Here is a 229,680-nt window from a genome sequence, read left to right on the forward strand (position 1 = left end):
TCTACGAAGCGATCGTCAAGGGCGAGAACATCCCGGAGCCGGGCATCCCGGAATCGTTCAAAGTCCTGCTCAAAGAACTCCAATCGCTGTGCCTCAACGTCGAAGTGCTGTCGTCCGACGGCGCCGCCATCGAATTGCACCAGAGCGATGACGATCTCGATCGCACCGCGGCCAACCTGGGCATCACGTTGTCCCGCAACGAATCCGCGGTGGTGGACGACCTGCCGGGCTGATCGGGCTGCCGCGCACCGATCAGCGCGCCGCGCACGGAACCGTGACGATGGTCCGTGCGTGGCGCGCTCCGGCGGTTTCACAGACCGAACACCTTCGTCCCGCAGACCCGGTGTGCGGGGTTCAGCGCGCGGACGCATCGACGTTTGGCGTGCTCCGCCGCGGGTAGCCGCTTCGAGACCGCAGAGGAATGCGCGGCGGAAACGGCATCGCTTCCACCTGCGACCAACAGCTCGTGCCCTCGGACGGCAGGGAACGGCACTTCTCATGCGCGTCCGGGTGCGGACCAGGGAGAGCGAGAGGAGGCCACGTGCACTACATCGATGAGACCAAACACCTACTGAGCGATCTCGTAGGGCGCGTACTCGAGTCGGCGAGCAGCTACTCGAGCAGTCAAACCGTGACCATCGCACGCCCGCGCGCCGAGGTCGAGCGATTCTGGCGCGATCCGGCGAATCTGTCCGAGGTCCTCGGCGATGTCGCCGAGGTCCGTTCGAGTGGACCGTCGAGCTACGAGTGGACGTTCCCTTCGGGCACCGACGGACGCACGACCTGGCAGACCACGCTGCGTGAGGAGGACGGGCACTTCCGTTTCGTCGGCACGACGGACGACGACACCGCTTCCGTGCCGGGCTTGGAGCTCGAACTCGGCTTCCGGGACGCGCCCCGCGACCTCGGTACCGAAGTGACGATGCGGGCGCGGACTCCGCTACCGGACCTGCTGACCGGCGCGGCGACCTTCACCGCCCTCTACCGAGCCCGCGCGCGGCTGCAGACCGGCGAGATACCCACCCTGGCCCATAACCCGAGCGTCCGTTCTTCTGCTCGGTGAACAGGAGGAGACATGCATGCGCTCTGCTGGAACGGCGTCGACGACCTCGCCGTGGAAACCGTCCCCGACCCGATCCTGGTCAATCCGCACGATGTCATCGTGCAGGTCCGCCTGACCACTACCTGCGGGTCCGACCTGCATTTCATCGATGGGTATCTGCCGGGAATGCGGGAAGGCGACGTCTTCGGACACGAGTTCATGGGTGAGGTGGTCGAAATCGGAGCCGAGATCACCTCGACAAAGGTGGGCGACCGCGTCGTCGTCCCGTCTTTCATCGGGTGCGCATCGTGCTGGTACTGCGACCGCGAACTGCATTCGCTCTGCGACACCACCAATCCGAACAGCGCGCTGCAACAACCTCTTTTCGGCTACCCGACCGGTGGCATCTACGGCTACACCCACCCCTTCGGCGGCTATCAGGGCTCGCACGCGCAATATATTCGCGTCCCCTTCGGCGATGTCAACTGTTTTCGGATACCGGAAGGCATCACCGACGAGCAGGCCCTGTTCGTCTCCGATGCCGTGCCGACCGGGTTGATGGGCGCCGAATTCTGCGATATCCACCCCGGTGACACCGTCGCGGTGTGGGGCAGCGGCGGCGTCGGATTGATGGCGGGGCATTCCGCCCGACTTCTCGGTGCCGACCGGATCATCGTCATCGACCGCTACCCCGAGCGATTGGCCATGGCAAGCGAGCAGTTCGGCGCCGAGACGATCGACTACACCGCCGTCGACAGCGTCCAGGAGGCCCTGCGTGAGAGCACCGGCGGCCGCGGCCCGGACGCCTGCATCGACGCGGTCGGAATGGAAGGGCATGGCACCGGACTGCAGCAACTCTACGACCGCGCCAAACAGCTGCTCCGGCTCGAATCCGACCGCGCGACACCGCTGCGGGAAGCGATTCTCGCCTGCCGGAAAGGCGGCGTCGTGGCAGTGCTCGGCATCTACGGGTTGACCGACAAGTTCCCCATGGGCGTCGTGACCAACAAAGGCCTCACTATTCGCACCGCACAGCAATATGGTCAGCGGTACGTGCCCCGGATGTTCGATTACATCCAGCAAGGCGACCTCGACCCCTCGTACCTGCTCACCCACGACATGCCGCTCGAGGACGCGGTGTACGGCTACGACATCTTCAAGAACAAAGAAGAAGGCTGCATCCGCTCGGTCTTCCGGCCCTGACGGGGGGTTCGGCGCTTCACCCGGTCGCCGACCGGTAGCGCGGCGTGGCGGATGCGCTGCTCGGCCCCGGTCCGCTGGACGCCGGTGAATAGATCGAATGCGCTCGCGCGATGACCTTGCGCATCCCGTAGCCGTTGATGATGGATATCCCATAGCGGTGTTCGAACTCGGTTCGCAGTTCGGTTCCGGCCGGCGCCGCGCAGCAGATCGCGAAGCGCACCGACGAAGTGTCCGTCCGTATCTGGCGAGGCAGCTCGGACAGCGCCGCGTACAGGCTCGGTACCGCCGAGTAGTAGGTGGGCCGGATTCGCTCGATCCGGTCCAAGAACGACTGCGCGCTGACCGGGCCCGCCATGGTGGCGCAACCCCCGGCTGCCAACGGTGACAAGGCGCCCACCAAAATGCTGCACAACTGCCGCATCGGCAGGGTGGACAAGCTGTGATCGGCATCGGTGAGCGCGAATACTTTGATCGCCAGCCCGCACATGGCCTCGAGGTTCCGGTGGTCGAGCATCGCTGGATCGCCGCCGCCGTAGCTGATCAGCGCAGGCGCTTCCCCGCTGGGCCGCACCGCTTCGATAATGTCCTGTTCCGCCGCGCTGAGCGCCGCGGTGGGCGTGATCACCCGGACCGTCGCGGCGATCGCCGCCGGGCCCGCGGCGGCGATGAGGACCTTGGAATCAGAATCGGCTATCTGATGGCTCGCTTCCGTGGGGGTCGCCATCGGATCGATCAGTGCGGGTGTGGCGCCCAGACGCCAGGTCGCGAACAGCGAGACCACCAGGTCGACGGAGCCGGGCAGCCTGATCGCGACGACGTCGCCGGTGGCGACACCCACGCCGTTCAGGGACGCCGCGACGCGCCGCACAGCGGCCAGAAACCCACTGTTGTCCAGTTCGATGCTGTCGTCGGCAAGGGCGGGTGCGTTCGGGGCCGCTACGGCGCGACAGTCCGGGAGAATCGAAAGCGTCATGCGGTCTCCTCGGCAAGAGCTTAGGGAGCAACGGCTGCAACGGCGTAGGGCTTGACGACCACGGTAGGAATCGCGGCGCGCCTCGGCACCGTCGTGCGGCGCTCAAATTCGTCGCGCGGTTTGTCGCCGGAAGACAATATCGTTCTCGCGGTCACGGCGATGTCACTACGATCAAGTGGTGACGAGTACTCGTCGCAACGGTGATATCGAGGTCGACCGTTGTGTCGCGACGATCGCCGCCCGCATGAACGAGCGGGTGACGGATATCAGCGCGACTGTGCGCCGCGGGCTCGAGGACGAAGTGCCGGAGCTGCCCACGGACGTCCACACCGTCGAACTGCTCGGCGCCAGCGTGCAGGGCAATATCGACACCTTGCTGCACGCGCTGCGCCACGATTTCCCGGCGACGCGCATCTACCTGCCTTCGGCGGCCATCGAGTACGCGAGGCGCTTGGCGCAGCGCGGCGTCCCGCTCAATGCCCTGGTTCGCGCTTATCACCTCGGCCAGCGGCGAGTAACCGAACTGGCTTTCGCCGAACTACAGGCGACAGAGATGATGCCGGTGGACCGCTCCCTCGTCGGTCAGGTGATCACCACCAGGCTGTTCCATTATCTCGATCGAATCGTCCAGCAGATCGTCGCCGTCTACGAAGGCGAGCGCGAGCGATGGCTGGAAACTCGCAACAGTGTCCGCGCGCTGCGTGTGCGCGAATTACTGGCGGGCAAGACCGTCGATATCGATGCCAGCACCGAGCTGATCCGCTATCCACTGCGTTGGCACCACCTGGCGCTCATCGTCTGGTACCCCGACGCCGGTGCCGACGATGACGAACTGGCCCAGCTGCAACAGTTCGTCCGTGCGGCGGCCGAGACGGGCGGAGCTGCCGCGAGCCCGCTGTTCGTCGCCGACGATCAGCTGAGCGGCTGGGCTTGGCTGCCGTACCGATCGGCGCAACCCGCCGCCGTCGGCCACGTCCGTGTTTTCGCTGCCGCGCAACGCGACGCCCCACGGGTCGCGATCGGCACGATGGCTCCCGGAGTAGCCGGGTTCCGCCGGTCGCACCGCTCGGCTCAGGACGCACGCTCGGTCGCACTGGCGCGGGGAGACGCCGAACGGCGCGTCATCGCGGCCGAAGATCCCGGATTGTCGGTGGCAGCCCTGCTCGGCAGGAGCATCGCGGAAGTCCGGGAATGGGTGGGTGAGGTGCTCGGCGCCCTGGCCTGCGACAACGACAACGACGCGCGGCTCCGCGAGACGCTTCAGGTATTCCTGCGGACCGGATCGAGCTACAAAGCGGCCGCCGCGGAGCTCGATCTCCACTCCAACTCCGTCAAGTACCGCGTCGGACGAGCGATCTCACGACGCGGCAGGCCCATCGCCGAAGACCGGCTCGACATCGAACTGGCCCTGCTCGTCTGTCATTGGTACGGAGCGCCGGTACTGCGCCCGGAAACGGCGTGATCAGCCGTTGGCACAACGCGGCTCGGCGACAGCGTCCAGGGCAGCGGGTCTTGACGCGCTGGTGGAGGATGGGAAGATGCGGACTCGCTTCCACGAGAACCTCGATCAACTCGCTGATCGGTTACAAGCGATGTGCCTGCGTGACCGCGATGCCATCGCCACCGCCACGAGCGCCCTGCTCGGCGCCGATCTGGAGTTGTCCGAACGGGCGATCGATACCTGCCACGAGATCGATGCCATGCGTGAGGACTGTGAGCACACGGCGGTGAGCCTGCTGGCCTTGGAGGCGCCGGTCGCCGGTGAGCTACGGCGGGTGGTCACCGCCATCCAGCTCGTCGGCGATCTGGTCCGTATGGCCGCGCTGGCAGAGCACATCGCCCACGTCGCGCGCCGCCGCCATCCGGAGCACGCGGTGCCCGAAGCGGTGCGCCCGATCGTGGCAGGCATGGGTGCGGCCGCCACCGACATGGCCACCAGCGCCGCCGAGGTGCTGGTCTCGGGCGACCCGCACGACGCCGCCCAGCTCGACGGCCAAGACGACACCATGGACCACCTGCATGAACAACTCCTTGCGGCGATACTTTCCGACGAATGGACCGGCGGAACCGCCGCCGCGGTCGATCTCACCCTGCTCGGTCGCTACTACGAGCGATTCGCCGACCACGCCGTCGAAGTCGGCCGACGCACCATCTTCATGGCCACCGGCCACTCCCCCGACCACTGGCCCTCGGTCGACCCGGCCATGAATGAGGGTGGACTGCCGGGGGCCTCTCGGCAGTAGCCCGAGCGGCGTCCTGGGGCCTGACGCGACGAGGTCGAACACCGTGTCAGTGGTCGTGACAGGGGCGTGACAGGTGGATGTCAGGGCGGGTGCCGATGGTGGTCGCATGAGAAATTCAGCGATCGCGGTTTCCGGACTGCGGAAGGCATACGGGGACAAGGTCGTGCTCGACGGCATCGATCTGGAAGTTCGTGCGGGCACGGTCTTTTCCCTCCTCGGCCCGAATGGGGCGGGTAAGACGACGACGGTCAACGTGCTGACCACGTTGGCGAAGGCAGACGGCGGGTCGGTACACGTCGCAGGCCATGACGTCGCAACCGAGGCCAAGGCGGTGCGTGCGGCGATCGGGGTCACCGGTCAGTTCGCGGCGGTGGACGAGCTGCTGACCGGGCAGGAGAACCTGCAGCTGATGGTGGACCTGAACGGGGTACCGTCCAGTGACGGCAAGCGGACCGTCACAGAGCTGCTGGAACGCTTCGATCTGCTCGAGGCGGCGCAGAAGCCCGCGTCGACCTATTCCGGCGGTATGCGCCGCAAGCTCGACCTGGCGATGACGCTCGTCGGCAACCCGCGGATCATCTTCCTGGACGAGCCGACGACCGGACTGGACCCGCGCAGCCGGCGCACGATGTGGACGATCATCCGCGATCTGGTGGCCGACGGCGTGACCATCTTCCTCACCACCCAGTACCTCGAGGAAGCCGATCAGCTCGCCGACCGCGTCGCGGTACTCCACCAGGGCCGCCTGGTCGCCCAGGGCACCCCCGACGACCTCAAACGCCAGATCCCCGGGACGCACGTGCGGCTGCGCTTCACCACCGTCACCCAACTCGGCGCGGCTGCGCGGCTCTTCACCGACTCCACGCAGGACCAGGAGGCGCTGACCCTGCGGGTCCCCAGCGACGGCGGGACGAAATCGCTTCGCGCTCTGCTGGACCGGCTCGACGAGTACTCACTCGGCGCCGAGGAGTTCTCCGTGCACACACCCGACCTCGACGACGTTTTCCTCGCCCTGACGGGCCACACCACGGAGGCTGCGAAATGAGCACCGAATCCCATTCGATGGTGATGTTGCGCCGCAACTTCAAGCACATCGCCCGGAACCCGACCTCGGTGTTCAACGCGGTGCTGATGCCGATCATCATCATGTTGATGTTCGTGTACATGTTCGGCGACGCTTTCGACGTCGGTGTCGACTACATCGACTACGCGACACCGGGACTGATCCTGCTGGCCGTCTGTTACGGGCTGGGCGCCACCGCGACGTCGGTGAACTCCGACATGACGACGGGCATCATCAACCGGTTCAAGGTCATGGACGTCTCCCGTGGTGCGGTGTTGACCGGTCATGTCATCGCTACTGTGCTGACCAATCTGGTCGCCATCGCGGCCCTCGTCGGGGTGGCCTTCCTGCTGGGATTCAGCCCGGCGGCGAGCTTCCTCGATTGGCTCGGCGTGGCAGGCGTCGTCGTGCTGCTCGGTTTCGCGGCCGCCTGGCTCACGGTCGCCTTGGGATTGGCGGCGAAGTCTCCGGAAACGGCGGGTCTGGCGTCGGTGCCGCTGGTCATGCTGCCGTTCTTCAGCAGCGCGATCGTGCCCGCGGAGAAGATGGGGCCGGGCCTGCGGCAGTTCGCGGAGTACCAGCCCTTCACTCCGATCATCGAAACCATGCGAGGATTGCTCAACGGCGCACCGTCCTCCGGCGACGCGATCGCCGCCGTCGCCTGGTGCGCAGGGATCGCTCTCCTCGGCTACCTGTGGGCGCGTTCCACGTTCACGAAGCGAGCGTGACCGAGACCAGCCGACTCCAGCTCGTCTGCGCCCCTTCCCGAACCGCCTCGGTGAACCCCGCGTCGCCGAGGCGGTTTCGCGTTGCCTGCTCGATCCGGCCCACATCCGGCTGGGAAAGATCCGGCAGACCGCGCAGGCCCGCACTCGCCGCGAGCAGCCGTGCGGCCTGCTCGTACTGCCGGTCACGCAGCGCCAGGTCCGCGATCCCGACGAGCACTTGGGCGATCAGCGGTGCATGCCCCGCCACGGATGCCGCGCGGAACGCCTCGGCGCGGTGTGCGCGGGCCTCGTCGAGATCCTCGGCGAGGTAGCCGAGCAGGTCTTCGATCGCCGCGCGGACGTTCGCCCGCTCGGCGTCGTCGCCCAGGATGGTCTTCGCGACGCCGAGTTGCCGGTGTGCCTGCTCGGTGTCGCCGCGCCAGCGCGCGAGCTCCGCCTTCGTCAGCGCCAGCTCGGCCAGCGCGTTCGGCCAGGCGACTCGCCGCGCCCACCGCTGCGCCTCGGCCATGGCGGCCGCGCTCGACTCCGCATCGCCCGACAGCCAATACAACTGGGCCTGCCGCGACCGCATCGGCACGACGTCCTCGATGGCGCCGACCTCGGTGACGATCGCGATCGCCTGTTCGTAATGCTCGCAGGCACCGGCGAACTCGCCGCGCATGGCGATTCGATTCGCCAACTCGATCTGGGCGAACGAGATTCCCCACCGTTCGCCGAGCGCGCGAAACTCGGTGAGCGCCGTCTCGAGGTCTGTGTCCGCATCCCGGCCGTCGTGCCCGAGCTGGATCCGCGTCTTGCCGAGATGCAGCCGGGCCAGTGCGCGTACCCAAAGGTCCTCGTCGTCCAGCAGTGATTCCCACGCGGGCAACAACGCGTCCGGGCCATGCAGCAGACGTTCCAGTGGGGCGATGAACCTCAGCACCGGATGACGCTTCGGAACATGCCTGCTGATTTCGTAAGCCTTGCGGATCCACTCCTGCGCCTGATACTGGTCACCCTGCCGTCCGGAGGCCACGAACTGTACGACGAACGCGTACACCATGGCCCGGATATCGTCGGCCACCTCGCCGGGCAGGGCAGCGGCCGCCATGATCAGCTCGTTGCCCTCGGCTTTGTGACCACCGAGCCACCAGTACCAGCCTGCGGCCGCGGCCAGTCGCATCGCCGGGTCTGCCGCGCGGGCCGCGAGCGCACCACGCATCGCGGCAGCGATGTTGTCGTGCTCGACCTCGAGCGCGGCCAGCCATTCCAGTTGCTCGGCACGGCGAAGATGCGGGTCCGCGGTTTCGGCGAGTTCGGTGAAATACGCGAGATGCGCACGACGCGCCAGATCCGATTCACCCGCCTCCGCGAGACGCTGCTCGGCGTACTCCTTGATCGTGCCGAGCATCCGGTAGCGCGGCGCCCGATCGCCCTCGGTGACCACCAGCGATTTCTCACTGAGCGCGATCAGCAACTCGAGCACCTGATCCGTTTCGACCGCGTCGCCGGCGCAGACCCGCTCGGCGGCTTCCAAGCTCGCTCCACCCGAGAACACCGAGAGCCTGCGCAGGACGGTCCGTTCGGCGTCGGTCAGCAACTCCCAGCTCCAGTCGACCACCGCGCGCAGGGTCCGGTGCCGCGGCAGCGCGGTACGGCTGCCGCCGGTCAGTAGGCGAAACCGGTCGTCGAGACGGTGGGCGAGCTGATCGAGGGACATGGTGCGCAACCTGGCCGCGGCCAGTTCGATCGCCAGGGGCATCCCGTCCAGCGCCCGGCAGACGCGCACCATCGTCGCCAACGTGTGGGCGTCGCTCACGAGATCCTTGCGCACCGCGCCGGCCCGGTCCCGCAGCAGCTGGACAGCCGGCGAGGACTCGATCTCGCCGGGGGCGGCGTCCGCCTTCGGCAACGCCAGCGGCACAACCGGCCACAGTGCCTCGCCGGTGATGCCCAGGGGTTCCCGGCTCGTCGCGAGGATCCGCAGCCGCCGGCATTCGCCGAGCACTCGATGGGCGAATGTGGCCGCGGACTCGATCACGTGCTCGCAGTTGTCCAGAATCAGCAGCATGGATCGCTCGCGGATCGCGGCGACGACCCGATCCGTCGGCTCCGCGTCCAGCGCCTCGCCGAGCAGCGCATCGCGCAGTTTGAGCGCGGCGAGCGTCGCTTGCGCGACGTCACCGTCGGCGCCGATGGCCGCGAGTTCCACCATCCAGACTCCGTCCGGCAGGTCGCCGAGCAACGTGCGCGCGGTTTCCGTGGCCAGTCTGGTCTTTCCCGAGCCGCCCGGGCCGATCAGGGTGGTGAGCCGATGTTCGGCGTTGAGTTCGCCGACCGCGGCGATATCGGCGTCCTTGCCGACGAAGCTGGTCAGCTCGGCACGCAGGTTGGTCTTGCGGTTCTCCTCCCGCCGTCCCAACTCGCCGCGCAGCAGTGCGATGTGCAACGCGGACAGCTCTGGTGATGGGTCGACGCCCAGTTCGTCGGCCAGGGTTTCTCTCGTGCGCTCGTACACGAGCATCGCCTCGGTGTCGCGACCGGTCGCGACGAGGGCACGCATCAGCGCGGCGACAAGCCGTTCCCGCACCGGATGCGCGGCCACCAGGTCGGTCAGTTCCGTCACCAGCTCCGGGCCGTGGCCGAGGCTGATCTCGGCGTCGAACCGGTCCTCCATGGCGGTCAGGCGTAGCCCCTCGAGCCGGGTGACCGCCGCATCGAACGCCGCACTCTCCTGTAGACCGATGTCCTGCATGGCCGCGCCGCGCCACAATCCGAGGGCCTCGCGCAGCAGCCGTACCCCCCGTGGATCCTCGTCAGTGCGAGCCCGGGCGACGAGGCGTTCGAACCGAACGGCGTCGACAGCGTCGGGCTCCACCTTCAACCGGTAGCCGTCCGCCTGACCCTCGACCACCCCGTCCGGCAGGACCTTCCGCAGCCGGGAAACCAAGCGTTGCAAGGCATTCGCCGCATCGGAGGGAGGTTGTTCACCCCAGATCCAATCGATGAGAGTCGCCTTCGGGACCGCGTGACCCGGTTCGAGCGCGAGAGCGGCCAGCAGCCCGCGCAGCCGCGCGCCCGGCACGTCGGCGAACACTCCGTCGTCCACGCGAAGCTCGAATGGTCCAAGAATCCCGATCTGCACCCGGCTGATCTTGCCATGGGCCATGAGCGGGTTTTCCGCTGCTGACGAGGCGCGGAAGGTCACCGAGGCGCCGGCCTGTGAGCTGGTACGAGCAGACCGTCGTCCCGCAGTGTCGGCCATGGCTGCGCCGTGGTCGGTGTCAGAGCCGTGTCAGTCGTGTGTCAGGTCTGTCGGCGACTGTGGTCGAAACAACCGCCACGAAAGGCAATCCGATGACTCGAACGGTTCCCGTCCCCCACGGCCTCCCCATGCAGCGCGATGCGGGCCCCTTCGACCCGCCCCGCGAAATCACCCGGCTGCGCGAGGCTCGCCCGGTCAGTCCGATGATCTTCCCCGACGGTCACGAGGGCTGGCTCGTCACCGGCTACGACGCGGTCCGCCGGCTCATGGCCGACACGCGGTTCAGCTCCCGCCAGGACATCGGCATCCTCCACGTGCCGTACGAGACCCCTGGCATACCCGCCGCCACCGAACCGTCGCCGCAGATCCCGGGCTTGTTCATCGCCATGGACCCGCCGGACCACACCCGGCTGCGGCGCAAGCTCACCGGCGCGTTCACCGTCAGGCGCATGAAAATGCTCGAAGAGCACATCATCGAGATCACCGAGCGGCAACTGGACGAGATGGCGCGGCTCGCCCCGCCGGTCGACCTGGTCAAGGAGTTCGCGCTGGCGGTGCCCTCGCTGGTGATCTGCGAACTGCTCGGTGTCCCCTACGCGGACCGGGAGACCTTCCAGATCAACTCCGCCAAGTTCTTGGTCAAGGACCAGCAGCTCGACGAGAAGATGGCCGCGTACGGCGCGATGACCACGTACCTGGCCGGACTGGTCACGCGCAAGCGCGCCGAACCCGGCGACGACATACTGTCCGACCTGGCCCGTCATGACGACCTCACCATCGAGGAGCTGACCGGTGTGGCCTTCCTGCTGCTGCTCGCGGGCCACGAGACCACCGCCAACATGCTGGCGCTGGGCACCTTCGCGCTCCTGGAGCACCCCGAGCAGCTGGCCGAACTGCGCGCCGACCCGGATCTGCTGCCCGATGCGGTCGAGGAACTCATGCGCTACCTCTCCGTCGCCGATATCTTCTATCGCTACGCCACGGAGGACATCGAACTCGGCGGCGAAACGATCGGCAAGGGATCGACCGTCGTCGTCTCACTGCTGGCCGCCAACCACGACCCGCAGCGCTTCGACAACCCCGACACCCTGGACATCCACCGCAAGGCCCGCGGCCACCTGTCCTTCGGACACGGCGTCCACCAATGCCTCGGCCAGCAACTGGCCCGCATCGAGATGCGCGCCGGTTTCGCCGGACTGCTGCGTCGCTTCCCCAACCTCGAACTGGCCATACCCGCCGGTGAGGTGAAACTCAGGACCGACATGAATATCTACGGCGTCCACGAATTGCCGGTCACCTGGACGGAAACGGCCCGGTAGAACCGTCGGCCGAGCGTGTCACCCGCGGGGAACGCGCTTGCAGGGCCTGTCTTGTGGATCGCTCCGGGGGGCGGCGAAGCCCCGAGATACCTCCACGGGACATGCCCTATCCGTCGATCATGAAGGGAGATAACGAAGTGCGAATCTCAGTGGATCGGGAGCGCTGTATCGGCGCGGGCATGTGCGCCCTTCTCGCGCCGGAGGTCTTCGATCAGGACGAGGACGACGGCAGGGTGCGGTTGGTCGACCCGAGACCGCGGCGCGGTCACTCGGCAGTGCGGGAGGCCTTGGACGCGTGCCCGTCCGGGGCACTCGAGATCTCCGAGTCGCGGGACTAGAGGCCGATGGACTCGGGCCGTGCACCGCCCCACAAAACAGCTGTCGCTGGTCATGACGTGGTCGTAATTGTGTTGGCGCGGTGTGCGTGAGTTGTTACGGTGTCGGCGTGAGTTCTCCGGAGGCGTCCAGACGGTAGCCACCTGGCCTGTGCGCTGGGTGGCGTTGTGAGCGTGGTTCCCGCTGCTCCCCGAGCGGCTGGTGATGCTCGATATCTCGCAACGCCGGACGATGTCGATTCTTTGCTGTCGGGTGATGGTTCGCCCGATTCCGCAACCATCTCGGGTGCCGTGATGTGATCGTGGCGCCCTGTCTCCGGGAAGTTGTCTTCTTATGCCCGTTGTGGTGTTCGTGCTGGCCGTTGCTGTCTTCGCACAGGGCACGTCCGAATTCATGGTGTCGGGATTGCTGGAGCAGATCGCGGCCGATTTGGGACTCTCACTCGGTACTGCTGGTTTGCTGACCTCGTTGTACGCGGTCGGCATGGTGTTCGGTGCGCCGGCGCTGGCGGTGGCGGCGGGCCGGATGCCGGTCAGGTATTCGGTCGCGGCGTTCTTGGCGTTGTTCTGTGCCGCTCATGTCATCGGTGCTGTCGCCACCGGATTCGCGGTCTTGCTGGTGACTCGGGTCGCCGCGGCGGTGGCCAACGCCGGGTTCCTGGCGATCGCGCTGGCCGCGCTGCCGCGGTTGGTCAGCACGGCCGCGATCGGCCGCGCGACCTCCGTGGTGGTGTCCGGGGTCACGGCGGCCTGCATCGCCGGTGTTCCGGCTGGCACACTGCTGGGGCAACTCTGGGGATGGCGTTCCGCGTTCTGGGCTGTGGCCGTCATCAGCGGTGCAGCGCTCGTACCGGTGTGGGTGATGGTCGGTCGTGACATGCGCGAGGATGTTCGGCCCGGTGCGCGGCATCTGCCGATGCGAAGCGAATGGGCAGTGCTGGGACGGCGACCCGTCCTGGTCGCTGTCGTGGCCGGGATCTTCGTCAATGCCGCGACGTTCGCCGGGTTCACCTACCTCGGCACGAACACGGCCGACGTCCCGGGCGGGGGCATCCGGTGGGTTCCGGTGGCGCTGGCCCTGTTCGGCGTCGGCTCGTTCGCCGGGTCGGCGCTCACCGGCCGTTACAGCGACCGTCACCGACGGCGGATCATCACCGCCGGAACGACGGTACTTGTCGGAGTATGGGTGCTGGCCGCTCTGACCACGCACACACTGATCGGGGTGCTGGGCATGGCGGCGGTGACGGGTGCGGTCGCATTCGGTGTCGGGTCGACGCTGATCGCGACGGTCGTGCAGACCGCCGCGTCGACGGCACCGCGTCTGGCCGGCGCTGTGGCGACTACCGCCTTCAATATCGGCGCCGTTCTGGGTCCCCCAGTCGCCGGTCTCGTCGTGGACCGCACCGGTCACCCCGCCACGGCGCTGTGGTGCAGCTCCGCCTTCGCGACCGCTGCGGTGGGTGTCGTTCTGGTAGGCCGCCGTCAGCGCAGCACGAGCCCGGTCGAGCAGGTGCGCGCCGGCGCACGGTGATACCGCGCTGTCCGCGGAAGGTGGGGCGGCGACCGGCCGAGCGGTGTCGCACCCGCCCGATCGCTCGAGTCGCCGCCCTGAGTCCGTCACTCGGACGTCATCGGTATCGCGGCCACGTGCCATTGGCGGTAACTGGGCGTAGAACGACAAGTGGTGCGGCACAACCAGTTTCGCCAGCAGCGGAGAGTACGCCAGGCGCGGAGGTCGCGGCCGCGTCAGGCCCAGCCGTCCGGGTTCGTGGCTGTCTCACGGGAAATGCCGGAGCCGGTGTCCGGGAAGATCCCGAACCGTTCCTGGTGCCGGTGCGCGAAGAAGTAGCACATGGCCTCGCAATCGGCGTCGAGCACGGCCACCTCGGGGTCGGCGGCCACGGCATCGAAGAAGTCTCGGCCCATGGCGACGATGAAGCCGCGACAGTACAAGAACCCGTCGTCCGAGCCGTCCGTGACTTCCTGGATGTCGGAACGATCGATGTCGAACAGCTTTCGCTCCAGCACCCGGTCCAGCGCGGTCAGCTCCTCGCTCGACAGGGGTTCGCTCAGGGCACGCAGATGGCCGAGAAACGTGTCCAGGTGCTTGTCGATAGCGTAGGCCTCGTCGTCACCGCGCCGGTCGGCCAACGCTTTTCGCAGCGCGTTCGGCTCCGCGCCGACCCGTTCCCACGCCGACTCGATCAGGCCCCAGAAGCGCGACTCGTCCGCCGCTGTCGGGATCTTGCTCACGCCGCAAGCTACCAGAGATCCGGGTTGCTTCGAGTCGGTGCCGACCTGGCGCGGCAGAGCAGGTCGGCACCACCCGAATCACACTGGGACGCCTCCGTAGGTCCGCCGGTATTTCGCTTGGAGGAACGACAGGACGCCGAAGGCCATCAGGCCGAGCGAAACCACGATGAGCAGCCAAGGCCCCAAGGCGCTGTCGGCGAAATCGTGCAGTACGGCGTCGACCCCCTTGGCATTCGCAGGCTCGTAGTTCGCGGCCGCCACCACCGTGGCGAGTCCGATGCCAACGACGATCACGCCCCGCGCCAGGTAACCGAACCGGCCCAACCAGATCACGCTCTCGCGCGACGCCTGGGTCATCCAGCCCATTCGCAGGTCATCGACGAAAGCGAGACGAAGCCCGCGCAGAGTTATCAGCACGCCCAGGGCAAGAATGGCCAGGCCGATCAGGAGCACCACCACCTGTCCCCCGTCCCAGCCGAGGATACGGGCGGTCACGTCGCGTGCGACGGCGTCGCTGGGCTGCGGCGACCGTCCGTCGACAACGAACCGAAGGACGACGAAGAACGCTACGGCGTAGAAGAGCCCGAGAGCCAAGGCGCGCAGCCGAAGTCCGTTCGGACCCCCCGCTGGCACGGTAGCGGCCTGCGCCAGCCGCCAAGCCGCCAGGGCGGCGAATCCGAGGGCCAGGATCCACAGCAGTAGATAACCCAGCGGTTTATCGGCAAGCGCGGCGAGCGCCCCGCCCGCGTTCGGCTCGTGCTGCGCGGTGCCGACAGCCAGCATGAACGCGAGAATGCCGATCACGATGTAGGCGATCCCGCGTGCGATGAAGCCGAATCGCGCTGCGCCGGCCAGTCCTCCGGATCCCGCAGACCTGCGCGGCCCCCGGCTGTCACGCCGACGCCACCGGCCGCCATACCGGCTCCGCCACCGACTGCCGTAACCGCCGCGCCACCGGCTGCGCCCCACTCCGCCGGTACGGCGCCATCGATTCCTAGGAGCACTTCGAAACAAGCTCATGATTCTCACCTCTCATGAACCCGTATTGCCCACTTCGGCCGGAATAACCGCGCCGAGGTCGTCAATGGGCCTGCTCCGACTCGACCGGACCGGCACCGCGACCGCGCGAATCCGGTTGCCGCGTCCACGGATCCGTGCCGCCGCCGGCGTTCCCGAAGTCTCGTGAGCGGTGATCGTGGCCCGACCTCGATGTTTGCGCCGGCGGATGACGTGCGGTCGGTAAGATGAGCGTCGCTCATTTTGAATGATCAGCAGGAGGGCGTGATGCCGCCGAAGGCTGTCGGTCAGCGCCGTCGTCCGACGCAGGAGCGTGCGAAGGCGACCAGGGAACACATTCTGGATACGGCCGCGCGGTTGTTCGGGGAGCGCGGTATCGCCGATACCTCGACCAATCGGATCGCGATGGAGGCCGGGGTCAGCATCGGCACGGTCTACCGGTACTTCGCTGATCGCGCGGTCCTGGTCGAGGAGTTGCTCGAGCGGTTGCTCGAGACCATCGAGCGGCGCTTCACGCAGCAGGTGTTCAATCTGTCGGAGAAATCCATCCAGCAGACTGTCATCGACATCCTGCAGGTGATCACCGCGGAACTGGTCGCGAACGCGCAATTGGTCCGTGCGCTCGTCGGCGGGGTGCAGTTCTACAGCAGTGGCATCCCGGAGTTCGAGCCGCGGCTGCGGCTGCTGGTCAAGGTGATGCTGATCCAGGTCCTCGGCCCGGGCGATGATCACGAGTACGACGTGATGACGTTCGTCATCATCAACACCGGCTTCGCGGCGGTCCTGCGCGCGTCCGCTCTGGATGTGGACAGCCGTGCCCGCGCGGAGGCGATCGATATGACCGGACGGATGATCGGCGCGTGGATCGAGGCCGAAGCCAAGGCCACCGCCGTCTGAGAGACGCGCGCTCGAAAAAGTGAGCACCTCCCTAGGTTTCGGCGGTGAATCACTCCCCGAGCCCGACTGTCCGTGTCTCGTTTCGCCTGGCCAGAAGCCGATTTCGGGGTCATCCGCCCCTCGTCGAAAGCGGAGTAGTAGTTGATCGACGGCTCGGATTACCGTTGATGACGGAGTGAACAACCGGTAACACCGAGGCGCCGCGCAGGTGCTCCACCCCGGGTGGGTCGAGCTTGGACGTGGCCGCGGCTGTGCGGTGGCGAGGAGGTCGAAGGTGATGATCGAAGGCATCGCTCATCCTGCTGTCGAGCCGAAAGGGCAGCCGACCATCCGGCCTGTGCCCGATGTGCACCGGCTGGCACGCGAGGTGGTCGCGCACATCGTCGATTCGGCGGCGCCCTGCCGGACGCTGCCAGGTGGCGCGGCCGGCGCCGACGTCGCCGAGGTGGTCCGAGCGTGCATGCAGTGGGCGATTCAGCGATTGGACGGGCAGGCCGTGCCGGACCGCATCGACTGTCTGCAGGCCGCGGCAGCGGGGTGGGCGCGCGAGGGGATCCCGATCGACACCGTCCTGCACGCAGTGCACGCCGGGTTCAAATTCGGGCTGGATCTGCTGTTCGGCGACCGAGGATCCCGGCACGTCGACATAGCCACCGGCGCCGCCACGGTACTGGAGCTGTTGAATCTGCTGACAGCGACCGTCGGCAAAGCCTACGTCCGCGAATACAAGGCCGTCGCCGCCGAGCACCACACCGCAGTGCACACCCTGACCTCGGCACTGCTGGGCGGGCACGCGACATCCGCGATGGCCCGCGAATGCGGAATACCCCTCGCCGACGAATATTTCGTGCTCGCTCTCGCCGTGCCCGCGCATCCCGACGAAGGCCGTCCCGGGCTCGACAGCCAAGTCGTCGCGCGACGCAAACTCCGCCGCCTCCAGGCCGCCCTCGCGGTCCAGTTCGGTGACCGAGCACTGTCGCTGCTGTCGATCGACGGGGGAACCATCCTCATTCCCCGCACACGTCCCGCTGCCCCCGACCTCGACGAGGTCGTCGAGACGCTATCCGCCGCCGCGCGAGTGCCGGTGACCGCCACTGTCGTGTCGGCAGGTCCCGATGAGGTCTCCACCGCAGCGGTTCAAGCCCACGAATTGTTGGACACCGTGCAACAGCTGGGGCGCGGGCCGGGGCTGTACCGATTCGCCGAGCTGGCGCTGCACTATCAACTGACCCGCCCGGGCGCCGGACGAGACCGGCTCCGCACACACCTGGCCCCGCTGATGAACCATCCGGAGTTGTTGGAAACACTGCGAACCCATCTCGACACGGGCATGCACCGCCTGCGCACGGCTCGGCAACTGCATGTCCATCCGAACACCGTCGATTACCGGCTGCGGCGAATCGCGCAGCTCACCAGCCTCGACCCCGCCGACGGCAGAGGAGTCTGGTACCTGCGCTCCGCGCTCATCGCCTCATCCGCTCACGGCGACCCGAGTGAGATACCGGCCGGCACCCGCCGCCCGGCCTGAGCAGCGGTGGCCGATGACCCGACAGCGGCTCGACGATCGTGCGTCGGCTACGAGTTCGCGATAGTGGTCGACAAGCGGCGGTCGGGACACGAAGAATACCGGGACGTGCGGCAGCAGCGGCACGGACGCTCATGGAGGTGCATGCGGTGGCCGGACGGGTACCCGTAGGTCGTCTGGCGAGAAGTGGCCGCCTCGGCAGCCTGGCCGCTGGGCAGGCCGTCCGCGGTGTCGGGACCCGGTTGTCGATGTTCGGCAGAACCGAAGAGGCCCGGCGGGTTCTCGCCGAGCGCTCGACGCTGCAGACGGCGCAACAGCTCGTCACGGTGCTCGGCGGTATGAAGGGCGCCGCGATGAAGCTGGGGCAGATGTTGTCGGTGCTCGAGATCGACCTCGTGCCGGAATCGCACCGTGAGCTGTTCCGAACCAAGCTCGCCGAACTGCGGGATCGCGCCCCGGCCGTGCCGTTCACCGCGATGAAGAAGGCCATCGAGGACGACCTCGGGCCGTTGGCGCGGGTGTTCGCCGACTTCGACGAGACACCGATCGCGGCGGCGTCGATCGGGCAGGTGTACCGGGCACGGTTACACGACGGACGCACCGTCGCGGTGAAGGTGCAGTACCCGGGGGTGGACGCGGCGATCCACGCGGACATGCGCAACCTGGAAATGCTCAGCAAGCTGTGGAAATCCGTCCTGCCGAGCGCGGCCGACACCGCCGTGCTGGACGAGATCGCCCGCAACATCGGCAACGAACTCGACTACCCACGGGAAGCTCGCACCCAGCACCGGGTGGCGATGCGCTACCGCGACCATCCCTTCATCACCGTCCCCGACAGCATCGAAGAGCACTGCACGCGCAGCGTTCTCGTCACCGAGTACGTCGAAGGCGGTGACTTCCGGCAGATTCGGGCGCTGCCCGCCGCCGAACGTGATCGCCTCGGTGAGCTGATCTACCGCTTCTACATCAGCGCACTGTTCCGCGACAACGAATTCTGCGGTGACCCGCATCCGGGCAACATCCTGCTCGCGGCCGACGGCCGACTGGCGTTCGTCGATTTCGGGCTCTACGACCGCATGGACCCCGTGCATGTCGACTTCGAGCGCGCGTGCCTGCGAGCCGCAGGTGAACTCCGCGCTCGAGACCTGTACGACGCCTGGGTCGGGCGCGGCATCATCGACCCGGGCGCGGGAGTCACCACACAGGAATGCCTGCAGTACGTGTGGGCCGCGGCGGGATGGCACCTGCACGACGAGCCGATCACCGTCACCCCCGAGATCGCCACCGGAGCGGTCATCCTCGCCATCGACCCGCGAGCCGCCGAGTTCAAAGGTATGCGCCGCCAACTACTCCCGGCCGAGCACGTCTTCTCCCGCCGCGCGGACCTGTTCACCTTCGCCGCGCTCGGCCAGCTCCACGTCACCAACAATTGGCATCGCCTCGCACGAGAGTGGCTCTACGACGAGCCGCCCACAACCGATATGGGGCGTGCGATCGAGCAGTGGCGACGCACTCGGCGACAGAGCGGTGACGCGGGCGGCTGACCGGCAGGATCGTGCCGCACCATCCGCACGGAATCGTCAGAGCCGACGGCCGTGACGCGGCGGGGCGCACGCCGCCCGCGTCGACTGCGGCTGCCTCGCCGAGGCCACCCCGCCGTGTGCACCGAGCGAGCACGCGCCGAACTCGCCGCCACCGAGCCCGGCGCAAATAACGGGCGAATCTCCTTGCGGCAAAGGAGAATTCGTCACAGCAACGCCATTAGTTAACTCCGATATTACTCAGGATTCATGGCGTCGATACGGATTTCTCGCTACTGTTGACGGAGCCTACAAAGCGGTGGGAATCGAGAATCTCACGTCGGCCGGGGGAATAGTCGCCCGTAGGAGAGTTCCCAGTGAAGTATCCAGTTTGCGCTCGCGTGCTAGGTCCATTGACACTTGCTATCAATAATCACAACGCAACACCGACTGCACAGAAGCAGCGGCAGTTGCTGGCATTACTCTTGGTCCGGCACGACACCGTTGTTCCGGTGACGACCTTGATCGAAGAATTGTGGAACGACGATCCGCCGCGCAGCGCGGTGACCGTCGTGCAGACCTATGTGCTCGGAATTCGCAAGAAGATGGCGGCGCAGCTCGGGGTGGGGCAGGCAGAGGTGGCCGAACGTTTTCTCCGCACGCGCAGCAAGGGCTATTCCTTCGACGTCAGGGACTGCGTGTTCGATCTGCGCGACTACCAGTCCATGTCCGAAGCCGCCCGATGCGCCGTCAAGACCGGCGACGACCAGCGGGCGGTGGATCTGTTCAGCGCGGCGGAGGCGCTGTGGAGCGGTCCGGCGCTGGTGGATGTGGAGGCCGGTATCCCACTCGCCGCCGAGATATCGCATCTGGACCATCTGCGGCTGACCAACATCGAGCTGCGGGTCGAGGCGGAGTTGCGGCTGGGCAGGCATCGCGAGGTGTGTCCCGATCTGGCGCGGCTGGCCATGCAGCACCCGCTACACGAGCGACTCCAGGCGTACTACATGTTCGCCCTGTGCCGCTCGGGGCAGCGCGCCCGCGCCCTGGCCGCCTATCAGGAGTTCAGCAGGTCCATGCAGGGTGAGCTGGGGTTGGATCCGTGCCAGAAGCTGCAGAAGCTGCACCAGGACATCCTGGCCGCCTCCGACGTCTCGGTGAGCGCGATGCTCAACAGCCGTCACGCCGGTTATCTGATCGGGTGGCACTCCACCGAGTACCGCACCGCCGCCGAGACGGCCTGACGCCGCTCGCCGTGCGCGAAGCCCGGCCCTGAGCCGCGCCGGGCCGGCCCGGGCGAACGTCCGGCGCGCTCATCCCCGACCGAGGAGCTCGTCCACCAACCCGGTGGTATGCGTCGCGGCGCGCATCGCCGGGTGGTCGAGCACCTCGCGCAGGAAGTCCCGGGTGGTCGCGACGCGGGTGCCGGAGATCCGGAATTCCTCCAGCGCCCGCCGCATCCGGGCCAGCGCCCGGTCACGGTCCGGTGCCCACACCACCAGCTTGGCCAGCAGCGAATCGTAGTGCGGGGGTATCGAATAACCGGCGTGCGCATGGGTGTCCACGCGGACGAAGGGACCTCCGGGCGGCGTGAATTCCGCCAGCACTCCCGGGGCGGGCGCGAATTCGGCGGCAGGGTCTTCGGCGTTGATCCGGCATTCGATCGCCGCGCCGCGCAGGACGATATCTTCCTGCACGATGCCGAGGGGTTGCCCTGCCGCGACACGAATCTGTTCGGCGATCAAATCGATGCCTGTCACCATTTCGGTGACCGGATGTTCGACCTGAATACGGCAGTTCACCTCCATGAAATAGTGATTACCCTCCTGATCGACCAGGAATTCCACTGTTCCGGCACCGGTATAACCGGCCTCCAACACACCGTTGACGGCGGATCGGCCCATTCGATCGGCAAGACCTTCCGGCAGCAGCGCAGCCGGCGATTCCTCGATCAATTTCTGATGCCTGCGCTGCACCGAGCAGTCGCGTTCCCCCAGGTGCACGCCGTTGCCGTGGCCGTCACACAGCACCTGGATCTCGACGTGCCTCGCCGCGGCGAGATACTTCTCCAGATATACCCGGCTGTCGCCGAACAACATTCGCGCCGTCGCCCTGGTCTCCTGATAGGCGCGAGGAAACGCCGCGCTCTCGTGCACCACCTGCATGCCGCGCCCACCCCCGCCCGCCGCCGCCTTGATGATCACCGGGAAGCCGATCGAATCCGCGAGTGCGTGCGCCTCGTCGAGTTCGAGCGGATCGAGGCTGCCCGGCAGTAGCGGCAGACCCGCCTTCGCCATCAGCGTGCGCGCCGACTGCTTGTCGCCGAGCTGGGCCATCACGTCGGCCGGCGGCCCGATCAGTGTGACGCCTGCCGCGCGGCAAGCGTCGGCGAAATCCGGTGACTCCGAGAGGAATCCGTACCCGGGATGGATCGCGTCGGCGCCGGTGAGCTCGGCGGCGGCGAGGATCGCCGCGGCGTTCAGATAGCTGCGCTTGGCCGCGGACGGGCCGATCTGCACCGCCTCCTCGGCGAAACGCACCACCGCCGATTCGGCATCGGCGACCGAGTGCACTGCCACCGTGCGCACGCCGAGCTCACGGCAGGTACGCGCGACGCGCAGCGCGATCTCGCCGCGGTTGGCGATCAGGATCTTCTCGAACATGGCGCCACTCCTACGCGACCGAACGGACCAGGACCTGCTGCCGCGCACCGAACCGCCGGAAGCGCGCGCGGCGCTCGTCGGCCAGCTCCGCACCGCTGCGGCCGACCAGCTCGCCGAGGGTCGCGGCCAAGGCGCGGTGCAACTGCTCGGCCGCGGCCACGGGAGCCGCACCCACGTCGTCACCCGGTTCGGGCAGGACCGCGTCGACCACCCCGAGACGCAGGAGGTCACGGGCGGTGAGCGCCAGCGCCGCCGCGGCCCGGGGCGCGGCGGCGGGGTCGTTCCACACGATCGCCGCGCAACCCTCCGGGCTGATCACCGAGTAGGTCCCGTTCGCGAAGATGAGCACCCGGTTGGCCACGCCGAGCGCCAAAGCCCCGCCGCTGCCGCCCTCGCCGATCACCACACTGATCACCGGCACCCGCAGTGCGGACATCAAACGGATGTTCTCCGCGATGACGATCGCCTGCCCCTGCTCCTCGGCGGTCGCGCCCGGGTACGCGCCGGGCGTGTCGATCAAGGTGATGACGGGCAGCCCGAGCTTCTCGGCCAGCCGCATGAGCCGTGCCGCCTTGCGATAGCCGGCCGGGGTCGGCATGCCGAAATTGCGTTCCATCAGCTCCTTCGGATCGTGTCCCTTCTGGTGGCCGATCACCATCACCGGTCGCCCGGCCAGCCATGCCGTTCCGCCCACCACCGCGGCGCAGTCGCCCGAGATCCGGTCACCGCGCAACTCGCGGAAGTCGTCGAACGCGAGTGCGAAGTAGTCGAGCGCGGTCGGGCGCTGTGTTGACCGTGCGCGGCGTACCTGCGTCCAGGGATCGGTCGCGGGGACGCGAGCCGGATCGGTGATCGCTCCCGCGTCCGCGGGGAAACGGGTCTCGGCCGGATCGACCGGACTCGCGGCCCGCAGCAGCGCGCCGAGCGCCTGGCGCAGGCCTGCGCGCGGCACGATCATGTCGATCAACCCGCGTTCCAGCAGGAATTCGGCGGTCTGGAACCTCGGCGGCAATTCCTGCCGGATGGTCTGCTCGATCACCCGGCGCCCGGCGAACCCGAGACGCGCGCCCGGCTCGGCGATCAGCACGTCGGAGAGGGTGGCGAAGGAGGCGGCTACGCCGCCGTAGGTAGGGTCGGTGATCACGCTGACGGTGAGGATGCCCGCTCGGTCCAGCTGCTCCAGCGCCGCGCTGGTCTTGGCCATCTGCATCAGCGCCAGCGGCCCCTCCTGCATCCGGGCGCCGCCCGACGCGGTGACGATGATCAGCGGGATACGCCGAGCCAGCGCCGTTTCGGCGGCAGCGGTGATCATCTCGCCCACCGCGATGCCGAGACTGCCGCCCAGGAAGCGGAAGTCCATGGCGGCGATCACCACCGGCCTGCCCTCGATCGCGGCCAGCGCGCACAGCACCGCGTCGGGCATGCCCGTGCGGGCACGAGCGGCGGCCAGCCGGTCCGGGTAGGACTTGGTGTCGGTGAAGGTCAGCGGGTCGTCGTCGGTGGCGGCGACCGGCAGCGGCTCGAAGCGTCCCTCGTCGGCGAGCTGTCCGACGCGCTGTTCGGCGGTGATCGGCGTGTGCCTGCCGCATTCGCCGCAGACACCCAGGTCGCGGGCGAACCGTTTGCCGTACAGCGGGATCAGGCATGCCGGGCAGAGCACCCAGTCCGCGGCGGCGTCCTGCCTGCCGTGTGCTGACTTCATCACGCGTGTCTCCTTGCTCGGGGAACGGGTGATCGATCCGGGCAGCGCCGGCCGGGCGATCACAACGACAGCGTGCACCCCTCCGCTCGAGAACAACTCGATTCGTTCGCTCGAGCGATGTTCGAGGGCCGTCCTCGATGCTCGGTCACACCATCGAAGGGAGAATCGCCATGAACACCAATGCATCCGGTGGTGCGCGATGAGCCGCCGCGTTGTCGTCACCGGGCTCGGGGTCCGTGCGCCCGGCGGGTCTGGCAAGGACGAGTTCTGGAAGCTGCTGTCGGAGGGCCGTACCGCGACGCGCCGGATCTCGTTCTTCGACGCCTCACCGTACCGGTCCCAGGTGGCCGGCGAAGCGGACTTCGACCCGGAGCGGGAAGGTTTGTCGCCCAGGGAGATTCGGCGCATGGACCGTGCGGTGCAGTTCGCCGTGGTCTGCGCGCGGGAGGCGGTGGCCGACAGCGGGCTCGACTTCGCTGCGGTCGATCCGCACCGGCTCGGCGTGAGCCTCGGCAGTGCGGTCGCCGCGGCAACCAGCCTGGAGCGGGAATACCTGGTGCTGTCGGACTCCGGCAAGAACTGGCTGGTCGACGAGACGTATCTGTCCCCGCACATGTTCGACTACATGATTCCGAGCGTGATGCCCGCGGAGGTGGCCTGGAGCGTGGGGGCGGAGGGGCCCGTGGCGATGGTCTCCAACGGGTGCACCTCGGGACTGGACTCGGTCGGGCACGCGGTGCAGCTGATCCGTGAGGGGTCGGCCGACGTCATGGTGGCGGGCGCGTCGGACACCCCCATCACACCGATCGTGGTGGCCTGCTTCGACGCGATCAAGGCGACCACACCGCGCAACGACGCGGCGGAAGTGGCCTCGCGGCCGTTCGACAATTCGCGCAACGGGTTCGTCCTCGCCGAGGGCGCCGCGATGTTCGTGCTGGAGGAATACGAGAGCGCCCGCAAGCGCGGCGCGCACATCTACGCCGAGATCTCCGGGTACGCGACGCGCTGCAACGCCTATCACATGACGGGTCTCAAGGCGGACGGTCGCGAGATGGCCGAGGCGATCCGGGTCGCGCTCGACGAATCCAGGATCGACCCGACCAGCGTGGACTACATCAACGCGCACGGTTCGGGCACCAGGCAGAACGACCGGCACGAGACCGCGGCGGTGAAGCGCAGTCTCGGCGCGCACGCCTACGCCACGCCGATGAGCTCGATCAAGTCCATGGTCGGGCACTCGCTCGGCGCGATCGGATCGGTCGAGATCGCCGCCTCGCTGCTGGCGCTGGAATACCAGGTGGTGCCGCCGACGGCGAACCTGCACGAGCCCGACCCGGAGTGCGATCTGGACTACGTTCCCCTGGTCGCCCGGGACCACCGGATGGACACGGTGCTCACCGTGGGCAGCGGGTTCGGCGGATTCCAGAGCGCGATGGTGCTGCGCAAGCCGGAGGCGGTGGCGGCATGATACTGGTGACCGGAATGGGCGTGCTCGCGCCGAACGGACTCGGCGTGGAGCGTTTCTGGGATGCCGTGCTGGCCGGACGCGGGGGCATCGCACCGCTCGCCCGGTTCGACACCAGCCGCTCGGCGGCGCGGCTGGCCGGCCAGGTGACCGATTTCGACGCGGGTGAACACCTGCCGAGCCGATTGCTGCCGCAAACCGACATCTCGACCCGGATGGCGCTGGTCGCCGCGCAGTGGGCACTGGACGACGCGAAGGTCGACACCGCGACCATGACCGACTACGACATGGGCGTGGTGACCGGGAACGCCTCCGGCGGCTTCGAATTCACGCACCGGGAGTTCAACAAGCTGTGGTCGCTCGGCTCCGAGCACGTCAGCGTGTACGAGTCCTTCGCGTGGTTCTACGCGGTGAACACCGGCCAGATCTCCATCCGGCACGGCATGCGCGGGCCGAGCAGCGCCCTGGTCGCCGAGCAGGCCGGCGGACTGGACGCGATCGGGCACGCGCGCCGCACCGTGCGACGCGGGACGCCGCTGGTGGTCACCGGTGGCGTCGATTCGGCGCTGGACCCGTGGGGCTGGGCCTCGCACGTGTCCAGCGGCGCGGTGAGCACCGCGACCGACCCCGAACGCGCCTATCTGCCGTTCGACGCCGCCGCCGCCGGATACGTGCCCGGTGAGGGCGGCGCGATGCTGATCGTCGAGGACGCCGCCGCGGCGCGGTCCCGTGGCGTGCCGAAGGTGCACGGCGAAATCGCCGGATACGCTTCCACTTTCGACCCGCCACCCGGCTCGGGGCGCCCGTCGGGTCTGCGCCGCGCCGCCGAGCTCGCGCTGGCCGACGCCGGGATGACGCCCGGTGACATCGATGTGGTGTTCGCAGACGCCTCCGGCATACCCGAGCGCGACCGCGACGAGGCCGCCGCCATCGAGGCCCTGTTCGGGCCCGGCGGCGTTCCGGTCACCGCGTCGAAACCACTGACCGGACGCCTGTTCTCCGGCGCGGGCCCGCTCGACATCGTGACCGCGCTGCTGGCGATGCGCGACTCGGTCATTCCGCCGACCGCTCACACCACCACGCTCGCCGAGAACTGCCGGATCGATCTGGTCCTCGGCGCCCCGCGCACCGCCACCGTCGGCGGTGCGCTCGTCCTGGCCCGCGGGCGCTGGGGTTTCAACTCCGCGGTCGTCGTGCGCGCCGTATCCGACTGAGTACTGCCATCCGAGGAGCCGATCATGACCATGACCATCACCGAACTACGCCGGATTCTCGTGGACTGCGCGGGCGGCGAGGACCTCGCCGAACTCGACGGCGACATCGCCGCCGCGGAGTTCGAGGAACTGGGCTACGACTCGCTCGCGCTCATCGAGACCGCGGCGCGGATTCAGCGCGACTTCGGGGTAACGATCCCGGAGGAGCAGCTCATCGAGGTCAAGACGCCGCAAGAGCTGGTCGACATCGTGAACGCCCAGCTGCGGGGCGCGGCGTGAGCGTCAGGCCCGAGGGCGGCAGCGCGTGTGACCACGCGAGGCCCGCACCCGCCGAGGAGGACAGAGCATGAACACCAGCGTGATGAGCCACACCAAGGTGGTGCACGCCGCGCCCGAGGTCGTCTACGACCTGGTCGCCGACGTGACCAGGTGGCCGGTGATCTTCGAGCCGAGTGTGCTGGTGCGCCACCTGCACCGCGGGCCGGACGAGGAGCGCTTCCGGCTGTGGGCGACCGTGGGTGGCGCGGTGAAGAACTGGACGTCGCGGCGGGTACTGGACGCCGGGCAGCGCCGCATCGCCTTCGAGCAGGAACGCAGCCAGGCGCCGATCGCCTCGATGGGCGGCGGCTGGTCGTTCCGCGAGATCGGTCCTGGCACGACGAAAGTGACGCTGGATCACCACTTCACGGTGGTGGACGGGGTCGAACCCGAGCAGGTCGCCGCGTCGGTGGACCGCAACAGCGAGACCGAGCTCGCGGCGCTGGCCCGCATCGCCGAACTCGGCCACCCGGTACAAGAGGTGATCCACACCTTCGAGGACACGGTGCCGCTGGAGTGCTCGGCCGCCGAGGCGTACGACTTCGTCTACCACAGCGAACGCTGGCCCGAGCAGGTGCCGCACGTCGGCCGCATCGATCTCACCGAGGACTCCGAGGGCGTGCAGCTGATGGAGATGGACACGGTGACCGCGGGCGGGATCGCGCACACCACCAAGTCGATCCGGGTGTGCTTCCCCGGCGAGCGGATCGATTACAAGCAACTGGTGCCGCCCGCGATACTGTTCGGCCACAGCGGCGCCTGGGAATTCGCCGACGGGCCGGACGGTGCCATGGTGACCGCACGGCACACGGTGGCGATCAATCCGGCGGCCGCGCGCGAGATACTCGGCGCGACCACCGATCTCGCCGACGCCCGCGCGTATCTCACCGAGGCGTTGTCGAGTAACAGCCGCAACACGCTGCGGTGCGCGGAGCGCTACGCCGCGACGACGAAGTCGCCGACATGACAGCCACCGAGACGGCGGCCGTACCGCGCGTGCACGAGGTCGCCGACGGCGTATACGCCTACACGCACAGCCGGGGCGGCTGGTGTGTCAGCAACGCCGGGGTGCTGACCGGGCCGGACGGCGCGGTGGTGATCGACACGCTGGCGACGGAGGGGCGCACCCGGGCCCTCGTCGAGTTCGTCGACGGGCTGGACACCGGCCCGGCGCGCACCGTCGTGAACACCCATCACCACGGCGACCACAACTTCGGCAACCACCTGTTCGGGCCGACCGCCGTCGTCATCGGCCACGACCGGATCCGGCCCGAGATGATCGAGACCGGGCTGGCGCTGACGAAGCTGTGGCCGGACGTCGAGTGGGGCGATGTGCGGGTCACGTTGCCGAGCATCACGTTCAGCTATCACCTGACCCTGCACCAGGGCGAGCGCCGGGTGGAACTCATCCACTTCGGGGCCGCCGCGCACACCACCAACGACGTGGTGGCGTGGCTGCCCGAGGAGCGCGTGCTGTTCGCCGGGGACCTGGTGATGGCGGGCGCGGCGCCGTTCTGCCTGATGGGGTCGGTCAGCGGTTCGATCACGGCGGTCCGGCGGCTGGCCGCGCTCGGCGCGGAGACGGTCGTCGCCGGGCACGGCCCGGTCACCGGGCCGGAGATCTTCGACCAGACGCTGCGGTACCTGCACTGGGTACAGGACCTGGCGGCGGAGGGACGCGCGCTCGGTCTGACGCCGCTGGCGATCGCGCTGGAGGCCGACCACGGCGAGTTCGCCGAACTGGTCGATCAGGAGCGGTTGGTCGGCAACCTGTATCGCGCGGACGCGGAACTGAGCGGCGGCCGGCTCGGCGAGCCATTGGACGTGCTGGCGATCTTCGACGAGATGGTGCTCTACAACGGCGGGCAGGTGCCGGCATGCCTGGCCTGAGCACCGAATCGGTGCGGGTCTGCGTGATCGGCGGCGGCCCCGCCGGACTGATGACGGGACTGTTGCTGGCGCGTTCCGGCGTGGACGTGCTCGTGCTGGAGAAGCATCCGGATTTCCTGCGGGATTTCCGCGGCGACACGGTGCACACTTCGACGCTGCTGGCGATGAACGAACTCGGCTTGGCCGAGGAGTTCCTGGCGCTGCCGCACGTCGAGCTGCCCCAGCTGCCGATGGCGACCGCCACCGGTCCGGTGGTGTTCGCGGACTTCAGCGCTCTGCCCGGGCCTTTTCCGTTCGTGGCGTTCATGCCGCAGTGGGACGTGCTGAATTTCCTCGCCGAGGCCGCCAGCCGCTACCCCGGCTTCCGCCTCGTCCAGGAGGCGGAGGTCACCGAGCTCATCCAGCGCGACGGCACGGTGATCGGCGCACGCGCCAGGACGCCGGACGGACCCCTGCGGATCACCGCCGACCTGGTGATCGCCGCTGACGGACGGCACTCGATCGTGCGCAGGTCGGGCCTGCTCGAGGTCGCCGCCAGCGCCGCGCCGATGGACGTCCTGTGGTTCCGGGTGAGCAAACCCGATGGCGATCGCCTGCCCACCGTGCGCAGCGGGAAAGGGTTCTTCATCGTCTGTATCGATCGCGGCGATTATCTTCAGGTCGCGTACATGATCCCGAAGGGCGGCTTCGCGACGATCCGGACCGCGGGGTTGGCGCGGTTCCGCGCGGATCTGGCCGCCATCTATCCTGCGCTCGCGCCGCATCTGGAGGCGGAGATCTCGGATTGGGGCGACGTGAAGCCGCTCGACGTCCGGGTGGACCGGCTGCGCCGCTGGTACCGGCCGGGGCTGGTGGCGATCGGGGACGCGGCGCACGCGATGTCCCCGGCAGGCGGCGTCGGGATCAATCTGGCGGTGCAGGACGCCATCGCGGCCGCCCGGCTGCTGGCGCCGATCCTCGCCACGGGCGCGACTCCGACCACGGCCCAGCTGCGCGCCATCCAGCGCCGTCGCGAATTCCCCATGCGCGTGGTGCAATTCGCGCAATTGCGCCTACTGGCCGACCTGTACCCCAGCGCGGGACGGGCGGGAACCGACAAACCGCTGCTGGTCCGGCTGCTCCGCCGTTTCCCGCGCCTGCCCCGGCTGGTGGCCCGGGTGATCGGCCTCGGTGTCCGCCCCGAGCCGGTGCCGCCCGCCACCACTTCGACCGAAACCACCTCGGCCCTTACGAAACCCAGGGAGAACTGATCGTGTCGACCTACTTGCTCATCCATGGCGCCTTCCACGGCGGATGGGTCTGGCAGCGGGTGACCCCCCTGCTCGAAGGCGCGGGCCACCGCGTCCTGGCCCCTTCGCTGGTCGGTCTCGGCGACCGCGCGGACCTGCTCACCGCGGACGTCGGCCTCGACACCCACGTGCGGGACCTGATCGATCTGGTCACCTCCGAGGACCTGACCGAGGTAGTCCTGGTCGGGCACAGCTACGGCGCCATCGTCGTCACCGCCCTGGCCGACGCGGTGCCGGACCGCATCGCCGAACTCGTCTACATCGATACCTTCGTGCCCCGCGACGGCGAAGCGGTGGCCGACATCATGCCCGGCATGGTCGAGGCCTTCGCCGCCGCGGCGGCCGCCACCGGCGACGGCTGGCGGGTGCCGCCGCAAACCGAACCGGCCGGCGACGGCGGGCTGTACGGGGTCACGGAGGAACCCGACCTCAGCTGGCTGGCGTCCATGCAGACACCGCAATCGCTGAAGTCCTTCCAGCAGCCGATGACCTTGACGGATCCGGAGGCGCTGGCGGCGATTCCGGTGACGCACGTCCACTGCGGCGAAGGCGGCGAGGACTTCAAGGCGATGCGCGCGGCCATGCCCCGCACCTTGCCGCCCGCCGACCTGCCCCCCGACCGGCTCCACGTGCTCCCCACCGGGCACGACTGCATGATCACGATGCCGCGCGAATTGGCCGGGTGCCTGCTCGAGCTCTCCGCTCGCCCAGCGCCGGCGCCGTGAATGTCCTGCGGTGAGCGGAACGGCCGCGGCGCCGATCCCGATCGGATGGTGACGCCGTAGCGCAGCCGCGCTCGGCGTCCCTCCGGGACGGCCGGAAGCCGAGGGATCAGCCCGGAGTCCCGGCGGCGTCATAGGCGGCGCGCGCCGCGAGAACCTCGCCGAGGTGTTCGCCGGACCAGGCCACGATGGTGCCGAACACCGGAGTCAGCGTCCCGGCGAGCGGGGTCGCCTCGTACTCGACGCGCGGCGGGACCTCGGGGTGAAAGGTGCGCGCGATCAGGCCGTCACGTTCGAGCTGGCGCAGGCGCTGGGTGAGGACCTTGGGGGTCAGGCCGGGAATCCGCTGTTGCAGTTCGGTGAAGCGCAATCTGCCGTCGTGGATGAGGACCCAGAGGACCTGGGTGGACCAGCGGCCGAACACCAGGTCGATGACCGGCGTGATCGGGCAGGGGTCGACGGGCGTTTCAGGCGCGGTGGTCATACGTCCTCCCGGTAAGTCACTTTCCCCTTGGTTACTACTATACTTTGGAAAGTAACGTGGTCCCAGGTTCGCGCATACGCGAAATCCGAAGGGAGCACAGTCATGACGACGACAACGGTGGCCGGACGCCTGGACCTGCCGCGCCGCTGCGGCGACCGGCCCAGCACCCGCGAGCACAATCCGCACCAGCAGCTCAGCCAGATCGCGCCCGTCGAGTTGCAAGAGGAACTGTGGTCGCGGATGAGCGCGCTCGACGACGTACTGCTCGGCCGCAGCGGAGTATCCCTGCCCGACACCCGGGCCGTGCACCTGCGGCCGACGATGGCCCAGGGGCCCGACGAGGCGTACCTCGCGGGCACCGAATTCGCCCACCTGCACGGGCACAGCGACGGCAGCCTGCACATGTGCCTGCCGAAAGACGTCGTGGCGCAGGCGGTCCGGCAGGGCTGGGCCGAACCACATCCGATGGCCCGGCAGGGCTACCTGCCCGGGACACTGGTGATGGTCTACGGGCCGCGCGACCGGGCGGAGCTGGACGTCGTCTGGCAGCTGGTGCGGATCAGTCACGGCTTCGCCCGCCACGCGGCTACAGCGTGATTAGAGCGACTGCCGCCATCGTCGGTGCCATGAACGCGACCGACCTTGTGGGTACCTGGGAACTGGTGTCCTACTACGACATCGACGAGCAAGACACGACCAGCCGAGGGCCACTCGGCGATTCGCCGCGCGGACTGTTGATCTACGGCGCGCACGGTTACATGTCGGTGAGCATGATGCGCACCGACGGAGCCCCCGGCGCGAACCCGTTCATGGGCTACGCGGGCACGTGGCGGCGGTCCGGCACCGAGGTGGTGCACGCGATCAGCGTCTGCTCCAACCCCGCGTGGGCGCAGACCGAGCAGGTGCGGCAGATGTCGCTGGACGGCGACGTGCTCACGCTGATCGGCTCCGCACAGGTCGGCGGGCGGACGCAGCGGCGGGTGCTCACCTGGCGCCGCAGCGGTCCGCCCGCCTGAACCACGTTGTCATTCCGGAGAATACGAGAACAAGGGCTCGTCGAATTGAACCGGTTCGTTGTCTTCCTTGAGTATCCCGGTGATCACACCGCCCGCCTGGGCGGTCACCGGGATCATCAACTTCATCGCCTCGACGATGGCGATCTGCTGCCCGGCGCTCACCCGGTCGCCGACCTCGACGAACGGATCCGCCCCCGGCTCGGGGCACCGATAGAACACGCCGACACTGGGCGCGCGCACGACCGCGCCGAGCGCCGGAACATCAGGAGCGGCAACGGCTTCCACCGAAGCCGCCGCGATCGCCGCGGGGACGACCGGGACGGCGGCCTGCCATTCGGCCTCCACGGTCACCTCCCCCACCTGGAATCGCAGCGCGCTCGGCTGCTGCGGGAAACCCGCGAGCAATTGCAACGCGCCGGTCTGGATCGCCTCCAGCACCCGGAGATAGTCCTCGTGCCCCGTGGCCGGGGCGTCGGCGGTATTTTCGTCCACTGCGGTCATTGCCGTCGCTCCTTGTCAGTAATTACCGAGACCGCCACAGACGTTCAGCGCCTGTGCGGTGACCGCGCCGGCGCCCGGACCGATCAGGTAGTCGACCATCGCCGCGACCTCGAACGGTTGCACGTAGCGACCGATCGGCACCCGCGCGCTGACCCGGGCGTGCACCTCGTCGGTGTCGACACCCCACAGCCCGGAGTAGACCTCGCGCACACGCTCGGCCATCGGCGTCTCCACGAAACCCGGGCATACGGCGTTGACCGTGATGCCGGTCTTGGCCAGTTCCAGCCCGAGCGCCTTGGTGAAGCCGACCACCCCATGCTTGGACGCGGAGTACGGGGCGCCGTGCACGACGCCCTGTTTGCCGCCCGTGGAAGCGATGTTGACGATCCGCCCGCTACCGCGTTCGAGCATGCCGCCCGCGTTCAGCACCGCCTTGGTCATCAGGAACACGCTGTTGAGATTGGTGTTGATCACGTCGAACCACAGTTCGTCGGTCACCTGGGCGGTGACGCCGCCGCCGCTGCGGCCCGCGTTGTTGATCAGGATGTCGATCGGGCCGTAGCGCCGCACGCCCGCGTCGACGTACTCGCGAACCTGCGCGGCGTCGGCGACATCGCAGCTGGTGCCGTCCACCTCGTGCCCCTCGTCCTGCAGGCTTTTCACCGTGTCGGTCACCCGCTGCTGATCGCGAGCGCAGAGGAACACCGCGATGCCCTGGGCCGCCAGGCTTTTGGTGATCTCCAGGCCCATTCCGCTGGTCGCTCCGGTGACCAGCGCGACGCGCCGATTTTCCGCCATGACTCCTCCATCGGTAGATCTTCCGAACTCGCCGGGCTTTTCGCTCACCAGGGTCGACCGGCGTCCTATAGATCCGGTCAACCGCCGGTGGCGAATCGCGGCTCAACCGAGGCTCTAGCGGCGTCGGCCACTGTGGCGTGCAGCCGAGCCCCGCCGCACCCACAGGAGCAACCATGACCACCGTCGCAAGCCGCACCGAGTTGTACGCCGAGGTCCAGCAGTTCTACGCCGAGCAGATGCAGCGGCTGGACAGCCGCGATATCCCCGGCTACGCCGCGACCTTCACCGAGGACGCGGAATTCGAGCACACGCCGGGCATCCCGCCCGCCCGGACCAGGGCGGGCATCATCGCCGACCTGGTCGAGTTCCACAAGCGCTTCGAGACCGACCCGATGCAGCGCAGGCATTGGTTCAACATGATCAACCTGCAACCGCAGGAGGACGGCACCATCGTGTCCACCGCCTACTGCCTGGTGGTCAAGATCCGTCCGAACAGCAAGCCGGAGATCGCGCCGAGCTGCGTCGTGCACGACGTGCTGGTCCACGTCGACGGCGCGTTGCTGACCCGGTCGCGGCGTGTCGCCCACGACTGATTTTGATTGTCCCCGACCACTATTCGAGGAGAACCCACGTGAATTCCGTTCAGCCAGCCCTGCTCACGCTCGCCGCCGACGCCCAGGACCTGTTGTTCCGGGAAGCCCGCACGGCGAACACCTTCACCGATGAGCCGGTCACCGACGAACAGATCCGCGAGATCTACGAACTGGTCAAATACGGCCCCACATCGATGAACCAGCAACCGCTGCGGATCGTTCTGGTGCGCGGCGCCGAGGCTCGCGCCAGGCTGGTCACCCACATGATCGACAACAACAAGCCGAAGACCGCCGCCGCCCCGCTGTCGGCGATCCTTGCGGCCGACCTGAACTTCCACGAGAACCTGCCCAAGGTGTTCCCGCACGCCCCCGAGGCCAAGGAGTACTTCGCCGATCCGGATCAACGCGCCGAGTCCGCGCGCGCCAACACCTTGATCCAGATCGGCTACTTCATCCTCGGCATCCGAGCCGCAGGCTTGGCGGCGGGCCCGATGAACGGTTTCGACGGCCCCGGCTTGGACAAAGACTTCTTCCCGGACGGAGACCACACCGGCCTCGTCGTGGTCAATATCGGCAAGCCGGGCCCGGACGCGTGGTTCCCGCGTTCACCGCGACTGGACTACGACGAGGTGGTCAGCACGGTCTAGGGCGTCGGTGCGGGCGACCTGGCGTGTCACTCGCGGCCCCGCACGCCGGAGCGCCGTTTGTAGATCATGTGCGTGCCCCAGCCGCTCAGTGCGGCGGCGAGCGCCATGTAGCCCGTGTAGACGGCGATCAGGAGCAGGCCGTATTCGCGAACCCAGCCGCTCAACGAACCCGATGCGACAAGCCCGAGGAGCAGCAGCACGGCACCCACCACGACAGCGGGCACGCCCAGCGGCGCGAGGTCGTCGTCGACACCCGCCTGCTGCCGCGTCGAGGCGCGGTGACCGGGGCTCCAGCCGACGCCGCGCGCTGACCTGTCGTTGTGCGATGCATGGGCGTGCGATGGATGGGCGGAAACTCTGGTGACCATGGTGTCCTCCAGGCGGCCGTTGGTGTCGACCGGGTTTGCGATCCGGCGGCGAGAGCGTCGGTCGACGATCGCCTTCTCGGGGTATTCGGGTCGCCATGCCGCGGATGGAATCCATGGAATCCTCCGCCCGGCATCGCGATCGGTATCGAATCGGAGTCGGCTGGCGACCAACTGCCGATCAGTCTGCTTCGTACGCTACGGCTGGAATACGTTGCCCGCATCACACCCGGATCGGGCCCGTCTCCGATACCGGACCGTGACCTTTCGCGGCGATGCGGCCGCTGAGCGGGAGCGGTGGCCATCCTCGGGAGGACACAGCCGAACCCACGACGCAGCAAATTCATAGCCGCCGTTTATCGAATCGTTAGCAACGAGACTTCGCCAGAGGCAATCGAACGGATCGCGTTTCCGGCACGCGATCGGCTTCGAAGCTGCGGGCGCGTCGCCCGCCGGGACGCATAATCGGCTCACCGACGCGAGAAGGACCGCAACGATGCATGTGAAGAACATGAGCCTCGGGAGCCTATTGATCTTGGCCTGGTTGATCATCGGCCTGATCGCGGCAGGTCAACGCGATTATTTCGACAGCGGTCCGATCAACTGCGCCGGCTTCGGGTCGATCGCTCTGACGGTACTCGCCGGTCCACTCAATTACCTGGGCCTCAATCCCAAGGTCACCGATTGCAACGTGCCCCAGCCGAGCCCGTGACCTTCGAGTTCGACCGGGACCCGCGAGACGCCGCGACGGAGTCGCGGAACGATGGAGCCGGCCCGGGGCGGTGAGCGCGCCGCATTCGTTCGCGCGTGAGCATCGTCATCGGCCCGCGCCACACCCTCCCCGACCTCCGCCTGCTCGGCGCCCTCGATGTGCCGTTCGGGGCCTGCGAACACTCCGAGGTTGCGGATTCGCTGCTATTTGTGTGTTGTGGTGAGGTGACCAACACTTCCGGAGACGCGTATCCCCTCGCGGACACGATGACCACCACGGTCGCGGCGCACGACGGCGCGACAGTGCTGACGGTGGCCGGCGAGGTCGATCTGGCGACAGCCCCCGCGCTGGAGAACGCGATCGATGCCATTCTCAGCGGCAAACCCGCGGCCTTGATCATCGACCTCACCGCGGTCAGCTTCCTCGCCTCGGCGGGCATGGCGACGCTCGTGGCAGCCCACCAGCGCGCGGGCGCGACGACCGCGATCGCGGTCGTCGCCGAGGGACCGGCGACCAGCCGACAGCTCAAGATGACCAGCCTGGACCAGGTGTTCGCGCTGCATTCGACGCTGGACGCCGCGTTGGCGGCGCTCCGGCAGAGATGACCCCAGCCGCTGCCGCCGTCGCATCGATCGACGGCGGCAGCGGCATGTCTCACACCAGTTCGCGCAACTGCTCGATCAGCTTGACGCGCTCGGCCGCGGTCGCCGCCATCGGGACCACGTTCAACACCGTGACGCCCGCCTCTTTGAAAGCCGCGACCCGCTCCTTGACGTAGCCGGCCGGGCCGACCAGCGAGACGTCCCGGACCAGCTGGTCCGGGACCGCCTTGGTCGCGGCCTCCTTCTCCCCCGCCAGGTACAGCTCCTGGATGCGGTCCGCCTCGGCGCCGTAGCCGTACTTCGTCGCCAAGGCGTGGTAGAAGTTCTTGCCCTTGGCGCCCATGCCGCCGATGTAGAGCGCCAGATGCGGCTTCACGAACTCCAGCAGCGGCTCGACGTTGTCCCCGATGGCCAGCGCGGGCCCCGCGTACACGTCCAGCTCACCCAGGACGGGGTCACGCTTGGCCAGACCCGCGGCCAACGAGTCGCCCCACACCTGCTGCGCCTTCTCCGGCAGGAAGAAGATCGGCTGCCAGCCTTCGGCGATCTCGGCGGCCAACTCCACGTTCTTCGGGCCCAGCGCGGCCAGCAGCACCGGGACGCGCTCGCGCACCGGGTGGTTGATCAGCTTGAGCGGCTTGCCGAGGCCGGTGCCCTGCCCGGTGGGCAGCGGGATCTGGTAGTGCTTGCCCTGGTATTCCAGGCGCTCGCGCCGCCAGACCTTCCGGCAGATCTCCACCAGTTCCCTGGTGCGCCCGATCGGCGCGTCGTAGGGCACACCGTGGAAGCCCTCGATCACCTGCGGGCCCGAGGCGCCCAGCCCGAGCACGAAGCGCCCGTCGGAGACGAAGTCCAGACCCGCCGCGGTCATCGCGGTCAGGCTGGGGGTGCGGGTGTAGATCTGCAGGATGCCCGACGCCAGCTGCAAGCGGGTGGTCTTCGCGGCCAGGTAGCCGAGCGCGCTCACGGCGTCGAACGAGTACGCCTCGGGCACGAACACGACATCCAGGCCCGCCCGCTCGAGGTCGGCGACTTCGGCGGCCGCCTCTTTGAAGCCCCCCGAGTAGTTGATGCTCAATCCGATCCGCATGGCACTCAACATAACGGCGAGTAGGGTTCGGGCGCGCACCGGCCACGTGCGAACGCCGCGCAACGCGTGGTCGCGACCGAACGATCGGCGCCACGGGGTAGCGTTCTTCTGGTAGTCCGGTCCTCGCCGTAGAACGAAAGGCAATATCCCCGTGTCGCAGACCAGCACGTCGTCCACGGAAACTGCGCCGTCCTTCGGCGAGGTCACCCTCGCGCAGTATCTGAGCGATCTGGCCGCCAAGCTTCCCGCACCGGGCGGCGGCGCGGTGGCCGCATTACACGCCGCGCAGGCCGCCGCGCTGGTGGCGATGGTCGCGCGCTACACCACGCGCGCCAAGGATGCCGAGAACCGCCCCGTGGTCGACCGGATCATCGAGGCCGCCGACGAGGCCCGCGGCCGTGCTCTCGCGCTGGCCGACGCCGACGCCGCCGCGTTCACGGCCGTCGGCGCGGCCTACAAGCTGCCGAAGGAAACACCGGAGGACATCGCCGCCCGCACCGCCGCGATCAACGCGGCGCTGATCGAGGCCGCCCGCGTGCCCGCCGCGGTCATCGACGAGGCCGACGAGGTGTTGTCGCTGGCCGCGGAGCTGTTCCCGATCGGGAACCCGAACGTCGTCACCGACATCGGCGCGGCCGCCGCCGCGTGCCGCGCCGCCGCCACCACCTCACAGCTCAACATCGAGATCAACGTGGCGTCGCTGCCCGCCGCCGAGGGCGACCGGTTCGCCCCGGTCCTGATGCGGGTCGACGAACTCACCGCGCGGGCGGACGCCCTGCACGCCGACGTCGTACACGCCGTTCGTAAATAGCTCCGCGAGCGCCGCACCGGCAGTCGACTCGGGCGCTCAGGGCGGATTCCACGCGACCAGCACGATCTTGCCGCGCACTCGCCCGGCTTCGATGAGCCGGTGCGCCTGCGCCGCTTCGGAGAGCGGGAACACCCGGTCGATCGTCGCCTGTAGGTAACCGCGCTCGACCATCGTGGTGATCTCGCGCAGTGACATCCCGGAGGGCTCGACGTAGAAACGCTCGTAACGGGGGTCGGCTTCCGCGTCCGAGCCCTGGGTGTCGATCAGCCTGCCGTGCGGACGGAGCACCGGGAGCGAGCGAGATCCGTACTCGCCGCCCACCAAGTCCACCACGATGTCGACGTCGCGCGTCACGGACCCGAAATCGACCGCGGTGTAATCGATCACCTCGTCGGCGCCGAGCCCGCGCAGGTATCCGTGGTTGACCGCGCGCGCGGTGCCGATCACGAACGCCCCGCGATGCTTCGCGATCTGCACCGCCAGGTGCCCGACGCCTCCCGCCGCCGCGTGCACCAGCACGCGCTGCCCCGCGCCGAGCGCGGCCAGGGCCTGCCATGCGGTCAGCGCCGCCGTCGGCAGTGCGGCGGCCTGGACGAGGTCGATGTTGCTCGGCTTCGGCGCCAGCGTGTGCGCCTGCGCCACTACGTACTCCGCGTTGGCTCCGCCGAACACCATGCCGTACACCGGATCTCCGACCGCGAACCGGTCCACGCCGGGGCCGAGTTCGTCGACGACACCCGACACGTCGAGTCCCAGCGTCAGCGGTGGGTCGCCGAGTTCTCCGATCAGTCCGGCACGCACTTTCCAGTCGGCCGCGTTGACGCTGGTCGCGGCGACCCGCACCAGCACCTCTCCTGGGCCGGGCCGCGGCCGATCGACTTCGGCCACTTCGAGCACTTCCGGGCCGCCGAACGCGTACTGCCTGATTGCGAGCATGCACCGATTCTGCGGGCACCTGGTACCTTTTCGATAGAAGGCACCTTTCTGATATCGAGGTACCCGATGGATACTACCTACCCGATGGATACTGCCGGTGACCGGTCCAAGGCGGCCGGCCTGGTCGAGAGCTACTTGCACCACTGCCCCGCGCGGGAGGTACTGGCCGTCCTCGCCGACAAGTGGGTGATGCTGGTCCTGAGCGTCCTGCGTGACCACGAGGGGCCGATCCGCTTCAACGAGTTGCGCCGCCGCCTGGACGGCATCACCCAGAAGATGCTCACCCGAACGCTGCGCAACCTGGAGCGCGAAGGTTTGGCGCGCCGCGCGGTCTATCCCACGGTGCCGCCGCGAGTGGAGTACTCACTCACCGAACTCGGCAGGAGCATCGGCGCGATCAGTCATGCGATGGGCGTGTGGGCTGTCGAGCATCAGGACCAAATCCTCGCCGCGCGAGCGGAGTTCGACGCGCGAGCGGCGACCGAGCCGGAACCGCTGCCCGTCGGCACCTCCCGCTGACGGATCAGCGCACTCCGCGGCGCAGCCCCGTTTCGACCGCTCTCGAGCGGGTAAGCGGTCTGTGGTGGGCGTGCCCGATCACAACCGGACCGCGGGCCAGTTCTATCCGTGGCCGAGTTGATCATGTGGGCCTAGAATGTTCCTTGCCTACCACACCATCTCGAAGGGGTGGACGCCATGAGGAGCGCCATTCGGTACCTGTTCCTCGCGACCGTGATCGTGGCACTGGCCGCGTTCTGGTCGGGCGCGGCGGCAGCGACGATGATCGGAAAGCCATCTACATCTCCGGTGGCGGCGATCGGACCCGCGAAGGGCCAGGTGGTGGGCGTGGCTCATCCCGTGACCGTTCGTTTTGCCGCGCCTGTCACGGATCGCGCACAGACGGAACAATCCATCGATATCAGAACTACCCGGCCGCTGCCGGGCACTTTCGCGTGGACCGACGATCGCGAAGTGGTATGGACGCCGACCGGGTTCCTGCCCGCCGACGCAACCATCCTCGTCTCGGTCGGCGGAACGCGTACGGAATTCCGAACCAACGCAGGCGTTTTCGGTGACGCTGACATGTCGGCGCATACGTTCACGGTCACCGTCGGCGGCACGGTCGTGCGGACCATGCCCGCCTCCATGGGCAAGCCGGGGTACGAAACGCCGACCGGCACCTGGCCGGTTCTGGAGAAGTTCCGTTCGATCGTGTTCGACTCCCGCACCATCGGCATTCCGCTGAGCTCGCCGGAGGGCTACATCATCAACGGTGAGTTCGCCGAACGCCTCACCTGGGGCGGCGTTTTCATCCACTCGGCCCCATGGTCGGTGGATCAGCAAGGTTACGCGAACGTCAGTCACGGCTGCATCAACCTCGCCCGCGACGACGCCGAATGGGTCTATCACACGATCGGCATCGGCGACCCGGTCGTCACGCACTGGTGAGTGCCGCCCTCCACCCGGTAGCGTCGGACGACATATCCGATGGGAGGGCCACTGCGTGCGCGAGTTTCCGATCCCCCCGCCGCGTGACGCGGCAGAGGCGGAGTTCCAAAACCTCTGGGGAGCGTGGGCATTGGTCACGCCGACCGATGTCGGCGAGATCCTCGGCGACATCGCCGCCCCATGGTGGGTCGCCGGGGGCTGGGCGATCGACGCCTTCACCGGAACCCGGCGGGAACACAGCGATATCGACGTCGCGATGTTCCGCGCCGATCTGCCCGCTCTGCGCACCGCGGCACGAGACCGCCTGCACATCTGGTCGGCGGGACCGGACGGCATTCGTCCCGTCGACGACCGCTTCCCCGACGTGGCCGACAGCGCCGACCAGGTCTGGTTGCGGGCCGACGCACGGTCACCGTGGCTGATCGACCTCTTGCTCAATCCCGGCCAGGACGGGGCATGGGTCAACCGGCGCGATCGGTCCATGATCGCACCGCTCGACGAAGTGACCTGGATCGCCGACGACGGCGTCCGGTACCTTCACCCCGAGTTCGTTCTGATCTTCAAGGCCAAGCAGGCCAGACCGAAGGACCGCGCTGATCTCGAGCGGACCTGGCCGAAGCTGAACGCCGCCCAGCGCGCCACGATCCGGACGTACGTGTCCGACAACTATCCGCAACACGAATGGCTGACTCTGTTGCGGTAGCGCCGACTTCGAAACTCCCCTACGACCAAGGGAAGCCACTCACGCGCGCTGCGGCGCTGCTCGCTGCCGCCACGGCAACAGCAGCGAGGTAGTCAGCAGTCCGACAGCGGCGAGCGCGATGGCGACGCGAACACTGGTCATGGCGGCGATGACTCCGCCGAGGGCGATGAAGGCGGGCTGGAAGCATTTGGCGCTGACCGACCATGCGGTACCGACGCGAGCCATGTGGGTGTCGACGGTGTGACTCATGCGGTAGGTGGCGAAGACCGGGTTGAACACTCCGGCGCACAGCAGCAGAAGAGTCTCCGCGGCGATGATCATGAGCAATCCGAGGACGCCGGGACCCGCGAGCAGCAGCAGCCCGAGCCAACAGGTGCGCAAGGTGCCGGAGCCGAGCAGGACCGCTCGGGGACCGAGCCGGCTCACCAGTCCCGGTGCGCAGAGAGATCCCAGCAAGCCGCCGACCGTGGGGATACCGAGCGCCAGCCCGTACTGCCAGGGCGAGAAGCCGAGATCGCGCAGCATGAGTAGCGCGACCAGCGGGCTGGTGAGCATGAGGGCACCACCGAAGAACATGCCGTTCCAGAACAGCCGGTTGAGCATCGGTTCGCCGAAGATGTAGGACCACCCGACGCGGAGTTCGTCGAACCACCGCCTGCGCGCGCGAGCGAATTCCGCGGGAATGGTGGCTTCCTCGGTTCGTAGGCCACGCAATCCCAGCGCGGCGAGCACATAGCTGGCGGCGTCGAGCGCGATCGTGATCGTGGCGCCGAACATCGAGATCAACGCGCCGCCGACCGGCACCCCGATCATGGAAGTCGTCCAGAACGTCGTCTCGACGCGCGCGTTGGCGCGGACCAGGAGAGACGCGGGCACAATCGATTTCAGGTAAGCGCCGTTGGCGGCGTTGAACACTATCCCGCACGCTGTCTGAACCATGACCACCACACACAACTGGATGTAGGTCAGCACATCCAACCAGGTCGCGAGGGGAACACTCGCCAACACGGTGCACGAGGCCAGGCACGTGGCGATCATCACCGGGCGCTTGCGACGGAATTCGATGAACGATCCCAAGGGCAGCGCGATCGCCGCCGCGGCGATACCCGAGAGGGCAGCCATCGACGCCACTTGCAGATCCGACGCCTGCACGACAAGTATCGCCACCAACGGCATCGCGCCCATGCCGAGTGCGCTACCGAACTGATCGACCGTCAGCGAACCCCATAAACGACGGAAATCCGTGGACAACGGCGCCGAAGTGGTTTTGAATCGGCGTGCTGCGGCAAGAGGCACCGGGTCACCCTAGAACGGCGGCATGCCTTTCGGGCACGACCAGGCACTCATAGCGTCCACGCGGCAGACCGGCGCGGGTCGCTCGCGAGGGGGCGGGCACGTGGTGCGGCGTCCGGGGGTGTGCCCGATCGACCTACCGCGCAGTATCCTCCGGGGAGCGTGACGGCTCAATTGTGAAGGTGGCAGGGCGTTCCCGCATCGTGGCGATGCGGATAACCTGACGGGGACCTGATGAAGGGCGGGGCAATGGATCGACCGGAGATGAGCGCGCGACCCGGCTATGACCGCGGAAATCCGTACGGCGCCGGGGGGCCGGGACAAGCGCCCGCGGCAGGCGAGGAGTATCGCGGCGAGTGGTCCACGTGGATGGATCAAGCGCCCGCCGGTGCTCCGCTGCCCGATCCCGCCCCGACACCGGAGCCCGATCCGGACCGGTACGAGGATGAATTCGCGGGCCTGATCGACCGCTCCCCCGCGCCTCGTCCGACCCGGCGGTGGGCGGTACCCGCGCTCGGCACGCTCGGTGTCGCCGCGCTGGGCTTCGCGGCCTATATGCAGTTCGGGACCGGCGGCTCCGACCCGCAGGCCGCCGCACCGGCGCCGTCCGTTCAGGTCACCGCCCCTGCGACACCGGGCGCTCAGTGCCCCGCCGAGCGGGTCGGCAACCGGATCCAGGGCAGCGGCGTAGGCGGTTTCGATTCCGGGCCCGCGGTGATCTTCGCCTTCCAGCACGCCTATTACGTGAACCGGTCCGGCGAGCAGGTGCGCTCCACCACCACCACCGATGCCGCCGTCCAGACGGCCGACGCCATCCAGCGCGGCATCGACACCATCCCGGCGGGAACCACCCACTGCGTGGCGATCACGCCGGGGGCGTTCGCCGGTCAATACATCGTGGTCGTGACCGAACATCGCCCCGGGCAGCAACCGATCATCTACAACCCACAGCTCGTCACCACCACCAAAGACGGCGACCGCACCCTGATCAGCGCCATCACGCGCGCGTGAGAATACCCATCACGCGCGCGTGAGGAAGTGCTCTGCGCGCGCGGAGCGCTCGCTCAGCGCGATTCGGCCGCGATGACCACGTGGCGCATGAGCAGCGATGTGGTGACCGGGCCGACGCCGCCGGGGACGGGGCTGAGCGCGGCGGCCTTGCCGCGCACCGAGTCCGCGTCCACATCGCCGACGATCTTGCCGTCGGGGGCCTCGTTGGTGCCGACGTCGATGACCACCGCGCCCTCGCGGACGTGCTTGCCGGAGATCAGGCCGATGCGGCCCGCCGCGGCGACGACCACGTCGGCGGCGGCGGTGACGGCAGCCAGGTCGGCGGTGCGGGAATGGCACACCGTGACGGTCGCGTCCTTCGCCAGCAGTAGCTGAGCCAGCGGCTTCCCGACGACGTTCGAGCGGCCGACGACCGCCACGTGGCGGCCCGCGAGCGGGATCTCGTGGTGTTCGAGCAGTTCGACCACGGCCTCGGAGGTGGCGGGAACGAAACCGTCCAGCCCGGCCGCGAGCAGGCCGAGCGACAGCGGACTCACGCCGTCGACGTCCTTGGACGCGACGATCGCCGAACTCACGTCGTCCAGTGTGACGCCCGCAGGAAGGGGGGTCTGCAGCATGATCGCGTCGGCGGCGGCGTCCGCACCGCGCGCGGTCAGTTCGGCGCGAATCTCCGCCACACCGGCTTCCGGGCCGAGATCGACCGTGTCGCAAGCGATTCCGAGCCGTTCGGCGGCCTTGCGGAGCGAGTTGACATACCAGGCGCTCGCCGGGTCGTCGTTCGCCACGATCAGGGCGAGGCGCGGGGTGGTGCCGCCGTCGGTGAGCGCGGCGGCGCGGGCCTTGGTATCGGCGTTGACGGCGGCGGCGAGTTCCTTGCCGGACAGCGAAACGGTATCCACGTTGACACAGCCTAACGGGCGCGGCCGGACGAATTCCTCCGCCGCCCGCATCGAGTCGTGCAAATAAATAGCAACCACACGGCGGTCCGACAGGATGGGGCCGTCGCATGACCGAGTGAAGGCCGGGCAGCCTTCTGCGACGACATTTGACGACCCCTTCGCAAATTGCCGGATAACGGGCGAATTCGCCCGTATCGTAATCCGTGCTTGCCCCAGCTAACTGCTAGCACGTGCCAACCCGTTCTTCGGCGGAAAGGTGACGACTGTAGTGATGATCTCGAGGCATTGGAAACTTCTCGTCGCGGCGTCGTTCGCCGCGTTCTCGCTCACCGGCCTGGCGGGTGTCCCCGCGCACGCCGTACCGGACACGAACGCCCTGTACAACTCCGCCCAGCACCACTTCGCCAACGGCGACGACGCCGCGGGCCGCGCCGACTTGCGCAACCTGATCGGCGCCGATCCCGGGGACGCCGAAGCGCTCGCCCTGCAGGCGATCTGGTCCGACTACGCCGGTGACCTGCCCGCGCTCCTGGACGCCATGGCACGGCTGCACGCGGTGGACCCGGAGCTCGCGCAGGGCACCGACAACGTGCTCGGCGCCGTCCGCGCCGCGGTGGGCACCCTGCCGAATCCCTTGCCCGCGCTGGCGGGACCGCAGACCGGCATCGTCGTGCTCGGCTACGGCCTGCTGCCGGACGGGGCCCTGCGCCCGGAACTGGTGAACCGGCTCACCGCGGCGTGGTTGCAGTCCATCGTCGCGCCGCTCTCGCCGATCGTGGTCACCGGAGGGAATCCGCAGAACGGCATCACCGAGGCCGAGGCGATGCGTCACTGGCTGGTCGCCCACGGCGTGCCGCCGACGCGCATCCACGTGGAGAGCCGCGCGGGCTCGACCGTGCAGAACGCCCTGTTCAGCACCAGGCTGCTGCGCGATGTCGGTGCGACGAGCGCGATCGTGGTCACCTCGCCCAATCACATCCGCCGTGCCGTGGCGGATTTCATCGTGGCGGGCACCAGGGTCGTCGGCGCGACGACCTCGCTCGAACAACTGGTCTCGCAGCTACCGCCGCCCGGCAGGCCTGCGCAGCGCGGCATCTATCTCGACGCCACCCGCACATTCCAGCTCAGCACGGCACGCTGACCTGCCGAGCGATCGGGATGCGCGGCCACGGCCACCGGTCCCGATCGCCCTGGGAAAACCGTTGGCGGGATCGGTTGGGCGCGCGGCAGGATGGCCGGGTGAGGTCAGCCGGCAATAACGACGTGGTGGCCCGGCTCCGTGCGGCGGGCTGCGTGTTCGCCGAGGATGAGGCCCGGCTGCTCACCGAGGCTGCCGCGGAGACCGGTGTGGCACTCGAATCGCTCGTCGCCCAGCGCGTCACCGGCAGCCCGCTGGAGCACCTGCTGGGCTGGGCGGAGTTCCGCGGGGTGCGGGTCGCGGTATCTCCCGGAGTTTTCGTGCCGAGGCAGCGCACCGCGTTCCTCGTCGACCGAGCGGTCGAGCTGATCCACGCCAGGGCCGGGCACACGGTGGTAGTCGATCTGTGCTGCGGCTCCGGAGCGCTCGGGCTCGCGGCGGCGACGAGCGCGGCCGCCGAGAGCCGTCCGGTCACGCTGGCGGCCTCCGACATCGATCCGATCGCGGTCGAGTGCGCCCGCACGAATCTCACGCCGCTCGGCGCACCGGTCTACGAAGGGGATCTCTTCGAGCCTCTGCCGGAGGAGTTGCGCGGTTGCATCGACATCCTGCTGTGCAACACCCCGTACGTCCCGTCGGAGATGATCGCGCGGATGCCGCCGGAGGCCCGCGACCACGAACCCCGCACGGCCCTCGACGGCGGCCCGGACGGGCTCGACGTCTTCCGCCGGGTCGCGGCCGAGGCCGCCGACTGGCTGTCGCCCGGCGGGCACCTGCTCGTCGAGTCCAGCGAAAATCAGGCGCCGATCGCCCTCGCCGTTCTGGCCGAGCACGGTCTAGACGGACTGGTCGCGGAGTCGGAAGAGCACTACGCCACGGTGGTCATCGGCAGCCGCCCCCGTTGACGACGGCGCCGCCCTGCTCGGCCTCGATCCTGCGGCGGCCGCGACCCCGCCGGATCGAACCCTGCTACTTCTTGCGGCCGGTGAACTGGTCCATCGAGTGGTAGACGCCGACCGTGTCGAGGAACAGGTCGCGCAGCTTGATCGGCAGCAGTCCGGAGAGCGCTTTGTTCAGTCGCGAGGTCCACGGCAGCACGACCAGCGGCGTGCCGTTCTTCATCTCGCGCCACGAGGTGTCGACCACCTTGTGCTGTTCCAGGATCGGGGTGAAGAGAAATCCCTTGGCGCCCTCGAACATTCCGGTGTTGATGTAGGTCGGGCAGACCGTGGTGACCTTGACGTGTTCGTGGCCTGCTTGTTCCAGTTCGATGCGTACCGAGTCCGACCAGCCCAGCGCCGCCCACTTGGAGGCGGCGTACACGCTCATGCGCGGGTTGGACACCAGACCCGCCGAGGACGCGATGGTCAGCACCCGCGCCTCGGTGGCGCCTGCGACCATGGCGGGCAGGAACTCCAGCGTGACGTACATCGGGGCGAGCGAGTTGATCGCCATCGTCTTGTCGATGTCGGCGCGGTCGCCGGTCTCCCAGAAGTAGCTGTTACCGCGCACGATGCCCGCGTTGTTGACCAGGACGTCGATGCCGCCGACCTGCTCACGAACGGATGCCGCCGCCTCCGTGATCGCCTCGGGCGATGCCACGTCGACCACGTGGTGATGCACGGCGCTGCCGCGGCCGGTCAGCTCGGCGGCGGTGTCCTTCAGGGCGGCCTCGTTGATGTCCCACAGCACCACCGCGGCGGCGCCTTCGCGCACCGCGCGCTCGGCGAACAGCTTGCCCAGGCCCATCGCGGCTCCCGTGACCAGAACCCTCTTGCCCGCAACCGTGTCCAGTTTCATCCGTACTGCTTCCTGATCCGTGAGTCGTGGGAGTTACTTCTGCCGAAGCGTTTTCATGACGCCGAAGTACAGCGTCATCGTCTTGGCCCATACCGCTTCGGACATGCCGGGCAGCGGTGCGATCGGCAGCATCCGCTGCACCGCGATGGTCTGGGTGTCGATGTACTTGAGCAGGCCCTCGGGACCGTGCCTGCGTCCGGTGCCGGAGATGCCGAGCCCGCCCGACGGCGCGTCCGCGCTGCCCCACGCGGCGATGAAGCCCTCGTTGACGTTCACCGAGCCCGCGTCGATCCGCGCCGCCACCGCGCGCCCGCGGCTGGTGTCCTTGGTCCAGACGCTGGCGTTGAGGCCGTAGGCGGTGTCGTTGGCCTGGTCGACGGCTTCGTCGTCGCTGCTCACGCGGTAGATGGAGACGACGGGGCCGAAGGTTTCCTCCCGGTGGACCGTCATGCCCGGCCGCACTCCGGCCAGCACGGTCGGCTCGTAGAAGTACGGCCCGAGGTCCGGGCGCGCGCGGCCGCCGGCCAGTACCGTGGCGCCCTTGGCCACCGCGTCGTTCACATGCGCGATCACCGTGTCGAGCTGGCGCTGGAAGGTCAGCGATCCCATGTCGCTGCCGTAGTCCAGACCGCCGCCGAGCCGGATGGCGTCGACGTGCCCGACGAACTCGGCGACGAAGCGGTCGTACACGCTGTCGTGCACGTAGATCCGCTCCATCGACTCGCACAGCTGCCCTGCCGAGGCGAAGCAGGCCCGGATGGCGATCTTGGCCGCGCGCGAGACGTCCGCGTCGGCGAGCACCAGCAGCGGATTCTTGCCGCCGAGTTCGAGCGAGTATCCGATCAGCCGCTCACCCGCCTGCTGGGCGATGGTCCGTCCGGTCGCGCTGGAGCCGGTGTAGTCGACGTAGTCGGCGCGGGCGATCACCTCGCCGCCGATCACCGAGCCACGGCCCAGCACCGCCTGCCAGAGCCCGCGCGGCAATCCGGCGCGCACGGCGGCGTCGATGGCCCACAGCGCGGTGAGCGCGGTCTGGTTGTCCGGGCGTGCCACCACCGCGTTGCCCGCGACGAGGGCGGGCAGCGCGTCGGAGGCGGCCAGGGCCAGCGGGTAGTTCCACGGTGAGATCACCGCGACCACGCCCTTGGGCCGGTGCCGCACGTCGACCTGGGTGAGCACGGGAAGCACGCCGCGCGGTTTGCGCGTGGCCAGCAGCCGGGCGGCCACCGAGGCGTAGTACCTGGCGTTCACGGCCACGTCGCCGACCTCGTCGAAGGCGTGCGCCCGAGCCTTGCCCGTCTCGGTCTGCACGATGTCGAGGATGGCGTCCTGCTCGGCGAGCACGATGTCGTGGAACCGGCGCAGCACGGCGACCCGCTCCCGGACCGGACGGCGCGCCCACTCGCGCTGCGCCTGCCGCGCGGTGGCGAACGCGGTCTCGATGTCTTCGGCGGAGGACTGCGGCAGGTCGATGATCTTCGCGCCGGTCGCGGGGGCGAACACCTCGACAGCGGGCGCGCCGCCCGCGACGGCGTGCGCGAGCAACGGCTGCACCAGCGACGAGGGCAGCGCGTCGGCGGTTGCCGGCTGCGAGGTGGTCGTCATGGGCGGTCCTCTCGAGGACGTGGGCTACGCCGCAGGCGCGCCTCATTAAATGAACAGTGGTGTTAGATTAATGTTCATGTCACTCCTCGTGTCAAGCTGTTCGTCGTGGCGCACAGATATTCCGGGGGCCGCGTTGTGAGGCGGCACGATGTCGGCTGAGTCCACGACCGCGCGGCGCGGAAGACCGCCGCAGACACAGGAGCAGGCCGAAGAGGTCCGCGCCCGGATCGTGCTCGCGACCGCGGAGGTGTTCACCCGAACCGGATCACGAGGGCTGAGCGTCGCGCAGATCATCGAGCAGGCGGGTTTGGCCCGGCCGACTTTCTACCGGTATTTCGGCAACGCGCACGAACCGCTGCTGGCGGTGCTCGACACCTCCAACGAGGGGCTCGTCGGCGGTATCCGCACGGCGCTGACCGGCACCGACGAGCCGGTCGAGCTGGGCATCCGGCTGATCGACGCCTACCTGGACTGGGCGCGCGGGCACGGCCCCATGCTGCGGCCGCTGTTCGCCGAGCTGCACGATCCCGGCTCGCCGGTGTCGGCGTACCGGGAGCGCGCGCTCGACGACATCCGCGCCCTGGTGCGCGAGACGTTCACCGAGCTGGGCCGCCCGGTGCCGAGTCCGCTCGATCTGGACGCCGCGCTGCACCTGTGCGAGTACGTGGTCTACCGGATCTCCGCGGGCACCGCGCCCGGCGCCGAACCGGACGCGGAAACCGTCGCGGCGGCGCGCCTGACGATGATCCGGGTGCTGCTCACCACGCTCGGCACACGGGTCGATCTGGAGTACGCGTTGACGCTGCCCACGATTTTTCCCGCCGAGCCGTAGACCGGCCCGCCCGCGTCAGCGCGGTATCGGCGTGACGGGATTGCTGTCGATGACGCGCTGCTCCACTCGGTGGATCAGATCGTGCACGCGCGGGTCGCGCGCCAGCCTGCTGTCCAGCACCACATTGATCACGCCGCGCAGCAGCGCGTAGGGCTCCCACTGCGGCGGCGCGATGGTACGCGGCGCGCGGCGGGCGATGCCGTCGGCGATGGATTCCGCCGCGTCGCGCACGGAGATGCGCACGTTGAGCGGCCACGGCAGCAACGCGCCCAGGTCTGCGCCCAACTCGTCCTCGTCGAGGGTGCCGTGGGTCATCGCGGTGTCGACGATGCCGAAGTACGCCACACCCGCGGTGGCCCCGACCGCGGCCAGCTCGACCCGCAGCGCCCGCCCGAACTGCTCGACCGCGGCTTTGCTCACCATGTAGGGCGAACCGCCCATGCCGGGCGCGAACGCCGCGGCGGAGGAGACCACCACGACGTGCCCCTTGGCCGCGACGATGTCGTCCAGCGCCGGATGCACGGTGTTGAACACCCCGGTCACATTGATCCCGATGACACGATCGAAGTCACCCGGATTCATCGTCCGGATCGTCGCGGGCTCGGGCACCACTCCCGCATTGGCTACGACCACATCGATCCGTCCGAACTGTCGGCGCACCCGAGAGACGGCTTCGCGCATTCCGATTCGATCGGAGACGTCCGCGCGCACCACCAGCGCGCGGTCCCCCATGGAACGCCCGACGGTCGCGGCGGCGGCTTCGTCGATATCGATCAGCGCCACCGAAGCGCCCGAGGCGTAGAGCTTTTCGGCCAGCGCCCGGCCGATGCCGGTGCCCGCGCCGGTGATCACCACCACCCGATCGCGGACGTCCAGCCGGTTCTCGGCGGGCGGGGGGGACAGCAGCTGACGCAGCAGGTCGACGACCACGGCGCTCACCCCGCCCGCAGCCGGTAGGACTCCGGATCGAATCGTCTTGTGCGCCGCCGGTATTCGAAACTCCAGTTCGGGTACAGGCCCGCGTTGCCGCCGTCGGCGGTCTGGTAGTAGCTGCGGCAGCCGCCGGTCAGCCAGGCGGTGTCGCGGCTGCGCTCGGCCACCTCGTCGAGAAAGGCGCGCTGCACCTCCTCGCGCACATCGATCCGCTGGATGTTCCGCGCACGCATGGTGGTCACGGCATCGACGATATAGCGCACCTGCGCCTCGATCATATAGATCGCGGACTGATTGCCCGCCGCACCGAACGGCCCGAGGGTGCAGAAGAAGTTCGGGAAGCCCGCCATGGTCGTGCCGAGGTAGCTGCTCGGCCGCTCGCGGTACCGGTCGCCGATCGACTGCCCGCCCTGTCCGTGCACCCGGTCGAAAACCGCGGGCGGCACGCCGAATCCGGTGCCCCAGATGATCGTGTCCACCGCATGCTCGGCGCCGTCGGCGGTGACGACGGACCGGGCGCGGATCTCCCGGATGCCTTCGGTGACGACCTCGACGTTCGGTCGGGTCAGAGCCGGATAGTAGGCGTCGGAGAAGATCGCTCGCTTGCACCCGATCACGTAGTCGGGGGTGAGTTTGCGGCGCAGCGCCGGATCGCGCACCTGACGTAGCAGCTGCAGCCTCCCGAGCGCCTCGTACGGATGCCGGAACCGCTTGTCCACGAAGCCGACCAGGCCGAACCCTTCGATTCCGGTGTAGTACAGACCACGGATCGCTTTGCCGAGCACGGGCATCCGGCGCAGCAGCGCGCGTTCGGCGGACAGCGTGCGGCGATCCAGCCGCGACACGATCCAGGGCGCCGAACGCTGGAACACCGTCAGCTTGCCGACCACCGGCTGGATCTCGGGAATGAACTGCACGGCGGAGGCGCCCGTTCCGATCACCGCGACGCGCTCCCCGGTGAGATCGTGCTCATGATCCCAGTGCAGCGAATGGAATCGAGTCCCTTCGAAGGTGTCCGCGCCGGGCACCCGCGGGATCTGGGCCTCGCTGAACGGCCCGACGGCGGAAACGAGCACGTCCGCGGTCAGATCACCGCGACTGGTGTGAAGCCGCCACAGCGTGGCCGCGTCGTCCCAGCGCGCCTCGAGCAACTCGACCCCGAACCGCATGTGCCGCAACACGTCGTTGCGCGACGCGACCGACCGGAGATAATCGAGAATCTCCTGCTGCGTGCCGTAGGTGCGCGACCAATTCGGATTGGGCGCGAAGGAATACGAATACAGATGCGAGGGCACATCGCAGGCGCAGCCCGGATAGGTGTTCGCCCGCCAGGTGCCACCGAGATCACCCGCGCGCTCGAGCAGCAGGAAATCATCGATCCCCGCCTCGCGCAGCGATACCGCCAGACCGATTCCGGCTATGCCCGCACCGATCACGGCGATCGGCACGTGCTCCGGATCCGCAGCTTCGGTCATGTCTTCCTCCCACCCGCGGGCGCCGTTGCCCGCCGAGTTCACAGATCCAATTCGAGTTCGCCGCCGCGCGCCCGGGAGACGCAGGTCAGCATCGCCTCCGCGCGCTCGGATTCGAGCAGCGACCGGCCCCGATGGTCCACCGCGCCGGCGAGCACCCGGGTCTTGCAGGTGCCGCAGAATCCCTGCTGACAGGAATAGGCCACCCCGGGCAGCACCCGCCGGATCGCGCTGAGCGCGGACTCGCCGGCGGCGACCTCCACGTCGAACCCACTGCGATGCAACCTGATCCGGAACGGCTCGCCGTCCCGCACGGGCAGCGGCGAGAACCGCTCGGTGTGCAGCGAGGCCGTCGGCTCGTGCAGGGCGAGCACCGCACGCGCGGCCTCGGCCAGCGGCGGCGGCCCGCAGACATACACCGCCGCGCCGGGCGGCGTCTGCTCGAAGATCATCCGCGCGTCGGGCACGCCGAACTCGTCGTCCGGCCGCACCACCACGTCACCGCCGGTGTAGCGGGCCAAGTCGTACAGGAACGGCATGCGCGAGCGGGCCCGGCCCAGATACATCAGCCGCCACGGCACTCCGGCGCGCTCGGCCGCGGCGACCATGGGCAGGATCGGGGTGATCCCGATGCCGCCCGCGACGAACAGGTAGCACGGCGCCGCGACGAAGGGGAACGCGTTGCGCGGACCGCGTAGGCCGAGCCGGTCACCCACCCGCAGATCCCGATGGATCTCCGCGGAGCCGCCCTCGCCGTCGGCGATGAGGCGCACGGCGATGCGATAGAACCCACGGTCGGCGGGATCGTTGGTGAGCGAATACTGACGCTGGCGACCCGAGGGCAAGAAGACGTCGAGGTGCGCGCCGGGCGTCCACGCGGGCAGCGGACCGCCCTCCGGGCGGCGCAACCACAAGCTGACCACCCCGTCGGCCTCGTGCCCGATCCGGTCGACCACCACCTCGAAGTCGAAGCCGCTGCGCCGTACCGGACGCGGTCGCGAAAGCAGCCGCGCGGCATCGCCTTCGACGAACAGGCGCTTGTAGGCGTCGGCCGCCGAACCGATCAACCGCAGCGCGGCGCCGGGCTCGAACCGCTCCCCGACGGCGGTCACGCGTTCGCCGCCCGTGCCGCGGGCGACTGCGCGAGGTAGCGCAGCGCGTTGTCCATCGGGCCGAGCTGCGAGGGGTGGAAGCCCGGTCGCAGATAGCGCGGGATCTCGGTGAGGAACGTGGTGAAGCTCGGTACCACACCGCGTACCGACGCGCTGGCCAGCTGGAGCGGCCAGAATCGTCCCTTGTGCTTCGACGGGTCCTTGTGGAACAGATAGCCGCCGGAGATGACGAACAGCACGAGCAAACCCCCGCTCGCGATGAGCGCCTGCCTCGCTTTGCGGGCGTATCCGCCGTCGACGTGCATGTACGCGTCGTAGACGACGCTGCGGTGCTCGACCTCCTCGGCGCCGTGCCAGCGGATCAGGTCGAGCATCGCCGGATGCATGCCCTTGGCTTCGAGTTTGTCGTTGGTCAGCAGCCACTCGCCGATCACCGCGGTGTAGTGCTCCATGCCCGCGAACAGCGCCAGCCGCTCGCACAGCCACTCCCGCTTGGCCCGCCCGCTCAGTCCGTGGTCGCCGAGTACCCGGTCGACCAGCCAGGTCACCCGGTCGACCATCGGGCCGACGTCGAGGCCGAGCCGCTCCAGTTGCTCGCGCGCCTTCTCGTGCGAGCTGGCGTGCATGGATTCCTGGCCGATGAAGCCGCGGACTTCCTCGCGCAGCCGCTCGTCGTCGATCAGCGGTAGCGCTTCGGCCAGCGCCTGCGCCATCGCGCGCTCGCCTTCGGGCAGCACCAGGTGCATCACATTGATGATGTGGGTGGCCATCGCCTCGCCGGGGATGTAGTGCATCGGCACCGTGGCGAAGTCGAACTCCACGGCTCGCGCGTTGATGGCGTGAGTCTGGTCGGCGTATACGGCAGAGCCCATCTCGCACCCCTCGTAGTCGATCGGTGTCCTCGCAATGTATTGGTGACATCACATGCTGTCAACATCACATGATGTCAATTCGATCGCTATGAGAGGATGACGCCATGGACGAAGCCGACGGGTCGATTCCGGGCATGCGCCGCTGGCGCGGGCAATCCCCCGCCGATCGCGTCGCCGCCCGCCGGGAGCAGTTGATCGAGGCGTGCACCGAGCTGATGTCGACCGTCGGCGCCGCCGAGACGTCCATGCGCGGAGTCTGCCGCCAGGCCGGACTGACCGAGCGCTACTTCTACGAGAGCTTCCAGAACCTGGACACGCTGCTGACGACGGTACTGGACACGGTGGTCCTCGGCGCGCGCGACCGACTGCTCGACGAGTTGCCCAACGCGCCCATCGAACGAGACGAGATGTTCCGCCACATGGTCGCCGTCTTCAGCGACTATCTGCTGGAGGACCGCCGCCGCGGGCGGATCATGTTCATCGAGTCGCAGGCCACTCCGGTGCTGATGCCACGCGCCAACGAACTCATCGGCTTGTTCACCGCGCCGATCGCGCTGACCATCAGCGCGGGCGACTACACCCAACCGGTCCCCGACGAGCACGACTACGCGCTGAACGCCAGCGCCATCTTCGGCGCGCTGGCCTACCTCTATCGCCCCTGGCTCGACGGCGAGATCCCCGTCTCGCGGGAGCGTTTCGACGCGCACGCCGCCGACGTCATCGAGCGGATCGCCACGGCGCGCTCCTCGCTGAGCACCGAGGCCTAGTCGCGGGCGCCGGGCGCCTGCTCGAACCGCATGACCCGGTCCGCGATCCGGCCGTAACGCAACGTGACCAGATCGCGCAGATAGTTCATGCGAAGCCGCCACGGCGCCCGATCACCCTGCACCGGAAACAGGTTCGCGGCGCGCAGGACATAACCGGGAGTGAAACCGCCGAACAGCGACTCGGCGCCCACCGACGGGTCGCGGACGGGTACGCACCGCGCATATCCGTGTTCGTCCATGTGTTTCAGCAGCCGGACGACGTACTCCGAGACCAGGTCCGCCTTCAGCGTCCAGGAGGCGTTCGGATAGCCGACGACGAAGGCGAAGTTCGGTACGCCGGACAGCATCATCGCCTTGTAGGCCATCCGCTCCGACAGCGCCACCGGCGAGCCGTCCACCACGAGCTCGACGCCCCCGAAGGCTTGTAGATTCAAACCGGTCGCGGTGACGACGATGTCGGCGTCCAAGCTGGCGCCGGAAGCCAATCGCAGACCGCGCTCGGTGAAGGTCTCGATCCGGTCGGTGACCACGTCGAGCAGGCCGTGGCGGATGGCGCGGAAGAAGTCGCCGTCGGGCGCGAGGCACAGCCGCTGGTCCCACGGGTTGTACCGGGGCGTGAAATGGGTGTCGATGTCGAAGCCCGCGGGCAGCCAGCGCTGCTGCCAGCCGCGGATGCGCTTGCGCGTTCCCGCGGGATCGCGCCTGCTGAGCTGGTAGAACGCGGTGGAGATCGCGATGTACTCGGCGCGGGCGAGCGCATATGCGACCCGCGCGGGCAGGAAACGGCGCGCCGTGAGCGCCAAGCGATCGCGTGCGGGCGCGGAGATGATGTAGCTCGGGCTGCGCTGCAGCATGGTCACCCGCGCGCCTCCCGCGGTGAGCGCGGGAGCGAGCGTGACGGCGGTGGCGCCGCTACCGATGACGACCACCCGCTTACCCGCGCAGTCGAGGTGCTGCGGCCAGAACTGGGGATGCACGATGGGGCCTGCGAAGCGCTCGGAGCCGGCGAAGCCGGGCGAGTACCCCGTGTCGTAGCGGTAGTACCCGGCGCACGAGAACAGGAATCCCGCTGTGAACGTGACGGTTTCGCCGGTGTCGGTGCGCTCCGCGCGCACGGACCAGAGGTTGTCGGCGCTCGACCATTCCGCGCCGACCACCCGATGGTGGAAGCGGATCCGGCGCTCGATGCCGTATTCGGCCGCGGTCTCGCGCAGGTAGGCGAGGATGTCATCCCCCTGGGCGATCGACTCCTCGCCCAGCCACGGCTTGAACCGGTAGCCGAGGGTGTACATGTCGGAGTCGGAGCGAATGCCGGGGTAGCGGAACAGGTCCCACGTGCCGCCCAGGGTGGCCCGGCTCTCCAGGAGCAGGTAGGTCCGCTGGGGCAACGCCCGGCTCAGATGACAGGCCGCGCCGATGCCCGAGAGACCGGCGCCGACGATGAGGACGTCGACATGCTCCACACCGGTCGCCATAACCTCTTCCTTCGATCGCCGACGAACGTCCGGGCACACCGCAGGCGCTGCACCCGCCTGCCCTGAGCCTATCGGGCCAGGTAAAAGGTTCGAGACACGCATCTCGGACAAGCCACCGAGGTTGTGTGTTCCCTTACCCCGCAACAGGTTCGGTGAGCGCGCGGGAGGGACACAGGCGCGATACCGACCGGTCACACGCTCCCCGGTCGTAGTGAACTCACTCACATCCACCGAGGGAGCCGTCCCGGCGGCCACTCACGAATTGCCACCATCCGGCAATAGCCGATCGGTAGCGGTTCCGAAAGCGTCGCATTCGTCCACACCGAGCCCCCTACCTGGCGAGGAACCCGAAAAGCGGCGACAAACCGAAACGGGGAATCACATCGCAATACTGCGAACGCCATAGCCAGCCGATCACCAGTTGGTGATACCTCACGAAACAGGTACCGCCGGAGGTGATTTCCGTCTCAGACGCACGGCCCGCAAGCGCTATAGCCATTTGTTGTTACTGTCGGGTAGTGTTCAATGCACCGACGATCAGAGTCGATCCGGAACCGTATCTCTCAACGATTTCAGGAGCGCTCGTGTCTCCCCATTCTCGTTTCGAATCCATCGGCGCATATCTGCCCTCGAATGTGGTCACCACCGAGGAGTTGCTGTCCCGAATGAAGGAGCCCCCTTCGTTCGATCTGGAGAAAATCACCGGCGTCCATGAACGCCGAGTACGCGACACTCGACCGGAAAGTTACGAAGATTCGTTCACGCTGGCCATGAAGGCCGTCGAGGACTGTCTGTCCAGGTCACAGTACGGTCCAGAAGATATCGACGTGATCATCTCCACCTCGATCTCGCGTGGCAAGCATGGCACCCGCATGTATATGGAGCCCTCGTTCGCGATGTCGATAAGCCGACTTATCGGCGCTAAGAACGCCATTGCATTCGATATTTCCAATGCATGCGCAGGAATGCTCACCGGCACCTACATCCTGGACCGGATGATCCGATCCGGAGCCGTCCGGAACGGACTCGTGGTCAGCGGCGAGGCGATTACCGAAATTGCCGACACCGCGGTCCGCGAGATTTCCGAGAAATACGATCCGCAGTTCGCGGCGCTGACCGTCGGCGACTCCGGATGTGCGATCGTGCTGGACGAAGCCATCGATGAAAACGATGTCATCCACTACATCGAGATGATGACCGCCGCGGAATACTCGCACCTGTGCCTCGGCATGCCGAGCGACAAATCCCAGGGCGTCGCGATGTACACCGACAACCGCAGGATGCACAACGAGGACCGCTTCCTGCTCGGCACCAATACCCAGCGCAAATTCCTCGAGGCGCGGGGCAAGACCTTCGCCGACGAGAAGTTCGACTACGTCATCCACCACCAGTTCGGCGCCGCCGCCATTCCGTGGATGAACGCCATCGCCGAACGAGAGTTCGGCAGCCCGATGCCGCCGGATCTGCGAGTCATCGAGAAGTACGGAAACACTTCCACCACTTCGCATTTCATCGTCCTGCACGATCAGCTGAGCGAGCAGAACATCCCCGCGGGGTCGAAGCTGCTGCTGGTACCCGCGGCCTCCGGCATCGTCACCGGGTTCGTGTCCACCACCATCTCGTCGCTGAAGGTCTGAGGTCGGTCATGAGCGTGCGCATCAAGTCCACCGGTATCAGCCGGTCCGACGACACCTACAGCATCGTCGAGCACACCGCCCGCGCCGCCAGGCAGAGTCTGGAGCGCGCCGGAATCCGTTCCGATCAAGTCGGCCTACTGATCAACGCGGGCATCTTCCGCGACTCGAATACCGTCGAACCGGCGGTGTCGGCGCTGATCCAGAAGGCGGCCGGTATCGGCTTGGAATACGCCAAAGACGACCCGAGGACCTTCTCGTTCGATCTGATGAACGGGGCGGTCAGTGTCCTCAACGCGGTCCAGGTGGCCACCTCGGTGCTGGAGACCGGTAGCGCCGAGCACGTGCTCATCGTGTCCGGCGACACTCATCCGTCGATGACCCGCTCGGTCGCCGACGACGAGTTCCCCTACTCCACCTGCGGCGCGGCGCTGCTGCTCGAGCGCACCGACGAACCGGACGGCTTCGGCACGGTGCATACCGTGAAGGGCGAGGGAACGCCGGCGGTCGAGGGGTATCTCGACATCTCGACGATGGGCGCCCGCGGCCGCAGTCTGATCACCGTGGAACGGGAGCCCGGCTTCGAGGACCGCCTGCTGGAGGTGGCGTTCGACGCCGCGCGCCAAGCGCTCGCCGGGTCGGACCACGCCGCGCTGAGCGAGATCGCGTTGATCGCGTCGACGCCGAGCCCGGAGTTCCCCAAGAAGCTGGCCGCCGCCCTCGGCATCGACCAGCGTTCGGTCCGCGTTCCGGATCTGCGGGATGGCGACCCGCACACCGCGGCGCTCACCGCGGCGTACGACTCGGCGATCACGGACGATGGCCTCGCCGAGTACCGGCAGGTGCTGTTCGTCGCGGCGGGCGCGGGTCCGGCGGCCGCGGCGGTGCTGTACCGGTTGCCTGTGTTCGCCGGGGCGCCTGCGTGACAACGGGAACATATCGGCAGGCCATCGATCGGTTTCGTGCGGTCGTCCGCACCGATCCCAACCGTGTGGCGGTTCGCTACGCGCACGGGGTCGGCCCCGATGGCCTGCCGGCCTACCGGCATCTCACGTATCGCGAGCTGGGTCTGTGGTCGGAAACGATCGCGGGACGGCTGTCCGCGGCGGGTGTCGGCACCGGAACGCGCACGATCGTGCTGGTGCTACCGAGCCCGGAGCTGTACGCGATCCTGTTCGGGCTGCTCCAGATCGGCGCGGTGCCGGTGGTGATCGACCCGGGCATGGGCGTGCGAAAGATGTTGCGCTGCCTGCGCGCCGTGGATGCCGAGGCGTTCATCGGCATCCCGCAGGCGCACGCGCTGCGGGTGCTGTTCCGGCCCAGTCTCCGCACTGTCCGTACCGCGGTCACGGTCGGCAGACGGTGGTTCTGGCGGGGCGAGTCGCTGCGGGCATGGGGCCGGACACCGACGGGTCCGGTGCAGCCCGGCCGCCCGGCCACCGACGAGGACCTGTCGCTGATCGCGTTCACCACCGGCAGCACGGGACCGGCCAAAGCCGTGCAGATGACCTACGGAAACCTGGCCGCGATGGTGGACCAGGTGCACATGGCGCGGGGGGAGATCACGCCGGAGGCATCGCTGATCACCCTTCCGCTGGTCGGCGTGCTCGACCTGCTGCTCGGCTCGCGATGTGTGCTGCCTCCGCTGATCCCGAGCAAGGTCGGCGCGACCGATCCCGCGCACGTGGTCGACGCGATCCAGAAGTTCGGCGTGCGAACCATGTTCGCCTCCCCCGCCGTGCTGATCCCGCTGCTCGAGCACCTGCGTGCGCACCCGGTCGCGCTGACCTCGCTGGACAGTATCTATTCCGGCGGAGCTCCGGTCCCGGACTGGTGCATCGCGGGGCTGCGCGAGGTGCTCGACGAGGACACGAACGTCGTCACCGGGTACGGATCCACCGAAGCGCTGCCGATGTCCACCATCGAATCCCGCGAACTGCTGGACGGACCGGTCGAGCGGGCACACCACGGCGAGGGCACCTGCGTCGGCAGGCCTGCCTACCAGGTGCAGGCGCGGATCGTGGCGATCACCGACGAGCCGATTCCGACCATGGCTCGGGCCGAGGAACTGGCCGGCGAGCTGGAAAGCACCCGCGGCATCGGCGAACTCGTCGTCGCCGGGCCGAACGTCAGCACCAGGTACTACTGGCCGGAGCAGGCGAACACGCTGGGCAAGATCGTCGACGGCGATCGGATCTGGCACCGTACCGGCGATCTCGCATGGATCGATGAGCAGGGCCGGATCTGGTTCTGCGGACGCAAGAGCCAGCGAGTGATCACCGCGCACGGACCGATGTTCACCGTTCAGGTCGAGCAGGTGTTCAACACCGTCGCGGGCGTGGCCCGTACCGCTCTGGTCGGGATCGGCCCGCGTGGGGCACAGCGGCCGGTGCTCTGCGTCGAAGTGAAGTCGGGCGCCGACCCGGACATCGTCGAACCCGCGCTGCGGGCCCACGGCGCACGGTTCGACCTCACCAGGACGATCGCCGACTTCCTGGTCCATCCGTCCTTCCCGGTCGATATCCGGCACAACGCCAAGATCGGGCGCGAACGACTCGCGGTGTGGGCCGCCGAACGGCTCGGAACGGACGCATAACAAATGAAAACGACTCTATTTCGGGCGATTCCCGTCATCGGGTGGCTGTATTTGGCCGGCGGCGCGCTGGCCGCGGCAACCGACCGTGTCCCGGACAGCCGGCTCTTGCGCACGGTGTGGTGGATCGACGCGTTCCTCAGCATCGTTGTGCACGCGGCCCAGATTCCGGCGGCCCTGCGTGCCGCCGAGGGCTCGGGCCGCGGCCGGTGGGAGACCGCGGTGTTGACGCAGATCTTCGGCTTGACCTGGTGGCGAACCCAGCCCGGCGAGGAGAAAGTGCAATGAGCAAAATACTGGTAACCGGCGCGTCCGGATTTCTGGGCGGGGCGCTGGTGCGCAGGCTCGTACGGGACGGCGAGCACGACGTGTCGATCCTGGTGCGCCGCACCAGCAACCTGGCCGACCTGCGCGACGACATCGACAAGATCGAGCTGATCTACGGCGATCTGACCGACCCCGCCTCGCTCGATGAGGCGACCCGCGGCGTCGACATCGTGTTCCACAGCGCGGCGCGGGTGGACGAGCGTGGCACCAGGGAACAGTTCTGGAACGAGAACGTCCGGGCCACCGAACGGCTGCTCGACGCGGCCCGCCGAGGCGGAGCAGGACGGTTCGTGTTCATCTCCAGCCCGAGCGCGATGATGGACTACTACGGCGGCGACCAGGTCGACGTCGATGAATCGGTGCCGTATCCGCGGCGCTACCTGAACCTGTACTCGGAGACCAAAGCCGCGGCCGAACGAGCCGTCCTGGCCGCCGACGGCCCGGGATTCCGCACCTGTGCCCTGCGCCCACGGGCGATCTGGGGCGCGGGCGACCGGTCCGGTCCGATCGTGCGGATGCTCGGCCGCGCCGGTATGGGGAAACTGCCGGACCTGTCCTTCGGCCGCACCGTCTACGCCTCGCTCTGCCACGTCGACAACATCGTCGACGCCTGTGTGCAGGCGGCGGGCTCGGACGCGGTGGGCGGCAAGGCGTACTTCGTCGCCGATGCCGAGAAGACGGATGTCTGGGGCTTCCTCGGCGAGGTCGCCACCCGGCTCGGGTACCGGCCACCGACCAGGAAACCCAACCCCACGGTGATCAACGCAGCGGTCCGGGTCGTCGAGACGATTTGGCGCATCCCCGCCGTCGCGACCCGCTGGTCGCCGCCGCTGTCGCGCTACGCCGTCGCGCTGCTGTCCCGCAGCGCCACCTACGACACCACCGCCGCCGCACGAGATTTCGGCTACCGGCCGGTCGTGGACCGCGACCGCGGACTGGCCGACCTCCTGGCGTGGCTGGAAACCCAGGGCGGAGCGGTCGAGCTCACCCGGAATCTGCGCTGAACACCCCACCGGTACCGGAGGCCAGCATGAGCAACGCCACCGTCTTCCGCAGGAAGATCACCCCGACCGAACGTCTGTACTTCTTCACGCGCGCGGTGACTCCACCGTTCGTCATGCACTTGGCCGTCCACGGCGACGGCAGCCTGGATCCTGCGGCGTTGCAGCGGGCCGTCGACGTGGCTTCGGCGGCCAACCCTGGTACGCGCTTGGTCCGCGACGGCGAGCACTGGGTGGACTGTGGTCTGGCCGCCACCGTGCGCCATGTGCCCGGCTGGTCGCTGAACTACGCCGCGCTGGAGAACGACGCGGTGCTGAACACACCGATCGGTCCCACGCCGGACCGCACCACCGAAGTGCTGCTGCTCACCGGCGAACAGACCACCATCGTGTTCCGCGCCTTCCACGGCGTGATGGACGGGATGGGCCTGCGCCTGTGGGTCGACGACATCTTCCGCGTGCTGCGCGGATACCCGCCGCTCGGCGCAGCCGATCCCATCGCCGACGCCGAACTCGTGGCGCGGATCGGCGCGCCGGGTAAACCGACACCGGTGCTACCCACCTTCAAGGCGGCGACCGGGCGCGGACGCCAGAACCGGGCTGCCGCGCGCTGGCTGTTGCGCCACCGAACGATCGACGCGACCGGTAAGGGCATCGTCGCGCGGGTGGCGGCGATCCTGGCCGCGGAGTCGGGAGCGAAATCGCGCTTCATGATTCCGGTCGACCTCCGCAGGCACGACCCTGTGCTGCGCTCCACCGCCAACCTGGCGCTGCCGCTGTTCCTCGACGTCACACCCGGCGAGAACTGGGAGACGATCAGCGGACGGATGCGCAGCGGGCTGCGGGAGCGCAGGGAACTGAACCAGCTCGACAATGGCAGGCTGTCGAAATTCCCACCCGGCGTGATCCGCGGGGTGCTGCGGACGAGCAACTGGCTCGGAGCACGACTGAACCGGAACATGGTGTCGGCCACCGTGTCCCACATGGGCGCGTTCGATCTGGACGAGATGGCGGTGCCGGGCTGGACACCCACCGACGTGCGGCTGCTGCCTCAGCACAGCGGCGCGATGCCGCTGCTGTTCGTCTTGGCCGAAGTGGGCGGGAGGCTGGAGCTGACCGTCTCCTGCCGCAACGGCGCTGGTATCGAGGTCCGGTTGGAGGCGCTGCTGGACAAGATCGCCGCGCGACTGGAGGCCGAGCTCGCGGCGCCCGAGGTGGTCGCGCGATGACCGGCCCGATCCGCGTCGTCCTCGCCCGGCCCCGCATCGTGCTCGCCGTCGTGGCCGGAGTGATGCTGCTGGCCGGTTCGCTCGGCCTCGGAGCATCCGACAAAGTCACCGCAGCCGGATTCGTCGATCCCGGAAGCGAATCGGCGCGGGTGGACGAGTTGGTGAGCGAGCACTTCGGCCCGCAGAATCCCGACGTGGTCGTGCGGTACGCCGCACCGGAGGGTCAGACGGTCGACGACATCGGCCCCCGCGTCCAAGAGACCCTGGCCCGTATCGACCCGGCCATGCTGCAACGACCCATCGAGACCTATTGGAACGCCGGGTTCGCGCGTAGGCAGTTCCTGCGGTCGGCGGACAATCGGCACGCTCTGGCGGTGGTGTACCTCGCCGGTGACGCCAACCAGCGCGTCAGCGCGTATCCGGACATCGAACCCCAGCTCCGGGTTCCGGGTATCGTCACCGATCTGTCCGGCTACAGCGCGATCTCCACCGAGATCAACGAGCAGTCCCGGAGCGATCTGATCCGGGCCGAATCCCTCTCGCTGCCATTGACCTTGGTGATCCTGGTGGCGGTGTTCGGCGGATTCGTCGCCGCGTCCTTCCCGGTGGTGGTCGGCGGCCTGACGGTGCTCGGCGCCATGGGCGCGATCCGCGTGCTCGCCGAGGTCACCGAGGTGAGCACATTCGCGGTGAACGTCGCCTCGCTGCTCGGGCTGGGCATGGCCATCGACTACGGGCTGTTCCTGGTCACCCGGTTCCGTGAGGAGGTCGCCGCCGGGCACGACACGAAGACCGCGATCACCCGCACCTACGCGACGGCCGGCCGCACGGTCGCGTTCTCGGCACTACTGCTGATCTGCGCGTTCGCAGGCACGTTCGTCTTTCCGCAGGCGGTGCTGCGGTCTCTCGGCATCGGCGCGATCACCGCGGTGGCGCTGGCGGCCGCGCTCTCGCTCACCGTGCTGCCCGCCCTGCTGGCGCTGTTCGGCGCGCGCATCGGCGCGGCGCGGGCCACCGATCGCGCCGAGCGGTTCTGGGGACGCCTGGTCGACCGCGTGCTGCGCAGGCCGGGTCTGGTGACCGTGGTCGTCGGCGCCGTCCTGCTGGTGCTGGCGGCTCCGCTGGCCGGACTGCGGCTCGGCGACATCGATCATCGCGCGCTGCCCGAGGGCAACGAGATGCGCACCGTCGTCGAGGAACTCACCGCGCAGTTTCCGGCCGCGGGTAGCGGGGTCACCGCCGTGCTGCACGGAGTGCACGGGCCACCGCAGTCCGCCGCCGTCGACGCGACCGTGTCCGCACTCGGCGACGTCGAGGGGGTACGGCAGGTGGTGCAAGTGGGTCGCGCGGAGGACTTCGTGGTTTTCCACGCGTTCCTGAGCAGCACCGACCGCACCGAAGCGGCGGGCGACACCGTTCGTGGCATCCGCGAACTGACTCCACCGGAGGGCACCGCCCTGTGGATCGGCGGCGATACGGCGGCGACCGTCGACAGCGTGCGCTCGATCGTCGCGCGGATGCCGTTGATGATCCTCGTCATGGTCGCGGCGACGATAGTGCTGCTGTTCGCGGCGTTCCACTCGATCGTGTTGCCGCTCAAGGCCGTCGCCATGGCGTTCCTGAGTTTGGCAGCCACGTTCGGTGTGCTCACGTGGATCTTCTGCGGCGGGCATCTGTCCGGCCTGCTCGGCGTGAGCACCGGACCGATCACCGCGGGCATGCTGGTGCTGATCATCGCGGTCGTCTTCGGGCTCTCCACCGACTACGAGGTCTTCCTGCTGTCCCGCATGGTCGAGGCGCACGACGCGGGCGCCGACACCGCCGCGGCGGTGCGGGCCGGGACGGTCAAGACCGCCCGCGTGATCACCGCCGCGGCAACCCTGCTGGTGATCGTCACCGGAGCGTTCACCCTGTCCCCGCTCACCCCCATGCGCTTCCTCGGCCTCGGCATGATCATCGCCCTCGTCGTGGACGCGACCCTCGTCCGGATGCTCCTGGTCCCCGCGCTGGTCCAACTGATGGGCCCCGCCAACTGGTGGTCGCCGCGCCGCCCCCGCATCATCCCCACCACCGTCCAGGAACGCACACCCACCCCCACCTGACTCACCCGAGTGGCACATGGCCGAGAGGTCCGCTCGGACTTCGCCTCGACCATGTGCCACTCGCCGGTCCGGAGCTAGGCGACCAGTTCCAGGAGGCCGCGCGGATCCCAGGGCATGGGGCCGGTCGGGAAGGTGAGGCGGATAAGGCGGTGGGGCGGGTCCGCGTCGAAGTGTGCCACCGCGGGTGGGAGGAACCCGCCGAGCACCTTTTCCAGCATCGTGTTCAGTCCGGACAACCGCGGCCGCAGCCGGACCTGCCAGCTGGTGATGCGCCCCGCCGGTACCTCGACGACGGTGCGCTGCTCCACTTTCGCACCGAGCGGGACGTGCACCGAGAAGGCCAGCCACAGATCCACGCACTCTTCGGCGCCCTCGGCGAAGTCCAAGCCGCGCAGCAGCGTCAGGCCACCGGCCAGCGGCATCACGTTGGCCGGAAAGGGCGCGATCCCGCCGCCGAACTGCAGATGGGCGGTGCCGATGAAGTTCGCTTCCTCGCGGGTGACCACCGTTGTGCCCGAGCGGGTTTCGGCGCGATAGTGCTCGGCCCGCAGCCGGTCTCCGGAGCGCTGGAACCGCTGCTCGATGGTCATCGCGAAATTCCCGTGTCCCAGACCCGCCTCGAGGATCGAGCGGTAGCCGTCGCCGTCGTGGGCGACCACGCTGATCAGGTCGAGCTTCGGCGGCCGATCGGCGATGGTGACGCTGTAGACGGACTTCTCCCCGTCGGGGATTCCCGGATCACGAAATGCGGTGTGCACATGTCCTCCTCACAGTGTGGCCTCGGCCGCCGCCGCGAACACCGCTTCGAGCGTGGCCACATAGCGTTCGACGGAGCCGTGCGCCACCGGTGTGTCCGGGTAGATGACGCTCAGCGTGGTTTCCGACGCGAGCCGGTTGATCCAGATCAGTACCTGCTCGGACGCGGCGCGATTGGCGTACAGCCCGCACGACGCCAGGTCGAACAGCTCGTTGCCGAGCAGCTCTCGGGCGTCCACGTACGAGATCATGGGCGTGGACCAGCCCGGTTCCAGGTCGAGATCGGAGTCGGCGGGCAGCAGTTCCACCACGCGCTGGAACGAGGTGGGGGCCAGGCGCAGGCCGTTCTCGTAGGCGCGCTGCGCGATGGCCGCGGCTCGCGCGAAGGTCGTGGTGGCGCCGATCGGGAAGGCCACCGGCAGCAACGTCACGTACCAGCCGACCGACGCGCGTTCCGCGGCGGTGCTTCGGGTGCTGACGGGCGTCATGCCGAAGTAGTAGTCGCTATCGATGAGTTCGCGCTCCGTCAGCGCCGCCGCGGCGAAGATGCCCCCGACGAACTCGGCGCCGTTGGCGCGGCAGACCCGCTCGAACCGTTGCGCGGTGTGCTCGTCGAACAACGTGACCGTGCGGTGAGCGCTGCGGTTGTACACATCGGTGCGCCTGCCCAGATCCAGCGGGAAGGAGGGCAGTCGGCCGTCGTTCCCGCGGATCAGCTCCAGCCACTTCCGCACGCCGGGCGAGGCGAGGGTCATCCGGCCCGTGTACTCCCGCTCGGCGGTGCAGTAGTCGAGGTAGCTGGCCGTGGGGGCCAGCATGCCGACGTCTTCCCACACCTCGCGCAGATACAGCAGTGCGAGGTCGAATCCGGACAGGTACTGGCCGAATCCGTCGGTGTGCAGATGGTCGACCGCCAGGTAGACGGTGGTCGAATCGTCGCGTTCGATCGCCCCGAAGGTGAAGCAGTCCCAGTCGAAGGGCCCGGGCGTCGTCTTCTGGACATGATCGCGGACGGCCCTGGCCTCGTCGACGCGGCCGTAGTCGATCGGCACGAATTCGACGTCCTCCGCCGGCACGAGGTGCCGCTCGAGCGTGCCGGTCGAGTCGACCCTGAACCAGGTCCGAAACGTGTCGTGGCGCAGCAGGAACGCGTTGACCGCACGCGTCATCGCGGCCAGGTCGAGGTCGCCGGTCGGGATCTCCGCGGTGACCAGGCACAGACCGGAGTACCGGAAATCCGCTCGAGCGTGCCGATCGGCGAGCCGAAGATACTGCTCCTGCTGGTGTGAGGGCGGGGCCGGGTGAACCGGCGCCCGCCGGGCGCGCGCCACCGACTCCGGTGACGCCGCCCAGCTGACCAATCGGCCGGGTCCCGGCTCCCATTCATCGATCAGCCCGAAACTGACCACGGTGATACCTCGTTTCGACGACGACGACGGCGGTCGGTCACGGCCTGGCCTCGGCCCCTGCCAGCGCCAGGACCGGTTCGGCCGCCGCACCGTTCGAATCCGCCCGCTCGGTCGGCGGCACAGCCGGGTCCGGAACCGACTGCGTCTGACCGGAATCCGCGGCCAAGATCAGCTCGGCCACCTTCGGGCCCGCCTGCTCCAAGCTGAACGACCGGCCCATCTGCAGCGACATCAGGTCGATACCGAGGGTCTTGGTGACCCGCGCACCGAGCTCGACCGCCATCAGCGAATCCAGCCCGAGTTCCGGCACCGGAACGGTCATATCGATGGACTCCACCGGCACGCCCATGACGACGGCGAGTTCCTCGGCCATCTTGCGGGCGACGAAGGCCCCGCGCTTGCTCTCCTCGATCGCGGCCACCTCGGCCCGCAGCCGGGCCAGTTCGGAGGTGTCCTTGGCGGAGGCCTGCGCGAGCGCGGTCGTGCGGCCGGTGCGGGTCAGCTGCGGGAAGGTACCGGTCAGCTTGGCCCAGTCGGTCGGGATGATCGCCGCGCGAGCGACGCCGAGGCGCAGCGTCTGCTCCAGGTAGGCGGTGGCGTCGGCCATGTCGATCGGGTCGAAGCCCACCAGATCGAGGTATTTGAGGGCCGTCTCGTCGGCGGCCATGCCGCCCGTGGCACCCGAGAGGTGACCCCAGCCGACGCACAGCGCCCGCTCGCCCGCCCGGGACCATTCCTCGGCCAGCGACTCCACCGCCACGTTGGCCGCGCAGTAGTTGTACTGACCGTAGATGCCGTACATCGAACCGCCCGAGGAGCACAGCACGAACATGTCCAACCGGATTCCGGCGTCGGCCACGGCTCGATGCAGCACCCGGGCGCCGTGCACCTTCGGGCGGTACACCTTGTCCAGCTCCTCGAACCGCATTGCGGCCAAGCGGTTGTCGGCGACGGAACCCGCCGCGTGGAACACCCCGCGCAGCGGATGCTCGGCGCTGTGGGACCGCGTGACGATCGCGGCGACAGCCTCCGGGTCGGTCACGTCGGCACGCTCCTCGACCACCTCGACGCCGACCGTTCGCCACGCCTCGAGCTGCCTGCGCGCCTCTTCGGTGCTCGCACCGCCACGGCCCAGCAGGACCAGCCGCCGCGCCCCGCGCAGCACCAGCCAGCGCCCGATGGCCATGCCGAACCCACCGAACCCGCCGGTGACGAGATAGGTCGCGGTGCTGTCGATCTCGAGCTCGGGCAGGTAGGGCCGCACCGCGGGCGTGGGCGAATCCATGCGCAGCGCGATCCGGGCGAGCCCGGTCGAGCGGATGGTCTCCTCGAAGGCCTTGGCCACCTCGTCGCTCTCGAACAGCTTGTAGGGCAGCGGCTGGTAGGTGCCCGCGAGCACCTTCTCGTAGACCCGCTGCAGCAGCCGGGCCAGCCGCTGCGCGTCGACGGCGACCAGGCGGTCCAGGTCCATCGAGAAGTACGCCAGGTTCTTGTCGAAGTTGGCCATCTCGAGCAGTCCGCCGGTGTAGATGTCGGCCTTGCCGACCTCGACGATGCGCCCGAATTCCGCGACGGCGTTGAAGTTCTGGCGCAGGATCTCCCCCGGCGCGCTGCTGAGCACGACCTCGACGCCCTTGCCGCCGGTCAGCTCCAGTACGTCGTCGACGAAGTTGAGCGAGCGCGAGTCGATCGCGTGATCGGCGCCGAGGGCGAGCACGTGGGCGCGGCGCTCGTCGGTGCTCGCCGTGCCGATGATGCGTGCCCCGCGGTCCTTGGCCACCTGGATCGCGGCCGTGCCGACGCCGCCCGCGGCGCCGTGGATCAGCACCGTCTCGCCCGGTTCCAGCCGGGCCAGATCCAGCAGCGCGTACTCGGCCGTGCCGAAAGCGATGGTGCTGGTGCAGTATCCGGGATCGGCGTCGGCAGGCAGCGGGATCGTCAGCTGCCGGTCGACGACGACATAGCGCTGCATCATGCCCTTGGCGGCCACCGCGACCAGCTCGCCCACCGCGAGGTCGGTGATCCCGTCGCCCACCCGCACCACTTCGCCGACGCCCTCCATCCCGGGCACGGTGCCGAAATAGGTCGGCGCGAGCTCTCGCTCGCCGAGCAGGCCGATGACCTTGAGTGGATCCTTGTAATTGAGGCCGATGATCTTCATCCGCACTTCGACCTGGCCCGGTCCCGGCTCGGGCCGCGGGCACTGCCGCCACGCCAACGCCGACAGCATCCGGGTGCGGGGCAGCTCCAACGTGAAGTTGGTCTCCGGGTCGGTCAGCGGTTCGGCGGTGTCGAGGGCGTCGAGGCGCTCCTGCAGCGGCTTGGTCACCAGCGGAACCCAGCGCCGGCCACCGCGCAGCACGACCTCATCGAGGTTGTCGTTCCAGAACGCGCCCGGCACGGCCAGCTCCGCGAGCAGACCGGCGATCTCGGTGTCGGGTTCCACGTCGATCAGCCGCCAGCGCAGCGCCGACTGCTCGTTGAGCAGCACCCGGCGCGCACCGGCCAGCGCGGCGTGCTTCGAGTTCGGCGGGATCGGGCTGTCCGGCAGCGCGAACGCCCGCTCGGTCACCAGGGTGGCATGACACCAGCCGTCACCGAAGACGCTCTTGGGCCCCTGTTCGGTGGTCTCGGGATGGACGAACTCGTCGAGCGTGACCGCGATCCGCTCCAGTGTCCATAGATCGGCGACATCGTCCTCGACGGTCCCCGCGACCACGCAGACGTGCAGCCGGTCGGTGCCCTCCGCCTTGGCGGCCGCCAGTGTCGCGGCCAGGTCGGAGGCGAGTTCGCGGTCCACCGTCGCGGCCACGTAGAGCCGGGAGCCCGGGAGGGCGGCGGCCAGTTGCCCCGCCCGGCGGCAGTCGCCGCCGAGCGCGACGATCACGGTGGTCACCGAATCCTGCGGCAGCGCCGCAGGATCGAGGGGATCGCGCTGTTCCAACGTCTCGGCGTAGTAGAAGTCGACCATTCGATGCAGCGGGTCCTGGCCCGGCGCGAGCGCACCGATCTGCAGGCCGCTCAACCGCATCACGAGGTTTCGTTCGTCGTCGAGCAGATCCACGTCGGCGCGCAGCCGGGCCCGGGGATCGCGCCGCGCGATCACGGTGATCCGCTCGGGCAGTGGTGCGACCAGCCGCACCGCCGCGACGCCGACCGGCACCAGCGTGCCCTCGTCGATCCGGGCATCGGCGAACAGCAGGGCCGCGGACTGCATCGCGGCATCGACCACCGCGGGATGCGCGAGGTGTCCGGAGTCCGCGGCGATGGTGCCGTCCACGGTGGCGACCACCGCGTCCGCGCCGACGCGTACGGAGGTGACGCGGCGGAAGGCCGGACCGTACTGCAGCCCCGCGGCGGCCAGTCCGGTGTAGAACATCTGCGGGTCGACGTCGAGACCGACGTCGAGGGTGGGAACCGCGACCTTCGATGGCTTGTGGCTGCCGGTCAGCGTGCGGCCGAACGCGTGCACCGTCCAGGCCGTCCCCGTCGCCGAGCGCGATCGGATCATGAAACGGCCGCTGGCCTCCTCGATGGTCAGCGCCACCAGCGGCACGTCCGGTGCGCCCATGATCAGCGGCGCCACGAACCGGACCTGCTCCAGCGCGACGCGTTCGACTCCGAGACGCGCGGCCGTGGCACTCAGCGCGGCATCCAGGTACGCCGCGCCCGGCATGATCTTGATGCCGTTGACCACATGGTCGGCCAGCCACGGCAGCAGCTCGGTGCCGACCTGCAGCAGCCAATCCGGCCTGCCCTCGACGTCGGGATCGCCGAGCATGGCGTAGGCCCCGGGGGTACCCAACCGCGCCTGCTCGAACAGCGGCAACGCCGCATGCAGCCGGGTCCGCTGCCACGGATAACGCGGCAGCGGCACGTGGGGGGTGGCGGGGTGCCGCGCCGGGAACAGCTCGTCGAGGTCGAGTACGCCCGCGGCGTAGAGCCCGATGAGGGTGCGGCGGATGCTCTCCGAATCCGGCTGCTTGCGATCCAGTGTCGCCACCGTCGTGCCGCTGACGTCCGCGCCCAGCAGAGCCTCGCGGATGTTGCCAGACAGCACCGGGTGCGGGCCGACCTCCAGGAAGACCCGGCTGTCCGCGCCGATCAGCTTCGTGACCGCGTCGGCGAACCGGACGGGCTCCCGCACGTTCGCGCACCAGTATCCGGCGTCCCAGTCGGGGCCGAGCACCGGCTCGCCGGTGACCGAGGAATACAGCGGTACCCTCGGCGCCGTCGGCTCGAGTCCGGCCAGCGCCTCGCGCAGCTCGTCCAGGATGGGGTCCATCAACCGGCTGTGGTACGGCACCTCGACGCGCAGCCGACGCGCGAAGGTACCGTCCTCGGTGAGCTTTTCGGCGATCTCGTCCAAGCGGTCGACGTCACCGGACAGGGTCAGCGAGCTCGCGCTGTTGATCGCGGCGACATCCACCCTCGGGTCGTCGCCGACGAGCTCGCGGGCCTGCTCGAGCGACATCCCGACCGCGAGCATGCCGCCCGAACCGGCGGTACTCGCCTGCAACCGGGCCCGGTGATAGGCCACGAGCACCGCGTCGCGTAGCGACAGCATGCCGCTCACGTAGGCCGCCGACACCTCACCGACGCTGTGCCCCAGCACGGCCGCGGGCCGGATGCCGTACTCGGCGAGTTCGCGCACCAGCGCCACCTGCACGAGGAAGTTGGCCGGCTGCGCCACCTCGGTGCTGGTGACCCGTGACTGCGCCTCGGGCCGCAGCAGCTCCTCGATGATCGACCAACCCGCGATCGCGCGGAACTCCGCGTCGACCTCCGCGGCCACGTCGGCGAAAACACCTTCGCCGCTCAGTGATTCGCGGGCCATCCCCCACCACTGCGGACCCATGCCGGAGAACACGAACACCGGTTCCGCGGTCCGCGCCACGATCGTCCGTACGGCGTCGCGGCCTTCTCCCGCGGCGAACCGGCGCAGATCCCGCAGCAGGTCGGCGGTATCGCCGACGAGCATGCCCGTGCGGTACTGATGGTGCGCCATGCGGGTCCAGGCGGCCTCGGCCAGCCGATCCGGGTCGGCGCCCGCGGTGATCAGATCGCCGAACCGGGCGGCCAGCGCGCGAGCCGCTGCGGTGCTGCGCGCCGAGATCGGCAGGACGCCGAAATGTCTCGGAGGCGAATCGGTCCGGGCGGCGACCTGCCGGAACTCCTGCAGGATGGTGTGGGCGTTGGTGCCGCCGTAGCCGAAGCCGTTGACCGCGATCGTCATCGGCTCGGCGTCCTCGGGCAGCGCCTCCGCTTCCAACTGGACGTGCAGTCCCAACTCGTCGAACGGTATGTCGGGATTGGGTTTGTCGAGCCAGCCCTGCGGCGGGATGGTGCGATGGTGGATCGCCAGCGCCGACTTGATCACGCTCGCGATACCGGCCGCGGCCTCGGTGTGACCGAGTGTCGACTTCACCGAGCCGACGCCGAGCGAGCGCGTGCGCCCCGCCGGCGCGCCGAACACCCGGCCGAGCGCGCGCAACTCGACGGGATCGCCGACCAGCGTGCCGGTGCCGTGCGCCTCGACGTAGGTGATCGCCTCCGGCGCGAGCCCCGAGCGCCTGCATACCGAACGGGCCAAAGCTTCTTGGGATTCGGCGCTGGGCACGGTGATCGCTGTGGTGCGGCCGTCCTGATTGGCGCCGGTCGCCTTGACCACCGCGTAGATCCGGTCGCCGTCGCGGACCGCGTCGTCGAGCTTCTTCAGCGCCACCATGCCCGCGCCCTCGCCGCGCCCGTAACCGTCGGCCGAGGCGTCGAAGGACTTGCAGCGGCCGTCCGCGGCCAGGAACCCGCCCTTGCACATCAGCACGAAGGTCTCCGGCTGCAGCATCACGTTCACGCCGCCCGCCAGCGCCACCTTGCAGTCGTCGTTCTCCAGCGCCTGACAGGCGAGATGGAAGGCGACCAGCGACGACGAGCACGCGGTGTCGACCGTGAGCGCGGGACCGACCAGGTTGAGCGCGTAGGCGATCCGGTTGGACAGCATGGTGTAGGACGCACTGGCCGGGGTGTGCATGTCGGTGTGGAACAGGGCCGGGCCGACCACGCCGATCACCGACTGGTCCACCACGAACCCGCCGACGTAGACGCCGATCGACTCCCCCGCCGCGTGCCGCGCGATCCCGGCGTCGTCGAGTGCCTCCCAGGTCACCTCGAGCATCAGGCGCTGCTGCGGGTCCAGCACGGTCGCCTCGCGGGCGGAGATGCCGAAGAAGTCCGGATCGAACTCCCACGGGTCGATCGTCATGAATGCCGCGCGCTTGGTGTAGCTGCGTCCCGGCGTGCGCGGTTCCGGATCGTAGTAGCGGCGATAATCCCAGCGATCGGCCGGCATCTCGATCACACCGTCACGTTTGTCCAGGACGAATTCCCAAAAGGTGTCGGGCGAGTCGATTCCGCCTGCAAATCTGCAGCCGATGCCGACAATTGCAATATCCGACATGCATATCCTCCGGGTCGGAACCAGGTGATCACCATTTTTGTCCGGCGATTCACGAATTTGCGTGTGCGCAGTTGGCGACGGCCCCAGCGTAACGACCGCCACAACGGCCGTCGCAAGCTCAGGGAAAGTTCACAATTCACCTACCCAACGATTTGTAACATCTCGAAGACCTGGCGCGAGCAGCTGCGAAACCCGTTGACATTGCTACGTTTTCACCTGTTCGGGGCACTCGCCGAAATACGATGTCATCGATTAGGAGGCGGCATTGTTCGCCGAGTTCACGCGCTGGATCGATACGCTCGTCCGGCGGCGATTCACCGTCATCGGGCTCACCGTCGCCGGACTGCTCGCGCTCGGTGTGTACGGCCTCGGGTTGGGCGATCACCTCAGCGTCAGCGGATGGGACGATCCGACCTCGGAATCGGCGCGGGCGGCGCGGCTCAAAGACGAGACGTTCGGCCACGACCACATCGCCGATGTGCTCTTGTTGGTGCACGCCCCGGCCGGGAAGACGATAGACGATCCCGCATTCGCCGCCACGGTCGTCGGCCACCTGAACAGCCTGCCGCAACGCTTTCCGGATCAGATCACCAAGATCAACGCCACCTACTGGCCCACCGAGACCGGGCTCGAGCTACCGGACATCTTCGGCTCCGAGGACCGCGACTACGCCTTCGCCTCCATCGCCATTCACGGCAACGACGACACGCAGGTGATGCGCAACTACCGAACCGTCGCCGACGAATTCCGGATACCGGGTGTCGAGATGGAGGTCGCCGGCGGGCAGCCGGTCGCGGCCGCCCTCAACGACACCATGGCCCACGATCAGCGACGCATGGAACTGTTCGCCGTTCCCGCTGTGGCGGTGCTGTTGTTCTTCCTGTTCGGCGGCGTCGTCGCGGCCGCGCTGCCGCTCATCGTCGGCGGACTGACCGTGCTGGGAGCGTGGGGGGTCATTCGCGCCCTGACCACCGTCACCGAGGTGAATTCCTTCGTCTCGCCGGTGGTCTCGATGATCGGCCTCGGCTTGGCCATCGACTATGGCCTGTTCATCGTGAGCCGGTTCCGCGAGGAGTTGGCCGAGGGCCACGACGTGCCCGAGGCGGTACGGCGCGCGGTCGCGACCGCCGGACGGACCGTGGTGTTCTCCGCGACCATCGTGGTCGTCGCCGCGGGCGCCATTCTGCTGTTCCCGCAGGGCTTCTTGCGCTCGTTCAGTTTCGGCGCGATGGTGACGGTGACGCTGGCGGCGCTGATCTCGATCACGTTGCTGCCCGCCATGCTGGCCGTGCTCGGCCGGCGGGTGGACTGGCTGGGTTTCAACCGGTTCCACGCGCGCAGGGCGAGCGACCGCGCGCCGGACAATCCGTGGGGACGCGTCGCCGGGTGGGTCATGCGAAGGCCGCTGGCCGTGGCGGTTCCGGTGGTGGCCGTCCTGGTGGTGCTCATCGCCCCGGTGCGCGACGTGGCCTTCGGCGGCATCACCGAGCGCTTCCTGCCGCCGCAGCATCCGGCCCGCACGGCACAGCAGCACTTCGATCAGGTCTTCCCGCTGCGTCAGATCAATCCGGTCGATCTGGTGCTGATCACCCTCGACACCGCCGACGTCGACGGGGTGGTCGCGCAGGCAAGCCGGGCCCCCGGACTCATCGCGCCGTTCCCGCGCGCGGTGCAGGGACCGGCGAATCCGAACGTCTTCACCACCTCGACCGTGCTGCGTGACGCGCACGACGCGAACGCGACCATCGACTATCTGCGCGCCATGCCCGTGCCGAAGGGCACGACCGTGCTGGTCGGCGGGCAGCCCGCGATCCAGCGCGACAGCGTCGACGCGCTGCTGAAGCGGATGCCGCTGATGATCGCGCTGGTCTTTCTCGTCACCACCGTGCTGATGGTGCTGGCCTTCGGCTCACTGGTGCTGCCGCTCAAGGCCGCGGTGCTGAATCTGCTCGGCCTCGGCTCCACGCTCGGCATTCTCACCTGGATCTTCGTCGAGGGCCACGGCGCGGGTCTGCTGGATTTCACCCCGCAGCCGATCATGGCGCTGGTATTGGTGCTGATCATCGCCGTGATCTACGGCTTGTCGACCGACTACGAGATATTCCTGCTCGCTCGCATCGTGGAGGCGCGGGCGGCGGGCGCGACGACCACCGAGGCGGTCCGCGTCGGCATCGCCCGCACGGGCTGGATCATCACCGCCGCCGCCCTCATCCTGTTGGTGGTGACCGGGGCCTTCGCTCTGTCGGATCTGGTCATGATGCAGTACATCGCCTTCGGCATGGTCGCGGCGCTGTTCATCGACGCGACGATCCTGCGCATGCTGCTGGTGCCCGCGACCATGCGTCTGCTCGGCGACGCCTGCTGGTGGGCCCCGTCCTGGCTGCGGCGCGGCGGGCGTCAGCACACCGACCCCGCGCCCGAGGCGCCCCGCGCCGAAGCCGTGCACGGCTCCGGACACCACTAGGCCGACCAACTCCACGGGCTCGTCGCCGTCCGCGCGCGGTCCGGCAGCGCCAGCGTGAGCGCGGCGAGGCCCAAGGCCGCGGCGGCGATGGCCGAGAGCATGATCATGCTGCCGGACAGCGTGTGCGCGCGGAAGAACAGCGCGCTGAGCACCGCCAGTCCGACCGAATTGCCGATCTGCTCGAGGGTGGGGAGCAAGCCCGAGGCCTCGCCCATGGCCCGATCGTCCAGTTCCGCCAGCATCAGCGGCTGCAGCGGCACCCCGAACACCCCCACCCCGAAGCCGGCGAGGAACACCGGCCCGGCCACCAGCGGCAGGTTCACCGCGCCGGATCCCACGTACAGGTATCCCACCCCCACCACGACGCAGCCGCCGAAGACGGCGATTCCGGCGGCCGGCGCCCGAATCCCCCAGCGGTTCACCAATATCGGCGACAGCACCGCGCCCACGCCCGCGCCGATGGCGAACGGCGTCATCGCGGCGCCGGTGCGCAGCGCGGAGAACCGCAGCACGTCCTGCAGCAGGATCGAGACGGTGAACACGAACGCGGTGAACAGGCCGAAAAAGATCGTCACCAGCGCCGACCCGACCGCGAACCCCCGGTCGGAGAACAAGTCCAGCCGCACCAGCGCGCGGCCGCCGCGGCGACGCGTCGCGCGCTCGTGGGCGACGAACATCGCACCCGCCACCACCGCGGCCGCGATGCACACCCCGTGCAGCGGACGCCAGCCCGCCTGTTGGCTGTCCGACAGCGCGAACAGCAGCAGGAACAGCGCCGCGGTGGCCACCACGGTCCCGCGCAGATCCAGCGGATCCCGATCCGTCGCCGGACCCAACCGCAGGTATTTCGCGGCCAGCGCGATCGCCACCACGCCCAGCGGCAGGTTCATCAGGAAGATCGCGTGCCAGCCGAGCCCGAACGGGTCCAGGGTGATCAGGCCGCCGCCCAGGATCGGACCGAGCATTCCGGCGAAACCGGCTGTCGCGCCGTACACCGCGAAGGCGTATTGATGGTGCTCGCGCCGGAAGCTCGCGGTGATGATGGCGATGGTCTGTGCCGCCATTCCCGCCCCCGCCACGCCCTGGACGATCCGGGCGATCACCAGTTCCATCGCGGTGGAGGAAATTCCACACCACACCGAGGCCGCCGTGAAGGCTGCCGCCGACCACAGGAACATCCGGCGGCGCCCCACGATCGCGCCGACGCGAGCCGCGGTGAGCAGTACGCAGGCGAACGCCAGCGAGTAGCCGGCCACTACCCACAGCTGCTCGGAGCGCGAGGCCCGCAGCTCCGCGGTCACGGCCGGAAGAGCGGTGTTGACGATCGTCACATCGATCATCTGCATGAAAACCGAGATCAGGCACGCCCCGAACGATCCGAGCGCCACTGCTGCCTCTTTGCGGGTCATCGCATCGCCATTTCGATCATCGGCCACGAATCGTGCGAATTCTGTCGCGGCGAATCGGCGCGGACCGGCCGAGCGCCGATCATCGAGCTGGCCGGTGCGCGGGCCGCGGCGGGCACCGCGCCTGTTCGCTGCGGATATTCGGGCATGTCGACTCCTGGCCCTGGGTAGGAGGGCTCGAATTCGCAGTCAATAACATCGCGTGGCCGATTCGCCATATTCTCGGACTATCTTGTGTCCGTTACCAATTCGTCTCGGCGACCGTTGCCGGAATTCCCAAACCGAGCATGTGCCCTCTGCGGTTGCCGGGCCGACGTATACAAAGCCCGCCCGGTACCCGATACTTGCGTGCCGGAGAAATTCGTCGTGGTGATGTGCCGGTACCGCACGTACACGGCCGACACAGGGTCATCGTTGGCTCTCGCCGCCGGCTGCCGCCTGGCCGATCCGCACGGCTCGGGCCGGGTCCAGCAACGCCCGGCAACTCGATCGATGCCGAAACCGTTTGCCGCGTCGGGCCCTTGGCTAGATTCATAGTATGAATCTCCGTAACTTCGCCGCACCCGCGGTGTTAGCAGCCGCACTCACGCTGGCAGGCACCGCGGTCGCGAGCGCGGCCCCGGCGCAGACCGTGGACGACGACACCGTGTACTTCCGCTACGCCAGCTCGAACTGTGCGATCCATTCGAACGGTGACGTCGGCTGCGACATCCCCTACGGCACCAATCTGTTCGGCTTCACGATCTACGACCTGGTGATCGATCTGCCGTTCTTGCCCGCCCACCCGACCTTCGGCCTCACCGGCCCGCACGGCCGCGCGGACAGCCCGCCGATCGCGGGCACCCTCACCAACGGCGGCGCCAGCTGCACCGGAGGTGGCCGGGGCGCCCTGTCGTGCACCTCGAAGGGCCACAGCTTCAGCTTCGGCTGGTCGGGCACCCAGATCAGCTGAGCCCTCGAGCCGCCCTGCTCGTGCGGACTCGAGCAGGGCGGCCACGAGCTCACCGACGCTTCTTCCAAGCCGCGTAGGGCCCGGGCAGGCAGACCGCGCAGGGACGATAACCCGCGGTCGCCGCGTCGGTCTCGGTCGCGAAGAAGACGCGATGTGCGCGATAGGCGCCGCGCGCCAGCGCGCGCAGGGCGGAGGGGCAATCGAGGCGACCGTAGATCTTGCTGCGGCGATGGCCGCCGTAGCGGCCGGGCGCGGCGCTGCGATACGGTCGGCCGTCACCGCCGAGCAAGGTGTACACCGGCGGCTACCGCGCGTCGTGCAGCACGAGGCCCAGCGTGTGGCGCAGGCCGCTGCGCACGCGGCTGACGCCATGGCGAACCGGGGCACGGGACCAACCTCGGCTGGACGGCGTCGGCCGATCGCGGGTGGTGAAGATCAAGGCGTGTCCTTGCTCCAGAACGGACACAGTCGCTTTCGATTGGGCGCGGGGCCGTTGCTCCACGATCAGGAACTCGCCGCCGGTGTGGTCGGTCCCGGGCCGGTCCAAGCCGATGACGACCTGGAGCGGGAAGACCAGCTCGCCGTACAGATCCCGGTGCAAGGCGTTCCAGTCACCCGCGGTGTAGCGCAACAGGATCGGAGTCGGCTCGGTCTGCCCCGCGGCGTGGCAGGCGTCGAGCCAGTCCGCGAACTCCTCCGGCCAGGGGGCCGGATCACCGAGCCGCTCGGCCCAGGATCGCGCCAACGGCAGCAGCTTTCGATAGAACGCCGCCCGCAGCTGCGTGATCGGCTCCGGCACCGGTTCGGCGAAGTACCGATAGGTGCCTTCGCCGAAGCGGTAGCGCGCCATGTCGACGGTGGACCGGAAGCGTGGGACGTCATCCCAGAGGGCGGTGACGGCGGCGCACTCTTCTGGGGTGAGGATCGGCCCGGTCGCCGCGCAGCCGTGGGCATCGACCTCATCGAGCAGCGCGGGCCACGATTGAGCGTCGATGCGATCCGCCGAAGGGGCAAAGGCTTTCGATCGCCCCGATACCTGCGCGGGCGCGGCCATGCCTGCGCTTGGCCCGCTCACGCCGCCTCCAAGCTCAACAGCGACTGCTTGGCGGCGACGCCGCCGACGTATTGTCCGATCGCCCCGTCACCGCGGACCACCCGGTGACACGGGATCACCACCGGCAGCGGGTTGCGCGCGCACGCGGAGCCGACCGCGCGCACCGCACGCGGGTTTCCGACGGCGGCGGCCACCGCGCCATAGCTCGCGCGCTGCCCGTAGCCGATGGCGGGTAGGTGCTCGATCACCTGGCGGCGGAACCCCGCGGCCAGCCGCAGATCCAGCGGCAGATCGAAATGCGTCCGGCTGCCCGCGAAATACTCGTCGAGCTGCCGGGCCGCCGCGTCCAGCCGAACCGGGGCGGCGAGTATCCGAGGGCTGATCCGCGCCGCCAACGTGGCGAGCACCGCCGCGTGGTCCTCGGTCGGGTAGGCGACGCGGACCAAACCGGCCGGGGTCGCCGCCAGCAGCAGCGTTCCTACGGGGGTGTCGACGGTGCGGTAGGCGACGTCGAGCAGGCCCGCGTCGTCGGCATCGAGCGCCAGTCGCGCGTGCAGGTCGGCGAGCAGGTCGGCGTCGGGGGTCAGTGCGTGCGACAACGCGTTCAGGTCGCCGCGGTCGAGGCTGGCCATCATGCGTCCTCCTTCGGGTAGAGCTTGCGCAGGGTCTTCAGGCCGTCCGCGGCGGCGCGACGAGCGGCGTCCGGAGAGTTGCCGAGCAGTTCGGCGATCTCCGCGTGGGGCAACCCGCCCAGGTAGTGGTAGGCGACCGCCTGGCGCTGCTTGGTCGGCAGCGCGCGCAGGGCGGCCCAGAGATCGGGGTCGTAGTCGGCCGGGCCGGGGGCCGCGGTGGGGCGCTCCGGCAACATCTCCGCCGGGACGGGCGCGCGCGTCAACGCCCGGCCGACGTCGATCGCGCGGCGATGCGCGATGGTCACCAACCACGCCTCGAGGTTCGTGTCCCCGGAAAGGCCGGGATACGCGCGCAGCGCCGAGAGAAACGTCTCCGACCAGGCGTCGGCCGCGTCGGACGGGCCGAGCACCGCACGGCAGACGCGCAACACCATCGGGCCGTACTCGGCCACTACTTCCTCGAACGGGGGCAGGCTCACACCGGGTAGACGCCGCGGGCGCCGGGAACGTGAGATTCCGTCATCGGGTGCCCGGTTCCGCTTCGCGGCGCGACAGCCCGCTGGCGCGCAGCACCCGCCGAGCGATACCCGCGCGGATGGATTCGTCGGTCCCGATGATCCGGACGTGGCGGCGCGCCCTGGTGATCGCGGTGTACAGCAGTTCCCTGGTCAGCAGGGTCGATTCGGGCTCGGGCAGCACGACCGAGACGGTGTCGTACTGGCTGCCCTGGCTGCGGTGAATGGTCATGGCGAAGACGGTGACCACCGCGGGGAACTGCGTGGGATGCACCAGATAGGGTTCGCTGCCGCGTTGCAGCGCCGCGCGCAGCGAGCCGTCGGGCATGCGCACCACCACGCCGGTGTCGCCGTTGTAGATCCGCGCCTCGTGATCGTTCGCGGTGACCAGCAGGGGTTGCCCGGGATACCACGGCGCCTGGTGGGAGTCGGGGCCCGCGCCGCCCGCGGCGGCCCATTCGGCGGCCATCCGGTCCCAGCGCTCGACGCCGAACGGCCCCTGCCGGTGCGCGCACAGCAGGCGGTGCGATTCGAGCGCGCTCAGTGCGCCCGCCGCGTCGCCGTCGAGCGCGGCGGCGCTCACCGCGCTCGCAGCCCGCACCACGTCGGTACGCACCGCGATCAGCTCGTCGGGCGCGCACAGGGACAGTTCGTCGCCGCCCCCGCGCAGCAGCTCGAGCGCGGCGTCCGCGTCTCCAGCCCGCACCGCGACGGCCAGATCGGCGATCCGGCCGCCGAACCTGCGGCCCCGGGTCAGCCGCACGATGCCGCCGCGCAGGCGAGTCCGCTCCAGCGCGGTGAGGGCCTCGGCGTGATCGGCGGTCGTCTCCGGGCCGAGGATGTCGTCCAGAACGGGGTTGGGGGTGGCGGCGACCGGTCCGGCGACCAGGTCGGCGAGCACCGCGCCCGCGTCGACCGAGGCCAGCTGGTCCGGGTCGCCGACCAGGACGAGGCGAGTGTCCGGGCGCAGGGCGGCGAGCAGCCTGCTCATCATGGTCAACGAGACCATCGAAGTCTCGTCGACCACGATCACGTCGTAGGGCAGCCGGTTGAACTCGTGGTGCTTGAACCGGGTACTGCGACCACGCTGCCAGCCGAGCAGCCGGTGCAGGGTTGCGGCGGTGAGTTCGGGCAGTCCGAGCGAAACGGCCTGGTCGCGAACGGCTTCTTGCAGGCGTGCCGCCGCTTTCCCGGTCGGCGCGGCCAGCGCGATGCGCAGTGCGGGCAGCTTCGGCTCGGCCTCGCGGTGCGCGGCCAGCAGGGCGATGATCCGTGCGATGGTGTGGGTCTTTCCGGTGCCCGGACCGCCCGCGACCACGGTGGTCCAGTGGGTCGCGGCGAGCGCCGCGGCCAGGCGCTGGCGATCCGGCGCCGGGCCTGCCGACGCGTCGAACAACCGGTCCAATTCGCGACGCACGATCCTCGGATCGACCACCGGATGGTGCGCGGATCGCTCGGTGAGCACCTGCCGGATCGTCTGTTCCTGCCGGTAGTACCGATCGAGGTAGAGCAGCGGACCCGAATCGCCCGGCCCCTGGGATTCGACCAGCCGCAACGGCCGCAACGGCCCTGCCGGTCCGCCGAGCACCAGCGGGCTCACCCGCAGCGCGGCCACCACCGCCGCGATGTCCGGCCACGGCAGCGTCGCCGGATCGACGCCCGCGTCCCAGGTTTCGTCGGCGCCGACGCCGATCTCCCGCATCCGGTGCAGTTCCAGGCACACCGAGCCGGAGCGCACCGCACGCACAGCCAGCGCCGCGGCGAACAGCACCGGCTCCGCCGATTCCCGGCCCAGCCTGCCCAGCCGCAGCGCCACGTGCACGTCGGCGGCCGACAGCACACCCGCCTCGTTGAACGTGCGCAGCAGGCCGGTTCCGCGCTGCGCCACCTGGATCGAGGTCATCGCGCGGCCTCCCCGGCCAGCAGCGCGGACAGGGCGACGACCAGATCGGCGGGCGGGTACCAGTCGAAGACGCCGCATCCCGCCGGTGTCTGCGGTCCGATCATGCCGCGCACGAACAGGTACCGAACCCCGCCGAGATGCCGGGCGGGATCGTAACCGGGCAGCCGCCAGCGCAGATACCGGTGCAGCGCAACCGAATACAGCAGCGCTTGCAGCGGATAGTGCGAGCGCAGCATCTCGGCGGCCATGCGGTCGCGCGTGTAGTGCGCGACGGTGAGATCGCCGGTGCCCAGCCGGTTCGTCTTGTAGTCGACGACCACGAATCGCGGCCCCGCGCCGCCGTCGACGCGCAGCACCGCGTCGATGCTGCCGGTCAGGTACCCGCGCAGCGGTATGTCCTCCAGGGCCGCCAACTGGTCGGCGTACATGGCCAGATCGTCGTCCGCAGGGAGGTGCCCGCGCAGCAGGTCGGCGATGCGACGCAGTGTCGCCGCGGTGGCGCCGACGCGTTCCCCGCCCGCCAGCGGCAGTTCGAACTCGAGCTCGCTGAGACGGTCACGGGGAGCGATGTCGGCCAGGCAGCCGCCCTCGAGTGGGGTACGCAGCACCGCGAGCAGCGCGGTGGCCAGCAGGTCCGGATCCAGGTCGGCCATCAGCTCGTCCACCGCCTCACGGCAGCGGTCGTGCACCTCGGCCGCCAGATCCGCACGGCCGGTGTCGATCCGCTCCAGGACGCCGTGCACCAGGGTGCCGAACTCCGCGCCGTACGGCAGCGCGTTCATCAGCGAGTCCGCGCCCGTCCCCTGCGGTTCCGCCGCGCCTATCAGGGGGGTACCGGCGGGCTCGTCGCCCAGTTCTCTGGGATCCTCCGGTTCGCTGCCGGATTCGGGTACGACCGGCTCGTGCGCCGACGCGGTCAGGGCCGAATACGACGTGCGCCGCCACTGCTGATCCAGCACCCGGTCGAATCGGGCGGCGGCCAGTTCGCCCTGCGCGGCCGCGGTGCGCACCCGCCGGACCGCGACGTCGTCGGTTCCGGCCACCGCCGTCACCGAGATCGCCGCGGCAGCGTCCTGCGCCCACGCCGAAAGCGACTGGGCCGCAACGGTATCCGTCGGCACCGGGGCGCGCGTGGCGACGACGGCGCCACGATCGGCACGCCCGAAGACCATCCGGTGCAGCGGCGACGCCGCGGTGGTGATCGCGGGCGCCCACCAGGCGACGATCTGGCACATGGCCCTGGTCAGCGCGACGTACAGCAGGCGCAGCTCCTCCCCCGCCTCCTCGGCTTCGCTGCGGGCCTTGCGTTCGGCGTATCCCGGGGCATCCGGTCCGCCGACGTCCAGCACGCGCGCACCGTCGTCGGCGTGGAACAGCAACGTCGCCGGATAGGGGTTCTTCGCGCTGTCCCAGGCGAACGGCAGGTAGACGACCGGGAATTCGAGTCCCTTGCTGGCGTGCACGGTGGCGATCTGCACGGCGGCGGCGTCCCGGTCGAGCCTGCGGCTGCGATCGGCGACGGCGCCGGAGGCGGGGGCGCGTACCCGGTCGGCCAGCCACCGGGTCAGCGCGGTCAGCCCGAGGCCCTCGGTGAGCGCGACCTGGTCGAGCAGTTGCGCGATGTGCCGCAGGTCGGTGAGCTGCCGCTCCCCGTTCTCCACGGCGAGCAGCCGCTGCGCCAGTCCTGTTTCGGCGGAGAGCTTCTCGAAGACGGCCGCGAATCCAGCGCGGGTGAACAGCCGCGCCGCCTCGCGCAATTGGGCGCTGATGCGGCCGACCAGATCGGCTCCCCCGCTGTCGATCTCGGCCGCGGTCACGCCCAGCACCGGCGTGCACGCGGCCAGCCGCACGCGGTCGCCGCGGTGCGGCTGTTCCAGCGCACGCAGCACCCACAGCCAGTCGGTGGCGCTGCTCGTCGCGAAGACGCTGACGCCGCCGGCGAGCACGGAGGCGACGCCGACGCGATCCAGCGCCGCGCGGACCACGTCGATCTGCGAGCGGGTTCGCACCAGCACCGCGATGTCACCGGGGCCGATCGGTCTGCGTGCCGCGTCCACCGGCCGGTCCGGAATCACATCGCCTTCGGCGGCAGCGGGTTCGGCCTTGCCGTCCAGCAGCACCCCGGATTCGAGCAAGCGGACGATGTCGGCGGCGAGATCGTCGGCGACCTTGGCCCGCATACGACCGACGGCCGGGAAGCCGGATTTGTTCAGCGGCCCGGCGCCGGTGCGCGGCAGGCATCGGACACGCATCGGAGTGGTGAGCTCGCCGGTGCCGGACAGCCGCGACCACGGCCTGGTCGCGGCGACCGGATAGACGCGGATCTCCTCGTGGCCCAACGCCGCGCCGCCGTGCAGGTGGTCCAGCGCCGCGAGCAGTCCCGCGTCGCTGCGCCAGTTCGTGGTGAGCTCTCGGCGGGTGTCGGCGTGCGCGACGGCGTCCAGGTAGCTGAGCACTTCCGCGCCGCGGAAGGCGTAGATCGCCTGTTTGGGATCGCCGACCAGCACCAGAGTGGCGTGCCCGTGGAAGGACCTGCGCAGGATGTCCCATTGCAGGGGGTCGGTGTCCTGGAACTCGTCGACCAGGGCGACGCGGTAGCGCGCGCGGATGCGCAGGCACGCGCGCGGGCCGTGCTCCGGATCGGCGAGCACTTCGTGCAGCAGCACCAGCAGGTCGTCGAAGTCGCGCAGTCCGGCCAGCCGTTTGCGGCGCTCGGTCTCCGCGCGCACCGCACGCGCGAACGCCACCCGCTCCCCCGCGCGGGATTCGCCGTCGGGTACGAGCGCGGCGTGCCGGTCGCGCACCGCGGCCAGCGCGAGCGTGCGGGCCTCTTTCACCGAGAACGGCGGTTCGGCGCGGGCATAGCGGTGCAGATACAGATCGTCGACGACGGTGCCGACGAGGTCGTCGACGGTCTCCACCAGCCGGGCGCCGGGATCGTGTTCACCGGCGAGCCCGAGTTCGTCGAGCATGCGCTGACAGAAGCTGTGCGTGGTGGCGATGGTGCCCGCGTCGAAATCCGACAGTGCCGTCAGCAGCCGCCGCTGCCGCAGCCGGACCTCGCGCTCGTCGGCCTGCGCGAGATACCGCACCAGTTCGTCGGCGTGCGCCCGCGCCGCCGCCGGATCCGCCAATCCGGCAGCGACGGCGACGAATCGGTCACGGGTGCGTTCCCGCAGCTCCTGGGTCGCCGCCCGGCTGAACGTCACCAGCAGCAGCTCCGAGACATCGATGCCCGCTTCGGCGACATAGCGCACGGCGAGGCCGACGATGGCGTGCGTCTTGCCGGTGCCCGCGCTGGCCTCCAGCACGGTCGTGCCGGTGGGCAAGGGCCCGTACGGCTCGAACGCGGCGGCGTCGAAGGCGCTTGCCGGGAAGGAGGTTTCCTGCACGGTCATGCGTGCCTCCTTCCCGCGCGCCCGGTGGTCACGCGGTGCGCGGACGTCGCGATCGCCCCGGTGACCGGCCATGCCGCACGGACTTGCTCCCGAAGCGACTGTCCGAGCTGACATTCTGCCGCGTGCCCGGTCGCCCACCGGCGACCGACACGCGCCGCGCCGGTGTATCCCGGCCTTCCGCAGCGGATCACGCCGGACCGCCGCGGGCGACCGGCCGTCTCGTGATCGGTCACGGCTGGCCCTGGCTTTCCGCGGCCAGCAGCGGAGCCCACATTCGCCGGGCCAGCGCGCCGAAACGTGTGCTCTCACCGGGCTCGCCGGCCGGAGCGGGCGCGGCCATGAGGTTCTCGAGCCGGGGCGCCGGACCCCACACGTAGCGCAGATGGCGGTCGGTGTGATCGCCGAAGGGCCCGGGACCGTTGGGGCCGCCGTTGAACTCGCGCTCCGCCGCGGCGATCGCGTCGTCGGCGCCCGCGCCGCGCAAACGGCGCTCGGCGTAGATCGCGCTGGCGGTGGGCGCGACGGGCAGCGGTTCGGTCAGGCCCGCGTCGCGCAACGCGACGAGTTCGCGCAGGATCTGCCCGGCCAGCGGCACGTCGGGCGCGGTGAGCTCGCAACGCCAGGTGGGACGGCCGAATTGGCCGCGACCGGTGCTCACCGCCCGCCAGGAGCGGTCCTCGGTGACGGTCAGCGCCAGCAGCGAAACCCACGCTCCGATCCGGTGTTTGGGAGCCAGCCGGGAAAAGGTGGTGCGAACCAGGGTTTCGCCGCGCACCTCCGGCACGGTGCCGGTGAGCCTGCGCCCGTTGCCCAGATCGACCGCGATGTCCACCGCGCGGGCCTGGCCCGCGTAATCCGCCTGCGCGGCGCGCACCAACCGGTCCACGGTGTGCTCGACCTCGTCGAGCACGGCGGCGCCGAACCCGAACGGCGGCAACGTGCCGCGCCGCCATTCCGCCGCCCGCAGCCCGGCCGGGTCCGCGCCGGTCAGGCGAGCGGTGAGCAGACGTTCGCCCAGTTCCCACTTGGCCAAGCCGTCCAGCTCGATGGGCAGCCGGTCGGCGATGTCCTCGTCGTGCTCGGGGACCCGCAGGCCCAGCCGCTGCCACAGGAACGCGCGCACCGGATGCTCCGCGAACGCGATCAGGTCGGCCAGCGCGACATCCGCCGCTTCCGCGGCGGGCAGCGGCGCGGCCAGGAAATCGGGACGCGGCCGCGTGGGCCCGTCGGCCGCGTACGCCCCGGCCAAGGCCACCGTGTCGAAGCTGAACGGCTGCTCGGCGCGGAAATTGCGGCGGTCGAACGACTGCAGCGGATGCCGCGTCACCACCGCGCGCATCCCCGCGGCGCCGATGTGAGCCCGCAGCGCGTCCAGCACCTCGGCGACCGGAATGGCGGGCGGCCGGTGCGCCCCGCTCACCGGATCGGCGCCGGTGTGGAACATCAGCAGCGTGTCCCGGGCCGCGAGGATCGCATCCAGCAGCAGTTGCCGGTCCTCGCTGCGCGGATCCCGTTCGCCCAGCAGGGGTTCGCGAGCCAGCACGTCGTCGCCGTCCGCGGCGCTCGCACGTGGAAACACCTCGTCGTCCAGTCCGAGCAACACCACCACCCGGTGCGGCACCGACCGCATCGGCACCATCGTGCAGACCGTCAGCTCACCGGTGCGGAAGTTGGCCCTGGTGGGGCGCGCCGCGAGCCGCGAACGCAGCAGTACCCCCACATCGGTCAGCCGCAACGCCACCTCGCCCGCGTGCTCGGTGGCGGCGGCGAGTTCCTGCCTGGCCTCGGTGCGTACCCAGGTCTGCGCGTCCGGTACGTCGGTCAGCAGATCGAGCGCGCGTCCGAGCGCCGCCGCCCACTCGTGCGCGGGCCGGGGACCGCGCAGGTCGCGCAGGCAGACCGCGAGCCGATCGATGAACTCCGCGAAGCGTCCGGCCAGGTCGACGTCGTTGCTGTCCACGTCGTCCAAGGGCAGCGCGAGGTCCAGCCAGTCGTCGGAGGTCTCGCCCGCGGTGACGCCGAGCAGGATCCGGTCCACGGCGCTGTTGAGCGTGTTCTGCGCGAAATCGGCGAGTCCGAATGCCTGGCGCTGGCGCTGCCCGATCCCCCACCGCGCGCCGGACTCGGCGGCCCATTCGCGCAGCCGCTCGATGTCGTCGTCGTCGAATCCGCAACGCCGCCGGACGGTTTCGGCGGCGGCGAGATCGAGCACCTGAGTGACCGTCACCCGGCCGTCGGCCAGCTCGAGCAGTACCGCGATCACCGCGAGCAGCGGATTGGTCACCCCGCGCCCCCGGTCGGCCAAGCGCACCCGCAACCGGTGCGCCGGATGCTCCGCATCGGCCTGCGGCTCGGGCGATCCCGAGGCGCGCTGCCCGAACGCCGCGCGCACCAGCGGCGCGTAGGCCTCCACCTCGGGGCACATGATCAGCACGTCACGCGGCTCCAGCGTCGCGTCGGCCGCGAACAGCCCGAGCAGGCATTCCCGCAGCACCTCGACCTGTCGCGCCGGGCCGTGACACGCATGCACCTGTACGGTGCCGTCGGCGCCGACCGCCCCCGGCGCAGGCGGCCACCGATCGTCCCGGATACCCGCCTGCAGCGCGCGCAGCAAGGTCGGAGGTGAATCGATTTCCGGCGCAACGTCGTCGGCTCGAGACTCGGCAATCGGATGGTAGGTGTCGGAGCCGTCGGCGGCGGGCACGACGAGCCGCTGCTGGAGTTCCCGGACGTCGCGGGCCAGTCCCGCCAGGAGCGGGTGCGCGACCGCCGTGGCGCTCACGTCCTCGGCGCGCGTACGGGCCACGGGCTGCTCCCGCAGGGCCGACCAGAGGGCCGGGCTCGGATGGACGAGCCACAGATGCACGTCACGGGCGGCGGCCAGCGCCGACAGCACCGCGAGTTGGTCGCTGGGCAATCTGGTCACGCCGAACAGCGACAACCGCGGCGGCAGCGCGACCAGATCCGGCCGCGCGCGCAGCCGCGCGCAGGCGGCGTCGAGCCGTTCGGCCGGGCTCGGCTCCCCGATCTCGGCGCGCAGCCCGCGCCACAGCATCGGCTGCCAGAGCAGGTCGTCGGGCATCGCGGCGCCCGCGCCGTCGGTGTCCGAACCCGCCGCCCACTCCGTGATCAGCCCGGGCCGTTGGGCCGCATAGCTGTCGAACAGCGCGGCGATCTGGGCAGCGGTCCCGTAGCGCCTGCCGACGCGGTGCGCAGTGCCCGCGGCGCCCCGCGCGCCGAGGTGCCTGGCCAGCGCCGCGCACCACGGCTCGGCCAGCGCCGCGTCGATCACCCGCAGCAGCGTCCACACCACCCGCTCCTGCGCCCACGGATCCTCGGCGGGCGCCACGCCGCTCACTGCGGCCGATACCTCGGCGACCAGCGCGGCAGGCGAGGGAAAAGCGACATTGGCGCACACGCCGTCGGCCGAGCCGTCCGCTCCGAGCACACCGGAGAGCGTCTGCGTCAGCCAGCGCTCCACGCCTTTCGCGGGCACCGCCACCACCTCGGCGGCGAACGGGTCTTCCTGCGGCTGGGCCAGCACTCCCGCCAGCGCCCGGGCGAGAACGTCGGCGCGCTCGGCACGGTGGATGTGCAGCGGCATCTGCGCCCTCTCGATCGATGGTGTCCGGCTGCGCTGGCCTCGGACTTCGTGCACGTTTATACGCCCAGCGACCGACGCGCAACTGCACCGCCCCACCCGCAGGCCAGTGAAATAGACCACACGAGAACGGATTACTTCGCCGTGTCACGCGGGGACCGCCGCGGCCGTGTGCGACAGTGCTGCACCGGGGAGGTAAGAGTTGCACCGGGGCGGAACGAGAGAGCTGCACCGAAAGGCTGGTTCGCGTTCATGGATGCGATGGTGATTCCCCTGGTCCCGAAAGGCGGATTCACGGTCCGCCGGGTCGGTGACCGCTGGGAGCTCGTCAACTCGCGCAACTACGGTCGCACCGTCGTCCTACATTCCTGGCCCCGAGATCGGCATACCGAGGCGTTCGAGCACTGCTACCGGCTCAACGGTCGCACGGTCGAGGAACTGCGCGCCGCCTTCCGCTGACGTGCCCGGGCCTGCGGCTGACGTGCCCCGGCCTGCGGCGCCGGCCGAAAACTCCTGCGCCGCAAGTGCCCGAAATGGGCGTTAGCACACCCCGCTGCCGAGCTCAAGACGTGCGTCCGGACCCGCGATGTGCGATCGTGGTCCCTCGTGCGTTATCCGTCCGCCGCCACCCGAACCGTTCCCCGTGTGGCCGCCTCCGCCTGTGTCCTCGCCGCCGTGGCGATCATCGCCCCGAGCCTGCCCGCCGCGCTACCGATCGCGGGCGCCGCGCCGCTCGCGCACACCCAGGGGTGCCTGTCCGGTTTCGACTGCGATATGAGCAGCCGCATCGCGAAGGCCGACGCCTACCTCAACAGCCGTCCCGGAGTCACCGGCTACGTCCTGCGCGACCGGGTCTCGGGCGGGGTCTACGCCAACGCCAACGCCGAGAACGCGGTCTGGACCGCGTCCACGATCAAGCTCGCGATCGCCGCCGACCTGCTCAACCGGGCAAGGGTGGGCGCCATCGCACTGTCCCCCGAGGACCGCGGGCTGCTGGAGGGCATGCTCGCGACCTCGAACGACGGCGCCGCCGACCTGCTGTGGACCAAGTACGCGGGAATCGACCGGATGGCGTTCAACAACGCCTTCCGCGCCAACGGGATGTCCACACTGGTTCCGCAGCCCACCAACACCGCGCTGTTCCCGGACTGGTCGTTCCAGAAGTGCACCGCCGCCGATCTCGACCGGCTGATGGACCACATCCTCAACCACATGCATCCCGACGACCGCAACTACCTGGTCGCCCGGATGCGCGCGGTGGACTCCAACCAGCACTGGGGCGTGTGGGGCGCGGGCGCGAGCATGCGTCCCGGACTGAAGAACGGCTGGTCGGCCGAACAGGGCGGCTGGGTGGTCAACTCGGTCGGCTTCGCGGGACCGGGCGAGCGCTACACCTTGGCCATCATGAGTTCGCTGGGTGACGCGGGCGGCTACACCGAGGGCGCCGACACCGACACCAAGCTCGCGGAGATCCTGCTCGCCGGGCGCTGACGCGCCGCCTCAGGCCCCCGCGCGCCTGCGCAACGTCATCGGCGCACCGTCCCTGGGGAAAGGAATCGTGGTGAATCCCCAGGGCATCCGGTATTTCTCGGGGATGCGCCACTCGTATTCGCGCACCAGGGCTGCGGTCACCGTCTTCACCTCGAACGTGCCGAAGTGCATCCCGATGCACTTGTGCGCGCCCGCGCCGAACGGCATCCAGGCCAGGCGGTGCGACTTGTCCTCGTGCCGCTGCTCGCCGAACCGCTCCGGATCGAAGCGCTCGGGATGGGTCCACAGTTCCGGCAACAGGTGATTCACCTGGTAGGCGAGGTCCACAGGGGCGCCCGCCGGAATGTAATGGCCCGCGACCTCGGTATCGCGCACGGCGCGACGTGACAGTCCGGGAACCGGCGGCATCAGCCGCAGGCTCTCCCGGACCACCAGATCCAGATCGCGCAGCGCCTCCAGGTCCGCGATGGCCGGGGGCGCGTCGCCGAGCCGTGCGTCCATGTCGAGCACCTCCGCGCGCACCCGCTGCTGCCAGTCCGGGTGCTTGCCCAGGTAGTAGGCGACGGCGGTGGCGGTCGTCGTCGTGGTGTCGTGTGCGGCCATGATCAGGAAGATCATGTGGTTCACCACGTCCGCGTCACCGAAGACGCCGCCGTCTTCGCTGCGGGCGTGACACAGGCCGGAGAAGAAGTCCGCCGATTCGGAGCGGCGTTTCTCCGGCAGCATCGCGGTGAAGTAGTCCTCGAGCACCGTCCGGCCGCGCAGCCCGGCCCGCCAATGCCCGCCCGGCACCGAGTGCCGGATGATGGCAAGACCCGCGTGGGTGCAGTCGACGAACGCGTCGATCAGTTGCCTGCGCTGCGGGCCGACGTCCGCGCCCATGAAACTCTCCGCCGCGATATCGAGGGTCAGCTCCTTGATCGTCGGATACAGCCGGACCGTGCGTTCGGCGTCGCGCTCGCGCGGCACCCAGTGCGCGATGCTCGCCCGGACCACCGGCGTCAGCGCGGCGAGGTGGGCTTCCAGCCGGTCCCTGGTGAACGCCTGCTGCATGATCCTGCGGTGGAATTTGTGCTCGTCGAACTCCAGCAGCAGCAGGCCGCGCCGGAAGAACGGGCCGATGAAGTAGTCCCAGCCCTGGCCGAAGTCGCGGCGCCGGTGACCGAGCACTTCATCGAGCGCGTCCGGTCCGGAGACCAGCACCCGGTCGACACCGAGCGAGGTGTTCAGCGAGACCGGTCCGTACCGGCGGTAGCGCTCCATCATCTCGGCCGGACCCCAGCGCATGTAGTGCAGTGCCCGGCCCAGATAGGGCAGTCCGGCATCGCCGCGCACCGGTACCGTGGCGCTGCCCCGCGGCGGGGTGGCCAGCACTTGGCGTCGTTCCGGCAGCAGTCCCAGCGCCCGGTCGATCAGATGGCCGTGCGGTACCTCGATCAGCGCGATGTTCTCCGATTCGGCCTGCACGCTGGACTTTCGGCCAACCGCACGGTCACCGGCGACCATGGCAATCCTCCCTGAGCGACGATAACCATCGTAGGCTCTCGACCGCGTTCACTCGGCCGGTTCGGTCGCGCGATCCTCCCCGCCTCGGCCCCTCGGTGGTGAGACATCGCACCGCAACACGCCAGGAACGGGGATCTCGTCGTGACGGTGCCCGGCTCGGCGGCTACGGTTTAGCGTGTCAGGAATCGTTGCCGGGGACGACCCCCAAGGTCCATCGAGGAGCAGGACGATGAGTACTCAGACTGTCGAGAACGGCCGGCACCGGGTGGTGGTGATCGGTTCGGGCTTCGGCGGCCTGTTCGGCACCAAGCACCTCAAGCGCGCCGACGTCGACGTCACCCTGATCTCGAAGACCTCGACCCACCTGTTCCAGCCGCTGCTCTACCAGGTCGCCACCGGCATCCTGTCGGTCGGCGAGATCGCGCCCGCCACCCGGCTCGTGCTGCGCAAGCAGAAGAACGCGCAGGTGCTGCTCGGCGAGGTCACCGACATCGACCTGACCGCCAAGACGGTGACCTCACGCCTGCTCGACCAGGACACCGTCACCGCGTTCGACAGCCTCATCGTCGCGACCGGTGCGCAGCAGTCCTACTTCGGCAACGACCGGTTCGCCACCTACGCGCCCGGCATGAAGACGATCGATGACGCGCTCGAGTTGCGCGGCCGCATCCTCGGCGCCTTCGAGCAGGCCGAGCTGGCGACCACCCAGGAGGAGCGCGACCGGCTGCTCACCTTCGTCGTCGTCGGCGCGGGACCGACCGGCGTCGAGCTGGCGGGGCAGATCGCCGAGCTGTCCGACCGCACCTTGGAGGGCACCTTCCACAACATCGATCCGCGCGACGCGCGGGTGGTGCTGATCGAGGGCGCGGGCGCGGTGCTCGGGCCGATGGGGCCGAACCTCGGCGGAAAGGCCGAACGCCGCCTCGAGAAGATGGGCGTGGAGATCCAGCTCAACGCCATGGTGATCGACGTCGACGCGTTCGGCGTGACGGTGAAGGATTCCGACGGCACGATCCGCCGCATCGAGTCGGCGTGCAAGGTCTGGTCGGCAGGCGTGCAGGCCAGCCCGCTGGGCAAGATGATCGCCGACCAGTCCGACGGCACCGAGGTCGATCGCGCGGGCCGCGTCGTGGTCGAACCGGACCTGACCGTCAAGGGCCACCCGAACGTGTTCGTGGTCGGCGACCTGATGTCGGTGCCGAACGTGCCCGGCCAGGCGCAGGGCGCCATCCAGGGCGCGACCTACGCCGCCCGGCAGATCAAGGCCGGGCTGGCGGGTCACCCGCCGCAGGAGCGCAAGCCGTTCAAGTACTTCAACAAGGGCAGCATGGCCACGATCTCGCGGTTCAGCGCCGTGTGCCAGGTGGGCAAGCTGGAATTCGGCGGGTTCATCGCGTGGCTGGCCTGGCTGGCGCTGCACCTGTACTACCTGGTCGGTTACCGCAGCCGGATCGTCACCGTCATCCAGTGGTTCGTCACCTTCCTCGGTCGCAGCCGGGGGCAGATGGCGGCCACCGAGCAGTGGGTGTTCGCCCGACTAGCCCTGGAGGCCATCAGCAACGGCGACGACGAAGACGCCGAACAGCTGGCCGCCGCCCTCGGCGGGTCGACCAACAGCCGGGTCGCCGTGGACAAGGCGCACACCGACGCGAAGGCCGGCTGACCGGCGTCATAGCGGGCCCGACCAATCCAGGTCGCCAGCAGATCCGAATGTGGGGCGTCGACGTCTCCTTCCGGATGAGAGGTGATCTATGGGCACAGGCAAGCACCGAGCACCCAAACCGAGCCGGCCGAAGGTGGGTTCGATCGTCGCGGCGGGGACGGTTCCGCTGATCCTCGCTCTGGTGGGCACCGGTACCGCGAACGCCGAGCCTGATCGGTCCCTGCCGGAGATCCGGATCGACCTCGGCGCCCTGAGCTACGCGGCTGCCCAGTGGCCCGGCGCCGAGGCGCCGAACGTGCGCCCGTACGAGGGTGTGCGGATACCGGACGACACGCTGAGTTCGTTGCAATGGGCACGTCCGTTGCCGGCCCACGAGTACCTGGCCCCATTGGTCGGGCTGCACGCGCCCGGCCCGGTCGCCCCGGTGCCGCCGATCGCACCGCCTCCCGGCAAATTGCGCTTCGGTGACGTACAGGTCGACGCACCGGAGTGGCTCTACCGGGAGCAAGCGATCCAGATCAACGACAGCGCCGCGATGGCCGAGGCCAATATGGCGACATTCCTCGACTCGGTCGGGATGGAGCGCACCAGGTCCGACCGCGTCGCGAGCCAGACCATGGGCGCCGCCGCGATCGGCGCGGCGGCGGGCTTCGTGTTCGCGAGCCCGTTCGCGCTGTTCGGGGCGGCCGTCGGCGGAGGTCTCGGCCTGGCAATCGGTCTGCCGTTCGCGCCGATCGGCCTCGCCGCGGGCCCGATCGGGGCCGCCTACGGCGCGGCCCTGATGGCCGCACCGCTGTCGGCCATCGGTGCGGGCATCGGAGCGGGACTCGGTGCGGTGCACGCACTCAGCGCGCCTCCGCGGGCGCTCAGCGCGCCGGAGGCGGTCGCCCCCGGCCAGGAGGCCACCGAGCCGGCACCGGAGGTCTCCGAGGCGGCCAACGGCTGATCGGATGACACTTCCCGGGAGCGAACCGGAAAGGTGGGAGCTCGACGACGCTGTCGGGCTCCCACCCTTTCTATCTCCAGGTCTCGGCCTGATTACACCTGTACGGGAACAATTCGGCATGCGGCACGGGAGCGTTGGTCACCGCTGCCGGTAGTCGGTCAGGCGTCGCGTCCTTCGCGCCTGAATCCGAGTCCATGTCCTCCCGGAACGCTCAGCAGCGTCCCGGTGCGGGTGAACAAGCTGCCACCCGCCGCCAAGGGCAGCCGGGTCTGCGTCAATCCGGTTGTCGTCGCGGCGCATTCGTCCGGATAGACGAGCTCGCTCTCCAGGGCACGAGAGGCGGCCAGCGCATCATCGGCCGGGGTGCCCGCGCCCAGGGCCAGCCGATGGCGCAGCAGGGGCATGTCGTCGACGTCGGCGATCAGGTCTCCCCGCCACTCGCCGCCGTTCTCACCCGCACGACCGACCTGGACGCGCTCGCGCAGGCGCAGCCGGGCACCAGCAGCCAGCCGGACCGTGGTGACCGTGTGATGTCGCGCGCCGCCTGCCACGACCATCGGTTCGGGATCGAAATCCAGCGTGGCCCCGCTGCCGACCTCGAGGCGCCAGCGCCCGAACGACAAGGGCGTCGCCGCGCCCGGCAGGGCGAGCGTCGCAGCGACCGAGCGCACCACCAGTTCGGCGCCCGGCGCGACAGCGATCACCACGTCGAGTTCGTCACCGCCCAACGGTGTCGCCGCGGTACCGATCAGGTGCACGGTGTTCGGACCGGTTCGGCGGGCCGACAATCCACCGCTCGCATGGATCTCCGGTAGCGCCGCCGTACTCGCGACAATGCGTAACTCCGTGCGCAACAGTGGATCTCAGCGCGCGGTGGCGGATTCGTCGGCGTTCGCCCTGTCCTGCTCGGCGACGGTGCGCAACTGCTGGCGCACCCAGGTCAGCACCGGTGTCGCCGCCGGGTCCTCGGTGAGCGAGACGAGCACGGTCGGCCGGTTCGCACGAACCCGCGCCGCGTCCCGCTCCATCACGCCCAGGTCCGCGCCGACCAGCGGCGCCAGATCGGTCTTGTTGACCACAAGCAGATCGGAGAAGGTCACCCCGGGTCCGCCTTTGCGCGGCACCTTGTCCCCGCCCGCCACGTCGACCACGAAGATCTGGACATCGATCAGGCCGGAGGAGAAGGTCGCGGTCAGATTGTCGCCGCCGGATTCGACCAGGATCAGATCCAGGGGCGGGTTGGCCGCAACCAGATCGTCGATGGCGTCGAGGTTGGCGGTGATGTCGTCGCGGATGGCGGTGTGCGGGCAGCCTCCGGTCTGCACGGCGGTGATCCGCTCGTCCGGCAGGACCGCGTGCCTGCGCAGGAAATCGGCGTCCTCGGTGGTGTAGATGTCGTTGGTCAGCACCGCCAGCGACAGCTCGTCGCGCAGCTGCCTGCACAGCGCGGCCACCAGGGCGGTCTTGCCCGAGCCGACCGGTCCGCCGATGCCGATGCGCAGCGCCTCCCCGGGCGTGCGGGTCCGTTTCGGCCGATCGTGATTGTGGTCGTGCGGCTCACCGTCGAGCAGGTGCGGGGGCATGACGCGGTCTCCTTCTTCCGGGGCTTCAGCTCGCGAACAGGGGCATGTCACGCTGCCGATGACGCTCGGCGAGCACGTCCTGCAGCGGATCGGACAGCGCGGCGAGACCGGTCGCGGCCTCCGCGGCGACCCGGTCGCACAGCTGCGCCAGCCGGATCGTGCACGCCGCGATCGCGGCGGGGTCCAAGGCCAGTAGACGCTGGGCCGCGGTGGCCGCGCCGGTGAGTGTCGTATAGACGACCACGCCCGCGGTCTCCCGGGGCGGCACCGCGGCGGCCGCGCCGACCATTCCGAAGACCGAGGACAGATGGGGTGTTGGACCGAGCGGTGACCAGTCGTGCCCGGGCCACAGCTGTCCGGCCAGGCGCAACAGGCCGCGGCCCTGCGCGCGGGACGCGGCACGTGCCGCGGGCGCGGGCGTGCGCGCGTCGGCTTCCGCCTCGGCGCGCGCCGGAGCCAGTTCGCCCGCGCACACCGCCGCGGCGAGCGAGGCGGCCACCAGCCCCGAGGTGCGGATCCGGCGACGCAGGTACAGCTCCACGGTCGCGACGTCGCGGACCAACCCGGAGGCGACGGCTTCTTCCACGCCGCCGGAGTGCACGTGCCCGCCGATCGGCAGCCGCGAGTCGGCGAGCGCGAGCACCGTCGTGAGACCGGACACAGCGAGACCGGACGCAGCGAGACCGGACACAGCGAGACCGGACACAGCCGGACCGGACACAGCCGGACCGGACACAGCCGGACCGGACACAGCCGGACCGGACACAGCGGATTCACGCATCCGCCGATCCTATGTCCCGGCGTGCCGTCCCGGTGTCCCGGACGTTTCCGCTCAGCGGCGGAAGGCGCGCTCCATGAATCGCTGGGCGTGGGTGCGGGTCAGATCGTTCCACGCCTGCACCGGCGCCGACCACCACGGGGCGATTTCGCGTGGCCTGGCGGTCACCGCGTGGCAGATCAGGTCGGCGGCCTCGCCCACGGTGAGCCCGGGGACACGGCTGAAGTCGGTGAGCGCCCCTGTCACGGCGTGCTGATGACTCATTCTGGTGTGCACGAGCGGCAGATAGATCGAGGTGGTGGTGACGCCGTCGCGCGCCACCTCCGCCGCGACACTGCGCAACCAGACGTCGAAGGCGGACTTGGACGCGCCGTAGGCCGCCCAGCGCGGCGCGGGCGGCATGCGCACACCCCGAGTGGACATGTTCACGATGTGGCCGCGCCCACGAGCGCGCATGGCGGGCAGCAGGGTGAGCAGCAGGCGCACCGGACCCAGGTAGTTGACGTCGATGGTGCGGGTGAAATCGTGGAAACGGTCGTAGGACTCGTCGATCGGGCGGCGAATCGACTTGCCCGCGTCGCTGATCACCACGTCCGGGTGGCCGTGCTCGTCGAGGAGCTGACGGCCGAGTCGTTCGACCGCGTCCATATCGGTGAGATCGGTGGGATAGGTGTGCGCGACGCCGCCCGCGGCGGTGATCTCCGCGGCCAGCCGCTCGAGTTCGTCGCCGGAGCGGGCGACCAGCAGCACGGTCGCGCCCGCCGCGGCCAGCTTGCGCGCGCCGGCCTTCCCTATGCCGTGCGACGCACCGGTGACGAGCACGATCTTGCCGTCGACCGCGGCCCGCAACGTCTGCTCGCGCGGGCGCGACGTGGGATACAGAGGCGCGTCGCCACCCGTTCGGCGAGAGGCCGCCCGTTGTCCGAGGTCCGGGAGTGGTTCACGAATTCGACTGTCGGGGGCCACCCGTGGTTCGCGCGATCACTCCTCGCGCGACCTCGCACGAACGAGCCGCGGCAGGTCCGGCCGGGTGAGCTAGGCGGCGATGCCGAGGAAGCCGCCGCCGCGCCGAATCACCGGCTCGAGCATTTCTACTCACGCGCCGGCAACGGTCATGTGTTCGAATGTGGGTAGTACACAGACTTTTCGCCAGGGGTAGTCCCCCGCGCGTCAGCCGAGGGGGAACGCCATGTCGACGCCGGGCACGCAGGTCTCGGTCGCGCAGTGGATCGCGCGCGGGATCGCGATCGTGGTGCTCGTTCCGATCCGGCTGCTGTGGGAGGGGATCGTCCTGCTGGGCCGCGTCACCGGAGCGGTCTTCGTGTTCGTCGCGCGGCGCCTGCTGATTCCGGCAGCGGAACTGATCTGGCACTGGGTGCTGCGGCCGGTGTGGCTCTTCGCGAAGGATTTCCTCTGGGGCTGGGTGGTGCAGCATCTGCTGTGGGGCTTGGTGCTCACGCCGCTGCTGTCCATTCTGCTGGAGTACCTGCTGCGACCGCTGCGGCGCGCGGTGGAGGTCTTTCTGTGGCGCAGGGTGATTCGTCCGGTCGGAGCTTGGTTGCTGCGCTGGGTGGTGTACCCGATCGGGTACGCGATCGTGTGGGTGTGCCATCGCATCGTCAAGTGGCTGATCGTCTGGCCGCTGGCGCAGTTGTGGCGCTGGGTGCTCCATCCGCTGTGGCGCGCGGTGCGTGCGACCGCGCGGTACGGGTGGCGCGTGGCCACCGTCATCGTGGGCGTGCTCGTCGTGGCGCCGTGCCGGGCGCTGTACCGCTACGTGCTGCGCCCGGTGTTCGCCGCCGTCGCGGTCGTCTGGAACGCGCTGGTGGCGCGCCCGGTCCGCTGGGTGCACCGCACGATCGTCCGGCCGATGAACCGCTGGGCGGCCGAGGTCGTTGCGGCGGTGTTCGGCCGCTGACCCCGGCCGCGCGGCTCAGCGCGGGCCGGGCGAGGCGAAGCGCGCGATCAGCGCCATCGCGGCGAGCACCGTCGCGCCGACGACCACCGCGACGTGCATGCCGTCGACGAAGGATCCGCGCGCCGCCTCGAGCAGTGCCGCGTCCGCGCCGGACCGCTGGATGGTCTCGCCGAGCGTCGCCGCGTAGTCGCCGCCGGACCGGAAGATCAGCGCCGCGAGCGAACCGAGCAGTGCCAGGCCCAGCGCGTTGCCCAGTTCGAAGCTGGTCTCCGAGATGCCCACCGCCGATCCGGCCCGCTCCGGCGGCACCGAGGCCACCGAGACCTCGGACACCAGGGTGAACGCGAGGCCGTAGCCGATACCCGCGATCGTGGACCCGGCCAGATACCACCAGAGTCCGTCGTGCGCGCCGACGCCGAGCAGCATCAGATTGCCCGCCGCGGAGGCGAGTAAGGCGAACACGAACGTGGCGCGGGCGCCGAAGCGATGTCCGACCCGCGCGCCGCCCATCGAGCAGACGAACACCGCGATCGCCATCGGAATGCCGAGCAGCGCCGCGGCCAACGGCGTGCGCCCGGTCACCGACTGCAGGTAGATGCTCGTCAGATAGCTCATCCCGGCCAGCGACATCATCCCGGCAAGACTGGCGCCGATCGCCACGGAGAACTGGGGGCGGGCGAACAACCGCAGGTCGAGCAGGGGTTCGTCGAGTTGTCGCTGCCTGCGGACGAACACGGTCAGGACAACCGCGCCGATCAGCGCGATGACGACCGCTTGCGCGTCGACGCCCTCGGTGGCGGCGTGCTTGATGCCGTACACCACCGGCAGGATGCCGCCGATCGACAGGGCGACGCTCGGCAGGTCCAGTGGCCCGAGTACCCCCGCCCGGTGTTCCGGCAGAACAAAGGTGCCGAACGCGAGCAGGATCAGCAGCACCGGAATGTTGATCAGGAACACCGAGCCCCACCAGAAGTGGTGCAACAGTATTCCCCCGATGATCGGCCCGACAGCCGAACCACCGGCGAAGAACGCCGTCCAGACGCCGATCGCGGCGGCGCGCTCCCGCGCGTCGGGGAACAGGCTCGAAATCAGCGCCAGGCTGGACGGCAGCAGCGTCGCGCCGCCGATGCCCATCAGCGCCCGCGCCGCGATCAGCACGCCCGCGCTGGGCGCGAACGCGGCGATCACCGACGCGATGCCGAAGACCGCGGCGCCGGCCAGCAGGATGTTGCGCCGCCCGATCCGGTCGCCGAGATTGCCCATCGTGATCAGCAGGCCCGCGATCAGGAAGCCGTAGATGTCCAGGATCCACAGCTGCTGGTCCGCCGACGGGTCCAGATCGAGCGTCAGCGTCGGCAGCGCGAGGAACAGCACCGAGATGTCCATCGACACGAGCAGCACCGGCAACAGCAGGACCGCGAGGCCCAGCCAGGCGCGGCGCGAGCCCGTCGTGGACGGCGCGGTCCGCACCGGCTGCACGTCTGTCATCTCCGAAGATCCTCTCGCTGGCGCGTACGTCGTACGCATGAGTTCGGGTACAGTGTACGCAGCCGGGCCGAGGACGGAAAGCAGGACATGGGATGACCGAGATCAAGCTGCACCGCGCCGCCATCGTCGACACCGCGATCGAACTCGCCGATACCGAGGGCTTGGACGCGCTGTCCATGCGGCGTATCGCCGACCGGCTCGGGGTGGGCGCGATGTCGCTGTATCGCCACGTCGCGAACAAGGACGAACTGCTCGCGCTGATGACCGACGAAGTGGCCAGATGCAACCCGTACCCCTCCCCCGAGGGACAGCAGTGGACGTGGCGCGAGCGGGTTCGCATCGCCGCCGAGGTCGACTGGGCCCTGTACCGGCAACATCCGTGGGTGCTGCTCACTTTCGCCACGCCCCGCTACAGTTTCGGGCCGCAGAGCCTGGCCTGTCTCGCCTGGTTGGTGGACGGTTTCCTGGAACTCGGCGTGTCCACGCGCGAAGCGACCGGCATGGCCTTCACCGTGTGGAACTACATCTCCGGCGCCACGCTGCCGGAGATCAGCGCCGAACTGATGGCGCGCAAAGGCATGGATCCCGGCGGCGACAACGCGCTGCGGACGCTGCTGAACGGCACGGCAGCGGGGCCGGTCCCACCCACGCTTGCCGATCTCGCGGGCAGCGGGGTGAGCGATCTGACCCAGAAGGAACTGCTCTACGACGGGCTCGACGCGCTGTGCGACGGATTCGCGGCGCGGGCCGAGCGGCGCGATCGATTGACCTCGACCTGACTCGAGGTTGCAGGCTGGTCGGCGACCGCCCACGAACAGGGTTACCGTGCACGCCATTCGCCTCCATGCCTTCGGCCCGGCCGAGAACTTGCGCTACGAATCCGTTCCCGATCCCGTGCCCGGTCCCGGCCAGGTGCGTATCGCGGTGGCGGCGGCCGGTGTGCATCTCATCGATACCGCGCTGCGCAAGGGCGAGGCCGGGCCGTTTCCGGCGCCGGAACTGCCGACCATCCCCGGCCGCGAAGTCGCGGGCATCGTGGACCGCGTCGGCGCCGACGTGGCGCGGAGCCTGCTCGGCGCACGTGTGGTGGCCCATCTCGGCGCGGCGCCCGGCGGTTACGCCGAACTGGCCGTCACGGACGCGGCCCGCCTACACGAGATCCCGGCGAACCTGGACGCGGCGGAGGCGGTGGCGATGATCGGCACCGGACGCACGACGATGGGAATCCTTCAGTTCACCGAGTTGAAGCCCGGCAGCGTCGTCCTGGTGACGGCCGCGGCGGGCGGCATCGGCACCCTGGTGGTGCAATACGCGAAGAACGCCGGAGCGACGGTGATCGGGTTGGCCGGTGGCCCCGCGAAAGTGGATCAGGTGCGGCGCAACGGCGCCGACCTGGCGGTGGACTATCTGCTGCCGGACTGGCCCGACCGGGTTCGTGCCCGCATCGGCGAGCACGGGGCCAACGTGCTGTTCGATTCGGTGGGCGGTGCGGTCGCCCGCACCGGCATCGATCTGCTCGCACCGGGCGGGCAGCACCTGGCCTACGGCTGGTCCGGCAAGTCGGAGCAGGAAGGGCGGGTGCGGCTTTCGGCCGACGATACGGCCGCACGCGGGATCACCTCCGAGATGGTGATCGGCCCACCGATGCTGGCGCGCGTCGGCGGCGATCTGCGCGTCCTCGAGAACCGCGCCATGGCCGAGGCGGCCGCGGGCCGGCTGCGCCCCGCCGTCCATCGCTTCCCGCTCGCCGAGGCGGCCGCCGCGCACCGTGCGCTGGAAACCCGCGCGACGACCGGCAAGGTGGTGCTGACGCCCTAGCCGAAGCGGATCACGCGTCGATCTCGCCGTTCACCACCGCATAGGCGAAGCCGTCCCACCCCTTGCTGCCGACGGTCTGGACCACCGTCGCGTCCAGGCTCGGTTCGGCGGCGAGCAACTCGACCAGCTCGCGACTGGCCTGGGCGGCCGGATCCTCGGAATGCTCCTCGGCGATCGCACCGCCGCGGACCACGTTGTCGACGATGATCACCGAGCCCGGCCGGGTCAGCCGCAGTGCCCACAGCACGTAGTTCGAGTTGTTGACCTTGTCCGCGTCGATGAACACCAGGTCGAACGGGTCGGGATCCTCCTCGGCGAGCACGGGCAGGCTGTCCAGCGCGGCGCCCACCCTGATCTCCACCCGCTCGCCGACCCCGGCCCGTTCCAGGTTCGCCCGCGCCACCTCGGCGTGCTGAGCGGCGAACTCGAGCGTCACCACGCGTCCCTTCTCCCCGACCGCACGGGCGAGCCAGATCGTGCTGTACCCGCCGAGCGTGCCGATCTCCAGCACCCGGCGCGCGCCGACGGTCCTGGCCAGCAGATGGAGAAATTTTCCTTGCGGCGCCGACACGTCGATCGGGGGCAGGCCCGCCGCCTGGTTCGCATCCAGCGCGGCTTCGGAAGCCGGGTCCGCCACCAGCGTTTCCACGAGGTAGCGGTCTACGTCGGCCCATCCAGGTGTCGTCATACGTCAAAGTCTGCCACCCGATTCCGCCCACGGGACCGGCTCCCCGAGTAGCGTGCGGCACAAAGAGACGTGCATGTCCCGCGATCGCGCCGAGAAACGGACGGACAGGACCCGACATGACGCATCTTGCGCGAACCATGGCCGTCGCCGTTTGCCTGGTCGCCTTGGGCCCCGCCGCGCCCGCGCACGCCGCGCCGATGGACGGCGGGGCCGAATACGTCGCTCTCGGCGATTCCGGCGCGGCCACCACGGGCGTGCGGAACTTCGACACTTCGGCCCCACCGCGGTGCCTGCGCTCGACCGCCAACACGCCGAAACTGATCGCCCGGGACCTCGGACTGCGGCTCGACGACCGCACCTGCAACTCGGCGCGCATCCCGGACCTCACCGCGCCCCAGCAGCCGGGCATCCCACCCCAGTTCGACGCTCTCGGCCCCGGCACCAGACTGGTCACGGTGCACATCGGCGCCAACGACGCCTTGATGGCCGAGCACGTGGTCGGCTGCCACGTATCGGGCCTGGCCGGGGTCGGTGTGTGCGCCGGTCCGGACTGGGACACCGCCATCGACGCGATCGCGGCGTCGTACGCGACCGCGCTGCAACAGATCTCCGTGCGGGCACCGCAGGCGAAGATCGTGGTCGACGGCTGGCCGCTCTATGTGCGCGACGGCGGCTGTCCCGAGCTGGTCGGTCTTCGCCCGTCCGACGCCGCGCGCATCCAAGCCGCCTTCGACCGTCTCAACTCCGTGGTGTCCCGCGTCGCCGCGGCACAGGGCGTGGTCTACGTCGACACCCGCGCGGCCTCGGAGGGCCTGGACGCGTGCGCGCCCGCCGGCATCCGCTGGATCGACCCGATCATCGCCACCGAGACACTCATCCCCTACCACCTCACCCCGCAGGGCATGCGTGGCGTCGCCGACGTCGTCCTCCCGGCGATCCGCGCCGCCGGACTGCCCGGCTGAGCCGTTCGCCTGCTCCGACGGACCCGCCCCGGACTCGGGCGGAGTCCGGGGCGGGTCGGCGTGGTGTTACTTCGAGAAGTTCTCCGGCGGCTGCCACGGACGGCCGTGCAGGTCGTCCGGGCGCTGGGCCGGGGGTTGCTGCGGCGGCTGTTGTTGTTCCGGCGGCTGCTGCGCCGGGAAAGCCTCCTGCGGAGGGATGACCGGCTGGTGCGGCGAAGGCTCGAAACCCTGCGGAGGCGGTGTCGGGGTCAGCCCCTCGACCGGAGTCCGCGCCGTCGCCTCGGCGGCACGCACGGCCCGCTCGATGGTCGGGTCGGGCGCGGTGTCGAACCAGTCCGCGACATCGGAGTCGTCCTCGGGCTTGACTTCCGCGCCGTCGGAGGCGGGCGGTTCGTACCGGAACACGCCGTCCTCGCCCTGGCTGCCGAAGCTCTTGGCGAACCCTTCCAGCGCTTTGCCGAAATCGCTGGGCACCAACCACACCTTGTTGGCATCCCCGCGCGCGACCATCGGCAGTGTCTGCATGTATTGATAGGCAAGCAGTTCCGGCGTCGGCTTGCCGGATTTGATGGCGGCGAAGACCTTCTCGATGGCCTTGGCCTGGCCCTGCGCCTGCAGATACGAGGCAGCGCGCTCACCCTGCGCCCGCAGAATGCGGCTCTGCCGTTCACCTTCGGCAGCCAGGATCGCCGACTGCTTGGCACCCTCGGCGGACAGGATCTGCGCCTGTTTCGAACCCTCGGCCGTCTTGATCGCCGATTCGCGCTGGCCCTCCGCGGTGAGAATCATGGCGCGCTTCTCGCGGTCGGCCTTCATCTGCTTCTCCATCGACTCCTGAATCGACGGCGGCGGATCGATGCTCTTCAGCTCGACCCGCGCGACGCGCAGACCCCAGCGCCCGGTCGCCTCGTCGAGCACACCGCGCAGCTGGCCGTTGATCGCGTCGCGGGAGGTGAGGGTCTGCTCGAGCGTCATGCCGCCGACCACGTTGCGCAGCGTGGTGACGGTCAGCTGCTCGACGGCGGCGATGTAGTTGCTGATCTCGTACACCGCCGCCTGCGGGCTGGTCACCTGGAAATACACCACGGTGTCGATGTGCAGGGTCAGATTGTCCTCGGTGATCACCGGCTGCGGCGGAAACGACACCACCCGCTCCCGCAGATCCACCTTGGCGCGGACCCGGTCGGCGAACGGCACCAGGAACGTGAGCTGGCCGGACACGGTACGCGAATACCGGCCCAGCCGCTCGATCACCGCGGCCTCGGCCTGCGGCACCAGAGCGATCGACTTGAAGACCACCACCACGACCAGCAAGATGAGGACGGCGGCAACGATCAGTACAGCCATCAAGGCCCCTTCCAGACGACGGCGGTCGCGCCGTCGATCTTCATGACATACACGGTCGTACCCGGTTCATACACTTCGGTCGTGTCCATCGGCCGCGCCGTCCACACCTCCCCGCCCAGCTTCACCTGGCCGGAATGCGCCGCGACCTGTTCGAGCACCAGAGCGGTCTTCCCCGGCAAGGCGTCCACGTTCGTCGGCGTGGGCGGCGGAGTTCCGAAGCGGCGCCGGATGATCGGGCGTACACCGAGGAACAACACCGCCGACGTCACCGCGAAGACGATGGCGTCCACCACGGGCGACGTCCCCGCCGCCGCGCTGACACCCGCCGTGCCCAGCGCCGCGACACCCAGCATCAGCAGGGTGAAGTCGCCGGTGAGCATCTCCGCCGCCGCGAGCAGAATGCCCGCGACCAGCCAAAAAATTGCGGCCACACGACCACTGTAGTGCTCCGATCATGATCTGGGGCGCGACCTTCGCGAGTACTCCGGATGAATTCCGGGCGCGGACGCGCGGTGACCCGGGTGCGCCGAAAGCCGCAGCGGCGGTGCTAGCTTCAGGCAGGTGAGCGGGCGTGACAGGTATGACGACATCTTCTCCGGACATCCTCGATCGAAGAGCAGGACGGTGCCGACGGTCACCGCGGAACGCGATCTGGTCGTCGAGGACGCCGCCACCGGATTCTGCGGCGCGGTGGTCGGATTCGATCGCAGCTACGACGGCGAGTTCGTGAAATTGGAGGACGCCCGCGGCACGGTGCGCCTGTTCGCGCTGCGCGAGGCCGCGTTCCTCATCGACGGTGAGCCGGTGACCCTGGTGCGACCGTCGGCCGCCCCGCCGAAGACGCCGCACCGGTCCGCCTCCGGCTCCACCAGGGTCGAGGGGCTGCGCGCCCGGGTCGCCCGCGGCAGCCGGATCTGGGTGGAGGGCGTCCACGACGCCGCCTTGGTCGAACGGGTGTGGGGCCACGATCTGCGGGTCGAGGGCGTGGTGGTGGAGCAGCTCGAAGGTCTGGACAACCTGGCCGCACGGCTCAGCGAATTCGAGCCGGGCCCGGGCAGACGGGTCGGCGTGCTGGTCGACCATCTGGTGACCGGATCCAAGGAGACCCAACTGACCACCGGACTCGGGCCGCACGTCCTGGTCACCGGGCACCCCTTCGTCGATGTGTGGCAGGCAGTGCGCCCGGCGACGGTCGGCATCGCGCAGTGGCCGCAGGTGCCGCGCGAGGAGGACTGGAAGACCGGCGTCTGCACACGCCTGCGCTGGGGTACGCCGCAGGACGGCTGGCGGCGGGTGTACGGCGCGGTGACCTCCTTCCGCGATCTGGAGGCACCCCTCATCGGCGCCGTCGAGCGCCTGATCGATTTCGTCACCGAACCGGACTAGGCGTACCTCCGCCTCCGCTGCGGCGGCGGCGGTCAGATGCCGGACGGTGTCCGCGCGAACCCGGTGGTCGCCGGGAGCGCGGCGCCCGCGGTTCCCGCGCTGCTCACGAATGCCCCTGCGCATGGATGCCCACCGGTAGCGCCCACCCTTTATGCTCGATAATTATGTGCTCTCCAAGCGCGACACTCACGGTGTGGGCGAGCTCCTGGCTGGCCGGCCGCAGTGCGCCCGACGACGTTTTGGCCGCCTTGCACGCCTGGGCGCCGAAGCACACGATCGCGGCGGGTGACCCGTTCACCGGCGGCCGCACCGACCTACCTTGGTCCGCGCACGGCAATCTGCCGGGCAGCGGAGTCATGGCACTGTTGAAAGTGATTCGCGAAACGATGGCCCAGCCCGGTTCGCAACTTCGGTTGGTGCTCCCCGTCCCCGGAGACGTGCGCGGAGTCCCCACGGGCACGGCGTTCGCCGCCGACGCGATCGAGGCCGAGGAAGGCATCCTGATCGGCGTACCGGGCACCGACGGCACCGGCCTCATCCCGCAGTGGGCCGACGACGACACCCTGCAGTGGACCGTCTACAGCACGCCCATCCCCGGGGCGCCGGGCCCCGACATGTCGCTCGGCGAGGCCGAATACGCGATGCGCGAAGCGGTCCGCGATGCCGCCGACGCGCTGATGAAGCTGCACACCACCACGCTGGGCGCGGCCGACTCCGATCCGCGCGAACTCATCGAAGCCGAGCTCGCCGACTACTCGCGGCACGACTATCCCGAGTCGATTCCGTTGCGCGCCAGGCGCATTCTCGATACCGCCGATCACGTGGCGGCCATCCTCACGGTGGCGCAGCGGGAGCCCGCGTCGGCGCCCACCTCCGCCACCGCGATCGGAGCGCAGGAATCGCTGCTGCGCCCGCTGTGGGACGCGATCCGTGCCGCTCGTCTGGTCGCCGTACACGCTTCGGCCCACGGAAGCCGCTGACCGGGAACGCGGGCGGTGTGACATGCGCATTCTCCGTCGTGGCCGCACAGCCGCCCTCGCCGTGCTCATCGGTCTCGGCCTGCACGCCCCCGCTTCGGCGATCGTGGGCGGCGCCGACGCGACGACCGCGGAGTATCCGTGGCTCGCGGCCGTCGGCACGCCGTTGTTCCTCAACCGCGCCTCCGGCCAGTTCTGCGGCGGCGCGCTCATCGCGCCGGACCAGGTGATCACCGCGGCGCACTGCGTGGCCCTGACGCCGCCGCTGGCGCAGACGCTCACCGTCACCTTCGGCCGCGACGACCTGCGCGGGCACGACGGGAACACCGTGCAGGTCAGGGACATTCGCATTCATCCCGGCTTTCGGGTGAGCGGTCTGGACACGACCGCCGTCTATCGGAACGACGTGGCGATCCTGACCCTCGACCAGCCACAGCCCGGTCCGACCGTCGACATCGCGGCGCCCGGGCCGGGCGCCGGAACCATCCTGGGCTGGGGAGCGACCTCGGAAACCGGCGAAGGCAACGCCCGCCTGCACGCGGCGAGCGTCCCTCTGGTCAACGACGCTGAGTGCGCCGCCGCCTATGGCTCCGCCTTCGACCCCTACACCATGCTCTGCGCCGGTAGCCCGACCGCAGGCGCCACCCAATACGACAGCGGCGGACCGCTTCTCGTCGACGGTCGGCTCACCGGCCTCATCTCCTGGGGCGAGGGCACGGCCCGCCCCGGCTTCCCTGATGTCTACACCCGCCTCACCGGCATCGAGTTCTGAGGTTCCGGCGGGTGGCGATCACTGCTGCGGCGTGTGCGGCGTGTGCGGCGGCTGATACGGCTGCTGCGGCTGATAGGGCTGCTGCTGTGGGTACTGTTGGTACTGCTGCTGCTGGTAGGGCTGCTGGTACTGCGGAGGTGCCGGGTACTGCGGTTGCCCCGCCTGCTGCGGCGGATACGGTTGCGGGTACTGCTGCGCCTGCGGGAACTGCTGCTGCTGGTACTGCTGTTGCGGATACTGCTGCTGGGACTGGTTCGAATTCCCTCGCTTACGCAGCCAGATCACGAGTCCGATGACTACGGCGACAACCCCGATGCACAACAGCAAGCCGCCGATCGAGAACCCGCCGCGGCCACTGCTGCGGCCGCGGCGCCTGGCCTCGGTGGCGTCGAGGGCCACGGTCCACACCTGCGCATCGGACCAGGCGTGCGGATCGAGCAGTGCGGCGTTGGTCAGAACGTCGGCATAGGTCATCGAGAGTTACCCCCCAGAAAGTCGGATTCGGCGATAGGTCGCAGGCGATGCTATCCCCTGACCCGCCTCAGTTCCCAGCAGTGGGACGGCGCGGAGCGGCGCAGCAGCTGACGGCACACGGTACGCCGTCGCGTGTGCAGCCGTAGCCCGCGACCTCGCCGAGCCGACGGGGTTCGATGCCGCGCACCTGCTCGCAGACCAGTTCGACGACCAGCTTCGCGAAGCGCGGGTCGGTTCCCGGTGTCGCGGCCCGGGCGAAGCCCATACCGAGTTCGGCGGCTTTCTGCGCGGCCTCGTTGTCCAGATCCCAGATGACTTCGAGATGATCGGAGACGAAACCCACCGGACAAACGATTACGGCCTCGACCCTTTTGGCGGCGAGGTCGTCCAAGTGGTCGACGATGTCCGGTTCCAGCCACGGCACCTGCGGCGGACCGGAACGAGACTGCCAGACGACGTCGTAGTCGGTGAAACCCGTTGCCGCGGCACACAATCGGGCCGCATCGGCGACCTGTCGGCTGTAGAGCCGACCACCGTCGGCGGGCGGACCGGCGGCGGCATCGGCCGACACCGGAATGGAGTGCGCGGTGAACACCAGTCGCGCCTCGGCGCGCTGCTCGACCGCGAGCCGATCGCGCGCCGCGCGGATGGCGTCGGCGAACGCCTCGATCAGCAGCGGGTGGTCGAAGTACTGGCGCAGCTTCAGCAGTTCCGGCGCGCCCGCACCGGAAGCCGCACGCGCCCTCGCGATGTCCTCGTGGTACTGCAGGCAGCCGGAGTAGCCGCCCCACGCCGAGGTCGGGAAGACCAGTGCGGAGCCGACACCGTCGGCGGTCATCCGCGCGACGGTGTCCTCCACCATGGGATGCCAGTTCCGGTTACCGAAATAGACCGGCAAATCCAGGCCCGCGGCGGTCAATTCCGCCTCCACCGCGGCGATGATGTCGCGATTGAGCGCGTTGATCGGCGAGACACCGCCGAAGTGCAGGTAGTGCTCGGCGACCGCTTCGAGACGCTCGCGCGGCACACCCCTGCCCCGGGTGACGTTCTCCAGGAACGGCATCACGTCTTCGGGACGCTCCGGACCGCCGAAGGACAGCAGCAGCAGCGCGTCGGCGGTACGAACCACGGTGTCTCCCATCGAATCCGCTCAGTTGATCGCCATGTCCTCCGGGAACCAGGTGTTGTGGCTGGCTCCGCCGTCGACGTAGATGATCGAGCCGGTGGTGCCCGGCAGCCAGTCCGACAGCAGCGCCACGATCGACTTCGCCACCACGGTGGGGTCGTCGACGTCCCAGCCGATCGGCGAGGCGCCGTCCCAGTAGGTGTTGAGCTGGTTGAGCTTGGCCGCGTCGTCGGTCGCGGTGCCCGCGATCGCCTTGGCCGCCAGCGTCTTGATCGGACCGGCGGCGATGAGGTTGGAGCGGACCTTCTTGGCCGCGCCCACCTCCCGCGCGACGTACCGGTTCACCGACTCCAGGGCCGCCTTGGCCACGCCCATCCAGTTGTAGTACGGCATCGCGGTGCGCGGATCGAAGTCCATGCCGACGATCGAGCCGCCCTCGTTCATCACCGGCAGCACCGCGCGCGACAGCGAAGCGTAGCTCCACGCCGAGATCTCGAACGCCTTGGCGGCGTCCGGACCCGGGCCGTCCAGGAACGGCCGAGCCTCCGGACCCATCAGGGTGCGGGGCGCGAAGGCGATCGAGTGCAGCACTCCGTCGATCCCCTGCGGAGCCAGTTCCCGCAGCTTGTCGGCCAGGCCGGCGAGATCCTCTTCGCTGGTGACATCGAGCCCGATGGCCGGCGGCACCTCCTGGGGCAGGCGCTTGGCGATCCGGTCGATCAGCCGCAGCCGCTCCGGGATGCCGGTGATGATCACCTTCGCGCCCTGCTCCTGCGCGACGGCCGCCGCGTGGAACGCGATCGACGAATCGGTGATGATGCCCGTGACCAGGATGGTCTTGCCTTCGAGCAGTCCGCCCATGAGTTCTCGGTTCTCCTGAATTCGAATGTGGGGTTGGCTGCGGGCGGGCGTGACCGCCCGCGCTACGCGTTCGGGGTGGTCAGTGGCCCATGCCCATGCCGCCGTCGACGGGGATCACCGCGCCGGAGACGTAGGCCGAATCCTCGGAAGCCAGGAAGCTGACGACGGCCGCGATGTCTTCCGGCTGGCCGAGCCGCTGCAGGGGAATGAACTTCTTGGCCATGTCGCGCATGTCCTCGGGCAGGTCAGCGGTCATGTCGGTCTCGATGAAGCCGGGGGCGACGACATTGGCGGTGATCGAGCGCGAGCCGAGCTCACGGGTGATCGAGCGGGCCAGACCGATCACACCGGCCTTGGAGGAGGCGTAGTTGATCTGGCCGGCTTGGCCGCTCATGCCGACCACGGACCCGAGAAAGATCATCCGGCCCCAGCGCCCGCGCAGCATCGCGCGGTTGGCTCGCTTGGCACAGCGGAACGCGCCGGTCAGATTGGCGTCGAGCACCTTGGTGAACTGCTCCTCGCTCATTCGCATGAGCAGCGTGTCGTCGGTGATGCCCGCGTTGGCCACGAGCACCTCGACCGGACCCTGATGCGCCTCCACCTCGGAGAACGCGCGGTCCACCGATTCGCTGTCGGTCACATCGCATTTCACACCGAACAGACCGTCCGGCACCCCCGACCCACGATGCGTGACGGCCACCTTGTGACCGTCGGCAAGCAGACGCTGCGCGACCGCGAGTCCGATGCCGCGGTTACCGCCGGTCACCAGGACCGAGCGTGACGTTGTGTTCGACATGGGCTAAACCTACCTGGTCGAGGTGATCACAGATGAGCGGGCTCGATGCTCGAGGTGATGACACATGATCCGGCGTCGCTGCTCGAGCGATATCACCCAGTCGATCCGCCGACGCACCGGGGATCATCACCAGGCGACGGTCGTAGCCACGATCCGATCACGCGATGCCGTCTGCGCGTCGCCTCGAATTCCGGGACGGCGAGCGAACGAAAATCGGGCCGCATGCGTGCAGAATGTCACGCACACGGCCCGATCGTGAGTTCGGTCGATCACCGAATCAGCACTGCCTGCACCAATGGACCGAGTAAGCGTCGAATCCGAGGTCCGAATACGACGTGGCGCTGCTCGTGTGACGACCGTTGCAGTCCGAGCTCTCCCAGAAGGTCAGCGACTGACCACTCCTGTTCACCACCGAACGAGCGGCTCCTCCCTCCGGATAGGCCACGACACACGAAGTCGCGTTGACCACCGGACGCCACTCGAGCATCTTGCCGGTGTAGTTCGCTCCCGTCCACATACAGACGCTCCCGTTCGGGCATGACGGCGCGGCGGCCGCTTCCGGTGCCCCGACGAGAAACATCGCAGTGAAAATGGCTGCTGCGAACGCGATTATAGTACGCATCGATACTCCCTCCCTGACGATACAGGCCGAGCGTACCGGGACTCCCCTTGGCGGACAACGTCTTTCCGCCGCTTCGACTACGGCAGCCGTTGCCGATAGAGCAGACCTGTGACGATTCCCGTCGCGACGAGCAGCAGGCCGAGCAACAGCCACGGTCGGCTCGCGTCACCCCGGGTCAGCTCGAATCCGATCTGTTCCTCGAGCGTGTTGTACACCTTCGTCAACTCGTCGAAGGAAGCCGCCGTGTAGAACTCTCCGCCACTCAGACGCGCGATTTCCCGCATCGCGTCGTCATCGACCTTGACTTCCACACGATCGCGCGTCCCGTCCTCGCGCGGAATCTCGACGACGCCCCAGGCAGTGCCGAAGGAAATGGTCGAGATCGGAATATTCTTGGTCTTCGCCAGCCGGGCCGCGACGTACTCGTGCCGAGGATTGTCGTAGTCCTTGAAATCCGGAACGGTCTGTTTACCGTCCGACATGAGCACGATCCGGGCAGGCGGGGGCTCCTGGCCGCCGCCGAGTACCGAAGCGAGAGTCTGTATCGCCTGCAGCGCGGTGTGGATCCCTTCGCCGGTGGCCGTGCGCTCGGCAAGCCGGACATTGTCGATCGCGGCTTTGACCGATTCGTGGTTGGTCGTGGGCGAGACCATCACCGAAGCGGTGCCGGCGAAGGTGACGAAACCGATGTTCACGCCCTCGGGCAGCCCGTCGACGAAGTCCTTGCCCGCCTGTTTGGCGACCTGGATGCGGCTCGGGGCCACGTCGGTCGCCTCCATCGACAGCGACACGTCCATCACCAGCATGACGGTCGCCCGATTGCGCGGCACCTTCTTGACCGCGGTGGGCCCCGCGGCGGCGACGGTGAGGAACACCAGTCCGACCAGCAGCAGCGCGACGGCCACGTGGCGGAACGGGCTCGGCCGCGAGGGAGCGACCTTCTCCAGCAGCTCCATGTTGGTGAACTTCAACATGTGCTTGCGCCGGTTGCGCTGCACCAGGACGTAGCCGAGCGCGATCAGCGCGATGACGGCGAGGAATCCGAGCCAGATCTGTGCGGTGAAATGCGAAATACTCACTGACGTGGCACCCGCCCGGTCGGGGCGCCGAAACTGTGGCGCCGGGTGGACACGAACCGGACCACGTCGGCGATCCAGTCCCGATCGGTTCGCAGGGTCAGCACCGGAGCGCCGCAGCTGCGCAGGGCCTGTTCGACCTGCTCACGGTGACGCTGCGCGGCGGCCGCGAAATCGGCGCGCAAGGTGGGGGTCACGCTGAACTCGCGGGTACGCCCGGTCTCCGGGTCGTGCAGCACGACGTCGCCGATGTCGGGCAGCGACAGGTCGCGCGGGTCGAGCACCTCGACCGCGAGCAGATCGTGCCTGGCCGAGATCGCGCGCAACGAGCGCTGCCAGTCGATGTCACCCAGGAAGTCGCTGATGATCACCGCGAGTCCGCGTTTGCGCTGCGGACGGCGCAGCGATTCGATGCCGCCACGCAGGTCGCCGCGCACACCGTCGCGCGCGTGCGGTGTGGTCGCGATGCTGCGCAACAGCGACTGGGCGTGGACCCGGCCGCCGCGCGCCGGGATACGGGTCAATCGTTCGCCGGTGGCGACGACCGCGCCGATCCGGTTGCCCCCGCCGCTGGTCAGATGAGTGATGGCGGCCGCGGCGGCGATGGCCAGATCGCGCTTCTGGCAGGCGGCGGTGCCGAAGTCGAGGCTGGCCGACAGATCGACGACCATCCAGGTTTCCAGCTCCCGGTCGGCGATCATCTGCCGCACGTGCGGATGGGTGGTCCGGGCGGTGACCGACCAATCCATCTGGCGGACGTCGTCACCCGGCTGGTAGGCGCGCGCCTCGCCCGGCTCGGAGCCGGGCCCGGGAATGAGACCGAGATGATCACCGTGCAACACGCCGTCGAGCCTGCGGCGCACGGTGAGTTCGAGGGTCTTGAGCGCGACCGTGAGCCTGGGGTCGGTCAGCTCCCCCGCGTGGAAGGACGGCGGTGCGTGGGACGATGACATCGGCACTGGCGCAACCGAATCCGATGCCGAGGTCACTTCGGCGGGATGGTGCCCGCGGGCTGCGACTGCTGCCCGTTGGGCGGCTGGGGCACCGCCTGCTGCGGCGAGGGCGGCTGCGGAATCTGCTGTTGCTGCCCGGCGCCCTGCGCCGGAGCGGCGGGCGCGCCCGGCGCGACGGCCTGCGGGGCGACCTGCGGCATGCCGACGGTCTGCAGAACACGCTTGATCACGTCTTCCGGGCTGATCTCGTCGGCGAGCGCGTCGTAGGACAGCACCAGGCGGTGACGCAACACGTCCGGAATCACTTCGACGACGTCCTGCGGCACCACGTAGTCGCGGCCACGGATCAGCGCGACCGCACGGGCCGCGGCGATGATGCCGAGGCTGGCGCGCGGCGAGGCGCCGTAGGAGATCCAGCTGGCCACGTCCTGCATGCCGAAATCGGCCGGCTTGCGAGTCGCCGCGATCACCCGGACCACGTAGTCGACCAGGGCATGGTGCACGAAGGTGTTGGCCGCGACCTTCTGCAGGCGGATCAGTTCCTCCGGCTCCAGGATCCGGCCCGCCTCCGGCGGGGTGACGCCCATCCGGTAGATGATCTCGCGCTCCTCCTCCACCGACGGGTAGTCGACGACGACCTTGAACAGGAAGCGGTCGCGCTGCGCCTCGGGCAGCGGGTACACGCCCTCGCTCTCGATCGGGTTCTGCGTCGCCATGACCAGGAACGGGTCGGGCATCGGGTAGGTCTTGCCGCCGATCGACACGTGCCGCTCGGCCATCACCTCGAGCAGCGCCGACTGCACCTTGGCGGGCGCGCGGTTGATCTCGTCGGCGAGCACGAAGTTCGCGACGACCGGGCCGAGTTCGGTGTCGAACTGCTCGCGGCCCTGCCGGTAGATGCGGGTACCGATCAGGTCGGTGGGCACCAGGTCGGGCGTGAACTGGACGCGGGAGAACGAGCCGCCGACCACCTTGGCGAAGGTCTCCACCGCGAGCGTCTTCGCGATGCCGGGAACACCTTCCAGCAGGACGTGACCACGCGCGAGCACGCCGACGAGCAGTCGCTCGACCAGGCGGTCCTGGCCCACGATCACCCGCTTGACCTCGTAGATCGCCTTCTCCAGGGTCTGGACGTCACGCTCGAGGGTGCTGGGCGTGGAAACCGGCACATCCTTCGCCGAGTTCGCTCCGCTCACACCGTCCGTCGAAGTCACCAACATCCCCGCTTTCGCCTTGGTCCTGTGCGTGCTGCCACAACTATTCCAGGTAATCACCGCCTGTGCCGCAACCGGACCCGACAGAATGGGAATTCGGCGGTCCCGCGGCCCAGCGCGATACCCGGAATGTCCGATATCAGGAGACGATGCGCACCGCGAACGGCATGATGCCGCCCTCCCGGACCGGGGACACTTTGACCACGTCGCCGGACTCCGGCGCCTCCACCATCTTCCCGTCGCCGAGATACAGCGCCACGTGCTGACTGCCGTTCGGCCCCCAGAACAGCATGTCGCCGCGTTCGCGATCGCCGACCGGCACCCGGGTGCCCGCGTTGTACTGGTAGCCGCTGTAGTGCGGCAGCGACACGCCGATGCCGGCGAACGCGTACACCATCAACCCCGAGCAGTCGAAGCCCACCTTGTCGTAGTCGCCGTGCCGGTCGGCGACGCCGCCGTCCCGGATGCCGAGGGTCGGCCCGTCCTCGTCGCCGCCGCCCCAGGCGTAGGTGACGCCCAGTTGCGACATGGCGCGATCGACCACGATCTCGATCGCCGACGAGCCTCCGACCGACGGCGGGTTCGGCCGGGGCGCGCCGCGCCGCGGCGCAGGCGCGTCCTCCAACTGGGTGTGCGGGCGCTTGTCGGCGCCGAGTTCGGCAGCGCGGTCGCGGGCGGCTCGGTCGGCGGCCGCGCGGTCGGCGGCCGCCGCGGCGGCGGCACGGACCGCGGCCTCCTCCGCTTTGCGCAGCGCGTCCCAGGCCAGGTAGGCGTCGCGCTGGTCCTGCAGCCCTGCCACGTTCCGCCGCGCCTGATCCAGCCGGCCCTGGGCGTCGTGGCGCAGGCGCAGCAGGCCGTCGCGCTGCGCGGCCTGCTGGTCGAGTTCGGTCTTGGCCGCGGCGACCGCGTTCTCGGCGTCGGTCTTGCGCGCGGCGGCGGTGGCGGCGGCCGCGTCGGCGTCCGACTTCGCCCGGCGGGCGCTGGAGTTCTTGTTGCCCTGGTCGATCTGCGCGCGCCGCAGGCCGTCCAGCACCTGCTGGCGGTTCTTGGAGACCAGGTCCAGCAGCTGCGCCCGGTCCAGCGCGACCGCCGGGGTGGCCGCCGCGAGGTAGGTGACCATCGAGTCGGAGCCGGGCCGGGTATAGACCTGGGTGGCGAACTGGTCGAAGTTGCGCCGCGCCTGGCCGACCTGTTCCGCGGCGCCGGCCAAGGCGAGCTGGGTGTCGACCACCACGGCGGCGGCCGCGTCGGCGGCGTCGCGAGCGTTCTGCAGGTCGACCAGCGCCTTGTTGACATCTTCGCGGCGCTGGGCGACCACGTCGTCGAGCTGACGCAACTGGTGGTCGACCGCGGCGACCTGGTTGATCAGGGTGCCGACCTCGGCGACACCGGCGTCGACCTGCGCGCCCGCCTGGGCGATCTGGCCGTCGCTGGGATTTGGCGGAGCAGGTGGCACGGCGGCGACCGGCCCGGTCGTGACCACTACAGCGACCGAGATCAGCAATCCCGCAGCGACCATTAGTCGGCGACGGTAGGTCAGCGCGCCGTTGTTGCGCATCACACCTCCAAGGACCGGATTCCGGTAATCCTCGAGGGCATCAGGCGAACCATGACGCACTGTGGTCGACAGATGGCCTCTGAAAACACTTATTCCCCATCAGGGACCATTCGAACCGTAAGACACTTCCGTCACCGACGAAACAACATTCACGCAACTATGCGCCCGCGATTCCGCATTGCTAAAAGTTTGCTACATAGCACAGATGGTTCCGCTGTCGTCAACAGACCAACTGTTCGGAAAATTAGCTGACTGGAAACCAGCAGCCCGGTTGCCTCCCAAAAGCGGGCAGGGGCAGCCTTCACATCCAGCGAAGGTCACGGCGGCACTCGCCCAGGCGCGACGGAGGTATCCGCTGCTTCGGCGATATCGGGCAGCCGTGGTCGAGGCGGAGGGAACCCTCCGCGAGAATCGAGTCGGCCTCAGCCGCTCGTGTCGTGGCCGCTGCGCCGAGCTCAGCTAGTGCGCGTCGGGCGACTCGCCCTCCGCCCCCCGCCGATCGCTCGCGACTCGCACCGGCGCGGCCTCGTTCGCCGCTCGCCGGGCCTTGACCCAGTACAGTCCCGCGATGGCCACCGCCGTCCCGGCCAGCAGGGTGCTGGTGATCGCGGTCCACGACACCGACTCCGGCGTCTCCAAACGGGCGGCGAAGATGCTCGCGGCCTCCCCGCTCTTACCCTGCTTGCCCTTCGCGGCGTCCTCGGCCCACTCCAGCCGCACCCGGCTGATCGAATCGCTGTAGGTGCCGATCCAGTCGTCGCTGAAGACGACGACGGTGCCGTGCTGCGTCTTGCCCACCTCGGTGGCCAGGTCTCGTAGGCTCGAGTCGTGTCCTGGATTGCCGGGGACGACCACGATGCTCAGCGGGATTCCTTCCGACCGCGCCTCCGCGGCGATGGCGGCCAACTCCGGCTTGTCCTTGCCGGTCAAGGTTGCGACGTGGTCATCGGCCAGATCGGCGGTGAGTGAGCGCACGGTGTCGGCGGTGATATTGGGCGGCAGTTCGGCGGCCATAGGGGCGAAAACCGAGTTGTGCGGGGCGGTCATCTTCCATCCGGTCTGTCGAGCCGCATCGGCAACCGAAGCGACGGGCATCCAACACTGCAGGGTCGAGCGAGGTTTCCCTTGCTGGCTCGAAAGCACAGTACGCGACGGAGTGTCGCATCACTCGCGCGCGGCACGCCGAACCGCCCCCTGGTATTTCACAGGACAAGCGTACTGTTAAGGTCGTAGCCGCGAGGAACCGGCGCCCCAGCGGCGCCGGAGCACCTCCGAAGACTCGGTCGCCGGCACAGCCCCGCCGACGACCGCCCTCACAGACGAGTGGAGCTGACGTGACGACAAGTATCGATACTTTCGGCGCCAAGGGCACCCTCGAGGTGGGAAGCAACTCCTACGAGATCTTCCGCCTCTCCGCCGTGCCCGGCACCGAAAAACTCCCCTACGCACTGAAGGTCCTCGCGGAGAATCTCCTCCGCACCGAGGACGGCGCCAACATCACCGCCGATCATATTCGCGCCATCGCGAAGTGGGATCCGTCGGCGCAGCCGAACACCGAGATCCAGTTCACGCCCGCCCGCGTGATCATGCAGGACTTCACCGGCGTGCCGTGCATCGTCGACCTGGCCACCATGCGCGAGGCCGTGGCCACCCTGGGCGGCGACCCGGACAAGGTGAACCCGCTCGCCCCCGCCGAGATGGTCATCGACCACTCCGTCATCATCGACGTCTTCGGCCGCGCGGACGCCTTCGAGCGCAACGTCGACATCGAGTACCAGCGCAACGGTGAGCGCTACCAGTTCCTGCGCTGGGGCCAGACCGCGTTCGACGACTTCAAGGTCGTCCCGCCGAGCACCGGCATCGTGCACCAGGTCAACATCGAGCACCTGGCCCGCGTCGTCATGGTCCGCAACGGCCAGGCCTACCCCGACACCTGCGTCGGCACCGACTCGCACACCACCATGGTCAACGGCCTCGGCGTCCTCGGCTGGGGCGTCGGCGGCATCGAGGCCGAGGCGGCCATGCTCGGCCAGCCCGTCTCGATGCTGATCCCGCGCGTCGTCGGCTTCAAGCTGACCGGCGAGATCAACCCGGGCGTGACCGCGACCGACGTGGTGCTCACCGTCACCGACATGCTGCGCAAGCACGGCGTGGTCGGCAAGTTCGTCGAGTTCTACGGCAAGGGCGTGGCCGAGGTTCCGCTGGCCAACCGCGCCACCCTGGGCAACATGAGCCCCGAATTCGGTTCCACCGCCGCGATCTTCCCGATCGATGAGGTGACCGTCGAATACCTGCGCCTGACCGGTCGTTCCGACGAGCAGGTCGCGCTGGTCGAGGCGTACGCCAAGGAGCAGGGTCTCTGGCACGACGCCGACTCCGAGCCCGCCTACTCCGAGTACCTCGAGCTGGACCTGAGCACCGTTGTCCCGTCCATCGCGGGCCCGAAGCGGCCGCAGGACCGGATCCTGTTGTCGGAGTCCAAGATCGCGTTCCGCAAGGACATCCACAACTACACCAGCGACGCGGAGAGCGGCCCCGCCGCCGAGACCCCGCACAGCAAACTGGACGAGGCCGTCGAGGAATCCTTCCCGGCCAGCGACCCGGCCGTGCTGTCCTTCGCCGACGACGGCTCCGACTTCACGCCGTCCGCCGCGAACGGCGCGGAGGGCCGCCCGAGCAAGCCGGTCAAGGTCTCCACCGAGGAGTACGGCGACTTCGTGCTCGACCACGGCGCGGTCGTGGTCGCCTCGATCACCTCCTGCACCAACACCTCCAACCCGTCGGTCATGATCGGCGCGGCCCTGCTGGCCCGCAACGCGGTGGACAAGGGCTTGGCCCGCAAGCCGTGGGTGAAGACCTCCATGGCGCCGGGCTCGCAGGTCGTCAACGGCTACTACGAGAAGGCCGGCCTGTGGCCGTACCTGGACAAGCTGGGCTTCAACCTGGTCGCGTTCGGTTGCGCCACCTGCATCGGCAACACCGGCCCGCTGCCCGAGGAGATCTCGAAGGCGGTCAACGACAACGACCTCACCGTCACCGCGGTGCTGTCGGGCAACCGCAACTTCGAAGGCCGCATCTCCCCCGACGTGAAGATGAACTACCTGGCCTCCCCGCCGCTGGTCATCGCCTACGCGCTCGCGGGAACCATGGACTTCGACTTCGAGAACGACCCGCTGGGCAAGGACAACGACGGCAACGACGTCTTCCTGAAGGACATCTGGCCCTCGCCGCAGGAGATCCAGGACACCATCGACCGGGTCATCAGCCGCGACATGTTCCTCGAGGACTACAAGGACGTCTTCCGGGGCGACGAGCGCTGGCGTGGCCTGCCCACGCCGGAGGGCAAGACCTTCGAGTGGGATGCGCAGTCCACCTACGTGCGCAAGCCTCCGTACTTCGAGGGCATGCCGCAGACGCCGGAGCCGGTCACCGACATCAAGGGCGCCCGGGTACTCGCGCTGCTCGGCGACTCGGTCACCACCGACCACATCTCCCCGGCGGGCAACATCAAGCCGGGCACCCCGGCCGCCCAGTACCTGGAGGCCAACGGCGTCGAGCGCAAGGACTACAACTCCTACGGCTCGCGCCGCGGCAACCACGAGGTGATGATCCGCGGCACCTTCGCCAACATCCGGCTGCGCAACCAGCTGCTCGACGACGTCTCGGGTGGCTACACCCGCGACTTCACCCAGGAGGGCGGCCCGCAGGCGTTCATCTACGACGCGTCGCAGAACTACCAGGCCGCGGGCGTCCCGCTGGTTGTGCTCGGCGGCAAGGAGTACGGCTCGGGATCCTCGCGTGACTGGGCCGCCAAGGGCACCAGCCTGCTGGGCGTGCGGGCCGTCATCACCGAGTCGTTCGAGCGCATCCACCGCTCCAACCTCATCGGCATGGGCGTCATCCCGCTGCAGTTCCCGGCGGGCGAGTCGGCCGCGTCGCTGAAGCTGGACGGCACCGAGACCTTCGACATCGAGGGCATCACCCAGCTGAACGAGGGTGTCACCCCGAAGACCCTGAAGGTCACCGCGACCAAGGAGAACGGTGACAAGATCACCTTCGACGCGGTCGTGCGGATCGACACCCCCGGTGAGGCCGACTACTACCGCAACGGCGGCATCCTGCAGTACGTGCTGCGCAACATGATCAGGGCCTGATCGCGCCGCCTTCGGCGGCGCGTGTTCGAGCCCCTGAAGTCTCGTGTTCGCGCGCCCGAGTCTCGCGCCTGCGGCGCATACGCTTCGGGCACGCGAACACGAGACGGGCGCGAACGTCGCTCGTAAGACTCGCTCCCGGCGGAGTCGCGATCGCGCAAGCGGCCGCATCTCCGCGAGCACCTGGGTTGTCAGTGATCAGCGCGCCGTCATCGCGGCCGCTCGGATCACTGCCCGCCTCGCTCGTACTGTGAGAACCCCCGCATCGGTGGACCGTCGATGCGGGGGTCCGTGTTTCCCCACTGGAGGATTCCGTGCCCAAGGTCAGTGACGATCACCTCGCCGCCCGGCGCAGCCAGATTCTGGACGGGGCACGCCGCTGCTTCGCCGAGTACGGCTACGACGGCGCCACCGTGCGCCGCCTCGAGGAGGAGATCGGGCTATCCAGGGGCGCCATCTTCCACCACTTCCGTGACAAGGACGCGCTGTTCCTCGCCCTCGCCCAGGAGGACGCCGAACGCATGGCCGACGTCGCGGCCAACCAGGGCATCGTGCAGGTGATGCGCGACATGCTCGCCCACCCGGAACAGTTCAACTGGCTCGGAACCCGATTGGAGATCGCGCGGCGGCTGCGTACCGATCCCGAATTCCGCGCAGGCTGGACCCAGCGTTCGGCCGAGCTCACCGCGGCCACCCTGGCCCGGCTGGAACGGCGCAAGGCCGCGGGCGCGCTGCGCGACGATGTGCCCACCGACGTCCTGCTCGGCTACCTCGACCTCGTCCTCGACGGACTGATCGCCCGGATCGCTTCCGGGCACACCAACGAGAACCTCTCCGCCGTACTGGATCTCGTCGAAGCTTCGGTTCGTCGCAAGCAGTGAGCGCTCCCCCGCCTCTGCGGGTCTCGGGCCGTGCCAGTCGGATGGCGCAGGATTCGCAGCGGCGGGGGCGCGTCAGTGCTTGCGGAGGGGAATGCTCAGAACGTCGTATTGATGTACTCCGCGGCGTGCGTTGTCCACGGGACGCTGGTCCCCGGCATGTGCTGGTGGTTGTAGAGGACGTGCTGGCCGTAGGGCCACGGGGTGAGGTAGCCGACGACGCCGCGGACCGCCGCGGTGTAGCGGTCCAGGTTGCCGAGCGGGTCACGCAGCAGGATCTCGAGCAGTTCGGCGAAGATCAGCGGCGCGACGTCGCCGATGCGAGCCCCTTCGACGAACGAGAACGGCGAGATACCCACGTCGATGATGCGCAGCGGGGAATTCGACGGGGACGCGGTGATGATGTCACCAGGGTTGGCGTACTCGCGCACCGCCACCGAGGCCGGCCACGCGCCCCGCTGCCCGTGCAGACCGAAGGTGTTCGCCGGGCAGAGGTTTCCGACCGACTGCCCGGCCCTGCGGAGGGGGTTGGCGATGCCGACCACGAAAGCGATCTCCAACGGCGTGCCGTCGACGTTCTTGTACTTTCCGGACTGGACGCCCTCCAGGATCCTGCTGGCGCAGATGCCGCCGAGCGAATAGCTCAGCAGCCCGCAGACGTTGGGCGAGTCCTGGATCGCCTGCACGCCCGCGGCGATGCCGCGCCGCACCGAGGTCTCCAGCGAAGGCCCCCATGCCTCCGGCACGGGGCCGACCGAAGCGGGCCAATCCGGTTCGAAGCAGCTGAACTTGCCGGTGTCGAGTAGTTTCGTGACGTCGTGCAGCATGCCCGCGGGCGTTCCGTCGGAGTTGCGCGGCTCGCCGGTGCCGCGGAAAGTGATGATGTCGATCATCGTGTCCTCCTTGCCCCAACCGCACCGACCCCTTCGGCACGGAATCTCAAGGTAGACCCGGGCGCCCCTGCCGACACGAGTATCGGGCTACCTCATCGCGGCACGAGTTCTCCCATGTAGAGCGCGATTCGGCGGATCGGCGGCCGCGTGAGCTACCGCCGCTACGCGCCCGGTTCCATGCTGCTCAGCAGAATTCGCGCGATTCGGTCCAGTTCTGTCCGTTCCGCGGCGGTGAGCACCGACAGCATCCTGGTCTCGTTCGCGGTGTGCTCGGTGACCACCCGGTCCACCAGTGCCCGCCCTGCCTCGGTGAGGGCCACGCGTACCGCTCTGCGGTCCTGCGCGTCCGCGACCCGACGCACCAGCCCCGCCGACTCCAGCCGGTCCAGCCGTCCGGTCATGCCCGCCCGGGAGAGCATCAGCGTGTCGGCGAGCACCGACGGGTTGAGTTCGCACGGCTGGCCCGAACGGCGCAGCGCGGCAAGCACATCGAACTCGCCACGCTGCAGGCCGTGCGCACCGAACACCGCCTCGATCTCGCGCTGCGCCACCAGCAGCAGCCTGCCGAGGCGGCCGATCACGCCCATCGCCTCGAGGTCGAGGTCCGGCCGTTCGCGCTCCCACTGCGCCACGATCGCGTCGACGGCGTCCGCTTTTCGCTCGGTCATGGACAGGATTCTATTCGCCGAGATATAGTTCGGTAGCGAATTATCAATCACCGAATCAATGGAGATCGAGATGACCATCCCTACCCCGCGCAAGGACGTCGCGATTCGACAGCCGCAGGACGCGGAGATCCTGCGCACGGCGGCGGTCACCCTGCGCCTGCTGATCGACGCCGAAGAAGCGGGCGGCGGGCTCAGCACGCTCGAGGTCGCCATGGATCGTGGAGCGGACGGCGCGGCGCCGCACTATCACACGCGTTCGGACGAGTTGTTCTATGTCGCCGAGGGCGAATTGCAGCTGCTGGCCGGCGACCGGATCGTCACCGTCGGCGCCGGCGGTTCGATCGTGGTGCCGAAGTTCATGCCGCACGCCTTCGGCGCCGCGCCGGACCGCACGGCGCGGATCCTGATCGCGCTCACCCCCGGCGTGCAGCGGTTCGAGTACTTCCGGCTGCTGGAACGGATAGCCGCGGGCGAATCCACGATGGCCGACCTCGCCGCCGCGCAAGACGAGTTCGACAACCACTTCATCGATGCCCCCGCCTGGTGGGCGGAGCGCAACGCGAACCGCAGTTGAACTCGCCGGGGCTTCCTGATTTGTTGGGAGCAACCGAATTCGAGCAGATAGATGACGAAGCACCGCGCATGCGGGCGGAAGAAATACGATGCCGCGCGCGGAAGCGGTCGTCTCCGAGCTCTGGTCCGCACCGCCACCGCGGTGCGCGAAAGTACAGATGCACAGCCGCCAATATCGGGCTATGGGCACCGTCCCGCAGCGCGTCGGAATAGCTCGATGATTGCGCCGTACGCGTTTCCAGACTACCGGAAATCTTTCGGTACTCGGCGCTTATCGATCGGAATTCGGTTTGCCGCAGGCCGCGAAATCTCGCGATCCGAGCCGACGAAGACCCCTGTCGCGATATGATCGCTCACACGCTTGGGGGTCGTGGCAAATCGTGAGCAGATCGGAGAAAAGGCTATGACCGACGCAATCCGCCTTCCCGGGACGACGCCGAAAGGTGACCGCGTTCCTCCGCTCCAGGGTCTGCTGGTCGCGGAATCGGACCGTGAGATCAGCGTGCGCGTCGCCGAGGGAACGTGGACGTTCTGTCGGTCGGATGTCTTGCGTGTGGTCGATTCCGCAGTGCCGCAGTCCGATCAGGACGGCCGCCCGGTGCTCGTGGACATCCGCGCGGGCGCCACCGCCGACTTCACCCGCAGGCTGCGCATCGATCTGATCGATCGGCCGATGACCATTCCGGAGTCGCCGTCGGAGGCGCTCGGTGACGACCAGTTGCGGCAGCTGACCGAAATCTGGGCCGACCGCCTGCAACTCGTCGACTGCCCCGGGACGAGCGGGGCGACGTTCACCTACTGCCAGACCAGGTCGATCGACGGCAGCGACGACGGCATCAACTGCGACAGCCTCGACTGAGCGGCAGGCGGATGGCCGCACGCCGGCGGAGTTCGGTTCTGATCGTGTCCGAATCCGATGATCTACACGCCACCGCGATGGCGGCGACGTTACGAGAACACCATGGGATCGGCCCGATCCAGCTCGACCTGCGCGATTTTCCCCGCGAGTCCGGCAGCTTCCGACTGGACCGGCTCGGCACCGCACGCTCGCTGTCGCACCTGATCGGCCTCGACGACGTCCGGTCGGTGTGGTGGCGGCGTCCGCACCCGGCGCGGGTGCCCGCGGGTGTCCGTGCCTCGGACAACGATTTTCGCCAGGCCGAGTGCGATGGATTCATCCAGGGCCTGCTCTGGTCCATTCCCGCTCACTGGGTCAACGACCCCGGGGCGGATCGCACCGCGGGACGCAAGATCGTGCAACTGGAGACGGCGCTGCGGGCCGGGTTCGCGGTGCCGGAGACGTTGATCACCAACGATCCGGACGAGGCGCGCAGCTTCGTCGAATCCCGGCCCGGCCCGGTCGTTTACAAACGCACCGGCACCAGCCGGGCGGAGTTCGCCGAGACCAGGATCATCTCGCGGGACGATTTCGGCAGGCTGGCCGCGATCCGCTCGGCGCCGACCACCTTCCAGGACTACGTCGACGCCGTCTGCGACCTGCGGGTCGTGTGGGTGGACGGCGTCGAATGGACCGTGCGCATCGACTCGCAGGCCGGCGTGGGCAAGGTCGACTCGCGGCTGGACACCTCGGTCGATTTCACGCCCGACCACCTGCCCGCCGCGGTGAGCAAGTCCCTGGCCACCCTGATGGGCGCGCTCGGGTTGTCCTTCGGTGTGCTCGACATACGGCTGGGCCGCGACGGCGAGTACTACTTTCTCGAGGTCAATCCGCAGGGCCAGTTCGCCTACCTGGAGATCAAGACCGGTCTGCCGATCTTTCGCAGCCTGGCCAACCTGCTGGTGGACGGGGACGGCACGGTGGCGGGCTACTGAGCCCGGCGATAGGTCTGCAGCAGCACGCCCGACGCACGGAAAGCCACGCTGTCCACCAGCCGCAGCCGCCGCGGCGCGACGCCACCGAACAGCGGGCTACCCGCGCCGAGCAGCACCGGAAACACCAGCAGCCGAAGCTCATCCACCGCGTCCAGACGCAGGAACTCCTGCGCGGTGCGGACACCGGCGAACACCACCACCGGCTTGCCGGAGCCGTTCCTCAGCTCCGCGATGTCGGCGGGCAGGTCCGTGCCGATCCGGCGCGCGGGCTGCCAAGGCAGCTCCAGGTCCGGCCGGTGCGACAGCACGAGCTTCGGGAGCGCGTTGACCAGCGGCGCGAGCATCGCGTCCCCGGGAGTCGCCGGATTTCGTTGCGCGTCCGGCCAATACCCGGCGAGCAGCTCGTAGGAGGTGCGCCCGAATATCTGGGCATCGACGCCGCCGAGCAGCTCGGCGAGGTAGGCATCCAGTTCGGGGTCGTCGACTTCGATCCAGTCGAGCGCTCCGTCCGGGCCGGCCGCATAGCCGTCCAGTGTCACCATGATCTGCAACAGCACGTTCCGCACCGCGAAGTTCCTTCCGTCGACAATGTGTCCCTACTGTGTCGACGGCCCTCGCGGCGCGAAGTCATCGCGCCGTCGCGGCGTTATTGGACCTTGCGGCGATTGGCTCCACCGCGGCTGCGGAGTTGCACATGCGACTCCACCAGCACGTTGTGGATGAAACCGTAGGAGCGGCCGGTGGACCGCGCCAGGGACCGGATGCTGGCACCCGCCTCGTACTGTTTCTTCAGCTGGGTTTGTAGGCGATCGCGTGACTTCCCGGTGACGCGTGTGCCCTTACCCAATGGGGCCTTGCTCTGTGGCCTGTCGCTCATGGCTTCCTCCGAGTCGCCGAGCAGCGTCTTTCCAGGCTAAGCACTCAGCTGGCCGTGATCAACGGGTTCCTGTGATGAAACTCACGCAAGCTGAATAAGTTCCAGATATTCGGCCGACCAATGGTCTTCTGTCCCGTCCGGAAGCAGGATCACGCGTTCCGGAGACAACGCCTCCGCTGCGCCGGGATCGTGGGTCACCAGCACCACGGCGCCGGCGTAGGTGCGCAGGGCGTCCAGCACCTGTTCCCGCGACACCGGGTCGAGGTTGTTCGTCGGCTCGTCGAGCAGCAGGACGTTCGCCGCCGAGGAGACCAGCCCGGCCAGCGCCAGACGGGTCTTCTCGCCGCCGGACAGGGTGCCCGCGGGCTGGTCGAGCTGCGGACCGGAGAACATGAACGCGCCGAGCAGCCCGCGCAGATCCTGCTCGCCCGCGTCCGGGGCGGCGTGCCGGATGTTCTCCCACACGGTGGCGTTGTCGTCCAGGGTGTCGTGCTCCTGGGCGAAGTAGCCGACCTTCAGGCCGTGCCCGGGCACCAACCCGCCCGCGGTCGGCTGCTCGACACCGGCCAGCAGGCGCAGCAGCGTCGTCTTACCCGCGCCGTTGAGACCGAGTACCACCACCCGGCTGCCCCGGTCGATCGCGAGGTCGACGCCGGTGAAGATCTCCAGCGAGCCGTAGACCTTGGTCAGGTTCTCGGCCATCAGCGGCGTCTTGCCGCAGGCCGCGGGCTCCGGGAACTTGATCCGGGCGACCTTGTCGGCGACACGCACGTCGTCGAGTTCGGCCAGCAGGCGATCGGCGCGCTTGGCCATGTTCTGCGCCGCAGTCGCTTTCGTGGCCTTGGCGCCGAGCTTGGCCGCCTGGGCGCGCAGCGCACTCGCCTTCTTCTCGGCGTTCGCGCGTTCGCGGCGCCTGCGCTGCTCGTCGGTGGCGCGCGCGTCCAGATACTTCTTCCAGCCCATGTTGTAGACGTCGGCCTCGCCGCGCACGGCGTCCAGGAACCACACCTTGTTCACCACGTCGGCGAGCAGCTCCACGTCGTGACTGATCACGATCAGGCCACCGTCGTGGTTCTGCAGGAAACCGCGCAGCCAGGTGATCGAGTCGGCGTCGAGATGGTTGGTCGGCTCGTCCAGCAGCAGGATCGTGTCCGAGCGCCCGCCGCTGCCGTCGGACGCCGCGAACAGGATGCGCGCCAATTCGATTCGGCGGCGCTGACCACCGGACAGGGTGCGCAACGGCTGGCCGAGCACCCGGTCGGGCAGACCGAGGCTGTGGCAGATGCGCGCCGCCTCGCTCTCGGCGACGTAGCCGCCGAGCGCCGAGAACCGTTCCTCGAGCCGGCCGTACTTGCGGACCGCCTTCTCGCGCTCGGCGTCGTCGGCGACCTCCGCCATCAGCGCCTGCTGCTTCTCCATCTCACGGATCAGCGTGTCCAGGCCGCGCGCGGACAGCACCCGGTCGCGGGCCAGCACATCCAGATTGCCCTCGCGCGGGTCCTGGGGCAGGTAACCGATGTCGCTGGAGCGAAGAATCTTTCCGGCGTACGGCTCACCCTCACCGGCCAGGATCCGCAGCGTGGTGGTCTTGCCCGCACCGTTGCGCCCGACCAGCCCGATCCGGTCGCCGGCCTGCACCCGCAGCGCCGGTCCGGGAGCGGACAGCAGGGTGCGGACTCCGGCCCGGACCTCCAGGTCGGTCGCGGTGATCACAAATTTCTCCTCGCGGATCGTGGTGCTGGACGCGTGCTCGATTGTGCGACCCGAAGCGCACAAGAACCACCGATTTTACCGGGACGAACGGTCCTCCCCCATTCCAGCACCCCGCATGTGACGGCGGTAACGCCCGCGCGATCAGCTGCGCTACCGTGCGATGTCATGAGTACCGATCTATTGGGCAAGAGCGCTCTGGTCACGGGGGCCAGCCGGGGCATCGGCAAGGCGGTCGCGGCGGAGCTGCTCGGCCGCGGCGCGAACGTGCTGATCACCGCGCGGAAGAAGGATCCGCTGGAGGAAGCCGCCGCCGAGCTGCGCGGGCTCGGGCACCAGGGCCAGGTCGTGGCCCTGGCGGGCAATTCCGGTGTCGCCGAGGATCGGGCGGCCGCGGTCGAGCGCGCGGTTGCGGAGTTCGGTTCGCTGGACGTGCTGATCAACAACACCGGCATCAACCCGGTCTTCGGCTCCCTGATGGACGCCGATCTGGACGCGGTGCGCAAGATCTTCGACGTGAACGTGGTCGCGGCTCTCGGCTACATCCAGGAGGCCTACCGGGCGTGGATGCGCGACCACGGCGGCGCCGTGGTCAACGTGGCCAGCGTGGCGGGCATCCGTTCGACCGGCGTGATCGCCGCCTACGGTGCGTCCAAGTCGGCGCTGATCCACCTCACCGGTGAGCTGGCCTGGCAGCTCGGGCCGAACATCCGGGTGAACGCGGTCGCGCCGGGCGTGATCAAGACGAAGTTCGCCGACGCGCTGTACTCGACCGACGAGGAGCGCGCCGCGAGCGTGTACCCGATGAAGCGGCTGGGTACGCCGGAGGACGTGGCGCGTCTGATCGGCTTCCTGGTCTCCGACGAGGCGGCGTGGATCACCGGCGAGACGGTGCGGGTGGACGGCGGACTGCTGTCCACCGGCGGGATCTGACCCGCGCCCGACGGCCGTCCGTGCCCGGGGCGAGCACCTGCGCTAGCGGAACGCCAGTGCGCCGAGCGTGTCGGCGTGCCGGTAGCGCAGGTACTTCTCGACCGTCGGCGCGTCGACGGCGTCGGTGGCGGTCGCGAAGGTGATCACCACGAATTCCTTCTCGCTGCCGTCCTTCCACTTGCCGGTCGCGTAGCCCTTGATGTAGGTGCCGGGACGCAGGGTGAGGTCCGCGTCGGTGAACCGGTCCTTCGCCGCGGCCGCTCGGCCCGGGTCGGTCATGCCCAGGACGAACTGAGTGAGCATCACCGCGCCGCCTTCGGCGCGGTACACCAGCTCCGCCGCGTAGACGCAGCCGAGACCGGTGAGCTTGCCCGCCGCCTCGATGGGGCCGCAATCGGCGTGATCACGCCCGTCGACCCAGTCGGCGTGCAGTTGCACGCGATCGAAGCGGAAGTCCCAGTCCTTCGCGTATTCGGTGTAGCTCAGCCTGCCCGACGAAGGGCGCACAGGTCGCGTGCTGGTGATGCCGCTCGCGCGGGTGGTCGCTTCGGCGGACGTGGCCGCGGCTTGCGCGTGCCCGCGCTCGTGCTCGCGCGGATACACCGCGACGCCGATGGCGACCGCTATGAGCACGGCGACGACACCGGCCACCAGTCCGGCGACGACGCCGGTTCCCGACTTGGGCGGCGGCAGCGGCGGCGGCTCCCAGGCCGCCATCGGGTACGCGCTCGGCGGACCCATCCGCCCCCAGTCCGCCTGGTACCGGGCCTCGTCCGACTTCGCGTGATCCTCGTGGCCGCCACCGAATCCGGAACCGGATGGATAGGTCATCGCGGTCGCCCTCCACATCTCCCGACAGCCGTCCCACCCCGCGTGGGCCTCCCCGGACTGCCCGGCCGACCCTACCCGATCGGACCGGCCGGGACGCGGCTCACAACCGCGCGGGCTGGAGCCAGTCCTCGCGTCCCGCGACCGCCGGGGCGGCGGACTGCTCTTCGATGCCGAACCGCCGGTGCAGTGCGCGCAGCGGCCCGGGGGCGTACCAGTTCCAATGGCCGAGCAGTTCCATCGCCGCGGGCAGCAGGAAGCCGCGCACCAGGGTGGCGTCCACCAGCACGGCGAGCGGCAGCCCGATCCCGAACGCCTTCATGAAGGTGATGTCGGAGGCGAGGAAGCCGAGGAAGACCAGCGAGATCAGCACCGCCGCCGCGGTGACGATCCGGCCGATCCGTTCCAGCCCGGAGGTGACGGCCAGCGCGTTGGACCTGGTGCGCTGGTACTCCTCCCGGATCCGTGCCAGCAGGAACACCTGGTAGTCCATGGCGAGGCCGAAAGCAACGCCGAACAGCATGACCGGAACCGTCGGCGGCAGGTCGCCGGTGACGGTGAAGCCGAGCAGGCCGGACAGGTGCCCGTCCTGGAAGATCCAGACCAGCGCGCCGAAGGTCGCGGTGAGGCTCAGGAAGCTGAGCACGACCGCCAGCAACGGCAGCACGACGCTTCCGGTGAGCAGGAACAGGACCACGAGCATGATCAGCACGACGAAGGCCAGCGCGTACGGCAGCGCATCGACCACCGCGCCGATCGCGTCCGCGTTGGCCGCGGCCACGCCGCCGACCAGCACCGGTGACGCGGCGGGCGTCGCGCGCACATCCCGCGCGATCCGGTCCAGCACGCCGGGATCGGTGGTGTCCGGGACCACCGCGAGATAGGCGGCGCTCTCCGCGCGGAAGCGGTCGTTGGCGCTGGTGGGCGCGGCGAGCAGACCACCGTGGCTGTAACTGCCGGTGGCGGTGTCGACCCGGCCGACGTTCTCGATCTCCGACAGCTCCCGGGCGTAGGCGTCCAACCCCGCTGCGCTGTAAGCGCTTTCGGGCAGCACCGCGAACAGTCCGTTCTGCTCGGTGGCGGCGAAGTCCCGCTGGATGGTCTCGGTGACCTGACGGTTGTTCATCGATTCCGGCAGCGAACGTTCGTCGGGGAAGCCCAGTTTCACACCGAGGAACGGCGTGCCCAGCACGAGCAGCAGGGCGGTGACCGCGAGCCCGATCGGCACCGGCCGCATCATCACGAATCGGGCCAGGCGATGCCAGGCTCCCTCGCCGGGCGCGGGGCGGGCGGCGCGCAGGAACCACCACAACTGACCGCTGTCGATCTTGGCGCCGAGCAGGAACAGGATCGCGGGCAGCACGGTCAGCGATACGGTCGCGGCGATTACGGCGACGGCCAGACCGGCGTATCCCATCGACCGTACGGCCAGCAGTGGGAAGAACAGCAGTCCCGAGAGGGCGACGGCGACGGTGACGGCGGAGAACACGACGGTCCGGCCCGCCGAGCGCATGGTGGCGGCCACCGCGGCCCCCGGTTGCTGCCCGGCGACCAGTTCGTCGCGGTAGCGGCTGATGATCAGCAGGCTGTAGTCGATCGCCAGGCCGAGCCCGAGCAAGGTCGCGACGTTGGTCGCGGTCGCGGCGAGATCGGTGACGCTCGCGATCAGCCACAGCGCACCCATCGTGATCATCACCGTGATCATCGCGACGACCAGCGGCAGGCTGGCCGCGACCAGGCCGCCGAACACCAGCAGCAGGGCGATCAGCGTGATCGGGAAAGCGATGGATTCGCCGAGCACGACGTCTTTTTCGCTCTGCTGCACCGTCTCGTGCAGCAGCATCGCGTAGCCGCCCACCCGCACCTCGAGCGGACCGTGGATGCCGCCGAACCGGTCGGCGAGATCACCCACCCGTTCGTCGACCTCGGCCTCCTCGCCGAGGATGCTGGCCACGATCAGTCCCTTGGTGCCGTCGGTGCTGCGCAGCGCGGGCGATTTGTCGGTCCAGTACGAGGTGACGCCCGCGACGCCGGACACCGACTTCAGCTCGGTGACCAGGTTCGTCGCCGCGGTGGCCGCCGCGTCGTCGTCCACCGACCGGCGAGTCTGCACCAGCAGCACGAAGTTCGGGGTGGCCTGGCCGAAGGTGTCCCGCAGCACGGCGGTCGCCCGGCTCGATTCGCTGTCGGGGTCGATGTACCCGCCGCCCTGCACTTTGTCGAACAGCGTCGCGCTCAGCGTGCCCATCGCCAGTGCGAGGACCACGAACACGGCCAGGATCCATCGGCTGCGCCGCCTGGTCAGTTCGAACACTGCGTCTACCCCTAACTCGTTCCGGTCGCGCCGCTTTCGTCCGGCTCCGGTGGACTCCGGTCGGCACCGTGCCCGGCGCGCCGTTCTCGGCACGCCGGTACGCCGACACCTGACACTCGGCACCGGGGCCGGATGCGCGCGCCGGCGCCCCGGCATCCTAGCAACGTGCGAGAAACTCCGGTGAGCGCGAACACATTCCGTCCACCGCACCGAGTCGCGGCCCCGGGCTGCCGTGCTGGGCATCACCCGGTTCTCGGCGACTCGATGCCCCGCGCGCGCTCACCCGCGGCAAAGATCACCGCGATGGTATTCGTGAAGATTTCATGTCGGCCGGAGCAAGGCCGCCGGGTGGATGCCCCGCCGGACATGTCGACGCGGCGCGTGCGTTCCTTCGCGCGGGCAAATGAGAGGCTCGAACCATGTACGGAATCGCACTGCCCCGGATCCGGACGGCCCTGGCGTGAAGCCGGACCTCGTCGTCTGCGGTCTCGGCCCGGCCGGTCGCGCCCTCGCGCACCGCGCGGGGGTGCACGGACTCACGGTGACCGTGGTGGACCCGGCGCCGGAGCGCAGGTGGACGGCCACCTACGCGGCGTGGGCTGACGAGCTGCCCGATTGGCTGCCGCCGGAGGTCGTGGCGGCGACGGTACCCCGGCCGACGGCCTGGGGAACGCACGCTCACCGGGTGGACCGTCCCTATGTCGTGCTCGACAATGTGCGCCTGCAGCGCGCCCTGCGGTTTCCCGACGCGCAGGTCGTCTCGGATCGCGCGGTCGACATCAGTCCTGAGCGCGTGCGGCTGGCGTCCGGCGCGACCATCACCGGCGGTCGAGTGGTCGACGCGCGCGGACTCACCCGCTCCCCGGCACGGGCCGAGCAGACCGCCTACGGCGTGATCGTGGACGCGAGCCGCTGCGCGGGCCTGGACCCGCTGTTCATGGACTGGCGTTCCGACAACGGCGCTCCCTCCGGCGCGCCGCCCTCGTTCCTCTACGCCGTCCCGCTCGATGACGAGCGGATGCTGCTCGAGGAGACCTGCCTGGCCGGACGCCCCGCCCTGGCAGGGGCACAACTGCGGACTCGCTTGCGGCACCGGCTCCGCGCCAGGGGCATCGAGCTCACCGGAGCCGAGCCCGTCGAGCACGTCCGGTTTCCCGTGCAGGGCGGCCGTCCGGGGCCGCGCCGGTTCGGCGCGGCGGGCGGGTTCCTGCACCCGGCCACCGGGTACAGCGTCGGCGCGGCGCTGGCCTCGGCCGACGCGGTGGCGGCGGGGCAGGACGTGTGGCCCGCCGGGGCGCGCGTCGTCCACCACTTGCGCAGCGCCGGGCTGCGGGCGCTGCTGGCCCTGCCGCCCGAGGACATCCCGCTGTTCTTCGACACGTTCTTCACCCTGCCCCCGGCGGCGCAGCGGGCGTATCTGTCCGGCCGCGCCGACCTCGGCGGAACCGTCGCGGCGATGAGATCACTCTTCGAGGCCCTGCCCGGGCGGCTGCGTCGGCGCGTCGCGGCCGCGACACTCGGGATCCCGGTTCGCTCGCGAGGTCGGTGGGGTTCGGCCATGATGGGACCATGAGATCGATCTGGAAGGGCTCGATCGCATTCGGGCTGGTGAACGTCCCGGTGAAGGTGTACACCGCCACCGAGGACCACGACATCCGGTTCCATCAGGTGCACGCCAAGGATGGAGGCCGGATCAAATACGAGCGTGTCTGCACCGTGTGCGGTCAATCCGTCCAGTACACCGACATCGACAAGGCCTACGAGTCCCCCGACGGGGACAAGGTCGTGCTCAGCGACGAGGACTTCGCGAAACTACCCGTGGCCGAGAAGCACGAGATCCCGGTTCTGCAGTTCGTGCCGTCCGATCAGATCGACCCCGTCCTGTACGAGAAGAGCTACTACCTGGAACCGGATTCCAGCACGCCCAAGGCCTACGTCCTGCTGGCGCGGACGCTGGAGGAGATCGAACGCACCGCCCTGGTGTATTTCACGCTGCGCCAGAAAACCAGGCTGGCGGCGCTGCGCGTGCGCGAGGGCATTCTGGTGCTGCAGACGCTGCTGTGGCCGGACGAGGTCCGTTCCGTCGAATTCGAATCCCTGGACGGTATCGCCGAACCCCGGTCGCAGGAGATCAAGATGGCGGAGACGCTCGTCGAGGCCATGTCAGACGACTTCGATCCGGACCAGTTCACCGACGAGTATCAGATCGAACTCAAACGTCTGCTCGACGAGGCGATCGCCAGCGGCACCGGCAAGGTGCCCGAGCAGCCGGAGCCCGTGCCGAGCGGGATGGACGCCGAGGTGGTCGACCTGGTCGCCGCGCTGCAACGCAGCCTGGAGGCCAGCGGACGCCGGACAGCGGGCGGGGACGGCGCCGCGGCCGAGCCGAAGAAGACGGCGAAGAAGGCTCCGGCCAAGAGCACCGCGAGCAAGGGCGGCGCCGCGAAGACCACGGCGTCGAAGAGCGGTGCGGCGAAGAGCGCTTCCAAGAGCGCGGCGAAGACCACCGCGTCGAAGAGCGCCGCCAAGAGCGCGGCGAAGAAGGCGCCTGCGAAAGCGGCCAAGAAGACCGCGGCCCGCAAGGGCGCCTGAGTCCCTGCCGGACACGACCGGGTGTTCGAGGGCGGGTCAGCCGTGCGCGGCGCGTTCCCTGCCCGTCTCGAAGAACTCCAGCAGCGCCGCGACGGTGTTCACCGCGTCGCGTGGCCGCAGCGCGCCGAACGGCGCATTCCAGAACTCGCCGCTGCGCGGGGTCCACGGCCCCACATACGCGTACGGGCCGGGATGCGTGTCGTCTCCGGGCGAGACCCCGTAGTTCACCTCGTCGACCGTACCTGCCAGGTCGAAATGCTCCGGCCACAGCACGGGCGTCAGGTCGGGTGCCAGACAGCGCAATGCCCTGTCCCCCATCGCGAACCATCGCTCGATGAGTCCGGCGGCTGCGGGGTCCACCTCGATCGCCGCATCGAGGTGGACCCCGGTCGTGTCCGCGTACGCCCCTTCCGGCGGCCCCGGCTCGAAACCGGCGGCACGGGCGACTTCCCGATAGGTGCCCTCCAGCCGAGCGCGGCCCTCCGGCCACACCAATTCCTCCCCGACCACCGACACCGGCCACCGCACACCCCCGAAACCCCCACGCACGGCGCGTAGCCGGATGGTGCCGAACTCTCGGTATTGCGGTCCAGCGATCAACAATTCCGCGACCGCGTGCAATCCCACCCGCGATTGCCGGTACGTCACCTCGTCCACTCCCGCATCATCTCCGTTGCCGTCGGCCTCGCGCACGCGTTTCGCCGGAGACGCCGCGGTTCGGCGGTGTCGGCGACGGCGCATGCCGACGGTGCTGGAAACAGTCGGCGCGCGCGGGCGCGTGGCATGCGAGTTCCGCGGAGATCGTTCGGGGAGGAGTACTTCGGCCGTCCGAACGCGGACTCAGTCCGGGGCGGGAATTCCCTCGCTGGTGCCGAAGCTCGCTTCCTCGTGGCTGACGAGGCCGAGCAGGGCCAGCGGCCGGGGTGTGACCGCGATGGTCAGGTAGGAGACCGTTATCGCCCAGCGGTTGACCGCTCGCGGCACAGCGAAGGTGTGGTAGGCGCGGGTCACCGCCTTGGCGGGCAGGCCGGACAGGCGGATGCCCATCGGGTTCGCGACCGCGAAGCCGGGTCCGAGGTCGACCACCAGACCCAGGTCGCGGTGCTTGTACCGGGTTGCCGTGCCGATACCGAGGCTGGCGGCGACGTTCCTGGCCAGCGTCTTGCCCTGCCGGGACGCGTGCTGAGCCGTGGGCGGGGTGATCCGGCCCGGTTCGGTGAGATCCGGCACGGCTGCCGCGTCACCGCCGGCGAAGACGTCCGGGTGACCGGGTACGCCCAGCTTCGCGTCCACGATCAGACGGCCCTTTTCCAGCGGCAGGCCGAGCGTGCCCAGGACTGGCGCTCCGGTCACCCCGGTCACCCAGGCGACCGTGTGGGTCGGGACGACCGTACCGTCGGTCAGTTCGACCTGGTTGTCGGTCAGTTTCGTGAGCGAGGTCTCCAGCCGGATCTCGATGCCGCGCTGCCGCAGGACCTTCAGCACTTTGTCGCTGAGCCGCTCGCCGACCTCGGGCATCACCCGGGGAGCCGTGTCGAGCAGCAGGAAACGCACCTCGGCGGGGTCGAACCCGCGGCGGGCGGCGTAGGCGTCGGCGAGGGCGCGCAACTGCGCGACGAGTTCGGTACCGGCGTAGGACGCGCCGACAACGACCACGGTGCGGCGAGCTTGCCGCACCTCGGGGTCCTCTTCGTCGTCGGCGAGTTCGAGCTGACGCAGCAACTGCTCGCGCAGGTACAGCGCCTCGGCGACGGTCTTGAGCCCTCGCGCGTGCTCCGCCAGGCCCGGTATGTCGAACAGCCGGGTGACCGACCCCGGCGTGAGCACCAGCCGATCCCACGACAACTGCCGCGGCGGCTGGTGCTCACCGGCCACCGTGACGGTTTTGTTCCGCAGGTCGACCGATCGGACGGTCGCGACCACCAGCCGTACCCGCGGCAGCGAATCGGCCAGCGAGATCGCGACGAACCGAGGGTCGATCAGACCACCCGCGACATCCGGCAGCAGCGGCGTATAGAGCATGTAGTCGTTGGGGGTGACGAGCACGACCTCGACGTCCCGGTCCGCCCGTGCCACGATGCGGCAGAGCTTCTGGGCGCAGGTGAACCCGGCGAACCCGCTACCGACGATGACGACCCGCTGCGGGCCCGCGGTGTTCTCATCCGGCACGGAGGCCTCCTTCACGTCGACTCCCCGACGCGATTCCCGCCCCGGCGGGTTCGAAACCGCGAAATGGGCCGTCCTGGGCCGGGACCCGGCCGATCGGTGGGTGCTCGCAATTCGCTCCCGTCGCATGGCGAACTTGATTTACTGGTCACCGAGGTTCGCCCTGTACGACGCACTGCGCGAAAGGGGAGACCATGAAGCTCACAGTCATCGGCGGTACCGGACGGATCGGCTCGCAGGTGGTCCAGAAGCTCACCGCGGCCGGGCACTCGGCCGTCCCGGCGGCGCCGTCCACCGGTGTCGATCTCATCACGGGCACGGGTCTCGACCATGCGCTCGAAGGCGCGGACGTGGTGATCGACCTGGCGAACTCGCCGACCTTCGACGAGGCGTCGCTCGAGTTCTTCCGCACCTCCATGCGAAACCTGCTCGCCGCAGGTGAGGCTGCCGGTGTGCGGCACCAGGTCGTCCTTTCGATCGTGGGCGTGGACCAGGTGCCCCAGCTGGACTACTACCGGGCCAAGACCCTCCAGGAAGACCTGCTCCGGCAGGGCCCGACGCCGTACTCCATCGTGCGCGCCACCCAGTTCTTCGAGTTCATGGACGCGGTCCTGTCCTGGACCGCCGACGGCGACACCGTGCGCCTGCCCGCCACCCGGCTCCAGCCGATGGCCGCCGCGGACGTGGTCGACGCGGTGGTCGAGGTCTCCACCGGCACACCGCTGGGCGGGATCCGCAACGTCGCGGGCCCGGACGTCTTCGCGCTGGACGAGCTCGGCAGGATCACCCTGGCCGCGCGGCAAGACAGCCGGACCGTGGTCACCGACGACACCGCGGGCATGTTCGCGGCGGTCACCGGCGATGTGCTGATCGCGGGTCCGGACGCCCACCTGGCGTCCACGCACTACCGGGACTGGCTGCGGAAAGCCCGCTGAGCCGGATCGACGAGGATTCGCTAGGACGTCACCGGCTATTCACCACTTCCCCGCCACCGCCGCTTACGATCGCGTCATCGAGGGGAAGGTGGCGAATTGCCGTATCGCCGCACGAGAGTGCTTGTCGCAGCACTCATCACACTGTGTGCACTGCTGACGGGTTGCGGGGAGGATCGCGGGTCGGGCCCGGTCCGCGAGTACGACCCTGACGCGAATGTGCTGAACATCGTGGCGGGCTCCGAGCACGAGGCGGTATTCCGGCAGGTGGTGCAGCCGTGGTGCCGGGAGCAGAAGCTGACCTGCACGATGACCGAACTCGGGTCGGTGGACCAGGCTCGTCTGCTGGACACGGGCGACGCGCCCTACGACGGATTCTGGTTCGCCAGCAGCGTCTTCCAGCAGTTGGGCGATACCGGACACCGCTTACAGCAGGTGCAGCCCATGTTCAGTACGCCCCTGGTGTACGCCGGTCCTCGCAGCGAGCTGGAGGCCCTGGGATTCACCGGGCGGGACGTCGGCATCGAGGAGATTCTGGCGGCCGCCGAGGCGAAGAAGACGACGGTCTGGACGACCAACCCGACCCAGTCCAATTCCGGCGCCACTGTTCTGCTGGCCTTCCTCAACTACTTCGCGGGCAACGGCCCCGGTGTGCCGCTCACCCGCGCGCAGCTCGATTCCGAGCCGGTGCGCACCGGGATCACCCGCTTCACCCGGGCTTTCGCCAGGACGCCGCCGTCCACCGGCCTGCTCATGGACGAGTGCCTGGCCGCGCCGCAGCAGTGCAAGACCATGTTCACCTACGAGAATCTGGTGATCGAACGCAACCAGGAACTGGTACGCGCGGGCAAGGAACCACTGCACGCCATCTACCCCCGAGGCGTACTGGCGATTTCGGATGCCCCGCTGGGTTTCCTGCCGCACGGCGACAATGCGGAGAAACTCGGCAACTTCCGCAAGCTGCAGGACTTCTTGCTCTCGGCCGACACCCAGCAGCGGCTGGTCCGGCTGGGGCGGCGGCCGATCACCAGTATCGGGCTGTCCCTGCCCGACGCACCGCGTGAAGTCTTCGATCCCGCCTGGGGAATTCGCACGACGCTCACCGAGCAGCCGATCACGTATCCGGCCGCCCCGGTCATCGACGCCGCTCTGGAGAACTACCAGACCGTCTATCGCACGCCCACCGACCTGGTGTACTGCATCGACTCCTCCGGCAGCATGGCCGACAACGGCGGCTGGTCCGGGGTGCAGCGAGCCGCGGATCTGCTGTTCGATCCGGCGCAGTCCAAGAGATACCTGTTGCAAACCGGTCCGAAGGACCGCACCGCGGTACTGCTGTTCAACGGCACCGCCACCGCCACGCCGTGGACCGGTGGAAATGCGGCACCGGATCTCCGATCCTTGCGCGACAGCATTCGCGCGCGGAGCCCGGGCGGCAGCACCGGCATCTATCGCTGCCTGAGCAGCGCGGCGAAGCAGTTCACCGGCCCGGCCGACCCGGATCGCAAACGACTGGTCGTCCTCATGACCGACGGCGCGGACACCGAGGGCGGCAACGGCCTCGATGACATCGCGCGCACCGGAGTCCCGGTGGTGGTCATCGGATTCGGCTCCGCCGTACAGGAAGACAACCTCCGGACGATCGCCGAGCGCACCGGCGGGTCGTATCTCACCACGGACGATATGGTCGCGGCGCTGCGCCAGGCCACCGGCTACCGGTAGGGGGCACCGGTGCCGGGTAATGCCGCCCTGATCGCGGCGCTGGTCGTGCTCGTCCCCACTTTCCTCGCGCTCTATGCCGTGATCGGCTCGCCGGCCGGCGCGGCGCTGGTGGCGATCGGCGCGGCCGTGCTCACCGCCCTTGCCGGACAGTGGGTCTCCGCTCTCACCCTGCGCCGTCGACTGGTGCGACGAGTAGCGGAGACCAACCAGCGGGTGGCGACACTGGCCGCGCGGGTGGGTGACACCGAGACCCGCGCCTCGCTGCTGCGGGCCTGCGACATCGTTCCGCGCCTGCTCGATCGCACCGAAACCGCCGATCCTGCAAGCCTTCCCATGACAGCGCGCAAGCTGCTCGACTATCTGGCGAGTGTGGAGTCGGCGCTGCGGAGGTATGTGGAGATCCAGGACCACCGGTCGTCCTACCGCGATGCCGAGGCGCTGCTGTCGCGTAGCCGCCGCGTACTCGCCGGATTCGAGACCTTCGCCGCGCACGGCGCCGAACAGATCGGCGAGGCGAACCTGGAATCCTTTTTCCGGGATCTGGCACACCTGGAACTCATGAATCCCCCGCAGCTTCCCCCGAGCGAGGACCGATGAACAGATCCCGCCTCCCCGTCGTTCTCGCGATCGTGGTCGCCGTCATCGCCATCGCGGTGGGCGTCGTGGTGATCCGCGGGGCGAACGACGCCCCCGTCGCGGCTCGACAGCTCACCTGCCTCGGCGGCTCCGAGAAATCCGCGCTCATGGCCGATGCCGAGGTCCGCGCGATCCTGCGGGACGATTACGGGCTCGAGGTGCGCTTCGACAAACGCGGCTCCTACGACTTGGTGCAGATTCCCACCGACCAGCTGCGCGATCAGAAGGTCGACTGCTTGTGGCCGTCGTCGGCGAGTGCCCGCAGCGTCTTCGAAGAGTCGCACCGCACCGGCGACTTCCCGGACTACCGCGCCGAGTCGGTGCTGGAGACACCGGAGGTGATCTACGCCGGTGCGGCCGCCACCGACGCGCTCGTCCGCGCCGGCATCGTGGCGCGGCGGGACAACTCCTACTACATCGTCGATTTCAAGCGCCTGCTGCTGGAGTACGTGCTGCCCAAGCAGAAGTGGGAGTCGCTGGGAGCGCAGGAGCTGGCCGGTCCCGTGCGCATCACCAGCACGGACCCGAAGTCCTCGAACTCCGGATTCACCCTGCTGCAATTGGAGTTGACGGTCATCGCCTCCAATGACGTCTTCCAGCCGCCCACCGTCGCCGAAGCCAGATCCGGGCTGCCTGCCGTGCGCGACCTCTACGACGCACAGGGTCTGCAGTCCGACAGCTCCGACGGCGGTTTCCGGGAATGGCTCATCCAAGGAGCGGCCACGCTATACGCCGGATACGAGAGCCAGATCCTGCGCCAACTGGTCGACTACCGTGACAACAGGCCCGCCACCGAGGCGCTGCTGGCGAACGCCCGGCTGCTGTATCCGGATCCGACCATCTTCAACAGCAATCCGATCCTCACCCTCACCGCCCCCGCACATCGGCTGATCACGGCGCTCCAGGATCCGAAGATCCAGCAGATCGCCTGGAAGCGCTACGGGTTCCGCTCCGCCACCCAGCTCGGCGCGGCGCACACCGCCGATTTCGCGCCGATTCCACTGGCCACCCAACCGCGCTCCACGACACCCCCGCGGGCCGATATCACCCAGTTGCTGCTCGCTTGCGTCCGCGACGGCAAGTGCGCCTGAGCAGAAGCGCGGGCACCCCTACTTCCGGAACCGGGTCTGCAGTTCCGTGAGCGTGGCTTGCAGATCGTCCGGGGTGTTGGTCTTGAAGATGCCCTGGTAACCGGTTTCCGCGCGGACCGCGGCTTCGACCTCCGGGTCGTGGTAGAGCTGCGCGAGTTTCAGCAGGGTCGGGTTGTCCTTGTCGGCGGCGCGGGCGGCGAAGACGTTGATGTACTGCTTCAACTCCGGACGCTCGGGGTCGTCGGTGTAGATGACCTCGTTGGACGTCAGTCCGGCCGGCCGGGCGAAGGTGTCGTCGACGAAGGCGGCGTCGACGCTGCCGAGCGATTGGGCGGTGAGCGTCGGGTCGATGGGCGTGAGCTGCACCCGGGAGGCGTCGCGATCCACGTCCTCGATCTTGGAATCCCAGCTGGCCCCGCCCTTCAGCACGATGAGCCCGGCAGCGGCGAGGCCGAGCAGGGGGCGCACCTGGTTGGCCGGGTTGTTGCTCAACGTGATCTGGCCGCCCTTCGGGATGTCGGCCACCGACTTGTGCTTGCGCGAGTACAGCGTCAGCGGGAATATCTCGGTCGCGCCGATGGGCACCAGGGTGTCGTTGTTGCGGACGTTGTAGTTGGCCAGGTACCGCACGTGCTGGAACTTGTTGAGATCGATGCGGCCCTGCGCCAGGGCGGGATTGGGCTGATTGTAATCGGTGAAATTGGTGAACTCGACCGTGATGCCCTGCTCGGCCGCCTTCTTGCGGTAGACCTCCCAGTGCGGCAGTGACAGATCGTTCACCCCGATGCGGACCGCGTCGGACCGGTCCCCGCCACCGCAGCCGACCACGGCGACGGCCAGCGCGGACACGATCGGGATCAGCAACAGCCGGAGACTCGAGCGCATTATCAGCAAACTAGACGCTCGTACAGTTCGTGCGGAGGGTTTCGCTCACCACAATCGAAACCGTTGTCGCCGGTTCGCCCGCATCGCTTGGATTACCGGGTTGATATCGCGACGAGCAATCGGGAGCACGAGTGAGATTCCATCGGGTACTGGCGATCCCGGTCCTGGTAGCGACCGCGGCTATGACCCTCACCGGCTGCGGCGGCGACGAGGCATCCTCGGACAACGTAGTGCGCATCGGCACCACCGACAAGGACCACTCCTGGGACGTCTTCGAGCAGCGCGCCAAAGACAAGGGCATCACGCTGCGCATCACCAATTTCTCCGACTACAAGCAACCCAATCTCGCGCTGTCGCAAAAGCAGATCGACATCAACCTGTTCCAGCATCTGCAATTCCTCGGCGCCTACAACGTCGCGAACAACGACACGCTGACGCCGATCGGCTCGACCTACATCGTGCCGCTCGGGCTGTATTCGAAGAGGCACAAGTCGCTGGCCGACATCCCGCAGGGAGCGGAGATCGCGATCCCGAACGATCCGACCAATCAGGCGCGGGCACTGTTCGTGTTGCAGGCCGCCGGCCTGCTGAAGCTCTCGTCGGACACCAAGGCACCCTCCCCCGCCGACATCGACAAGGGCGCCTCCAAGGTGCGGGTCACCCCCGTCGACGCCGCGCAGACCGCGCTGTCGCTGGCCTCGGTCGACGGCTCGATCGTCAACAACACCTTCCTCGAGCGCTCCGGCATCGACCCGCATTCGGCGCTGTACAAGGACGATCCGAACAACCCCGCCGCGGAGCCGTACATCAACGCGCTGGTCACCCGGGCCGAGGACAAGAACAACCCGGTCTATCTGCAACTGGCCGAACTCTGGCACGACCCGGAAGTGCAGAAGGCGCACGACGAGGTGACCAAGGGCACCTCCGTCGAGGTGCGGCGCAGCGGCCAGGAACTCGAACAGATCCTGCAGCGGGTGCAGCAGACCATCCGCGACGGCAAGTGAGCGACCGGACCGTACCCGCCGTCGAGTTCCGTTCGGTCACCAAGGTTTTCGGCAAGGGCGCGCAGCGCAATGTCGCACTGGACGGGATCGACCTGCGCATCGAGCAGGGTGAGATCTTCGGCGTGATCGGCTATTCCGGCGCGGGCAAGAGCACCCTGGTGCGGTTGATCAACGCGCTGGAGAAGCCGACCGCGGGCACCATCGAGATCTCCGGCACGCCCATCACCGGCGTGCCGGAGCGGCAGGTTCGGCGGCTGCGCCGCGACATCGGCATGGTGTTCCAGCAGTTCAATCTGTTCCGCTCCCGCACGGCCGCGGGCAACGTCGAGTACCCGCTGAAGGTGGCGGGCTGGAAGCGCGCCGACCGCAAGGCGCGGGTGGCCGAACTGCTGGACTTCGTCGGATTGTCGGACAAGGCGCGCAGCTACCCGGACCAGCTGTCCGGCGGCCAGAAACAGCGGGTGGGCATCGCCAGAGCGCTGGCCACCTCACCGTCGCTGCTGCTGGCCGACGAGTCGACCTCGGCATTGGACCCGGAGACCACCGGTGAGGTGCTGCGCCTGCTGCGCAAGATCAATCGTGAACTCGGGGTCACCATCGTCGTCATCACCCACGAGATGGACGTCATCCGCGCGGTCGCCGACCGAGTGGCGGTGCTCGCCGAGGGACGCGTCGTGGAACTCGCCGACACCTTCGAGGTGTTCGCCACGCCGCAGGCGGCGCCCACCCGCTCGTTCGTCGAGACCGTCCTGCACAATCGCCCGTCCGCGGACGAGCTGCGTCGCCTCGCCGACCGCCACGGCGGCCGGCTGGTCACCGTCGAGGTGGACGACGAGCGCGGTATCGGCGCGGCACTGGCCGCGGCGGCGCACGCCGAGGTCCGGTTCGAGGTGGTCTACGGCGGGGTGAGCAGCCTGCAGGAGAAGACCTTCGGCAGTCTCACGCTCGCGCTGCACGGCCTCGACGAGGCGGTCGACAAGGTGGTCGCCGAACTCGAGCGCCGGCCGGCCGGAAAGGAGCTGTGATGCATACCGACTGGGACAAGCTCCGCCCGGTGCTGAGCGAGGCCATCGGCACCACCTTCTACCTGGTGGGGATCACCTTCGTGGTCGGCGGCCTGATCGGGCTGCTGCTCGGGACCGCGCTCTACACCACCCGCAAAGGCGGGCTGCTGGCGAACGCGCCGATCAATCTGCTGCTCAACGTGGTCGTCAACGTGGTGCGCCCGATACCGTTCATCATCCTGCTCGCCGCGCTCGGCCCGGTGACGCTGGAGGTGGTCGGCACCACGATCGGCACCGAGGCCGCGGCGTTCGTGATGATCGTCGCGGCGTCGTTCGGCATCGCGCGCATCGTCGAACAGAACCTGGTGACCGTCGATCCCGGCGTGATCGAGGCGGCGCGCGCGGTGGGCGCGGGACCGCTGCGCATCATCCTCACGCTGCTGATCCCCGAGGCGCTCGGTCCGCTGATCCTGGGATACACGTTCGTGGTGATCGCGATCGTCGACATGTCCGCGATGGCGGGCACCGTCGGCGGCGGTGGTCTCGGCGACTTCGCCCTGGTCTACGGCTACCAGCGCTTCGACTGGCAGGTCACGCTCGTCGCGACGCTGATCATCATCGCGGGCGTGCAGGGCATCCAGTTCTTCGGCAACTGGCTGGCCCGGAAGGTGCTGCGCCGCTGAGCTATCCGGCGGTCGAGGTGCAAGCCGTCAATCGCACGGCGGCGGGCCGGGGAATCGCGCTGCCGAGACTCGGGAACGGTGGAGCGCTGGGACCGAGCACTTCGATGGCCCGGCGTTCGGCTTCGGCACGGGTGGGACCCCACGCCCATCCGTGCTTGCCGTCGGCGCCGCGGACGACCGATCCGCACGCGTTCCAGAACTGCACGACCGTCCGGCAGTCGGTGACACCACATTGGGCACGAGCCGCGGTGTCGGCGGCAGCCGCGCTCGCGTAGTCCACGGCCGAAGCGACGGCGCCGGTGCTGGACGAAAGCGCCAGCGCGCCATAGGTGGTCCCGGCGGCACGCGCTTCCCCCGCGGGACCGCCGACCACGGCGCAGGTGGCGGCGGACACCGCCACGAGCCCGAGGGCGGCCTTGTGCGGCACCGACATGCGATCCTCCCCGACTGGCGAACGACTCCGGGCTCAGATCATTGCCCGGTTCGCGCGCTTTGTCGAAAGACCGGACTTCCCAGCCTCGGCGGGTGCGCGACCTCGACCCGACGCGTCGGGCGGGGTCCGAGCGTGCGTCGCCGCCGACCGCGGATGATCGCGGGTGAGGGCCGTGCGCCGTGGTTCCGGTGCAGGGCGGACGGTACGCACCGGGGACGCATCGCCGACGATCGTTCACGGCCGCACTGCACTGGGATACCGGGGATACGACTCGGCCGCCGGGGCACCCGTTCGGGAGCTGTCCGGCGGCCGCTACCAGCCTGGCGAATTACACCGTGAACCCGAGCGCGCGCAGCTGCTCGCGGCCGTCCTCGGTGATCTTGTCCGGACCCCACGGCGGAATCCAGACCCAGTTGATCTTCAGGTCTTCTACGAGTCCGCTGCGCACCAGCGCGTTGCGGGACTGGTCCTCGATGACGTCGGTCAGCGGGCAGGCCGCCGAGGTGAGCGTCATGTCGAGAACCGCGATGTTGTCCTCCTCGACGCGCAGCCCGTAGACCAGGCCGAGGTCGACGACGTTGATGCCCAGTTCCGGGTCGACGACGTCCCGCATCGCCTCTTCGATGTCCTCGAGCTGCTTGATGTCCTCCGCAGACAGCTCAGGCAGCTCAGACAATTCAGGCAGCTCAGACAGCTCGGCGCCGGCCGCGGCCTGCTCGGTCGTGTCGGTGGCCGGTGTGTCACTCATGACGCTTCCCCGTTTCCCTTCGGACGGTTCGGTTCTTCCGCGGCGCTCGCGGGCTGCTCGGGGCCGATCCTGAGGACGGCGTCCTTGAACGCCATCCACCCGAGCAGCGCGCACTTCACCCGCGCGGGGTACTTCGAGACCCCCGCGAGGGCGATGCCGTCGCCGATCACGTCCTCGTCGCCCTCGATGGTGCCACGGCTGGAGATCATCTCACTGTAGGAGTCGACCACCTTCAGCGCCTGCTGCACCGGCAGCCCGATGACCTGGTCGGTGAGGATCGAGGTGGCGGCCTGGCTGATCGAGCAGCCCTGGCCGTCGTAGGAGACGTCGGCGACGTCGCCGTTGGCGTCGAGCCGCACGCGCAAGGTGACCTCGTCGCCGCAGGTCGGGTTCACGTGGTGCACCTCGGCCCCGAACGGCTCGCGCAGCCCCCGGCGATGCGGGTGCTTGTAGTGGTCCAGGATCACTTCCTGGTACATCTGCTCCATGCGCATGACTTATGCAACCCCGAAGAAGCGTTGAGCCTTCCGGACCGCGTCGACCAGCGCGTCCACCTCGGCGACGGTGTTGTAGACCGCGAAGGAGGCGCGGGCGGTGGCGGCGATGCCGAAGCGCCGGTGCAGCGGCCAGGCGCAGTGGTGGCCCACTCGGATGGCGACGCCCTCGTCGTCCAGGATCTGCCCGACGTCGTGGGCATGGATGCCGTCGACCAGGAACGCCACGGCGCCGCCGCGATCGATGTTCTCGGTGGGCCCGATGATGCGCACGCCGTCGATTCCGGCGAGTCCTTCCAGCGCCGCGGCGACCAGCGTGTGCTCGTGCGCCGCGACGGCGTCCATGCCGATCTGTTCCAGATACCGCACGGCCGCGCCCAATCCGATCACCTGCGAGGTCATCGGCACACCGGCTTCGAACCGCTGCGGCGGCGGGGCGTAGGTGCTGTGGTCCATGAAGACCGTCTCGATCATGGACCCGCCGGTGATGAACGGCGGCATCTCCTCCAGCAGCGCGCGGCGGCCGAACAGCACGCCGACGCCGGAGGGGCCGAGCATCTTGTGCCCGGAGAACGCGGCGAAATCCACACCGAGCGCGCGGAAGTCCACCGGCATGTGCGGCACCGACTGGCAGGCGTCGAGCACGACCAGCGCGCCCACCGCCTTCGCCCGGCGCACCAGCTCCTCGACCGGAGCCACGGCGCCGGTGACGTTGGACTGGTGGGTGAACGCGACCACCTTGGTGGCGGACGACAGCTCCAGCGAGTCCAGGTCGATCCGGCCGTCCTCGGTGACGGCGTACCACTTCAGCGTGGCGCCGGTGCGGCGGGCCAGCTCCTGCCAGGGCACCAGATTCGCGTGGTGTTCCAGCTCGGTGACGACGATCTCGTCGCCCGGGCCCACGTGATGCGGGAACCGGTCGTCGGCGAACGCGTAGGTCACCAGGTTCAGCGATTCGGTGGCGTTCTTGGTGAACACGATCTCGCCCGCGTCGACGCCGACGAACCGCGCGATGTCGGCCCGCGCGTCCTCGTAGGCGTCGGTCGCCTCTTCCGACAGCTGGTGGGCGCCGCGGTGCACGGCCGCGTTGCTGGTGATCAGGAAGTCGCGTTCGGCTTCGAGCACGCCGATCGGCCGCTGCGCGGTCGCGCCGGAGTCCAGGTACACCAACGGTTTCCCGTCCCGGACCGTGCGGTTCAGGATCGGGAAGTCGGCCCGGATACGGGCGACGTCGAGGGTGCGGACCGTAGCGGTCATGTCAGGCTCCAGCAATAGCGGTCTGAGTGAAGCGGACGTAGCCGTTGGCGTCGAGTTCCTCGGCCAGTTCCGCGCCGCCCTCGGCGACGATGCGGCCGCCGACGAAGACGTGCACGAACTCCGGCTGGATGTAGCGCAGGATGCGGGTGTAGTGCGTGATCAGCAGGACGCCGCCGTTCTCGCGCTCCTTGTAGCGGTTGACGCCCTCGGAGACGATGCGCAGCGCGTCGACGTCCAGGCCGGAGTCGGTCTCGTCCAGGATCGCGATCTTCGGCTTGAGCAGGCCGAGCTGGAGGATCTCGTGGCGCTTCTTCTCACCGCCGGAGAAGCCCTCGTTCACGCTGCGGTCGGCGAAGGCGGCGTCGATCTCCAGTTCGCTCATCGACTCCTTCACCTCCTTGACCCAGTGCCGCAGCTTGGGGGCCTCGCCGCGCACGGCGGTGGCGGCGGTGCGCAGGAAGTTCGACATCGAGACGCCGGGAACCTCGACCGGGTACTGCATGGCCAGGAACAAGCCGGCCCGCGCACGCTCGTCCACCGACATCTCCAGCACGTCCTCGCCGTCGAGGGTGATCGAGCCGGAGGTCACCGTGTACTTCGGGTGACCGGCGATGGCGTAGGACAGCGTCGACTTGCCGGAGCCGTTGGGGCCCATGATGGCGTGCGTCTCACCGGAACTCACCGTGAGGTTCACGCCCTTGAGGATCTTGATGGGCTCGCCGGACTCGTCGGGGTTGGCGACCTCGGCGTGCAGGTCCTTGATTTCCAGGGTGGTCATCGAATTCGAATTCCTTTGTCAGGTATGGGGTCGTTGATCAGGCGCCGATGGCGGCGAGCTCGGCCTCGATGGCCGCCTCCAGCCGCTCCCGGACCTCGGGCACCACGATCTTCTGGATGATCTCGTGGAAGAACCCGCGCACCACCAGGCGGCGGGCGGCGTCCTCCGGGATGCCGCGAGCGCGCAGGTAGAACAGCTGCTCGTCGTCGAACCGCCCGGTCGCGGACGCGTGTCCCGCGCCGACGATCTCGCCGGTCTCGATCTCCAGGTTGGGCACCGAGTCGGCGCGGGCGCCGTCGGTGAGCACCAGGTTGCGGTTCACCTCGAAGGTGTCGGTGCCCTCGGCGGCGGCGCGGATCAGCACGTCGCCGACCCATACGGTGCGGGCGTCGCCCTTCGGCGAGTGCGGATCGCCCTGCAGCGCACCCTTGTACAGCACGTTCGACTTGCAGTTCGGCACGGCGTGATCGACGAGCAGGCGCTGCTCGAAATGCTGGCCCGCGTCGGCGAAGTAGAGACCGAGCAGTTCGGCGTCACCACCGGGGCCGTCGTAGCGGACCGTGGCCGTGAGACGCACCAGGTCACCGCCGAGGGTGACCGCGATGTGCCGCAGCGTGGCATCCCGGCCCAGCTTGCCGTGATGCGCGGTGGTGTTCACCGCGTCGTCGGCCCAGTCCTGGACCGCGACGACGGTCAGCTTCGCACTGTCACCGAGCACGAATTCCACGTTCTCGGCGTAGGTTCCGCTGCCGCGCTGGTCGATCACCACGGTCGCGACCGCGAAGGTGTCCAGCCTGATCTGCAGGTGGCCGTAGGCGGTCTTGCCTTCGCCGGGGCCGGTGACCGTGATGACGATCGGTTCGTCGACCTCGGTCTCCGCGCCGACCGTCACGATGGTGGCCGACTCGAAGCCGGAATAGGCCTGGGCGGCCACTCGATCCGACGGCACCCCGGCCTCGCCGAGGCGGGCGTCGGTACGCGTCACGGTCTCGACCTGCACACCGGCGGCCGGGACGACCTCGACCGTGGCCTGACCGTCCCGGACCGCGGTGCCGTCGTGCAACCCGCGCAGGCGGCGCAGCGGGGTGAACCGCCACACCTCGTCGTGTGAGGAAGGCACCTCGAAGGCGTTCACGTCATAGGAGGTGAAGACCTCGCCCTTGTTGGTCGCGGCCCCTGCGCCCGGGTTCTGAATCGGCTTGGCCGTGGGGTTCTCGCCCTCGACCGCTCCAATCACACCAGTCGCCATCAGCCAACGGCCCCTTCCATCTGCAGCTCGATGAGCCGGTTCAGTTCCAGTGCGTATTCCATCGGCAGTTCCTTGGCGATCGGCTCCACGAAGCCGCGCACCACCATCGCCATGGCCTCGTCCTCGGTGAGGCCGCGGCTCATCAGGTAGAACAGCTGGTCCTCGGAGACCTTCGAGACGGTCGCCTCGTGACCCATGGTCACGTCGTCCTCGCGGATGTCGACGTAGGGGTAGGTGTCGGAGCGGCTGATCGTGTCGACCAGCAGCGCATCGCACTTCACCGTCGACTTCGAGCCGTGCGCGCCCTTGTTCACCTGGACCAGGCCGCGGTAGGAGGCCCGGCCGCCGCCGCGCGCCACCGACTTCGACACGATGGTCGAGGAGGTGTGCGGCGCGAGGTGCAGCATCTTGGCGCCGGTGTCCTGGTGCTGGCCCTCACCGGCGAAGGCCACCGAGAGCACCTCGCCCTTGGCGTACTCGCCGGTCATCCAGACCGCCGGGTACTTCATGGTGACCTTGGAACCGATGTTGCCGTCGATCCACTCCATGGTCGCGCCCGCCTCGGCCTTGGCCCGCTTGGTGACCAGGTTGTAGACGTTGTTCGACCAGTTCTGGATGGTGGTGTAGCGGCAGCGGCCGCCCTTCTTCACGATGATCTCCACCACCGCGGAGTGCAGTGAGTCGGACTTGTAGATCGGGGCGGTGCAGCCCTCGACGTAGTGCACGTAAGCGCCCTCGTCGACGATGATCAGGGTCCGCTCGAACTGACCCATGTTCTCGGTGTTGATCCGGAAGTAAGCCTGCAGCGGGATGTCGACGTGCACGCCCGGCGGCACGTAGATGAAGGATCCACCCGACCACACGGCGGTGTTCAGCGCGGAGAACTTGTTGTCACCCGCGGGGATGACCGTGCCGAAGTACTGCCGGAAGATCTCCGGGTGCTCCTTCAACGCCGTATCGGTGTCGAGGAAGATGACGCCTTGCTGCTCCAGATCCTCACGGATCTGGTGGTAGACGACCTCGGACTCGTACTGCGCGGCGACGCCGGAGACCAGCCGCTGCTTCTCCGCCTCGGGGATGCCCAGCTTGTCGTAGGTGTTCTTGATGTCCTCCGGCAGTTCGTCCCAGGACGCGGCCTGCTTCTCGGTCGAGCGCACGAAGTACTTGATGTTGTCGAAGTCGATGCCGTCGAGATTGGAGCCCCAGTTCGGCATCGGCTTGCGATCGAAGATGCGCAGCGCCTTGAGCCGCTGCTCGAGCATCCATACCGGCTCGTTCTTCTTCGCCGAGATGTCGCGGACAACCGCCTCGGACAGACCTCGTTGCGCACTGGCGCCGGCCACATCCGAATCGGCCCAGCCGTAACCGTATTTGCCCAGCGAGGCGATGGTCTCTTCCTGGGTGAGCGGTTGCACCTGGTCGGTGGTCGTCGTCATTCGGCACTCCTTCCGGAGTCGTTCGTTCGTACCGCTGCGGGCTGTGCAGCGGTTTGTGCTGACGTTCTGGTCTGTGCGGTGGGTGGTACCAGCAGCGGCACGTGCGTGGTGCACGCGCAGTCGCCGTTGGCGATCGTGGCCAACCGCTGCACGTGCGTACCGAGCAGCTCACGGAACGCCTCGAGTTCGGCCGCGCACAACTGCGGGAACTCCTCGGCGACGTGCGCCACCGGGCAGTGGTGCTGGCAGATCTGCACGCCCGCGCCCACCTTGCGGGTGGTGGCGGCGAACCCGGCGTCGGTGAACGCCTCGGCGATCTCCTCGGCTTTGGCCTCGGTCTGCTGCGGGGTGTGCTCCGCGACCGGTTCGATCCCGGCCACGATAGTGCGTGCCCGTTTCCGGGCGAACTCGGTGAGGGCCTGTTCGCCGCCGATCTCTCCGAGCTGCCGCATGGCGGCGCCGGCCAGATCGTCGTAGGCGTGGCCGAGTTTGCCTCGTCCCGCGGCGGTGAGCTGGTACTGCTTGGCCGGGCGGCCGCGGCCCTTCTGCTGCCAGGGCGCCGAGCGGCCCGCTCGCGCCTGACCGGAGTCGATCAGGGCGTCCAGATGCCTGCGCACGCCCGCCGGGGCCAGGCCGAGCTTGTTCCCGATGGCGGTCGCGGTGATCGGCCCTTCCTCCAGCAGCAGCTGGACGATGGCCGCTCGGGTATGCCCTTCACCGCCGACCGTCGCGGGCGCAGCGACCGACCCGGCGCCGGTCCTGCGACCAGCTCCTTCGTCGCCTCTCCCCAAACCCACGGTTTTCACAACACCAGTGTGGCGGAATTACTTCCTGAAATCTAATAAGGGTGCCCTGACTTCGCCGCACTATTGACCTGCGGGAATTGCGCCATCGGTTCCGGTCGCACACCACATCCCTCACCGATGCGGCCCGGTGGATGCGCGCCGATTCCGCCGCCGCCGCTCGATATCCCCAATCAGCTGCGGCTGACCTGCACGGACGGACCGCGCCGAGCGGGCACGCCGCACGCACGTCCACATCGGAAGTGCGCGCATGCCTGCGAACCCGGGCGAGCGCGGTTGCGAAGAGTGCGATTCGTCACAAGCCGATGCTCGGCGCAGCCGCCTCGCGGGGATGCGCCTACATGGAGGGGGCGTCTCGACGTACCGCCACCAGCTTCATGGGCGTCTCCAGCAGCGCGTCCACCGCGTCGTCCCATGTGGCCGTCGCGGTGGTGACCAGCGACGGGTCGAAGCGACCGGCCGCGACGAGGTCGAGGACCTGCGGAATGACCGGACGGACGTGCGCGCGGCCGGTGTGCAAGGTGCAGCAGCGGGTGTACATGTCGAGGATCGGCAGCGCGACGTCCTGCAACTGGACGCTGACGCTGGTGCACCAACCGTCGTAGGCCGACGCGTCGATCGCCGCGCGCAGCGCCTTCGCGCCACCGGCCGCCTCCACGACGATCGGGAACCGGCCGACCCGCGCGTCCGGCGGTCCTTCGATCGCCTCCGCGCCCAACGCCTTCGCGATGCCGAGGCGCTCGGCGGAGTCGTCGAGGTAGACCACCCTGGCCGACCCGAGGGCGACCGCCAACCCGGCGGCGTACAGCCCGATCGACGGCGCGGCGGGGCCGCCGAGCACCAGCACTTCGGCGCCGGGATCGTCCGCCAATCGCGGTCCGACCGCGCGGTAGGCGTCCGGGATGTTGTCGCTGGCGCTGGCCACCGCGACCGGGTCGACGCCGGACGGCAGCCGCACGAGCATGGCGTCGGCGTGCGGCACGAGGGCCAGATCGGCCCACAGCCCACCCCAGTCCAGCCCGCCCATGGGGCCGAGGCCGAAAGTGGACAGCCGCGGATGGCTCGCGCAATTCCCGGTCCGCCCCCGCGTGCAGGCCCGGCAGGCGCCGCACGAGATCTGGAACGGCACAACGACCAGATCACCGACGGCGACGCCGCGCACCTCCGGGCCGGTCGCGACCACCTCCGCGACTCCCTCGTGCCCGAACGGATACGGCCCGGGCAGCGGAAACGCGCCACGCAGGACGGCCGGGTCGATGTCACAGGTGGCCAGCGCGACCGGGCGCACCAGCGCCTGGCCGGGCCCGCTCAGGACGGGTTCGGGGTGTTCCTCCCAGCGCATCGCACCGGGGCCGGTCAGCATCAGACGCTTCATCGTCCGAGTCTCGCTAGAACGTTCTTTCTAGTCAAGCCTTTTCACCCCGAATCGCCCTGCTCGGCAGGCATTTCCGGAATTCTTCCGGCCGAACCGGACGGGGACATCGATCCGCTGCCCGCCGCGGCCCCGTCGTCCCCGATCCCCGCCGCCGCGAAGGTCGAGCGGATCAGCCGCTCCATCGACTTCGCCACCGTACGCAGCGGCGCGTCCGTCTGCCGGATCCGGGCCAGGATGGTGGCGCCCTCGTAGGCGGCGACCACAGTGGTGGCCAATTCGGCCGCGTCCTCCCCGCCCAGGCCGAGTTCGGCGAGCAGCCCGGCGAATGCCCGCTCCATCGTGTCGAAGGCGCTGACGCAGGCCGAGCGCACCGCCTCGACGTCGCTGCCGCCGTCCAGCGCGGGCGTCCCGATCGGGCACCCGTCGGTCCACTGTGAATCCGCGAGTTTGCCGACCATGAATTCGAACAGCGTGGCCATGGTGGCGAACACGTCCGTCGGCGCCTGCCGGATCATCCGGCCGGTCAGCGTCCCGGTCCCGGTGATCGCCGCGACGGCGATCTCCTCTTTGCCGCCTGGAAAATGGTGATAGATCGAGCCGTACGGCAGTTCGGCCGCTTCGCTCAACGCCTTCAGACCGAACCCGTGATACCCGTGCCGCGCCAGCAGCCCGGAAGCGGCCACCTCGATCCGCCGCCTGGACTCCGAAACCATCCGTCGATTGTGCCCCGCGAGCGGGGCGGGTCCGGTCGGAACGACCGGGGTCCGTTCGCGGTACGGGATCGCCGCGCGGGTGCCTACAGCTGCCTTACGACTGCACGTGTGCCGTCCGTGGCCACGGGTAAGTCGTGCTCAGCGACTGGTGGCAGCCTGCAGAATCGAACGCACCGGTATGGCGGGGCGCTGGAGAAGGCTTTCGAGTTCGCCCGCGGTAGTGGCGAACTCCCCGCGGCGGGCAGCCCGGAACATTCCGAGGAGCATGGCGGCCCGCTCCTCGGGGACGCCGTGAGCGACCGAGGAGGCGGCCCATTCGGAGTCCGCGGCGACGACGCGGCGGATCGTACGTCCGGTCCGTTCGGTGAGGATGGCGGCGATGTCGGCGAGGTCGAGCGCCTCCGGTGCGGTGAGAGGCGGCGTCGGCCCGTCGAACCGGACCTCGTCGGCGAGGATGATCGCCGCGGCTTCGGCGAGGTCGGCATGGACGGTCCAGGAAACGGGCCCATCGACCGGTGCGAGCAGTTCACCGGTTTCCAGCGCCGGACCCAGCAAGAGCGGGACGGTGCCGGCGTAGAACCCGTTGCGCAGGGCGGTGAACGGTATGCCCGTCGTCGCCAGGTAACGCTCGGTCGCGGCGTGGTCGGGCATGGGCGCGAACACCGAATCATCGGCGGCGGCCTGATGGCTGGTGTAAAGGATGCGGCCGGCCCCGGCCGCGCGTGCGGCGTCGATCGCCGCGACGTGCGCGGCGACAGCCACCTCCCCGGTCAGGTTCGCCGAGACGATCAGCACTTGGGTTGCGCCTTCGAATGCCTCGGCCAGGGATGACGGGTCGGTGAAGTCGCCGCGCCGCACCCGCACGCCACGGGCGGCCAGCTCACCTGCCCGATCGGTGTCGCGGACGCTGACGCCGACACGAGCGGCTGGCACCCGCTCCAGCAGCCGCTCGACGATCTGCGAGCCGAGCAGTCCTGTGCCTCCGGTGACGATGATCATCCAGCGCTCCTTAACGTTGATAATATCGCTGTTAGCAACGCCGATATTAGCAGCGATTAAGATGGCCGCATGGCAGAGTCGAGGTCGAGCAGCGCGAGCAGGCACGAGAGCCGGGAGCGCATCGTGGAGGTGGCGGGGCGACTGCTACGCGAACAGGGTCCGCACGCTGTCACCACCCGCGCGGTCGCACATGCGGCAGGCATGCAGGCGCCGACCATCTACCGGTTCTTCGAGGACAAGGACGCGTTGCTCGATGCCGTCGCCGAGCACGTCTTCGCGACCTATGTGGCAGGCAAGGCCCTCGCCGACGAGCAGGACGACGACCCGGTGACCGATCTTCGCGCCGGATGGGACATGCACATCGACTTCGCACTGACCAATCCGGCGGTGTTCGCGATGCTCACCGACCCCCAACGCGGGACCGCCTCTCCCGCGGCGGCCGCCGGGCTGCAGGTGCTGCGTGCCCGGGTGCATCGCGTCGCGGCGGCCGGCCGACTCCGGGTAAGCGAACGTCGCGCCGTCGACCTCGTCCACGCCGCCGGGACCGGGGCAGCTCTGGCCCTGTTGTCCGTCCCGCCCCGAGACCGAGACCTCGGGCTTGCCGAGGCGATGTACGAGGCGGTGACTCATGCGATCCTCACCGACGTCCCACCACCCTCCGCGCACGACGCCACCGCGGCCGCACTACGAGCCGCCGGACCGGAACTGCCGATGCTCACCGACGCCGAACGCGCCCTGCTATCGGAATGGCTGCGACGAACCGACGAGAACCCCACCGGCACCGGCAACCCGTCCCGTCTCCGCTGACATCGACACGACAGACCGGGATGCGCGCACCAACTAGGCTGCGTTGCGTGGCGGTACTGGAAGGCGCGCGGCGCAGGACACTGGCGTTGGGGCGCCGGGCACTCGGACTCGACGTGCCCGCGGCCGATCACACGATCGCGGTGCTGCATCGCGACGAGTCGGAGGTGCCCGGTCTCGACCGCAAGGAACTCGCGCAGCTCGACCGCATCCGCCTGATGGGCGCGACCGGCACGGTGCTGATGGCGATCAGCGCGCTCGGCATCGGCGCGCAGCCGGTGCACCAGAATCCGGTCTCCGGCGTCCGTGTGCTCGGCATCTTCGCCCGCGCCCACACCGGCTCGCTGGCCATGTGCATGACCGGCACCGTCGTCGTCGTGCTGGCCTGGCTGCTGCTGGGCCGGTTCGCGGTGGGCGGCATCGGCGGCTCCCCTATCCACCGGCTGACCCGCTCGCAGCTGGACCGCACGCTGCTGCTGTGGATCATCCCGCTCAGCATCGCTCCTCCGCTGTTCAGCAACGACGTCTATTCCTATCTGGCACAGAGCGAGATCGCCGCGCGCGGCATCGACCCCTATCAGGAAGGGCCCGTCGCGGGACTCGGGATCGACAACGTCCTGACCAACAACGTCCCGACCATCTGGCGCGACACCCCCGCGCCCTACGGTCCGCTGTTCCTCTGGATCGGCCGGGGCATCGCCGAACTCACCGGCGACAACATCATCGCGGGCGTGTGGGTGCACCGGATCCTCGCGCTCGGCGGTGTCGCGCTGATCGTCTGGGCGCTGCCACGGCTGTCGGTGCGCTGCGGCGTCGCGCCGGTGAGCGCGCTGTGGCTCGGCGCGGCCAACCCGCTGGTGCTGTTCCACCTGGTCGGCGGCGTGCACAACGACGCGCTGATGCTCGGCCTGATGCTGGCAGGCATGGAGTTCTGCCTGCGCGCCATCGAGGACACCCACCCGTTCGACGGCCGCGCCTACGCGTGGCTGATCAGCGGAGCGATCATCATCACGCTGTCGTCCTCGATCAAGTTCACCTCGATCATCGTGCTCGGGTTCGTCGGCATGGCGCTTGCGCGGCGCTGGGGCGCCTCGCTGCGCACGGTCGCCGTCGCGGCCGCCATGCTCGGCGCCATCGCCATCGGCACAACGCTTTTCATCAGTTCGGTGAGCGGGCTCGGGTTCGGGTGGATCTTCACGCTGAACACCGCGAACGCGGTGCGCAGCTGGATGTCGCTGCCGACGGCGCTCGGCATCGTCACCGGGTTCGGCGGCGTGCTGCTCGGACTCGGCGATCACACCACCGCGCTGCTGAGCATCACCCGCCCGATCGCGGCGGTGGTCGCCGGCTTCTTCACGGTGCGCATGCTGGTCGCCACGGGCACCGGGCGGCTGCATCCGGTCGGTGCGCTTGGCGTGGCGCTGGGCGCGATCGTGCTGCTGTTCCCGGTGGTGCAGCCCTGGTATCTGCTGTGGGCGATCGTGCCGATGGCGACGTGGGCGACCCGGCCGGTGTTCCGCGTTCCGGCGGTGGCGTTCTCGGCGATCGTGAGCGTCATCCTGATGCCGCGCGGCGCCGATCTGGAAGTGTTCCAGATCGTGGGCGCCGCGATCGCCACCGTGATCGTCGCGGTGCTGTTCGTCGTGATCACGCGCAACTCGCTGCCCTGGCGCGGGCAGACGGGGGTGTCGGCTCCGTCACAGGCGCCCACCTCCTACGGTGTGACATCGTGACCGAGCGTGGCGAGGGAGCCATCTACACAGCAGCACCGGGTGCGCCGAACGGCGAGGCGGAGTCGTGACCACAGCTCCCGGACCTGCTGTCAGCGTCGACGGCGTCGTCAAGCGGTACGGCGAGACCACGGCCGTGGACGGCCTGACGTTCGAGGTCGAACCGGCGCGGGTGCTCGCGCTGCTCGGTCCGAACGGCGCGGGCAAGACCACGACCGTGGAGATGTGCGAGGGATTCACCACGCCGGAGGCGGGCACGGTGCGCGTGCTCGGCCTGGACCCGATCGCCGATTCCGAACGGCTGCGTCCCCGCATCGGCGTCATGCTGCAAGGCGGCGGCGCGTATCCCGGTGCGCGGGCGGGCGAAATGCTCGACTTGGTGGCCGCCTACTCCGCGGATCCGCTCGATCCCGACTGGCTGCTGCGCACCCTCGGCCTCCAGGACAACCGCCGCACCCCCTACCGCCGCCTCTCCGGCGGCCAGCAGCAGCGGCTCGCCCTGGCCTGCGCACTGGTGGGCAAACCGGAGATCGTTTTCCTGGACGAACCCACCGCGGGCTTGGACGCCCAGGCGCGGCTGATCGTCTGGGAGTTGATCGACGCCCTGCGCCGCGACGGGGTCACCGTGGTGCTGACCACGCACATGATGGACGAGGCCGAGCAACTCGCCGACCAGCTGGTGATCATCGACCACGGCCGTATCGTCGCCTCCGGCACCCCCGCCGAGGTCACCGCGCACGGGGCGGCCGGGCAGCTGCGATTCTGCGCGCCGCCCAGACTGAACCTGGAACTGCTGGCGAACGCCCTGCCGGAAGGGTTCGCGCCCCTGGAGACCACCCCGGGTACCTACCTGGTGGAGGGCGAGATCAATCCGCAAGTCCTCGCGACCGTCACCGCGTGGTGCGCGCGAATGAACGTGCTGGCCACCGACATCCGGATCGACCAGCGCCGCCTCGAAGACGTCTTCTTGGAACTGACCGGACGGGACCTGCGCGGATGAGCGAGCACGACCGGACCGCCAACCGATTCGCCCCCGGCACCTTCGCCCCCGGCCCCCGGCCGAGCAGCCGCGCCGCGATGCTGCTCGCGCAGACCAGACTCGAACTGATCCTGTTGCTGCGCAACGGCGAACAACTCCTGCTCACCATGTTCATCCCGATCACCCTGCTGGTCGGGCTGAGCCTGCTGCCCTTCGGCGAGCTCGGCACGCACCGGGTGGACAAGATCGTCCCCGCGGTGATGATGGTGGCGGTCATGTCCACCGCGTTCACCGGTCAGGCCATCGCGGTCGGCTTCGACCGGCGCTACGGCGCGCTCAAGCGGCTCGGCGCGACGGCGTTGCCGCGCTGGGGCGTCATCGCCGGTAAGAGCGCGGCCGTGCTCATCGTGGTCGTGCTGCAAGCCGTCCTGCTCGGGTTGATCGGCTTCGCGCTGGGCTGGCGGCCGGAACCGGCCGGACTGCTGCTGGGCGCGGCGGTGATCGCGCTCGGCACCGCGACCTTCGCGGCGATGGGCCTGCTGCTGGGCGGCACCCTCAAGGCCGAGGTGGTGCTCGCGCTGGCGAACATCCTGTGGTTCGTCATGCTGGGCGTGGCCAGCATCGTCTTCGCCGCCGACGACCTGCCCGCCGCGGTGAGCGTGCTCGCCCGGCTGGTGCCGTCCGGAGCGCTCGCCGAAGCGCTGGAAAGCGCGATGCACACCGGCATCGACTGGTTCGGGATCGCCGTTCTCGCCGTCTGGGGCGTGGTCTCGGGCGTCGCGGCCACCCGCCTGTTCCGCTTCCACTGACCTCTCAACGACAAAATGTAGTAGACCGGGTGCGGGGGGCGGATCCGGCCCGGCTACCATTTTCGACGTGCTGTATCGCGCGTTCCTGCGACTCGTCGACAAGCTGCCGCTGCCCTCGTTGCGGGCGCAGCGCCTGATCGCACTCGCGGTCGTCCTCACGCAAGCGGGCATCTCGGTGACCGGCGCTGTCGTGCGGGTCACCGCGTCCGGTCTCGGCTGCCCGACCTGGCCGCAGTGCTTCCCCGGCAGCTTCACCCCCGTCGCGGTGTCGGAGGTCCCGGCGATCCACCAGACGGTCGAATTCTCCAACCGGCTGCTCACCTTCCTGGTCACACTCTGCGCCGCGGCGGTCGTGCTCGCGGTGACCAGGGCGCGCCGCCGCCGCGAGGTGCTGGTCTACGCGTGGCTGATGCCCGGCGGCACCGTCGTTCAGGCGATCATCGGCGGCATCACGGTGCGCACCGGACTGCTGTGGTGGACCGTCGCGACGCACCTGCTCGCGTCCATGGTGATGGTCTGGCTCGCGATGGTGCTGTACGCGAAGATCGCCGAACCCGACGACGGCATCGACACCGTGCGGGCGCCCGCACCGCTGCGCTGGCTCACCGTGCTCGCCGCCGTCGCGCTCAGCGCGGTCCTGACCGCGGGCACCCTCGTGACCGCCGCGGGTCCGCACGCGGGCGACAAGAGCATCGATCGTCCGGTGGAGCGGTTGGAGGTGGAGATCGTCACCCTGGTGCATCTGCACTCGCAGCTGCTGGTCGCGTATCTCGCGCTGCTGGTCGGCTTGGCGTTCGGCCTGTTCGCGGTGGGCATCGCGCCCGCGGTACGCACCCGGCTGTTCTGGCTGCTCGGGCTGGTGTGCGCGCAGGCGCTGGTCGGCGTCGTGCAGTACTTCACCGACGTCCCCGCCGCGCTGGTCGTCGTGCACGTGGGCGGGGCCGCGGCATGCACGGCGGCCACCGCCGCGCTGTGGGCTTCGCTGCGCACCCGGGAGCGCGTCGCCGCCCCGAAGCCGGACCCAGCCGCCCAGGCCGCCTGAGCACGCTATTCGAGTCCGGGGCAAGAACGAACCGGCGCGGTAGGCGCCCCCATCCCGGAGGCTGCGGCGCTGAGGACTTCGGCGCGACGGCGGATGGCGCGGCAGGCTCGACCTGAGCGCCCCGCGGTACACCGCCTGGCAGCCGGCCCCAGCGTGGCACGACGCGGAACTGCAGGTCGTCGATGATTCCGGCCACACAGGCAGCCCGGCTGTGGGTGCCGCCATCCGGCGCCCGGTTCGCCCGGTGCCCCGCGAGCGCGGCCGATCAGCGCACACCCGCCACTGGTCCCCTGACCACCCGCTGCAGCGCGCGCAGGTCGGCGTCGAGCGTCCGGTACAGCCAATAGACGGCGACGAACGCGAGTCCGCCGACCGCGCACAAGCCCAGGACCGAATCGCGCACCAGCGGAAGCTCCTGCTCGGGTTCGAGCAGACTGAATCCGGCCAGCACCCCGACCACCGGAACAGACGCCGTGACCGCGAGATAGATCGTGGTTCTTCGACGCAGCGCCCGAATATGGCCGGAGTCATGCGCCGTGGGGCGGCTGTAGCGCAAATAGACCGGATAGACGGAGCGGACGATGTAGAAGGTCGACAGGAAGAACGTGTAGGCGACGGAGATGACGGCTGCCATGAAAACCGTCATCGCCGCGTGGATCACCAGCCGCGCCGGAAGGTCGGTGAGCCAAAGGCATAGGAAAACCCCGGTCACGGTTGCCGTTATCCCGGTCTGGAAGGTGTTCAGCGCACACATATCGCCCCAGAACAGTGTTCGCGCCCGCACCCGCGCGAGCAGGGCCTCGTCATAGCGTCTGCCCTCGCGCAAGCCGCGAAGAACGGTGAGCTGATCACGGGACATGTAGACGTAGATGACGATGGACAGCGGGCCTGCGATGAGAACGAAAATGTAGACACCCATGTTGAGCTGCCAATTGGTGGCATCCGACAGGCGCTCTCTGAGCAGTTCTTGCACGTGCACAGCCATGTAGATCGTGGCGAGGCCGACGCCGACCAGCGACGACAACCACAGGACGGGGGTGGGCCAGCGCGAAAGTCGCAGCCGCCAGCTATCCGGCGGCGGGTAGACGAGATCGCGGGCCCTCTCTTCCAGGCACAAGTCGAGCTGCTGCGCCAATTCCGCTCCGGACGAGTAGCGGTCGGCGCGATTGGGCGACAGACACGTCAGCAGCACGCGGCGCAGCGCCATGGGGCAATCCGGCGGAAGCTGCGACAGGAACGCCGGCTCGACGGGTCTGCGCCGCAGTTCGATCATGCGGGCCAGGGATGTCTGCGAGTCGCCCGCGGACATCTCGTCCGCGAAGGGGCGGCGTCCGGTGAGCAGTTCCCAGAGCATGACAGCCAGCGCGAAGATATCGCTTCGGGTGTCCAGTTCCGCGGCCGTCCCGGGCAGGTCGGGATGGCAGGCTTCGAGCTGCTCGGGCGACATGTACGCCAGCGATCCGCCGAAGTACGCCAGGGGGCTGGTGCCCGAGACGCGTTCGCTGAAACTCACGTTGAAGTCGGCCAGCTTCGGACTTCCCTCGGCGCTCAGCAGCACGTTCGCGGGTTTGATGTCACGATGCAGCACCCCTCGTTCGGACGCGTGCTGCAGCGCGTCCGCGAGCCGGCGCCCCAGCCAGGCGACAGTCTCCGGCCAGGTCAGTGCGGCGATCCGCGGCCTAACGGCTGATTCGGTCGGCCGCACCTCGCCCTTGTCGGCGAGCACCTTGTCGATGGCGTCGAGCAGCAGTTGCCCGCCGCGCCGCTCCTGCGGCGTCGTGCGCGACAAGCGCAGCACGTCGAGCAGTGTTCCGCCGGGTAGGTACTGCATGTAGAGCAGTTTCAGCTCGCCGTCGGCGATGAGGCGCTGGTCGAAGATGCGCACGATGTACTCGTGGTCGAGTTGGGCGAGCGTCTGCGGCTCGTTGCCGTGGTTGTGCGAGATCTTGACCGCGACCAGTCGCTGCATCGATTGCTGTCGAGCGAGGTACACCTGGGCGAACGCACCGACCCCGATCCTCATCAGGAGGTCGAAATCATCGACCCGGTCGCCGACGTCGATGGCGTCCAGGGCGACTTGGGCACTCGGGCGGGCGATCATCGTGCTGCGGTAGTCGCTGGTGAGCCGGTCCAGTTCAGGGGTGGCCGCTATGGCGGTGGCGGTCAGGTCGGTAGGATCGCTTCCGTGGTCGCCGCGGCGCATGGCGTGGAATTCCTCGTACACCAGATCGGCCGGAAACGGACCGGTTCGCAGCTCGGGGAATTCCGCACGGTAGTCGATCAGCCGCTTGGGGAAGTTGTAGCGAATCCAGCGATACTCGAGGTCGACCTTGATCAATTCGATCAGTATCGTGCGCCGCTCAGCCGGGTCACGAGGTAAGTAGGCGGACAACTCGGGCGGGGACCCGGACGCCCAAGCCTCTGAGAACTGCGCCACGACGGCGGCGAGCGCGGCGCGGGTTCGTTCGGCTGAATCGGCCAGATCGATCGGCTCACGCATCGGTAGCTCGGAATCAGCCGTGGTTGATCAAACGGCGGCTACACACGATGCGTCCTTGCCTCGCAGGTGTCCCACATCAGCTCCTCGACGTCGAATTTGCCAGTTCAAGGGTATCGCTCCGGGCACGGCAGGCGCTGCATCTCCGCGAGCGCGACGGATGGGCTGCTTTTGCAGATAATTCGCCATCCGCTCGCTTCGGTCGTTCCGAGTCGTGGCCGCGCCACGTGCCACCGAACCGCCGGACTCCACGGCCATGGGGGCAGGCCGACATGCCGTCGAGCGTCCTCGCGGATTCGGGCCGATACAAACTCGGCTTCCCCGCTCACAGCATGCCCCCGCCGAGAACAGCGCGTCGGCACTGCCGTCCTCGATGACCGCACCGGCCCACCCGCCGCCTGCCCAGGAGCACTTCGCCAATGCTCTCGAACAGATCAGCGTCCGGACGCCGACCGCGACGCCACTTCCCGCCGACCTCATGCAACAGCCGAGCGACTGGCGTCGGACGTGCGATCGCTGGGGGAAATCGAAACGTACGGCATGCTGCACCTGCAAGCCGCACTCGTCACCGCCGCACTCGGCGGCGACCCGTCCGACCACTTGAACGAAGCGGACGAGCAAGTCGCCCGGCTCCGGCAGGCCACCCCCGACCGCGCCCTCCTGCGCAACCCGACCTTCAACGCGACAAACGTGACCTTGTGGCGGCTGTCCGCGGCGATGGAACGCCGCGAACCAGGCCAAGTCCTCGAACTCGCCCCCACTCTCAACCCCGAAACGATCCCCGCCGAAGGACGCCGAGCCCAATACTTCGTCGAAATCGGCCGCGCCCACGCCCTGCGCCGCGACTACCGCAACTCGCTGCACGCCCTACTGCGCGCCGAACACATCGCCCCCCAGCAAATCCGCGGCATGACCCACGTCCGCGAACTCGTCGGCCACATGATGCGCACCGCCCGCCGCGACCTCACCACCGGCGACCTGGGCCGCCTCGCCAAACGCATCGGCGCCGTCCCGGCCTGACCACTCGCGCCACCGCATTCGCACGCAAATATATTGCGACACAAACGATTCGAGCGGCTCCGACAGTAAGTCCGAGCGACGCCGGCAGTAAGTCCGCCCTGCCCCAGCAGCCGGATGGCGGCAAACGCTCGAATTACCCTTTGCCGCCGTCACCAGCTGTTACGGCACGTTATCAGCCGGTCGGCCACCGCGATCCAGCCTCGGGCCCGGCCCTGCACGCCCAGGTAGCGCGCGAAGACCCGGCGGGAACGGCACAGTGGCAATACGTTCCGAGCGTTCGGCCCTGACCCGGCGTGATCATCAGCGACGACGGCCACCTGACCGACTTCGTCGGTAACCTCGCGGCGAAATGCGCCGGTCGGGTGGCACACGGCAGTGCCGAGCGGACTCAGGTCGACCTCGGCGCACAACACCGCCGTGACACCATGATCCTGTGGACGCCAATGGAAATCCCGTGCTGTACGCCCTGGTGACCGGCTCGCCCGCCGCACGTGATGTCGGCAAATTGATCACCCTGGCCCAGGCGGACGGCTGGGTCGTATGCGTGATCGCCTCGCCGTCCGGCACGCGGTTCATCGACGCCGACGCTATTGCGGCGCAAACCGGCTATCACGTGCGCAGCGAGTACAAGGAACCCGGCACGCCGGATGTGCTGCCGCCCGCCGACGGCATCATCGCCGCTCCGCTCACCGGCAATTCGATCGCGAAATGGGCTGCGGGGATATCCGATACGCTCCTGCTCGGTCTGCTGGTCGAAGGATTCGGCAAAGGTTTGCCGATTGTGGGCGTGCCTTACTCGAATCGCGCGCAGATCAGCTTTCCCGCGATCCAAGAGGGGCTGCGCAAACTGGCCGAATGGGGCGTCACCATCGTGATCGGCGAAGGTGAGCCGCACGAGCGGGGCACCGGGGAAGCGCGTCTCCCCCACTTCCCCTGGCAGGCGGCCTGGAAAGCGTTCCTCGAGCACCCGCGCCGAACCGGCGCCGACCATCCGAACTGACCCACACCGCTGCGCCGCCGGAACACCGCGCCGCCCGGTCACGCCGACGGCGCGGGTACCGCAGACGAAGCGCGGCTTCGACGGCCTCGGAGGGGGCGGCGGTCGTCGTGCGGCTGGGCCCTCGAGCCGCACCTCGTTTGAAAGTTCTCCCGCATTGTCCTGCGAAAATTGCCGGGAAGTTCCAACCGAAGGTCCAACGATACTGTCGAATCTCATGAACGCAGTCGCCGAGAATCCGACAATCGACCTCAGCATGGCCGAGCTGCGCGAGGTTACCGCCTATGCCCTGGCCTGCGCGGAGCCCGTGCTGGTGATCTTCGAGCGCGACCGTCCCGACGACCCGCGTCCCCGGGCCGTGCTAGAGGAGGCGCGCGGGTTCGCCGCCGGGGGCAAGCGGACGAAGGCGCTGCGCGTGACCGCACTGGAGGCGCACCGGGCCGCACGGGCAGCTCGGGAGCTGGGGTATGAAGCCGCATTCGACGCTGCGCGCGCCGCCGGTCACGCGGGAGCGGCCGCGTACCTGCACCCGCTGGCGAAGGCGACGCAGGGCGGGCACATCCTCATGTCGGCCGCCCACGCGGCTCGAGCGCTCGAACTCGACGCAGGCGACAACCGTGAGGTCGGCGACGACTACGTCCAGAAGGCTACGGATCTGGCCGGGCCCATCGTGGTGAGCGTTTTGCTGCGCTACCCACTCGCCCCGAGCGGTCGCGGCCGCGTAGGAGAGCTATGGCGGGAACTGGACGCATCGTTGCGACGGCTGGCGATCCATCGTTGACCTACGGTCGCTCCGACCGGATCCATCGTGTGGAAGGGATCAGGGAGCGGAAGCCGCGGGTCCGATCCACTGGTCGAACAGCCGGTCCACCGCGCCGGTCGCGAGCTGGGTGGCCAGATAGGCGTCCAGGGCGGCCGCCAGGACCGGATCGTCCTTGCGCACCAGCAATACCTTCCCGAAGGAGTCGAACGGCGCTTCGGGATGCAGCACTTGCAGGTCCGGGTGCTGACGCACGCGGTAGCGGCCCTCGACGGAGTCGGTGACGAACACGTCGGCGCGGCCCTGTTCGATCTCGCCGAAGATCGTCAGATTGTCCGGCCACAAGGTGAGCTGCGCGTCGGGGAAGTTCTTGCGCGCGAAGTCCTCGTTCGTCCCACCACGATTGGCGATCACGCGAACACCGGGACGGTTGATCTCCGCGATGGTCGCGTAGGCGGCGCCGTTCGCGCGGTGCGTGATCGGTGCCTTGCCGTCGGTGCCGTAGGTGATCGAGAAGTCCGCGAACGCGCGGCGCGACGGCAGATCGGAGATGCCCCCGACCGCCAGATCACAGTTTCGCTGGGCGAAGTCCGTCCGCAGCGTCGCCCACGTCACGGGCACGAACTCGATCGGGCGGCCGAGCAGTGTGGCGAACCCCCGCGCGAGATCGATGTCCACGCCGCGGTAGCCGCCCGCGTCGTCCCTGATCGAGTACGGCGGATAGTCGCCGGGCGTGCAGGCGCGCAGCATGTTCGAGGTCTCCGACGGCTGCGCGGCCGCCGGAATCGCCACTGCGACAAGCGTTGTCCACGCGGTGACCAGCACTGCGCCGACGCGGCCGGGCAGCGTCACTCGGCTACGCACCGATCACTTCTCGTTGCGCGCCTTGGGGAAGCGGGCCTGCTTGGCGACCCAGCCCGCCATCTTGGCCCAGTGGCCTTTGCGCGGGGTGACGATCGAGGTGAGTGCGCGATCCCATTCGTCGGCCTCGGTGAGACCGTCGATGGTGTCGATCAATGCCTTGGCGGTATCCAGGTCCGCGACGACCCGGTCGCCGAGGATGCCGTCGGCGCCGACCAGGGTGACGCGGACGCCCGCGCGACCGATCGGCTGGAGCACGGCCGTGGCGGATTTGCCGTGGTCGGCGACGAATCCCTTGACGGACTCCACGAGGGCGCCCGACAGCTTCACCGGCGCCGTGGCGGTTTCAGTACTCATGGCAGGCAGTTTACCGACCGGTAGAAAGCGGGCCCGCCGCTCGGGTGTACAACTAAAACTCATGCGCGCCATTCAGGTTTCCGAACACGGTGGTCCCGAGGTCCTGAAGTACGTGGAGGCGCCCGATCCGCAGGTCGGGCCGGACCAGCTGCTGGTCGACACCCGGGCGATCGGCGTCAACTTCATCGACACCTACATCCGCACCGGGCGCTACCCCCAGGACGTCCCCTACATCCCGGGCGCGGAGGGCACCGGCGTGGTCGCCGAAGTCGGCGCGAACGTCACCGACTTCGCGGTAGGCGACCGGGTCGCCTGGGCCGCCGGGCCGGGCAGCTACGCCCAGAAGGTGGCGATCGCGGCCGCCGTCGCCATTCCGGTGCCGGACGGTGTCGAGCCACCGGTCGCCGCCTCGGCGCTGCTGCAAGGTATGACCGCGCACTATCTCATCGAGTCGATCTATCGCCCCGAGCCCGGGGAAACGGTGCTGGTGCACGCCGGCGCGGGCGGCGTCGGGCTGATCCTCACCCAGCTTCTGACCGCGCGGGGCGTCCGGGTGATCACGACGGTGTCCTCCGACGAGAAGGAGACGCTGTCGCGCGCGGCGGGGGCCGCCGAGGTGCTGCGCTACGGCGACGACCTCGCCGACCAGGTGCGCGAGCTCACCGACGGCGTCGGCGTGGCGGCGGCCTACGACGGCGTCGGCGCGGCGACCTTCGAGGCGAGCCTGGCCGCATTGCGCGTCCGCGGGACGCTCGCCCTGTTCGGGGGCGCGAGCGGTCCGGTGCCGCCGTTCGACCTGCAGCGGCTCAGCACGGCCGGGTCGCTGTTCGTCACCCGTCCCACCTTGGCGCATTACACCCGTGACCGCGCCGAACTCACCTGGCGCGCGGGCGACGTGCTCGACGCCATCGCCAAGGGCACGCTGAACATCCGGATCGGCGCGACCTACCCGCTCGCCGACGCCGAACAGGCCCACCGCGACCTGGAAGGCCGCAAGACCACCGGTTCCATCGTCCTGCTCCCGTGAACCGGCGGCGGGCGACCTCGTTCCCCCGCCGTCCGGTCAGTAGTCGCGGCCGGTGAGACCGCGATAGATGAAGCGGGTCAGCCCGTCCACGGCCTGTTCGTCGGTCAGGTCGACGTTGCCTTCCTCGACCGCGGCCAGCAGGCCCTGCGCGAGCACGAACATCATCGCGAGGCTGGCATCGACCGTGCTCGGCAGCCGTAGTCCCTGGTCGGCGAAGCCCGCCACGTGATCGGCGATGTCCGCGCGCTGCTGGATGCCGAACTGCGCGACAATGCGCGCGAACTCGTCGTTGACCAGAGCCGCCTGATTGACCGCGCGCAGCACGGGCGCATGTTCCCGCGCGAAAGTCCAGTACCCGGCGACGTGGTAGCGGACCGCCTCCGGATCGCCGAAGTCCGGGTTGTGGTCCGGCCCCTCCGCCCGCTCGTCCCCTGCCGCGGCCAGATCGTTCAGCAATGCCTGGAGCAATTCTTCCTTGCTCGCGAAGTGGTTGTAGAACGACCCGGCCGCCCGGCCCGCCGCCGCCGTGATGTCGGTGATCTTGGTGTTCAGATAGCCGCGCTCGGCGAACAACCGCAGCGCCGCGGCCTTCAGCGCCTGCTCGGTTTCGGCCGACTTCTCCTTGCGACTCAACGACACCCAGCTCACCTCCTTGACAAGGAAAGGTACCAAGCGCAAAACTGAATACACATTCACTGAATTTCAATTCACCAGGAGTATCTCGTGTCGCAGCTCGTTCTCGTCGCAGGCGCCGGACCCACCGGGCTCACCCTCGCCCTCGATCTCGCCCGCCGGGACATCCCCGTTCGGATCATCGACAAGGCGGCCACGTTCTTCGCGGGCTCCCGCGGCGACGGCATCCAGCCGCGCACCCTGGAAGTCTTCGACGACCTGGGAGTTCTGGACGCGGTACACACGGCGGGGATGCCCGGACCGGTGATGCGCGTGCACCTCGACGGCCAGTTCGTCGCCGAGCGCAGGATGAGCGAGCCGGTCGAGCCCACCCCCGCCGTCCCCTACCCCAACGGGTGGGTCCTCGGCCAGTCCGGCACCGAGGCCATCCTGCGCGAACGGCTCGCCGGGTTCGGCGTACGCGTAGAGCTGGGAACGGCCCTCGTCACCTTCGACCAGGACGACAGCGGGGTCACGGCGACGCTGGAACGCGACGGCGCCCGCGAGACCGTGCGCGCCGCGTACCTGGTCGGCGCCGACGGCGGCAGGAGCACCGTGCGCAAGACGCTGGGCATCGCTTTCGAGGGCGACACCGACGAGTCGATCCGGATGCTGCTCGGCGACGTGCGCGCCGACGCGCTCGACCACGAGTTCGGCTACTGGTTCGCCGCCGCCGACCAGCCGATGCAGGGCATCGCGCTGTCCCCGCTGCCCGGTGGACGTCACTTCCAGTTCGCCGCGCCCCTGAGCGCGGACGCGCAACCGAGCCTCGAACTGCTGCAGTCCTACGCCGATCGCTACTGCGGGCGCGACGACGTCACGCTCACCGACCTCACCTGGGTGACGGTGTGGCGGCCCAACATCCGCCTGGCGCAGCGGTTCCGCGACGGCCGGGTCTTCCTCGCCGGGGACGCCGCGCACGCGCATCCGCCCACCGGCGGCCAGGGCATGAACACCGGCATCCAGGACGCCTACAACCTCGGCTGGAAACTGGCCGCCGCCCTCGCCGGTGACGACACACTCCTGGACAGCTACGAAACCGAACGCAGGACGGTCGCCGCCAGGGTGCTCGGCCTGAGTTCCGAACTGCTGGACAAGCTGATCGACGGCGACGAGGACGCGATGCGGCGCGGACCGGAGACCAAGCAGCTGGACATCAGCTACCGCGATCCGGCCGTGCGCGAGCCGCTGGCCGCGGGCGACCGGGCCCCGGACGCGCCGGTGAAAGACGAGGAAGGCCGGCCTGTCCGGTTGTTCGACCTGTTCCGCGGGCCCCACGCGACGGTGCTGTCGTTCGGTGCGCCCGCGGAGGCGGGGCCGCACGCGTATGCGGTGGTACGCCCCGGAACGCAAGTGTCAGGACGGTACGTGGTGGATGTCGACGGACACGCCCACGCGGCCTATGCCGCGGTCGAGGGCACCCGGGTGCTCGTGCGGCCCGACGGCTACGTCGGCTACGTCGGCGCGATCAGCTGAAGAAGCCGCCGATGGTGTCCCAGCCGAGCACCGAGTCCACCGCGAGGCCGCAGAACACCACGGCCAGGTAATTGTTCGACTGCAGGAACAGCCGCAGCGGCTTCACCGATTCGCCGCGCCGCACGCCCGCGTACAGCTGGTGGGCCATGAGCAGGAACCATGCTCCGGCCACCAGCGCCACGGCCGCGTAGATCACGCCGGTGGCCGGCACCAGGGCGAGCGTGGTGAGCACGGTCAGCCACGTGTAGACGACGATCTGCTTGGTGACGGCCCGCTCGGTGGCCACCACCGGCAGCATCGGCACGCCCGCCGCGCGATAATCCTCCTTGTAGCGCATGGCCAGCGCCCAGGTGTGCGGCGGCGTCCAGAAGAAGATGACGCCGAACAGCGCGACGGCGGGCCAGCCGATGCCCCCGGTCACGGCCGACCAACCGACCAGCGCGGGCATGCACCCCGCCGCGCCGCCCCACACCACGTTCTGCGAAGTACGGCGCTTGAGGCCCAGCGTGTAGACGAAGACGTAGAACAGGATCGTCGCGACGACGAGCAGACCGCTGAGCAGGTTGGCCTGCCACCACAGCCAGGCGAAGGAGCCGATGCCCAGCACGACGCCGAACACGAAGGCGTTGCGGGTCGGCACCGCCTCCCGGGCCAGCGGCCGCTTGGCGGTGCGCTTCATGACCTTGTCGATATCGGCGTCGGCGACGCAGTTGAGCGTGTTCGCGCTCGCCGCGCCCATCCAGCCGCCGAAGAGGGTCGCCAGGATCAGCCGGATGTCGACGGTGCCGCGGTCGGCGAGCAGCATGGTCGGGATCGTGGCGACGAGCAGCAGCTCGATCACCCTGGGCTTGGTCAGGGCGACGTAGGCCAGCGCCCGTCGCATCAACCGGGACGGTAGGCCGGGCCCCGTGAACCGGTCGGCCAGCGCCGTCGCGGAGGAGCCGTGCGCACCGTCGCCACCCGGCTGTTGCCCAATCCGCACTGTCTCTCCTCGCACGCTGTGCATCGCATCCGGCATGGACGAGCAGTGCGCTCGTCCCGGTGGTACGGATGTGCCGACGCCGGACCCGCGTCCGCCCCGGCGCCTCTTCCGACCGGTGCGGCGCGACTACTACTACAAAGGATGGTAGACCCCTGCCGCCCCTCCCCCTCCCCTCGCCCCCGCGCAAGGGCGCCGGTCCGCGACGGGCCGGACCGGCTGTCCCGCGCCGCGGCGGCATCCTTCGCGAGGGGCGTTCGACCCGCCCCGTACTCCTTCTGTCCGAGACTTCCAGCCGCCTGGCCCAGTCCGCCGACTCGCCGCATCACGACCGAGCAGCCGGGCCCCCGCGCTGAGCGCCGAATCTCGTTCCAGCGGCCAGAAGAATTTCCCGGCCCGGGGCCTGAGCCCGCGAATACACCGCGCCTTTCCACGGGCCGTTTCCAGCAACTCTCGCCGCGGTCGCGAGGAATGCGGGGAAGCGGTCGCTTGATCGAAACTTCCCGTCCCGCTGAACGCGAGCTGACGAGCGCATTCACGGCCCGCCGCGCGCCCGAAAGGGCCGAACTACGTGCACCGATGGCCTGGGGTTGGTCCCGCTCCACGCCCGCCGTGCAAGGCCGCGAACCTACCGCCGCCGCAGGCGCGGGCGAGGAAAAACCACCTGCGAACACGCAGCGCAGCGGGACCCGCCGAACCAACCCAGGGTTAATGGTGTGCCGGTCAGCGGGCACATCTAGGGTATGTGGGTATACCCGGTACGCACGCCGTAGCTGCCGCGCGATCATCGCCGTCAGAAACCCCACCCGCCGTCGACGAACCAATGTCAGGAGAACCTCGGTCGTGTCGATCACAGACGACATCCGCGCCCTCACTCAGCCGAACCACCCGGACGACTGGACGGATCTGGACACCAAGGCCGTCGACACCATCCGGGTCCTGGCCGCCGAGGCGGTGCAGAACGCCGGAAACGGTCATCCCGGCACCGCGATGAGCCTGGCGCCGCTGGCCTACACGCTCTACCAGCGCACCATGCGCATCGACCCGAGCGATCCCAGCTGGGTCGGCCGGGACCGGTTCGTGCTGTCGTGCGGGCATTCGAGCCTCACTCAGTACATCCAGCTGTACCTGGCGGGTTTCGGCCTGGAACTGGACGACCTGAAGAACCTGCGCAAGTGGGGCTCGCTCACCCCGGGTCACCCGGAGTTCCGGCACACCGACGGCGTGGAGATCACCACCGGCCCGCTCGGCCAGGGTCTCGCCTCGGCGGTCGGCATGGCCATGGCGGCACGGCGCGAGCGCGGTCTGTTCGACCCGGACGCCGCGCCCGGCACGAGTCCGTTCGACCACTTCGTCTACGTCATCGCCTCCGACGGTGACCTGGAGGAGGGCGTCACGTCCGAGGCGTCCTCGCTGGCGGGCACCCAGCAGCTGGGCAACCTCGTGCTGGTCTACGACGACAACAAGATCTCCATCGAGGACGACACCACCATCGCCTTCACCGAGGACGTCGCCGCGCGCTACGAGGCCTACGGCTGGCACGTGCAGGTGGTCGAGGGCGGCGAGGACGTCGTGGCCATCGAGGCCGCGCTGGACGCCGCCAAGGCCGAGACCGGCAAGCCCTCGATCATCGTGCTGCGCACCATCATCGGCTACCCCGCGCCCGGCAAGATGAACACCGGTTCGGCCCACGGCGCGGCGCTGGGCGCCGACGAGGTGGCCGCCACCAAGAAGATCCTCGGCTTCGACCCGGACAAGAGCTTCGACGTGGATCCCGCCGTCATCGAGCACACCCGCAAGGTCGTCGAACGCGGCAGGCAGGCGCACGAGCAGTGGCAGCAGTCCTTCGACGCGTGGGCCGCGGCCAACCCGGAGAACAAGGCGCTGTTCGACCGCCTCGTCGAACGGCGGCTGCCGGAGCACTGGACCTCGAATCTGCCCAGCTACGAACCGGATCCGAAGGGCATGGCCACCCGCAAGGCGTCCGGCAAGGTGCTCGCCGCGCTGGCGCCGGTGCTGCCCGAGCTGTGGGGCGGCTCGGCCGACCTGGCCGAGTCCAACAACACCACCATGCCCGACCAGCCCAGCTTCGGGCCGGAGTCGATCTCCACCGGCATGTGGAAGGCCGACCCGTACGGCCGGACCCTGCACTTCGGCGTCCGCGAACACGCGATGGGCGCGATCCTCAACGGCATCGCGCTGCACGGCCCGACCCGTCCGTACGGCGGCACCTTCCTGGTGTTCAGCGACTACATGCGTCCCGCCGTCCGTCTGGCGGCGCTGATGCGCGTGCCCGCGATCTACGTCTGGACCCACGACTCCATCGGCCTCGGCGAGGACGGCCCGACGCACCAGCCGATCGAGCACCTCGCCGCGCTGCGCGCGATCCCGGGCCTGAACGTGGTCCGGCCGGGCGACGCCAACGAGACCACCTACGCCTGGCGCACCATCCTCGAACGCGACAGCAGCGAGCACAGGTCGCACTTCTCGGTGTCCGAGCTGCCGCACCAGGACGGCCCGTCCGGCCTGGCGCTGACCCGCCAGGACCTGCCGATCCTGGAGGGCACCAGCTACGAGGGCGTCTCCAAGGGCGGCTATGTGCTCGCCGAGGCGTCCACGGGCACCCCGCGGGTGATCCTCATCGCCACCGGTTCGGAGCTCCACCTCGCGGTCGCCGCCCGCACTACGCTGGAGGAGCAGGGCATCGCCACCCGTGTGGTGTCGATGCCGTGTGTGGAGTGGTTCGACGCGCAGGACAAGGCTTACCGGGACGAAGTGCTCCCGCCCGCGGTCGCCGCTCGCGTGGTCGTCGAGGCCGGTATCGCGATGCCGTGGCACCGCTTCGCCGGTGACGCGGGCGAGATCGTGTCGATCGAGCACTTCGGCGCCTCCGCCGACTACAAGACCCTGTTCCGCGAATTCGGCTTCACTCCGGAAGCCGTCGTTGCCGCCGCGCAGCGCACGCTCGAGAACGTGAAGGGATAAGTGCCCATGGCTCAGAACGAGAATCTCGCCGCCCTCTCGGCGGCGGGAGTGTCCGTATGGCTCGACGATCTGTCCAGGGACCGGATCCGGTCCGGCAACCTGCTCGAGCTGATCGAGACCCGGTCCGTCGTCGGTGTCACCACCAACCCGACGATCTTCCAGGGTGCGCTCAGCCAGGGCCACGCCTACGACGGCCAGCTGAAAGAGCTTGCCGCGCAAGGCGCGGACGCCGACGCCGCGATCCGCACCATCACCACCGACGACGTCCGCGCGGCCTGTGACGTGTTCGCTCCGGTCTTCGACGCCACCAACGGCGTGGACGGCAGGGTCTCCATCGAGGTAGACCCCCGCCTGGCGTTCGACGCCGACCGGACCGTCGCGCAGGCGGTCGAACTGTGGAAGATCGTCGACCGGCCCAACCTGTTCATCAAGATCCCGGCCACCGAGGAGGGTCTGTCCGCCATCACCGCGGTGATCGCGGAGGGCATCAGCGTGAACGTCACGCTGATCTTCTCGGTGCAGCGCTACCGCGCGGTGATGGGCGCGTACCTGGAAGGCGTGAAGAAGGCCAAGGTCGCCGGCCACGATCCGGCAAAGATCCATTCCGTCGCTTCGTTCTTCGTCTCCCGGGTGGACACCGAGATCGACAAGCGGCTGGAGGCGCTGGGCACCGAAGAGGCGCTCGCGCTGCGCGGCAAGGCGGGCATCGCCAACGCCCACCTCGCCTACGCCGAGTACCAGGACGTGTTCGACGGCGGCAAGCACACCTCGACCTTCCAGAACCTGGCGGCGTCCGGGGCGAATCGGCAGCGTCCACTGTGGGCGTCGACCGGTGTCAAGAACCCGGACTACTCCGACACGATGTACGTCACCGAACTGGTCGCGCCGAACACGGTGAACACGCTGCCGGAGAAGACGCTGCAGGCGGTTGCCGATCACGGCGTGATCCGTGGCGACGCCGCCAGCGGCCAGGCCGCCGCGGCGAAGGACGTCTTCGACCGGCTCGCCGCGGTCGGCATCGACCTCGACGACGTGTTCGCGGTGCTCGAGCGCGAGGGCGTGGACAAGTTCGAGAAATCCTGGGAGGAGCTGCTTTCCGCCACCGCCGACGAGCTGAAGTCGGCGTCGACCGGGAACGGCTGATCGATGGCCGGGACAGCGCCCACAGATCGATCGGACGCCGTCGAATGGCAGAACCCGCTGCGTGACAAGGGGGACAAACGGCTCCCCCGCATCGCCGGACCGTGCAGCATGGTCATCTTCGGCGTCACCGGCGATCTGTCTCGGAAGAAGCTGATGCCGGCCATCTACGACCTGGCGAACCGGGGGCTGTTGCCCCCGGCCTTCGGCTTGGTCGGCTTCGCGCGCCGCGACTACGCGGACGAGGACTTCGCCGGGGTCGTCTTGGACGCGGTCAAGGCGCACGCGCGCACTCCGTTCCGCCAGGAGGTCTGGGATCAGCTCTCCGAGGGCATCCGGTTCGTCCAGGGCACCTTCGACGACGACGCGGCATTCGACCGGCTCGCCGACACCCTCGCCATGCTGGACAAGGAGCGCGGCACCGGCGGCAATCACGCGTTCTACCTGTCGATCCCGCCGAACATGTTCCCGGTGGTGCTCGATCAGCTCTGCTCGCACGGCTTGGCGCAGTCGACCGGGCCGGACGCTGCCCGCAAACCCTGGCGACGGGTGGTCATCGAGAAGCCCTTCGGGCACGACCTGCACAGCGCCCAGGAGCTCAACGCGCTGGTCAACGGGGTGTTTCCCGAGGAGCGGGTGTTCCGCATCGACCACTATCTCGGCAAGGAGACGGTGCAGAACCTCCTGGCGCTGCGCTTCGCCAACCAGTTGTACGAGCCGATCTGGAACGCCAACTTCGTCGACCACGTGCAGATCACGATGGCCGAGGACATCGGCTTGGGCGGCCGCGCGGGCTACTACGACGGCATCGGGGCCGCGCGCGACGTGATCCAGAACCACCTGCTGCAACTGCTGGCGCTCACCGCCATGGAGGAGCCGATCAGCTTCGAGCCCAAGCAATTGCAGACCGAGAAGATCAAGGTGCTCTCGGCGACCAGGCTCATCGAACCGCTGGACGAGACCACCGCGCGCGGACAGTACACCGCGGGCTGGCAAGGCAGCGAGCACGTGGCCGGCCTGCTGCAGGAGGAAGGCTTCGACCCGAATTCGAAGACCGAGACCTACGCCGCGATCAGCCTGGAGATCGACACCCGCCGCTGGGCGGGCGTGCCGTTCTTCCTGCGTACCGGAAAGCGGCTCGGCCGCAGGGTGACCGAGATCGCGGTGATCTTCAAGCGGGCGCCGCACCTGCCGTTCGACCAGACCATGACCGAGGAGCTGGGGCAGAACGCGCTGGTCATCCGGGTGCAGCCGGACGAGGGCATCACCACGCGGTTCGGCTCGAAAGTGCCCGGCTCCAGCATGGAGGTGCGCGACGTCAACATGGACTTCACCTACGGCGAGGCGTTCACCGAGTCCTCCCCCGAGGCCTACGAACGCCTGATCCTCGACGTGCTGCTCGGGGTGCCGTCACTGTTTCCGGTGAACGCGGAGGTCGAATTGTCCTGGCGCATCCTGGATCCGGTGCTCGAGCACTGGGCCGCCGAAGGCAGGCCGGAACCGTACGAGGCGGGCACCTGGGGCCCGCCCTCGGCCGACGAGATGATTGCCCGCACCGGGCGGGAATGGCGGCGTCCGTGATCGTCGACATGCCCGAGACCAAGACCGGCGAGGTCACCAAGCGCATCGTGCAGTTGCGCGAGAGCAACGGCGTGATCACCGTTGGCCGCGTGCTCACCCTGGTGGTGTGCACACTGGACAGCTCCGAGGCCGAGGACGCCATCGACGCGGCGAACGAAGCCAGCCGCGAGCATCCCTGTCGTGTGGTGGTGCTGGCGCGCGGCGACCGGGAGGCCGCCACCCGGCTGGACGCGCAGATCCGGGTGGGCGGCGACGCGGGGGCGGCCGAGGTGATCGTGCTGCGGCTGCAAGGCGAACTGGTCAACCACGAGAGCAGCGTCGTCACCCCGTTCCTCCTCCCGGATACGCCGGTGGTCGCGTGGTGGCCGCGCGGCGCCCCGCAATTCCCGTCCAAGGATTCGGTGGGGCGCTTGGCGGGCCGCCGCATCACCGACGCCACGTTCGCGCCCGATCCCCAGGCCGCGATCAAGAAACGGCTGCAGTCCTACGCCAGCGGTGACACCGATCTGGCCTGGAGCCGGATCACATACTGGCGCGCACTGCTGGCGGCGGCCATGGACGAGCCGCCGTTCGAGTCGGTGGATTCCGCGACCGTGTCCGGGCTGCGCGACGAGCCCGCCCTGGACATCCTGGCCGGCTGGCTGGCCGCCCGGCTCGGCTGCCCCGTTCGCCGCCGCACCGGCCCGCTGCGCGTGGAACTGCACCGACCCACCGTCTCCATCGCGATCGAACGCCCGCAGACCGGCCGCACCGCGACACTGACCCGCACCGGCGAACCGGTGCAGCGGATCGCGCTGGCGCGCCGGGAGACCCGTGACTGCCTCGCCGAGGACCTACGCAGGCTGGACGCCGACGAGACCTACGCGGAGGCGCTGGCCGGAATCGAGAAGGTGATCTATGAGTGAGCACACCGATTCGCCGTTCCCCAGCGACACGGTCGAGGTGCACCTCGACACCGACTCGCTGGTCGCCGCCGCGGCGGTCCGCTTCGTCTCGGTCGTGGTCGCGGCCCAGGCCCAGCGCGGATCCGCATCGGTGGTGCTGACCGGCGGCGGAACCGGCATCGCCCTGCTGGAGCAGGTGCGCAAGTCCCCTGGCGACATCGACTGGTCCCGCGTCGAGGTGTTCTGGGGTGACGAGCGCTTCGTGCCCGCGAACGATGCGGAGCGCAACGACCTGCAAGCCAGGCAGGCGCTGCTCGATCACGTGCCGGTGGATCCGGCGCGGGTGCATCCGGTGGCCGCCTCCGACGGCGAGTATCCCGACCCGGTGGAGGCGGCCGCCGAGTACTCCGCGACGGTGCACGCCTACCTCGCCGAACACGGCGCGTTCGATCTGCACCTGCTCGGCATGGGCGGCGAGGGCCACGTGAACTCGCTGTTCCCGCACACCGACGCGGTGCGCGAGGAGCACGAACTCGTCGTCGCCGTCACGAATTCACCGAAGCCTCCGCCGGTGCGGGTGACCCTCACCCGGTCCGCGATCAGGCGGACCCGGCACGTCGTGCTGGTGGTCGGCGGCGCGGGCAAGGCCGAGGCGGTCGCCGCGGCCATCGGCGGCGCGGACCCGGTCGACGTGCCCGCGGCCGGCGCGACGGGTATCGACTCCACGACCTGGCTGCTGGATCAGGAAGCCGCGTCCGCGCTGCGCTGAGTGGGCCACGACCGATCGACTCGTAAATTTATCCGTCACCGTCCCCGGCTGCCGAAAGAACACCGCCGGATAACGCAGCCGGACGGCGGAGTTTACGAGATGATCGGTCGGTGACCGAGCAGGCAGTGGACTTGGAGGAGCGGTTCCGCACCGCCGTCGCCGCATTCGTGCCGGGGCCGCGCCGCCGGGCGGATCAGCCCATCGTGCCCGGCGGCCCGATCACCGGCACGGCGTGCCTGGAGCTGTTCGACGCACAGGCGACGAGCAGACACCTCGATCTGGCCGCGCGTCGCCTCAGCAGCGACCGGCGCGGTTATTACAGCATCGGCTCGTCCGGTCACGAGGGCAATGCCGCCGTCGCCGCTGCCCTGCGCACCACCGACCCCGCCCTGTTGCACTACCGGTCGGGGGCGTTCTTCGTGCACCGGGCCCGGCGTGTACCCGGGCTCGACCCGATCCGGGACGTCCTGCTCGGTGTGGTCGCGGCGGCGACGGACCCGATTTCCGGGGGGCGGCACAAGGTGTTCGGCAGCGCTGCCGCGAACGTCATCCCGCAGACCTCCACCATCGCCTCACATCTTCCGCGCGCGGTCGGGTTGGCGTTCGCGCTCGATCGCGCGGCGCGGCTGGGTGTCCCCGGCCCCTGGCCCGCCGACTCGGTGGTGGTGTGCAGTTTCGGCGACGCGTCGGCCAACCACTCCACCGCGACCGGGGCGATCAATGCCGCGATCCACACTGCGGGTCAAGGGATTCCGATGCCGATCCTGTTCGTATGTGAGGACAACGGCATCGGGATCAGCGTGCCCACCTCACCCGGCTGGATCGAGCAGGCGTACGGCCACCGGCCGGGCCTGGCGTACTTCAGCGCGGACGGCTGCGCCGCGCTCGACGCGCTGACCACCGCGAACACCGCCACCCAGTGGGTCAGGGACCATCGAGCGCCCGCGTTCCTGCGCCTGCGGACCGTCCGGCTGCTCGGTCACGCCGGATCCGACGTCGAAACCGCCTACCGCCGCCCCGCCGAGATCGCCGCCGACCTCGCTCGCGACCCGGTGACGGCGACCGCACGGCTGCTGATCGAGTCCGGCGTCGCCACACCCGCCGACCTGCTCGACCGCTACGCCGACCTGGGCCGCCGCGTCGCAACGACCGCCGACATGGTCTGCGCCGAACCGAAACTCGACTCGGCGGCGGCCGTGATCGCACCGATCGCGCCCTCCCGTCCCGCGCTCGTGCGCGCCGACGCGCTGCGCACCGACCCGCTCCCACACCACGAGCGGGAGCACGCGGACACCGGCCAGGCGATCACGCGCATCGCTGCCCCGCCCCGCGTGAACGGCGCTGTCGCGCAGGGTGATCCGATGACCCTGGCGCAGGCGATCAACGACACCCTCGCCGGCCTGCTCGAGCGCGACCGTGACGTGCTCGTCTTCGGCGAGGACGTCGGCCGCAAGGGCGGGGTGTACGGCGTGACCAAGGGGTTGCAGAAGACATTCGGCGCGCGGCGCGTGTTCGACACCCTGCTGGACGAGCAGAGCGTGCTGGGCACCGCACTCGGCGCGGCGCTGGCCGGATTCGTGCCGATTCCGGAAATCCAGTACCTCGCCTACCTGCACAACGCCGCGGATCAGATCCGTGGCGAAGCGGCCACGCTGCCGTTCTTCTCCGACGGCCGCTACCGCAACCCGATGGTGGTGCGGATCGCCGGATACGCCTACCAGAAGGGCTTCGGCGGCCACTTCCACAACGACAACTCGGTGGCCGCGCTGCGCGACATCCCAGGCGTCGTGCTCGCATCCCCGTCCCGCGCCGACGACGCCGCGGCGATGCTGCGCACGTGCGTGTCCGCCGCCCGGGTGGACGGCAGAGTATGCCTGTACCTCGAGCCCATCGCGCTGTACCACACGCGCGATCTGCACCATCCGGGCGACGACGGCTGGCTGGCACGCCCGTCTCCGGCGGAGCACGTGGAGATCGGCCGCGCCCGGGTCTACGGCGACGGGGCCGACCTCACCCTGGTCAGCTTCGCCAACGGCGTGCCGATGAGCCTGCGCGCGGCGCGGCGGCTGGCCCGGCACGGGATCCACACACGGGTGCTCGACCTGCGCTGGCTCGCTCCGCTCCCGGTCGACGATCTGCTGCGGCACGCTTGCGCGACCGGACGGGTCCTCGTCGCGGACGAGACGCGCCGCGGCGGTGGCGTGTCGGAAGCGGTGTGCGCGGCTCTGCTCGACGCCGGTTTCACCGGACGGCTCGCGCGCGTGACCAGCGAGGACAGTTTCGTGCCTCTCGGCCCGGCCGCCGCCACGGTGCTGCTGGACGAGGACCGGATCGAAGCCGCGGCCGTCCGGCTCCTCGGTGACACGACCGGCGCCGACCCGCGGCGCGCCGAGGCCCGGCATTCCCCGGTAATTCGATTCGACCGGTGAATAGTGGAAATACAGTGGGGGTGACGGTGACCAGCAGCGGAAAGGACACGGCGATGACCACGATGTCCATGCTCGGCGAGGTGCGGCCGGAGCACGAGCACACAGCAGACGGCGATCTGGTGCTCCTGCACTACCTGCGTTCGTTCCGCAAGCCGGTGCTGGACGTGTGGTCGGCGGCCACCGAGCGCGGCCAGCTCGCGCGCTGGCTCGGCACCGTCTCCGGCGGCAACGGCAACCTCACCATCGAATTGTTCGACGGTCCGGTCCCCGGCCCGGTCGCGGTGCGCGTCGACGATTGCCAGGCGCCGCACGAACTCGTCGTGCACATCGACGGCTGCCTGCTCGAAATCCGGATGACCCAGGTCGGCGTGGTCACCACCGTGGAGCTGACCCGCCGCCATGTGTGCCCCGCCGACGCGGGCGCCATCGGCCCACGGTGGCAATACCTGCTCGATCGCCTGACCGCCTACCTCGACTTCCAGCCGCTGCCGCGGTGGGCGGACTACCCGAAACTGGCCGAGGAATACCGCTGAGCGGATCCGGACGGCGGCCGTGGCCGCCCCGGCCGCTGTCCCGGCACGACGCACCCCGGCCGGTCGATCAGTAGAAGAACCCGGCGATCCCCCAGCCCGGACGCGCCTGGGCCTCCCGGATCCATTCGACGCAGGACTCGATGGCGGCGAGAACCTCATGGTCGACCTCTTCCCGTTGCGGCGGCGTGGTCGACTCCCACTGCACGAGCGCTTCGGCGCACTGTTCGGGCGTCCATTCGCCGTAGCCGGGCAGTTCGTCGGGCTGCGGCAGTGAGGGCGGCAGCGAGTGGTACATGAACGCACGCACGCTGACCGCTTTGATGCCCAGCGTGGCGAGCCCGTCATCGATGTGGTCGAGCCAGCGACCACGGAACGCCGAGAAGTAGCGGTTGTCCACGAACCGGCCGTAGAACTGGCAGATCGTCTGGTAGGCGTAGCCGTATTGGAAGCCGTAGGCCGGGTCGAAGGGACCACCGTCGATGACGGCGCGCACCGCCTCGTAGCGGGTGGGTGCGCCGTCCGCGATCTCCTCGGCGAACCAGTCGTCGTCGTGGGTCAGCTGGGCCTTGAAGCGGCCCCCGATCATCCGCCGGAGCTTGTCGTCCCGGGACCCGATGGCGCCCTTGACCCTGTCCAGTTCGACGACGTAGATGCTCAGGCTATAACTCATTCACCGAACATTAGCGGTGCCCACCGACAACGAACGGCGCTGGGCCCGAAGACGTTTCGCCTCAGGCCGGAAGCCGGTCCTGATGCGCGGCCAGATGGTCGAGATGCGCGGTGAGCAACGCGTTCACCTGCTCGGTTCGCTCCAGCTGTACGAGGTGGCCCGCGCCGCCGATCTCGGTCACCGCGCGCAGGTCGACGACGTGCTCGCGCAAGGTGGCCAGCGGGTCACGCCCGCTGAAGCCTTCCATGTCGGGATCACGGTCGCCGTACAGAAAGTAGGCGGGCACGGTGACTTTCGCGTCCGCGTACTCGGCGGTGAGCTCCCAGTTGCGATCCAGGCTGCGGTACCAGTTCAATCCGCCGGTGAAGCCGGTGCGCTCGAAATCCCTCGCCAGCACGTCCAACTCGTCCGCGCCGAACCAGCTCCACGGCAACGCGGGCGCCCCCGGCAGCACGTCGAGGTAGCCGGTGCCCTCCGCCGGGAAGCGCCAGGTGTCCAGGTAGTGATAGTCCGCGCTGAGCGCGTAGTAGACGCGAGCCAGGAACTCCCGGGGACGCGCGGCGAGTTCCGCGTCGGCGACACCCGGGGTCTGAAAGTAGTGCAGGTGCAGGAAGTGCCGAGCCGCGGCCTTCGCCCACAATTGCGACGGAGCCCGCGGCGGACGCGGCGCGAAGGGATTGTTCAGGACGATGACGCCGCGCACCCGCTGCGGCGCGCGCAACGCCAGTTCCCACACCAGTGCCGCGCCGAAGTCCAGGCCGACGAACACCGCCTGCTCGGCGCCGATGTCGTCGAGCAGTGCGAGCAGGTCGGCGCAGACCGCGCGATTGGTGTACGCCTCGAGCTCGGCCGGGGCGTCGGTCTGCCCGTAGCCGCGCAGGTCCGGCGCGAGGGCGCGGTAGCCCGCCGCGGCGAGCGCGGGAAGCTGGCGATGCCAGATGTACCAGGTGTGCGGAAAACCGTGGCAGAAGACCACCGGCTGCCCCGCACCCTGCTCGGCGACGTGCATGCGGACACCGTTGGTCGTCACGAACCGGTGCGTCAGCTCCACTCAAGCCTCCAAAACGATGTACTAGAACACGTTATCGTTTCACGGTAATGTTCCGATTCCGTGAGCGGAATACCCGAGAGGCTCGAAGGCAACGTCGCGGTGGTCACCGGCGCCAGCCGCGGCATCGGCAAGGGAATCGCCCTGGAGCTGGGCGCGGCGGGTGCCACGGTGTTCGTCACCGGGCGTTCGGCGGCCCAGGGACGACTACCCGGCACGGTACACGCTACGGCCGCGGACATCGATGCCGCGGGCGGGGTCGGCATCCCGTTCGTGTGCGATCACCGTGACGACGATGCGGTGGAGCGGCTGTTCGAGCTGATCCGCACCGAGCACGGCAGGCTGGACGTGCTGGTGAACAACGTCTACAACTCCCCCGCCGCGGCCCGCTGGCTGGGCAAGCCGTTCTGGGAGGTGCCACCGGCGGCGTGGGACGAGTCGTTCGACGTGGGTGTCCGATCCCATTACGTGGCAAGCGTGTTCGCCGCGCCGCTGCTGATCGAATCGGGCGGGCTGATCGTCAACATCTCCTCGCCGGGGGCACGCAGGTACATGCACAACGCGGTCTACGGCGTCGCCAAGGCAGCGGTGGACCGGCTCACCGCCGACATGGCGCACAACCTCGCGGGCACCGAGGTGACGGCGGTCTCGCTCTGGCCGGGCCTCGTGGACACCGAACTGCTGCAACTGGTTCCGGCCGACGCCGACGGCAGGCGGGTGGTCACGCTGCCCGGTGAGGGCACCTTCGACCTGGGCGACGCGCAGACACCGCGCTTCACCGGCCGCGCCGTCGTCGCGCTCGCCACCGACGCGGGACGGCGCTCCCGCACCGGGTTGCCCTGGCGGGTGGCCGATCTCGCCGAGTACTACGGGTTCACCGATCTCGACGGGCGCATTCCACGCGTCGACTGACGGGTCAGAGCGCAGCGAGAAAGCGCTGCACCGAGCGGGGCGGGACCGGCCTGGCTCGCCACGCGACATACACGTGCGAGGGCGGCGCGTCGGGAATGTCCAGATAGACGACGCCAGGGTGCGGAGCCCGGGTGCGCGCCAGATCCGGTACGACGCCGATGCCGCGATCGGCCGCGACCAATTCGATCCATTCGTCGAAGTTCGTGCAGGTGATCACGACCCGGTCCGGGTCGGCGGGGTGCCACGACGCCGCGTCGGTGGTGCCCGACACGGTGTTGACCACCAGCGGGCGATCGGCCAGATCGGACCAGGTCAGGTCGGTAGCCCCCGCCAGGGGCGAGTGCGCGGCCACCGCGAGCACCCGCCGTTCGGTCGCGATGATCCGGGACGCCAGATGGCGGGGCAGCCCGGTCTCCTTGCGGTAGATCGCGATGTCCACGGCCCGCTCGCCCAGCGCGGCCAGCGGGTCGTCCACGCGCCGCAGCGTGATCCGGCCACCCTGTTCCTCGTACCGGCGGCGGGTCGCGGCGAACCACGCGTCGGGCAGCAGCCAGGAGAATCCGATCTCCAGCGTGGCGCGCGAGCGCAGCTCGGCGGCGACCGCGTCGACGTCGGCCAGGATGCGGCGGGTGTGGGCCAGCAGTTCGGCTCCCTCTGGAGTGAGCGCGAACCGCCGTGCGGTCCGCTCCACCAACCGGCAGTCGACCAGCCGCTCCAACTGCTGGATCGTCCTGGTCAGCGTGGGCTGGCTCAGGTGCAGCGCGGCTGCGGCGCGGGTGTAGTTCGCCTCTTCGCACAACGCGAGATACGCCCGCAGGTGCCGCAGCTCGATATCCATGCGTCGAGCGTATACACCGTGCACAGAAAGCATTTCCCGAGTGCGGCCACGGCCTCGTACGGTCGAGCGGTGACCACCGCTGTCCGCACCCGCGCCCCCCGCCACGGCCGCGCACCCGCGGTGGCCGCGGCATCCGGGCTGGCCGCCGCGATGGGCGTCGGCCGCTTCGTGTACACGCCGTTGCTGCCGCTCATGGTCGACGCGGATCGCATCACCGCATACGACGGCGCCCTGATCGCGACCGCGAACTACGCCGGATATCTGCTCGGCGCGCTGCTGCTCACCTGGCGTCCGGTGCTCGGCAACCGCTCGATCTTCCTGACGTCGGCCGCACTGTTGATCGCGAGTGAAGCGCTCATGGCGGCGCCGGGGCCGATCCTGCTTCTCGCCCTCCTGCGCCTGGTCGCGGGCATCGCCAGTGCGGTGATCTTCGTGGCCTGCGCGAGCTTCGCGAGCCGTCCCGGCGCAGGCGGGCAGTCGGCGGGAACAGTCTTCGGCGGCATCGGCTTCGGCATCGCGTGGACCGGCCTGCTGGTGCTGGCATTGCGGCCGGTGGTGTCATGGCAGATTCTGTGGCTGGTCTCCGCGGCGCTCACCGCCGCCCTCCTGGTCCCGGTGTGGCGTCTGGACCTCCGTCCTGGGCAGCGCGTCCCACGCGGGGCGGCGCGCGCCCTGCGGGCTTGGCGCGCTCTGTTCGTCGCCTACTTCCTGGAAGGCTTCGGGTACATCGTGATCGGTACCTTCCTGGTGGCGGCGGTGAGCGCGGACCGAGGGCCGGTGACCGGTTCGGCGATGTGGATCGTCGTCGGCGCAGCGGCAACGGTCTCGACCGTGCTCTGGGCCGTGGCCGCGCGGCGCTGGTCTCCGGCGCTCCTGCTGCCTGTCGCGCTGGGGGCGCAGTGCGTCTCGGCGACGCTGCCTGTCGTGTCCGATGCGATCTGGGCCGCGGTGGTGGCGGCGGCGCTGTTCGGGGGGACGTTCGTCGGAATCGTCATGCTCGCGATGCGAGTCGGCGCCGAGCTGACCGACGGGGCCGCGGCGGCGCCGCTGACGGCCGGATACGGAGCCGGACAGATCCTCGGCCCGTTGGTGGTTGTCCCGGTGCTCGGGACGAGCTACTCCGCCGCGTTCGTCATCGCCGCGGTAGCGCTCGGCGCGGCGGCGCTCACGGCGGGTGCGGTGACCGCCGAGATCAGGCGAACTTGATCTCCAGGCCGATGCCGAGGATGGCGATCAGCCAGATCACGCCGGTGAAGATGGTGACGCGGTCGAGGTTCTTCTCCACGACGGTGGACCCGGACAGGCTGGACTGCACACCGCCGCCGAACAGGCTGGACAAACCTCCACCCTTGGCGCGGTGCAGCAGCACCAGCAGCACCAGCAGCAGGCTGGTGATGATCAGGAGGATATCCAGGAACATCCGCATGCCGGACAGTCTATGCGGTCGGTGCGATCGCACCGAATCAGGCACTCGGGCCGCCTCCCCCGCGGGTCCGCCCTAGCGCCGATCGACCGCGACCAAGTGGGTGACCTGGTCCCCCTCGTCGGTGCCGAACTTCGCGACGGCCTGTTCGCGCAGCTGGTCCTGCGCGGTGAGCCGGATCTGATGCTGGTGCATGTGCTCGGCCCAGGACCGCACGACGAAGGCCTCCACATAGCGGTCGATCACTCCGACGTCGCGATACAGACGCCATTCCATCGCCCCGGTGCGCTGCCGGGACCGCCCGACGAAGGCCATGGCGGCCAGGAACTCCTCGACGCTCTCCGGCGGAACGTCGTAGCTGCGCAAAACCAGTACCGGACCGTCGTCGGGTTCGGGTTCCACCGCCAGCTCGGGTTCCGGCCAGAACGCCGAGGGGGTCAGGTCGAGCAGTTCGGGATCGTTGCGGATGGGCAGCCACACCGTGCTCACCGCGCAGAAGACGAGCAGCGCCGCGGCCCACAGCAGCGCGGGCACCGAGCCGATCGCGTCCGCGACCAGGCCCCAGACCAGTGAGCCGATCGCCTGGCCACCCATGAACACCAGCAGGTACACCGACAACCCGCGGGCGCGCACCCAGGCGGGCAGCAGCAGCTGCATGGTCGAGTTCATCGTGGACATCGCCAGCAGCCACGCCAGCCCCGCGAACACCAGCAGCACCAGCACCATCGGCACGACGCGCAACAGGGCCGTCCCCGCCGTCGCCGCGCCGAACAGGACCGCGGCGATCGTTAGCCGCTGCGTCGGGGTCAGCAACGCCCGCAGGCGCGACAGCGCCGCGGCGCCGAGCACCGCACCGACGCCCATCGCGCCGAGCATCAGCCCGTATCCCGACGACGACAGCCCGAGCCGGTCGCGCGCGATCACCGGCAACAGCGCCCAGACGGCGCTCGCGGGCGCGATGAACAGGATCGAGCGCAGCAGCACCCGCCGGATCGCCGGAGCCGCGCGGATGAACCGGGTACCCGCCTGCAACGCCGCCAGCGGACGCTCGGTGGGCAGGCGCCGATCGGTCGCGGGTCGGCGCCACAGCGCCAGAACCACGACGATTCCGACGAACGAGACCGCGTTCAGCGCGAACACCAGCGTCGGCCCGGACAGCGAGACCAGCGCTCCGGCCAGCGCGGGCCCCACCGCCCGGCCGATGTTGATGTTCATGCTGCCCAGCGCGGACGCCGCCGGGATCTGCTCGCGGGCGACCAGTTCCGGCTGGATCGCCTGCCACGCAGGCGCGGTCAGCGCCTGCCCGCAGCCCAGCAGGAACAACAACGTGAGCAGCACGGCGGGCGTGGTGTGCCCGGTCGCCGTCGAGACGGCGAGAACCATCGCCAGCACCGCCATCGTGGATTGCGCGCCGAGCAGCAACCAGCGTCGATCCACCAGGTCGGCGATCACCCCGGACGGGATGGCCAGCAGCATCACCGGAAGGGTGATGGCGGTCTGCACGAACGACACCAGCGCCGCCGCGTTGGGCTGGTCGACCATGATCCACTGTGCGCCGACGGTCTGCATCCACGTGCCGAGATTCGACACCAGCTGCGCCACCCACAGCGCGCGGTACACCGGTGAACGCAGCGGCGACCATGTGGAACCCGGGGTCGTCGCGGCAGAAGTCACTCGCCGAAGCTTAGTCGCGGGGCAGGCGCGGCTCAGACGTCGTGTCCGGGCCCTCGATCGCGGCATGCGAGGGCGCCGCCGCGAGCAACAGCGCCCCGATGAGCAGCGCGGCGCCGGTCAGTCCCGTCGCGGTGAGCCGTTCGCCCAGGACGACCGCCGCCAGCGCCGCGCCCGTGAGGGGTTCGAGCAGTGCGAGCACCGCCGCGATCCCGGGGCCGGCATCCGAGAGGCCCCGGAAGTAGAAGGTGTAGGCGACCGCGGTGGGCGCCAGCCCGAGCACCAGTACCAGTGCGATGCTGCCGATGGTCGGGTCGAAGGTCAGGCCCTTGGTCGCCGCGACGGGAGCCAGCAGCAAGGCGCCGCCGGTGAACCCGAGGCCGGTCGTGGTCATCGCGTCGAGCCCGGGCACCGGCGCGGCGTTGATCACGGTGACCGTCGCGAACGCGGCCGCGGCCAGCGAGGCCAGCGCCGCGCCGATCAGCAACCCGCCGACGCCGGCGGCGCCGGACGGAACACCGGCCAGCAACGCCAGTCCGCCCAGGGCGAGACCGATCGTGGCCGCGCGCCGCCGGTCCACCGGATGCCTTCCGCTGACGTGCTCCAAGACTGCGACGACCACCGGCGACATACCGATCGTGAGCAACGTCGCGAGACTGACCGAGGACATCGCGACCGCGCCGAAATAGGCCGCCTGGAAGGCCGCCGCGAGCACCGCGACCGCGCCGATCCTGCGCCAGGCCAGCGGATCTCGCGGCCACGGCCGCCGGGCGCCCGCGAGCAGCGCCACCAGCAGGAGCCCGCCGACGGCGAGGCGGCAGGTGGCGACGGAGACCGGAGACAGCCCGGTGGCCCGGTGCACCAACGTACCGAGCAGACCGCCGGTGCCCCAGAGGATTCCGGCCGCGACGAGATAGACCAGCCCCGAACGGCCGGTCGTGGACATAGACGAGGACATGAAGAATCGCGCTCCTGCGACGAAGAGGGATGGGGTCGCGGAAGCGAGGTGCGCAATGATGCCGAAGAGAGCGCGCTCACCGCTCGGTGGCGCGCTGGAAACCTACACCTCGCTCAGGAGGCGGGCGGCGGGGTGATGGGGAAGCATCGATGCACGACACGGATCCTAATACGACGCGAGGCAAGTCATCCCATGAGATTCGATTTCGCCGGAGGGAAGCTCCGGAGGGAGTTCGTCGCCAGGCCGTCCCGACCGGCGAAAACCGGGGTCACGCCGCCGGGCATCGGTAGCATCGCCGCATGACGGCACACTTCGCGCGATCAGGAACGCTGGTCCTGCTCGCCCTCTGCGCGATCGCAGCGTGCTCGAGCGGGGAGCCGGACCGGGGCGCCGACGAGCCGACACCGGTGGGCCGCACCTTTCTCTCGACCAACGTCGAAGGCACCCCGATTCCCGGCGGCGGGCCGCTGACGATCAGCTTCTCCGAGGGCCGCGTCACCGCCGACGCGGGGTGCAACAAATTCACCGGCGCGGCCGAGCTGGACGACCACGTCCTGCACGTCTCCGGCCTGTCCACCACCCTGATGGCCTGCGAGGACGATCGGCGCGACGCCGACGAGTGGCTCAGCGGCCTGCTGAATTCCCAGCCCAGCTGGCGCCTCGACGACTCGCGGCTCACCTTGCACAGCCCCGACCGCACGGTGACCCTGCTCGACAAGAAGGTCGCTCGGCCGGACAAACCGGTCAAGGGCACGACCTGGCTGGTCACCGGGTTCATCACCGACAACAGCCAGGTCCGCTCGCGTGCCCTCGACGAAGCGCAGCCCACGCTCGCCATCGCCGAGGACGGCAGCGTCTCCGGGACCACCGGATGCAATCGCCTGACCGGTAGCGCCGAGGTGTCCGGCACGCAGATCGTCTTCCGGGTCGCCACCACGAAGATGCTGTGCTCGCCGGAGGCGATGGAGGTCGAGCAGTCCATGCTCCAAGCTTTGGACGGCAAGACAGCCGTCACGGTGGACGCCGACATGCTGACCCTGCGCAACGACAACGGCGCGGGCCTGGTCCTGCGCGCGCAGTGAGGGCCCGCTACTTCTTCCGGGTGAGCACGACGCGATCGGCGATCCGCTCCGGTTCGCCGGGCGGAGTGAAAGAGATCTCCATGACGACCCGGTCGGCCGACTCCAGCCGGATCACCGTGCGCATCGGGATCGTCTTGCCCACGAACTGCGGGCCCAGCACGCCGGGATCGGTGAATTCGCCCGCCATGACGATGTCGGCGTCGCCGCCGCTTCCCTTCGCGCCCTTGTAGCTCATGGTCATCGGCGTGACGCTGTCGACGGTCGACCACTCGTAGCGGTTGTCGGTCGGTGAGAATCCCAGCAGTCCGAGCCGGTAGTACGCGCTGCTGCCCTGGACGTCCTCGGCTTCCTCCCGCAGGAAGTTGTTGCCGGTCTCGGCGATCCATTCCCAGCGCGAGACGATTTCCCGCTTGGTCGGATTGTCCGCAGTGCCGCCCGCGACGAAGGTCGACTTCTCGCCCTTCCACTCCCCGACCAGTTGGCCGATCCTGCGGTGCCCCGCGTCCTGCTGCTCCGGCCGCACCGCCGCCGCGGCGGTGGTCGGCGCCGTGTCGTGGTGGGCGTGATCGTGGTCGTGCGCCGAGTCGTCGGAACAGCCGACGAGCCCGGCGAGCACGGCCAGCGCGACCAGCGCGACCGGAAGGGCGGTGGACAGCTTGCGAAGAGTCACGAAAATCCTTGTCAGGCCGTTGTTTCGAGCTCGGCCATCATCGCACGGGCACCGGCCGCCGAGCATCCGTGATCACTCTCGGCGAAAACGGCAACAGCCCGGTATCGCTGTCCGCGATACCGGGCTGTTGCGCGTAGTGCCGAGATCAGGGCAGCGGGCCGCCCGCGGCGATCGCCGAGAGGGTGGCGAATTCGTCACCCTTGAGCGAAGCGCCGCCGACCAGCGCGCCGTCGATGTCGGTCTGGGCGACCAACTCTCCGACGTTCTTGGCGTTGACCGATCCGCCGTAGAGCACGCGGACCCCGGCGGCGACCTCCGGCGAGGCCAGCTTCTCCAGCTCCCCGCGGATCGCGCCGCAGACCTCCTGCGCGTCGGCGGGGGTGGCGACCTTGCCGGTGCCGATCGCCCACACCGGCTCGTAGGCGATGACGATCTTCGAGATCTCTTCCGCCGTCAGGCCTTTGAGCGATCCGCGCAGCTGCTCGAGGTTGTACTCGACGTGCGTCTGCGCCTCACGGACGTTCAGGCCCTCGCCGATGCACACGATCGGGGTGATCCCGTGCTTCAGCGCCTGCTTGGCCTTGGCCAGCACGGTGGCGTCGTCCTCGTTGTGGTACTGCCGCCGCTCGGAGTGCCCGACCACGGCGAACGTGCAGCCCAGCTTGGCGAGCATGCTCGCGCTGATCTCGCCGGTGTAGGCGCCGGACTCGTGCACCGAGACGTCCTGGCCGCCGTAGGTGAGCAGGAGCTTGTCACCTTCGACCAGCGTCTGCACGCTGCGCAGGTCGACGAACGGCGGGATCACCGCCACGTCGACCTTGTCGAAGTACTTCTCCGGCAGCGCGAACGCGATCTTCTGCACCAGAGCGATGGCCTCGAGGTGATTGAGGTTCATCTTCCAGTTGCCCGCGATGAGCGGTTTGCGTGCCATGCTCAGTCCTCCAACACCGCGATGCCCGGAAGTTCTTTGCCCTCCAGGTACTCCAGCGACGCACCGCCACCGGTGGAGATGTGCGAGAAGCCGTCATCCGGCAGGCCGAGCGCACGCACGGCCGCGGCCGAATCGCCGCCGCCGACCACGGTGAACGCGCCCTTGCCGGTGGCGGTCACGATCGCCTCGGCGACCCCGCGGGTGCCCGCGGCGAACTTCTCGAACTCGAACACGCCCATCGGGCCGTTCCAGAAGACGGTCTGCGCCTCGGTCAGCAGCACCGCGAAGCGGTGTACCGACTCCGGCCCCACGTCCAGACCCAGCCAGCCGTCCGGGATCTCGTGCGCGGGAACCACCTTCGACTCCGCGTCCGCGGCGAACTTGTCGGCCACCACGATGTCGCGGGGCAGGTGGATGACGTCGGCGTACTGTTCGAGCAGCTGCTTGCAGGTGTCCACCATCTCCTCCTGCAGCAGCGAGGCGCCCACCGAATAGCCCTGTGCGGCAAGGAAGGTGAAGCACATGCCGCCGCCGATCACCAGCGTGTCGACCTTCGGCGCGAGCGCCTCGATGACCGCCAGCTTGTCGGAGACCTTGGAACCGCCGAGCACGACCGCGTACGGCCGCTCCGGGTTCCGGCTCAGCTTGGCCAGCACCTCGACCTCGGCCGCGACCAGCGTGCCCGCGTAGTGCGGCAGCAGCTCGGCCACGTCGTACACCGAAGCCTGCTTGCGGTGCACCACGCCGAAGCCGTCGGAGACGAATGCTCCGTCGTCGCCGACCAGCTCGACCAGTGCCGCGGCCAGCTTGGCCCGCTGCGCGTCGTCCTTGCTGGTCTCGCGCGCGTCGAAGCGGATGTTCTCCAGCAGCAGCACGTCGCCGTCGGTGAGGCCCTCCGACCGCGCCAGCGCGTCCTGGCCGACGACGTCACCGGCGAGCTGGACGTTGCGTCCCAGCTCCTCGGCGAGCCGGGCGGCCACCGGCGCCAGCGAGAGCTTCGGGTCCGGCTCGCCCTTCGGGCGGCCCAGATGCGCGGTCACGACGACCTTGGCGCCGGCCTCGGCGAGCGCCTTGATGGTCGGCGCCGAGGCGACGATGCGACCGGGATCGGTGATCTGTCCCTGGTCGTCGAGGGGGACGTTCAGGTCGGAGCGCACCAGCACGCCCCGGCCCTCGACGCCCTCGCCGAGCAGATCCGCGAGTGTCTTGACAGCCATACGCGTCAGAGCGACTTGCCGACGAGGCCGATGAGATCGGCGAGACGGTTGGAGTAGCCCCACTCGTTGTCGTACCAGGACACGACCTTGACCTGGTTGTCGATCACCTTGGTCAGCGGAGCGTCGTAGATCGACGAGGCCGGGTCGGTGACGATGTCGCTGGAGACGATCGGATCGGTGTTGTACTTCAGGATGCCCTTCAGCGGGCCCTCCGCGGCGGCCCGGTAGGCGGCGTTGATCTCCTCGATCGTGGCCGACTTGCGCAGCGTGGCGGTCAGGTCGGTGACCGAACCGGTCGGGACCGGCACGCGCAGCGCGTAGCCGTCCAGCTTGCCCTGCAGCTCGGGCAGCACCAGGCCGATGGCCTTCGCGGCGCCGGTGCCGGTGGGCACGATGTTCAGGGCGGCGGCGCGGGCGCGGCGCAGGTCGCTGTGCGGGCCGTCCTGCAGGTTCTGGTCCTGGGTGTAGGCGTGGATGGTGGTCATCAGGCCGTGCTCGATGCCGAACTCGTCGTTGAGCACCTTGGCCAGCGGGCCGAGGCAGTTGGTGGTGCACGACGCGTTCGAGATGATGTTCTGGCTGCCGTCGTACTTGTCGTCGTTGACGCCCATGACGATGGTGATGTCCTCGCCCTTGGCCGGGGCGGAGATGATGACCTTCTTGGCGCCGGCGGCGAGGTGGCCCTTGGCCTTGGTGGCATCGGTGAAGATGCCGGTGGACTCGACGACCACGTCGACGCCCAGGTCGCCCCAGGGCAGGGCGGCGGGGCCCTCCTTGATGGCCAGCGCCTTGATCCGCTGGTCGCCCACCACGATGGTGTCGTCGCCGTCGAGCGAGACATCCTGGGGCAGACGGCCCAGGATCGAGTCGTACTTGAGCAGGGTCGCGAGGGTCGCGTTGTCGGTGAGGTCGTTGACCGCGACGATCTCGATGTCGGTGGTGCCGAGCGCCTTCTGCGCCTCCACCGCCCGGAAGAAGTTACGTCCGATACGACCGAAGCCGTTGATGCCTACCCGGACAGTCACGTTATCGCTCCTCAACTTTCCAGCGGATCATTCCGATGCCCATTCACACTAACGTCCTGCCGTGACCTCGCCGACACGCACCTGGCATTCGCGCGGGCGGCATGCCTGGTCAGACGCCCGACCAAGACGGTTTCCGCAGTCGAAACGCCGTGATCCCCGCGACGCACGACGTCACGGGGATCACGAGGGAAAACGCGGCTCAGGCTTCGTCGAGCAGTTCGGCCGTCACGGCCGATTCGGTGTCCGGGACACCCAGTTCCTTGGCGCGGCGGTCGGCCATCGACAGCAGCCTGCGGATGCGGCCCGCGACAGCGTCTTTCGTCATCGGCGGGTCGGCGAGCTGGCCGAGTTCCTCGAGCGACGCCTGCCGGTGCTGCACACGCAGCCTGCCCGCGGCGGCGAGATGGTCGGGAACGTCGTCGCTGAGGATCTCCAGCGCGCGTTCCACCCGGGCCGCCGCGGCGACCGCGGCCCGCGCCGAGCGGCGCAGATTGGCGTCGTCGAAGTTGGCCAGCCGGTTCGCGGTCGCGCGCACCTCACGGCGCAGCCTGCGTTCCTCCCAGACCATCCGGGTGCCGTGCGCGCCCATCCTGGTCAGCAGCGCGCCGATGGCCTCACCGTCGCGGACCACCACGCGGTCGGTGCCGCGCACCTCGCGCGCCTTGGCCGTGATGCCGAGCCGCCGGGCCGCGCCGACCAGCGCCAGCGCCGCCTCGGGCCCGGGGCAGCTGACCTCGAGCGCCGAGGAGCGGCCGGGTTCGGTGAGCGAGCCGTGTGCGAGAAACGCGCCGCGCCAAGCGGCTTCGGCGTCGGCGATGCTGCCGCCGACCACCTGTGCCGGCAGGCCGCGCACCGGACGGCCGCGCACGTCGAGCAGGCCGGTCTGCCGGGCCAGCGCCTCGCCCTCCTTGGAGACGCGCACCACGTACCTGGAGGTCTTGCGCAGTCCCCCCGCCCCGAGCACGTGCACGTCGGAGCCGTAACCGTAGAGCTCGAAGATCTCCCGGCGCAGCCGGCGCGCGATGGAACCCATGTCCACCTCCGCCTCGACGATCACCCGGCCGCCGACGATGTGCAGGCCGCCCGCGAAACGCAGCAGTGCGGACAGTTCCGCTTTGCGGGAACTCACCTGCGACACCGTGAGCCTGCTCAGCTCGTCTTTCACATCGGCTGTCATCGCCACGGGACGCGCTCCTTTCCACCCAACCCGGAACGCACATCCTGACCCATGTGCCGTCCCTCGACTCGAAGCCCTGCCATTTGCGGCCGAGGTTGCCGGATCAGTTGATCCAGTGCGGCGGCAAGCTTTCCGGGGTGATGCCGGTCCGTTCCCGCTTCGGCGACATCGGAGAAGGTTACTCGTGCCCGCAACTGCTCGGCAGCCCTGGCCACGTGTTCCCGCTCGCGGCCCTCCGGCACCGAGCCGGAATCGACCAGCACCTCGTCGACGACGAATTCCGGTGCGTGCTGGGACAGTACGTGCAAATGCCGCTCCGCGGAGAACCCGGCGGTCTCCCCCGGCTCCGCGGCGAGATTGAGCACGAGAACTTTCCGCGCCCTGGTGTAGACCAGGGCTTCGCGTAGCTCCGGGACGAGGACGTGCGGAATCACACTGGTGAACCACGATCCCGGGCCGAGCACCACGACGTCCGCGTGTTCGATCGCCGAGGTGGCCTCCGGACTGGCCGGTGGATCGGACGGAATCAGCCGCACTCGCCGCACCTTACCCGGCGTCGTCGCGATGGCAACTTGGCCGCGAATGCAGCGGCTCACCCGTGGATCCGCCTCCAGCCCAGATACATCCGCCTCGATGTCCAGCGCGATGGGCGACATGGGCAGGACCCGGCCGGTGATGCGCAACATGCGGGCGACTTCGTCGAGGGCGGCGACCGGGTCACCGAGCACTTCGGTGAGCCCGGCCAGGATCAGGTTGCCCACCGAGTGCCCCGCCAGCGCGCCGGTGCCGCCGAATCGATGCTGGACGGTCTGCGTCCACACGCCGTCGGCGTCCGCGGCCAAGGCCGCCAGGGCCATCCGGAGATCCCCCGGCGGCAGCACACCCAGCTCGGCGCGCAACCGGCCCGAGGAGCCGCCGTCGTCGGCGACGGTGACCACCGCGCAGATCTTCCTGGTCAACCGCCGCACGGCGGTCAGCGTCGCGTACAAACCGTGTCCGCCACCCAGCGCGACGATGCTGGGATTGGATTCCCAGCCGGTCATTCGCGCCCCAGGTCTCGATGCACGACGCGGACCACGTCGGCGGACTCCTCCGTTTTGCCGGTGACCTCGCTCATCAACTCGCCCAGTGCCTGGGCGATCGCGACGCTCCGGTGCTTGCCTCCGGTGCAGCCCACTGCGACCGTCATGTATCGCTTCCCCTCTTGGCGGTAACCGTTCGTGGTCAGCTCGACCAGGTGGTGGCAGGTACGCAGGTAGTCGTCCGCGCCGGGACGCGACAACACGTACTCGCTGACCACCGCTTCCTGACCGGTGTGTTCCCGCAACTCCGGTATCCAATGCGGATTGGGTAGAAAACGCACATCCAACACCATGTCGGCGTCCAGCGGAACCCCGTACTTGAAGCCGAAGGACTGCACGGTGAGCTGCAGCGCGGTGGGGGCGCCGCCGCCGTACGCCTCCTCCATCTTGCGGTGCAACTGATGGATGGACAGTTCGGTGGTGTCGATCACCAGGTCCGCGGCGGCCTTCACAGACGACAACCGCACCCGTTCGGCGGCGATGCCGGCCGAGAGCGTGCCGTCCTTGCTCTCGCTCTGCAGCGGATGCCTGCGCCGCGCGAAACCGAAGCGGCGGATCAGCACATCGTCGGAGGCCTCCAGGAACAGGACCCTGGTGCGCACGCCGCGGGTCCGCAGCTGCTCGGTGACCGCCGACAGATCACCGGTGAAGAACCGGCTGCGCACGTCCATGACCAGCGCGAGACGCCGGATCGGCGGCTTGGCGGACGCGCCGAGTTCGACCATCCGCTCGAACAACTCGGGCGGCAGGTTGTCGGCCACGTACCAGCCGAGGTCCTCGAGCACGCGGGCGGCGGTGCCGCGGCCCGCGCCCGAGAGCCCGGTCACGATCACCACCTCGACCTGCGGGTTCGCTCCGCCGACCGCGCTGGACGAGACCACTCGTCCCGCACTCGTCGGCGGACTGCCCGCACTGCTGTTCGATTCGACGCGTGTCATGTCCTACCGGATCCGTCTCTGGGGTGCCTTCCGATCATCGCGCACCGGTTTCGGTATCGGGCGCAGACACACAACGTACGCGAAACCGAAACTTCCGGTGCACTGTCGACTGTCTATTCGGACTCGAGGGCCGCAAGGACCGCTTTTGCGGTTGCCATTCCGATGCCGGGCACTTCGGTGATCTCCTCGACCGTGGCCTGCTTCAGCTTGGCCACCGACCCGAAATGGGTGACCAGCGCGGTCCGGCGCGCCGTGCCGAGACCCGGCACCGAGTCCAGCGCCGAGGCGGTCATCCGGCGCGAGCGTTTGCTGCGATGGAAGGTGATGGCGAAGCGGTGCGCCTCGTCACGCACCCGTTGCAGTAGATACAGCGCCTCGCTGGTGCGCGGCAGGATCACCGGATCGCTCTCGCCCGGCACCCACACCTCCTCCAGCCGTTTGGCCAGGCCGATCACCGCGACATCGGTGATGCCCAGCTCGTCGAGCACCTCGGCGGCCGCCGCCACCTGGGGCGCGCCGCCGTCCACGACATACAGATTGGGCGGGTAGGAGAACTTGCGCGGGCGGCCGGTGCGGGGATCGATACCGGGAAGGGAGGTCAGGTCGAGCGCGTCGTCGTCGGGTCCCGAGGCAGCGAGATCTTCGTGCTCCATCTGGTCGCGCTCGCGGCGCAGCTTGAGGAACCGGCGGCGGGTCACCTCGGCGATGCTGCCGACGTCGTCTGAGCGGCCCTCGCCGGCCGCTTCCTTGATCGTGTAGTGCCGATAATCGGACTTGCGGGCCAGACCGTCCTCGAAGACCACCAGCGAGGCCACCACGTCGGTGCCCTGCACATGGCTGACGTCCACGCACTCGATGCGCAGCGGCGCGGTGTCCAACTCCAGCGCGTCCTGGATCTCCTGCAGCGCTTGCGATCTCGAGGTCAGGTCACCCGCCCGCTTGAGCTTGTGCTGGGCCAGCGCCTCCATCGCGTTGCGCTGCACGGTCTCGGCGAGCGCCTTCTTGTCCCCGCGCTGAGGTACCCGCACCTTCACCGCCGAGCCGCGCAACCCCGACAGCCAGTGCTGGACCTGGTCGACGTCGGCGGGCAGCTCGGGCACCAGCACCTCGCGCGGCACCACGGCGGCGGGCTGCTCGCCTGCCGCCTGCTCGGCCACCGCGACCTGCTCACCGTAGAACTGGGTGAGGAACTGCTCGACCAGCGCGGCGAGCTCACCGCCCGCCTCGGGGACGTCGACCGCGTCACCCGATTTGTCGACCACCCACCCGCGCTGGCCGCGCACCCGGCCGTCGCGCACGTGGAACACCTGCACCGCCACCTCCAGCTCGTCGGTGGCGAAGGCGATCACGTCGGCGTCGGTGCCGGTGCCCAGCACCACCGCCTGCTTCTCCAGAGCGCGGCGCAGCGCTTGGACGTCGTCGCGTAGCCGGGCGGCGACTTCGAAATCCAGATCGTCGGCGGCCTGGTGCATGCGGCGCTCCAGCTCCCGGACCAGGCGGTCGGTGCGGCCCGCGAGGAAGTCGCAGAAGTCCTCGACGATCGCCCGGTGCTCCTCGGCGCTGACCCGCCCCACGCACGGCGCCGAGCACTTGTCGATATAGCCGAGCAGGCAGGGACGCCCGATCTGGCGGTGCCGCTGGAAGACTCCGTTGGAGCAGGTGCGCGCGGGAAACACCCGCAGCAGCAGATCGAGCGTCTCGCGGATGGCCCAGGCATGCGCGAACGGCCCGAAGTAGCGGACACCCTTGCGGCGCGCGCCGCGGTAGACGAACAGCCGCGGATACTCTTCGTTCAGGGTGACCGCGAGCACGGGGTAGGACTTGTCGTCGCGGTAGCGGACGTTGAAGCGCGGATCGAATTCCTTGATCCAGTTGTATTCCAGCTGCAGCGCCTCCACCTCGGTGGAGACGACCGTCCACTCGACGCTCGCGGCCGTGGTGACCATCTGCCGCGTCCGCGGATGCAGGTTCGCGACGTCGGCGAAGTAGGAGTTCAGTCTGCTGCGCAGGCTCTTGGCCTTGCCGACGTAGATCACCTGTCGATGGGCGTCCCGGAACTTGTAGACACCGGGTTCGACGGGAATCGTGCCCGGCGCGGGCCGGTACGTCGCTGGATCTGCCACCCATCCAGCCTATCGGCGCGGTCGGACACGATTCGTCCGCAGCCCACGCCTCTGTCGAGCGGAGGCCGGGCCGCCTGTCGAGCGCGGCCGGCGGCCCGGCCACCGCGACGCTCGGGACGGCTCAGGGCGCGCGGACGCCGAACCACGCCTTGGCTTCCGGGCGGCACAGCAGGTACACGACAGCGCCCGAGGTAGCGAGCGAATAGCCCGCGGCGACGACGCCGACGACGGGCGGGACGGTCGCGAGGTCCCTGATCGCCCAGCACCCGAGGACCGCCTGCAGGAGGGCCAGCGTGACCGTCAGCCTGCGCACGCTGTGCGCTCCTTCGGTGAACCCGAGCACGAGAAGGCCCAGTGCCCAGGCCACGCAGAACTGGGTGGACGCCGTGGCGGCCGCGTCGCCACCGCGCGTCAGATTCATCAGCACGGGATAGGCGAGTCCGAAACCCGCCATCCCGGCGATCGCTTCCCGCACATCCCGAACCGACTCCGGCATGGCCGTTTCCACGCCGATGTACGGCTCCTCACCGGAGAACGCCAAGCTCACAGCCGTACCCCCGTTGGTACCGAACCTTTCGGCGCAACCTGCGAATACGCCGAAATCGCACCGTAACACGATGACCTCCCCCACAAGCCGGACTTCGGCAAATGGGCTCGCGACATCGGCGTGCGTGGCGCGCACCGAGCGGCCGGGGAACTACTCCACGAGGCCGTGCCGCCGCAGGGCGGCCATCAGCGCGTCCGGACGCTCGGCGGTGGGCAGGGCCTCCACCAGAGCGAATCGGCTGCCCACCGCCTCGGCGCCACCGTCGGCCTCGGCGCTGTCGCCGATCATCAGCGCCGCCTCGGCGGGCACGCCCAATTCGCCGAGAGCGGAGTGGAAGATCTCCGGATCGGGTTTCATCACACCGACCTCGTAGGAGAGAGTGAACGCACCGACCAGCCGATCCCAGCCACGCGCCGCGAACGACGGACGGATGTCGAACGGGATGTTGCTCACCACCGCGACCGGAACGCCTTGTGCCGCCAGATGGTTCAGGACGGCCTCGCTGTCGGGGTACGGCGTCCACTCCAGTGGGTCGAGCAGGCGGGCATACAGCCGTTCGGCATCCTCGTCGGTGGGCACGCCCGAAGTGCGCAGCACGTGCATCATCACCTTGCGGTGCAGCGCCGGGTCCAGGTCGCGGTGGTCCCACGCGTACTGCGTCTCGGCGTCGAATTCGGCGATGTGGTCGACCGGCGCCGTCATCCGCCGCATGATCTCGGCCTTCTCGCCCACGTCGAACGCCCGGCCGTCCGGCCAGGTCAGATCCGCGTACCACGATTCGTCGTCCTCCAGCCGGAACAAGGTCCCGGAGAAGTCGAACAGCACCGCCTCGATCGCCACCCGGCCAGCCTACCGACGGATCGCCCGGCACCTCCGCCGCGCACGGGACGATCGCACCCGTCATCGGCTCGACACACGCTGTGGTCAGGGCGATTTCGCCCGTGGGAAGGAAACCGGCGCGGCTGTCGGCGCCGGGGGTTAGAGTCCGGGCATGGGGCGCAAGCGAGGAAGTTGGGTCGCCGCCGCGGCGGCGTTCGCACTCACCGTCGGAATGGCCACCGCCTGTTCGTCCGGCGAGAACGGGGCGGGCGGTGTCTGCGAGACAGTTCCTAACGGCACCCCGGTCGCCGCAGGCGCGACGGACCCGGCGGGCAGCGGCAGCAAGGATCTCAGCACCAACCCGGAAATAGCGACCGGCTATCGCGCGAACATGACGCCGGTGCGCACGCACACCTTCGCGGTGTCGACGGCCAACCCGGTGTCGACCAAGGCCGCCTGCGAGGTCCTGCGCGACGGCGGCACCGCTGCGGACGCGTTGATCGCGGCGCAAACGGTGCTCGGGCTGGTCGAACCCCAGGCCTCCGGCATCGGCGGCGGCGCGTTCCTGCTCTACTACGACGCGAACACCAAGACCGTGGACGCCTACGACGGCCGCGAGGTGGCCCCGGCGGCCGCGACCGAGAACTACCTGCGCTGGATCAGCGACACCGACCGCACCGAGCCCAAGCCGAACACGCGGGCCAGCGGCCGCTCCATCGGCGTGCCCGGCGTGCTGCGGATGCTCGAACTGGCACACCGCGACCACGGCAAGACCGCGTGGCGCGAGCTGTTCGACCCCGCTATCGGTCTCGCCGATCAGGGCTTCCCGATCAGTCCCCGCCTCGCGGGCCAGATCGCGGAGTCGGCCAAGGACCTCGCGGCGGACGAGGACGCCAAGGCGTATTTCCTCAACCCGGACGGCAGCCCGAAGGCCGCCGAGACCGTGCTCACCAACCCCGCCATGGCCAAGACGCTCGGCGCCGTCGCCACGGACGGCGCCCAGGCCTTCTATACCGGCGCCATCGCGCGGGACATCGCCGCGGCGGCGGGCCGATCCTCCGGCGGGCGCACCCCGGGCGTGATCACGACCGAGGACTTGGCCGGCTATCAGGCCAAGAAGCGCACCGCCTTGTGCACGAGCTACCGGGAACACGAGATCTGCGGCATGCCCAGCCCCTCGTCCGGCGGCATCGCCGTCGCCGCCACGTTGGGCATCCTGGAGAACTTCGACCTGGCCACCATGCGGCCGGACAACATCGACCGCAACGGCGGCAAGCCCGATCCACAGGCCGTGCACCTCATCTCGGAGGCCGAACGCCTCGCCTACGCCGACCGCAACAAGTACGTGGCCGACACGGATTTCGTCCCGTTGCCGGGCAATTCGGCGCAAACCCTGCTGAACCGGGATTATCTGCGGCAGCGCGCCGGGCTGATCGATCCCAACCGCAGCATGGGCACCGCGCAGCCCGGTGACTTCGGCCCCGTGCCGCTGGGCGTCGGCCCGCAGCCGCCCGAGCACGGCACCAGCCACATCTCGGTGGTCGACGAGTACGGCAACGCCGCGGCGATGACCACCACCGTCGAGTCGGCGTTCGGTTCGTTCCACCTGGTCGACGGCTTCGTGCTGAACAACCAGCTCACCGACTTCAACGCCGAACCGCTGGGCGCCGACGGCGTGCCGATGGCCAACCGGATCCAGCCGGGCAAGCGCCCGCGCAGTTCGATGAGCCCGACGCTGGTGTTCGGCAAGGCCCCCGACGGGTCGCGCGGCGAACTCACCCATGTCGCCGGCTCGCCCGGCGGTTCGGTGATCATCCAGTTCGTGGTGAAAACGCTGGTCAACATGTTCGATTGGGGTCTGGACCCGCAGCAGGCGGTCTCCGCGGTCGCGTTCGGCGCCGGGAACAGTCCGTCCACCGGCATCGGCGGTGAGCACCCCGCGATCAACGCCACCGACAACGGTGATCACGACCCGCTCGTGCTCCGCCTGCGGCAGCTGGGCCATCAAGTCTCGGTGGCACCACAGGTCAGCGGCCTCAGCGCCCTGAAACGCACCGGCACGGACGGCTGGATCGGCGGCGCCGACCCTCGCCGCGAAGGCGCGGTCCTCGGCGACACCCACTGATCGGCCCGCAGCGGCGAGCTAGGTCGCGCACCGCGAGTGCGCCGTCACGAATCGGCGCACTCGGCGAGGGGCGCGGTTACGGCGTCCGCATCATCGGATACACGACCGGCCCCCTGCCGATCCTCAGCTCGCCCTGCGGCTCGAACCCGAACCGCTCGTAGAAGGGCACGGTGGCGCTGGTGTTGGAGATCAAGAAGCAGTGCTGGTCGGCCGCCGACAGCCGCCGCTCGAGCAGCGCGGTCGCCAGCCCGCGCCCTTGCGCGCCGGGCAACGTCCCGATGGCGGCCAGGTACAGGTGTGGCGTCGCCGGTCGCGCGTGCTCCATCTGCCTGCCCGCGGCCAGCGCACGCGCCGCACCCCGCCCCAAGGCGCGCAGCAAGGTCAGCGGCTTCGCCATCGGCGACACCACGTTCGCGGGCTCCCACAGCGCCAGGCAGGCGAGGTTGCCCTCCGCGTCGTGCGCGAGGTCGACCAGCCCGTTGCTCCGGCGCGAGGCGATGCGCGAATCCCAGAACAGCGGCAACGCTTTTCGCCGCCGCGGCGAACCCGGCCAGAAGTAAGTCATCAGTGGATCGTCGGCGAAAGCCGCCGCGAGAACGAACGCACCCGACTCCATACCGGCGAGGCTAGACCAGCGTCCGCGCTCACGCGAGGCGGACCGGCGAGGCTAGACCAGCGTCCGCACTCACGCGAGGCGGACCGGCGAGGCTGGACCAGCATCAGAGCTCACGCGAGGCGAACGGTTCGGGGCGAATACCCGGCCCGCTCACTCGCTCCCGGAATACTTCGCGCCGAGTTCACGCAGCCGGGCCATCGCCCGCGCCGCGTGCTCCTTGTCGTTGGAGCGGATCGCCAGCATCGGGACGTAGTCGTCATCGACCAATTCCAGGCGCGCCCAGGACTTTCGATCCGGAAACGACACACCCCGAATGTAGTCCCACGGAAAATCGTTGTCGCCCAAGATGTTTCGCACCGACACGCCCCGCGCACCGGCCCGCACCCGCGGCCTGGTCAGCAGCAGCACCGCGGCGGCGCCGAGGACACCGATCCCGATCATCGCGATCTGATCGGCCACCCGGAAGTTGACGCCGGTCGATCCGCTGCGCAACCAGATACCGCCCGCGGTGAACGTGGCCGCCACCAGCACCGCCACGATCCAAGCCGTCCGCACCGCGCGCCGGGGCCGCACCTCGAACTCCCACTCGGACTCGTCGCCTGCCGTCGCGGGCGATCCCACGTTCCTGCGGAAGATACGGACGACCGGCATCGCTACGCGGACTGCCGCAGGGCGCGCAGCGTCAGCGCGGCGTCCAACGCCGCGGCGGCCGCCTGCTCGCCCTTGTTCTCGTGTGACTCCGGCAGCCCGGCCCGATCCAGGGCCTGCCGCTCGTTGTTGGTGGTCAGCACCCCGTTCGCGACCGGCGTGCCCTCGTCCAGCGAAACCCGGGTGAGCCCCGCGGTCACCGCGTCGCAGACGTACTCGAAGTGCGGCGTGTCACCGCGGATCACCACGCCGAGCGCCACCACCGCGTCGTGCGACTTGGCCAGTTCCTGGGCCACCACCGGCAGCTCCATGGCGCCCGCGCAGCGCACCACGGTGATCTGCTGGACGCCCGCGTCCTTGGCCACCCGCTCCGCGTTCGCCAGCAGGGTGTCGCAGATCTGGGTGTGCCAGCGCGAGGCGACGATGCCCAAGGAGAGCTCCTTGGCGTCGGCCAGCGCGAAGGTCGGTACCCCGGTACCGCTCATCGATGTCCGCCTTTCCGGTTTGCTCGCAGTTCAGTGCGCCGTCTCGCCCAGATCGAGCTCGTCGAGCCCGATCAGGTCGTGCCCCATCCGGTCCCGCTTGGTCCGCAGGTAGTGCAAGTTCTCCGCGTTCGCGCGCAACGGCATCGGCACCCGCTCGGTGATCCGCAGGCCGTAGCCGTCCAAGCCGACCCGCTTGGCCGGGTTGTTGGTGAGCAACCGCATCGAGCGGAGACCCAGATCTACCAGGATCTGCGCGCCGGTGCCGTAATCGCGCGCATCCGCGGGCAGGCCGAGTTCCAGATTCGCGTCGACCGTGTCGTGACCGGAATCCTGCAGCTGGTAGGCCTGCAGCTTGTGCATCAGGCCGATGCCGCGCCCTTCGTGACCGCGCATGTACAGCACCACACCGCGTCCCTCGGCCGCCACCATCTCCAGCGCCGCGTCCAGCTGTGGGCCGCAGTCGCAGCGCAGCGTCCCGAAGACGTCGCCGGTCAGGCACTCCGAGTGCACGCGCACCAGGACGTCCTCGCCGTCGCTGATGTCGCCGCGCACCAGCGCGACGTGCTCCACCTCGTCGTAGATGCTCTGATAGCCGACGGCCATGAACTCGCCGTGCGCGGTGGGGATGCGCGCCTCCGCGACACGCACCACGTGCTTCTCGTGCCTGCGCCGCCACGCGATCATGTCGGCGATCGAGATCAGCGCGAGCTCGTGCTCGTCGGCGAAAACGCGCAACTCCTCGGTGCGGGCCATGTGGCCCTCGTCCTTCTGGCTGACGATCTCGCAGATCACGCCCGCCGGGCGCAACCCGGCCATCCGCGCCAAGTCCACGGCCGCCTCGGTGTGGCCGGGGCGGCGCAGCACGCCTCCGTCCTTGGCGCGCAACGGCACCACGTGGCCGGGCCGGGTGAAATCGTCGGCCTTCGCGTCGGCGTCGGCCAGCAGCCGCATGGTGGTGGCGCGGTCGGCGCCGGAGATACCGGTCGTCACGCCCTCGCGCGCGTCCACCGAGACGGTGTAGGCGGTGCCGTGCTTGTCCTGATTCATCGCGTACATCGGCGGCAAGCCGAGCCGGTCGCAATCGTCACCCGTGAGCGGCACACAGATGTAACCGGAGGTGTAGCGGATCATGAAGGCGACCAGCTCCGGGGTGGCCTTCTCCGCCGCGAAGATGAGGTCGCCCTCGTTCTCGCGGTCCTCGTCGTCGACTACGACGACCGCTTTACCGGCGGCGATATCGGCGACTGCGCGCTCGATGCTGTCGAACCTGGTCACGTCTGCTGTGCTCCATCTCGAAATAGGTGCCTCACCACAGTACTGTGTTGGATTTGCAGCGCCTGCGGCGCTGCGTGTTCGCGGCCCCCTTGTGGCTCGCGTCCGAGCGACCGCCGCCGGCGACTTCGTCGCGGACGCGGCGGCCGCTCGGACGCGAGCCGGGCCGCGAACGGCGCATGCTCGGTCTCGCTTCGCTCGGAAGACGGAGTGAGGTTCGTCTGGTCGCGCGAGTTGGTGAGCGCCGGACCCGTATGTTCGGCGCTTCCCTGCGCTCGGTGAGAGGGCTGGCGGCGGTTGGTATTGCTGTCCGGTGGACACGACGGGCTCAGCCACGGCGCGGGCTGCGCCATTTCACGCTCACCAAGCGGAGTCTTTTCGCGCTCATGGCGCCCCGCATGCCCGTCGCTCCAGGGTGTTCGGCGGGTGGGCGAGCACTCGCGGCTGCCGGATTGCGGGCGTGAAGGCTTTTTGTATTCGCCGATTCCCGGCGCTCCGCGAGGGCGTAAGCGCTTCGCACGCGCCCCCGCCACGCACCCTCGTCCGGCGCGGACGGGGACGAGCGGGGTCACGGCTAGCCGCGCTGCTGGAGGCGTTCGACGTACTTGGCGATCACGTCGACTTCCAGGTTGACGGTGGTGCCGACGGCGGCGAAGCCGAGGTTGGTCAGCGAGAGTGTGGTGGGGATGAGGGAGACTTCGAACCAGTCCCGGCCGCCGGTCTCGGCGGGTTCGTCGGAGACGCCGAGACCGGAGACGGTGAGCGAGATGCCGTCGACGGTGATCGACCCCTTCTCCACGACGTAGCGGGCGATGTTCTCCGGCAGCGAGATCCGGACCACGTCCCAGTTCTCCGACGGGGTGCGCGAGAGCACGGTGCCGGTGCCGTCGACATGTCCCTGGACCAGGTGGCCGCCGAGCCTGCTGTTCAGCGCCGCGGCACGCTCCAGGTTCACCTTCGAACCGACGTCCAGCTTGCCGATGCTGGAGCGGTTGAGCGTCTCGGCCATGACGTCGACGGTGAACGAGTCGCCGCCGACCACGTCCACAACGGTCAGACACACCCCGTTCACGGCGATCGAATCACCGTGTCCGGCATCGGAGGTCACCAGCTTGCCCTTGATCGTCAGCCGCGCGGCGTCGGTCAGCTGCTCGCTGGCGACGATCTCGCCGAGCTCCTCGACGATGCCTGTGAACATGTGCTTCGACTCCCTGTCGCGTCGTTGTCCTCGAGTTCCGGAACAGCGCGAGTCCCGGCCGCTATTCCCGCGCCCCTCAGCCTAACGACGCCGGGTCGTAGGAGGTAGCGGCGTTCCGGGTTCGCGCGCAGACGGAGCAGGCTCCGGGTCCTGCGAGGCAGGAAGCAAACCGCCGGGCGGGGAGAGCCCGCCGGAACCGGCCGGTCCCATCGAAAGTGGAACAAAATATCTCCACACGCGCCGCATTCGCCGGGCGATACGGGATCGGGTATTCGTTCGGCGCCTTTCGGCGTACCGTGCGAATTAAATGCTCCCGAGCGTGCCTGATTCATTGTCGATACCCGAAAGAAACACGGTTATAACGCAGTTTCCGCGCGCCTGCGATGCGCGAAAGCGATATCGTTATGCGGCTGACTTCTCGTGTTCAACTTTTCGCACAAGTAGTTCGATGCGCCGCTCTACCTGGGCCACGGCGTACGCTCGCGCGGCCAGCCGCACGACTTCACTACTCGAGAAAGCCGGAGACGACAGTGGGACAAATCTGGTCGGACACAGTGGGAGGCGCGGTGTGACCACTTTTCTCGATTCGACGCCGGAAGTTCGCTGCCTGCGGTATCGCCGCGAATTCCAGCTACCCGCATCGATGGATCCCGGTTCGCACCGTATTCTCCTGCACATCGGCGTCGACTACGGCGCGGTCACCATGCCCGCCGAACTCGGCGAGCAAGTGCTGCGACGACTCGTCCAGGACGGAATCGCCGGACCGGTCGTCGACCACCCGCGAGCCAGGCACTGGACCTTCCTCACCGGCCCCGCCGGGCCCGATGCGTTCAGTCCGGCGGTCTCGGCCGAATTGTTCCGGCTCTACGCGGCGGTGGCCTGCGCGGGCAGTCAAGTGGTGCTGCCCTCACCGGACGACGAGCGCACCGGCTACCGCGTCTGGATCCGGCAGCCGGAGACCGGCGCACGCCGCCCGCCGCTCAGCGCCGTGATCGCGACGATCCGCACGGTCGCGACACGCAAAACCCGGATCGGGTAGGACTTTTCAGCGCGCCCACGCCGAGGCCGCCTGCCTGCGCAACTTCTCCACGGTGGCCCCGGGGTCGGCCGTGCTGTAAACCGCGGACCCGGCGACGAAGCAGTCCACGCCTGCCTCAGCGGCCGCCTCGATGGTGTCGGCGTTGATGCCGCCGTCGATCTCGACCAGCAGCCGCAGCTCACCGGCATCGACCAGGTTGCGCACGATGCGCGCCTTCTCCAGCACCTCGGGGATGAACGACTGCCCGCCGAAACCCGGTTCCACGCTCATCACCAGCAGCGTGTCGAATTCACGCAGGATCTCCAGGTACGGCTCGATCGGCGTGCCCGGCTTCACCGAGAGCCCCGCCTTACTGCCCGCGGCGCGGATATCGCGCGCGACCGCGATCGGATCGTCCGTCGCCTCGGCGTGGAAAGTCACGTTGTGCGCGCCCGCCTCGGCGTACGGCGGCGCCCAGCGGCCCGGGTCCTCGATCATCAGGTGGCAGTCCAGCGGGATCTCGGTCGCCTTCAGCAAACTTTCGACCACGGGAAGCCCGATTGTGAGATTCGGCACGAAGTGCGCATCCATCACGTCCACGTGCAGCCAGTCCGCGCCTGCTACGGCGCCCGCTTCCTCCGCGAGATGCGCGAAGTCGGCGGAAAGGATGGACGGGGCGATCATCGGAGCGGCCGGACGCGGGTAAGTCGGGTTGGACACAACGCCGGAGTCTAACGGTACCCAGGATTGTCCAGGGCGGGAGTGGGTAGCCTGCATAGGGTGATCAATATTTCGGCGGAACAGGGGCTCTACAGCACCCCGGTGGAGATTCGGGTGGCGGCGTCGGTGACACAACTGCCCATCGTGCGTGGGCTCGCCGAAACCCTCGTCCTACTCAGCGAATTCACGCTGGACGAGGTGGCCGACATCCGGCTGGCCGTCGATGAGGTCTGCTCGACGCTGATCGCGGTCGCGGCCCCGGAAACGAGCCTGAACTGCCGGTTCACCGTCGGTGACACCGAACTGCGCGTCCGGGTGGAGGGCATCGCGGAGAAGCCGGGACTGCCCGACCAGCGCAGCTTCGGCTGGCACGTGCTGCGCACCCTCACCGACACGGTCGAGGCGACACAGGATTCGTTCGATGCGACGGTCTCCGGATATCCGACGACGGTCGAGTTTCGTCGGGTCCGGGGGAAGGCGTAGTGGCGGACGAAGAAACCGTGTTCGACGCACAGCGCGACGACGACTCCGACACCCTGACCGCGGAGGACGCCGTCGAAGACAGCGAAACCCTGGAAGAAGAGACCGAAACCCTGGAGGCGGCCAGTGCGGTCCCCGGCTACGACGACGTCGGCTTGCTGTTCGAGCAACTGGCGAGCAGCGAAGCCGGGACGGCGCGGCACACCGCCTTGCGCGCGGAACTGATCAGCCGCTGCATTCCGCTAGCCGACCACATCGCCCGCAAGTTCAGCGGGCGCGGTGAACCGTTCGACGACCTGACCCAGGTGGCGCGGGTCGGCCTGGTGCACGCGGTGGATCGTTTCGACGTAGAACGCGGCTCGAACTTCCTGTCGTTCGCGGTGCCGACCATCATGGGCGAGGTCCGCAGGTACTTCCGCGACAACACGTGGGCGATGCGGGTGCCGCGCCGGGTCAAGGAGACCCACCTACGCATCGGCGCCGCGATCGACAGCCTGTCGCAGACCCTCGGTCGCTCGCCCACGGCGAAGGAGATCGCAGCGGAGCTCGACGTCGATCCGGACGAGGTGACCCAGGCGGTGATCGCGGGCAACGCCTACCAGCCGAGCTCGATCGACGCGGCCACGCTCGGCCGGGACACCGACGCCTCGCTGCTGGACACCCTCGGCGAGGAGGAGTCCCAGTTCGACCGCGTCGAGGAGTACGTCGCGATACGGCCGCTGCTGGCCGGGTTGCCCGAGCGGGAACGGCGCATCCTCACCATGCGGTTCTTCGAATCGATGACCCAGACCCAGATCGCGCAGCAGATGGGCATCTCGCAGATGCACGTCTCGCGCATCCTCGCGAAAACCCTTGCCCGGCTGCGGGAACAGTCCAGCCGGGAATGAGCGGACTCAGCGGGCCTCGCGCTCCCGCAGCTTGCGCACCTTCGCCGGGGCGGTGATCCACCACGCGTCGTCGAGCAGTTCCCGCAGGTGGTCGGGCGCGACGCGATCCAGGTCGATCAGGATGTAGGCGTAGCCGTCGTAATGCGGCGTGGTGTAGAAGGCCGGATCGCCGGAGGCGAGCAACGCCTCCTTCTCGGCGAGGTCGCAGGCCAGGACGAGACCGCCTTCGGCCTCGCTGCGCAGCCGGGCGAATCCCTTCCCGCCGACCTTCAGCGCCGGGCTGCGCCACCAGGTCGATTCCGCCACCTCCGGAAGTTCGGTCGCCATCGCCACCACGTCCTGCCAGGTCATCGTCATGTGCCGAGTGTGCGGCACCACGCGCCGCACGGCTTGGACGAATGGAATGCCGCTCAGCGCGGCTTGCGCAGCGCGGCCAGGAACATAGCGTCGGTGCCGTGCCGGTGCGGCCACAGCTGCGCCCCCGGTCCGTCGCCGACATCGGTGACGCCGGGTAGCAGCTCTCGGGTGTCGAGTTGCTCGGCACCCAGGCGACGCACGGCGTCGGCGACGATCGACACGGTCTCCGCTAGATGTGGCGAGCAGGTCGAGTACACCACCACCCCACCCGGGCGCAGCAGATCCCATGCCGCCGCGAGCAGTTCGCGCTGCAAGACGACCAGTTCACGGACGTCGGCCGGGGTGCGCCGCCAGCGCGCCTCGGGCCTGCGGCGCAGCGCACCGAGTCCGGTACACGGGGCGTCCACCAGGATGCGGTCGTAACCGGGAGTCAATCCGCTGGCCCGACCGTCGGTGACGTGGACGTCGACCGGCAGGTCGTGCACCGCCTTGCGCACCAGTTCGGCGCGGTGCGCGGCGGGCTCGACCGCGTCCACCCGGAAGCCGTCGATCGAGGCGATCGCCCCCAGCAGCGCGGCCTTGCCACCCGGTCCCGCGCACAGATCGAGCCAGCGCCCGGTGTCCGGACCCTCCAGTTCGGCCCTGGTCAGCGCCAGGGCCACCAACTGGCTGCCCTCGTCCTGTACGGCTGCCATGCCCGCGCGCACCGGCTCGAGCTTGCCCGGGTCCCCGCCGTCCAGGTAGACCGCGTACGGCGACCAGCGCCCTTCCTCACCACCGGTCACCAGCGCGAGTTCCTCCGCGGTGATGTCGCCGGGGCGGGCCACCAGGTGCACCAGCGGGCGCGCGTCGTCGGCGGCGAGCACCTCGCCCAGCTCCCCGGCCCGCGCCCCCAGCGCGTCGGCGAACGCCTGCGCGATCCATGCCGGATGCGCGTACTCGAACGCCAACCGGCCGACCGGGTCGGCGGGCGCGAGCGCCTCGACCCACTCTTCCGTCGTCCGCTCCGCCGCCCGCCGGAGCACGGCGTTGACGAAACCTGCCTTGCCCGTGCCGAATTCGGCGCGCGCGAGCGCCACCGAGGTGTCCACGGCGGCGTGCGCGCCGATCCTGGTGCGCAGCAACTGATAGACGCCGAGCCGGAGCACATCCAGCAGGGGGCCGTCGATCTCCTCGATCGACCGGCCCGCGCCTTCGGCGATCACCGCGTCGAGCAGGCCGAGCGAGCGGCACGCGCCGTAGGCGAGTTCGGTGGCCAGTGCGGCGTCTCGCCCCGACAATCCCCGTTCGCGCAGCAGCACGGGCAGCACGAGGTTGGCGTAGGCGTCGCGCTCCCGGACCGCGCGCAGCACATCCCTGGCGACCGACCGCGGCGGATCGGCGGGCGCTTGACGATGCGGACGCCCGGCGGCCTTGGCCTCCTGACGCGCACCGGCTTTGGACCCGGAAGCCGGACGCCCGGCGGAGGAACGGTCCGCTCGGCCCGTCGCCGCGCGTTGTCCCGTGGCGCCGCGCCGTTCGTCGCGGTCGCGGCCGCCCGCCTCGGCTCGCCCGCTGCCGGTGCGCTGATCGGCCGCCCGTGACCGGCCCGCACCGTTGCGGTCCCGCCGAGGGCCGCCCTGCGCGGGAGCCCGGCCGGACTCGCCGGAACGATTCGGCGCGGACGCGCGGTCGTCGCGCCGCCGGTCGCGTGCGTCGTCGCCGCCGGCCCGATTGCCCCGCGGCGTCATTCGACCACCGTGCCGGGCTGCAGGCGGGCGCCGCGCGCCCAGTCGAGCGCGGCCATCATGCGCTTGCCTTGCGGCTGCACCTGGTCGAGCCGGACGGCGGTGGTGGCGGTGCCGACGAAGACTCCGGACTTGCGGACCTCGATCACGCGCTCCGGCAACTCCTCCTCGACCAGCTCGACCGGTCCCAGTTTCAGCCGGGTGCCGCCGACCTCCGTCCACGCCCCCGGAGCCGGGGTGACCGCGCGAATCCGCCTGCTGATGGCCAGCGCCGGTTGATCCCAGCGCACGTGCCCGGCCTCGACACCGACCTTCGGCGCGTACGAAACGCCGTCGGTGGGCTGGGCGACCGCCTGCAACGTCCCGTCCTCCACTCCGTCGAGCGTCGCTTCCAGCAGACGGGAGCCGCTGTCGGCCAACCGCTGCAGCAGGGTGCCCGCGGTGTCGGTGACGGCGATCTTCTCGGTCACCATGCCGAAGACCGGACCCGTGTCCAGCCCGGCCTCGATCTGGAAGGTCGAGGCGCCGGTGATCTCGTCACCCGCATCGATCGCCGCCTGCACCGGCGCCGCGCCCCGCCACGCGGGCAGCAGTGAGAAATGCAGGTTGATCCAGCCGAAACGCGGGATGTCGAGCACCGGCTGGGGCAGCAGCGCGCCGTAGGCGACCACCGGGCAGCAGTCCGGCGCCAAGTCGGTGAGTTGCGCGATGAATTCCGGCTCCGACGGCCGCCGCGGGGTGAGCACCGGGATGCCGTGCTCGTCGGCCAGCTGACCGACGGGCGACCTGGTCACCTTCCGGCCACGCCCCGCCACCGCGTCGGGCCGCGTCACGACGGCGATCACGTCGTGACGCGCCGATTCCAGCAAACGCCGCAGCGACGCAACCGCAGGCTCCGGCGTCCCCGCGAAGACAACGCGCATCAGCGGACGACCCCGAACGGGTTGGGCCGCCCCGCGCCGCTCATCGAGCGGGCCGGGCGCACCGTCGTTCCCGCGGTGAACCAATCGGATTCGCGGATCACCCGCATCGCCTCCTTGCGCTGGGCCGGGTCGAGACGGTCGATGAACAGCACACCGTCGAGGTGATCGGTCTCGTGCTGCACGCAGCGCGCCAGCAGGCCCTCCGCCTCGAACGAGACCGGCGCGCCGTCGACGTCCACACCGGAGGCGCGCACCCGCAACGCCCGGCGCGTGTCGTAGCGCACCCCGGGAATGGACAGGCATCCTTCCGGGCCGACTTGCTCTTCGTCGCCGACGACCTCCCACTGCGGGTTCACCAGATGCCCGGCGGCATCGCCGGTGTCGTAGACGAACACGCGCAGCCCGACCCCGATCTGCGGCGCGGCCATCCCGACCCCGCCGTCGTCGTGCATGGTCTCGGTCAGGTCGGTCACCAGCTGCCGCACATCGCGGTCGAACGCGGTGACCTCCGCGGCGCGGGCACGCAGGATGGGATCGCCGAACAGGCGAACAGGCTGGATGGTCACGGCTGGCTCCCGGAAGCGGACGAATACGGTCGCCCCATTCTAGTGAGACGACCGCAAATCCCCGATTCACCAGCCCGAAGCTGGTAGAACTCCTATGCGGTCCGGGCGGGGTGTCGATCCCTCCGCCCGGCCGCCCGGAAAAGGCCTGGTCAGCGACCCGTCGGTGACACCTGACCTGCTTCCCACCTGCAGGTTCACAACACGTCGATGCATTTCACGACCGAACGTAACGGGATTGTGGTGACGGCGTCAACACCGCAGGTCAGAACAGTTTCGGGCTCCGCCGTGGTGACGGCGTCACCAGTGAAGTGGTGACGCCGTCACCACCCACCGACCAGACGTCCATGCGCATCTCGATCCCGCACCGGTCCACTGTGCGCGACGGGGGTGCGCATCGGTCTGGGTGTACCACGCCACGGACCTGTCCGCTGTTGCGGCGGTGGCCCGGTAGTAGTCCAGCAGGCGATCCCGTCGGGGTGGGTCGGTCGGCGTGGACGCGTAGGCACGCAGCAGATGGTGTATTCGGTTCAGTGCCGCCTGCCCGGCCAGCTGTCCAACTCCGCCGGTCGGCACACGGCCGAGTCGGATCTCTGGGCTCGATGTCGGTGTCGTGCCGGTCAGTCGGCGTCGCGCGTTGCTTGATTGATGAGTACTTCGGCGGTCGCTCGGGCGTGGGCCCAGGGTGCCGGATCGTCGAGGGAGGTGGAAAGGGCTGCCGCCCCCTCGTAGAGGAGGGCGAGCTGGTTGCCCAGCAGCTGCGGGTCCGCGGCGCCGGCTCGTCGGGCGAGCTCGGTGAGTCCGTCGATGTAGTTCCGCTTGTGGGCGTGGACGATGTCTCGAACGCCGGGCATGCTGTCGGCTGCCTCGACCGCCGCGTTGTGAAATGGGCAGCCGCGCATGGGTGTGTCCGCGCGGCGTGGGCTGTCGAACAATGCGAGCAGCAGCGCACGCGGGCTCGGATCGGAGTCCGGCGGTGGCGCGTCGGTGGGGTCGCCTGCGCGTTGCCGGAGCATCCGCAGATATTCCTCCACCAGCGCGGTCTTACTCGGGAAGTGTTGGTAGAGAGTCCTTTTCGAGACAGACGCTTTTGCCGAGATCAATTCGACGCCGGTAGCGTTGATGCCTTCGTTGTAGAACAGCTCCGCAGCTGCGTGCAGGATGCGCTGACGCGCGCCGCGCCCTCCCCGACGGGACGGCGCCTGGGTACTGGTGAGCGAAGCCATGAGTTAAGTATACCGATCTGTTTACAAGTAAGCGGAGGCCGAGTAGCGTCTCACCCAGAAAGTACACCAATCGGTTTACATCAGGAGGAAGCTCATGACTCGAGCCAGCGGAACCTTGTACACAGACGCGCCGACGAAATCCGTGTTGATCGGCACGACGCGGTTCGCCTATCGCGAGCTTGGTCCCGATACCGGCGTACCAGTGGTCTTCTTGAACCATCTGGCCGCGAACCTGGACAACTGGGATCCCCGAGTGGTCGACGGCATCGCGGCGAAGCACCGCGTGATCACCTTCGACAACCGCGGCGTAGGCGCGTCCGAAGGCACGACACCGGACTCGGTGGAAGCGATGGCAACGGATGCCGTCGCGTTCATCCGCGCATTGGGCTTCGACCATGTCGACCTTCTGGGATTCTCCCTCGGCGGGTTCATCGCGCAGCAGATCGCGCACAACGAGCCGGCGCTGGTTCGAAAGCTGATTCTCGCGGGGACGGGTCCGGCGGGAGGTGAAGGCATCGCCGATGTGACCTCGGTGACCTACCGCGACACATTCAAAGCGGTAGCCACCTTCAAGGATCCGAAGGAGTACCTGTTCTTCACCAGAACCGCGAACGGCAAGTCGCAGGCCCGTGCGTTCGTGAAACGTTTGAAGGAACGCGCAGTCGACCGCGACAAGGCGATCGCGCTGCGAACTTTCCGCATTCAGCTCGCGGCGATCCACGCGTGGGGCCTTCAGCAGCCCTCCGACCTCAGTCGCATCCCCCATCCCGTCCTGGTGGCCAATGGCGACGACGACCGAATGGTGCCCACCAGCAACTCATTCGCTCTGGCACAACGTCTTCCGAATGCCACGCTGCGGATCTACCCCGACGCCGGACACGGCGGCATATTCCAACACCACGACAAGTTCGTCGGAGAAGCCCTCGACTTCCTGGCTTCATGAGAAGCACCACCGGTCCCGCGAGGCGCTGCTGCCGCTCGATCAGCGTGAATCGACGAACTCGAAGCCCTCCCGATAGCGGCAGGACAGAGAAACAGAGAAAAAGACACTCCAGCGAGCGGAGTTCGGCAACGCCGCACATCGCGGCTTGTTCAGCGTCCGGCCCGCCCTGGTTCAGTCGGAGCGATCGCGTCCGAAGCCCATTGCGAATAGTACACCGATCGGTGTAACTTCACAGAAGTACACCGAACGGTTTACATGCATCTAGGAGTATGACAATGACTTCCCTCGTCGACCAGACGGTGCTGGTTACCGGAGCCAACCGCGGCATGGGCCGCCAGTACGTCGAGCAACTACTCGACCGTGGTGTTGCAAGGGTCTATGCCGCCGCCCGCGACCCACAGACAATCCCCGTGGCGGACCCACGCATCGTTCCGCTGCGGCTGGATGTCACGAATGCAATGTCGGTCGCCGAAGCGGCCGAGACCGCAACCGATGTCAGTGTTCTGATCAACAACGCCGGCATCGCCCGCGGGGCCTCGGTGCTCGACAGGTCCACGGACCTGCTTCGCGCGGAACTCGAAACGAACCTGTTCGGTCCGCTCGCGCTGGCTTCCGCGTTCGCCGATGGGATCGCCGAGCGCTCCGGCGCCATCGTCAACGTCTCGTCGGTTCTCGCATGGCTTCCCGTCGGCGCGAGCTACGGCGTATCGAAAGCGGCGATATGGAGCGCAACAGATTCCATGCGCACCGAACTCGCCCCACGAGGGGTCCAGGTGATGGGTGTCTATATGGGGCTCGTCGATACCGACATGGCCAAGTTCTCGGATTCGCCGAAGTCCGATCCCGCGGATGTGGTTCGCCAAGTGCTCGACGGCATCGAGGCCGGCGACACGGAGGTATTGACCGACGAGCTGAGCCGTCGGGCACGCGCATGGTTGAGCGAACCCGTGGAGGACCGGCTCGCGCGGCTCATGAGCAGCTCACGGACGTCGCGGTAACGTTCACCACACGCAATAACCCGGTTAGAGATCCCGCCGCATCTTCCCACTGCTACCGAACATATTCCGCGCAACGCCATGGGCAAGTGGCCGGGCTAACGCTCCAAGGCCACCACGCTTCGCATCCATCACCCGAGAGGTCGAGAAGGCAGGTGACATGAAGGCGTTCATTGTCGAGTCCTACGGCGAGAACGGACTACGGGCCGCAGATGTACCCGAGCCCAGCGTGGGCCGTCGTGACGTTCTGGTCCAAGTCCGCGCCGCCGGCATCAACCCGCTCGACAAGATGGTCCGCAACGGCGAGTTCAAGCAACTGCTGAAGTACACAAGGCCCTTCATACTCGGACACGACGTCTCCGGTGTCGTGACCGAAGTCGGCGCAGACGTGCACGCCTTCACAGTCGGCGACGAGGTGTATTCCAGACCGCGAGACCTTCGGATCGGCACCTTCGCCGAGTTCATCGCGATAGACGAGGACGATGTAGCACTCAAGCCTCGCTCCTTGTCGTTCGACGAGGCCGCTGCCGTACCGCTGGTCGCGCTGGCCGCCTGGCAGGCACTCGTCGACCTCGCCCACCTTCAGCCGGGCCAGAAGGTCCTCATCCACGCCGGTGCGGGCGGCCTCGGCTCGACCGCCATCCAGGTCGCCAAGCATCTGGGCGCCTACGTCGCCACCACGGCCCGCACCAACGACATCGACAAGGTCCGCAGCTTGGGCGCCGACCAAGTCATCGACTTCACCGAACAGGACTTCTCCGAGATCCTCACCGGATACGACGTCGCGCTGGACTCGCTCGGGGGCACCAATCTGGAGAAGTCCCTGACCATACTGAAGCGGGGCGGGCTCGCCATCAGCGTAGTCGGCCCACCCGACCCCTCCTTCGCCAGACAAATCGGCCAACCGCTCCTCGCCCCGGTCATGGCACTGTTGAGCCGCAAGATCCGCAAGCAGGCGAAGAAACACGGAGTGCGCTACTCGTTCTTCTTCATGAAGGCCAACGGTGCACAACTCAACGAACTGGCCTCGCTGTATGACAGCGGCGTCCTGCGGCCGGTGCTCGACCGCACCTTCCCCTTCGACCAGGCACTCGAGGCGATGGCGTACGTCGAACAGGGCCGCGCCGACGGCAAGATCGTCATCACACGATGAGCCAGGCCACCACCCCCGAACTGCAAACACCCCCAACGTTAGGCATCGTCGCCGGTAGGTCACGTGCGGTGAGCGCCGTGCCCGCCCTCGATCTCCAGAAAGCGTTGGACGGGTACTAATCCAGTGCACACAGGAGGCTTCAGGTCCGGGGGAAGTGAACGTCTCGAGTCGGTAGCCGCACCCCGGAGGGATCGATCTCGGCGCGCAATCCCCGCCAGCTCGGATGTCGCAAGGCGCCGACATACTCTCGATGCTCGACGGTGCCCACCAGCTGTGGTCTAACCCACCGCGCCACCGTCGTCCGCCAGGATGGTGTCGATCGGTCGAACGGGCTGTCGGTTGTGGTCAATGCCTTCAACCGCTCGAGCAGTGCCCGGCGCGCTGCCACTGTGAAGCCGGTGCCGACGTGCCCGACGTAGACCAAACGGTCCGACTCGTCATAGGCACCCAGGATCAAGGACCCGAGCGCGCCACGCTCGCCGCCGCCGCTGCTGGGAACCCAGCCGGCGATCACCACCTCTGTCGTCTGGCGGATCGCCGTCTTCAGCCACAGCCGCGAGCGCGTCCCGGGCCGGTACACGGAGTCGACGCGTTTGCTGACCACACCTTCCAGCCGGTGGGAGGCGGCGGTGTCGAGCATGGTGTCGACCGGGATGTCGGTCCAGTACGGCGGGACGCGTACCCCGGCACCGGTGAGGTCGAGTTCTCCCAGGCGGGCGCGCCGCTCGACATACGACAGGGCCAGGGAGCTGGCGCCGTCGAGTTCGAGCAGGTCGAACACGAACAGCTGCACCGGCACCGCCCGCACCAGTTCGCGGGCAGGCCGGGTCAGATGCATGCGCTGCTGTAGCCGGGCGAACGACGGCGCGCCGGTAGCCGGGTCGAGGGCGACGATCTCACCGTCGAGGATCATGTCGATGCCGGGCGGGCGCTGCGCGAGTCCTGCGGTCAACTCCGGATAGCACACAGTGACGTTGTTGCAGTTGCGACTGAACAATTCCACCCCCTCACCGACCAGACGGCAAATGGCGCGCATCCCGTCCCACTTCATCTCGATCGCCCTTCTCTGAACTACTGAGCGCGCTGAAGGATTGGGCGTCGACCGCAGAGGTCACTACCGCAGCGCGCCGCAGCAACCGGGTAGGCCAGCCCGCGCCTATGTTGCTAATCGCGACCGCACTAATAGTGCCGATGACATTCAGTTGTCTGCGACGCTGTTCGTCGCCGAACCAGATGCTGACGGCGCCATCAGCGTCGCGGATCAGTTCGCTGTCGGACAGGCCAGGCCGAGACACGTCCAGCGAGCCCTCTCGTCGTACTCGATGACCGAGAAGTGGCTGCCTGAGTTCAGGCAGTCGGGCTGTGCCAGTCCTGCCGCGCTGCCCACTGCTCGAGGGATGTCGTGGTCAGGCCGTAGCGGGCGGCATGGTGGGGGCGTGCGGGGCAGCCGACGCGGTCGGTCCACGTATCACCCCACGCCGATGGTGCACCGACGCGCTCGATTTGCTCCTCCGAGGAGATGAAAACGGCAGTGATTTCGCGACCGGTGGCCTTGGAGAGGGTGTCGGCGATTTCGGATTGCGTCAGGGCGTCGCCGGCGAGTTCGATCTCGGCTTCGTGGAACTTGTCGGGATCGGCCACGGCGGCGACCGCTCCGAAATCGTCCGCGCTGATCATCACCAACACGGCCTCCGGGCTTGCCGAGGTGACCAGCTTGCCCTGCGACAGCTCGGGGAACTTAAAAGCAATCTTCGACGGCAGGAAGTAGTTGTCCATGAAGAAGGCGGGCTTGAGGATGGTCCAGCGATCGAGACCCGCCTGCCGGATCACCTCTTCCGCGGCTTCCTTCTCGTCCCAGTACGCCTTCATCACCGGGTCGGTGATGTTGTCGGTCAACACCTGGAAACGAGCACCGATCGAACTCGCCACGACCACACCCCCGAGCGATCCAACCCACCAATTGGGAGTCAGAACCTAGTTCACCACCTCGAACTCGCCCGCCCGCCAGGTCTTGTCGAAGAAGGGCTGTAGCTGCGCAGAACGGCGAACCAGCCCTTGTCGGGGTCGGTCTGGATCCAGTTTCCGGCGGCGACGCCGTCGGGCCGTGCGGGCGAGCAGTACACCACGGTGGAGCCGTCGGCCTCGGCCTCGGCAGCGGGTGAGGGGAATGCCTGGCTACCGGCCCGAGGGTAGAGCTGTTCGGTTTGCAGCAGGGAGCGGGTCTGGTTGTGATTGAGGTTCAGCGACCAGAAGCGGGCGGCGGGGATGTCCTTCGGGAGCCTCACCCGGTAGGTCTTCGCACCGTTGAAGGGCTCGCCGTCGGCGTCGAGGTTGGCGATCAGGTATTGCGATCCGACGCCGGTCAGCCGCATGCACATGGCAGGGGTGATGGCGGTGGCGGTGTAGAACATCGCGGTGCGGGAGTGCAGTCGGCGGGCGCCCTTGTTCGGGTAGGGCACGACGCCTTCCGGAGTGATGTCGGGCGGTGGGTTGGTGAACTCGAACCCGCCGACGAACAGCATGTTCCACCAGGCGGTGTCACCGTCGTAGTAGCGGAAGCCCTCGGTCGGGGACGCGCCCATCCCGATCGTCCGGGACGCGGCGTTGCCGACGGCCGCGGCGTCGTCGAGTAGAAGAACAAGGTCCGCACGTTCAACTTCTTCGCCCCGCCGGACGGGAACGGCTTGATCCCTTCCTCGGTGACCAGCGGCGGCGGGGTCTCGAAGGTGTATCCACCGGGGAAGAGCATGTTGGTCCACGCCGAGTTCGGGTAGAACCGCACACCTTCGGACTCGCGCGCATCGAACAGCAACGCACGAGCGGTCGCGTGCCCCACCGCGGCAGCTTCGTCGAGGATTTTCCGCATTCGCTCATCAGGTGCGAACGGCTGGCCTTTCACGATGCCGATCGCGGCCAGCACTCCCGTGGTCTCGGCGTCGGTAGCCGTCGCGGGCTGCTCCTGGATCATCGCGTTGAGCAACTCGTAGAAACCGAAATCCGACGGGGGGATCGTGTTGAACGCTTTGCCGCTGGCCTCGAGGAACTGCGTCTCGGGCGGCTCGACCGCGGTGCCTGCGGGAACCTTGCCTTCCAGCAGGGTCGCGACGCTCGAGCCGTAACCTCCGGGCGTGTACGGGTAGACCCTCAAGGTGCGCTTGATCACCTCGACCGTGGGCTTGGGATCGTTGTCCTGAAGGAACGATCGGCCGATGAAAAGTACCTGGTTGGTATTCGAATGCCCGACATGGAAACCGCTGTCGGGCAGCGGTCCGTCGTATCCCGGGGGAAGGAGCAGGAACTTGCCGCCCTGTCCACGGTCGGGACCGGGCAGACCGAAGTCGATGATCCAGTGGAACCACATGTCATCGAAGATGCCCAGCGCGTTGGGTGGGGTCTCGACCACCATCGGCCCGCTGGTGAGGTCGATGATGCCGAGGTAGTAGACAGTGTCAGCGTTGGCGGTCAGGAACAGTGACCGGGAATCCATCAACTCCGAAAAGATCACGATCGTGTTGTCCTTGGCGCCGATACTCTGGAGACCTTCGCGCAGCGCCCAGGTCGATGCCCCCTGAAAGCGTTGAGGAACACCTCGACCCCCCGGATCAGATCCAGGTTGTCATAGTCCTTGTCGACGGTCTCAGCGCTGGGAACACCGTCGGTGAAATCCAGAGCCCCGATGGGCGCCTTCTGGCGTGCCACCGACCTCGTCCGCGAACATCGCGGTGACAGCCACGTCATCTCCTGGGCGGTCGCCGGTGTCGACGCGGTCGAAATACTGCTGCTGACCGAACAATGGTGGGGCCTGCCCGCCCGCTCCTACACACCATCACGCGGCTGGACCACCACCGACATGGACGCAGGATTCCAACGACTCACCCAACGCGGACTCATGACCTCCGACGAGAAACTCACCGACGCGGGCCGCGCATTCCGCGAGGAAATCGAAGTACGCACCGACGAACTCGAACACCCCCTACTCGACGAACTCGGCGACGACCTCGACGAACTGCTCTCCTACCTCGACCCCTGGTCCGAAGCCATCATCACCGGCGGCTCCTACCCCACACGAATCGCCGGAATCTACAACGTCGGCGGCGGACCACACTTCGGCCACGGCTTGACCATCGACACCGCCGCCCAGCAATACGAGCACAAGGTCTGACCAATCGCAGCGCGAGGACCGATCTCAGTCCCGTGTCAGGACGAGGGCACGGTTCAGGCGCCCCGGTGTGGGCGCAGCGCGATCACCTCACCACTTCCGCCGCCTCCGGCACCGTGGAAACCGGTTTTCAGTGGGCGATAGACAGTCAGCTCCGGCGGGACGGGCCGCAGCGTTCGAGCCGTGAAGATACTCGGAGTTGCGGCTGGAGTTCGGTGTAGACCGGCCCGCGGGGGACGTCGAAGCTATGGTGGGGGAGGCAGCCCGGCCACGTTGCGCATGGCCGCGCGGCCGCGGCGGGCGGCGGATTCGTCATCGAGCAGCTGGATTTCCTCGTTGACCGCCATGGAGATGCCGATGAGCACGGTGGCGATCTCCTCGGGGGGACGATGCGGAGCGGACGTTTCGTCTTGTGCCGCAGCGATTTCGGCGGTGAGGAACGCGCGCCAGTCGGCAACGACCTCCCGCAGACGATCCCGCAACATTCCGTGCCGCCCATCGAGTTCGGTCGATGCAGCGGTGACGAAACACCCTCCGGGAAAAGGGCATTCGGCCAGGTAATCGATCCAAGCATCGATCAGTCTTACCAGGCGAGCCGCGCCGGGAGACATCGCTGCCAGTGGGGCGAGAACTGCTGTCCGAAAGACTTGGCCGGCCTGTTCGAGTGCGGCGTTCTGCAGGTTTTCGCGAGATCCGAAGGGGCCGACGACACCTGCCTTACTCATTGCGAGCCGGTCGGCGAGCGACCCGATCGTGAGACCTGCCAAACCGATGCGCGACGCCTCCTCGACCGCGGCCTGCACGATCCGATCCCGGGTGCGGGCGGCCTCGGCGACTGAGCTGCGTGGGGACATCAATCCATCATAGCGTTCGATCGTTCGCTATCCTTATAGCGAACGATCGGACGCTAATGAGAGAGTGTGCTGGTGAGTGATCTGCTACGACTCGACGCGACGGCCTTGGCGCTGATCGCACACGATGTGGCCACTGTCGCCGACGCAGACATGGACGCGCCGACTCCGTGTGCGGGCTGGACCGTCGCGGACCTTATAAGTCACATGAACGAACGCCACGAGGCTGTCATCGCGTCTATCTCGGCGCCGATCGACGACCACGCCGACAATCCCCGCGACGATTTCGCGCGTACAGCCGCACGGTGGGTGGTCGCGATGGAACAGACCGGCGATGTCGTGAACCTGCCGCAGCGCGGCCCGCTGGCGACCGACACCGTGCTCTCGGTCCATTTCGTCGACATGCTCGTGCACCGCTGGGACCTGTCCCGTGCGTTGTCCCGCTCCTGCCCGGTCCCGGACCGTCTCACCGCCCTCGCATTGCCGATCGCTCGGTCGATCACCGCGCCGGGCAGCGTGCTCAACGGCCCGGATGGCGTCTACCGGCCCCCGGTGGAGCCGGATCGACCGCTGCCCGTACTGGACGCCATCGCAGCCCTTCTCGGCCGCGATCCCCACTGGGAGCGCCAACGCGAATACCGCTGACAGCCGAGCACCACGCCAGTATGCCTTGCCCCGGACCGCGATCAGCGCTTCGTCACCTGAGCCTGCGACTTCGACACCGGCATCGCCAGCCGCCCGCGCAGAAGTCGGTGCCCGTCAGCAGGACGGCGCCGATCTCCGCGCCGTGATCACGCAGCGCACGGTGGCCTCGTCGATCAGGGTCGAATCCATCGACGTGCGCACTCGGCGCCTTCATCGAGCATCGCGAGTGGGGCCCAGGGTGGGGGCCGAGCCGGGGTCGCGCGGTGGCGGCGGTCCGAGCATGATCCGGTCCAGTTCGGCGCGCAGCTGGCCTACCGTGTGCTGTCCGCCTGAGCCGGGGAGTTCGGTGACGATCCGCTGGGCGAGGGCGTGCACGCGCACGCCGGTGTTCTGCGAACACGACCGCAGCAACGCGAACGCTCGCTCGTCGCCGATTCCGTACAGCAACATCACGATGCCTTTGGCCTGCTCGATCACCGCACGGGTGGCGTCGAACGCGAACCGTTCGACATCGTCCGACGGCCTGGGCTCGGTATCCACACCCCCACGCATACCCGGCGTCAGCCCGGAAGTAAACAACCTCAATCGAAGGAAAAAAACTACACCGAGGGATGTAGACATTATGGGAGCCTCGGTATACAGTCGCTCTCGTTGGAGATGAGAAGTCTGGTTGGCCGGGCAGGTGAACTGCCCGGAAGCAGGATTCACCATCCCCTCCGGCGGAGAAGAGAACCTGGTGCAGTCGGCCGGGCCGCCGGAGGGGATGACGAAATACCGCAGACAGGTCCGTCGATCCGGGAGGTGGTCGCTGAGAGAGTTACCGAAACCCCTCCGTGCCCGGGAAGAAGTGCGGGCGCGGTGTTCGACGTCGGCTCTGCAGGTCGGCGGATGGAACTGAAATCAAACCCCTTCGAAAGTCCCGAGGCCCCGGCGCATAGTGCGCCGGGGCCCGATGGCGTTGACCCCGAGAGGTGTTGTGGACCAACCGAAAACGAACCCCACCAGCGGCTCCAGTGCAGGGGACCGGCTCGATGACGATGACTACCCCGCCTACAGCATGGGCCGGGCCGCGGAAATCCTCGGCGTCACCCCCGCCTTCCTACGCGGCCTCGACGCCGCCGAGCTATTGACACCACAGCGCTCCGATGGCGGGCACCGCCGCTACTCCCGCTACCAACTGCGCCTGGCCGCACGGGTCCGCCAACTCGTGGACGACGGCAGCACCCTCGAGGCAGCCGCGCGCATCGTCATTCTCGAAGACCAACTCGCCGAAGCTCAACGCCTCAACACCGAACTCCGACACACCCTCGACCAGCGCACCGACACCAGTTACCCCGAATGAACCCGGGTACCGGTTACCGAGCACCTCCGAGCTGATCGCTGAGCCGCAGCCGTAAATCTTCCCCTTCACCTCGCGTGCGCTCGCCCACGCCGGGTATCACGTTCGCACGGCGAACATCGCACACTCGATTGCACCCGAATCCGAGCAGACCGCTGCGCTCCGGCCACGGTCCGGACGATCGAAGGAGAGCGTCATGTCGGCGCGACACCGCACCTATCTCGTCCGTCTCGACCCGCAGCTGCACCGCGAAAGTGCGACCCAGAGGGGTGTTCGAGGGGCGTTCTTCGACTGGCTGCAGACCGTCGACGCCGAGGTCGTCGAGCTGTGCGGCGCCGATCGCGTCGTCATCTCCTCCGCACCGGAAGTAGCCGACCAGGTCAGAGACCTGGAGCATGTTCTGGCCGTCGAGCCGTACGAATAGCGAACGCTTGCGCTGTCGAAGGCTCGGGCTGCGGGACTTCACCGAGGCCGACACGCCCGCCCAACGGCGTCGGCCCCGCACGGGATCGACGGCGCTCGATCGGCGGACGGGGATGTGTCGGTGTGCGGCGCTACTGTGACCGAGTGAACCGGACCGATCGGTTGTACGCGATAGTCGAAGAGCTGCGGGCGATCTCGCCGCGACTGCGCAGCGCGCGCGAGTTGGCCGAGCGGTACGAGGTGAGCGTCCGGACGATCGAACGGGATATCTGCGCGCTGCAGCAGGCCGGTATTCCGATCTACGCCGATGTCGGCAGGCGCGGCGGTTACGCGCTGGACAAAAGCATGTCCTTGCCGCCGCTGAATCTCACACCCGCGGAGACCGTCGCGCTGGCGGTCGCGCTGGCCCGCCATCGTGGTGGCCCGTTCGAGCGGGCGGGCCACAGCGCGCTGCGCAAGATCGTGGCGGTGCTGCCGGAACGCGACGCGGTCGCCGCCCGAGACCTCGCCGCGCGGATCCGATTGCTGTCCAGCGACGCACAGCCCGACCGCGAGATCCCGGCGGTGATCGAGCGAGCCATCGAAATCGGCAGGGTGCTGCGGATCGGCTACCTCGACCGGTTCGGCGCGCACACCGAACGCGAGGTCGAGCCGTTCGCGCTGGTGCACGGGCCCAACGGCTGGTACCTGGCGGCTCGGTGCAGGATGCGCGACAGCCCGCGCTGTTTCCGTCTGGATCGGATCACGTCGGCGGCGGCAACCGAACTGTCCGCGCCGCATCGCCAGTTCGACGGGTCGGCCTGGGACATCCCGGATACCGGGCTTCGAGTCGTCGCGCTCTGAGCCGATTCGAAAACACCGACAGGGGGTTGTCGCCGGGGCGGGAGATCGTGGTTCGGCAAGACCACGACCTCGAGATTCCGGAGACGATCAATGAGCACTCCCCCGTACAACACGGTGACCTGGTTCCAGGTCGGCAGCGACAAGCCCGAGCAGATCAAGGAGTTCTACGGCGAGCTGTTCGGCTGGTCCTTCAGCCCGTACCCGAGCGGCGACGACGGGTACGAACTGATCCACTACCCCGGCAGCGAGGCTCCGAGCGGCGGTGTCGCGCACACGCCGGACAGCGTGGCCAATCACGCCACCTTCCTGGTGGTCGTCGAGGATGTCGCGGCCACCGTGGCGGCAGCCGAGGCCTTGGGCGCCAAGGTGCTGACCGCGCCCGTCACCAGCGCGGATGGTCTGGTATCAGCCGATCTGCTGGACACCTCCGGCAATCATTTCGGCGTGTTCAGCCCCGCGCCGACGGCGTGATCGAACGGTGAACTCGTCTCCCGGCGCATCGTCCGACGATGTGCCGGGAGGAGATTCGTCTGGTTTCCGGGCGCGGGGAACGATCAACTCAATTGAGCGACGGCCGCTGCGCCGATTTTGTGATCGGTGATCGAGGAGACCGCGCCGGATACTCCCAGCGCACCGACAACCGTTCCACGGACCCGGATGACCACACCACCGCCATTGGGCACCAGCGCGTGCGCACCCGATCGTGGTGGTTCGCCGAACAGCGACTGTCCTTGCGGTGCGGAGGTCATGTGCACGGTGTCGAAACCCAGCGCAATGGCCGCGTCTGCTTTGTGTTTCGCGACATCGTTCGCCTGCGGGGGCGCACCGTCCATACGCGCACTGGCCACCAGACTCCCGCCGGCTTCCACGACGGCAAGGCAGACGGACTCGCCGAGTTCGGTCGCCGCCTTACGAGCCGCAGCAATCACCGAGCCGGCCTGATCGAGCGATATCGCCATAGGAGCATTGTCTCCTGAGGGCATTCGAGATAGCGTCCTCCGCTACGGCTCTTCAACTTGCTCGTGACGGTCGCTCGCGTTCTGCGCGCCGAAGCAGATTCCGACCTCAAGGACCGAGAATGGCGCGGATCTGGTTCGTGGCTCGTCGCGCGATCTCCTCGTCGACGATCGCGACCGGTTCGTCGGCCCCGGCGAACCACTGCGGGCCGACGGTGAACGGTGCGCCGGTGAGGGCGACGCCGACCGGGCCGAGTTCGCAGATGATGGCGTCGCCGGACAGCGGGTCGGAGACCACTTCGACGATGATGTACTGCCGCCGGATCCGGTTGTAATCGTCGGAGCTGACGATCAGGCACAGCATTCCGCCGGGCAGCACCGAACCCGACGGGGCGTGCCAGACCTCGCCGAATCGGGGAGCGGCCATCAGCCGGCCGCGCGGCGCTGGGCGATGAGGCCCGCGGTCAGCGTGGTCGCGTGGTCCGGGGTGTATCCGGCGGCGTTCAGCGTGGCGCTGTCGGCGGCGATGCGGCGGCGCAGGTCATCGCGGCGCACCAGCTGGGCAAGGTAGGCGGAGCGGTCCAAGCCTTCCTCCTCCGCGCGGCGGACCAGGATTTCCAGGGTCTCGTCATCGAACGATACCGATGTCTTCCGTCCAGCCATACCGCCGAGCGTACCGCTGACAGCGGTAGATGTCTCCGGCCGTGTGATGGTCACCGCGCCGGTTCGACTTGACCTCAACCGTCCTCGAGGTTCAACAATCCGGAGAATGAGCATTCTGTTCCACAACACCATGCGGATCACCGACGGTCATCTCGAGCAGTTCACGACGGCTGTGCAGCGGGCGGTGGCGTTCGTCGAGGAGCATGGCCCACAGCTGATGGTGCAGGTCTTTGTCGACGAAGAACGCGGCCTGGCCCATAGTTTCCAGCTCTATCCCGACTCCCCAGCCGTACTCGCGCATTGGAAGATGTCCGATCCCTACATCCAGGACGTCATGGCGCACTGCAGTGTCCAGTCGTTCGAGACCT

General features: G+C 69.0%; 220 protein-coding genes (1 of these 220 only partly in view). 106 read left to right on the forward strand and 114 right to left on the reverse strand.

The window, feature by feature from the left end:
• From IU450_RS05510 to IU450_RS05520, 3 genes are all read left to right on the forward strand, one after another.
• Positions 1-233: hypothetical protein (locus IU450_RS05510; RefSeq protein WP_195148722.1), on the forward strand; the 233-nt coding region annotated here is incomplete at its 5' end.
• Positions 234-541: 308 nt separating this feature from the next.
• The gene (locus IU450_RS05515; RefSeq protein ID WP_195148723.1) at positions 542-1,063 is read left to right on the forward strand and encodes an SRPBCC family protein; all 522 of its coding nucleotides are present in this window, start codon (positions 542-544) and stop codon (positions 1,061-1,063) included.
• Between the two features lie 12 nt (positions 1,064-1,075).
• Positions 1,076-2,245, forward strand: coding sequence for a zinc-dependent alcohol dehydrogenase (locus IU450_RS05520; protein WP_195148724.1), 1,170 nt, complete (start codon positions 1,076-1,078; stop codon positions 2,243-2,245).
• 16 nt (positions 2,246-2,261) lie between these two features.
• On the opposite strand, the gene IU450_RS05525 is transcribed toward IU450_RS05520, so the two are convergent.
• Positions 2,262-3,218, reverse strand: coding sequence for a class I adenylate-forming enzyme family protein (locus IU450_RS05525; RefSeq protein ID WP_195148725.1), 957 nt, complete (start codon positions 3,216-3,218; stop codon positions 2,262-2,264).
• A gap of 178 nt (positions 3,219-3,396) precedes the next feature.
• Here IU450_RS05525 and IU450_RS05530 point away from each other — a divergent pair, with 178 nt between their 5' ends.
• The 4 genes from IU450_RS05530 to IU450_RS05545 all read left to right on the forward strand — a co-directional run bounded on the left by IU450_RS05530 (position 3,397) and on the right by IU450_RS05545 (position 7,252).
• Positions 3,397-4,680 carry a PucR family transcriptional regulator gene (locus tag IU450_RS05530; RefSeq protein ID WP_324197549.1) on the forward strand — a complete coding sequence of 428 codons (1,284 nt, stop codon included), beginning with the start codon at positions 3,397-3,399 and terminating at the stop codon, positions 4,678-4,680.
• A gap of 76 nt (positions 4,681-4,756) precedes the next feature.
• Positions 4,757-5,461 carry a phosphate signaling complex protein PhoU gene (gene phoU, locus IU450_RS05535; protein WP_195148726.1) on the forward strand — a complete coding sequence of 235 codons (705 nt, stop codon included), beginning with the start codon at positions 4,757-4,759 and terminating at the stop codon, positions 5,459-5,461.
• Positions 5,462-5,567: 106 nt separating this feature from the next.
• Positions 5,568-6,506 carry an ATP-binding cassette domain-containing protein gene (locus IU450_RS05540; protein WP_195148727.1) on the forward strand — a complete coding sequence of 313 codons (939 nt, stop codon included), beginning with the start codon at positions 5,568-5,570 and terminating at the stop codon, positions 6,504-6,506.
• Complete coding sequence (locus IU450_RS05545; protein WP_195148728.1) at positions 6,503-7,252, forward strand: ABC transporter permease; 750 nt, start codon at positions 6,503-6,505, stop codon at positions 7,250-7,252. The genes IU450_RS05540 and IU450_RS05545 overlap by 4 nt, the downstream gene beginning before the upstream one ends.
• Here the strand turns inward: IU450_RS05545 and IU450_RS05550 are convergent.
• Complete coding sequence (locus IU450_RS05550) at positions 7,236-10,340, reverse strand: BTAD domain-containing putative transcriptional regulator (protein ID WP_324197550.1); 3,105 nt, start codon at positions 10,338-10,340, stop codon at positions 7,236-7,238. The two genes, IU450_RS05545 and IU450_RS05550, sit on opposite strands and share 17 nt — an antisense overlap.
• A gap of 248 nt (positions 10,341-10,588) precedes the next feature.
• Between IU450_RS05550 and IU450_RS05555 the strand changes: the two genes are divergently transcribed.
• The 3 genes from IU450_RS05555 (at position 10,589) to IU450_RS05565 (ending at position 13,681) form a co-directional block, all read left to right on the forward strand.
• Complete coding sequence (locus IU450_RS05555; RefSeq protein ID WP_195148729.1) at positions 10,589-11,815, forward strand: cytochrome P450; 1,227 nt, start codon at positions 10,589-10,591, stop codon at positions 11,813-11,815.
• Positions 11,816-11,952: 137 nt separating this feature from the next.
• Complete coding sequence (locus IU450_RS05560; protein WP_195148730.1) at positions 11,953-12,153, forward strand: ferredoxin; 201 nt, start codon at positions 11,953-11,955, stop codon at positions 12,151-12,153.
• Between the two features lie 331 nt (positions 12,154-12,484).
• Positions 12,485-13,681 (forward strand): Cmx/CmrA family chloramphenicol efflux MFS transporter, encoded by a 1,197-nt coding sequence (locus tag IU450_RS05565; protein WP_195148731.1) that lies wholly within the window; start codon positions 12,485-12,487, stop codon positions 13,679-13,681.
• 215 nt (positions 13,682-13,896) lie between these two features.
• On the opposite strand, the gene IU450_RS05570 is transcribed toward IU450_RS05565, so the two are convergent.
• On the reverse strand, positions 13,897-14,403 hold the full coding sequence (locus IU450_RS05570) for a DUF4240 domain-containing protein (protein WP_195148732.1): 507 nt from the start codon (positions 14,401-14,403) through the stop codon (positions 13,897-13,899).
• A gap of 78 nt (positions 14,404-14,481) precedes the next feature.
• Positions 14,482-15,258, reverse strand: a complete 777-nt coding sequence (locus IU450_RS05575; protein ID WP_195149534.1) for a DUF1206 domain-containing protein — start codon at positions 15,256-15,258, stop codon at positions 14,482-14,484.
• A 429-nt stretch (positions 15,259-15,687) separates the two neighbouring features.
• On the opposite strand from IU450_RS05575, the gene IU450_RS05580 reads away from it, so the two are divergent.
• From IU450_RS05580 to IU450_RS05595, 4 genes are all read left to right on the forward strand, one after another.
• Positions 15,688-16,317, forward strand: a complete 630-nt coding sequence (locus tag IU450_RS05580; RefSeq protein WP_195148733.1) for a TetR family transcriptional regulator — start codon at positions 15,688-15,690, stop codon at positions 16,315-16,317.
• A 277-nt stretch (positions 16,318-16,594) separates the two neighbouring features.
• Complete coding sequence (locus IU450_RS05585) at positions 16,595-17,845, forward strand: PucR family transcriptional regulator (RefSeq protein ID WP_195148734.1); 1,251 nt, start codon at positions 16,595-16,597, stop codon at positions 17,843-17,845.
• Between the two features lie 146 nt (positions 17,846-17,991).
• Complete coding sequence (locus IU450_RS05590) at positions 17,992-19,386, forward strand: ABC1 kinase family protein (protein WP_195148735.1); 1,395 nt, start codon at positions 17,992-17,994, stop codon at positions 19,384-19,386.
• A 377-nt stretch (positions 19,387-19,763) separates the two neighbouring features.
• On the forward strand, positions 19,764-20,606 hold the full coding sequence (locus IU450_RS05595; protein ID WP_324197612.1) for an AfsR/SARP family transcriptional regulator: 843 nt from the start codon (positions 19,764-19,766) through the stop codon (positions 20,604-20,606).
• 69 nt (positions 20,607-20,675) lie between these two features.
• Here IU450_RS05595 and IU450_RS05600 read toward each other — a convergent pair whose 3' ends face one another.
• A complete protein-coding gene (locus IU450_RS05600) occupies positions 20,676-22,025 on the reverse strand; it encodes an acetyl-CoA carboxylase biotin carboxylase subunit (protein WP_195148737.1) in 1,350 nt (449 codons plus the stop codon).
• A gap of 10 nt (positions 22,026-22,035) precedes the next feature.
• Positions 22,036-23,727, reverse strand: coding sequence for an acetyl-CoA carboxylase carboxyl transferase subunit alpha (accA, locus tag IU450_RS05605; RefSeq protein WP_195148738.1), 1,692 nt, complete (start codon positions 23,725-23,727; stop codon positions 22,036-22,038).
• A gap of 199 nt (positions 23,728-23,926) precedes the next feature.
• Between accA and IU450_RS05610 the strand changes: the two genes are divergently transcribed.
• The 7 genes from IU450_RS05610 (at position 23,927) to IU450_RS05640 (ending at position 30,628) form a co-directional block, all read left to right on the forward strand.
• A complete protein-coding gene (locus tag IU450_RS05610; RefSeq protein ID WP_195148739.1) occupies positions 23,927-25,195 on the forward strand; it encodes a beta-ketoacyl-[acyl-carrier-protein] synthase family protein in 1,269 nt (422 codons plus the stop codon).
• The gene (locus IU450_RS05615; RefSeq protein WP_195148740.1) at positions 25,192-26,406 is read left to right on the forward strand and encodes a ketosynthase chain-length factor; all 1,215 of its coding nucleotides are present in this window, start codon (positions 25,192-25,194) and stop codon (positions 26,404-26,406) included. The genes IU450_RS05610 and IU450_RS05615 overlap by 4 nt, the downstream gene beginning before the upstream one ends.
• A 24-nt stretch (positions 26,407-26,430) precedes the next feature.
• Positions 26,431-26,685, forward strand: coding sequence for an acyl carrier protein (locus IU450_RS05620; protein ID WP_220135886.1), 255 nt, complete (start codon positions 26,431-26,433; stop codon positions 26,683-26,685).
• A 67-nt stretch (positions 26,686-26,752) separates the two neighbouring features.
• A complete protein-coding gene (locus IU450_RS05625; RefSeq protein ID WP_195148741.1) occupies positions 26,753-27,691 on the forward strand; it encodes an aromatase/cyclase in 939 nt (312 codons plus the stop codon).
• The gene (locus IU450_RS05630; RefSeq protein ID WP_195148742.1) at positions 27,688-28,614 is read left to right on the forward strand and encodes an MBL fold metallo-hydrolase; all 927 of its coding nucleotides are present in this window, start codon (positions 27,688-27,690) and stop codon (positions 28,612-28,614) included. Before IU450_RS05625 ends, IU450_RS05630 begins: the two co-directional genes overlap by 4 nt.
• On the forward strand, positions 28,602-29,864 hold the full coding sequence (locus IU450_RS05635) for an FAD-dependent oxidoreductase (protein ID WP_195148743.1): 1,263 nt from the start codon (positions 28,602-28,604) through the stop codon (positions 29,862-29,864). Before IU450_RS05630 ends, IU450_RS05635 begins: the two co-directional genes overlap by 13 nt.
• Before the next feature lie 2 nt (positions 29,865-29,866).
• On the forward strand, positions 29,867-30,628 hold the full coding sequence (locus IU450_RS05640) for an alpha/beta fold hydrolase (RefSeq protein ID WP_195148744.1): 762 nt from the start codon (positions 29,867-29,869) through the stop codon (positions 30,626-30,628).
• A gap of 106 nt (positions 30,629-30,734) precedes the next feature.
• On the opposite strand, the gene IU450_RS05645 is transcribed toward IU450_RS05640, so the two are convergent.
• A complete protein-coding gene (locus IU450_RS05645) occupies positions 30,735-31,109 on the reverse strand; it encodes a winged helix-turn-helix transcriptional regulator (protein ID WP_195148745.1) in 375 nt (124 codons plus the stop codon).
• Positions 31,110-31,211: 102 nt separating this feature from the next.
• Here IU450_RS05645 and IU450_RS05650 point away from each other — a divergent pair, with 102 nt between their 5' ends.
• Positions 31,212-31,706 carry a luciferase family protein gene (locus IU450_RS05650; RefSeq protein WP_195148746.1) on the forward strand — a complete coding sequence of 165 codons (495 nt, stop codon included), beginning with the start codon at positions 31,212-31,214 and terminating at the stop codon, positions 31,704-31,706.
• Between the two features lie 29 nt (positions 31,707-31,735).
• Positions 31,736-32,125: a lipocalin-like domain-containing protein gene (locus tag IU450_RS05655; RefSeq protein WP_195148747.1), complete on the forward strand. Its 390-nt coding sequence runs from the start codon at positions 31,736-31,738 to the stop codon at positions 32,123-32,125.
• 9 nt (positions 32,126-32,134) lie between these two features.
• On the opposite strand, the gene IU450_RS05660 is transcribed toward IU450_RS05655, so the two are convergent.
• On the reverse strand, positions 32,135-32,626 hold the full coding sequence (locus tag IU450_RS05660) for an acetyl-CoA carboxylase biotin carboxyl carrier protein (RefSeq protein WP_195148748.1): 492 nt from the start codon (positions 32,624-32,626) through the stop codon (positions 32,135-32,137).
• Between the two features lie 15 nt (positions 32,627-32,641).
• Positions 32,642-33,424, reverse strand: a complete 783-nt coding sequence (locus IU450_RS05665) for an SDR family NAD(P)-dependent oxidoreductase (RefSeq protein ID WP_195148749.1) — start codon at positions 33,422-33,424, stop codon at positions 32,642-32,644.
• 173 nt (positions 33,425-33,597) lie between these two features.
• Between IU450_RS05665 and IU450_RS05670 the strand changes: the two genes are divergently transcribed.
• Together IU450_RS05670 and IU450_RS05675 are read left to right on the forward strand one after the other, a co-directional pair.
• The gene (locus tag IU450_RS05670; RefSeq protein WP_195148750.1) at positions 33,598-34,017 is read left to right on the forward strand and encodes a nuclear transport factor 2 family protein; all 420 of its coding nucleotides are present in this window, start codon (positions 33,598-33,600) and stop codon (positions 34,015-34,017) included.
• Between the two features lie 38 nt (positions 34,018-34,055).
• Positions 34,056-34,664, forward strand: a complete 609-nt coding sequence (locus IU450_RS05675; protein WP_324197551.1) for a malonic semialdehyde reductase — start codon at positions 34,056-34,058, stop codon at positions 34,662-34,664.
• Between the two features lie 26 nt (positions 34,665-34,690).
• Here the strand turns inward: IU450_RS05675 and IU450_RS05680 are convergent, their stop codons facing one another.
• Entirely contained in the window at positions 34,691-35,203 is a 513-nt protein-coding gene (locus IU450_RS05680) for a hypothetical protein (RefSeq protein ID WP_195148751.1), read from the reverse strand.
• A gap of 322 nt (positions 35,204-35,525) precedes the next feature.
• On the opposite strand from IU450_RS05680, the gene IU450_RS05685 reads away from it, so the two are divergent.
• Positions 35,526-35,741: a hypothetical protein gene (locus IU450_RS05685; RefSeq protein WP_228834157.1), complete on the forward strand. Its 216-nt coding sequence runs from the start codon at positions 35,526-35,528 to the stop codon at positions 35,739-35,741.
• Positions 35,742-36,007: 266 nt separating this feature from the next.
• Positions 36,008-36,346 (forward strand): STAS domain-containing protein, encoded by a 339-nt coding sequence (locus IU450_RS05690; RefSeq protein WP_181723876.1) that lies wholly within the window; start codon positions 36,008-36,010, stop codon positions 36,344-36,346.
• Positions 36,347-36,395: 49 nt separating this feature from the next.
• Here the strand turns inward: IU450_RS05690 and IU450_RS05695 are convergent, their stop codons facing one another.
• Complete coding sequence (locus tag IU450_RS05695; RefSeq protein WP_195148752.1) at positions 36,396-37,433, reverse strand: LLM class F420-dependent oxidoreductase; 1,038 nt, start codon at positions 37,431-37,433, stop codon at positions 36,396-36,398.
• A gap of 151 nt (positions 37,434-37,584) precedes the next feature.
• On the opposite strand from IU450_RS05695, the gene IU450_RS05700 reads away from it, so the two are divergent.
• Entirely contained in the window at positions 37,585-38,244 is a 660-nt protein-coding gene (locus IU450_RS05700) for a cyclodeaminase/cyclohydrolase family protein (protein WP_195148753.1), read from the forward strand.
• Positions 38,245-38,280: 36 nt separating this feature from the next.
• Here the strand turns inward: IU450_RS05700 and IU450_RS05705 are convergent, their stop codons facing one another.
• Entirely contained in the window at positions 38,281-39,180 is a 900-nt protein-coding gene (locus IU450_RS05705) for an NADP-dependent oxidoreductase (protein WP_195148754.1), read from the reverse strand.
• A 66-nt stretch (positions 39,181-39,246) separates the two neighbouring features.
• Here IU450_RS05705 and IU450_RS05710 point away from each other — a divergent pair, with 66 nt between their 5' ends.
• The 3 genes from IU450_RS05710 (at position 39,247) to IU450_RS05720 (ending at position 41,332) form a co-directional block, all read left to right on the forward strand.
• On the forward strand, positions 39,247-39,699 hold the full coding sequence (locus tag IU450_RS05710) for a winged helix-turn-helix transcriptional regulator (protein WP_228834158.1): 453 nt from the start codon (positions 39,247-39,249) through the stop codon (positions 39,697-39,699).
• A gap of 177 nt (positions 39,700-39,876) precedes the next feature.
• Positions 39,877-40,629: a L,D-transpeptidase gene (locus tag IU450_RS05715; protein WP_195148755.1), complete on the forward strand. Its 753-nt coding sequence runs from the start codon at positions 39,877-39,879 to the stop codon at positions 40,627-40,629.
• Positions 40,630-40,684: 55 nt separating this feature from the next.
• Complete coding sequence (locus tag IU450_RS05720; protein WP_195148756.1) at positions 40,685-41,332, forward strand: nucleotidyltransferase domain-containing protein; 648 nt, start codon at positions 40,685-40,687, stop codon at positions 41,330-41,332.
• Between the two features lie 39 nt (positions 41,333-41,371).
• Here IU450_RS05720 and IU450_RS05725 read toward each other — a convergent pair whose 3' ends face one another.
• Positions 41,372-42,628 carry an MFS transporter gene (locus tag IU450_RS05725; protein WP_195148757.1) on the reverse strand — a complete coding sequence of 419 codons (1,257 nt, stop codon included), beginning with the start codon at positions 42,626-42,628 and terminating at the stop codon, positions 41,372-41,374.
• Between the two features lie 261 nt (positions 42,629-42,889).
• On the opposite strand from IU450_RS05725, the gene IU450_RS05730 reads away from it, so the two are divergent.
• Positions 42,890-43,636 (forward strand): hypothetical protein, encoded by a 747-nt coding sequence (locus IU450_RS05730; protein WP_195148758.1) that lies wholly within the window; start codon positions 42,890-42,892, stop codon positions 43,634-43,636.
• A gap of 53 nt (positions 43,637-43,689) precedes the next feature.
• On the opposite strand, the gene IU450_RS05735 is transcribed toward IU450_RS05730, so the two are convergent.
• Complete coding sequence (locus IU450_RS05735; RefSeq protein ID WP_195148759.1) at positions 43,690-44,535, reverse strand: bifunctional 5,10-methylenetetrahydrofolate dehydrogenase/5,10-methenyltetrahydrofolate cyclohydrolase; 846 nt, start codon at positions 44,533-44,535, stop codon at positions 43,690-43,692.
• A gap of 271 nt (positions 44,536-44,806) precedes the next feature.
• Between IU450_RS05735 and IU450_RS05740 the strand changes: the two genes are divergently transcribed.
• Positions 44,807-45,676 carry a YdcF family protein gene (locus IU450_RS05740; RefSeq protein ID WP_195148760.1) on the forward strand — a complete coding sequence of 290 codons (870 nt, stop codon included), beginning with the start codon at positions 44,807-44,809 and terminating at the stop codon, positions 45,674-45,676.
• A gap of 98 nt (positions 45,677-45,774) precedes the next feature.
• Positions 45,775-46,578 carry a putative protein N(5)-glutamine methyltransferase gene (locus IU450_RS05745; RefSeq protein ID WP_324197552.1) on the forward strand — a complete coding sequence of 268 codons (804 nt, stop codon included), beginning with the start codon at positions 45,775-45,777 and terminating at the stop codon, positions 46,576-46,578.
• Positions 46,579-46,642: 64 nt separating this feature from the next.
• On the opposite strand, the gene IU450_RS05750 is transcribed toward IU450_RS05745, so the two are convergent.
• The gene (locus tag IU450_RS05750; RefSeq protein ID WP_195148762.1) at positions 46,643-47,473 is read right to left on the reverse strand and encodes an SDR family NAD(P)-dependent oxidoreductase; all 831 of its coding nucleotides are present in this window, start codon (positions 47,471-47,473) and stop codon (positions 46,643-46,645) included.
• Between the two features lie 33 nt (positions 47,474-47,506).
• Complete coding sequence (locus IU450_RS05755; protein ID WP_195148763.1) at positions 47,507-49,078, reverse strand: succinic semialdehyde dehydrogenase; 1,572 nt, start codon at positions 49,076-49,078, stop codon at positions 47,507-47,509.
• A gap of 148 nt (positions 49,079-49,226) precedes the next feature.
• Between IU450_RS05755 and IU450_RS05760 the strand changes: the two genes are divergently transcribed.
• Positions 49,227-49,910, forward strand: coding sequence for a TetR/AcrR family transcriptional regulator (locus IU450_RS05760; RefSeq protein ID WP_195148764.1), 684 nt, complete (start codon positions 49,227-49,229; stop codon positions 49,908-49,910).
• 15 nt (positions 49,911-49,925) lie between these two features.
• Here the strand turns inward: IU450_RS05760 and IU450_RS05765 are convergent, their stop codons facing one another.
• From IU450_RS05765 to IU450_RS05780, 4 genes are read right to left on the reverse strand one after another with little or no spacing between them, the layout of a single operon-like run.
• The gene (locus IU450_RS05765) at positions 49,926-50,840 is read right to left on the reverse strand and encodes an SDR family oxidoreductase (protein ID WP_324197553.1); all 915 of its coding nucleotides are present in this window, start codon (positions 50,838-50,840) and stop codon (positions 49,926-49,928) included.
• Positions 50,841-50,845: 5 nt separating this feature from the next.
• The gene (locus tag IU450_RS05770) at positions 50,846-52,318 is read right to left on the reverse strand and encodes a flavin-containing monooxygenase (RefSeq protein ID WP_195148765.1); all 1,473 of its coding nucleotides are present in this window, start codon (positions 52,316-52,318) and stop codon (positions 50,846-50,848) included.
• Between the two features lie 38 nt (positions 52,319-52,356).
• Positions 52,357-53,427 carry a PDR/VanB family oxidoreductase gene (locus IU450_RS05775; RefSeq protein WP_195148766.1) on the reverse strand — a complete coding sequence of 357 codons (1,071 nt, stop codon included), beginning with the start codon at positions 53,425-53,427 and terminating at the stop codon, positions 52,357-52,359.
• A complete protein-coding gene (locus IU450_RS05780; RefSeq protein ID WP_195148767.1) occupies positions 53,424-54,299 on the reverse strand; it encodes a metal-dependent hydrolase in 876 nt (291 codons plus the stop codon). Before IU450_RS05780 ends, IU450_RS05775 begins: the two co-directional genes overlap by 4 nt.
• A 104-nt stretch (positions 54,300-54,403) precedes the next feature.
• Between IU450_RS05780 and IU450_RS05785 the strand changes: the two genes are divergently transcribed.
• Positions 54,404-55,066 carry a TetR/AcrR family transcriptional regulator gene (locus IU450_RS05785; protein WP_195148768.1) on the forward strand — a complete coding sequence of 221 codons (663 nt, stop codon included), beginning with the start codon at positions 54,404-54,406 and terminating at the stop codon, positions 55,064-55,066.
• On the opposite strand, the gene IU450_RS05790 is transcribed toward IU450_RS05785, so the two are convergent.
• Complete coding sequence (locus IU450_RS05790) at positions 55,063-56,541, reverse strand: flavin-containing monooxygenase (RefSeq protein WP_195148769.1); 1,479 nt, start codon at positions 56,539-56,541, stop codon at positions 55,063-55,065. The genes IU450_RS05785 and IU450_RS05790 overlap by 4 nt on opposite strands.
• A 584-nt stretch (positions 56,542-57,125) precedes the next feature.
• Between IU450_RS05790 and IU450_RS05795 the strand changes: the two genes are divergently transcribed.
• Genes IU450_RS05795 through IU450_RS05825 form a run of 7 tightly spaced genes read left to right on the forward strand, consistent with a single transcriptional unit; the run spans position 57,126 to position 65,427 of the window.
• Entirely contained in the window at positions 57,126-58,178 is a 1,053-nt protein-coding gene (locus tag IU450_RS05795) for a 3-oxoacyl-ACP synthase III family protein (RefSeq protein ID WP_195083968.1), read from the forward strand.
• A gap of 8 nt (positions 58,179-58,186) precedes the next feature.
• The gene (locus IU450_RS05800) at positions 58,187-59,101 is read left to right on the forward strand and encodes a hypothetical protein (protein ID WP_195148770.1); all 915 of its coding nucleotides are present in this window, start codon (positions 58,187-58,189) and stop codon (positions 59,099-59,101) included.
• Positions 59,098-60,771, forward strand: coding sequence for a fatty acid CoA ligase family protein (locus IU450_RS05805; RefSeq protein ID WP_195148771.1), 1,674 nt, complete (start codon positions 59,098-59,100; stop codon positions 60,769-60,771). Before IU450_RS05800 ends, IU450_RS05805 begins: the two co-directional genes overlap by 4 nt.
• Positions 60,772-60,774: 3 nt before the next feature.
• Complete coding sequence (locus IU450_RS05810) at positions 60,775-61,056, forward strand: hypothetical protein (RefSeq protein WP_195148772.1); 282 nt, start codon at positions 60,775-60,777, stop codon at positions 61,054-61,056.
• On the forward strand, positions 61,053-62,099 hold the full coding sequence (locus IU450_RS05815; RefSeq protein ID WP_195148773.1) for an NAD-dependent epimerase/dehydratase family protein: 1,047 nt from the start codon (positions 61,053-61,055) through the stop codon (positions 62,097-62,099). Before IU450_RS05810 ends, IU450_RS05815 begins: the two co-directional genes overlap by 4 nt.
• 26 nt (positions 62,100-62,125) lie before the next feature.
• Positions 62,126-63,325 (forward strand): peptide synthetase, encoded by a 1,200-nt coding sequence (locus tag IU450_RS05820; protein WP_195148774.1) that lies wholly within the window; start codon positions 62,126-62,128, stop codon positions 63,323-63,325.
• Positions 63,322-65,427, forward strand: coding sequence for an MMPL family transporter (locus IU450_RS05825; protein WP_195148775.1), 2,106 nt, complete (start codon positions 63,322-63,324; stop codon positions 65,425-65,427). Before IU450_RS05820 ends, IU450_RS05825 begins: the two co-directional genes overlap by 4 nt.
• A 74-nt stretch (positions 65,428-65,501) precedes the next feature.
• Here IU450_RS05825 and IU450_RS05830 read toward each other — a convergent pair whose 3' ends face one another.
• Genes IU450_RS05830 through IU450_RS05840 form a run of 3 tightly spaced genes read right to left on the reverse strand, consistent with a single transcriptional unit; the run spans position 65,502 to position 74,049 of the window.
• Complete coding sequence (locus IU450_RS05830; protein WP_195148776.1) at positions 65,502-66,185, reverse strand: hypothetical protein; 684 nt, start codon at positions 66,183-66,185, stop codon at positions 65,502-65,504.
• A gap of 9 nt (positions 66,186-66,194) precedes the next feature.
• Positions 66,195-67,592: a condensation domain-containing protein gene (locus IU450_RS05835; RefSeq protein WP_195148777.1), complete on the reverse strand. Its 1,398-nt coding sequence runs from the start codon at positions 67,590-67,592 to the stop codon at positions 66,195-66,197.
• Between the two features lie 37 nt (positions 67,593-67,629).
• Positions 67,630-74,049, reverse strand: coding sequence for a type I polyketide synthase (locus tag IU450_RS05840; protein WP_195148778.1), 6,420 nt, complete (start codon positions 74,047-74,049; stop codon positions 67,630-67,632).
• Between the two features lie 265 nt (positions 74,050-74,314).
• On the opposite strand from IU450_RS05840, the gene IU450_RS05845 reads away from it, so the two are divergent.
• Complete coding sequence (locus IU450_RS05845) at positions 74,315-76,513, forward strand: MMPL family transporter (RefSeq protein WP_195148779.1); 2,199 nt, start codon at positions 74,315-74,317, stop codon at positions 76,511-76,513.
• Here IU450_RS05845 and IU450_RS05850 read toward each other — a convergent pair.
• Complete coding sequence (locus tag IU450_RS05850) at positions 76,510-77,922, reverse strand: MFS transporter (RefSeq protein WP_195148780.1); 1,413 nt, start codon at positions 77,920-77,922, stop codon at positions 76,510-76,512. The two genes, IU450_RS05845 and IU450_RS05850, sit on opposite strands and share 4 nt — an antisense overlap.
• On the reverse strand, positions 77,919-78,068 hold the full coding sequence (locus IU450_RS05855) for a hypothetical protein (protein WP_195148781.1): 150 nt from the start codon (positions 78,066-78,068) through the stop codon (positions 77,919-77,921). The genes IU450_RS05850 and IU450_RS05855 overlap by 4 nt, the downstream gene beginning before the upstream one ends.
• Before the next feature lie 389 nt (positions 78,069-78,457).
• On the opposite strand from IU450_RS05855, the gene IU450_RS05860 reads away from it, so the two are divergent.
• On the forward strand, positions 78,458-78,871 hold the full coding sequence (locus IU450_RS05860; protein WP_195148782.1) for a hypothetical protein: 414 nt from the start codon (positions 78,458-78,460) through the stop codon (positions 78,869-78,871).
• 49 nt (positions 78,872-78,920) lie between these two features.
• Here the strand turns inward: IU450_RS05860 and IU450_RS05865 are convergent, their stop codons facing one another.
• The 7 genes from IU450_RS05865 to recC form a co-directional block, all read right to left on the reverse strand.
• On the reverse strand, positions 78,921-79,169 hold the full coding sequence (locus IU450_RS05865; RefSeq protein ID WP_195148783.1) for an Ada metal-binding domain-containing protein: 249 nt from the start codon (positions 79,167-79,169) through the stop codon (positions 78,921-78,923).
• Positions 79,170-79,175: 6 nt separating this feature from the next.
• Entirely contained in the window at positions 79,176-79,925 is a 750-nt protein-coding gene (locus tag IU450_RS05870; protein ID WP_195149539.1) for a 2OG-Fe(II) oxygenase, read from the reverse strand.
• A 17-nt stretch (positions 79,926-79,942) separates the two neighbouring features.
• Complete coding sequence (locus IU450_RS05875; RefSeq protein ID WP_195149541.1) at positions 79,943-80,557, reverse strand: methylated-DNA--[protein]-cysteine S-methyltransferase; 615 nt, start codon at positions 80,555-80,557, stop codon at positions 79,943-79,945.
• Positions 80,557-81,030, reverse strand: coding sequence for an RNA polymerase sigma factor (locus tag IU450_RS05880; protein ID WP_195149540.1), 474 nt, complete (start codon positions 81,028-81,030; stop codon positions 80,557-80,559). The genes IU450_RS05875 and IU450_RS05880 overlap by 1 nt, the downstream gene beginning before the upstream one ends.
• 46 nt (positions 81,031-81,076) lie before the next feature.
• Positions 81,077-82,975 (reverse strand): exodeoxyribonuclease V subunit alpha, encoded by a 1,899-nt coding sequence (gene recD, locus IU450_RS05885; protein WP_195148784.1) that lies wholly within the window; start codon positions 82,973-82,975, stop codon positions 81,077-81,079.
• Positions 82,972-86,373 carry a UvrD-helicase domain-containing protein gene (locus IU450_RS05890; protein ID WP_195148785.1) on the reverse strand — a complete coding sequence of 1,134 codons (3,402 nt, stop codon included), beginning with the start codon at positions 86,371-86,373 and terminating at the stop codon, positions 82,972-82,974. Before IU450_RS05890 ends, recD begins: the two co-directional genes overlap by 4 nt.
• A 229-nt stretch (positions 86,374-86,602) precedes the next feature.
• Positions 86,603-89,977, reverse strand: coding sequence for an exodeoxyribonuclease V subunit gamma (gene recC, locus IU450_RS05895; protein ID WP_195148786.1), 3,375 nt, complete (start codon positions 89,975-89,977; stop codon positions 86,603-86,605).
• A 258-nt stretch (positions 89,978-90,235) separates the two neighbouring features.
• Here recC and IU450_RS05900 point away from each other — a divergent pair, with 258 nt between their 5' ends.
• Positions 90,236-90,433, forward strand: coding sequence for a hypothetical protein (locus IU450_RS05900; protein ID WP_227954703.1), 198 nt, complete (start codon positions 90,236-90,238; stop codon positions 90,431-90,433).
• 186 nt (positions 90,434-90,619) lie between these two features.
• Entirely contained in the window at positions 90,620-91,465 is an 846-nt protein-coding gene (locus IU450_RS05905; RefSeq protein ID WP_195148787.1) for a tat pathway signal sequence, read from the forward strand.
• 9 nt (positions 91,466-91,474) lie between these two features.
• On the opposite strand, the gene IU450_RS05910 is transcribed toward IU450_RS05905, so the two are convergent.
• Positions 91,475-92,971, reverse strand: a complete 1,497-nt coding sequence (locus tag IU450_RS05910) for a cytochrome P450 (RefSeq protein WP_195148788.1) — start codon at positions 92,969-92,971, stop codon at positions 91,475-91,477.
• 229 nt (positions 92,972-93,200) lie between these two features.
• Here IU450_RS05910 and IU450_RS05915 point away from each other — a divergent pair, with 229 nt between their 5' ends.
• The gene (locus IU450_RS05915) at positions 93,201-94,634 is read left to right on the forward strand and encodes an NAD(P)/FAD-dependent oxidoreductase (protein WP_195148789.1); all 1,434 of its coding nucleotides are present in this window, start codon (positions 93,201-93,203) and stop codon (positions 94,632-94,634) included.
• 88 nt (positions 94,635-94,722) lie between these two features.
• On the forward strand, positions 94,723-95,580 hold the full coding sequence (locus IU450_RS05920; RefSeq protein ID WP_228834159.1) for a hypothetical protein: 858 nt from the start codon (positions 94,723-94,725) through the stop codon (positions 95,578-95,580).
• Positions 95,581-95,738: 158 nt separating this feature from the next.
• Here the strand turns inward: IU450_RS05920 and IU450_RS05925 are convergent, their stop codons facing one another.
• The 4 genes from IU450_RS05925 to IU450_RS05940 form a co-directional block, all read right to left on the reverse strand.
• Complete coding sequence (locus IU450_RS05925) at positions 95,739-96,434, reverse strand: urease accessory protein UreD (protein WP_195148790.1); 696 nt, start codon at positions 96,432-96,434, stop codon at positions 95,739-95,741.
• Positions 96,435-96,443: 9 nt separating this feature from the next.
• On the reverse strand, positions 96,444-97,163 hold the full coding sequence (ureG, locus tag IU450_RS05930; protein ID WP_195148791.1) for an urease accessory protein UreG: 720 nt from the start codon (positions 97,161-97,163) through the stop codon (positions 96,444-96,446).
• Positions 97,164-97,188: 25 nt separating this feature from the next.
• Positions 97,189-97,824: an urease accessory UreF family protein gene (locus tag IU450_RS05935; RefSeq protein WP_195149543.1), complete on the reverse strand. Its 636-nt coding sequence runs from the start codon at positions 97,822-97,824 to the stop codon at positions 97,189-97,191.
• A gap of 171 nt (positions 97,825-97,995) precedes the next feature.
• Positions 97,996-98,790 carry an SDR family NAD(P)-dependent oxidoreductase gene (locus IU450_RS05940; RefSeq protein WP_324197554.1) on the reverse strand — a complete coding sequence of 265 codons (795 nt, stop codon included), beginning with the start codon at positions 98,788-98,790 and terminating at the stop codon, positions 97,996-97,998.
• Between the two features lie 340 nt (positions 98,791-99,130).
• Here IU450_RS05940 and IU450_RS05945 point away from each other — a divergent pair, with 340 nt between their 5' ends.
• A complete protein-coding gene (locus IU450_RS05945) occupies positions 99,131-99,859 on the forward strand; it encodes a hypothetical protein (RefSeq protein WP_195148792.1) in 729 nt (242 codons plus the stop codon).
• Positions 99,860-99,874: 15 nt separating this feature from the next.
• On the opposite strand, the gene IU450_RS05950 is transcribed toward IU450_RS05945, so the two are convergent.
• Positions 99,875-101,347: an MFS transporter gene (locus tag IU450_RS05950; RefSeq protein WP_195148793.1), complete on the reverse strand. Its 1,473-nt coding sequence runs from the start codon at positions 101,345-101,347 to the stop codon at positions 99,875-99,877.
• Between the two features lie 92 nt (positions 101,348-101,439).
• On the opposite strand from IU450_RS05950, the gene IU450_RS05955 reads away from it, so the two are divergent.
• Together IU450_RS05955 and IU450_RS05960 are read left to right on the forward strand one after the other, a co-directional pair.
• Positions 101,440-102,126: a TetR/AcrR family transcriptional regulator gene (locus IU450_RS05955; RefSeq protein ID WP_195148794.1), complete on the forward strand. Its 687-nt coding sequence runs from the start codon at positions 101,440-101,442 to the stop codon at positions 102,124-102,126.
• 46 nt (positions 102,127-102,172) lie between these two features.
• Positions 102,173-103,165: a zinc-binding dehydrogenase gene (locus IU450_RS05960; protein WP_195148795.1), complete on the forward strand. Its 993-nt coding sequence runs from the start codon at positions 102,173-102,175 to the stop codon at positions 103,163-103,165.
• Between the two features lie 10 nt (positions 103,166-103,175).
• On the opposite strand, the gene IU450_RS05965 is transcribed toward IU450_RS05960, so the two are convergent.
• On the reverse strand, positions 103,176-103,853 hold the full coding sequence (locus IU450_RS05965; RefSeq protein ID WP_195148796.1) for an O-methyltransferase: 678 nt from the start codon (positions 103,851-103,853) through the stop codon (positions 103,176-103,178).
• Between the two features lie 116 nt (positions 103,854-103,969).
• Here IU450_RS05965 and IU450_RS05970 point away from each other — a divergent pair, with 116 nt between their 5' ends.
• Positions 103,970-104,815 (forward strand): SGNH/GDSL hydrolase family protein, encoded by an 846-nt coding sequence (locus IU450_RS05970; protein WP_195148797.1) that lies wholly within the window; start codon positions 103,970-103,972, stop codon positions 104,813-104,815.
• A 66-nt stretch (positions 104,816-104,881) separates the two neighbouring features.
• Here IU450_RS05970 and IU450_RS05975 read toward each other — a convergent pair whose 3' ends face one another.
• Positions 104,882-106,162, reverse strand: a complete 1,281-nt coding sequence (locus tag IU450_RS05975) for an SPFH domain-containing protein (protein ID WP_195148798.1) — start codon at positions 106,160-106,162, stop codon at positions 104,882-104,884.
• A complete protein-coding gene (locus IU450_RS05980; RefSeq protein ID WP_195064160.1) occupies positions 106,162-106,593 on the reverse strand; it encodes an NfeD family protein in 432 nt (143 codons plus the stop codon). The genes IU450_RS05975 and IU450_RS05980 overlap by 1 nt, the downstream gene beginning before the upstream one ends.
• A gap of 130 nt (positions 106,594-106,723) precedes the next feature.
• Between IU450_RS05980 and IU450_RS05985 the strand changes: the two genes are divergently transcribed.
• The 3 genes from IU450_RS05985 (at position 106,724) to IU450_RS05995 (ending at position 109,297) form a co-directional block, all read left to right on the forward strand.
• Positions 106,724-107,548 carry a DUF3097 domain-containing protein gene (locus IU450_RS05985; protein ID WP_195148799.1) on the forward strand — a complete coding sequence of 275 codons (825 nt, stop codon included), beginning with the start codon at positions 106,724-106,726 and terminating at the stop codon, positions 107,546-107,548.
• A gap of 164 nt (positions 107,549-107,712) precedes the next feature.
• Positions 107,713-108,528 carry a hypothetical protein gene (locus tag IU450_RS05990; protein WP_195148800.1) on the forward strand — a complete coding sequence of 272 codons (816 nt, stop codon included), beginning with the start codon at positions 107,713-107,715 and terminating at the stop codon, positions 108,526-108,528.
• 22 nt (positions 108,529-108,550) lie between these two features.
• The gene (locus IU450_RS05995) at positions 108,551-109,297 is read left to right on the forward strand and encodes a S1 family peptidase (RefSeq protein ID WP_195148801.1); all 747 of its coding nucleotides are present in this window, start codon (positions 108,551-108,553) and stop codon (positions 109,295-109,297) included.
• A gap of 18 nt (positions 109,298-109,315) precedes the next feature.
• Here the strand turns inward: IU450_RS05995 and IU450_RS06000 are convergent, their stop codons facing one another.
• From IU450_RS06000 to IU450_RS06045, 10 genes are all read right to left on the reverse strand, one after another.
• Complete coding sequence (locus IU450_RS06000) at positions 109,316-109,771, reverse strand: hypothetical protein (protein WP_195148802.1); 456 nt, start codon at positions 109,769-109,771, stop codon at positions 109,316-109,318.
• 67 nt (positions 109,772-109,838) lie between these two features.
• Positions 109,839-110,900 carry a ferrochelatase gene (locus IU450_RS06005; protein WP_324197555.1) on the reverse strand — a complete coding sequence of 354 codons (1,062 nt, stop codon included), beginning with the start codon at positions 110,898-110,900 and terminating at the stop codon, positions 109,839-109,841.
• A gap of 21 nt (positions 110,901-110,921) precedes the next feature.
• On the reverse strand, positions 110,922-111,758 hold the full coding sequence (gene inhA, locus IU450_RS06010) for an NADH-dependent enoyl-ACP reductase InhA (RefSeq protein WP_043693545.1): 837 nt from the start codon (positions 111,756-111,758) through the stop codon (positions 110,922-110,924).
• A gap of 79 nt (positions 111,759-111,837) precedes the next feature.
• Complete coding sequence (gene fabG1, locus IU450_RS06015; RefSeq protein ID WP_195148804.1) at positions 111,838-112,554, reverse strand: 3-oxoacyl-ACP reductase FabG1; 717 nt, start codon at positions 112,552-112,554, stop codon at positions 111,838-111,840.
• 277 nt (positions 112,555-112,831) lie between these two features.
• Positions 112,832-113,176: a peptidase inhibitor family I36 protein gene (locus IU450_RS41260; RefSeq protein ID WP_416382844.1), complete on the reverse strand. Its 345-nt coding sequence runs from the start codon at positions 113,174-113,176 to the stop codon at positions 112,832-112,834.
• A 77-nt stretch (positions 113,177-113,253) separates the two neighbouring features.
• On the reverse strand, positions 113,254-114,255 hold the full coding sequence (locus IU450_RS06025) for a VWA domain-containing protein (RefSeq protein WP_181722412.1): 1,002 nt from the start codon (positions 114,253-114,255) through the stop codon (positions 113,254-113,256).
• Positions 114,252-115,205 (reverse strand): DUF58 domain-containing protein, encoded by a 954-nt coding sequence (locus IU450_RS06030; RefSeq protein WP_195148806.1) that lies wholly within the window; start codon positions 115,203-115,205, stop codon positions 114,252-114,254. Before IU450_RS06030 ends, IU450_RS06025 begins: the two co-directional genes overlap by 4 nt.
• Positions 115,206-115,237: 32 nt before the next feature.
• Positions 115,238-116,425 (reverse strand): AAA family ATPase, encoded by a 1,188-nt coding sequence (locus tag IU450_RS06035; protein WP_181722414.1) that lies wholly within the window; start codon positions 116,423-116,425, stop codon positions 115,238-115,240.
• Between the two features lie 133 nt (positions 116,426-116,558).
• Positions 116,559-117,977 (reverse strand): NlpC/P60 family protein, encoded by a 1,419-nt coding sequence (locus IU450_RS06040; RefSeq protein WP_195148807.1) that lies wholly within the window; start codon positions 117,975-117,977, stop codon positions 116,559-116,561.
• Positions 117,978-118,436: 459 nt separating this feature from the next.
• Positions 118,437-119,024, reverse strand: a complete 588-nt coding sequence (locus IU450_RS06045) for a DUF6676 family protein (RefSeq protein ID WP_195148808.1) — start codon at positions 119,022-119,024, stop codon at positions 118,437-118,439.
• A gap of 287 nt (positions 119,025-119,311) precedes the next feature.
• On the opposite strand from IU450_RS06045, the gene IU450_RS06050 reads away from it, so the two are divergent.
• Both IU450_RS06050 and IU450_RS06055 read left to right on the forward strand, forming a co-directional pair.
• Positions 119,312-122,131, forward strand: coding sequence for an aconitate hydratase (locus IU450_RS06050; protein WP_195148809.1), 2,820 nt, complete (start codon positions 119,312-119,314; stop codon positions 122,129-122,131).
• A gap of 311 nt (positions 122,132-122,442) precedes the next feature.
• Positions 122,443-123,009: a TetR/AcrR family transcriptional regulator gene (locus IU450_RS06055; RefSeq protein WP_039798681.1), complete on the forward strand. Its 567-nt coding sequence runs from the start codon at positions 122,443-122,445 to the stop codon at positions 123,007-123,009.
• 95 nt (positions 123,010-123,104) lie between these two features.
• Here IU450_RS06055 and IU450_RS06060 read toward each other — a convergent pair whose 3' ends face one another.
• A complete protein-coding gene (locus tag IU450_RS06060) occupies positions 123,105-123,899 on the reverse strand; it encodes a hypothetical protein (RefSeq protein WP_195148810.1) in 795 nt (264 codons plus the stop codon).
• A 161-nt stretch (positions 123,900-124,060) separates the two neighbouring features.
• Positions 124,061-124,567, reverse strand: coding sequence for a MarR family winged helix-turn-helix transcriptional regulator (locus IU450_RS06065; RefSeq protein ID WP_195148811.1), 507 nt, complete (start codon positions 124,565-124,567; stop codon positions 124,061-124,063).
• A 70-nt stretch (positions 124,568-124,637) separates the two neighbouring features.
• Between IU450_RS06065 and IU450_RS06070 the strand changes: the two genes are divergently transcribed.
• The 3 genes from IU450_RS06070 to IU450_RS06080 all read left to right on the forward strand — a co-directional run bounded on the left by IU450_RS06070 (position 124,638) and on the right by IU450_RS06080 (position 126,973).
• Positions 124,638-125,141: a cupin domain-containing protein gene (locus IU450_RS06070; RefSeq protein ID WP_195148812.1), complete on the forward strand. Its 504-nt coding sequence runs from the start codon at positions 124,638-124,640 to the stop codon at positions 125,139-125,141.
• A 402-nt stretch (positions 125,142-125,543) separates the two neighbouring features.
• Positions 125,544-125,999 carry a hypothetical protein gene (locus IU450_RS06075; RefSeq protein WP_195148813.1) on the forward strand — a complete coding sequence of 152 codons (456 nt, stop codon included), beginning with the start codon at positions 125,544-125,546 and terminating at the stop codon, positions 125,997-125,999.
• Between the two features lie 44 nt (positions 126,000-126,043).
• Positions 126,044-126,973 carry a hypothetical protein gene (locus IU450_RS06080; RefSeq protein ID WP_324197556.1) on the forward strand — a complete coding sequence of 310 codons (930 nt, stop codon included), beginning with the start codon at positions 126,044-126,046 and terminating at the stop codon, positions 126,971-126,973.
• Here IU450_RS06080 and IU450_RS06085 read toward each other — a convergent pair.
• The 3 genes from IU450_RS06085 to IU450_RS06095 all read right to left on the reverse strand — a co-directional run bounded on the left by IU450_RS06085 (position 126,967) and on the right by IU450_RS06095 (position 129,563).
• Entirely contained in the window at positions 126,967-127,539 is a 573-nt protein-coding gene (locus IU450_RS06085) for a dihydrofolate reductase family protein (protein ID WP_195148815.1), read from the reverse strand. The two genes, IU450_RS06080 and IU450_RS06085, sit on opposite strands and share 7 nt — an antisense overlap.
• An 80-nt stretch (positions 127,540-127,619) precedes the next feature.
• Positions 127,620-127,850 carry a helix-turn-helix domain-containing protein gene (locus tag IU450_RS06090; RefSeq protein ID WP_043693584.1) on the reverse strand — a complete coding sequence of 77 codons (231 nt, stop codon included), beginning with the start codon at positions 127,848-127,850 and terminating at the stop codon, positions 127,620-127,622.
• A gap of 81 nt (positions 127,851-127,931) precedes the next feature.
• Complete coding sequence (locus IU450_RS06095; protein WP_195148816.1) at positions 127,932-129,563, reverse strand: ABC-F family ATP-binding cassette domain-containing protein; 1,632 nt, start codon at positions 129,561-129,563, stop codon at positions 127,932-127,934.
• Between the two features lie 165 nt (positions 129,564-129,728).
• Between IU450_RS06095 and IU450_RS06100 the strand changes: the two genes are divergently transcribed.
• Positions 129,729-130,493, forward strand: a complete 765-nt coding sequence (locus IU450_RS06100; RefSeq protein ID WP_195148817.1) for an SDR family oxidoreductase — start codon at positions 129,729-129,731, stop codon at positions 130,491-130,493.
• Positions 130,494-130,535: 42 nt separating this feature from the next.
• Here IU450_RS06100 and IU450_RS06105 read toward each other — a convergent pair whose 3' ends face one another.
• Together IU450_RS06105 and IU450_RS06110 are read right to left on the reverse strand one after the other, a co-directional pair.
• Positions 130,536-131,324 (reverse strand): hypothetical protein, encoded by a 789-nt coding sequence (locus IU450_RS06105; protein WP_195148818.1) that lies wholly within the window; start codon positions 131,322-131,324, stop codon positions 130,536-130,538.
• Positions 131,325-131,424: 100 nt separating this feature from the next.
• Positions 131,425-133,635 (reverse strand): MMPL family transporter, encoded by a 2,211-nt coding sequence (locus IU450_RS06110; RefSeq protein WP_195148819.1) that lies wholly within the window; start codon positions 133,633-133,635, stop codon positions 131,425-131,427.
• Positions 133,636-134,095: 460 nt separating this feature from the next.
• Between IU450_RS06110 and IU450_RS06115 the strand changes: the two genes are divergently transcribed.
• Positions 134,096-135,208, forward strand: a complete 1,113-nt coding sequence (locus tag IU450_RS06115; protein WP_324197557.1) for a lycopene cyclase family protein — start codon at positions 134,096-134,098, stop codon at positions 135,206-135,208.
• Positions 135,205-136,227, forward strand: coding sequence for a Ku protein (locus tag IU450_RS06120; protein WP_195148821.1), 1,023 nt, complete (start codon positions 135,205-135,207; stop codon positions 136,225-136,227). The genes IU450_RS06115 and IU450_RS06120 overlap by 4 nt, the downstream gene beginning before the upstream one ends.
• Positions 136,228-136,263: 36 nt before the next feature.
• On the opposite strand, the gene IU450_RS06125 is transcribed toward IU450_RS06120, so the two are convergent.
• Together IU450_RS06125 and IU450_RS06130 are read right to left on the reverse strand one after the other, a co-directional pair.
• Positions 136,264-136,884, reverse strand: coding sequence for a hypothetical protein (locus IU450_RS06125; RefSeq protein WP_324197558.1), 621 nt, complete (start codon positions 136,882-136,884; stop codon positions 136,264-136,266).
• A 183-nt stretch (positions 136,885-137,067) separates the two neighbouring features.
• A complete protein-coding gene (locus IU450_RS06130) occupies positions 137,068-138,396 on the reverse strand; it encodes an NAD(P)/FAD-dependent oxidoreductase (RefSeq protein WP_324197559.1) in 1,329 nt (442 codons plus the stop codon).
• A gap of 191 nt (positions 138,397-138,587) precedes the next feature.
• Between IU450_RS06130 and IU450_RS06135 the strand changes: the two genes are divergently transcribed.
• From IU450_RS06135 to IU450_RS06150, 4 genes are all read left to right on the forward strand, one after another.
• Positions 138,588-139,328, forward strand: a complete 741-nt coding sequence (locus IU450_RS06135) for an SDR family oxidoreductase (RefSeq protein ID WP_195148823.1) — start codon at positions 138,588-138,590, stop codon at positions 139,326-139,328.
• 228 nt (positions 139,329-139,556) lie between these two features.
• Positions 139,557-141,047: a VWA domain-containing protein gene (locus IU450_RS06140; RefSeq protein WP_324197560.1), complete on the forward strand. Its 1,491-nt coding sequence runs from the start codon at positions 139,557-139,559 to the stop codon at positions 141,045-141,047.
• Between the two features lie 9 nt (positions 141,048-141,056).
• Entirely contained in the window at positions 141,057-141,644 is a 588-nt protein-coding gene (locus IU450_RS06145; RefSeq protein ID WP_195148825.1) for a hypothetical protein, read from the forward strand.
• A complete protein-coding gene (locus tag IU450_RS06150; RefSeq protein WP_195148826.1) occupies positions 141,641-142,774 on the forward strand; it encodes a hypothetical protein in 1,134 nt (377 codons plus the stop codon). The genes IU450_RS06145 and IU450_RS06150 overlap by 4 nt, the downstream gene beginning before the upstream one ends.
• A gap of 18 nt (positions 142,775-142,792) precedes the next feature.
• Here IU450_RS06150 and IU450_RS06155 read toward each other — a convergent pair whose 3' ends face one another.
• Positions 142,793-143,659, reverse strand: coding sequence for a MetQ/NlpA family ABC transporter substrate-binding protein (locus tag IU450_RS06155; protein WP_195148827.1), 867 nt, complete (start codon positions 143,657-143,659; stop codon positions 142,793-142,795).
• A gap of 182 nt (positions 143,660-143,841) precedes the next feature.
• On the opposite strand from IU450_RS06155, the gene IU450_RS06160 reads away from it, so the two are divergent.
• Genes IU450_RS06160 through IU450_RS06170 form a run of 3 tightly spaced genes read left to right on the forward strand, consistent with a single transcriptional unit; the run spans position 143,842 to position 146,350 of the window.
• Entirely contained in the window at positions 143,842-144,663 is an 822-nt protein-coding gene (locus tag IU450_RS06160) for a MetQ/NlpA family ABC transporter substrate-binding protein (protein ID WP_195149546.1), read from the forward strand.
• Positions 144,660-145,688 carry a methionine ABC transporter ATP-binding protein gene (locus IU450_RS06165; protein ID WP_195148828.1) on the forward strand — a complete coding sequence of 343 codons (1,029 nt, stop codon included), beginning with the start codon at positions 144,660-144,662 and terminating at the stop codon, positions 145,686-145,688. Before IU450_RS06160 ends, IU450_RS06165 begins: the two co-directional genes overlap by 4 nt.
• Positions 145,688-146,350, forward strand: a complete 663-nt coding sequence (locus IU450_RS06170; RefSeq protein WP_181722444.1) for a methionine ABC transporter permease — start codon at positions 145,688-145,690, stop codon at positions 146,348-146,350. Before IU450_RS06165 ends, IU450_RS06170 begins: the two co-directional genes overlap by 1 nt.
• 1 nt (position 146,351) lies before the next feature.
• Here IU450_RS06170 and IU450_RS06175 read toward each other — a convergent pair whose 3' ends face one another.
• From IU450_RS06175 to IU450_RS06225, 11 genes are all read right to left on the reverse strand, one after another.
• On the reverse strand, positions 146,352-146,783 hold the full coding sequence (locus tag IU450_RS06175) for a DUF4189 domain-containing protein (protein ID WP_195148829.1): 432 nt from the start codon (positions 146,781-146,783) through the stop codon (positions 146,352-146,354).
• A gap of 328 nt (positions 146,784-147,111) precedes the next feature.
• Positions 147,112-147,450, reverse strand: a complete 339-nt coding sequence (locus IU450_RS06180; RefSeq protein WP_195149547.1) for a metal-sulfur cluster assembly factor — start codon at positions 147,448-147,450, stop codon at positions 147,112-147,114.
• 77 nt (positions 147,451-147,527) lie between these two features.
• The gene (gene sufU / locus IU450_RS06185) at positions 147,528-148,025 is read right to left on the reverse strand and encodes a Fe-S cluster assembly sulfur transfer protein SufU (RefSeq protein WP_195148830.1); all 498 of its coding nucleotides are present in this window, start codon (positions 148,023-148,025) and stop codon (positions 147,528-147,530) included.
• A gap of 3 nt (positions 148,026-148,028) precedes the next feature.
• Positions 148,029-149,282, reverse strand: coding sequence for a cysteine desulfurase (locus tag IU450_RS06190; protein ID WP_195148831.1), 1,254 nt, complete (start codon positions 149,280-149,282; stop codon positions 148,029-148,031).
• A gap of 1 nt (position 149,283) precedes the next feature.
• Entirely contained in the window at positions 149,284-150,060 is a 777-nt protein-coding gene (gene sufC / locus IU450_RS06195) for a Fe-S cluster assembly ATPase SufC (protein ID WP_195148832.1), read from the reverse strand.
• Between the two features lie 37 nt (positions 150,061-150,097).
• Positions 150,098-151,309, reverse strand: coding sequence for a Fe-S cluster assembly protein SufD (gene sufD, locus IU450_RS06200; protein ID WP_195148833.1), 1,212 nt, complete (start codon positions 151,307-151,309; stop codon positions 150,098-150,100).
• Positions 151,309-152,745 (reverse strand): Fe-S cluster assembly protein SufB, encoded by a 1,437-nt coding sequence (gene sufB / locus IU450_RS06205; RefSeq protein ID WP_181722456.1) that lies wholly within the window; start codon positions 152,743-152,745, stop codon positions 151,309-151,311. Before sufB ends, sufD begins: the two co-directional genes overlap by 1 nt.
• Positions 152,742-153,551, reverse strand: a complete 810-nt coding sequence (locus IU450_RS06210) for a helix-turn-helix transcriptional regulator (RefSeq protein ID WP_195148834.1) — start codon at positions 153,549-153,551, stop codon at positions 152,742-152,744. Before IU450_RS06210 ends, sufB begins: the two co-directional genes overlap by 4 nt.
• 334 nt (positions 153,552-153,885) lie before the next feature.
• The gene (locus IU450_RS06215) at positions 153,886-154,923 is read right to left on the reverse strand and encodes a zinc-dependent alcohol dehydrogenase (protein ID WP_195148835.1); all 1,038 of its coding nucleotides are present in this window, start codon (positions 154,921-154,923) and stop codon (positions 153,886-153,888) included.
• A 41-nt stretch (positions 154,924-154,964) separates the two neighbouring features.
• Positions 154,965-155,636 (reverse strand): TetR/AcrR family transcriptional regulator, encoded by a 672-nt coding sequence (locus tag IU450_RS06220; RefSeq protein ID WP_195148836.1) that lies wholly within the window; start codon positions 155,634-155,636, stop codon positions 154,965-154,967.
• Positions 155,637-155,774: 138 nt separating this feature from the next.
• The gene (locus tag IU450_RS06225; RefSeq protein WP_195148837.1) at positions 155,775-156,635 is read right to left on the reverse strand and encodes an NmrA family NAD(P)-binding protein; all 861 of its coding nucleotides are present in this window, start codon (positions 156,633-156,635) and stop codon (positions 155,775-155,777) included.
• Positions 156,636-156,704: 69 nt separating this feature from the next.
• Here IU450_RS06225 and IU450_RS06230 point away from each other — a divergent pair, with 69 nt between their 5' ends.
• The 5 genes from IU450_RS06230 to IU450_RS06250 all read left to right on the forward strand — a co-directional run bounded on the left by IU450_RS06230 (position 156,705) and on the right by IU450_RS06250 (position 161,999).
• On the forward strand, positions 156,705-157,442 hold the full coding sequence (locus tag IU450_RS06230; RefSeq protein ID WP_195148838.1) for a TetR/AcrR family transcriptional regulator: 738 nt from the start codon (positions 156,705-156,707) through the stop codon (positions 157,440-157,442).
• 20 nt (positions 157,443-157,462) lie between these two features.
• Positions 157,463-159,172 carry a polyprenol phosphomannose-dependent alpha 1,6 mannosyltransferase MptB gene (gene mptB, locus IU450_RS06235; protein WP_228834161.1) on the forward strand — a complete coding sequence of 570 codons (1,710 nt, stop codon included), beginning with the start codon at positions 157,463-157,465 and terminating at the stop codon, positions 159,170-159,172.
• Between the two features lie 64 nt (positions 159,173-159,236).
• On the forward strand, positions 159,237-160,169 hold the full coding sequence (locus IU450_RS06240) for an ABC transporter ATP-binding protein (RefSeq protein ID WP_195148840.1): 933 nt from the start codon (positions 159,237-159,239) through the stop codon (positions 160,167-160,169).
• Positions 160,166-160,957, forward strand: a complete 792-nt coding sequence (locus IU450_RS06245) for an ABC transporter permease (RefSeq protein ID WP_195148841.1) — start codon at positions 160,166-160,168, stop codon at positions 160,955-160,957. Before IU450_RS06240 ends, IU450_RS06245 begins: the two co-directional genes overlap by 4 nt.
• Before the next feature lie 67 nt (positions 160,958-161,024).
• Complete coding sequence (locus tag IU450_RS06250; RefSeq protein ID WP_195148842.1) at positions 161,025-161,999, forward strand: COX15/CtaA family protein; 975 nt, start codon at positions 161,025-161,027, stop codon at positions 161,997-161,999.
• A 265-nt stretch (positions 162,000-162,264) separates the two neighbouring features.
• Here IU450_RS06250 and IU450_RS06255 read toward each other — a convergent pair whose 3' ends face one another.
• Entirely contained in the window at positions 162,265-164,499 is a 2,235-nt protein-coding gene (locus IU450_RS06255) for a serine/threonine-protein kinase (RefSeq protein WP_195148843.1), read from the reverse strand.
• A gap of 504 nt (positions 164,500-165,003) precedes the next feature.
• Here IU450_RS06255 and IU450_RS06260 point away from each other — a divergent pair.
• From IU450_RS06260 to IU450_RS06275, 4 genes are all read left to right on the forward strand, one after another.
• Entirely contained in the window at positions 165,004-165,516 is a 513-nt protein-coding gene (locus IU450_RS06260; RefSeq protein ID WP_195148844.1) for a hypothetical protein, read from the forward strand.
• Positions 165,517-165,809: 293 nt separating this feature from the next.
• On the forward strand, positions 165,810-165,989 hold the full coding sequence (locus IU450_RS06265) for a hypothetical protein (protein ID WP_195149641.1): 180 nt from the start codon (positions 165,810-165,812) through the stop codon (positions 165,987-165,989).
• A complete protein-coding gene (locus IU450_RS06270; RefSeq protein WP_324197561.1) occupies positions 165,971-166,516 on the forward strand; it encodes a flavoprotein in 546 nt (181 codons plus the stop codon). Before IU450_RS06265 ends, IU450_RS06270 begins: the two co-directional genes overlap by 19 nt.
• A gap of 214 nt (positions 166,517-166,730) precedes the next feature.
• Entirely contained in the window at positions 166,731-167,294 is a 564-nt protein-coding gene (locus IU450_RS06275; protein WP_195148846.1) for a putative immunity protein, read from the forward strand.
• Between the two features lie 39 nt (positions 167,295-167,333).
• Here IU450_RS06275 and IU450_RS06280 read toward each other — a convergent pair whose 3' ends face one another.
• Both IU450_RS06280 and IU450_RS06285 read right to left on the reverse strand, forming a co-directional pair.
• Positions 167,334-168,137, reverse strand: a complete 804-nt coding sequence (locus IU450_RS06280) for a transporter substrate-binding domain-containing protein (RefSeq protein ID WP_195148847.1) — start codon at positions 168,135-168,137, stop codon at positions 167,334-167,336.
• A gap of 3 nt (positions 168,138-168,140) precedes the next feature.
• Positions 168,141-168,491, reverse strand: coding sequence for a hypothetical protein (locus IU450_RS06285; protein WP_195148848.1), 351 nt, complete (start codon positions 168,489-168,491; stop codon positions 168,141-168,143).
• A 61-nt stretch (positions 168,492-168,552) separates the two neighbouring features.
• On the opposite strand from IU450_RS06285, the gene IU450_RS06290 reads away from it, so the two are divergent.
• A complete protein-coding gene (locus IU450_RS06290; protein WP_195148849.1) occupies positions 168,553-169,518 on the forward strand; it encodes a quinone oxidoreductase family protein in 966 nt (321 codons plus the stop codon).
• Positions 169,519-169,554: 36 nt separating this feature from the next.
• Here the strand turns inward: IU450_RS06290 and IU450_RS06295 are convergent, their stop codons facing one another.
• Positions 169,555-170,157: a TetR/AcrR family transcriptional regulator gene (locus tag IU450_RS06295; protein ID WP_324197562.1), complete on the reverse strand. Its 603-nt coding sequence runs from the start codon at positions 170,155-170,157 to the stop codon at positions 169,555-169,557.
• A gap of 84 nt (positions 170,158-170,241) precedes the next feature.
• Between IU450_RS06295 and IU450_RS06300 the strand changes: the two genes are divergently transcribed.
• Positions 170,242-171,666 carry an FAD-dependent monooxygenase gene (locus tag IU450_RS06300; protein WP_195148850.1) on the forward strand — a complete coding sequence of 475 codons (1,425 nt, stop codon included), beginning with the start codon at positions 170,242-170,244 and terminating at the stop codon, positions 171,664-171,666.
• Here the strand turns inward: IU450_RS06300 and IU450_RS06305 are convergent.
• Positions 171,659-172,549, reverse strand: a complete 891-nt coding sequence (locus IU450_RS06305; RefSeq protein WP_228834243.1) for a heme o synthase — start codon at positions 172,547-172,549, stop codon at positions 171,659-171,661. The genes IU450_RS06300 and IU450_RS06305 overlap by 8 nt on opposite strands.
• A gap of 939 nt (positions 172,550-173,488) precedes the next feature.
• On the opposite strand from IU450_RS06305, the gene tkt reads away from it, so the two are divergent.
• The 7 genes from tkt to IU450_RS06340 all read left to right on the forward strand — a co-directional run bounded on the left by tkt (position 173,489) and on the right by IU450_RS06340 (position 182,966).
• Positions 173,489-175,630: a transketolase gene (gene tkt, locus IU450_RS06310; RefSeq protein WP_195148852.1), complete on the forward strand. Its 2,142-nt coding sequence runs from the start codon at positions 173,489-173,491 to the stop codon at positions 175,628-175,630.
• Positions 175,631-175,636: 6 nt separating this feature from the next.
• Positions 175,637-176,773, forward strand: coding sequence for a transaldolase (tal, locus tag IU450_RS06315; RefSeq protein ID WP_195148853.1), 1,137 nt, complete (start codon positions 175,637-175,639; stop codon positions 176,771-176,773).
• 3 nt (positions 176,774-176,776) lie between these two features.
• Positions 176,777-178,351, forward strand: coding sequence for a glucose-6-phosphate dehydrogenase (gene zwf / locus IU450_RS06320; RefSeq protein ID WP_195148854.1), 1,575 nt, complete (start codon positions 176,777-176,779; stop codon positions 178,349-178,351).
• The gene (gene opcA / locus IU450_RS06325) at positions 178,348-179,256 is read left to right on the forward strand and encodes a glucose-6-phosphate dehydrogenase assembly protein OpcA (RefSeq protein ID WP_195149549.1); all 909 of its coding nucleotides are present in this window, start codon (positions 178,348-178,350) and stop codon (positions 179,254-179,256) included. The genes zwf and opcA overlap by 4 nt, the downstream gene beginning before the upstream one ends.
• Positions 179,249-180,004 carry a 6-phosphogluconolactonase gene (gene pgl / locus IU450_RS06330; protein WP_195148855.1) on the forward strand — a complete coding sequence of 252 codons (756 nt, stop codon included), beginning with the start codon at positions 179,249-179,251 and terminating at the stop codon, positions 180,002-180,004. Before opcA ends, pgl begins: the two co-directional genes overlap by 8 nt.
• Positions 180,005-180,114: 110 nt before the next feature.
• Complete coding sequence (locus IU450_RS06335) at positions 180,115-182,433, forward strand: thiamine pyrophosphate-dependent enzyme (RefSeq protein ID WP_195148856.1); 2,319 nt, start codon at positions 180,115-180,117, stop codon at positions 182,431-182,433.
• A gap of 53 nt (positions 182,434-182,486) precedes the next feature.
• Positions 182,487-182,966: a hypothetical protein gene (locus tag IU450_RS06340; protein ID WP_195148857.1), complete on the forward strand. Its 480-nt coding sequence runs from the start codon at positions 182,487-182,489 to the stop codon at positions 182,964-182,966.
• Between the two features lie 67 nt (positions 182,967-183,033).
• On the opposite strand, the gene IU450_RS06345 is transcribed toward IU450_RS06340, so the two are convergent.
• Together IU450_RS06345 and IU450_RS06350 are read right to left on the reverse strand one after the other, a co-directional pair.
• Positions 183,034-183,636: a DUF7691 family protein gene (locus IU450_RS06345; protein ID WP_195033702.1), complete on the reverse strand. Its 603-nt coding sequence runs from the start codon at positions 183,634-183,636 to the stop codon at positions 183,034-183,036.
• A 61-nt stretch (positions 183,637-183,697) separates the two neighbouring features.
• Positions 183,698-184,687 carry an alpha/beta hydrolase gene (locus tag IU450_RS06350; RefSeq protein ID WP_324197563.1) on the reverse strand — a complete coding sequence of 330 codons (990 nt, stop codon included), beginning with the start codon at positions 184,685-184,687 and terminating at the stop codon, positions 183,698-183,700.
• A 60-nt stretch (positions 184,688-184,747) separates the two neighbouring features.
• Between IU450_RS06350 and IU450_RS06355 the strand changes: the two genes are divergently transcribed.
• Complete coding sequence (locus tag IU450_RS06355) at positions 184,748-185,596, forward strand: SDR family NAD(P)-dependent oxidoreductase (RefSeq protein WP_195148858.1); 849 nt, start codon at positions 184,748-184,750, stop codon at positions 185,594-185,596.
• A 4-nt stretch (positions 185,597-185,600) separates the two neighbouring features.
• On the opposite strand, the gene IU450_RS06360 is transcribed toward IU450_RS06355, so the two are convergent.
• On the reverse strand, positions 185,601-186,434 hold the full coding sequence (locus IU450_RS06360) for a LysR family transcriptional regulator (protein WP_195148859.1): 834 nt from the start codon (positions 186,432-186,434) through the stop codon (positions 185,601-185,603).
• Positions 186,435-186,503: 69 nt separating this feature from the next.
• Between IU450_RS06360 and IU450_RS06365 the strand changes: the two genes are divergently transcribed.
• Positions 186,504-187,640, forward strand: coding sequence for a YbfB/YjiJ family MFS transporter (locus tag IU450_RS06365; protein WP_324197564.1), 1,137 nt, complete (start codon positions 186,504-186,506; stop codon positions 187,638-187,640).
• Here the strand turns inward: IU450_RS06365 and secG are convergent.
• From secG to IU450_RS06380, 3 genes are all read right to left on the reverse strand, one after another.
• Positions 187,627-187,860 carry a preprotein translocase subunit SecG gene (gene secG, locus IU450_RS06370; RefSeq protein ID WP_043693695.1) on the reverse strand — a complete coding sequence of 78 codons (234 nt, stop codon included), beginning with the start codon at positions 187,858-187,860 and terminating at the stop codon, positions 187,627-187,629. The two genes, IU450_RS06365 and secG, sit on opposite strands and share 14 nt — an antisense overlap.
• Before the next feature lie 72 nt (positions 187,861-187,932).
• Positions 187,933-189,531 carry an MFS transporter gene (locus tag IU450_RS06375; protein WP_324197565.1) on the reverse strand — a complete coding sequence of 533 codons (1,599 nt, stop codon included), beginning with the start codon at positions 189,529-189,531 and terminating at the stop codon, positions 187,933-187,935.
• Between the two features lie 10 nt (positions 189,532-189,541).
• Complete coding sequence (locus IU450_RS06380) at positions 189,542-190,486, reverse strand: DMT family transporter (RefSeq protein WP_195148861.1); 945 nt, start codon at positions 190,484-190,486, stop codon at positions 189,542-189,544.
• Between the two features lie 299 nt (positions 190,487-190,785).
• Here IU450_RS06380 and IU450_RS06385 point away from each other — a divergent pair, with 299 nt between their 5' ends.
• On the forward strand, positions 190,786-191,568 hold the full coding sequence (locus tag IU450_RS06385) for an META domain-containing protein (protein WP_195148862.1): 783 nt from the start codon (positions 190,786-190,788) through the stop codon (positions 191,566-191,568).
• A gap of 7 nt (positions 191,569-191,575) precedes the next feature.
• Here the strand turns inward: IU450_RS06385 and IU450_RS06390 are convergent, their stop codons facing one another.
• The 10 genes from IU450_RS06390 to IU450_RS06435 form a co-directional block, all read right to left on the reverse strand.
• Entirely contained in the window at positions 191,576-192,238 is a 663-nt protein-coding gene (locus IU450_RS06390) for a DUF1579 family protein (protein WP_195148863.1), read from the reverse strand.
• 145 nt (positions 192,239-192,383) lie between these two features.
• The gene (gene tpiA / locus IU450_RS06395; protein WP_195148864.1) at positions 192,384-193,169 is read right to left on the reverse strand and encodes a triose-phosphate isomerase; all 786 of its coding nucleotides are present in this window, start codon (positions 193,167-193,169) and stop codon (positions 192,384-192,386) included.
• A 2-nt stretch (positions 193,170-193,171) separates the two neighbouring features.
• Complete coding sequence (locus IU450_RS06400; protein WP_195148865.1) at positions 193,172-194,386, reverse strand: phosphoglycerate kinase; 1,215 nt, start codon at positions 194,384-194,386, stop codon at positions 193,172-193,174.
• 5 nt (positions 194,387-194,391) lie between these two features.
• A complete protein-coding gene (gene gap, locus IU450_RS06405) occupies positions 194,392-195,411 on the reverse strand; it encodes a type I glyceraldehyde-3-phosphate dehydrogenase (protein WP_195148866.1) in 1,020 nt (339 codons plus the stop codon).
• Positions 195,412-195,610: 199 nt separating this feature from the next.
• A complete protein-coding gene (gene whiA / locus IU450_RS06410) occupies positions 195,611-196,594 on the reverse strand; it encodes a DNA-binding protein WhiA (RefSeq protein WP_043693711.1) in 984 nt (327 codons plus the stop codon).
• The gene (locus tag IU450_RS06415; RefSeq protein ID WP_043693713.1) at positions 196,585-197,631 is read right to left on the reverse strand and encodes a gluconeogenesis factor YvcK family protein; all 1,047 of its coding nucleotides are present in this window, start codon (positions 197,629-197,631) and stop codon (positions 196,585-196,587) included. Before IU450_RS06415 ends, whiA begins: the two co-directional genes overlap by 10 nt.
• Entirely contained in the window at positions 197,628-198,608 is a 981-nt protein-coding gene (gene rapZ / locus IU450_RS06420; protein ID WP_195148867.1) for an RNase adapter RapZ, read from the reverse strand. Before rapZ ends, IU450_RS06415 begins: the two co-directional genes overlap by 4 nt.
• A gap of 113 nt (positions 198,609-198,721) precedes the next feature.
• Positions 198,722-200,731, reverse strand: a complete 2,010-nt coding sequence (gene uvrC / locus IU450_RS06425) for an excinuclease ABC subunit UvrC (protein WP_195148868.1) — start codon at positions 200,729-200,731, stop codon at positions 198,722-198,724.
• 121 nt (positions 200,732-200,852) lie between these two features.
• The gene (locus IU450_RS06430) at positions 200,853-201,278 is read right to left on the reverse strand and encodes a hypothetical protein (protein WP_195148869.1); all 426 of its coding nucleotides are present in this window, start codon (positions 201,276-201,278) and stop codon (positions 200,853-200,855) included.
• 150 nt (positions 201,279-201,428) lie between these two features.
• The gene (locus tag IU450_RS06435) at positions 201,429-202,118 is read right to left on the reverse strand and encodes an HAD family hydrolase (RefSeq protein ID WP_195148870.1); all 690 of its coding nucleotides are present in this window, start codon (positions 202,116-202,118) and stop codon (positions 201,429-201,431) included.
• Between the two features lie 151 nt (positions 202,119-202,269).
• Here IU450_RS06435 and IU450_RS06440 point away from each other — a divergent pair, with 151 nt between their 5' ends.
• Complete coding sequence (locus tag IU450_RS06440) at positions 202,270-204,222, forward strand: gamma-glutamyltransferase family protein (protein ID WP_195148871.1); 1,953 nt, start codon at positions 202,270-202,272, stop codon at positions 204,220-204,222.
• A 76-nt stretch (positions 204,223-204,298) separates the two neighbouring features.
• On the opposite strand, the gene IU450_RS06445 is transcribed toward IU450_RS06440, so the two are convergent.
• From IU450_RS06445 to IU450_RS06465, 5 genes are all read right to left on the reverse strand, one after another.
• Positions 204,299-204,838 (reverse strand): GNAT family N-acetyltransferase, encoded by a 540-nt coding sequence (locus IU450_RS06445; protein ID WP_195148872.1) that lies wholly within the window; start codon positions 204,836-204,838, stop codon positions 204,299-204,301.
• Between the two features lie 150 nt (positions 204,839-204,988).
• Positions 204,989-205,489, reverse strand: coding sequence for a PH domain-containing protein (locus tag IU450_RS06450; RefSeq protein WP_195148873.1), 501 nt, complete (start codon positions 205,487-205,489; stop codon positions 204,989-204,991).
• Positions 205,490-205,491: 2 nt separating this feature from the next.
• Positions 205,492-205,971, reverse strand: coding sequence for a 6,7-dimethyl-8-ribityllumazine synthase (gene ribH, locus IU450_RS06455; RefSeq protein ID WP_195148874.1), 480 nt, complete (start codon positions 205,969-205,971; stop codon positions 205,492-205,494).
• Between the two features lie 30 nt (positions 205,972-206,001).
• A complete protein-coding gene (locus IU450_RS06460) occupies positions 206,002-207,246 on the reverse strand; it encodes a bifunctional 3,4-dihydroxy-2-butanone-4-phosphate synthase/GTP cyclohydrolase II (protein ID WP_195148875.1) in 1,245 nt (414 codons plus the stop codon).
• 571 nt (positions 207,247-207,817) lie between these two features.
• Entirely contained in the window at positions 207,818-208,441 is a 624-nt protein-coding gene (locus IU450_RS06465; protein ID WP_195148876.1) for a riboflavin synthase, read from the reverse strand.
• 568 nt (positions 208,442-209,009) lie between these two features.
• Between IU450_RS06465 and IU450_RS06470 the strand changes: the two genes are divergently transcribed.
• Positions 209,010-209,480 (forward strand): hypothetical protein, encoded by a 471-nt coding sequence (locus IU450_RS06470; RefSeq protein ID WP_195148877.1) that lies wholly within the window; start codon positions 209,010-209,012, stop codon positions 209,478-209,480.
• Between the two features lie 6 nt (positions 209,481-209,486).
• Here IU450_RS06470 and rpe read toward each other — a convergent pair whose 3' ends face one another.
• Complete coding sequence (gene rpe / locus IU450_RS06475; RefSeq protein WP_195149552.1) at positions 209,487-210,143, reverse strand: ribulose-phosphate 3-epimerase; 657 nt, start codon at positions 210,141-210,143, stop codon at positions 209,487-209,489.
• Between the two features lie 96 nt (positions 210,144-210,239).
• Here rpe and IU450_RS06480 point away from each other — a divergent pair, with 96 nt between their 5' ends.
• Together IU450_RS06480 and IU450_RS06485 are read left to right on the forward strand one after the other, a co-directional pair.
• Entirely contained in the window at positions 210,240-210,662 is a 423-nt protein-coding gene (locus IU450_RS06480) for an ATP-binding protein (RefSeq protein ID WP_195148878.1), read from the forward strand.
• An 89-nt stretch (positions 210,663-210,751) separates the two neighbouring features.
• A complete protein-coding gene (locus tag IU450_RS06485) occupies positions 210,752-211,546 on the forward strand; it encodes an RNA polymerase sigma factor SigF (RefSeq protein ID WP_267470518.1) in 795 nt (264 codons plus the stop codon).
• Positions 211,547-211,552: 6 nt separating this feature from the next.
• On the opposite strand, the gene IU450_RS06490 is transcribed toward IU450_RS06485, so the two are convergent.
• From IU450_RS06490 to IU450_RS06510, 5 genes are all read right to left on the reverse strand, one after another.
• Entirely contained in the window at positions 211,553-211,903 is a 351-nt protein-coding gene (locus IU450_RS06490; RefSeq protein ID WP_195148879.1) for an MmcQ/YjbR family DNA-binding protein, read from the reverse strand.
• Between the two features lie 53 nt (positions 211,904-211,956).
• On the reverse strand, positions 211,957-213,633 hold the full coding sequence (locus tag IU450_RS06495; RefSeq protein WP_228834164.1) for an RsmB/NOP family class I SAM-dependent RNA methyltransferase: 1,677 nt from the start codon (positions 213,631-213,633) through the stop codon (positions 211,957-211,959).
• Positions 213,630-214,553, reverse strand: a complete 924-nt coding sequence (fmt, locus tag IU450_RS06500) for a methionyl-tRNA formyltransferase (RefSeq protein ID WP_195148880.1) — start codon at positions 214,551-214,553, stop codon at positions 213,630-213,632. Before fmt ends, IU450_RS06495 begins: the two co-directional genes overlap by 4 nt.
• Entirely contained in the window at positions 214,553-215,119 is a 567-nt protein-coding gene (gene def / locus IU450_RS06505; RefSeq protein ID WP_195148881.1) for a peptide deformylase, read from the reverse strand. Before def ends, fmt begins: the two co-directional genes overlap by 1 nt.
• 617 nt (positions 215,120-215,736) lie before the next feature.
• Positions 215,737-216,342, reverse strand: coding sequence for a TetR/AcrR family transcriptional regulator (locus IU450_RS06510; protein ID WP_195148882.1), 606 nt, complete (start codon positions 216,340-216,342; stop codon positions 215,737-215,739).
• 94 nt (positions 216,343-216,436) lie between these two features.
• Between IU450_RS06510 and IU450_RS06515 the strand changes: the two genes are divergently transcribed.
• From IU450_RS06515 to IU450_RS06525, 3 genes are all read left to right on the forward strand, one after another.
• On the forward strand, positions 216,437-217,285 hold the full coding sequence (locus IU450_RS06515; RefSeq protein WP_195148883.1) for an alpha/beta fold hydrolase: 849 nt from the start codon (positions 216,437-216,439) through the stop codon (positions 217,283-217,285).
• Between the two features lie 275 nt (positions 217,286-217,560).
• The gene (locus IU450_RS06520) at positions 217,561-218,283 is read left to right on the forward strand and encodes an SDR family oxidoreductase (protein ID WP_195148884.1); all 723 of its coding nucleotides are present in this window, start codon (positions 217,561-217,563) and stop codon (positions 218,281-218,283) included.
• Positions 218,284-218,440: 157 nt separating this feature from the next.
• Positions 218,441-219,433, forward strand: a complete 993-nt coding sequence (locus tag IU450_RS06525; protein WP_195148885.1) for an NADP-dependent oxidoreductase — start codon at positions 218,441-218,443, stop codon at positions 219,431-219,433.
• A gap of 139 nt (positions 219,434-219,572) precedes the next feature.
• Here the strand turns inward: IU450_RS06525 and IU450_RS06530 are convergent, their stop codons facing one another.
• The 4 genes from IU450_RS06530 to IU450_RS06545 form a co-directional block, all read right to left on the reverse strand.
• Positions 219,573-220,484 (reverse strand): ATP-dependent DNA ligase, encoded by a 912-nt coding sequence (locus IU450_RS06530; protein WP_195148886.1) that lies wholly within the window; start codon positions 220,482-220,484, stop codon positions 219,573-219,575.
• Positions 220,485-220,780: 296 nt separating this feature from the next.
• Positions 220,781-221,368, reverse strand: coding sequence for an NmrA family NAD(P)-binding protein (locus tag IU450_RS06535; protein WP_324197566.1), 588 nt, complete (start codon positions 221,366-221,368; stop codon positions 220,781-220,783).
• Between the two features lie 44 nt (positions 221,369-221,412).
• Entirely contained in the window at positions 221,413-221,844 is a 432-nt protein-coding gene (locus IU450_RS06540) for a DUF1214 domain-containing protein (protein WP_195148888.1), read from the reverse strand.
• Positions 221,796-222,938, reverse strand: a complete 1,143-nt coding sequence (locus IU450_RS06545) for a DUF1254 domain-containing protein (RefSeq protein ID WP_324197567.1) — start codon at positions 222,936-222,938, stop codon at positions 221,796-221,798. Before IU450_RS06545 ends, IU450_RS06540 begins: the two co-directional genes overlap by 49 nt.
• A 153-nt stretch (positions 222,939-223,091) precedes the next feature.
• Between IU450_RS06545 and IU450_RS06550 the strand changes: the two genes are divergently transcribed.
• Complete coding sequence (locus IU450_RS06550; protein WP_195149642.1) at positions 223,092-223,595, forward strand: helix-turn-helix domain-containing protein; 504 nt, start codon at positions 223,092-223,094, stop codon at positions 223,593-223,595.
• Positions 223,596-223,837: 242 nt separating this feature from the next.
• On the opposite strand, the gene IU450_RS06555 is transcribed toward IU450_RS06550, so the two are convergent.
• Positions 223,838-224,395 (reverse strand): TetR/AcrR family transcriptional regulator, encoded by a 558-nt coding sequence (locus IU450_RS06555; protein ID WP_324197568.1) that lies wholly within the window; start codon positions 224,393-224,395, stop codon positions 223,838-223,840.
• Between the two features lie 123 nt (positions 224,396-224,518).
• Here IU450_RS06555 and IU450_RS06560 point away from each other — a divergent pair, with 123 nt between their 5' ends.
• A complete protein-coding gene (locus tag IU450_RS06560) occupies positions 224,519-225,088 on the forward strand; it encodes a TIGR03086 family metal-binding protein (protein ID WP_195148890.1) in 570 nt (189 codons plus the stop codon).
• Between the two features lie 210 nt (positions 225,089-225,298).
• On the opposite strand, the gene IU450_RS06565 is transcribed toward IU450_RS06560, so the two are convergent.
• Positions 225,299-225,628 (reverse strand): ANTAR domain-containing protein, encoded by a 330-nt coding sequence (locus tag IU450_RS06565; RefSeq protein WP_195148891.1) that lies wholly within the window; start codon positions 225,626-225,628, stop codon positions 225,299-225,301.
• A 436-nt stretch (positions 225,629-226,064) separates the two neighbouring features.
• Here IU450_RS06565 and IU450_RS06570 point away from each other — a divergent pair, with 436 nt between their 5' ends.
• From IU450_RS06570 to IU450_RS06585, 4 genes are all read left to right on the forward strand, one after another.
• Complete coding sequence (locus IU450_RS06570) at positions 226,065-226,430, forward strand: MerR family transcriptional regulator (RefSeq protein WP_324197569.1); 366 nt, start codon at positions 226,065-226,067, stop codon at positions 226,428-226,430.
• A gap of 193 nt (positions 226,431-226,623) precedes the next feature.
• Positions 226,624-226,851, forward strand: a complete 228-nt coding sequence (locus IU450_RS06575) for a hypothetical protein (protein ID WP_195148893.1) — start codon at positions 226,624-226,626, stop codon at positions 226,849-226,851.
• Between the two features lie 143 nt (positions 226,852-226,994).
• Positions 226,995-227,693 (forward strand): helix-turn-helix transcriptional regulator, encoded by a 699-nt coding sequence (locus tag IU450_RS06580; protein ID WP_195148894.1) that lies wholly within the window; start codon positions 226,995-226,997, stop codon positions 227,691-227,693.
• Between the two features lie 90 nt (positions 227,694-227,783).
• The gene (locus IU450_RS06585) at positions 227,784-228,164 is read left to right on the forward strand and encodes a VOC family protein (RefSeq protein ID WP_195148895.1); all 381 of its coding nucleotides are present in this window, start codon (positions 227,784-227,786) and stop codon (positions 228,162-228,164) included.
• A gap of 83 nt (positions 228,165-228,247) precedes the next feature.
• Here IU450_RS06585 and IU450_RS06590 read toward each other — a convergent pair whose 3' ends face one another.
• The 3 genes from IU450_RS06590 to IU450_RS06600 form a co-directional block, all read right to left on the reverse strand.
• Entirely contained in the window at positions 228,248-228,652 is a 405-nt protein-coding gene (locus IU450_RS06590; RefSeq protein WP_195148896.1) for a GlcG/HbpS family heme-binding protein, read from the reverse strand.
• 106 nt (positions 228,653-228,758) lie between these two features.
• A complete protein-coding gene (locus IU450_RS06595) occupies positions 228,759-229,076 on the reverse strand; it encodes a hypothetical protein (RefSeq protein ID WP_195148897.1) in 318 nt (105 codons plus the stop codon).
• Positions 229,076-229,312, reverse strand: coding sequence for a hypothetical protein (locus IU450_RS06600; RefSeq protein ID WP_195148898.1), 237 nt, complete (start codon positions 229,310-229,312; stop codon positions 229,076-229,078). Before IU450_RS06600 ends, IU450_RS06595 begins: the two co-directional genes overlap by 1 nt.
• A gap of 106 nt (positions 229,313-229,418) precedes the next feature.
• On the opposite strand from IU450_RS06600, the gene IU450_RS06605 reads away from it, so the two are divergent.
• On the forward strand, positions 229,419-229,680 hold the 5' portion of the coding sequence (locus IU450_RS06605; protein ID WP_195148899.1) for a hypothetical protein. The gene runs 98 nt beyond the window's last position; the window shows 262 of its 360 coding nt (coding positions 1-262); its start codon is at positions 229,419-229,421; its stop codon lies beyond the right edge, outside the window.

This window comes from Nocardia abscessus (assembly GCF_015477775.1).
In the GTDB taxonomy this organism is placed as follows: Bacteria; Actinomycetota; Actinomycetes; order Mycobacteriales; family Mycobacteriaceae; genus Nocardia; species Nocardia abscessus_A.

Bases quoted from the DNA above. Each gene is read 5' to 3' on its own strand.
- IU450_RS06345 (WP_195033702.1), bottom strand. From the start codon at position 183,636: ATGAGTTATAGCCTGAGCATCTACGTCGTCGAACTGGACAGGGTCAAG.
- IU450_RS06255 (WP_195148843.1), bottom strand. From the start codon at position 164,499: ATGCGTGAGCCGATCGATCTGGCCGATTCAGCCGAACGAACCCGCGCC.
- IU450_RS05520 (WP_195148724.1), top strand. From the start codon at position 1,076: ATGCATGCGCTCTGCTGGAACGGCGTCGACGACCTCGCCGTGGAAACC.
- IU450_RS41260 (WP_416382844.1), bottom strand. From the start codon at position 113,176: ATGCGTACTATAATCGCGTTCGCAGCAGCCATTTTCACTGCGATGTTT.
- IU450_RS05910 (WP_195148788.1), bottom strand. From the start codon at position 92,971: ATGGTCGCCGGTGACCGTGCGGTTGGCCGAAAGTCCAGCGTGCAGGCC.
- IU450_RS06040 (WP_195148807.1), bottom strand. From the start codon at position 117,977: ATGCGCAACAACGGCGCGCTGACCTACCGTCGCCGACTAATGGTCGCT.
- rpe (WP_195149552.1), bottom strand. From the start codon at position 210,143: ATGATCGCCCCGTCCATCCTTTCCGCCGACTTCGCGCATCTCGCGGAG.
- inhA (WP_043693545.1), bottom strand. From the start codon at position 111,758: ATGGGCGGACTGCTCGAAGGCAAGACCATCCTGGTCACGGGCATCATC.
- IU450_RS06175 (WP_195148829.1), bottom strand. From the start codon at position 146,783: ATGTCGGTGCCGCACAAGGCCGCCCTCGGGCTCGTGGCGGTGTCCGCC.
- IU450_RS05685 (WP_228834157.1), top strand. From the start codon at position 35,526: ATGCATGTGAAGAACATGAGCCTCGGGAGCCTATTGATCTTGGCCTGG.
- IU450_RS05715 (WP_195148755.1), top strand. From the start codon at position 39,877: ATGAGGAGCGCCATTCGGTACCTGTTCCTCGCGACCGTGATCGTGGCA.
- IU450_RS05870 (WP_195149539.1), bottom strand. From the start codon at position 79,925: ATGGCCGCGCCCGCGCAGGTATCGGGGCGATCGAAAGCCTTTGCCCCT.
- IU450_RS05750 (WP_195148762.1), bottom strand. From the start codon at position 47,473: ATGAAACTGGACACGGTTGCGGGCAAGAGGGTTCTGGTCACGGGAGCC.
- IU450_RS06440 (WP_195148871.1), top strand. From the start codon at position 202,270: ATGGGGCGCAAGCGAGGAAGTTGGGTCGCCGCCGCGGCGGCGTTCGCA.
- IU450_RS05950 (WP_195148793.1), bottom strand. From the start codon at position 101,347: ATGACAGACGTGCAGCCGGTGCGGACCGCGCCGTCCACGACGGGCTCG.
- IU450_RS06150 (WP_195148826.1), top strand. From the start codon at position 141,641: ATGAACAGATCCCGCCTCCCCGTCGTTCTCGCGATCGTGGTCGCCGTC.
- pgl (WP_195148855.1), top strand. From the start codon at position 179,249: ATGAGTGAGCACACCGATTCGCCGTTCCCCAGCGACACGGTCGAGGTG.
- sufU (WP_195148830.1), bottom strand. From the start codon at position 148,025: ATGCGCATGGAGCAGATGTACCAGGAAGTGATCCTGGACCACTACAAG.
- IU450_RS06585 (WP_195148895.1), top strand. From the start codon at position 227,784: ATGAGCACTCCCCCGTACAACACGGTGACCTGGTTCCAGGTCGGCAGC.
- IU450_RS06540 (WP_195148888.1), bottom strand. From the start codon at position 221,844: ATGTTCTACACCGCCACCGCCATCACCCCTGCCATGTGCATGCGGCTG.
- IU450_RS06190 (WP_195148831.1), bottom strand. From the start codon at position 149,282: ATGACCGCTACGGTCCGCACCCTCGACGTCGCCCGTATCCGGGCCGAC.
- IU450_RS06065 (WP_195148811.1), bottom strand. From the start codon at position 124,567: ATGACCGAGCGAAAAGCGGACGCCGTCGACGCGATCGTGGCGCAGTGG.
- IU450_RS05545 (WP_195148728.1), top strand. From the start codon at position 6,503: ATGAGCACCGAATCCCATTCGATGGTGATGTTGCGCCGCAACTTCAAG.
- IU450_RS06070 (WP_195148812.1), top strand. From the start codon at position 124,638: ATGACCATCCCTACCCCGCGCAAGGACGTCGCGATTCGACAGCCGCAG.
- IU450_RS05600 (WP_195148737.1), bottom strand. From the start codon at position 22,025: ATGTTCGAGAAGATCCTGATCGCCAACCGCGGCGAGATCGCGCTGCGC.
- IU450_RS06220 (WP_195148836.1), bottom strand. From the start codon at position 155,636: ATGGTTTCGGAGTCCAGGCGGCGGATCGAGGTGGCCGCTTCCGGGCTG.
- IU450_RS06075 (WP_195148813.1), top strand. From the start codon at position 125,544: ATGACCGACGCAATCCGCCTTCCCGGGACGACGCCGAAAGGTGACCGC.
- IU450_RS06385 (WP_195148862.1), top strand. From the start codon at position 190,786: ATGACGGCACACTTCGCGCGATCAGGAACGCTGGTCCTGCTCGCCCTC.
- IU450_RS06285 (WP_195148848.1), bottom strand. From the start codon at position 168,491: ATGAGTACTGAAACCGCCACGGCGCCGGTGAAGCTGTCGGGCGCCCTC.
- phoU (WP_195148726.1), top strand. From the start codon at position 4,757: ATGCGGACTCGCTTCCACGAGAACCTCGATCAACTCGCTGATCGGTTA.
- IU450_RS05580 (WP_195148733.1), top strand. From the start codon at position 15,688: ATGCCGCCGAAGGCTGTCGGTCAGCGCCGTCGTCCGACGCAGGAGCGT.
- IU450_RS06340 (WP_195148857.1), top strand. From the start codon at position 182,487: ATGACCACGATGTCCATGCTCGGCGAGGTGCGGCCGGAGCACGAGCAC.
- IU450_RS06360 (WP_195148859.1), bottom strand. From the start codon at position 186,434: ATGGATATCGAGCTGCGGCACCTGCGGGCGTATCTCGCGTTGTGCGAA.
- IU450_RS06510 (WP_195148882.1), bottom strand. From the start codon at position 216,342: ATGGCTTCGCTCACCAGTACCCAGGCGCCGTCCCGTCGGGGAGGGCGC.
- IU450_RS06400 (WP_195148865.1), bottom strand. From the start codon at position 194,386: ATGGCTGTCAAGACACTCGCGGATCTGCTCGGCGAGGGCGTCGAGGGC.
- mptB (WP_228834161.1), top strand. From the start codon at position 157,463: ATGCGCGCACCAACTAGGCTGCGTTGCGTGGCGGTACTGGAAGGCGCG.
- IU450_RS05785 (WP_195148768.1), top strand. From the start codon at position 54,404: ATGGACGAAGCCGACGGGTCGATTCCGGGCATGCGCCGCTGGCGCGGG.
- IU450_RS06525 (WP_195148885.1), top strand. From the start codon at position 218,441: ATGAAGGCGTTCATTGTCGAGTCCTACGGCGAGAACGGACTACGGGCC.
- IU450_RS05635 (WP_195148743.1), top strand. From the start codon at position 28,602: ATGCCTGGCCTGAGCACCGAATCGGTGCGGGTCTGCGTGATCGGCGGC.
- IU450_RS06160 (WP_195149546.1), top strand. From the start codon at position 143,842: ATGACCCTCACCGGCTGCGGCGGCGACGAGGCATCCTCGGACAACGTA.
- IU450_RS05690 (WP_181723876.1), top strand. From the start codon at position 36,008: ATGACCACCACGGTCGCGGCGCACGACGGCGCGACAGTGCTGACGGTG.
- IU450_RS06495 (WP_228834164.1), bottom strand. From the start codon at position 213,633: ATGACGCCGCGGGGCAATCGGGCCGGCGGCGACGACGCACGCGACCGG.
- IU450_RS06100 (WP_195148817.1), top strand. From the start codon at position 129,729: ATGAGTACCGATCTATTGGGCAAGAGCGCTCTGGTCACGGGGGCCAGC.
- sufB (WP_181722456.1), bottom strand. From the start codon at position 152,745: ATGACGACGACCACCGACCAGGTGCAACCGCTCACCCAGGAAGAGACC.
- IU450_RS06060 (WP_195148810.1), bottom strand. From the start codon at position 123,899: ATGATCGACATCATCACTTTCCGCGGCACCGGCGAGCCGCGCAACTCC.
- IU450_RS05755 (WP_195148763.1), bottom strand. From the start codon at position 49,078: ATGACGACCACCTCGCAGCCGGCAACCGCCGACGCGCTGCCCTCGTCG.
- IU450_RS06530 (WP_195148886.1), bottom strand. From the start codon at position 220,484: ATGAAGTGGGACGGGATGCGCGCCATTTGCCGTCTGGTCGGTGAGGGG.
- tal (WP_195148853.1), top strand. From the start codon at position 175,637: ATGGCTCAGAACGAGAATCTCGCCGCCCTCTCGGCGGCGGGAGTGTCC.
- IU450_RS05625 (WP_195148741.1), top strand. From the start codon at position 26,753: ATGAACACCAGCGTGATGAGCCACACCAAGGTGGTGCACGCCGCGCCC.
- IU450_RS06135 (WP_195148823.1), top strand. From the start codon at position 138,588: ATGAAGCTCACAGTCATCGGCGGTACCGGACGGATCGGCTCGCAGGTG.
- IU450_RS06225 (WP_195148837.1), bottom strand. From the start codon at position 156,635: ATGATCATCGTCACCGGAGGCACAGGACTGCTCGGCTCGCAGATCGTC.
- ribH (WP_195148874.1), bottom strand. From the start codon at position 205,971: ATGAGCGGTACCGGGGTACCGACCTTCGCGCTGGCCGACGCCAAGGAG.
- rapZ (WP_195148867.1), bottom strand. From the start codon at position 198,608: ATGACACGCGTCGAATCGAACAGCAGTGCGGGCAGTCCGCCGACGAGT.
- IU450_RS05655 (WP_195148747.1), top strand. From the start codon at position 31,736: ATGAACGCGACCGACCTTGTGGGTACCTGGGAACTGGTGTCCTACTAC.
- IU450_RS05620 (WP_220135886.1), top strand. From the start codon at position 26,431: ATGACCATGACCATCACCGAACTACGCCGGATTCTCGTGGACTGCGCG.
- IU450_RS06290 (WP_195148849.1), top strand. From the start codon at position 168,553: ATGCGCGCCATTCAGGTTTCCGAACACGGTGGTCCCGAGGTCCTGAAG.
- IU450_RS05565 (WP_195148731.1), top strand. From the start codon at position 12,485: ATGCCCGTTGTGGTGTTCGTGCTGGCCGTTGCTGTCTTCGCACAGGGC.
- IU450_RS06035 (WP_181722414.1), bottom strand. From the start codon at position 116,425: ATGTTGGTGACTTCGACGGACGGTGTGAGCGGAGCGAACTCGGCGAAG.
- IU450_RS05800 (WP_195148770.1), top strand. From the start codon at position 58,187: ATGAGCGTGCGCATCAAGTCCACCGGTATCAGCCGGTCCGACGACACC.
- IU450_RS05825 (WP_195148775.1), top strand. From the start codon at position 63,322: ATGACCGGCCCGATCCGCGTCGTCCTCGCCCGGCCCCGCATCGTGCTC.
- IU450_RS05890 (WP_195148785.1), bottom strand. From the start codon at position 86,373: ATGACCGTGCAGGAAACCTCCTTCCCGGCAAGCGCCTTCGACGCCGCC.
- IU450_RS05780 (WP_195148767.1), bottom strand. From the start codon at position 54,299: ATGGGCTCTGCCGTATACGCCGACCAGACTCACGCCATCAACGCGCGA.
- IU450_RS05900 (WP_227954703.1), top strand. From the start codon at position 90,236: ATGGTGATTCCCCTGGTCCCGAAAGGCGGATTCACGGTCCGCCGGGTC.
- IU450_RS05790 (WP_195148769.1), bottom strand. From the start codon at position 56,541: ATGGCGACCGGTGTGGAGCATGTCGACGTCCTCATCGTCGGCGCCGGT.
- IU450_RS06245 (WP_195148841.1), top strand. From the start codon at position 160,166: ATGAGCGAGCACGACCGGACCGCCAACCGATTCGCCCCCGGCACCTTC.
- IU450_RS06305 (WP_228834243.1), bottom strand. From the start codon at position 172,549: ATGCGACGGGCGCTGGCCTACGTCGCCCTGACCAAGCCCAGGGTGATC.
- IU450_RS06030 (WP_195148806.1), bottom strand. From the start codon at position 115,205: ATGTCATCGTCCCACGCACCGCCGTCCTTCCACGCGGGGGAGCTGACC.
- IU450_RS05615 (WP_195148740.1), top strand. From the start codon at position 25,192: ATGATACTGGTGACCGGAATGGGCGTGCTCGCGCCGAACGGACTCGGC.
- IU450_RS06490 (WP_195148879.1), bottom strand. From the start codon at position 211,903: ATGACGATGACCTGGCAGGACGTGGTGGCGATGGCGACCGAACTTCCG.
- IU450_RS05585 (WP_195148734.1), top strand. From the start codon at position 16,595: ATGATCGAAGGCATCGCTCATCCTGCTGTCGAGCCGAAAGGGCAGCCG.
- IU450_RS06105 (WP_195148818.1), bottom strand. From the start codon at position 131,324: ATGACCTATCCATCCGGTTCCGGATTCGGTGGCGGCCACGAGGATCAC.
- IU450_RS05555 (WP_195148729.1), top strand. From the start codon at position 10,589: ATGACTCGAACGGTTCCCGTCCCCCACGGCCTCCCCATGCAGCGCGAT.
- IU450_RS05850 (WP_195148780.1), bottom strand. From the start codon at position 77,922: ATGACCCGCAAAGAGGCAGCAGTGGCGCTCGGATCGTTCGGGGCGTGC.
- IU450_RS06450 (WP_195148873.1), bottom strand. From the start codon at position 205,489: ATGCCGGTCGTCCGTATCTTCCGCAGGAACGTGGGATCGCCCGCGACG.
- IU450_RS05710 (WP_228834158.1), top strand. From the start codon at position 39,247: ATGGATACTACCTACCCGATGGATACTGCCGGTGACCGGTCCAAGGCG.
- IU450_RS05990 (WP_195148800.1), top strand. From the start codon at position 107,713: ATGTGCTCTCCAAGCGCGACACTCACGGTGTGGGCGAGCTCCTGGCTG.
- IU450_RS06465 (WP_195148876.1), bottom strand. From the start codon at position 208,441: ATGTTCACAGGCATCGTCGAGGAGCTCGGCGAGATCGTCGCCAGCGAG.
- IU450_RS05970 (WP_195148797.1), top strand. From the start codon at position 103,970: ATGACGCATCTTGCGCGAACCATGGCCGTCGCCGTTTGCCTGGTCGCC.
- IU450_RS05730 (WP_195148758.1), top strand. From the start codon at position 42,890: ATGAGCGCGCGACCCGGCTATGACCGCGGAAATCCGTACGGCGCCGGG.
- IU450_RS06170 (WP_181722444.1), top strand. From the start codon at position 145,688: ATGCATACCGACTGGGACAAGCTCCGCCCGGTGCTGAGCGAGGCCATC.
- IU450_RS06230 (WP_195148838.1), top strand. From the start codon at position 156,705: ATGGCAGAGTCGAGGTCGAGCAGCGCGAGCAGGCACGAGAGCCGGGAG.
- IU450_RS06155 (WP_195148827.1), bottom strand. From the start codon at position 143,659: ATGCGCTCGAGTCTCCGGCTGTTGCTGATCCCGATCGTGTCCGCGCTG.
- IU450_RS05650 (WP_195148746.1), top strand. From the start codon at position 31,212: ATGACGACGACAACGGTGGCCGGACGCCTGGACCTGCCGCGCCGCTGC.
- IU450_RS06275 (WP_195148846.1), top strand. From the start codon at position 166,731: ATGAACGCAGTCGCCGAGAATCCGACAATCGACCTCAGCATGGCCGAG.
- secG (WP_043693695.1), bottom strand. From the start codon at position 187,860: ATGCGGATGTTCCTGGATATCCTCCTGATCATCACCAGCCTGCTGCTG.
- IU450_RS05915 (WP_195148789.1), top strand. From the start codon at position 93,201: ATGAGTACTCAGACTGTCGAGAACGGCCGGCACCGGGTGGTGGTGATC.
- IU450_RS05610 (WP_195148739.1), top strand. From the start codon at position 23,927: ATGAGCCGCCGCGTTGTCGTCACCGGGCTCGGGGTCCGTGCGCCCGGC.
- IU450_RS05630 (WP_195148742.1), top strand. From the start codon at position 27,688: ATGACAGCCACCGAGACGGCGGCCGTACCGCGCGTGCACGAGGTCGCC.
- IU450_RS05955 (WP_195148794.1), top strand. From the start codon at position 101,440: ATGACCGAGATCAAGCTGCACCGCGCCGCCATCGTCGACACCGCGATC.
- IU450_RS06120 (WP_195148821.1), top strand. From the start codon at position 135,205: ATGAGATCGATCTGGAAGGGCTCGATCGCATTCGGGCTGGTGAACGTC.
- IU450_RS05695 (WP_195148752.1), bottom strand. From the start codon at position 37,433: ATGCGGATCGGATTGAGCATCAACTACTCGGGGGGCTTCAAAGAGGCG.
- recC (WP_195148786.1), bottom strand. From the start codon at position 89,977: ATGCCGCTGCACATCCACCGTGCCGAGCGCGCCGACGTTCTCGCCCGG.
- IU450_RS05815 (WP_195148773.1), top strand. From the start codon at position 61,053: ATGAGCAAAATACTGGTAACCGGCGCGTCCGGATTTCTGGGCGGGGCG.
- accA (WP_195148738.1), bottom strand. From the start codon at position 23,727: ATGAAGTCAGCACACGGCAGGCAGGACGCCGCCGCGGACTGGGTGCTC.
- IU450_RS05855 (WP_195148781.1), bottom strand. From the start codon at position 78,068: ATGCCCGAATATCCGCAGCGAACAGGCGCGGTGCCCGCCGCGGCCCGC.
- IU450_RS06000 (WP_195148802.1), bottom strand. From the start codon at position 109,771: ATGACCTATGCCGACGTTCTGACCAACGCCGCACTGCTCGATCCGCAC.
- IU450_RS06090 (WP_043693584.1), bottom strand. From the start codon at position 127,850: ATGAGCGACAGGCCACAGAGCAAGGCCCCATTGGGTAAGGGCACACGC.
- sufD (WP_195148833.1), bottom strand. From the start codon at position 151,309: ATGGCGACTGGTGTGATTGGAGCGGTCGAGGGCGAGAACCCCACGGCC.
- fmt (WP_195148880.1), bottom strand. From the start codon at position 214,553: ATGCGCGTTGTCTTCGCGGGGACGCCGGAGCCTGCGGTTGCGTCGCTG.
- IU450_RS05965 (WP_195148796.1), bottom strand. From the start codon at position 103,853: ATGACGACACCTGGATGGGCCGACGTAGACCGCTACCTCGTGGAAACG.
- IU450_RS05975 (WP_195148798.1), bottom strand. From the start codon at position 106,162: ATGGCTGTACTGATCGTTGCCGCCGTCCTCATCTTGCTGGTCGTGGTG.
- IU450_RS05770 (WP_195148765.1), bottom strand. From the start codon at position 52,318: ATGACCGAAGCTGCGGATCCGGAGCACGTGCCGATCGCCGTGATCGGT.
- IU450_RS06595 (WP_195148897.1), bottom strand. From the start codon at position 229,076: ATGGCCGCTCCCCGATTCGGCGAGGTCTGGCACGCCCCGTCGGGTTCG.
- IU450_RS05840 (WP_195148778.1), bottom strand. From the start codon at position 74,049: ATGTCGGATATTGCAATTGTCGGCATCGGCTGCAGATTTGCAGGCGGA.
- IU450_RS06045 (WP_195148808.1), bottom strand. From the start codon at position 119,024: ATGACCGCCCCGCACAACTCGGTTTTCGCCCCTATGGCCGCCGAACTG.
- IU450_RS05670 (WP_195148750.1), top strand. From the start codon at position 33,598: ATGACCACCGTCGCAAGCCGCACCGAGTTGTACGCCGAGGTCCAGCAG.
- IU450_RS05810 (WP_195148772.1), top strand. From the start codon at position 60,775: ATGAAAACGACTCTATTTCGGGCGATTCCCGTCATCGGGTGGCTGTAT.
- tpiA (WP_195148864.1), bottom strand. From the start codon at position 193,169: ATGGCACGCAAACCGCTCATCGCGGGCAACTGGAAGATGAACCTCAAT.
- IU450_RS05740 (WP_195148760.1), top strand. From the start codon at position 44,807: ATGATCTCGAGGCATTGGAAACTTCTCGTCGCGGCGTCGTTCGCCGCG.
- recD (WP_195148784.1), bottom strand. From the start codon at position 82,975: ATGACCTCGATCCAGGTGGCGCAGCGCGGAACCGGCCTGCTGCGCACG.
- IU450_RS05860 (WP_195148782.1), top strand. From the start codon at position 78,458: ATGAATCTCCGTAACTTCGCCGCACCCGCGGTGTTAGCAGCCGCACTC.
- sufC (WP_195148832.1), bottom strand. From the start codon at position 150,060: ATGACCACCCTGGAAATCAAGGACCTGCACGCCGAGGTCGCCAACCCC.
- IU450_RS05920 (WP_228834159.1), top strand. From the start codon at position 94,723: ATGGGCACAGGCAAGCACCGAGCACCCAAACCGAGCCGGCCGAAGGTG.
- IU450_RS05525 (WP_195148725.1), bottom strand. From the start codon at position 3,218: ATGACGCTTTCGATTCTCCCGGACTGTCGCGCCGTAGCGGCCCCGAAC.
- IU450_RS06380 (WP_195148861.1), bottom strand. From the start codon at position 190,486: ATGTCCTCGTCTATGTCCACGACCGGCCGTTCGGGGCTGGTCTATCTC.
- IU450_RS05820 (WP_195148774.1), top strand. From the start codon at position 62,126: ATGAGCAACGCCACCGTCTTCCGCAGGAAGATCACCCCGACCGAACGT.
- IU450_RS05665 (WP_195148749.1), bottom strand. From the start codon at position 33,424: ATGGCGGAAAATCGGCGCGTCGCGCTGGTCACCGGAGCGACCAGCGGA.
- IU450_RS05705 (WP_195148754.1), bottom strand. From the start codon at position 39,180: ATGCTCGCAATCAGGCAGTACGCGTTCGGCGGCCCGGAAGTGCTCGAA.
- IU450_RS05645 (WP_195148745.1), bottom strand. From the start codon at position 31,109: ATGACCACCGCGCCTGAAACGCCCGTCGACCCCTGCCCGATCACGCCG.
- zwf (WP_195148854.1), top strand. From the start codon at position 176,777: ATGGCCGGGACAGCGCCCACAGATCGATCGGACGCCGTCGAATGGCAG.
- IU450_RS06515 (WP_195148883.1), top strand. From the start codon at position 216,437: ATGACTCGAGCCAGCGGAACCTTGTACACAGACGCGCCGACGAAATCC.
- IU450_RS06575 (WP_195148893.1), top strand. From the start codon at position 226,624: ATGTCGGCGCGACACCGCACCTATCTCGTCCGTCTCGACCCGCAGCTG.
- IU450_RS05995 (WP_195148801.1), top strand. From the start codon at position 108,551: ATGCGCATTCTCCGTCGTGGCCGCACAGCCGCCCTCGCCGTGCTCATC.
- IU450_RS05760 (WP_195148764.1), top strand. From the start codon at position 49,227: ATGTCGGCTGAGTCCACGACCGCGCGGCGCGGAAGACCGCCGCAGACA.
- IU450_RS06445 (WP_195148872.1), bottom strand. From the start codon at position 204,838: ATGGAGTCGGGTGCGTTCGTTCTCGCGGCGGCTTTCGCCGACGATCCA.
- IU450_RS05660 (WP_195148748.1), bottom strand. From the start codon at position 32,626: ATGACCGCAGTGGACGAAAATACCGCCGACGCCCCGGCCACGGGGCAC.
- IU450_RS06600 (WP_195148898.1), bottom strand. From the start codon at position 229,312: ATGGCTGGACGGAAGACATCGGTATCGTTCGATGACGAGACCCTGGAA.
- IU450_RS05945 (WP_195148792.1), top strand. From the start codon at position 99,131: ATGTCGACGCCGGGCACGCAGGTCTCGGTCGCGCAGTGGATCGCGCGC.
- IU450_RS06215 (WP_195148835.1), bottom strand. From the start codon at position 154,923: ATGAAGCGTCTGATGCTGACCGGCCCCGGTGCGATGCGCTGGGAGGAA.
- fabG1 (WP_195148804.1), bottom strand. From the start codon at position 112,554: ATGTCGAACACAACGTCACGCTCGGTCCTGGTGACCGGCGGTAACCGC.
- IU450_RS06520 (WP_195148884.1), top strand. From the start codon at position 217,561: ATGACTTCCCTCGTCGACCAGACGGTGCTGGTTACCGGAGCCAACCGC.
- ureG (WP_195148791.1), bottom strand. From the start codon at position 97,163: ATGCCCCCGCACCTGCTCGACGGTGAGCCGCACGACCACAATCACGAT.
- IU450_RS06590 (WP_195148896.1), bottom strand. From the start codon at position 228,652: ATGGCGATATCGCTCGATCAGGCCGGCTCGGTGATTGCTGCGGCTCGT.
- IU450_RS06415 (WP_043693713.1), bottom strand. From the start codon at position 197,631: ATGACCGGCTGGGAATCCAATCCCAGCATCGTCGCGCTGGGTGGCGGA.
- IU450_RS05875 (WP_195149541.1), bottom strand. From the start codon at position 80,557: ATGGCCAGCCTCGACCGCGGCGACCTGAACGCGTTGTCGCACGCACTG.
- IU450_RS05540 (WP_195148727.1), top strand. From the start codon at position 5,568: ATGAGAAATTCAGCGATCGCGGTTTCCGGACTGCGGAAGGCATACGGG.